Genomic DNA, 230,686 nt, shown 5'->3' with positions numbered 1-230,686 from the left:
TCTCAATGCGCCCGGAGAGATCGTCGGGCAGGGCAGTCAGCTTCTACTGTCTCCGCTGGTGGGGCAAGAAGCCGGTGCTCTTCCCGGTCAGGTGATCAAAGGAGCCACTGAGACAGGAGGCAAGGCTCTGGAAACAGGTGTGAAAGCGCTCGAAGGGATCAGCGGTGGATTGTTTGGCCGCTGAGCATCCTGAGTACCTCACACATATTTCGGAAGCCAATGCTCCATGGCTAAACTCGCCGCGCCCAGGGCACCGGCATCGTCACCGAGTTGAGAACAGACCAAGCTGAGCCGGATGTCCTTCAAGGCGGGGGCGATGCCTCGCGAGGCTTCCATGATGGCACTGCAGAAAGACTCTCCCAAGGCCGTCAGTGGTCCATGGAGGAAACAAATCCTCGGGTCCAGCAAAAGCTGCACGCAGCCTAAGACGCGGGCAAAGTCCGTAATGACGTCATCCCATTGCGGATGCCGCTCAGACTTGATGCTCAGCATCGCCGTGTAGAGATCCTGCGGCACAGGGGCAGTCTCTGCAATACCGGCGAGGCGGCGATAGGTCATCGGAGCGCTGAGCACCCGATGCATCTCTGTCGCCTGTGTGTCTCCAGAGAGCGGCCACGGCCAGAGCCCAATCTCACCCGCCGCATAATGGGCGCCTTGAATCAAGCGGCCCCGCTGGACACAAGCAATGCCAAAACCGCTGCGTGGCCCCACCACGACATAGTCACTGAGTTCACGGTGACTGCCGAACCACTTTTCCGCCAAAGCGATGGCTCGCAGGTTGCTTTCCACCGTGACCGGAACTGACAACTTTTCCTCGAGAAAGCTCTTCAACGGGATGTTTTCCCATCCCTTGATAAAGCTATAACGGAGAGCGATGCCGGATTCGGTATTGACCAGCCCAGGGGCACCGACACCCAGGCCTAGCAAAGGAGTGGATTGTCGGCTGCAAAGGCGCGCCAAGACCTCCATCAGATGATTCTTCGCATCTGCGGCATCCATGTTCTCTGGCAGAGGCAGCGTTTCCGCGTGAATAACTAACCCCGCAAAATCCACGCCGACGAGCTGAAGACGATCCGCATTGAACTCCACGCCAGCAAACCACCCCGGATTACTGCGAATGCTGAGTCGCCTTTTCGGCCGCCCCATCAGACCATGATCAAGACCCGACTCGTGAAGATGCCCAGTGGCGATCAATTGATCCACATAGATCCCCATCGTCGATGCCGAAATGCCCAAGGCACGCGCTAAGGTTGTTCGCGAAGTGGCCCTGCCACTGCGCACCTGAAGCACGGTGGAAGCCAGCAACTGACGGAGGTCCGAGTTTTTTTGACGCATGACTTGCGGGGGGAGGTCAAGTGAAAGCTTTAAAACTCCCTGTCAGAAAGTCAAAAGCGCATTCATGATCAATTTCTGCCCTTAGGGCGGAAAATCCATCATAGAAGACACCCATCCCTAATGACCTCTTCATCCGCAACATCCTCATGAATTCCCCGGCGGATGATTTGTTCCGTTAAACCATCTAGGTGAATTTTTAAAGTCGCGCTGAGATCCAAAAACTCTGGCCACAAAGTCTCATCCACAAAGCTCCGCGGTGCCCTCACCATCACTGTCAGCCGACGCTGCCGGGCATAGCGATAGGGCTTCAACGAATACCGTCGTAAGAGCGCAATGAAGAGCTTCTTTGACCAGTCGTCCGTCAGACGGAACCGATGCTCCACGGCAGGTTCTTTCGCCTGCATCTCGTGAAGCTTCCGGGTGATGCGTTTCAGGGCATCCGCCGCCGCCGCCCTTTCTCCGGCCGTGGTCGCTCCAGCATGCAGCCGCTCGATTTTTCTTAGCTTCTCGAGCAGCTCAGGATCGGGTTCAGCAGACATGGCAACTCAGACCTCGAGTTGGATGCCGAGTTCACAGACTTGGCGAGGGGGCAGATCGAAGTAACCCGTCGCCGGGCGTGACAAGCGGCTGAGAGTGACGAACAAGCGCTTCCGCCAATGAGCCATCTTGCCAGGTCCATTGGTCAGCAAGATCTCACGGCTCTGATAAAAGGTGATGCCATTGCGCTTCAGTTTGGTCTTGCCGCTGAGTGCTTGGCAGAGGTCATCAAAGACTTGGGGCGACTCCGCGAAACCATAACACAGCACGACACGGTAGAACTCGTCACAGTACTCCTCGATTTGATAGCGGGCATCTCCACGAATGTGCGGCACGTCTTCGAAGCGCACGGTCAGGAGCACCACTTGCTTATGGAGGGCTTTGTTGTGCTTCAAATGATGGAGCAGCGCCAGAGGCAGCGCGTCCGCACTGGCTGACATGAAGACCCCTGTTCCGGGCACCCGAATGATCCGATCTTTCTGAATCTCATCCACCAGATGCTGCACAGGCAGCTTACCCCGCTGCATGGCCTGGAAGAGAACGGCACGACCATCCACCCAGGTTTTCATAATCACCCAGATACCGGCTGCCACCACCAGTGGGAACCAAGCTCCCTGCATGAATTTTACCAAACTACCCGCCACATAACCTAACTCGATGACCACAAAGACCAGCACGGGGAGGAAAGCCTTCCAAAAAGCCCAGTCCCAGATGCGCCGCGCCACAAAATAAAACAGCACGCTGGTGAGAAACATCTCCATCGAGACCGAAAGGCCGTAAGCAGAGGCCAGATTGCTGGATGTCTTGAATCCGATCACCAGAGCGATGCAGGCCACCATGAGCAGGAAATTCACCTGCGGCATGTAGATCTGACCTCGCACGTCTGGATTGGTATGAATGATCCTCAGGCGTGGTAGATAACCCAATTGCACCGCCTGCTGAGTCAGGGAAAAGACACCGGTGATCATCGCCTGGGAAGCGATGATGGTGGCCGCTGTGGCCAAGATGATCATCGGCACCAGCAGCACAGGCGGCACCAGATGGAAGAACGGATGCTCCAGGGCATCAGGGTCATTCACCACCAGAGCTCCCTGGCCGAGGTAGTTCAAGGTCAGTGCAGGCCAGACCATCAGGAACCAAGACTGCTGAAGGGGCTTGCGACCAAAGTGGCCGATATCGGCATACAGAGCCTCACAACCCGTCACAGCCAGCAGGACCATCCCCATGATGACGATACCATGATAACCGTGGTGGATGAGATACATCACCCCCCAATGTGGAGAAAGAGACTGGATCACCTCTGGATGCTCTAGAAAGCGAAACAAACCTAGACCGCCCAAGGCGAAAAACCAGATCACCATGATGGGCCCAAAAGCGACGCCAATGCGCGCCGTGCCATGCCTCTGCACCACGAACAGCCCCAAGAGGATGGTCACCGCAATCGGCACCACCCAGGTGACAAGATTAGGATTGAGCTGCTTGAGCCCCTCCACTGCAGAGAGCACCGAGATGGCCGGTGTGATCATGCCATCGCCATACAGAAGGGAGGCCCCGAACAGCACCACCAGGACGACGAATCCCATGCTCTTTTTCGAAAGCGCATCCTTCTTCGACCTCAGGAGCGAAAGCAGGGCAAACATGCCGCCCTCTCCCTGAGCGGTGGCATGACTGAGGATCGTCAGATACTTCACCGCCACCATTAGGGTGAGCGACCAAAACATCAGCGAGATCGGCCCATAAACCATCTCCACGCCATGCACGGCGGGGTCGTAACCCGCATGGTCCAAACACTCTCTTAAAGCATACAGCGGGCTGGTTCCAATATCCCCGAAAACGACACCGAGAGCGACGAGGGCCAGCGACCAGTTGTTTGACGTCTTATGTTCAGACATGGAGGAACTCCGAGAACAAACGGAGGCCGTAGAGAGAAAAACCTGATGTTCAGCGATCAAGCCCTAGACCCCTTGGCGGTGCTGTCGGGCGGACATCGTTCAGGTTTGAAAAGGAGGATTGAAAAAAGCTCAGCAAACAGACCGCAGGCAGACAATCCAGCAGGCTGGTGCACAAGGGCACACATCCTCGCCACTAGACACAGAGATTCCGTTCCATCAACTCAACTCTCATCGAACGTGAAGTGAGTCTTTCACGCCTCCGTCGCCATCGATCGATGGCGATAGGCGATTTTCTCAATGCAGAGCGACCGCGTTCGGCGCCGAAGGCAGGAGGGGATCTGCCGCCATCAAAATGGACTGCATCACCTCGGCAGGGCGGATGAATTCGAAGTCACCCGACACCTTGAGAAAATCCGTCACGCGAAAGGTGGTGGCTGGATGGGTGGCCTTAGCCACTTGGCTATTCTGCATGAGGAGAGGTCGGCCTTTGAAGACCGCCTGCTGGGCTGTGATTTCCGCCTCTTCACAGAGAGCCGTTGCACGATCTCCGATGTTCATTTCCACAAACACATGGCCCGTGGCCTTCACTTTCAGCGGTTTGCCTTCGGCGTCTGCCTTCAGGACTTCGATCTGATCGGCCGCCACTCGAAATTGGGAGCCCACATCCGCAGACTGAGCGCTGATGGCCTTGGCTTCATCGAAACCCATCTCCAGCAGTGTCCACTCTGTCATGGACAGTTTTGGCTGCGTGACTTGGGGCTCAACCGTTTGATCTTCAACAGCTTGACGTTGTTCCAGAGAGACCTGAGCCGTCTCCCGAGGAGCGGTGGCACAACTGCCCAGCATTCCCAAGCCCAGCAGAAAGCCCGCCTGCATCAGGGCCTTCAGGTTAGCGATGGGGAGGGAAAGGGAGTTCATACGCGTTCAAGAGTCTTCTACGCGATTCTCCGGCCAAGGTATCTTTAAACCTTCAAATAACTTCAGGCTAGGCTTGGGTATCGGAGGGCGACTCAGTGGAGTTTCAAGCCATGCCGTTGCCAAAAGCTGAGCAGTTCCGCTTGCGAGCCGTTGAAAACATTGCGTTCCAGCGGGCGATCCATGTTGCCAAAGTAGGGGCTGAATCGCCAGGAACCGTGGTTGTACACTTTGGGACGCGAATGTCCCCGCTCCCAGTCCACACCGCCGTATTGCCAGAGGGTCCAGTCAGACCAGACCTTGTATTGGTTCACTAACCCCCGCGGATTTCCTGGCGCGGGGAAAACCGGGCCCGCTCCGCTATCATGGGCATACAGGGCCAACCAGTAAGGCATGCGGCGCAGGCGCGCCTTCGTGGCGGCATCGGCCCCGCCCAGCAGCAGCTTGAGATGCTGGCTATTTTCCAGATAAGCCACCGGCACCACCCCAGTGCGTGCTTCCACCCGCTCCATGAACCGTAGAATGTCTGACAGGCGCGACTGTGCATCGAAATCTCCACACAGCAGCAGGGCAGGTGCATTCCACGACCGGCTGCGCGCCAGCGCCAGCGCCCGATTCACAAACTGATCGGCCTGAGCCACGGCATCCACATGAGTCTGAAGGCGATAATAAACGCCCGGCAACATGCCCGCACGATCTGCCGATGTCAGGAATGAGGCGCACTTCGTGTCGAGATTGCCTCCCTTACCTGCCCGTGCGATCAAGCCCACGGCACAATTGGCCCGGAGTGCGGAGACATCATGCTCGGAGTAGCCGCGCCCTTCCCGTTGTTTCTCCTTCGGGTCATAGGCGGAGACGTTGATGATCTGTGGCAGCCCCTGAGGTGTCGTTGGTGGGAGGCTTGTCGCTTCACTCCCTGGACGAGGTGAGGTGCACTGCGTCAGCAGGCAGGCCAGCGGTAGAAAAAGGGTCCATCTCATGCGGGCGAACCTGCCGCAGAAAAGCCCTGCATCAAGTCACTCGGCCCATCTCACGCTTGGGGTGCCTGAGGGAACTCCACCAGTCTCCAAAACATCTCGATCATATCCATCAGGTTCATGAAGTCCCGGCCTGCGTGTGACTTCACGATGTAGCCCGCTACATTCTGGGTGTAAGCGGCCGCTTTATCGTTTTCGTCATTCGAGGTGGTCAAAACGAAGACCACCAATTGCTGCAGGCGTTCGTCGGCGCGGATCGCCTCCAGGAATTCCAAGCCATTCATCCTGGGCATGTTGAGATCCAGCAGGATCAAAACGGGTCCTGAGATCTTCCTTTCCCCCTGCCCCCGCAGCAGTGCCAAGCCCTCGATACCGTCGCGAGCACGGATCACTTCATTAGCGATTTTGACCTTCTTCAGCGAGCGATGCACCATCTCCGCTTCCACGTCATCGTCATCGATCAAAAGCAGGGAAATGGGTTCAGAGGCCATGTTTGCGGAGTTTAATCTGGAGGTCAGTTACGTATTCAGGAGGAGGCACCAAAGGCAGAATCAGGGTGAAACGCGAGCCTTTTCCCACATCGGACTCACAGGTAACGCGTCCGCCAATCCGTTCCGCGAGACGTGCAACAATCGCTAGGCCCATCCCTGAGCCCTCGACTTCATCTTTGGACTTCAACGTCTGAAACATGCCAAAGATCCTCTGATGAAACTCCGGCGCAATGCCCTGCCCATCGTCACTCACGCTGAGCAGCACCCGGTCCGGTTTAACTTCCGCCGCGATCTTGATCACGCCAGACGCTCCCCCATGATGCTTCAATGCGTTCGAGACCAGATTGCGTAAAATCTGCTCCATGGGCACCCGCCACGTCACAAACTCAATGCCTTTGGCGTCGATCTCCACCTTAAAGCCCCCCTCGCTCGGCACGAGATAATCTGTCACTTGCTTAGCAAGCTGAAGCACATCCACCTTTTCAGGAGCCGAGAGTTCGCGGCCGGAGCGAGAGTACGTTAACAGATCGTTCAGCAGAGCATCCAGGCGTTCGACACGGTTTTTGAGCTGGCTGAGATGCCGTTGGCTCGTTTCCGGTAGGATGCCTTCACAGTCCTCCTCAATCCAGCTTGCGAGACTACGAATGGAACGCAAGGGGGCCTTCAGGTCATGGGACGCCACATACGCAAACTGATTCAGGTCTTCATTGCTCCGTTGCAGCTCTTTGGTCGTGCGCCCCTGTTCCTCCACCAAAGACTCCAATTTCTTATTCACGGTGAGCAAGCCCGGCACATGCAGGGCCGTGGGCAAAAGACGAATGATCATGATCAGCGTGGCCCACGAGACCAATGCCGTGATCGCTTTCACCAAACCGGAAAAGCGATACCAGGGATGCCAAAAGATCGTCGCCTCAATCAAATGCCCAATGCCGCAAGCCAAGATGAAAGCCGCAAACAGCCACACCAGTTTCGCAAACAGGATCTCGCGATGTTTCTTCCAGGCAAAGATCAGCAGACTGACCGGGATCAAGGTGTAAGCCCCGAAAATCAGCGTATCCGAAATGATGTGCAGCCAGCCGTGCCCCTCGTCCCACATGCCGCAGTGCCAGCGAGCTGGAAAGCCGCTGGTATCGAAAAGCTTGCTGAAAAAATCGATCATAATCAGGGAAGGCGCGCTGAGGCCTATTCAACGGGGACCCTATCTAGACTGCTGGAGGCGCTGGAGCACCCCGGTCAGGCACGAGAGTTCGTAAAGCTGCCTCCAAGGATTTGCGTGTGACAGGCTTGGTCAAGATCAAGTCCACTCCGCTCGGCAATTCCGCATTCAGCATCATGATGTCTCCAAATCCGGTCATCATGATGAATCGGCATTGCGGATGCAGGCGCCTCACCTCAGAGGCTAATGAGTCTCCTTTCAGCCCTGGCATGGAACGGTCTGAAATCACCACGTCGAAGCTTTCCTCTGCCACCGCTTTCAGTGCCTCCAGCGGATCATAAAACGCCTTCACCTCATGGCCGCTCAGAGCCAGGACTTGAGCCAATAAATCGGTGATGACTCGCTCATCATCCACCACCAGGATCTTCAAACCGTGTTGTGCACTCGGGGGCGTTTCTGCCTTCTTTGTCCCCGCAGGCACCTCCCGCCGGATCTCAGCATTGGCACGACGCAGGCTCACGATCACGGAGGTGCCGTTGCCTTCCTGGCTTTCCACCCGCAAGCTGCCTCCGAATGACTCGACCAACCCTGCGGCAATGGCCAGCCCCATGCCCGTTCCTAGATCTCCTTTGGTGGTGAAGAGAGGCTCCAGGCAGCGCTTTAGCACCTCCTCACTCATCCCGCAGCCATTGTCTTTCACCACGATCTCCACCTGCTCCTCAGCATCGCGGGAGATGAGCTCGATGACCCCACCTTTCGGCAGCGCATCGCAGGCATTGAAAACCAAGTTGGTCAAAATCTCGCGGAGCTGCGAGGCATCGGCCAGTCCCTGCCCCGTCGCGTGAGCCTTGACGATCACTTCCACCATCTCCGCCCCTCCTGTCAGGCCATTCTGCCAGCGGGGCCGGGTAAAGTCCTTCACTTCCTTGAGGATCTCCGCCGTTTCCACCGCTCGCATCTTTTTCACCGGATGATCCCGATAAAAATCCAGCAGACGTCTCACCACTGCGGCGGCATCGCCCACGATGGTTTTGAGCTGTTGCAGCAAGACCAAATCTGGATTCGGGCCACATTCCAGCAGTTCCGTGATGCCCAGGATCTTCGCCAAAGAGTTATTGAAATCATGCGCGATGCCGCTGGCCATCTGTCCCAAGGCACGAAACCGCTCTGAAGCGATCAGTTGCTGCTGCACCGTCGTCAATGAATTCAGCGTGAGACGCAGCTTTTGGTTAGACTCACGCAGCTCCTGCTCCGCACGCTGCTTCTCCCTCCGCATCTGCGCCTGCTCCCTCTCCCGCTGAATCGCCGGAACCAGCCGAGACAGGTCATCCTTCAAAATGAAGTCACAGGCTCCCTCCCGCATCTTTGCCACCGCCGTTTGAACATCGATCTCTCCCGAGATCAAAATGAACGGTACATCCGTGAGCTTCAGGCGATGAACGAGATTCAACACATCGCTGGAGTCGAACGTCGGCAGGCGGTGATCACACAGGATGAAATCCCAAGCTTCTCCCTGGAGTGCCGTCTCCAGCTTCTCCCAGTCCCACACCTGTCTCGCCTCAGGCTCCAGTCCTCCGCGACGCAGCGTCCGGATCACGTTTTCGGCATCATCAGCCGAATCGTCGATCAGGAGAAGGCGGAAGGAGCGCTGCATCAGAAAAAGGAATCGGGAACTCCTCCTTTCAGAAAGGCTTTTTGCAATCCTTAATGCTGAAGAATGGAGCTAAATGTTAATACAGTTTCTCTCATTTTTGTCAGTTCATGTCTTAGCTTAGGTCAGGCGGATTGAAGGTGCACCTTCACAGCGTCACCGGTTCAGGTACACGCGGTGGGCCCCACGGAAACGAGTACATGGGAGCGCCTGGGAAAGCCACCCAAGGCTGCGGTCCCTAGCCTCTGTGTGCCATGTCCACGTCATCCGCTCAATTCGTTCTCGTGCCTCCGACCGCGAGGCGACGGGGGCTTCGTTGGCTGCTGGCTTTCCTCGTTTTCGGCCTATTACTCTGGGCCGTCTATCAGGGCCTCATCAGCAGCGCGCGCGAGCGGATCAATGACCAACTGGCCAAGCGCGGGCTCGTGCTCAGGTCGGAGCGGCAAACCTGGTCGCTCTGGGGAGGCATCACCCTGGAAAAGGCAGCCTTAGAACACACCTCGGCAGGAGAACCGCCGTTGCTGGAAATCGGCGAACTGCATGTGGATCTCCTCTGGCGGGATTTTTGGGACACGCGGCGCATCGCCACCCGCTGGCAGGCGGAGGATACCACCCTGGTGCTGAGAGACGAGGAGGGTGCGGTCACTTTACACGGCTTCAGCACGGATTTCACGGTGGCGGCTGGCCAAGCGGAATTCACCCATCTGGAAGCTACCGAGGGCCCGCTGACCATCGCACTGACGGGCACGCTGTTCACCTCCCCACCCTCTCCAGGGGAATCTCCGCGCGAGTTCTACCTTCGGCTCCGCCCGCTTCGGGCCACCCTCACGGCACTCCAGTTTACCCCAGGCACGGGGCCCTTCCGAGTCACAGGCCGCTTCACGGTGGATCGCCGCACCCTCCCCATGACCTGGACCTCTGATCTGAAAGGCGAAGGCCAGGACGTTGAATGGCGCGGCCTGCCCCTGCGTCAGGCGCTTGTCACAGGGCGAGCGAGCGATGCGGGACTCGACCTCACCTGTGACCTCCAGCTCCTGACGGGCAGTTCCCGGGTCAAACTCACCCGCGAAAGTTGGCAGCCTGGGCCGCTCCTCATTGCAGGGACTTTAACGGATAGCACCGGACGCACGGATGAGTTCCAGGCCCATTACCTGGGGGGTGAAGAACGGACCCTCACCGTGGCTCGTTTGGAAGGCCCCGCCGATGTTCTGGAGCTTGCCCGCACCTATCCCCCCTTGGCCGAGCACATCCCCACCACGGTCCAGGTGAAGACCTTTCCCGATCTCCTCCTCACCGACCTCGTCTGGCCCTTGCCCCGGAGTTCCCGTGCGGATTGGACTCTGGGTCGGCTCCAACTGCGTAGTCCTGCTTCACTCATCCTCACCGTCAGGGATCATCCTTTGGCCGTGGATCAGCTTACGGGTGCGGTTTCACGCCAAGACAGCCTCTGGCGATTCGATGACCTGCAAGGCCGGTTGCTGGATGGTCACTTCACCCTGGACGCCCTCAGCTACGATGGTGAAACTCTAAAAAAAGCCAAACTCTCGCTCAAATCCCTCCGCCTCGCTCGCCTCAGTCCCTGGCTGGGGAAAATCAGTGATGACTTGGCGGAGTCCGATCTCTCCCTAACTTACAACGGCTCCGTCTGCAATCAGCCCATCCGCTCCACAGGCAGTGGCAGCCTCGTCCTGACCGAGGCTCCTGTCGTTCATATCCCCCTCATCGAGCAGGCTTACACCCTCTTCCCCAAAGTGCTGCCGGATCGGGGGCGTGCGGGTGTGGGCAGTTTTCAGGTCCGCTTCAACATGTCCAAAGGCATCGCCACCATTGATCCCTTCAAGGCCCGCAGCAACTCCGTCACCGTCACTGCCAAGGGCACCGTGGATCTCGTCAAACGCCGCGTGGAGGGGAAAGCCCGCGCGAACTTGCGTGGCATCGTCGGCCGTATCACCTTACCCCTCAGTCATGTCTTCACCGATATGGAAGTCAGCGGTCCGCTCGATGATATCCAGGTCACCCCTGAGGGACCCATCGGCGGCGTGAAAAGCCTGCTCAAAGGCACCTCTCAAACCGCGACCACTGGGGCCAAGCTCAGCAGCAAAGTCCTGCGCGAAGGTCTCAAACTACCCTTCGAAGCCCTCGGCATGTTTAAAGATGAAGCCGAGTGATGCAGGCCATCCTGTCCGGATGCTCATCCAGAATTCATTTCATCAAACGCCGTCAACCTTCGTTAGGCTACTTGACCCTCACGCCGAGACTCCTCCTCCAGATACAGCCGTTCCACCGATTCCCGGCTCAGCACGATGAGTGTGAAAATGCCCAGCAGCGTGCCTAACGGAAAATGCAGGCAATTCAGCGCGGCGATGACGATGGTAAACACGCGCCGCTTCCGCTTCTGAAGACTCCGCCCGGCCATCAGGGTCAGCACACCACTGGTCAGGAGCATCAGGCCCATCGCGAGATAGAACCATTTGAAATAACCAAAGAACTCTACGGGATCGAAAGGTGGCGGGTCTTTCATCTTCTCCCACATCTTCGAGTTTCCCATAACGTGATTCATGATGCTGTAGTGCAGCGCCAGAAACCCGATCCCCGGTAACGTTAACCCCGCCAGCACATAATGACAGATCACCAGGATACGCAGATGCTCGCGGTCTTTGTTGGGGAGGGGCGGAGGTATCATGAGGAATGTTTGATCAAGCTATCGCGTGGTCTGTCGTCTTGTCAGGGTGACTTATTTTTAGCTAGATATTATAAATATACCCACAAACACCCCTCATCCTGCACTCACACGGTATCTTTCTGCATACGCATCTACCTGTGCAGGACTCAAAGCTGCATCAATCTGTTCTCTCAACTCGAATGGATCAAGCTCGAGGCCAACGAGTTCATGGTTCCAATTCGGACCGGCCATAACTCCATCACCACTCATACCAGGAAGCCACCGAAATAAGAAATCAAAAAGCGCCATATTCTCGATTGTATGATCACTAAAGTGCGCTTGCTGACATCTCTTCGAATAAGCTTCGTCTGAGAAGAATAAAAGCACCGTCACAGGCGCATCATCTTCTTTTGTGAAATCATTCGATTCACAACAACCTATGCCATCCTGAGAATGAAGATACCAAACCGTCTCAGATGAGACTACTCGTGTTATGAACCGATCGACATCAGCTTGGCAATCAGCGGTGTTTCGAAGCATGATGAGCAAGGGTAGGACGCCGATATCCACTCAGCAAGACACTTGTTAAATCTTCGATTCGTAATCCGAATGGCATCCGATGAAGAACCATACAATCGTGCCGTCTTTTTCGATACCTAAAGCACGGTAATTTTCATCCACGCGCACCGCGCCAAAAAGGACCGACCCGTTTGAAGTCAAGCGAAGGATGCCAATGGTTTTCCAGCCAAAGTTGATACTGCTTGCGAGCACGAGCCTGAACGGCTGGAGGGAGACGATTGTAACGCTCCCAAAAATCAGGCGCGACGGAGGAATGCATCGAGAGGCGTGGTCTGACCTGCTTGCACAGACTCGAGGGCTCGTGCAGCCATCGCATCAAACTCACCCGCAAGGATCGATTTTTCAAAAGCGGCATCGACCCGCTGCGCACGGACATCATCAAACCAAGCGGCGAACGCTTGAAAGTCCTCGTCCGGCAAGCGACCCACAGCTTGCTCGAGTTCTAAAACGGTGCTCATACGAAGGTTATCATAGCCGAAAACCGATGCTCTCGCAAGTCTGTGATGGCGGCCACATTCACACACGACCCCTTGCATTTTCGTCATTGATCCCCCGAGGTTGAGGATGAAAGCGAACCTTTCTTCTGCTTCTTTACGACGTTATCGACGCACTTTGACAGCGTGGGTGAAGACGATTCGAGATCCCCACGAAAAAGAAGCGAAAAACAAAAAGCTCTACAAAACGGAACAAAAGGCATCATTCCCGGCGAGCTGGGACAAATCCTTGGAAGGAACGAACTGCCTGACGCCCGATTCGAGCTTGGGGGGCCTTGCTAGGACCTCACTTTCCTTGTTGAGCCCAGAAGGCAGCAGGGGGCTGGAGGTCGCTGCCGGTTTCATCAAAGCGGGTGCCGATTTCACTCAGAGGCAAGGCTTTGGCCACATCCAGACCGGCAGTGATATTGGCTGGGGTGAAGACGAGGCGCGTCAAAGGGATGCCTGCCAAGGGGGAGAGATCGGTGACGGAGGTTTCGGCGATGTGAAGACGCTGCAAACGGCTGCCACTGAGAGGGCTGAGGTCCTTCACCTTCGTGCGATGCAGGGTGAGCGAGACGAGGGGGACACCCTTCAAGCCCGCGATGTTTTCCACCGGAGCACCGGTGAGCCAGAGCATCTGAATGGGGCTCTTCGCCAGCGGGGCGACATCGGCCACACGGGTATCCACGGCATTCAGCTCGGTGAGGGGCATGCCTTCCAGGGCACTGAGATCGGCCACCGGAGTGCGGCTGAGGTAGAGCTTTTCCAAGGGCATGCCCCGCAGGGGGGAGAGATCGGTCACGGCACTGTCCTCCAGGTAAAGCTCCACCAGCTTCATGCCTTTGAGCGGGCGGATGTCCTGAATGGGGGTGCCGCTGAGATCGAGCGCGAGGGGACTGAGACGCTCCAGGAAGACGAGGTTGGTCACCTTGGCTCCGCGCAGGCTGATGGCGATGGGCTGCCCCTCCTCGATGCTGAACTCGGCATTCCCCTCATACTCGCGGTTATGATACTTGATCTCGGTGTGCAGGGACTCGGCGGTCCAATACACCTTCTTGGCGGGGGCTGGCGTTGGAGTTGGAGATTCTGCGGTCTTCGTCGGCTCAGGCGTGGTGGGTTTCGCCTCCGCAGTCGGGGCGGGTGTAGCGGCGGTAGGTTCCTGCTGGGCTGGTTTATCCCCACAAGCGGCAAGCGTGAGGATCAAGGCAGAGGCAGCAGAGACGGGGAAGGAAAAACGAAGCATGGGAAGGGAGGAACGGTGATGGGCAGGCAGGATTTCAAAGAACTGCTCCCCAATGCAGAGCTCAAGCGAGTGAAGGCGGGCTTCCGAGCCGAGTTTTGGCGTCGAAATCGATCTCAATCGCGCAAAGCCACGGCGGGGTCCACACGCGCAGCGAACCACGCAGGAATCAGCGCCGCCAGCAGGCAGAGCACAATGGCCAAACCACAGATAGAGACGATATCGGTCAATTGGACCTGGGAGGGAATCTCGCTGAGGAAGTAGATATCCTGAGGAAAGAAATCGCGCCCGGTGATTTCGGAAATCTTCTCCCGCAGATCATTGCGGAAATGCAGCACCGTCATGCCCCCGAGAATCCCCAGCAGGGTGCCCACGACAGCGACGACCCCGGCCTGGGCGAGGAAGATGGAGATGATCTGCCAGACCCGACTGCCCAAGGCCGTGAGGATGCCAATCTCGCGCCGCTTTTGCACCGTCACGGTGATGGTGGTGTTCATCACACAGATGGCCGCCACCAACATGATGAAGAGCAGCAGGAAGTACATGAGCGAGCGCTGGTTCTCCACATCCATGAGCTTGGACCCATGGGTGTGGCTCCAGGTTCGGATGGCCCAGTCCATGGGCAGCAGATCGGTCTCGAACAAATGCTGCGCAAAGGCATCGGCCAGCTCGGGATCCGCCAACTCGATCTCAATGCCGGTGACATCCCCCTCCAGATTGAAAAGTTCCTGAGCAATGTTCAGCGGCGCATAACACCGCTCTCCCGCCGTATCTGCGCGCACGATGCCCACGACGGTGAGATCCCGCGGCAGCACAACGATCTCTTCACGGGCGGCTTTGGCTTCGGCGGGATCGGTGGCCTCTTCGGCGGCACGAAGATCATGGATCATCTGGCGGATGGTTTCCCTCGCCAGGATGGAGAGCACATCCCCCACTTTGACATTCAGTTTTTTTGCCAGGCGGTCCGTGATGATGATGTTGTCATCCTTCAGGTTAAACTCGCCCTCCTTGATGTGACGACTCAGTTTGTGAAGCAGACCGTTATCGGTGTCATCTCGCAGCCCGAACAGCTCGGCCGGCTCAGGATCGGAAGCACCATTGCGGGCACCGATATAACCCTCCGCCATGGGTGTGGCGGACTCGACCCCCGGGAGGGTTTTGACTCGCTTCAACACCTCTCGCCAATTGGAACGCACCGGTTCTGCAACACCCTCGGGAAGCTGCCCCGTATATCGAGCATCTTGAATGAGGGTGACGTGTGGCTCAAAGCCCAGCAGGAGTTTTTTAAACTCCACCTGCCAGCCTTGAAAGACAGACATGACCACCACCAAGACCCCCACTCCCAGCATGACGCCCATCACCGAAATCAGCGTGATGACTGAGACGAAGGATCGCTTCGGGCGCAGGTAACGCAGGGCCAGAAAGAAGGGAGCGTTGGAAAGCATCGGGAAGGGAAAAAGGTGCGGAGCAAAGAAGTGTCAGGAAGCAGGATCTGCATCCGGCTTTTTCAGGCGCTTGGCCACATCCAGCTCAATGACGCCATACTTCTGTTCATAAGCTTGCAGGGTCTGGGTGAGATGAACCCACAGACGTTTGGCACCATCGTAAGAGGTGACCACGCGGCTGACGATCTGGGCCTCTTCCTCCACCATCGGGCCGAAGGCATTCAGATTCAGGGCAAAGTCCATCACCACTTCATTGGGGGTGGCAAACAGGCGGCTGACATTGGCATACACAGCCTGGGAGGGGGGGGCAATCTTGGCCGGGGTGGGACTTTCAGGACCGACGATTTTCACGGGGTTAGACATAGATCAGATGAGGTGTGGGTTGGGGAAAGCAGGCGATCCGGGCGGGTATACACGTTCATGGTGTCTCCCCGGAGGAAGCCGATGAGAGTCTGGCCCGACTCCTGGGCAAAGTCCACCGCCAGACTGCTAGGTGCAGAAATCGCGGCCACGATGGGGATGCCCCCTGCCAGCGCCTTTTGCATGATTTCAAAAGAGACGCGACCACTGACTAACAAAAGATGCTTCGACAACGGCAACATGTCACGCTGGAACGCATATCCCAGCACCTTATCCAGAGCATTGTGACGCCCCACATCCTCACGCAGGACTATCAGATTTCCCTCAGCATCAAACAAAGCACTCGCATGCAGACCGCCTGTCGTGGTGAAAGTCTCTTGGGCTGCACGGAGCTTGGCTGGGAGACTCGCGATAAGGTCTGGAGACCAAGCCGCAGTATTCAGTGTGCAGTTTTCAGTTTTCAGTGAGGAGGGAGCATTCGCCACCGACGACGGCTCCCTGTTCACTGAAAACGGTCCACCCTCCTCCAGCGGCTTGAAGTTCTGGAACACGGACTCGATGCTGGTCTTGCCACAGAGGCCACAGCTGGAGGCACTGAACACATGACGAGTGAGGGAATCCCAATTCACCACGGCTCCGCCGAGCAGTACGTCCACCACATTCCCATGTTTATTGTCTAAGCTGGGACATTGGGAGATCTCCAGGATGTCGCGACGTCGGCGGACGACACCTTCCGTAACGAGAAAGCCGGCGACTAACTCTTCATCATGCCCAGGCGTGCGCATAACAACAGCCACGCTGCGGCCTTCGACACGAATTTCCAAGGGTTCTTCCACGGCCACCACATCTCCCTTCTCCGATGATGCATGACCTAACTGGATGCGCGTCAATCGAAGAGAGCGAGCGGGGTCGTGGTCAGGCTCGCTCATGTCGTGGCCTCCACCAGATCGGCACTGACCAACCCCTGCGTGACATGCCGCGGTTCCGCAATCAGACGAATCAGTTTATCGAAGATCTCACGACCTTTGATGATCTCGATCTCCACCCGCAGGAAGTAAATGGGGATGTCCCCAGGAGGCAGTTTCGGAAAGCGCACAAAATCTTTCTCCGTGGTCAGAATCGCGTAGGCATCCGCCTTCTCACAGCGGTCGATGAACTGCGTGATCTCCTTTTCCTGGAAGCGATGGTGATCTGTGAACCGAGCCAACCAATGCACCTTGGCGCCCAGCTTGCGCAGCAGGTTTTCAAAACTCTCCGGCACGGCGATCCCAGACAGTGCTCCGATGTATTTACCCCGGAACGCATCCAGCGGCAGACGCTCTCCCGTGTGGATGTTTTCAAAGTGAACTGGCCGGTGACGGCACTCGATGATCTCCGCCACGGGATTGTATTTGCGGATCTTTTCGATGATGTCTGCACTATCACCGTCCGACTTGGTGAGAAAGATGTAGCTGGCCCTGCGCAGGCTGGAAGGCGGCTCACGCAACGTGCCTCGCGGCAGCATGTAGCCCGTGCCGAAGGGTGCCGTTTTATCCACCAGCACGATGTCATGCCGATGCTTCAGCTTCAGGTATTGCAGGCCATCATCCAGGATCAGCACATCGGCTCCGAATTTGCGAATGGCATGCGCTCCAGCCTTCACACGGTTCCGATCCACCACCACGGGCACCCCCGTGCAGTTCTGCGCCAGCATGAAGGGTTCATCCCCGGCGACATAGGAGTCGAGCAACACCTTGTTCCCATCCGAAACCACACGCGGTGGCAACTCACGTGGCTTGCGAGCAAACCCGAGCTTGGCCGCAATCTTCCAGCTCAGAGGGATCTTGCGCTGACGTTTGCTTTTGTAACCGCGGCTCAGGATGGCCACGCGCCTGCCATGCGCCAAGAGCGCCTTGGAAAACAATTCGACCACGGGCGTTTTGCCGGTGCCCCCCACCGTGATGTTGCCAATGCTGATAACCGGCACGCCCAGGTGATGATCGTGGATGTAGCGCTCCCGATACAGGAACAAGCGCAACCTCACGGCGCCTTTGTAAATGCCGGACAGGAACCAGAAAGCCGTGCGCAGAAACGTCGCCCTCAATCCACGGCGGTTGTGGATGATGACATCAATGATGAATTGTTCGAGATCTTCGAGGGTGTCCTTCATCCGTGGGCAAGAACAAACAGGTAAAGCGGGGAGGCGAGATGCTCAAGGGGGAGTGTTGCCTATGGCCTATCCGCGACTTTGCCCTCTTCGATGCCCCAGATCTCTGGACAAGAGGCGGAGGCTGAGCCAAATTTTGACGATGAACCTACGTCGATTCTACCTCGTCGGTCTTGGTTTGATCTTGGTCTGTCTCACAGGATGTGACTCGGGAGAGGTTTGGCGCAGTGGTTCTTACTCCGTTTATTGGATTGATATCAGCACGGACCTGACCCTTGGCCGCAATCTCGGAGGCGGTTCATCGATTGGACGAGTCATGCCCCAGGTCTTTGCAGTTGGCGAAGATGCCGATTGGATCGTTGCGGCTCGTCATCCCGAGAGTGATCGGTTCACCGATGAATTCTTCTACTTTGCGAAAGCAGAAGACGGTCCCTATAAGAATGCAGATGAGGTGGTGAAAGGCCCCTTTACCCGGGCTCAATTCGAACAACTGCGCAAGGAGTTAGGCCTGCCCGGGTGGACGAAGGAGTTTTGACTGGACGTGCGGACACTTCCATTTCAAAACCAAGGGTAGGCTAACCTCATCACGATGAGCCCGACCTCCATGACTCCCCTTTTGTCAGATCGAGGAGCTTTCATTCAGCCACGATTTCTGAAAACAGGTTCTCTCAATACCTCCTCACCACGGTGTCCGCAGGCTCTCTCACCAGATCCTTTTCGGGGTAATCCAGGGTGTAGTGCAGACCGCGGCTTTCATGCCGACGAATGGCGCACTCGACGATGAGAGAGGCGGTTTCGACCAAGTTGCGCAGCTCCAGAAGCTCGCTGGTGATGCTGAAGTTCCAGTAAAACTCCTGAACCTCGCGCTTGAGGTTGCGTAGGCGGGCCGCAGCACGTTGCAGGCGCTTGGTGGTGCGGACGATGGAGACGTAGTCCCACATGAGGCGGCGGATTTCGTCCCAGTTGTGGTAGATGACGACAAGTTCGTCATTGTCCACGGCTTCACCGCTCTGCCAGGGGGGCACGGTGTAGGTTTGCTCGGCTTCTTTGCCGATGGGCATCTTGCGCAGCATGTGCTCCACAGCGCGATGGGAAATGACGAGGCACTCGAGCAGCGAATTGCTGGCGAGGCGGTTGGCCCCATGCAGACCGGTGCAGCCGACCTCCCCCACGGCACAGAGACCACGAATGCGCGTGGCCCCGTTCACATCGGTCACCACGCCGCCACACTGGTAATGTGCCGCAGGAACCACGGGGATGGCCTGCTTGGTGATGTCGATATCCACCTCCAGACAGGCTTTGTAGATGTTCGGGAAATGGCTCAGGATGAACTCCGCTGGACGGTGGGAGATGTCCAGATAGACGCAGGGACCACCGGTGCGTTTGATCTCGTGGTCGATAGCACGGGCGACGATGTCACGTGGAGCCAGGGAGCCGCGCGGATCATACTTGTGCATGAATTCATTGCCCTTGTTATCAATCAGGCGAGCACCTTCACCGCGCATGGCTTCGGTGATGAGGAAGGAGCGCTTCTGAGGATGATAGAGGCAAGTGGGATGGAACTGGATGAACTCCATGTTCGCGATGCTGGCCCCGGCTCGCCAAGCCATGGCCACTCCGTCGCCCGTGGCCACGCGGGGGTTGGTGGTGTAAAGATACACACGCCCGCTACCACCTGTGGAGAGCACCACGCGATCCGAGCGGAAGGTGATGACCTCGCCCGTCGTCTCATTCAGCACATAGAGGCCGAGCACCCGGTCCTCCGTGACGAAGCCCAACTTCGCTGTGGTGATGAGGTCAATGGCGAAGTGGTTTTCGTAAAGAGTGATGTTCTGTCGAGACTTCACTTCGGCCAGCAGCTTCTCCGTGATTTCCCGGCCAGTGGCATCGGCCGCATGCAGAACACGACGGCGCGAGTGACCGCCTTCCTTCGTCAGATCAAACTCCAGGTGGCCATCGGCGGACTCCCGCTGGTCAAAACTCACGCCCCACTTCACCAGTTCTGCAATGCGTGCAGGCCCCTCTTCCACAATGGTTCGCACGGCGGCTTCGTTGCACAGACCTGCCCCAGCAATGAGCGTATCGCTGACATGTTGCTCAATGCTGTCCACCTCACTGGTCACGCAGGCGATGCCGCCCTGCGCCCAGTTGGAATTGGAATCCAGTGCCCCACGCTTGGTGATAACGGCCACTCGGCCATGCTCTGACGCATGCAGCGCTGCCGTGAGTCCGCCAGCACCGCTGCCGACGATGATGAAGTCATAATCTGTCACGAGAAGGGAGGCTGATGGATGGCAAGCCCCAGGCTTCCGGATTGAAGACCGGCATGTCTCTCCTGGCTGAAATCACACATATCTCGTCAAGGTCGGGGCTAATGACGGCTCCAACATGGCGAGATTGGCACGCAGTGCCAAGTGAGTTCTGTGGGCTTTCCTTTACTCGTCCTGTTCTGGTATGGGCCCAATGTCCATGCCATCGTAGCTGTCCAGGCTCTGCTCATAGGCAAAGAGATACAGCTCGTCATTGCGGGCATCCAGGCTAGCGGGGGTGTGGGTTTCCTCCTTCTCGACATGCAACCACCAGGGGCGCGGGGCATTCGGATCTTCCTCGTCGAGCTGATAGATGTTCACATATCGATAGCCCTGGGCAACCAGGAGATCGCGCGCCTTTTCCAGAGCGGCGGGCTCATTGTTCGTGAAGAAATATCCCCACAGCATATCCCCCGCCATGTTCCAATCCGTCTTCTCAAAGATGTTTTGAAACATCTTCTGAAGCATTTCGAGCGTGATGGTTTTTTCTTGGCGAGGTTTGGGGGCTGACATCGTGGAAGATGGTCGAGGAATGATTCCTCACAACTTATTCGCTTTGAGAGTTGGGTGAGAATGGATCCAGTCTGTCCCAACGGCGTTGAAGTAAGAAGAGAAGCCATCCTAAAGCGGCCGGCAGCATGACTCTCACCCATTGGAAATTCATGAGTTGCTGAAATTCCTCCGGCTTCTTGTCTTGATCCGCAGTGTACACCTTTCCGCTGCGGGAGATGGCATTCACTTCGACGTGGCCCGAGCGAGTTTCTAGGATGGCGTCTATTAACAAGACTCCCGAGAAAAGCCAAAGACCGACGGCTGCGATTTTCATGGCGGCCTAGTGTTACCGAATGAGTTCCACATTATCAATCAATCGCGCCTTATCAAAAAAGACGGCCAGAGCAATCAGGCCGTTGTTTTGGACGAGGTCGAGAGGCTGGAGGGTGTGGCGATCCACGATGCTGATGTAGTCTTTGCGACCTAGGCTGGCACTCGCGGCGAGAGTCTGGTGAAGGATCTCCAGCAAACGACGGCTGCCCGTGACTCCGTCTTTCCAGGCCGCGCGGGCTTGGCTCAAGGCTGCATAGAGTGCGGGGGCCTGGGCGCGCTCGGCGGCGCTGAGGTAGCGATTGCGTGAGCTCATAGCGAGGCCATCGGCTTCGCGGACGGTTTCGATGCCGTGAATCTCCACGGGGAAATTCAGATCTCTCACCAAGCGGCGAATGATGGCGAGCTGCTGGTAGTCCTTTTTACCAAAGACCGCCTCGTCAGGTTGGACAAGGTTAAAGAGCTTGGCCACGACGGTGCAGACGCCATCGAAGTGTCCGGGGCGGCTGGCACCACAGAGCGCCTTGGAGAGGCTGCTTTCCAGAATCTGGATGCTGCGGTCGGCGTGATAGACTTCTGGGACAGTAGGCGCAAAAACCATATCCGCCCCCGCTTCCTGACAGAGGGCTAGATCCGCCTCCAGCGTGCGGGGATACCGGTCAAAGTCTTCGTTAGGCCCAAACTGGAGGGGGTTCACAAAAATACTGGAGGCGACAGTCGCTTCTGGGCCTGCCATCTGGCGAGCTTCACGGATCAAGCTGGCATGACCTTCATGCAGGGCGCCCATGGTCGGCACAAAAATCACCCGCCCTGCGGCCTTTCTCCAGGCACGCAATTCCTTCACAGTCTCAATCAATGTCATGACTTTAAGTCTCTAGACTGGAATACGGCTGCGCCAAGAATAAAGAGCGAGAGATTGACAGCTCCAAGCACCGTAAAGTCACGAATGATCACAGGCCAAGGGATGGTTTCGGACAACACCCGAGCCCAACTGACGATGTGCTTGGTGAGTAGAAAATGATCATAGCTCTCCATAAAACCGGTTTCTCGCAGGATGCGATCAATCAGGAAATAGGAGAGCGCGGCAATCGTCGCCGCAGCAGGTTTGATGGGGAAACAGGAAAGGAAAAAGGCGATGCTGCTGATGCTGGTCATGCCTAGAGACAGGAAAAAGGAGGCCAGCGCAAAGCGCTTCAATCCAGGCGTCCAATCATAAAACTCCAAGAGGCCTGCATCAGGGATCATGACAAAAAAGCCGCCACCCCAACCTTTGACACTGAGGCCTAACAAAAAAGCCGTCCAAGTGATGAACTGCACCAAAGCGATGGTGTAACCCACACAGGTGAGATACTTGATGCCAAGAAGCCGCACACGACTCACTGGCCTCACCAGGAGGAGCCGGTAGTGCCCATCTTCATTTTCTTTGGCCACGATGTCTCCGGAGACGAGTGCAAGGTAGATGGAACCGAGCAGGACCACCGAGAACCCAAGAATGACTTGGGCGAGGGTAAGGGCTGAAAAGTAATGCTCAAACGACTGCCCCTGACGAGAGATCATGCGCTCGAAGATGCGTTCCACGCCTTGCAGACGAAAGACAATGAGCAAGACGATCTCCAGGAGCAAGAACGCCCCAAAACCGATGTAGGTTCGTCGGCGGGCGAAGAGTTTAAGCAGTTCACTCTGCCATTGGCGGAAAAAGAGGATCATGCGCCTGTGAGTCCCAGATAAAATTCCTCCAACGTGGCTTTGTGCGGCTGCCAGCTTTCCACCCGCACCTCGGCTTCGACGAGTTGTTTTAAGACTTCATGCCCTGCGAGGTGGGGCGGGAGAGTGATCTGCCGAGTGGCCGCATCAAACGTCACTCCCGACCTCGAAAACACCTCACGAGCCTTGGCTAAGTCGCGCGTCTGCAGGAGATACACACTCTGCTGGCGATCCTGCGAGGGCACGGGGCCTTCATACATCTTCTTGCCCTGTTTCAGGATGACACAGCGATCACACATCTGCTCCACTTCAGCGAGCAGGTGAGAGTTGAGCAGGATGGTCATGCCGAAGTCCGAACGCAGCTTCATGACGAACTCGCGGAACTCTCGAATCCCTTCTGGGTCCAAGCCATCGGTCGGCTCGTCTAACAACAAGCATTTCGGCATGGGAAGTAAAGCTTGGGCCAAAGCCAATCGCTGACGCATGCCGTGGCTGTAGGTCCGGGTCTTGTGATGCGCTCGCTCGCCGAGGTTCACCAGTTTGAGCACACGCTTGACCTCTTCTTCATCCCACCATCCGGAGAGTGAACACAGCACCCGCAGGTTTTGCCAACCCGTCAGGTAATCGTAAAAATGCGCCGCCTCATAGATGGCTCCGACATGGGCGAGCGCGTGAGAGCGGTGTTCCTGCACGGAATGACCAGCGATACGCACCTCTCCTTCATCCGGCTGGACCATGCCGAGCGTGATGCCGAGGATCGTGCTCTTACCTGCTCCGTTGTGCCCGAGCAGCCCCAGAATTTCCCCCTGGCGCATTTCAAAGCTGACGTTGTCCAAGGCCAAACGACCGTTGGGCCAACGTTTGACGAGGTTTTTGACTTCCAGCAGCGCCATTCATTTGCAGCATGCCTGTGCCTCAGGGGGGAGGCCAAGCGGAATTTCAGCGTCCGATGGTGAAAGTCACGCGGCCGAGACGAGCACGAATGCTTCCTCCCAAGTGATACGGCGGGCAACCGCGATAGATCGGATAGGCTCCATAGGCCCCATAGGGGTAACCGCCGTAGCCGTAGGCATTCTCGATGTTAGAGTCACGGTAGCCGACGCCTCGATAATCGCTGCTATCGAAAGTCGCGCCTAACTCGGGGAGCACGGGAACGAGTGGCGGATTAGGCAATGGAGCTTTAGCCACAGCGAGTTGTTGCGAGCGAGCTTGTGCCTCGATACCGCGCAGCCGAGCCAGCTCGATTTGCTGAGCCAGCAACATGGCTTCCGTTTGCTGACGGTCGAGTTCCCGACGCGCCTCGGCCTGTTTTTCGCGCCGTTCCGCCTGCTCCAGTTCATAGGCCGCAGCTTTGGCAGGGTCATAGCCGAGTCGCTCCCGCCACTCCTGGGAAAGATCGGTGAAGAGCACTTTCGCTGCGCCATCGGCGTGGGTGAAGGAGACTCCATCGGGGTAAACCTTCACGATTTCACATTGGCGATAGGTTTTGCCGGTCAGTGTGGTGATCTCCTCCAGCGGTGCCGCCTGGAGAGACGCTGCCATGAGCAGGATGAGAGCGAAAGACGTGCATGTGCTGGCTTTCATGACAGCAGCTTAGACGCTCTCGTGGAGATTTCCTTCAAAATTGAGTCGCCCCAGTCTGGGAGGGATCACTTGTAACCCGTGATGATGGCGCAGGCGGTGTCTTTCAGCTTGCCCTTTTCGGTCTGGTGAACGGTCACCACATAGACCCCGGTTTTCTTGGGCTTGAAGAAGAGCAGGAAACCCCACCCATCCAGGACAGGCTGGATTTCACCCACGGGCTCACCTTTGAAATCGAGCACGGAGCCGCTGATATGGATACCGGCCTTACGCGGCACGGCCACGCCGATGCAGTATTCGTTGCCCTTGAAGAGCTGCATTTTCACGGCTTTGCCGATCTCTTTGCTCAGATCTCCTGTCCAGGCTTCCGCCCGGAAGATGTAGCCCGCCTTTTCCTGGTCGCGGGCGAGAGCCTGGGCGGCTTCCTGGGCATCATCCGTGGGGCTCGCTGCGAGAGGCGAGGACGCTAGGGCAAAGAGGGTGGCCAGGACCGTGAAGAAAAACCTGGTCGCTGCGCTGGGGGAAAGGGTGAGGGTCATGGTGAAAGAAACTCAGAACAAAAGATACTCCTTGAGCACAATAGGCATTGCATCAGGAAAAAGCCAAGATTCTGTGTATGGAGATCAGATTGCCACCCTGGCAGTCTGCAAAAAGCACTGTCGCAGGACCTCCCGTCATGGCCACGCTTGTATTCTACCTTGAGGATGGAACGACTCTCAACCATACGTTGGATGAAGGATCTACGTCCATCGGACGACATCCGGACAGCGTTGTTGTGCTGGAATTTCCCTCCGTATCCGGACATCACGCTTCCATTGAGCTGACAGAGGCGGGCTGTTTCATCGCAGACCTGAAGTCCAGCAACGGCACCCGGGTCAACGGCGTGGAGATTGAGGAGGCCGAGCTTAAAGACGGGGACCGGATCGCTTTTGGCGATGTGCAGGCCGTGTATCACGTGGGTGAGGGGCCTCCTCCCATCACCGTGCCGGAGTTTGTGCCTTCACCGGAAGTCCTTCCGCATGATGTGCCCCCTCCCGTTCTGAAGACCAACTACCGCCAACCTCCGCCTAAGCGGAATCCAGCGGTGCGCCGAGCGGCCAGCTACGATTCTGGCGGTGGCGGTTGTGGCACCATGATTTTGGTCATCGGTCTCTTCCTCGTGGCTTTCCTGGCGGGTCTCTACATGCGGCATCACCAGGAGACGAACGGCGGCAATTTCTTTGAGGACCTCGCGGATAAACTGGGGACGAAGCTGCCCAAGATTAAGATCGAGAAAAAGGCAGGCGAGTAACCTCCTCCGTGAAGTTTTTATCGTCTGAGCGCCGTTCAATGGGCAGAATTTTCCTCATGAACCGGCGCTCTTTCCTGTCCACCTCCCTCGCATCGTCCTTGGCTATCTCGCCTATCTTTGCCGCCAATGACCCGAAAACCCGCGTCGGGGTGATTGGTCACACAGGTCGGGGGAACTTCGGTCACGGTTTGGATACCATGTGGCTGGACATGCCAGAAACCCAGATCGTGGGTGTGGCCGATGCGGATGCCAAAGGCCTGGGAGCCGCCGTGAAAAAACTCAAGCTGGAGAAAGGCTATGCTGACTACCGTCAGATGCTGGCAGAAACCAAGCCTGAGATCGTCGCCATCGGCCCTCGTCACATTGACCAGCATCATGAGATGGCCATGGCGGCTATCGAAGCTGGAGCAAGGGGCATTTACATGGAGAAGCCCTTCGTGCCCACCTTGGCCCAAGCGGATGAGATCATTGCAGCCTGTGAAAAACACGGCACCAAAATGGCACTCGCCCACCGTAACCGGTATCACCCCGCGCTGCCGCTGGTGAAAAAAATGATCACTGAGGGCCTGATTGGCCGCTCGCTGGAATACCGCGCACGTGGCAAGGAAGACGCCCGGGGAGGCAGCCTAGACCTCTGGGTGCTCGGCTCTCACCTCCTCAATCTGGTTCACTATTTCGCCGGTGAACCGAAGTCTTGCTCGGCCACCGTCCTGCAAGAGGGGCGACTCGTGACGAAGGAGGATGTCAAAGAAGGTTCAGAGGGCATCGGACCTCTGGCAGGGAATGAAGTGCATGCCCGCTTTGAGATGGCGGATGGCCTGCCCGCGTTCTTCGATTCGGTGCAAAATGCCGGCTCCAAAACGGCGGGTTTTGGCGTCCAGATCATCGGCACGGAAGGCATCATTGATATGCGCATTGATGTCGAGCCCCTCGTGCATCTGCTCCCAGGAAGCCCCTTCGGCCCGAATGACAAACCTCGCACCTGGATCCCCATCACGACGGCAGGCCTGGGTAAACCCGAACCGATCTCAGACATTCGCAAACGAGTGGGGGGGCATGTGGGAGCAGGGCGAGATCTCATCGCTGCAGTGAAAGAAAACCGTGAGCCTCTATGCAGCGCCAAGGACTGCCGCGTCACCTTGGAGATGATCACGGGCGTCTTCGAATCCCACCGCCTCCAGGGGCAGCGGGTGGCGTTACCTTTGAAGGATCGCGGGCAGCCTCTGACGAGGCTGTAATGGCCCTTCAAGCCCGACGAACAAGCTGACCTCAATATTGGGGGAAAATGTCGGGCGTTGGGAAGCGGTCTTCGTAGCTGAAGTTCCCGCTGTTGAGGTATTCCTCACGCGGCAGGTGGACATCCGGCCAACTTGCAGGGCGGATGCGGACGACGCGGGTTGGGCGCATGCCCTCCGTGATCAGATCGGTCTCAAAACGGATCTGGATGCCGCTGCTGCCTAAAGGGGGCTCCCCTGGCGACTTGGTGATGTCGAGAACGGAACCTCGTGCGGCCATTTGCGCAGGGCCTGCGGTGCCACCCTCCGTATGTTTCAGGGTGTTCTCCACCCCGTTCACCAGCACCGGCTTGTCCTTTTGGAAATCAGCGTAGAGGGAGTTATCCATGCCGCCGAAAAGAGTCGCGGTGACGGTCGCGCGTCCAAACTTGCCATAATCGACAGCATCCACCCACGCTGGCATCCAACGGCTGCGGATAAAGGCCTTATGGGTCTCGGTCTGGTTAGCGGCGGAGCGTTGCATGGCGGCATCGTCCAGCCAGATGTCGGAAATGTGGAAGCGGGTGAAAACACCCCCGGGTGTGGGTTTCCAGGTGATGCCCAGCATGACGGCTTGGCCATCCAGTGACTTCTTCCCGGTGGCAGGCCAGACACCTTCGGTGATGAGGTCATCCGTCTCTAAACATTCACGACCACGCCAGATGTGGGTAGCGGCGTCAAAGGTGAGTATTTCTTCGCGAGCCTCCTCGTCTTTATCGTCCTTCGATCCACGGCCCGCGATGATCTTCCACTCACTGTTGGTGAGTTCCACTTCCTTGAGTTTCCAGACCAGCCCCTCGCGCAGGCAGTGGCTGGGTTCGTCTTCGAGGAGAAGGACGTGGTTCTCGGCAGGGGCAATTCCGGTGTCACCATAGCCCGAGGTTTTCTCCTTATTATCGACCGGAAGCACCGGGACGGCGGAGATCTTCGGATCTGGCGGAAGGAAAGCCCGCACGTGCAACACGGTTCCAAGCGGGATATCCCTCAAGTCAGCTAATGCCCCGTGATATCGAACCATGCCATAAGGCAGCAGGGCAAAGGGATGCGGTTCATTTCGACGAAAGGCACCCGTCCCTTGCACGCGGAGACTGCCTCGGCGGTTGGCATGATCCACAAACACCAGTTCGCCGCGATAGGAGTGCGCTTTTTCCAAAGGCGGAAACTTCCCCGCTTCAGGCCGGAAGGGTTCATCGGCAGCCGTGGCGAGCACCCAGACCAGGGCGGTGAGGAGGATGACTGCAGACTTCATGAGGGAGTGGATTGACGTCGGCTGAAGCGGTGGAGCACTCCTCCACTCCATCGCGGTCAGTAGGTGGGAAAAATCGCTGGTGTGGGGAAGCGGTCTTCGTGGCTAAAGGTGCCATCACCCAGATACTCCTCCCGAGGCACTTGCACCTGGGGCCAGCTGGCTGGGCGGACGCGGACGACACGCGTCGGGCGGATACCTTCGATGATGAGGTCCGTCTCAAATTGGATTTGGATGCCGCTGCTGCCTAGGGGTGCTTCGCCAGAGGCCTGGATAACGTTTTGGATAGGGCCCTTAGACGCCATGTGAGCAGGACCGTAATTCCCGCCAGCATGCTTCAAGGTGTTCTCAGCCCCATTCACCAGCATCTGGCTACCTTTCTGAAAATCGGCGTAGAGGGAGGCGTCCATGCCTCCAAACAAGGTCGCGGTCACGGTGGCGCGGCCAAACTTGCCATACTCGACTTTATCCACCCAGGCGGGCATCCAACGGCTACGAATGAAAGCCTTGTGGGTCTCGGTTTGAACGAGGGAAGCACGTTCCATCGCTGTATCGTCCAGCCAGATGTCGGAGATGTGGAAGCGGGTGAAGATCCCATCGGGTGTGGGTTTCCAGGTGATGCCGAGTTGAACAGCTTGGGCATTGAGCGACTTCTTCCCACTGGCAGGCCAGGTTCCCTCAGCGACCAAGTCGGCTGGAGTGAGGCATTCGCGACCGCGCCAGATGCGAGTCGCGGCATCCAGGGTAAGTTTTTCCTCGGTGGGTTTTTCACCTCTTGCGCCTTCCTTGGGTTCGCGGATGGCGGTGATCATCCCCTCGTTGTTTTTGAGGTCCAATTCCATGAGTTTCCAGATCAAGCTCTCGCGCAGGCAGTGACTGGGCTCATCTTCCAGGAGCAGAACATGGTTCTCGGCAGGGGCAATTCCCGCCCCACTGTAGCCTGCGGTTTTCTCCTTGTTATCGATGGGTAGCACCGGAACGGCGGAGATCTTGGGATCAGGTGGAAGATAGGCCTTCACGTGCAGCACCGTGCCGAGTGGGATGTCTCTCAAGTCCGCAGGTGCTCCGTGATAACGAACGATGCCGTAAGGCAACATAGCGAAGGGATGCGGGGCATTCCGGAAATACGTCCCTGCCCCTTGCACACGCAGGCTCCCCCGGCGGTTGGCATGGTCCACAAACACAAGCTCGCCCCGATACGAATAGGCTTTTTCGAGCGGTGGAAACTTCCCGGCTTCAGGACGGAATGGCTCTACTTCCGGCGCTTGGCTCTTGGCTTTGGGTTCTTCATTGGCCGCATGGACTTGGCCGACCAACACCCCGACAAGGACTAACAATAAAGAACGAATCAAAGACATAGAGTGAGCAACCAAGAACGAAAAACCAAAAACTAAGAACGACTTCCGCTTCATAGGGCGACCACTCGATTGCTATCGGCGAACTGATCAATCTCCACGCCCATGCGCTGGGCCATGAGCAGGAGCAGATTGCTCATGTGGGCATCCGATTTAGCGGGGCGACTGCAGAGTTGATAGTGGGCGGTGGTTAACGCTCCATCAGCACCGAGGGCATAACCTTGGAATTCAGGAGCCATCTTGTTGAAGTCCAAATGCTGACCGTGTTTCAGGCCGAGGTCCGAGCCGCCGGCGAGCACCAACGGGAGGTTGGCATTGCCGTGGCTGTGACCGTAAGACATGCCGCTGCCGAAGAGTGACATGGTGGAGCCTAACAAGGATTTGCCACTGAGATCTTTGGTCTCGTCCAGCCGTGTGAGGAAGTAGCTGAACTGCTCGATGGCAAAGGTGTCGTAGTTGGTCAGCTTTTCCATGTAGTCAGGATCACCTCCGTGGTGGCTAAGCTGATGGCGTGACTCGGTGATGCCGATTTCGGGAATGGAAATGGCTTGTCCCTCGCCTCCTAGACTGAAGGTAGCCACACGGGTGACATCTGTTTGAAAAGCGAGCACCATGAGGTCATAAACGGTGCGGAAATAGTCCCCTGCTTTGGTGTCGGGGATATCCCGGTTGGTGCGCGTGCGGTCAGCATCCGAGATGATCGGAAGTGGGGTGTCCAGCCAAGCATCGGCCCGCCGAGTGCGGATCTCCGCCTCGCGCACCGAAGTGAGGTATTGATCCATGCGCCCCTTGTCTTCAGTGCCCATTTTTTTCTCCAGCCGACGCACCTCAGCCAAGTTGTCATCTAGCACGCTGCCCTTGCGGCGCAGCGCTCTTCTTTGAGCCGCCACGCCACCCTTGGGTTCTGCAAACATGGATGCGAAGATCTCACTGCAGCGGCGCAGGGCGGGAAGCCGCACACCGTCGGCGGTCCAGGCCAGGGAGTCTTGGGTGATGGCCACTTCCAGCGATGGATAGCGGGTGTGTTGCGCGGTGACTTCGGCCATCTTCTGGTCCACCGAGATGGTGTTGCGATCCGAAGGGCCGAGCTTCCCCCCCGTCAGCCAGACATTGATGCAGTTGTGGTGGTGACTGAGGCTGCCTGGATGATGCAGACCGCTGATGGGTGTGATGGCCTCTCGATGCTTCTCTAACGGTTTGAGGGAGCGCGAGAACTGGTAGTCCTTCCCCGAAGTGGTGATCTGGTAATTCAGTGAATGAACTCCGTTGGCCAGATAAATGAAAGCACTGCGTCGTGGTGTCGCCGTGACTTTTTCAGCCGCTGCCGCACGAAGCGGAACCATGCACTCCAAGAGTGGCAGCGAAATGAAAGAGCCCATCGCTTTAAGGGCATGACGGCGATCAATCAGCCAAGATTGAGATAGGTAGTTCATAGTATTCTTGGTTCGTTGATGATTTCCAGCAGATTCAGGGAGGCCAGCGGATTACTTTTTGGAATGTTGGGCAAAGGCGTAGTCGGCCTTGGATTTACCGAAATGAAAGACGATGCCCCAACCTAGATTAAGCCAGCGGAGATGAGTTTGAAGGGTGGCGCGGTCTGTGGCGTTGATGCCATCTGTCAGAGCGGTGACAAAGACGGCACACACACCGTTGACGACAAGGCTGCACACTGTGATGCCGGGATGATTGAGAACGGTGACGGTTGGATTTGGATGAACTTCGAAACCTCCGGATTGAATGGCAGCTCTGACCAAGCCTTTCCAGGTCGTTTGTCGATAACCGAGGCCAACTTCGTCCAGGCACTGACCAACCGCTTGAATGATGGCGGTTGCCAGCGAGGGATCGGAGACAAAACTGGGGAGTGTGGTTTCTGTGAATCCTGCAGATTGCGAACGATACAGCAATCGCTTCCACATCAGACTCTGCTTACCGAAGTCAACCAGCAGACTCGTGCGCAGCCGCCAGAATTTGCAGTAGCAGAACACCTGAACGAGATGTTCTGCTGCGAAGGATCCACGGAGACATTTCAACTCGGGGATGAAATGGTTCTCGATGACAAAATCAGGCTCAAAAGTATCTGCTACAATCCCGCGATAAACCAAGTCCCTCCTTGGTTTTGATAGATGCTCGATACCCGACTTCGTGGGCGCCCCGACAAGCTCTTGATGATAGATCTCCTCACCAAGCCCAGGCCCAACCGCCGCATGCACTTTCATGGCATGACCAATGAAAGCATGGGAGACCAGATCTCCCTCAGATTCAAGGAGGTCGGCCGATTTGGGTTTAGGATCTTGGTTCATTCAAAATAATCTGTGGGCCTTCCTGAATCTGCTGGAGACCCAATGCTTATTACCTCTTCTTCATCAAAGCAGACAAAGCCACCGCTCGAACGATGGCCTTGACACCGGATTGGTTTTTCTTGGCTTCGGTGGCGATGGCGTTGAGGTCGTCTTCGTCGTCCACGGTGAGCACCCGGCGGAGGCCGTAGGTGCAGAGGTGCTCGATGAAAGCGCGAACAAACTTATCACGGTCTTCAATCAGCAGACGCTTGAAATCATTGGCATCCTTGAAGGCGCGACCATCAGACATCTCGCCGCTAGGATTAACCAAAGGGTTGGCACCAGTTCCGGCTGCGATCTTTTCATGAGTGCGCCATTGACCGATCGCATCGTAGTTATCCCAAGCGAGGCCTAACGGATCAATCTTCGCATGGCAGGAAGCGCAGTTGGCATCGTTGCGGTGCGCTTCCAGTTTGTCACGCAGGGTGGCCTTGGGGCTTTTCGGCGGATTCGGCTCAATGGCGGGCACGTTCGCGGGAGGCGGAGGAGGAGTCTTGGCAAAAATGACTTCACTGAGCCAGACGCCGCGATGTACCGGACGATGCCGAGTGCCGTCCGAAGTTAGCCCAAGCGCGGCCCCCATCGTCAACAGACCGCCACGATGATCCTCAGGCTTGAGGGAGACACGCTGGAATCCGCCACCCTTGGGTTCTGGCAAGCCGTAGAAGTCGCAAAGACGAGCATTGGCCATCGTCCAATCGGAATCCAGGAAGCCCGTTATGGGCAGGTTCTTCTGGAACACTTCGCGGAAGAACTCCACAGGCTCCTCTCGCATGCTCATCTCCAGCCACCGATCATAGTTCGGGTAGAGTTTCTTATCTGGCGGGAACATGCCCACGCGGTGCAGTTGCAGCCACTGCCGAGAAAAGTCGTCAATGAAGCGATTGATCCGGCCGTCAGCCAACATGCGGTCCACTTCTTCCTTCAGGCCTTCGCCGTGCAGGGTGCCTTTTTGGGCGGCGGTGAAGAGGGCGGCGTCCGGCATCGAACTCCACAGAAAATACGAGAGTCGCGAAGCCAGTTCCCAATCATTGAGCTGCTCGCGAGCCTCGGGTTCTCCCTCAACCAGGTAAAGGAAGTTGCGAGAGGTGAGCACGCCTTGCAACGCCACTCGATACGCCTCCATGGGTTTTTCGCCGGCCTCAAGCTCGGCCTGATAGGATTTCAGATACGGCTCCAATTCCTCCGCTTTCACGGGCCGCCGCCAAGCGCGCTCAGCAAAGCGGTGCAGATGGTTCGCGATCATCTGAGGGGCCGCATCATCGGCGGGCACCACGCCCTCACGCCGGGCCTTTTCGGCAGGCGTTTCCAGCGGCCCTTCCCACTCGATCCAATCGAGCAGCACCGTCGAGAAGAGGCCATTGCCTTTGTCATCGAACATCTGGGGGGCGTTCGCATTCAGGAGCAGAGTCTCACTGCTATGGGTGAAAATGTAACCACCACGGCTGGCCAAGGCATTGCGAAAGGCGGCACCACTTCGCCGATCCACCACATCGGTCGCCACCACGCAGAAATCCAACGTTGCTGGCATCTCGAGCATCACGTCGAACTCATACACCTGCGGGTGGTCTTCGGGGGCGGTGATGTCAAAATCAATGATGCCCGCAACGGTCTCCTCGCCTGTGCGTTTGCCGATGCTCAGGTGAGCGGGCTGGCCACCGAGGGGACGGATGCCGCTGGCCTGCAGCCGCATGCGATACAGTCCGCTGTGCTCTGGCCCCGTTTTCCCGAACCACTGAGGTGAAAGCGCGTTCTGGACATTGCCTGGGAAGAGAAGGAAGCGCAGGGGCCGCTTGATGCCGAACCGGTCCAGGGCTTCCTGCTGGGTCTTGCCACCGTTGTAGCGCAATTCTGCGGCGGTCTTGCGGACTTTGCGAGCCTCGCCATTCACTGCAGGAAAAGCGCGTTCGAGTACCACTTCCGCAGCGCGGTAGTAGCGATCCACATGCGATGGGGAAAGAGAAAGCTCTGAACCGAGGCGCTCCAAACCATGCCAGAGCGTGTCTTCATTCAACTCGCCTGGCTGAGTCGGATCGTAGCGCACACCCAGTAGGTCATAGACGGTGTTTTGGTATTCCTTTCGGCTCAGACGGTAATGGGTGACGGCGGGACGCGCCGACATCCGGGAGGCCCGCCCTTCTTTGATCAGGGAATCAAGCTGGGTGACGAAGGCGGCGATCTCTTCCTGCGTCGGTTTCTTCTCCTTCTTCGGAGGCATTTCACCTGAGTTCACCTGCTCGATCATCTCCGCCCAATGATGGGTGTCCGCGCCTAACTTGAAGTCGCGCGAGAGCTTGTCGATTCGCAGATCGCCCTTTTCTTTTTCAGGGCCGTGGCAACTGATGCAGTGTTTCTCCAAAAAGCCGTCCATGGGCTCGACGGCACCGACTGCACTGACGATACTAAAGTCGGCCACAAGAAGGGCAGAGAGAAGGCAACCGAAACGGGTCATGAGAGGGAAAAGCACGATCTAACCAGGACCGCTTTTCAGACACAACTCCCGAATGCTCACGGGTGAGTTAAGCGGCGAAATTCATTTACGGTTTCATCGGATGATCTCCTTCACCTTCTCCCCAATTTCCTGAGGGTCGTGTTTCGTCTGTTGTGTTCGAGTGGCGGCCCTTGAAAGAAAAGATTCACGAATCTACGCAAGTTCACCGGCTCACCGGCATCCCGATGATGGAGATCAATCCCTCCATCATCGTCATGAACTCTGATCCATCCGCTTCTGAATCCGCTCCTTTTCAACTCCTGCCCATGCTACTGCTCGCCGTTTGGCTATGGGTGCAGGCAATGAGCTGAAAATCGCACTCACACGGCCGCTGCGGGCAACTCGCGACCGATGTCCTCGATGCGATAACCGAAGCCCGTGCCATGTAGCGTGCTGAGATCCACCACCCCACCGCGACGGCGGTAGAGGCCAGGGTGGATTTTCTCCTCAATGACGGAGGCGTCGGGATAGAACTGCATGGCATTGCACTCGACGCCCTGGATGGTCCCCGCATGAGCGGCGAGGCGCACGTGGGGAATGATGGCCAGCATCGGATTGGTGAGATCTTGCACCATCAGCGGCATGCCATGGGCCTTGGCCCAGCAGAGACTGAGTAGGGCACCGGTCTGAGTTTTACAGGTCTTCAAAGCCACGCCGGACCAGCCCAGGCGACGCCCCAGGCGGACGAATTCCCAGTCATGCGCGCTTTCATCGAGGAACAGCGGCTTGCGAGCCGAGACACTGCGCACATCAATCTGATTGGCCTCCAGGTCATACGGGAAGGGCTGCTCCACATAGAGAGTGCGGGCATAGATCTCCGGCTCATCGGCCAACAGACGATCCGTGATCTCATTGACGTAGGCAGGGTCTTTGACGGTGCAGTTGAAGTCCGCGCTCAGCCACTTCACGCCATTCTCCAGGCCAATGCGACCTACGCGCAGCATGCGTTCGTAATCCCAGGCAGCATCAGTGCCCCGCAGCTTGATCTTCAGGCACTTCAGGCCGTCGCGCTGGATCCAGTCGGCCAGCAGCACCGGATGTTCGTCTTTGGGTTCGGAGCCCGTCAGGTCGGAGGTTTCCAGAGCATCCACACCCCCGACAAGATGCCACACCGGCAGCACTTTCGGTGCTTCTTTCACCAGGTAATCCGCCGGATAACGCCCGGCAAAGCTGATGCCGCTGCCATCTTCGGGCTCCAGGAACGCGGAGAGGTCACGGTTCATGAATTCCGCGTTGTAAGTCTCATAAATGTCCCGGCCCAGGAGATTGCCATAGGCATCGTGAACGGCGATGTCGAAGGCGCTGAACGCCACCAGGGAACCTAGGTAGGGCATCTCAGGGCCACCCGCCGCGGCATTGGCAGCTGTCAGAGTCTCTGCCAGGGGGCCATGGATGAAATCCTGACCGATCTCCATCGGATGTCCGACCAAGCCGCTGGCCACCAACTTTTCAGCCAACTGAATGGAGAAGGCTTCCATACGGCGGGCGCGCTCCGATACCGATAACGTGCTCGGCCAGACCCAAGATACACTCAGCGGAGTCTCCCCCCAACCGGTTGCGGAGCGTCCATTCCGATCCTTCACAGTCACCTCAGTGCGCAGGCACACCACACTGCTCACCGTCTCTGGCCCAAACTTGAGCGGCACCCGCATGGTGACGGGCAAGAAATAAATTTTGGCCTGGGTGACGTGGATATCCGTGTTCTTCATAGCGAGTAAAATCAAAGGGGCTGGATTAGGTCGATTTTGGCAATTCTGAGTTGCAGGAATGGCAGTAGTTCCTACTCCTTGGAAATGGCCGCTCGACACTACGTTGCCGCCCGCTAAGCATTTCATCCCGATGGTTAGAAAATCCAGTTGGATTCAAGGTCTTTTTGCTTGGCTGCTGCCCGCTACGGTGGGCACCGCCGTGGGCGGGGGCATGATCGCCATCCTAAGCCAACCGGACAGTAAGACGAGGGTCACCTTAGCATCTCTGACAACGAACCAAGTCGTGCCGCCTACCGCGACACTGCTGAAACCAGAGCCCGTCCCCACCGTCGTTCCGAAACCCAGGCCTAAGACTCCAGCGGCTTCCGATATGGTGGCCGTCCCTCAGCCTGCAAACCCCGCCCCTCTTGCTGCCAAGAAAGCGGCTGTGGCTCTGCCCCCGGCTACTCCAGCGAAACCCTGGGAATGGCAACCACTGGTGGACGACGTGCGCGAACGCTTCCGCACAGACATCCCTGACCTTGGCGCGATGCCTCTGCTGCACTACGCCGTTCTCCTGGATGATGCCGAGTGGATCGATCAATTGATCGGCCGGGGGGCGAGTGCCAATGAACCGACTCCTGGGGGAGACACGGCTCTGTGCATCGCGATCCGGCACATGGCGGGAGAAAGCGCGCGCGCCTTGCTCCACGGCGGTGCCGATGCCCTCCAGCCTGGGTTTGAGAGACAACCGCCAATCATCCTCGCCTCACTGCGTCGAGGCCCAGATACCTTACGTGCGTTGATCACCGCCGGGGCGGACCCGAACACGCGTTTTACCTCCCCGGTTTCCAAGACGGTGCTGGATCGGGTCATGATCCGTGACCTGAAGCACTCGCTGGAGAATGATCGAGGCGTGACCGCTTTGATTGCCTGTGCAGCGCGCGGAGATGTGGAAGGTGCAGCAGAACTCTTGCGTGCAGGGGCTAAACCTGGGCTCTGCACCACTCGTTACAAGCGCTACCCCATCAATTTCGCCGCCACGCAGGGGTATCTTTTCCTCATGCGCATCATCCTGGGCCGTCAGCCCGAGTCGGAGCCGGAGATCCTTGTCACGGTGGATCTGACCCAGCAGCGGGCTTGGGTCATGAAGGAGGGTTTGATCATCGATAGCTGCCTCGTCTCCACCGGGCGGGAAGGCTACTCCACCCCTGCGGGCCGTTACGTGGTCACGGATAAACACCGATCTTGGACCAGCACGCTGTATCATGTGGCGATGCCCTTTTTCATGCGCCTCAACTGCAGCGCCATCGGCCTGCATAGCGGTTATGTGACTGGCCGCCCCGCCTCACACGGCTGCATCCGTCTGCCTTACGAAAAGGCCAAAAAGTTCTTCGACATCGTCCGTGTGGGGGATGAGGTGCAAATCGTGCACTGACAGGGAAGGGGATGGGTGGGATGGATCCGTGGATGGCTGGATGCATGGGAGCGAGGGTGTGCCGCTGCCGAATTCGAGTGACGCAGCAAAGACCGATGCGCTTTGTTCAGCAGTCGTGATGAAAGACGCTAGCGCATCCACCACCCCACTCTCTCCGCTTTTACCTCAGGACCTGCTTCGCCAGATCCGCAGCCAACGCCTTGGGTTCTGCGAGGGGAGCCGTCGCTTCCAACTCGACCGGAGCAGCGGAAAGGTCGGCTTCGTTAAAGACCCGCACGGCCATGGTGAGTTGATCGCCTTGGACCCAGGTATGGGCCCCCACCGGAGTCTGGCAGCCCGCTCCGAGCAGTTTCAGGAACTCACGCTCCACCGTCACTCGCGCTTCGGTTTCCGCATCGTTCAGAGCCCGCAGCACTTGAATGGTGGCCATGTCTCCTGCACGGCACTCGATCGCAATCGCCCCCTGTCCGGCGGCGGGTAAAAACGTCGTCGGGTTCAGTGTCAATGCTGCCAGTGTCTGACCTTCGATCTCGATCTGGCCATCTTTCATCAGACCCAGGCGCAGCAGACCTGCCGCTGCCAGCAGCACCGCATCCAGCGGCTGCTCACCCAGCACCTTTTTCACACGAGTGGGCACGTTTCCTCGAATCTCGACGATCTCGACATCAGGCCGCAGCCACTTGAGCTGAGCGGCCCGGCGCACGCTGCTGGTGCCCACACGTGCACCTTGGGGTAGGGTTTCCAGGGTGCAGGGTTGGCGGGTGATCAGCACATCCTCAATCGGCGCGCGGGGCAAGACTGCCGCGATGGTGAAGCCCGCAGCGAGATCAGAAGGCACATCCTTCAGGCTATGAACGGCCGCGTCGATCTCACTTTTTTCCAGAGCGATTTCCAACTCTTTGATGAAGATACCCTTGTCCACGTTGGCTGCGGCATTGAACTCTGAAAAACGCAGATCCTGGCGCTTATCGCCGCTGGTCTGGATGATCTGTCGCACCACTTCCAGCCCTGGATGCGCCGCCTGGAGCAGTTCCGTGACCATGCGGGTCTGCGTGAGGGCCAGTTCGCTACCGCGCGTGCCGAGAGTGATGGAAGGTTGAGACATGATAATAAAGGCAGAAGAAAAAGAGCGACTCATCCACCTGCCAACGCTAAGGTGAAGAGAAGCGGCGGTCGGACATCCGGAAGCCGGAAGGCGCATGTTGGCCTGCCTCGGGGCTGCGTGCAAAGGAATGATGCTTTTTGACAGCGCAAAGCAGCCGCTCATCATCCTTTCGCTTATGATCGTTCCAGAATTTTGGGCCGAGGCCCGCGTGCAGAAACGGGAAAACAACCGCCAGCTCACCGTGCGGCGCTATGGATGGTCTGACCTCAGTCAGGACGAGGCTCAGACCATGGCTGAAACCCGCGCCCAAGATGCCCTCCGGCGTCTCTGGGCCGGAGAGCACCTTGAGAAGCGCGAGCCCCGGGTGCCCTACAACGGTGCCCATGGCGTGCCGATCCGGGAAGAAATCCTCAGCCGCCATGGAGACGCCGTCATTACCCGTAATCTCTATGGTGCTCAGTGTCTGAATACCCCGGACGTGCTCTTCGCGGATGTAGATTTATCCTCAGATACCCCCGCCACTCTCACTTGCTCCATCTACGTCGTGCTGCTGGTCGTAGCCGTTGCCTTTGGTGTTTACCAGGGGGCCATCGGCATGGCCGTGCTGGCCATGCTTGTGGCCTTGGTCATCGGCTATGCCGTTGCGACTTGGCTCCACCAGATTCGGTTAAAGATGGGAGGCGGCATCCGCAATATCGCCCTGAAACGCATCCGGGCCTTTGCTCAGGTTCACCCTCAGTGGCACCTGCGTATCTATGAAACTCCAGCGGGATTCCGTGTCTTGGTCATGCACCGGACTTTCGATCCCGCCAGTGAAGAGGTCGCTCACTTCTTCGACGCCCTCGGCACCGACCCTGTGTATGTTCAGATGTGTCGGAACCAAAACTGTTTCCGTGCCCGCCTCACGCCAAAGCCCTGGCGCATCGGCATCCAAGCCCACCAACCTCCGCGTCCCGGTTACTGGCCTGTTAAACCCGAGCACCTCCCCGCACGCCGCCGCTGGACAGCTCTCTACGAGGAAAAAGCCCGGGGTTATGCCGCTTGTCGCTATCTCGAAAGCCTCGGCAGCCCGGGCGTCCATCCCCAAGCTGAAAGCGTCTGCTCTCTTCACGATGAACGCTGCCGCAGTCACTCTGGCATGCCGTTGGCCTAACGATGTTTGCTCAACTTTAGGCGTTCCTAGCTCACCAACTGACGTCCAAATGTGACCGATGGAGACTGCTTTCGAAGAAAGTCACCTTCGAGCGTGTAGTTTGGATCATCATGATCATGTCCGGTTTTATGAATACGTTCGCCCGTCGTCTTGTTTTGGCCCTCACTGGATCGATGATTGCCACGCTGGGCGTGGCTAACGATCACGCAGCCCTTATTTCAGCCCTAACTTTTCATGCCTCCTTTGAAGAGAATCTAAACGCTGATTTTTCCAAGAGTGACCCCGTATCCTATATCAAAAGTGGCAAGGAACTGGTGTCTGCGGTTGTGAATGAAGACGTCCAGATAAGTCAAGGAAAGGGCAAATACGGCAATGCGCTCTGGTTCCCCAAAAAAGGCACGACCCGCCCTCAATTTAAAGACGGAGGTGTGCTGGGCTACAAGGCCAAAAACTGGAGCACTTCGGTCTCTGTCTGGCTGCGGCTAGACCCAGATCAAGATCTGGAACCCGGCTATTGTGATCCCCTGCAGATCGTGGGGGACGATAGCAAGAAGGGTTTCATTTTTCTCGAGTGGTCCAAAGACGAGACGCCACGTTTTTTCCGTTATGCCATTCGCCCGCTCTTTCACATTTGGAATCCTACGAATGTTCAGTGGGCGGAGATCCCCTTTGAGAAACGCCCCATGGTCCAGGTAGAAAAAGCCCGCGCTCCCTTCGGCCGCGAGACTTGGACCCACGTCGTTTTCACCGTGGAAAACGCGAACCCAAAGCCTAACCAAGATCACGCCAAGCCCGTAGGACGTCTTTATCTGAATGGTGAACTCACGGGCAGCATCGAAGGCTGGGATCTTACCTTTGATTGGGACCCGGCTCAGGTCTGGTTGGTGCTCGGGGCTTCGTATGTCGGTTACATGGATGATCTGGCGGTTTTTAATCGGGCTTTGACCCTGGCTGAGGTCAAGGAGTTGAGAGCGCTTCCAGGAGGTGTGAGGGATCTCCGGTGACGAAGCTCCCCCAAGTCAAACATCGTCAATCAGCCAGCAAGAATCCGCAGCGGCTTGAGTTTGTTCCTTTCCCCAAACCATTCCAAGCTGTTGTGGACTCTGTGTCCCCTCCAACCGACCGACCATGAAGACTTCCCCAAGATGCCTCCTTGCGCTCACGGCGCTTTTCTGCGGAGTTGCCTCCGCCAGTGATACGCTGACCCCCCTGAAGTATAATAATCCCGGCCTGACCGTGGATCTGGGCGTGGGACTCTGGGCTTGGCCGATGCCGATGGACTTCGATGGTGACGGTGATCTGGATCTCGTGGTGAACTGCCCGGATAAACCCTACAATGGCATCTACTTCTTTGAGAACGCCACCGGTGACACGGCGAAGAATAAGATGCCGGTTTTCAAACCCGGCGTGCGTTTCAGCAAGGGCGCGCAGAATGTTCAGGTCAGTTATGTGGATGGTAAGCCGGTGGTGATGAGCCCCGGGAATGTGCATCCGGATTTCCTGAAAACGGGGATCGAAAAAGGTGAGAAACTCGGTCCGCCCGTGAACGTGCACATGAACAAAGTGCGGGCGAACATGTGGCGCAGTGTGGACTACGATGGTGATGGTCAGCAGGACCTCATCGTGGGCGTGGGTGACTGGACCGAATATGGCTGGGACAATGCCTATGATGAAAACGGGCGCTGGATGAATGGTCCGCTGCGTGGGTATGTGTATGTGCTGCGCAACAAGGGCACGAATGAGAAGCCGAATTACGACAAGCCGCAGAAGGTGATGGCGACCGATCGCCCCGTGGAGACTTTTGGCTGGCCTTCACCTAACTTCGCGGACTACGATGGCGATGGTGATCTGGATCTACTGTGTGGGGAGTTCCTGGACGGCTTCACTTACTTTGAAAACACCGGCACTCGCACAAAGCCCAAGTATGCCCTGGGTCGGAGGCTGAAGGCGGAGAGTGGTAAGTACCTGACGATGGACCTGGAGATGATCACGCCCACGGTCATTGACTGGGACAAGGATGGTGATTTCGACATCATCTGCGGAGACGAAGATGGCCGCGTGGCTTTCATCGAAAACACAGGGGCATTTGCTGAGAAAGCCCCGGTCTTCAAAGAGCCGGTCTATTTCCAGCAGGAGGCCGACAATGTGAAGTTTGGCGCACTGGTCACCCCCGTTGGGTTTGATTGGGATGGGGATGGCGATATGGACCTCATCTGCGGCAATACCGCTGGCTATGTGGCTTTCATTGAAAACCTCAGTGGCAAAGGTGTGGAGAAACCGAAATGGGCTGCCCCTGTGCGCCTGGAAGCTGAGGGTAAAGTGATCCGCCCAATGGCCGGCCCCAATGGTTCCATTCAGGGACCTTGCGAAGCGAAGTGGGGTTACACCACCCAGACCGTGGCGGATTGGGATGGGGATGGTTTACCGGATCTGATTCTGAACTCCATCTTGGGCAAAGTGCTCTGGTATAAGAACGTCGGCACACGTGCCAAGCCGAAGTTGGCTGCGGGTCAGCCTGTGGTGGTGGAGTGGGAGGGCTCACAGCCGCATCTGGCCTACGGCTGGCTGCGTCCTGAGGGGGATCACAAAGGCTTGCTTACCCAATGGCGCACCACCCCCGTGGCGGTGGATTGGAACAAGGACGGGCTGATGGATCTCGTCATGCTCGATCAAGAAGGCTATCTGGCTTTCTTTGAGCGCGCGAAAGTCGGAGATCAACTGGTGTTGAAGCATCCCAAGCGTATCTTTTGTGCCGATCAAAAAGCCCCAGAACCCGGTCTGCTGGATAAGGCGATGGAGCATCTGAAAGTGCGTAACCCTGTGGCCATGACCCCAGGGGAACCGCTGCGTCTGAATGCAGGCATCGCAGGCAAAAGCGGTCGCCGCAAGATCTGCATCATGGACTGGGATGGCGATGGCCAGCTCGATATCCTACTGAACTCCGCGAATGCCAACTTCCTCCGCCAGAGTTCCAATGCCGATGGCAAGTGGTTCTTCACCGACATGGGCCTGCTCTCCGATGCCAACATCGAAGGCCACGACGTGAGCCCCACCACCGTGGACTTTAATGACGACGGTATCCCCGACTTCGTCGGCGGTGCCGAAGATGGACACCTCTATTACCTGCGGAATCCGAAAGCGAAGTGAGGGATGCTGTGGTGCAGCGTCCCGTGTGCTGTCAGCGGCGTTTACGCCGCTGACTGTTCTCGGACTCTATAGTTCGCGGAGTGACGGTCTGAGCTGCGAGTAAGAGGGGCGGATTCCCATTTACCTCGGCCCCGGCGCATTCACATGTGAGGCGTCGCGGTCCCAGCCCGGTGGGGTGCCACGGTAGGAGTTGTCTTTGCGCTTGTAGAGAGACTCGCCGGTCTCGCGGTCAAACATGTCGCGAGAAATGTCGGCAGGTGCACTGTCGCCCGTTTGCTCGGTCCAATCGTCGAGCAGCTTCGCGAGGCGGACTTTGACCGATGCGTAGTTCGGATCCGAGGCAAGGTTGGTGAGCTGATCGGCGTCTGCATCGGAGCGATACAGTTCTTCAGGGGGTCGTGGAGCCAGGAAGACATCAGCCTGAGCAGGGGTAAGCTTGCCCTCATCCCGCAGGACTTTCAGTTGCTCGTAGGAAGGTGAGCGCACGGAGTCGGCAGGACCTTGCCATGGTTCTTTGGGTCGGTTGTTGCGGATGTAGAGAAACCCTTCGGAACGAACGGACCGCCCATGGGCGGAGTAGTCATGCCAGTTGTGCTCGGAGAAGGCATGTTTGCGTACCTCGGCGTTTGGATGCGTGAAGACCGGTGCAAAACTCACGCCCTGCATCGTCGGCGCCACGGGGACCCCGGCTAGCTCCAGAAGCGTGGGAGCGACATCAATGGCGCTGATCAGGCTTTGGCTGGGGGTGCCCGGCTGTTGGATACCTGCAGGCCAATGGGTGATGAAGGGCGTCTTCATCCCAGAGTCATGCAGGCGGGTCTTGGCACGTGGGAAGGCGCGTCCGTTGTCGGCCATCATGATGATGAGTGTGTTCTCCAGCGCGCCTTGTTTCTCCAACTCGGCCACGACTTTGCCAACGAAGTAATCCAGGCGGGTGATCTCGTTGTAGTAGGAAGCTAGATCCTGGCGTGTGGCGGCATCATCCGTGAGAAAAGGGGGCACACGGACCGTGGCTGGATCGTGCTTGGGGCCATACAGACCTTCTTGCCAATCCTTGTCACCGTCCCAATCCCGATGGGCATCCAGAGACGCGAACCAGAAGAAGAAAGGTTTGTCTTTCGGTCTTTCGTGGAGGGTTTTGACCCAGGTGGCGTGTCCTCCTTTGTTGCCGGGCTCATTGCCCGGATCCACGAGATCAAAGGGCTCAGGCTGGGGCTTTTCACCTTCGGCCGACTGATCGGAAGTCATGTGATGTTTACCCACCAAGGCCGTGTAGTAACCAGCCTCTCGGAGCAGACGCGGGAACCATGGGATATGCGCGGCAATGGGCTGGTGCAGTTCAGAAGCACGACCATTGTTATGGGGGTAACGGCCCGTGATGATGCTGGATCGGCTCGGGCTGCAACTGCTGGCCGTGAGATAGGCTTCGTCAAAGCGGCGGCCATGAGCCGCGAGCTTGTCGAGGTTCGGCGTGCGCGCGGCCGTATTGCCGTAGCAGCCCAGATCATCCCAGCTCACATCATCGGCGATGATGAAGATCATGTTGGGGCGGTCGGCGGCACAAAGCGCCGCCGTGAACATAAAAGCGAGAGAGAAAAGAAAATGCCGCATGGACAGAGAATGAGTGTTCCCTGTAACGAAGTAGAAAGCCGTTTTATCGAATTATTTGATAGGTTCCAACCTCAGCCTCCCCGGCGATTTCCGTCGGGCAATCCATCAGGCTGGCCAGGATGCGATGTCTAGAATCACGAGCATGCCTTGATTCTTTTTGTCAGCAGATACAGCGCAACGCACGAGTGATCAGGCCAAATCGCCCCGCTACAGTCGCTTATTCAGAAACTGGCGGCTTTGCACCACGGCCAGCACAGCGGCGGAGAAGTGGCCGTCATGGGCAGCCAACTCCGACTTCACTTTCTGCATCAGGAGCTTGTCGGTGGGCAGTACTTGGCGACCCAGGGCATAACCGATGAGCTTGCGGGTGAAGTGGTGGTTGAGCTGATCCTGCTGGCTTTCCAGATAGTCGCGCAGACCTTCGAACCCGACGAATTTAGTCCCGCCTTTGACCTGACCGGAGGTATCCAGAGGCAGGCCGCTGTCATCCTTCTCACGATAGCGGCCAATGGCATCGAAGCCTTCCAGCGCAAAGCCGAGCGGGTCAATGCGGTCATGGCAGCCCGAGCAAGCTTTAGAGGCCCGGTGCTGTTCCAGCATTTCGCGGACAGTGGCAGGTTTCGCGCCGTGTTCTTTCAGTTCCGGCACATCGGCAGGCGGTGGAGGGACGGGGGTGCCGAGCACGGCCTGAAGCAGCCAGTTACCACGCAGCACGGGGCTGGTGCGGTGACTGCGGGAGGTCTTGGTGAGCAGGCTGCCTTGGCCGAGCAACCCGCCACGGTGATGATCCTTCACCTGAACCAGACGGAACTCTTCACCTTTCACTCCAGGCACGCCATAGTGCTGAGCGAGTCTTTCATTGAGGAAGGTGTAGTTGGCCCCCACGATCTCTTGAACGGGACGATCCTGACGGATGATGTGGGTGAAAAACAAGGTGGTTTCGCGATCCAGATCTCGGCGGAGTTCGGGGGTGAATTGAGGGAACTTCTTGTCATCCACCGCCGCGTGTTTCTCGAAGCCCTTGAACTCCAACCACTGCCCCGCGAATTCCTTGGCCATAGCCTCGGCTTTCGGGTCTTTCAGCATGCGGGTGACTTGGGCCGTCAGCACTTCCGGCTTGAGCAAGGCCCCATCGGTGGCTGCCTTGCGGAGTTGCCAATCCGGCTGGGAGGACCATAGGAAGTAACTGAGTCGGGAGGCCAGTTCCCAGGCATTCAGCGGCACTTCCGTGCGGGCAGCTTCGGCGATTTGCTGTTTCTCCGCATTCGGAGAGGTTGGAGCCGCGGCAGGCTGAGTAGGGGCCGGATGTGCAGGCTGAGCGGGCGTGGGTTTTTCAACCTTGGCCGTCTGTGCAACGGTTTGAGGCTTGGCGGGCTGTTTGGCTGGAGCGGCGGCGGCAGGTTTAGGCTTGGCCGGTGCAGGGGCTGCCGCGAGGGTGCCAAACTCGGATTTGTAGAGGAAGTTCGGGGAAACGAGGATGAGTGTGACCACCTCACGAGCCGCAGATTCGCGGTCCAAGTCTTTGGCGAGGCCATCCTGATAGAGTTTGGAAAGCTTCGTCCGCTCTTGCTCAGTCGTGGGGCGTCTCCAGGCTTGGCTGGCGAAACGATGGAGATGCTGGCGCATCAGTTCGTCATACTGGGTCTGTTGCTCTTTTTTGAGGTTATCCGGTGCGACGTAGGACCAATCCGTGCGCATTTGTTCCCAGCGGCGTTTTTCTTGCTCGGACACCATTTTGAGCAGCTGCTCATCGCTGAAATAATAGACGCCAGGGCCGGGGCGGCTGCTGTAGAAATTCCGAGCGACCTCTTCAAGCCTGCGCTCATACATGTCGGGGAAGACCGACTTCATGCGGCCAAAGTCGGCCATGGTCTTGCGGTGGGCATCGGTATTGCGTTTCCACACGGTCAGCACGCCGGGGATGATGTCTTTCGGATTGGGCGGTGTGCCGACCACCAGGGTCCATTGAACAGTTGCGAGGTCCACCTCGGGGCTGCGCATGTCCAGGCGTCCAGGGCCGAAGACTTCGGTGGTGCCCTCAGGCAGTGGCAGGGTGATGATGATCGGTGCCTTGGCGGCAAGGGTGTTTTCAGGAATGCCTTTGCCCAGTGGATCTTTACCGAAGTGGGATAGAGCCTTATCAGCCTGATCGATACGCTTTTTCAGCAGATCCGCAGTGATGTCCTTGGGAGCAGGTTTACCGGCTTCGATGTCCTTGAGCAGCTTCCGATCCGCATCACGCTGCTGGCGCATGAAGGGCGCGTATTCGTAGTTCTTGCCCTTTCTGCGAAAGGTCAGGCTGCTGAACTGCACGTAGTCGCCACCATTACCATCGCCGATGTCTCCCAGAACGACGTGGAACTCCTTGTGACCCTGGGTGGGCACTCGGCTGACTCCATAAGTGCGAATGCCGTCCGCATCCTGTTGGCGACGCTGGACGCCACTGCCAGGTTTTTCAGGGTGGTTCCAAGAATGGCGCTGCTCTTCAATGGCCTTCAACTCGGCCAAGACTTTAGCGGGCACTTCCTTCGGTTTAGCCGCATCCGGTGGTGGCAGATTGCGCCAGGGGATCTTGGTGAGGTCCAAGTAGCGAGATTGCATCTTGGTGTCATTCAGCATGTTCCACCAGTTATTCAGGAAGGCCTCGGAGAGCTTGGCTTCCTTGGCCAGTTGTTCCAGAGACTGCGCTCCCGTCAGGTCTTTATGCTTCCACTTCCAGCAGGCCAGCATGTAGTCCGCCTCATGCAGTTCCCGGTCATAGCTGGGGAGGTGGGGGCCTGACATCTTCTGATACCAGACATACAAGGCTTGTTGGGCCTGTCCCTTCACTTGGTCTTTGCCGCGCATGCCCACGCGCTGTGGGTGAAAAGTGACTCCACTGCCGGGGAGGATCGTGGCGTGATCTGCCAACTTACGGGCGGCAGCCAGATACTTATCGAGCTGGGCTGGGTTAACAAAAAGCGTATCCCCTGTATTGGCAAAGCCCTCACCACCACCTCCATCGGGCTGGAACTCCTTGCCCAGACCGTAATCGTTACCGGTCAAATCGCGGACGGTGTAGTCATACTCGGCATTGGTTAGGCGACGTAGAGTGACGGGGCCTGGATCACCGGCATTGGCGGTGGCGACCTTGTCGAGCGCCTGAGTGGCCCACGTGACGAACTCCTTTCTTTCCTGATCCGAAAGTTGCGTTTCATCCTCTGGGGGCATCTCCCCCTTGGCGACCACGTCCTTGACCTTTTCCCAGAGCGCATATTCCGCTTCCACCGAGGGATTGGCATCCAACCTCTCCAAGTCCACCCCACCCTTGGTCTTTTTGCCATTGTGGCAGTCGTAGCACATTTCGGCGACGACGGGCTGCACCGTCTTCCACTCGGGTGCCGCTTGAACAGTGACAAGCGACGCCGTGAACAGAGTGACGACGGAAACAGGAACGGAAGGGGGCATCCGGTGAAGCATGGGCAGGGCCAGGTTAAGAGGGGGTAGAGAAAATACGTCTCTCCGGGCCGCAATCAATCATGAGCCGTGCCGAAGCTCGAACGCCGGTCACTTTGCCTCCCAGATTTTCACGTCATCAAACAGCACCCCGGGGCCATTGACGGTGAAATGGAAGCTGGATTTGGTTTCGTGGGCCAACCCCGGTGATTGGAGATAAATCGTGGGTTGACCATCCAGGGAGACACGCAGCCGATCTCCCACAAGTTCGAGACTGACCTGATACCATTGCCCTTGTTTGAGGTCGACCTTGGCCGAACTACCCCGCCCAACGAGGAGCTTCTCTGCTTCCGCTTTTTGCGCGGGATCCTTGCGCATTTCATAGATGTCATTGCGCATCACTCCCTCTTTATCATCGCCGAGGCGAAGCTGTTTAGGCGTGAAAGCGACGCGGCAGATATGACCGGCATGGGAACCTTTGAACTTCTGGTCGTCAAAAACCGCGTTGAAGGTGGTGGAGCCATCGAGCTTAAATTTGAACTCGACGACAACATCCTTCATGGGGCGATAGAGGCGCCCTACGGAGCCATGATCCGCCCGGGTTTGCACGCCTTTGAGCACGCCGTTTTCGACGGTGAAAGTTGGAATAACGACCTTCCACTCCCCCAAATCCGTGCGCTCGAAGTCATCGGAGGCAATCACTGTTCCTTTCTCGGTGATCGGTTCAGCAGGTACATCGGCGGCGGCAAGCAGACCTGGCGAGAGAAGGCAGAGCAAGGCGAGGCGTTTCATAAATAAGAGGCAAAGTGGGCTGTTATTTTTGGTAATCGGCTCCCGTCAGGCTATGAAGCACGCTGTCCTGCCAGTTGTGCAGTTCTCCCTGGAGCTTTTTGGCAATGTCGGGTTGTTTGGAGAGAAGATTGGTTTTCTCACCAGGATCGGATTCCAGGTCAAAGAGCTCTTCCTTGGCCTTGCCGTTCTTACCGTCGTGGATCACCAGCTTCCAAGAACCCTCAATGATGGATCGAGCCCCGGTGTAATCCACATCCGTGATCGCTGGGTGATGGAAGTTGGTGAAATCGCGCGTGGCTTTGCCCTCGGATTTTTTGACGAGCGGGGTGGTGCCTTGTTGGAGTTCAGGTGCGATCCAAGGCTTCAAATCCAGGCCTTTCAGTCTGGCTGAAGGATAGTCCCAGAAGCAGAGTGGACTCGGCCGCTGAGTCATCTTGCCCTCGAGAAGAGGCGAGAGATCAATGCCATCGAGCGGCCGGTTTGGCAGAGGCTGACCAGTCAGAGCGCAAAGGGTCGGCAGCAGGTCACTCGTGCAGGCTCGCACCGGTGTGGAGCGTGGCTGGGGAATGCGAGCGGGCCACTCGATCACACCCGGGACCAAGGTGCCTCCCTCATAGACTTGACCTTTGACGCCGCGGTGAGGTTCACCCAGAGCGGAGTCCGCTGATGTGCCATTGTCCCCGCAGTAGAATAATAGGGTATCCTCACGCAGGCCAGTCTGAGCCAGATGTTTGCGCAGTTGACCGATGGCTCGATCCATCGCGGTGATCTCAGCGTAGCGTTCGCGCAACACTTCGCCCTGTGGGCGTGTGACCGGACCTCCGGTCTCGTTGGAGGTCAGTTTGACCTTCTTTTTATATTTCGCTGGCAGATCGTCGTAGAGCGCGAGGTCCTCCGGTAGCCCGCTATAGGGCTCATGTGGAGAGCCGAACCAGACGATGGTGAAGAAGGGCTTCCCCTTGTCATGAGTGGCATCAATGAAACGGATGGTTTCCTGAATCAGAATCTCCGAGCTCTCTCCTTTGAAAACCTCTGGAGGACCACCATTGCGAGACAGTGAGGGATTCATTTCGAAGAAATTGTCGTGCGCGAGCCATTCATCGAAACCCATGGCTCCCGGATTGACGGGGGAACCTGCTTTGACGGTGCCCACATGCCATTTGCCAAAGTGTCCGCAGCGATACCCCGCCTTCGACAGGATGCTGGCAACGGTGATCTCCTCCGGACGGAAAGACCAGCCTGGGGCAAACGTGCCCATGCGGTTAGGATGCCGCCCCGTGAGGAAGCTGGCGCGAGTGGGCGAGCAACTGGGATGGGCGGCATAAAAACGATCCATGCGCAAACCGGTGGCGGCCATTTCATCCAGCACAGGGGTCTTCACATGGGGGTGCCCGTTGTAACCCGTTTCTTCCCATCCGTGATCATCGCCCATGAGCAAGATGATGTTAGGCTGAGCGGCAGACACCGAGAGGTGAATCGCTAACAGCGAGCCTAACAGAAAGGATGAAATATGATATCTGAGTTTCATGAATTTGCAGCAGGCGGGAGGTTATTTTTACTTCGGTGCGGCAGGCCCCAGCCCTTGAGGGTTCTTGGTGCCTGGGCGAGCCACTTTCTGGGCTCCTGAGGGTAAAAGAGATGGATCGAAAGCCGTCAAGGGAGCCTCCCCGAGAACCTTCAGACGCAGGTCCTTGATCTGAACGGTGTTGGCATTGCCGTGATGGAGCTGAATGGCGAGCAAGCCTTCCAAAGCGCGGTGAGCTTCATCGCAGTCGGTGAGTTGTGAGGTGATCTGACCATTGATCTTATGGGTCAAATGATTTCCTTCGGCGATGATGGTGTATTCATTCCATTGGGATACATCCACTTTCACAGGCTCGCGCTCAGCCACTTGCCAGCGATTACCTTCGCCATCCAGAACGATGTCTTTGCCATTGAGCCCAAAGATACCCCGCCCTTTCTCCTCGTAGGTCATGCCGGTGTGTTCAGTCGCGGGGTGAATATCACACTGATAGCCGGTGATACCCCAGGGACCCGCTTCAGGCAGAGGGCGGCTGCGGTATTGAATGCCTGAGTTGTTGTCACCGATGACCCGCACCGTGGCTCGCAACTCAAAGTTCTTCACCTGACCACCCCGCCAGATCAAAAAGGTGTTGGCGGAGGGGCTTTCTGGACCCCTGCACTCACCCGTGACAAGCCCGTCTTTCACAGACCATAGCTGGGGATCCCCCTCCCATCCCGTGAGATCACGCCCGTTAAAGAGCTCGCTAAAGCCCTCGCTATCTTGGGCAATCACGGAAGAGCAGACCAGAACCAGACTGGTGAGGAGAAAACGAATGTTCATCATACGGAAGCGGGTTTTATCCCCTCCTGTCATCTCGTGCAGGAGGGGAAGATCAAGGGCAGGAAGGAGAGATCAGGGCTGCTTTTTCTTGTTCTTTCCCTTACCGCCTTTCGCAGCGGGTTTGGGAGGTTCAGGCAGGTTGTCGCTCGGCTGATTGGAAAAGCGGTAAGGGTCATCGAGACGGCGCATTTCGGCGAGTAGCACCGCCTCCATCTCGACCCGTTTCTCTGCGTAAGCGGGGTCGTTGGCCAGATTCGTTTGGGCAGGAGTTGGGTGGACACCCGATAATTGAGCAATCTCAGTGTCACGATGCTGAAGCAGCAACTCTTCTGGATTTTCCTTGAGATTGAAAAGCTGCGTCTCGTTCACCGAACGATCGGGAGCTTCGTATTGGATCAGCTTCCAATCTCCCTTCTTCACCGTGCGCATGCCGGGCTTGCTGCCACCGGAGTAAGCGCCGTAGAGGACATCACGGACTATGTCTTTTTCCCCCGTCAGCACGGGCTTAAAGCTGAGGCCTTCATTGGTTTCAGGAGGTGTGATGCCAGCCATGTCGCAGAGAGTGGCTAGGATATCGAGCAGGTAGATGTTCCCTTCCGTGCGACTCCCTGCCTTGATGCCGGGTCCTTTGACAATGAAGGGGACACGCCAGGTGTGTTGGTAGAGGTTTTGTTTCCCCATCAGACCGTGGTGCCCAATGGCGATGCCATGATCGGCGGTGTAGATGATGTAGGTGTTATCCAGTTCACCCATTTGCTCCAGCTTCTTCAACACAAGACCCACCTGGATATCAATGTTCTCCGAACAAGCATACTCGCGACCGATCTCGTTGCGTATGCTGGCCTCATCCCGATGCCTCCAAACACCACTGACATCCACCTCATCACGCACGTCGGAGTGAGTGGTATCGAAAGGATGAGCCGAGAGGTAGTTGAGAGGCAGCTTCGGCTGAATGGAATGGAGGGAGGGAACACTATTCGGATCGGTGTGATTGACGGCTCCATACTTGGCGAGCAATTCGGGGCGGCCATCACGCGTGTCATGCGGGTGGGAAAAGCCGTAATAGATCAGGAAGGGCTTCGTCTCTTTGGTCGTCTCGCGCTCAGCGAGGTAGTTCAAGACCTGCTGACCATGCCAGCCGCTGCCGCTTTCTTCGTCGCCACCTCGTTTGATGGCATCATGACGCACGGTGAATAGTTTGTTAGCCGCTTCGTAGCTGTTCCCCATCTTGCAAGTGCGCATGGTGGCATAACCTGCCCGGTTAAAAACAGCAGGGATCGTCTGCTGCTCCAATTCGGGAGGGCAGGTCTTGCTACCCCATGGCGCGATGGGCAAATGCCAAACCGTGCGCCCGCTCATGATCATGTGACGTGAAGGTGTGCAGACGGCGCCACTGAAGGAGCCCATGTGATAAGCTCCCGTGAAAACCATGCCTGAGTCCGCTAGCTTATCCAGGTTCGGGGTCTGCAACGGAGAATCGGGATTGTAAATCTTGAGATCAAACGGCGACTGATCATCCACCAAAATGAAAAGGATATTCGGGCGCTTGGCTTCGGCCGCTTCCAGTGCGGTCATGGGTATGTGAAAACAAGAGACGAAGGCCATCAATGCCATGGCGAGGCGCAAAGGTAGGGCAGGTTTCATCAGGAAAGCCCTTTTAACTGCCGGTTTTCCCTGATCTTTCGCTTTCCATCTTCTCAAGCCATTCCGAGGAAACAAAAAGCGGTGTGCCTAGTCGCTAGGCACACCGCTGTGGAAGTGAATGCTTTCTCAGGCTCTTAAGCTGATAAACACCGAGTTTAGTTATCGTCATCATCATCATCGTCGTCTTCCTCGACGATCACGCGTTTGATCACGCGGGTTTCACCCACTGGGGCATATTCCACGTTCACAGGGATGCCCACACGGATGCGGGTTTGCACCTGCTCAGGGGTCAAAACGACACCGCTGCTGGTTGCGTAAACCACCTGGTCTCCATAAGTGTAGGTGACAGGACCGGAAGTTTCTTTCACGATGAAGGTGCTTCCGGGGGTGTATTGAGTGATGGTGCCACTACTGGTTGTCACGGTGGTGGTCGTGGTCTGGGCATTGACACCGGTAATCATCAGAAAACCAGCCGTGATGCAGGCAAGAATAGATTTCATAGGATGGATGGGTTAGGGTTTCAAAATGAGGGAGTTTATCCTCCCTTGACCGAGGCTTCGCTCGAACTTTAAAAGGTGGTCCCCTCAGAGGGGCATTTCAGGCGCGATGCACGGAAACTCAGAACTTTCGAGCATGTGTTCTGGCATTTTGCCTCAATGTCGTCATCATCCGTCTTTCACATGACCACCCCCACTCGCAAGACCCCTGAAGAACTCCGTTCCTGGCGCTGGTATGGCCGGGATGAACTGCGCTCCTTTGGCCATCGTTCACGCGCCAAACAGGCCGGCTGGGGGGCTGAAGACTATGTGGGTAAACCGATCATCGGTATCCTCAATACTTGGTCAGAGCAGAACTCCTGTCACATGCACCTGAAGCTGACGGCAGACGGGGTGCGCCGAGGCATCCTCCAAGCCGGTGGCCACCCGATGGAGATCCCCGTGCTATCAGCCGGTGAAATGCTGACCAAGCCGACCGCCATGTTCCATCGCAATCTTCTGGCCATGGAGACGGAAGAAGTGCTGCGTGGCAATCCTCTGGACGGCGCTGTGCTGCTGGGTGGATGTGATAAGTCCACACCGGGTCTTCTCATGGGTGCCTTCAGCATGGACATCCCCGTGATCTACATGCCGTGCGGTCCCATGATCAAAGGCAACTGGCGTGGGGAGACCCTCGGGTCAGGCAGCGATGTCTGGAAATATTGGGATGAAAAGCGCGCAGGCAATCTGAGCTGGGAGCAGTGGTGCGAGATCGAAGATGGCATTGCCCGCAGTCCTGGTCACTGCATGACCATGGGCACAGCCTCCACGCTGACGGCTCTTGCGGAAACCCTCGGTTTGGTCATCCCTGGTGCCTCCTCCGTGCCCGCGGTGGACAGCGCCCATGTGCGTATGGCGGCAGCGGCAGGGCGTCAAATTGTTGAGAATGTTTGGTTAGACCTGAAGCCTTCGACCCTTGTGACCGAGCGTTCGTTTGAAAACGCCATCGCGGTGGACATGGCTCTGGGAGGCAGCACGAATGCGATCGTGCACCTCGTCGCCATGGCAGGTCGCTTGGGCATCAAACTACCCCTGGAGAAGTTTGATGAAATCAGCCGTCGCATCCCGCTGCTGGCCAATATGCGTCCCGCAGGCAAATACCTGATGGATGAGTTCTTTGTCGCTGGGGGACTCCGCGCTCTGCTCAATGGTATGCGTGAACTGCTGCATACCGATGTGCTCACCATCACCGGCAAGACACTGGGCGAGAATGTGGAGGGCTGTGAGATCTATCAGCCTGATGTCATCCGCACTCCTGAGAACCCGATTCAACCCGATGGTGGCACCGCCATCCTGCGTGGAAACCTCTGCCCCGACGGAGCCGTCATCAAACACGCCGCAGCCACTCCCGAACTCTGCCAGCATACCGGTCCCGCACTGGTCTTCGATAGCTATCCCGAGATGAAGGCTCAGATTGATAACATGGACTTGGATGTGACCAAGGACACCGTGTTGATTCTGCGCAACGCCGGTCCCGTAGGCGCTCCAGGCATGCCGGAGTGGGGGCAGCTCCCGATTCCGAAAAAACTCATCATGCAGGGCATCCGCGACATGGTCCGTCTCTCCGACTGCCGCATGAGCGGCACCAGCTACGGAGCCTGCGTCCTGCACATCGCTCCTGAGAGTGCTGTGGGTGGTCCCTTAGCCCTAGTGAAAACAGGAGATCTCATCGAACTGGATGTGCCTAACCGGAAGTTGCACCTGCATGTCAGCGAGGAAGAGCTGGCTCGCCGTGCGACGGAGTGGAAACCTGCGCCCCCGCGTTATCAGCGCGGCTATGCCAAGCTTTTCGTGGATCATGTCACGCAGGCGAATGAAGGAGCCGACTTTGACTTCCTCCAACATCATCCCGAAGGCGTGCCGGAACCGGAGATTTATTGAGCCTCAAGGCTCGACCGAGCAATCGCTCGCGGCTAAGTTGTCGGTTTATTCGTTTCCTACCCGTTGAACGGAGTTTATCGTCCTGCATGTCCCAACCCTCCCCCGCTGTTATTCTGGTGATTCTCGTCGCTGCAGGGGCGGGTTCGGGCCTATTTTTCTCACGCAGCAAGCCTGTGCCTCCTGCGACAGCGGCCGCAAAAACAGAAATCACAACCGTGGAGCCGGGGATGCTCAGCGCTGTCTCTGGGACTGACGCGGGCGAAAGCAGCGATCTGCTCGCTCAGATCAAACTGCTGGAAGGCCAAGTGGAGTATCTCCAGGGCCAGGTGGGTGCCCTACAGGATGAGAACTCTCAACTCATGCAGAAACTGGGCACGCTAGGCATGAAAGGTGTGCCCAAGATGGAGCCCGCAGTGGGGGTGGCCGAGGAGGAGGAGCCGCCGGATTTCGTCGGCATGGGCATCGAGCTGATGAAATTCCGCCAGATCCAATCCCTGCCCGTGCCGACGGCGGGCGTGACCCAAAGTGAAGTGGAGCAAGCGATCCTGACCTGGATGCGCCAGAAGCAACCGAATGAGGAGGGGCCGCGCTTTGGTCTGGCACTGACGGCCCTGGGCTGGATCGATAAACCCGTGGACCTTCTCCCCGTCAAGGCGGCACTGTGGGCGCGTCAACTCGGCGGCTGGTATGATCAGGCCAGCGGCACCTTGATGGTGGCGGATCAGGACTCCACGCCGGGCATGCCGCCGCCGGATCGACCGCTGGCCATCGCCTTCGGCCAGTTGCTGCGGGAGTTCGGGGGCACACTCTTCCCCGAGGCGGGAAAGGTTCCCTTGACGACGGATGAGCGCCTCGCTCGGGAGTGTTTGCTGGCGGGGGATGCGGGTTTGACACGCTTTTTGTTCAGCTTGCAAAACCCTGCGGCCTCACCGGCGAGCGATTTACCCTCGGAAGATCCTGATCATCCTTTGAATCAGGTGCAGGCACCGGTCTTCGTTCGCGAGCTGGCCATGTTTCCTTTCCGCCCGGGGTTTGAATTTGCTCAAACGCTCCATAGTGCTGGCAGTTTTGCCCAGCTCAATGCCGCCTACTCGCGTCCGCCGCAAAGCTGTGCGGAGATCATCGAGGCGGAGCGATATCTGGATAACAGCGCGCTCCCCTCGACCCGACCTGACATGGGCAATGTCACCGTGCAGGATCACGCGCCTTATTGGGATGATAGTCTGGGGCGTTTCGCCATCTACACCGCCCTCCGCACCTACAACAGTGATGAGGACGCCGGGCAGGCGGCTCGTGGCTGGCAGGCCGACCGGCTGTTAACCTATGCTTCTCCGGATCATAAGCGGGACCATGCCGCATGGCAGACGATGTGGCTCTCCCCTGAGCAGGCGGGCCTGTTTTTCAAGGCCATGCGGAACTGGCTGCTGCAGCGGTATGATGTGAAGGCCGCGACGGATACGCCAGCCGAACTGGTGCTGGATACACCGGAGCGCCACGTGCGGCTCCTGCTCAACCGCAACGGTCAGGGAGTGCTCTTGCTGGATGCCGCGACACCGGACTTCGCGGAGGCCATGCGCTCGACGCTCAATCCTCAAAAGCCCTCGGCTCCATGATTGCCAAACAAGTTCTCTACTCGGGTCGCGTGCAGGGGGTGGGTTTCCGCTACAGCACGAAGCAAATTGCCTCCGGTTATGAGGTCACGGGAACGGTGAAAAACCTCCCCGATGGGCGGGTGCAGCTCCAGGTCATGTCCTACGATGCGGATGAACTGGAAGCCTTCTTGGCCGCCATCGATGAAAGCAACCTCGGATCTCTCATCAAAGAACGCGAGGTCACGACGATCCCCGCGATGACCGGCCTGCGCGGGTTTGTGATCGAGAGGTGAGCTCAAGGCCGCATGGCGTAGGGCAGGCTAAACTGATGCTCTTCACGGGCTTTCACATACTCCGTGGTTTCGGTCAGTTCATTCAGGGTGGTGTCATAGGTGATGACCTGCACGCGATCCTCCCACGGTAGGAATCGATAGAGCCGGAGGGGCCCTGAGGAGGTGTAGTCAGAGAGCAGGGCATGCACGGTGTTGCCGTGATCGCCCTTGCTATCCAGCTTCAGGGCGGTGCAGCGGCTCTGGTCACCGCAGAAGATGAAGCCCAGATTGGCGTGTTTGCGATACAGCTTGTCCCACATCTGCACGGCGGTATTGCCCCGTGAACCGTGGTTTTTCGTCCAGTTCATGCGGCCCTTGGGATCTTTGACAAAGCCCTCTGCCGTCTTTGGATGCTCCAGCACACCGAGATCCATGTGGGTGGTGATGAGGGCACGACGCGAGGCATGCTTCGTCAGCAGTGCATCGGCCCAGGCCAGGACGTCATCCGGTGCATTGCACTCCAGGCTGAGGTGGATGAAGTCCAGCCCGCCCGCGCTGAATAGCTGGTAGCTGTTGGCATTGTTGCCGGACAGCTCCGGCGTCGGCCGTGCGGGTTCGAAACAACCGCCATACCAGGCGAAATCACGGAAACGCTCTGCGCCAAAAGACTTCTGAAACAGGGACGAGTCGCCACTGCCCTTCATGTCATGGTTTCCCACCGTGACGCTGTAGGGGACGTTGCCATGCAGCACGTCCAGACACTGGCGCGCGATGCCCCATTCGTTAGCGTTGCTTTTATCCACGATGTCCCCCACGTGGGAGACGAAGGCGATGCGTTGATCGGCCAGATGATCCGTGATCCACTTCACGTGGCGGGTGAAAACCGGGTTGCTGACGGGCTCGGTGCTGTCGGGTGTTTTCTTGGTGCCTTGTCCCAGATAGCCTTGGGTGTCGGGGATCACCACGAGGGTGAAACTGCCCTCGGGGGCGGGGTCCAGCTCGGCGGCATGTGTGGAGGTCGCCAGAAGCAGGAGACTCAGAGCCCCTAAGCTCAAGGAACGAAAAGTAAACGGGCGGCATGGCATCCGGCAGGGAACGGATGGCCCTTGTGGTTTCACACAGCGGAGTGCCTGCGCGGAGGGAGAATTCTCGCTTTTGCGGATGGGCTGCCCAAGCGGCTGTCATAGGACTTGCCCAAGCCCCCCTTTTTGATGCATCATGCAGGGCCTGTGAAATTTATCTTCCATGTCCTGCTGCTTTTAGCGCTCAGCGCTCTGGCGGGTGCTGCCTGGGTGGCGCACCGCCCGGTGGCAGTGGCTCCGCTGGAAGCTCCAAAACCGGGGCCGCGAGTGCGGGAGTTTGTGGATGATCTGAAGCAGGCCGCCATCAAGCGCTCCGCCATCTTTGAGATCAGTGAGGGGGAGTTGAATCGGCACCTCGCCAAGGTGCTCACGGCCAAGATGACCCCACCGGCAGATCGGTGGGTGAAATTCGAGCGGCTGGCCTTCGAGCTGGAGCCTGATCTGGCTCACGCCACCTTGGTGTGGGATGTGCAGGGACATACCAGCACGGCGACGGTGGATTTCCGCATTCGACGCCTCGAGGATGTTTTTCGGGTCGAGGTCGTCGGGGGCAGTTATGGTCACTTGGTGGTGCCCCGGGGCATGTTACGCCCCCTGAGTCCGGCTTTGGAAAAGCTGGCTGATGTGTTAAAAGAGGAGATCCAGGCTCTTTTTCAAATGAACCAGATCCAACTCGCTCAGGATAAGCTGGTCATTGATCCCCGCTTTCCGTAATATTTCGCCTGCATGTTTCGCGCAGTTGCCTTTGCTACCGCCCTTTTTGTCTCTATCGCCAGCCTTCGCGCCCAGGAAGCTGTGCTGCCCCCTGTCGGTGTGATTCCGCCCCCAGCAGCCCCTGGCCTGCCAGCAGGAGGCCCCGTGCTGCCGCTGCCGCCGCCGCTGCCGGGGCAATTGCAAGCCCAGCCCAGCCTGCCGCCTCCAAGCATGGCCACGCCCACAGAGGGTGCCCCCGCCATGCCCCTGGCTGGGGAGACGAAAGCCGTGCCCGCAGTGCCGATGGCGGCCGCCAAGCCCGGCTCCTCCACCAGCAGCACCGGGCAATTCATCATTCATGGGGATGATCTGACCATCCGCAGCGCCCTGTCCAGCAAGTGCGAAGACATCGCGAAAGACCTGCGGGATCTCCTCAAAGATAAGCAGCCTTGGGTCTTGCCCATCGTGGTGCTGGTCACCTCCGGTGAGACGGCGCGCAAGGCGGATAAACCCGTCTCCACGACGATCTCCCAGCTCTCTCATGGGGGCTTTCACATCCAGGTGAATGTGAGCATGCGGCCAGATCTGCGGCCCGAGGACCTGCGCAAGGAACTCGTGCGGGCCTTGTTGGCCGAGCGCATCCTGCGGGATCAAAAAGAGATCGCCACGAAGCGGTCCCTGCTGCTGCCCGATTGGTTGTTTTTAGGCGTCTTGGAAGCTGGGGAATACCGTCAGCGCGCCCGGCCGAGTGCGCTGTTTGCCGCCATCTTCAAGAGTGGTAAAATCTTTGGCATCGAGGACATCATCGAGGCTCCTGCTTCGGCCATTGAGGATGCGCTCTCCCGCACCATTTACCAAACGTCTTGCTGCGCTCTGGTGCTCGCTCTGCTGGATCAGCCGGAGGGCGGTCTGCGCATGGGCAAGTTTCTCAACGCGCTGGCCACCGATCCCCGCACGGAGCGGGAGCTGCTCAATCAGTGGTTCCCCAACTTTGCCGCCAGCGATGCCAGCCTGAACAAATGGTGGGCGCTGCAATTGGCCACCCTGGCCAGCCCTGGGGTTGCAGAGCCGCTCAGCCCTGAGGATACCCTGGCCGCTCTGGAGGATGCGCTGATCCTCCGTTTTCAGGCGAAGCCGAGCGAGCTCCCACAGACCTCTCGGCACACCCCGGTGGTGCGGAAGCCAGAACCCACATCCTCGCCCGCTGCACCCGCCCCTGCACCTACTCCTGTCGCACTTTCGACCACCCGTGAGGCCAAATCGGAAGAGAAACCGGCCGACCCCACTCCCTTGATGGCAAGCCCATCCGAGGAAAAACGTGGTTTCTTGGGGCGGCTCAATCCCTTTGCCAAGCAAAAATCCAGCGATGAGGCCATCACCGAAGCCATCGAAGCTGCCGCGAAGGCCGAAGCGGAAAGTGCCATGCCTCCCGCCGCTCAGGAAGAGTCGCTGCCTCCCGTAGCAAGTGATCTGCCGCCTGAGATGCCGGTCGCCACGAAAAAAGAGCCCGCACCGCTGCTGAATCGTTGGTTTGGCGAGGGCAAGAAAGAAGCTGCGGCTCCAGCGCCCGCAGCCGTTCCAGAAACTGAGGAAAAAGTCAAACCGCAGCCCAAACCGGAACCGAAAGCTCCGGCCAAACCCGCAGCTGCCGCCAAGCCCACACCGGCGCCCGAGCCTACCCCGAGCGAGCCGGAAGCCGAAAAGAAACCCTCCAACCTCAATCCCATGAACTGGTTTCGGGGCGGTAAAAAGGAGAAGGAGAAAGAGAAAGAAGCCCCTCCAGCGGATGCGTCTGCCCATGACACCGCCGAGGCTCCGGCTCAAGAAGTGGCCTTGTCTCGGGAGTCGCCGTCCATCGAAGCTCAGCTCCGGGCAGGCACGCCTCTGATCGCCATGGTTTATCAGGAAGTAGCGGTCGAGGCCGAAGAGAAGGCCTCGGAGAAAAAACGTTTCTTCGGCCTGTTTGGCAAAAAGAAACCCGAGTCAGATCCCGCCGAACCGGAAGCGCCGAAAAAACCTGAACCCGAGCCCAAGGCCGAGCCAAAGAAGACCAAAGAAGCCCCAGCACCTGCACCTCCGGCTCCTGCGGAGGAAGCCATGCCTGCCCCTGAGGAGGAAGGGGGAGAAGCGAAGCCGGAGAAGGCCAAGCGTTCCTTCCTGGGCTTGCATCTCTTCAGTGGCGATAAAAAGGAATCCACCGAGGCCACCGGCCCAGAAGAGGCCCCCATGCCTGAGGCTCCGCCCAGCATCCCCGACGAACCCGCCCCGCGTCCAAGTCCGAAGCCCAAACCCACACCGGCCCCGGCCCCGAAGTCCTCGCCCAAGAACGAAACCACCGTGGCGGCAGAGATTCCCATTGAGGACTACGCCGCCGTGATCAAGCGCAAGGATTTCCCGAGCATCATCCAGCGCAATGTGAATGCCCTGGGGGCGTTGCAAACACGTGCAGCGGTGCTTTTCCGGCCTATCGTGGTCGATTACATCCAGGTGTTAGAGGATCTCAATAAAGGCAAGACCAAGGGCATGGATGCCCGTCTCAAAACCATGCGAGCACGTGCTCAAGAGGCCCTAACCAAAAGCAATGCCATCCGTGATCTCCTGGACCTGCACGAGGCGAATGACACCCCTGCCATGTCGGGTCTGTTCGAGGATTATCTGAAGCTGCCCGAGACCATCCAAAATGAGCTGCCAGAGCGCACGGATGCCATCTCCAGATACCTCGACGCGCTCGACAAGGAATTCTCCAAGAAGTGATGCGGCCACTCCTGGCCGCAGATGAATCGGTGGGATGGTCTTGAGGTCCGAGACGCTACACTCCTGCGAGCGTGGCGTCATTCGCTCGCTCGTTAAGCCTTTTCAAAAGCATCCGCCACACGCAGGACGGTGACTTCGTCCAGGGGCTTGCCGATGATCTGGAGGCCCACGGGCAGGCTCTTGCCGTCTTCCTGCACGGTGCCGCAGGGCACGCTGATGCCAGGCAGACCGGCGAGGTTCACCGGGATGGTGAAGATGTCTTCCAGATAAGCGGCCAGCGGGTTGTCTTTCAGAGCGCCTAGCTTGTGGGCGGGGGTCGGGCTGGTGGGGCTGACGATCACATCCACCTGCTGGAAGGCTTTTTCAAAGTCTTGCCGGATGAGAGTGCGGGCGCGTTGGGCCTTGATGTAATAAGCATCGTAATAACCGCTGCTGAGCACATACGTGCCTAACAAAATGCGTCGTTTCACCTCGGCGCCGAAGCCCTCTTCACGGGTCATCATGTAGTGCTCCATGAGGTCCTTCGCCTCGGTGCTGCGGTGGCCGTAACGCACGCCGTCGAAACGGGCGAGGTTGGCCGAGGCCTCGGCAGGGGCGAGGATGTAATAGGTGCTCACGCCGACATCGGTATGCGGCAGGCTGATTTCCACGGGGATAGCGCCCAGGGATTCCAGTTTTTGAATGGCAGCTTTGACGCTGGCCGAAACCCCGGCGTGGATACCGCTGATGAAATACTCTTTGGGTAGACCGATGCGTAGGCCCTTGATGTCCTGACCCAGAGCCGCGGAGAAATCCGGCACTTCGACATCCAGAGAGGTGGAGTCGCGCAGGTCTTTCCCACAGAGGTGATTGAGCAGCAGGGCGGCGTCTTCCACCGTCTTTGTGATGGGGCCGATCTGATCCAGCGAGGAAGCGAAGGCGACCAGACCGAAACGGGAGATGCGCCCGTAGGTCGGCTTCAGCCCCACGCAACCGCACAGCGCGGCAGGCTGGCGGATGGAGCCGCCGGTATCGGAACCCAGCGTCGCAATGGCGATTTGCCCGGCCACTGCGGCAGCGCTGCCGCCACTGGAGCCCCCTGGGATGCGATCCAGGTCCACCGGGTTGCGCGTGACGCCGAGGGCGGAGTTCTCCGTGGAGGAGCCCATGGCGAACTCATCCATGTTCAGGCGGCCCAAGGGAACGGCTCCCCCAGCACGCATTTTCTGGATCGCACCAGCGTCGTAGGGGGCCACATAGTTAGACAGCATTTTGGAGCCACAGGTGCAGGGCTCACCGAGCACGTTCATGTTATCCTTGATGCCAATCGGGATGCCGCCGAGCGGCTGGGAAAGATCGGCCTGGTCGGCTTCCTTCAGCGCCTTTTCCACATCCCAGGACAGGTAGGCCCCGAGGGCTGGATTCTTTGCCTCGATCGCCTGGGCGACATCCAGAACGATGTCACGCGGGGTGATTTCTTTGGCAACGAGCCGCTGGCGTAGGGCCGCGATGGTGGAGGAAGCGAGGGACATGGGAAAGGATGCAGTGATCAGTAATCGGTTTTCAGGGGTCAGTTTTCAGGATCCATATTCAGCGACATAACGGCTTCAGAAACTGTTCACTGAACACCGATGACTGGATACTGAACACCGACTTTACTCCAGGACCTTGGGAATCTGGAACTGGTCCATGGCTCGGCGCGGGGCGTTGGCCAGGGCTTCGTCTTGAGTGAATCCAGGGCGGGCAACATCGGGGCGAACCACATCGAACACAGGCATCGCGTGAGAGCTGGGCTCAGCGTCCAGGGGGTAGCTGCTGAGCTGGTCGATGTGACCCAGGATCTGGGAAAGCTGAGCCGTGAAATGCGTCGCCTCCTCCTCGGTCAGGGCGAGGCGGGATAGTTTGGCGATGTGGTGGATATTGATCTCCGGCGTGGGCATGCCCCTTTTCTAAACCGCAGCGCGGGGGCTGCAAGGCGCAGAACGACTTTTCCACCTGTTTTGGGCTGGTGATACCCACCGTTACGAGATGACGATTCAAATGACCTCCAGCGCCAAGCGCGCGGGATTCCTTAGCCCAGGGTGACCCCCCTGGGAATCACCCGCCACGTGCGTCATTGAATCACATCAAGCCCTGAAAGGGCGAGACCCGACACCGCAACATCTTGATCCAGCGTCGAGTGCCGCCCTTACGGGGCTCCTCGTAAACCGAATCGCATGCGTTTGGCGGGTCCTGGGGTTTTACCCCAGGCTGAGGAATGCTGCACCTTCGGTGCTCTGGAAGAGGCGGGTTGTGCAGACCTATTTCCAATGGATGGTCGAACGGCCCCGGGAACTGTGTAGCGGTGCAGCAAAGCCCCCTGTCAGAGGATCGTTTCAGACCATCTGTTTGGAAATGCGTATCAGGCCCTCTTACCTCTCCACCGGGCCGTGAAGCGAAAGGGTCGCTGGCTTTAAACCGGACGCGTGTCCGATCCATCCTAAATCTTGTCCGACAGCCCTGTCTCCTGATAACGTTTCTTCCGGACTCCGACCCTTTCACCATGAAAAGCCTGTTCCTTCTCGCTCTCGCCAGTGTGTCCCTGCTCCAGGCGGAGACCCTCATTTCCTGGCAGCGTGTCCAGTTGACGGACCAGTTTTACGCTGAAGGGGCCACCTATGCAGACCTGAACAAAGATGGCCACATGGACATCATCAGCGGCCCGTTTTGGTATGAGGGGCCGGATTGGAAAAAAGCGCACGCGTTTTACGAGCCGAAGGTTTTTAGCATCCATGGTTATTCCGACAACTTCTTTAGCTATCCCCACGATTTCAATGGCGATGGCTGGCAGGACCTTCTCGTGTTGGGTTTTCCTGGGAAGGAAGCCCGGCTGTATCTGAACCCGGGTCGGTTTGACCAAGACAAAGACACTCCCTGGGCCATGCACATCGTCGCCGATGTCGTGGACAATGAATCCCCCGTCTTCACCGATATCACTGGCGATGGCAAACCGGAGATCGTCTGCAGCACCGGAGGCCGCTTTGGCTGGTTTGCACCGGACTGGAGCAAGCCCACGGAGAAGTGGACCTTCCATGCGGTGACGGGTGATATGAAGGTGGCCAAGTTCACCCATGGCCTTGGCGTGGGAGATGTGGATGGCGATGGGAAAATGGATCTGCTGGAAGCTCGCCGCTGGTGGCAGGCCGGAAGTGGAGACACCTGGACGCAACACAACTTTGCCGCCGGAGTCGGGGGCGGGGCGCAGATGTTCGCCTATGACTTCGATGGCGATGGCCGCAATGATGTGGCGACCGCTTTGTCCGCGCATCGCTATGGGGTGGCTGTGTTTATGAATCGCAGTGATGCGGGCACTCCTACCCGCACTTCGGATCCGGCGGGCAAAAGTGCCCACCCCACTTGGGAAAAGCGCACGCTGGTGGGTGAGCAGCCCTGGGAGAACGACTATGGCATCGTCTTCAGTCAGCCGCATGCCATGTCCCTGGTGGATGTGGATGGAGATGGGGTGAAGGACCTCGTCACCGGCAAGCGCTACTGGGCTCACAATGGCCATGGCGATCCCGATGAGCACGGGGCTCGGGTGGTGTATTGGTTTCAAACCAAGCGCGATGGCAAGGGTGGGGTGGAGTTTATCCCGCACCTCGTCGATGCCGAAAGCGGTGTGGGTGTGGATGTGCAGACCGGGGATGTGAATGGCGATCAGCTGCAGGACATCATCGTGGGCAACAAAAGCGGGGTGTATGTGTTGCTCCAGGAGCGGCAGGAGGTGAGCCCCGAGCTTGCCGAACAAATGCGCCCCAAGAAACTGTATGGCCCCGGCCTGATGCCGCAGAGCGACTATCAAGCGGGCCAATCTCCGCAAGACGCGGTCAAGAACCTGCAACTGCCTGCGGGTTTCAAAGCCGAACTGATCGCGTCGGAGCCAGAGGTGGTGCAGCCCATCGCCATGACTTGGGATGAACGGGGCCGCCTCTGGGTGATCGAGGGCAACAGCTACCCGAAACCCCGTGAACCTGGGGCTGGGCAGGACCGCATCCTGATCTTTGAGGACAAGGATGGCAATGGCAAGTTCGAGACCCGCAAGGTCTTCGCAGAAGGCATCAGCCTGGCCAGTGGCATTGAGATCGGCTTCGGGGGGGTGTGGGTGGGGGCCGCGCCTTATCTGATGTTCATCCCGGATGCAGATCGTGATGATGTGCCGGATCAGAAACACGAGAGTTATGCCGCTTTTCCCCAAGTGCCCGGTTTAAAATTCACCGCGTATGCCTTGCTGGATGGCTGGGGGTCTCAAGATACGCATGAGACGCTGAACAGCTTCATCTGGGGACCGGACGGTTGGCTGTATGGCTGTCAGGGTGTCTTTACACACTCCAAGGTAGGCAAGGTGGGCACGCCCGACGAGCAGCGTGAACCCCTGAATGCCTGCGTCTGGCGCTATCATCCAGTGCGGCATGTCTTCGAAGTCTTTGCCCATGGCACGAGTAATCCCTGGGGGCTGGATTACGATGAGCATGGCGAGTTTTTTGTGACCGCCTGTGTGATCCCGCATCTGTATCACATCGTGCCGGGCGGGCGCTACTTCCGGCAGGCGGGGCAGCACTTCAATCCCTACACCTACGACGACATCAAGACTATTGCTGACCATGCCCATTATGCGGGGGACATTCGCGCCAATGCGCATTGGGGTGCCCGACGTGAGGGAGGCATCGTCGCCGATGATACGAATCAAGCCGGAGGCGGTCATGCCCACTGCGGTTTAGCCATCTATCAGAGCGACCAGTTCCCGGCCAGCTATCGCAATCAACTCCTGTTTGGCAACCTGCATGGGCATCGTCTGGTGAACAATTACCTCGATCCGAAGGGCAGCACCTACATCGGCCGCCATGGCAGCGACTTCCTGCGGTCTAATGACATGTATTTTATACCCGTGACTCAAAAAGTCGGGCCGGATGGCTCTCTGTACGTCAGCGATTGGAGTGATAAACAGGTCTGCCATCGCGGCAGCAATGCGATTGAGATGTGGGATCGCAGCAATGGGCGAATCTATCGGGTGAGTTATGGTCCAAGTGATGCGGGCACTCCTGCCCGCAAGGAGGGGCATGCGCTCCAGTTCCCGCAGGCACCGTTTGATCTGACTCAGGAAAGTGATGAGTCGCTGGTGCGGCTCGCGGTGCAGACGGAGAACGAGTGGTTCGCGCGGATGGCCAAGCGAGTGCTCATGGAGAGAACAACCGTGGAGACGAGCCGCTTTGCGAGCATCGCTCCCATTTTGGAGAGGACACCCTCGACTCAAGAAACCTCAGCGCTTCGCTCCCTTTGGTTATCCTTGAGTGCAGGAGGAACTACGCCCATCGCCACCCCGAAAGCCAATGAAGGCTTTGATCATTTGCGGGCCTGGCAAGTGCGGGCCAAGGCTGCGGGATCGAGCAGCACCGGCTTGAGCGAGCTGGCCAAGCAGGATGCCTCCCCCGTCGTTCGTCGCGAGTTGGCCTCCGCGCTTCAGCGTCTGCCTCTGGAGAGCCGCTCGGACATCGCCACCGCTCTGCTCCATCATGAGGAGGACAAGGATGATCCTTACATCCCGCTGCTCATCTGGTATGGCATCGAGCCAGTCGTGGGAGCCGATGCGGAAGCAGGGCTGAAACTCGCGACGGCCTCGAAGATGCCCACGGTGACGGAGTTCATTTATCGACGTTTGGGCAGCGAGGAAAAGGGACGTGAGGCTTTGCTCGGGATCGCAGCACAGTCGCCCGATGCCGCTCAGAGGGAAACCCTGCTGCGCACCGTGGTGGAAGCCGCCAGGGCAGGGGGCAAGGTGGCTTTGCCGTCAGCCTGGCCCGAGTGGAAAACGCAACTGGGCGCGTCGGATCTGGTTCAGGAGTTGGAAGCCTTCATGGGGGTGGAAACAGCCCTGGCCGCCTACCGTCAGACCTTGGTTTCACAGTCCTCTTTGGCCCAGCGGGAGGCGGCTTTGCGCATCCTCATGCAAGTGCGCGATGCCCAGACGGCGGGCTTACTCCACCAACTGCTGCAAGGCGAAGACAAGACCCTGATTCGCCGGGTCGTTCAAGCCCTGGCCACCCTGCCTCATGAGGATACACCCGCCCTGCTGCTGGAGAAGTTTGCTTCCTTCGATGCCAACCTTCAAACCGATGTCATAAACACCCTGGCCACCACCCCTGCGGGAGCTCGCGGACTGCTGCTGGCGGTGAAGGAGGGCAAGGTGGCGCGTTCTGCACTCTCGCCCTTCCTGGTTCGTCAAATGGATGCGCTGAAAGATGCGGAAGTCCGCCGCCTCATCCCTCAGGTCTGGGGGGATCTCAATGCGCCGAAGCCCGATCTGGAGCAGCGGAAGGTCAAGTTCCGCACCACCCTTTCCAAAGAAGCTCTGGCGCGGGCCGATGCGAAGCAGGGTAAGCTCATCTTCAGCGCCACCTGCGGAACATGCCATCGTTTGTTAGGTGAAGGTCAGGATGTGGGCCCGGATTTGACAGGCTCCAATCGCGGTGATCTGGATTACCTTCTGGACAACGTGCTGGACCCGAATGCCGTCATTGGCAAAGACTACCAGCTCAACATCTTCGAACTTCAAGATGGGCGAATTGCCAGTGGCGTGATCAAAGAAGAAACCGCCGCCGCTTATCGCGTGGCGATGCCGGGAGGGATCGAGCAAATGGTCACGAAAGCCGAGATCAAAAAGCGCACGGTATCTCCCGTGAGCACCATGCCGGAGGGGCTGTTCGATGCCCTGCCTGCGGATTCGCTGCTCCATCTCGTGAAGTATCTCCAGAGTCAAACCTCAGCCTCCAAGGGAACGTCCATCAAAGGCGCTCAAGAAGGTGAGAAACTCAAAACCGAAGCGAGCATTGGCAAGGCGAAAGTCCAACCCATGGGCAACTTCAAAGAAGGGCACTGGAGCGGTGATCAGCACCTGTGGTGGACGGGCGGCAAGGTCGGCAATACCCTCAAGATTCGCTTCACCAAAACCCAGCCCGGTAAACAGAAGCTGCACGCGGTTTTCACCAAGGCCCCCGACTACGGCATCGTGAGCTTTCAAGTGGCGGGCCAAGCCTGTGCTCTTGGCGACTTGGATCTCTACGACCCCCAGGTTGTGAATACTCCCGAGCTGCAGTTGGGAGAGTTTGATTTACCCCCGGGCGAGTGTGAACTGGTGGTGACGATCCAAGGCCACAACGCTGCGGCCAAACCTGCCCTGATGTTTGCGCTGGATTATTTGCGCTGGGAGTGACAACGGCTCGGGGTTCCTGAAACGAACGTTCTTGTTTTAAAGGGGTCTCAGCTCCCATGCGAGACCTCCAAAGCACAGCCGCCATGTGGCTCAAGGCCATCTTGTTTCTCGTCATCGGTCTTTTCTCCGCGGCGATTTTGCTGATTGAGCATGGAAGCTGGCGCACGGCTCTTTTGCTAGCTTTGTGCATTTGGGGTTTTTGTCGGGCTTACTACTTTGCGTTTTATGTGATCGAACGCTGGGTGGACCCGAGTTTCAAATTCAGCGGCTTGGGGCATTTTGCCCTTTATCTGCTCCGGCAGCGAAGAGGAAAACAAGACGAGGCTTGAAGATCACGGCGGCTTTTGCGTAAAGGTCTGTCATGTCACGACTCTTTACCGCCCTCGGTTTCACCTGCCTGTTGACCCTTCAGACGCTCTCTGCGGCTGAGCCCACCAAAGTACGCCTCTGGCCCGATGGAGCGCCAGGTGCGAAGGGGAATGAAGATAAAGACCAACCCTTCATTTATGTGTGGTCTGCGGCGAAGGAAAAAACCAATGGCGCCGCGTTTGTGGTTTGCCCCGGCGGTGGCTACGGTGGTTTGGCGGCCGATCACGAGGGCACCCAAGTAGCCAAGTGGTTCAATGGATTGGGAGTCTCCGCCTTTGTCCTGCACTACCGGTTAGGCACCCATGGATATCATTACCCCATCCAGCTCATGGATGTGCAACGGGCCATCCGCCACGTGCGGGCCAATGCCCAGCAGTATGGCATTGATCCGAATCGGATTGGCGTCATCGGCTTCTCCGCGGGGGGGCACCTGAGTTCCATGGCGGCCACCTTGTTTGATGAGAAACCCGAGGGCATGACCCAGGACGCGGTGGATCAGGTCAGTGCCCGGCCAGATGTGGCGGCGCCTACCTATCCGGTGATTTCAATGATCGATGAATTTGCGCACTCTGGCTCGCGCAAAAACTTACTGGGCCCAGATAACAACACGGACGAAATGGCGCGCCAAGTCAGCACTCAGCTTCGGGTGACGCCTCAGACTCCTCCGACATTCCTGTTCCAGACCGATGAAGACACCGTCGTTCCGGCGGAGAACGCGGTGAGCTTTTACCTCGCTTGTCGCAAAAATGGAGTGCCTGCGGAACTGCATTGCTATCGCCCCGGTATTCATGGGGTCGGTTTGTATCTGGGTGATCCCGTCCTGGGCACCTGGAGCCTGCATCTGCGGGATTGGCTGCGTAATCAAGGTTTCTTGAAACCCTCGCCGCGGGCTTCCGTCAGTGGCAAACTCACGATCAACGGCACCCCGGTGAGTTGGGGCAGCATCGTCTTCCGTTCGGACGATTCTTCAGCACCCGTCGCTTGCGCGCGAGTCATGAAAGGGAACTTCAAGCTCGATGGCAAGTCGGGGCCTGTGGTGGGGAAGGTCACCTTACGTGTCAGCTACAGCGCTGCGGATGTGCCTGGGCTGGATACCCCAGATGGCACGGTGACCACGGAAGAGCAGAAGCCTGGCGGAGGCACCTGGACGCTCGAAATCAAGCCCGGCGACAATAAGCTGGAGCTGAACATAGAACGTTGAGTCACGACGAGGGCGGCTCGTCTGAAAGTGCCATCGAAGCCGTCCAAAAGTGCCAAGTGACAGATCAATTGTGCCAAAAAGGCTCTTTAAGCTCCTCTTTGGGTTGATCTTGCTGCGCGTCTCGATGGCGTAATTCGTTCACAATCAACTCATTGAGAATGAGGCAAGCTTCGTGGCACGCGGCTTGCCTTATAAAGGGTCACTCAAACTTTATCTAGAAAGCTTTTCCCAACCCAACCTTATGAGCAAAATCCTCGGCATTGACCTCGGCACCACCAACTCCTGTATGGCCGTCCTCGACGGCGGCAAGGCGACGGTGCTTGAGAACTCTGAAGGCGCACGCACCACGCCTTCCATCGTCGCTTTCACCAAGAGCGGCGAGCGCGTCGTCGGTCAGGCCGCGAAGCGCCAGGCCGTCACCAACCCACGCAACACCGTTTTCTCCGTGAAGCGCCTGATGGGCCGCAAGTTCGCTGAACTGACGGAGGCCGACAAGCGCATGCCTTACAAGATCGTCGCGGCGGCCAATGGCGACGCCCACGTCCAGGTGGAAGTCGGCGGCGAAACCAAGACCTATTCCCCACAGGAAGTCAGCGCCATGATCCTCAGCAAGCTGAAGGCTGACGCTGAAGCGAAACTTGGCGAGGCCATCACGGAGGCGGTGATTACCGTCCCAGCTTACTTCAATGACAGCCAGCGTAACGCCACCAAGGCCGCTGGCGAGATCGCTGGTCTGAACGTCCGCCGTATCATCAACGAACCCACCGCCGCCTCCCTGGCTTATGGCCTGGAAAGCAAGAGCGATGAGAAGATCGCCGTGTATGACCTTGGCGGTGGCACTTTCGATATCTCCGTTCTTGAGATCGGTGACGGCGTCTTTGAAGTGCTGGCCACCGATGGCGATACCCACCTGGGCGGTGACGATTGGGATAACACCCTCATCACCTGGATCGTCAATGAGTTCAAAGCCGACAGCGGCATTGATCTCAGCGGCCAGCCTGACGCACTTCAGCGCATCAAGGAAGAAGCTGAGAAGGCCAAGATCGCCCTCAGCTCCAGCCAGAGCTATGATCTCAACCTGCCGTTCATCACGGCAGATGCCACCGGGCCGAAGCACATCATGAAGACGCTGACCCGCGCGAAGATGGAGCAGCTCTGCGACAGCCTCTTTGAGCGCACCATCAAGCCCGTGCGTGAGTGCCTTGCCGCCGCCAAACTGGACGCCAGCAAGATCGACGAACTCGTTCTCGTGGGTGGGATGACCCGCATGCCTAAAGTGGTGGAAACCGCCAAGAAACTGGCCGGTAAAGACCCTCACCAGGGCGTGAACCCCGATGAAGTGGTGGCCATCGGTGCTGCCATCCAAGGTGGCGTGCTGAAAGGTGATGTGAAGGACGTGCTCCTTCTCGACGTGACCCCGCTGACACTGGCGATCGAAACTGCAGGTGGCGTGGCCACCCCGATGATCCCCCGTAACACGACCATTCCGAAGAAGCACAGTCAGATCTTCTCCACCTACAGCGACAACCAGCCTGGTGTGGAAATCGTGATCCTGCAAGGTGAGCGCCCGATGTCCAAGGACAACAAAGTGCTAGGCACCTTCAAGCTGGATGGCATTCCTCCGCTTCCCCGCGGTGTCCCTCAGATCGAAGTGACCTTCGACATCGACGCCAACGGCATCCTTCACGTTTCCGCCAAGGAAAAAACCACCGGCAAAGAACAGCGCATCTCCATTCAGGGCAGCTCCGGCCTCAGCCAGGAAGAGATCGAGAAAGCCAAGCGCGACGCTGAAGAGCACGCTGAGGAAGATCTCAAGCGCAAGGAAGCTGTCGAAGTGAAGAACAAGGCGGAAGCCCTGTCCTTCGAGATCGAGAAGCAGGTCAAAGAGTGGGAGGGTAAAGTCCCTGCCGAGCAGCTGAGCCCGATCACGGACAAGCTGGCTGGTCTGAAGTCTGCCATCGAGTCTGGTGACACGGATCGCATGAAGGCGCAGACCGAAGAGCTCGAGAAGCTGTTTGCTGCGGCTTATCAAGCGGCTGCCCAAGCTGGTGCCGCAGGCGCACCGCCGCAGGGTGACATGCCCGAGCCTCCGACCGCGAACGCCGAAACGAAGTCTGCCGACAAAGGCAAGGTCGTGGACGCCGACTTCGAAGTCGTGGACAAGGACAAGTAAGCAGTTCCGTTTTTTCTCCGATGAGAAACGTGATGAACCCTCAGCTGCCCATCTCAACTGATTCTACCTCCAAGGTGCCGACCAACCGTCGGCACCTTCAGGTGGGGGTGGCGGCTGTGCTCATTTCGTTCAGCATCTCCTGTGGGAAGAAACCCGAAGTCTCAAAATCAACGGAAGCCTCTCCGGCCCAGCCCAAAGCTGTGACCACCACGAGTGTCTCGGACACTCATCTCGACAGCCTCATCACTGATGCCCTCGAGCCCTTACCTGCTGAGCGTCAAAACGCCCTGGCGGATGAAGCGGAGAGCATCATTGACAAATATCCCAACAAAACCGCCGCGGACCTGTTGAACGTCCCTGAGGTGAATGAAAGCCTCAAGGTGGCTCTCACCAAATTGGGCCAGGATAAAAAGCTGTTAGGCCAGATCAACTCCACGGTGGAATTGGCAGCTCGCATGCAAGGGCTGGAAGCCAAACCCGGCTCTGTAGGACTGGATCTCCAGGTGCAGAATTATGATCGTCCGCGCACCTCGCGTATGCTCCAGGCGGTTTTGTCCGAAGACCCCAAGCGCATCGTCGGCTTCCTGGTCGAGGAAATTGGCGAAGCCACACCGGAGCTCACTTATGACGGCGTTTACCGCGCCAGCAACGGGGTGGCGATCAAAGAAAACCCACCTCCGGCGAAATAAATCCCGCCCACTGCCGACTTCTTCGTCCGTCGTTTTCCCGTCTCGCATTTCCCCTCTCGATAAATTTTCCGCCCGGCTGGCCGCCACATGAACCCATTATGTGACTGCAAGCCGGGCAGATGAACCAAACCAAACTGAACAACTAAACAAGTTAGCAGAAAATAGACCAACTATGGCTACCGCAATCACCCCGCTCGGCCGCCGCGTCCTCGTGAAGCGCTCCCTCAGCGAAGAAAAATCCGCTGGTGGGATCTTCCTTCCCGACACCGCGAAGGAAAAACCACAGGAGGCAGAAGTGCTCGCTCTCGGCACCGGCAAGGATGACGAAGGCAAGGACGTCAGCACTCTCTTCACCGTGAAGGCAGGCGACAAAGTCCTGATCTCCAAATACGGCGGCACTGAAGTCAAGGTCAACGGCGAGGACCTCCTCATCATCAACGAAACCGACATCCTCGGTATCATCGCCTAATCCCTCAAGGAATCTCAACACCCCTGAACCCTACTCAACTCAGTTATGGCAAAACAACTCAACTTTGACGAAACCGCTCGCCAGGCCCTCCTGCGCGGTGTCACCAAGCTGGCGAAAGCCGTGAAGGCCACCCTTGGCCCTGCGGGTCGCAACGTGATCCTGGAAAAGAAATTCGGTTCCCCCACCATCACCAAAGACGGTGTGACCGTGGCTAAGGAAATCGAACTCCCCGACGCTTATGAAAACATGGGCGCTCAGCTGATCAAGGAAGTCTCCTCCAAGACCTCCGACATCGCTGGTGACGGCACCACCACCGCCACCGTGCTGGCTGAAGCCATCTACTCCGAAGGTCTGCGTAACGTGACCGCCGGTGCTAACCCGACCTCCCTTCAGCGCGGTATCCTCAAGGCCACCGAAGCCATCGTGGCTAAGCTGAAAGAAATCAGCACCCCTGTGAAGGACAGCAAGGAAGTGGCCCAGGTCGCGACCGTGTCCGCCAACTGGGACACCGCGATCGGCAACATCATCGCCGAAGCCATGGACAAAGTGGGTAAAGAAGGCACCATCACCGTTGAGGAAGCCAAGTCCATCGAAACCACCCTCGACGTCGTCGAAGGGATGCAGTTCGACAAGGGCTACCTGTCCCCTTACTTCGTCACGGACCCAGAGTCCATGGAAGCAAACCTGGACAGCGCTTACATCCTCATTCACGAGAAGAAGATCAGCAGCCTGAAAGACATGCTGCCTCTGCTTGAGAAGGTCGCTCGCTCCGGCAAGCCTCTCCTCATCATCGCTGAAGACGTGGAAGGTGAAGCCCTGGCTACCCTCGTGGTGAACAAGCTGCGCGGCACCCTCAACATCGTGGCCGTCAAGGCTCCTGGCTTTGGCGACCGCCGCAAGGCCATGCTGGAAGACATCGCCATCCTCACCGGTGGCCGCTGCATCACCGAAGACCTCGGCATCAAGCTGGAAAACATCGAGCTCTCCGACCTCGGCCGCGCTAAGCGTCTGACCATCGGTAAGGAAAGCACCGTCATCGTCGAAGGCGAAGGCACCAGCGAAGCCATCTCCGGCCGCGTGTCCCAGATCAAGCGCCAGATCGAAGAAACCACCAGCGACTACGACCGCGAGAAGCTCCAAGAGCGCCTTGCCAAGCTGGCCGGTGGTGTGGCCGTCATCAACGTCGGTGCTGCCACTGAAACCGAGATGAAAGAGAAGAAAGCCCGCGTGGAAGACGCCCTTCACGCCACCCGCGCTGCGGTGGAAGAAGGCATCGTCCCTGGCGGTGGTGTCGCTCTCATCCGCGCTCAGGCGGCCGTTGGTGACCTCGGCCTGACTGGCGACGAGAAGACCGGTGCTGAAATCATTGCTCGTGCCATCGAAGCTCCTCTCCGCCAGCTGGCTGCCAATGCCGGCGTGGAAGGCGCTCTGATCGTCTCCGAAGTGAAGAAGGGCAAAGGCAACCACGGTTACAACGTCGCTACCGGCGAATACACCGACCTCATCAAGGCTGGCGTCGTTGACCCTGCCAAGGTGACCCGTAGCGCTCTTCAGAACGCTGCCTCCATCTCCGGTCTCCTGCTGACCACCGAGTGCCTCATCGCCGACATTCCGAAGGAAGAGAAGGCTGATGCCGGTCACAGCCACGACCACGGCGGAATGATGTAATTGTAGGAATAAAAGAGTTTTTTTGAACTCTTATCTGGAGAGGCCTGTCTGAAAAGGCAGGTCTCTCTTCATAAACATTTTGTCTTGAGAGACCTGTTTTCGCATACCGGGAGCTTGCGAAGACAGGCCTCACGATAAAAAACCCAAACCCCCAACGACGGACCGGAAGGCAACTTCCGGTCCGTTTTTGTTTATTTTCTGAACACTCGTCCTGTGCCTTCAGATTTACTTCTCAATGAACCATCCCTAACAGGTAATAGGCCGCGCACATCCCCGCCAGGATCAGCATGCCCGCATTCAGTTCGCGCCAGCGCCCTGCCGCCCCTTTCAGCACTGGATGCACGACAAACCCAGCCGTCAGGCCGTTGGCGATGTTATAGGTAAAGAGCATCATCACGATCGTGACAAAGGCGGGCACCCACTCCGTGAGATCTTCGAAATCAATCCGGCGCACCGATCCCATCATCAGCACCCCCACCGCGATCAGGGCTGGACCGTAAGCGAAACGAAGCTGCTGGAGCGGCTCAATGAGAGGGATGAAAAACAGCGAAACCGCAAACAACCCCGCTGTCACCAGTGCGGCCAAACCCGTGCGTGCCCCCTCGCTGATGCCCGTGGCCGACTCGATGTAGGCACCACTCGTGGAGGTGCCGATCAAGCCGCTGAACATGCATGTCAGCGCATCCACCAGCATGGGCTTTTCCACCTGAGGGAAATTGCCCTTTTCATCCAGCAGATCCGCCGCTGCGCCTAGCCCAGTGAGCGTGCCCAGGGTATCCAGAAAGCTCATGAGAAACAGCGTCAGTAGGACAGGCAGGAAACTCAGCTTCAACACGCCGAGAATGTCCAGCTTAAAGGCAATCGCACCGAGGTCGTAATCCCCTGTAAAGGGCAGTGCCATCACCGCCTTGGGCGCCGAGCCAAAGCCTGCCAACCCGCCGATCACCGCCGTCACGGCAATACCGATCAGCAAGGCCCCGCGGACCTTGCGCAGCATCAGCACGATCATCAGCAAAAAGCCCAGCACTGCCAGCAGCACCTGTGGATCTCGCAGATCCCCGATCTTCACCGGCACCGCTGGAGCCGCCAGTAGACCCCCTGCCCCCTTGGGCAAAACTTCCGCAGGCATCCCGGTCACGAAGCTGGTGACGATGCCCGTCTCATACAGACCGATGAAAGCCAGAAACAAACCGATCCCCGCTGCAAAGCTGTGCTTGAGCCCCGCTGGCACCGCATTCGCCAGCCAACCTCGAATGCCCAACAACGTGATCAGCAGAAACAACACCCCACTCACAAACACCGCCCCGAGTCTCTGCTCCCAGCCGATCCCCAGCGCCACCAAACCAAAAGCAATGAAGGCATTCTCCCCCATGTAAGGCGCCACCGCGATAGGTCGATTCGCGATCAAGCCCATCAATGCACAGCCAAACACCGCCGTCAGAATCGTCGCCACCGTGCCCGGCCCAGAGGGAATCCCTGCAAAGCTTAGGATCGCCGGATTCACCACCATGATGTAGGCCATGGTCACAAAGGTGGTGAGACCTCCCAACACCTCCGTGCGCACCGAGGTCCCGCGTTCAGTCAGCTTGAAGAAACGATCCATGATGAAGCCCAACAGGAGCAAGCACCGTGCGGATGTCTTGTGGAGAATTAAAGAACAGCTCGTGATAGACAGCCATTTGGGTCAAAAGAGGGCAAAAAAAGCTGCCGAGCGTCTCGAAGCCATGCAAGACCAGTTAAGCAGCTGATCCTTGGCGGCTTGATGATGTGCTTCGTTATAAAAAGCGGATAAAATTGCCCTTTAACGAGTTTCGTGTCACGACAAGCGTGTCGGCATGACTCCGAGCATAACCATCAATCAGCAGACAATCGAAATGGGTCATCGTATTCTGATGACGAGAAAAGCTCGTTCCTGCAGAATCTTCGATTTTGTGGTGGCATTGATCGCTGCGGGGCTCTCATGGTGGCAAACGGGCCAAGGAGGGCAACTGATACTCGGTTCGACCGATTACTCTGGAATTTCTATCGGGCTTACAAAGTTGACTGCTGCCATGATCGTCGGAGCAGGCACGTTGGCTGTCTTACATTACCTCCGCCGTTGGCAAGTTGAAAAGCTCGTTCAATCCATTGTTAGGCGGTGGGAAAACGAAACCGGTGGCTATGCCTCGGTGGAGTTGCACCATGATCATCTTTCTTGTCAAATTTCTGGCAAAGAACGGACATTCAAGCGTGAGCAGATCAAAGAGGTCGTTCGTGCAGAAGGTTGTCTCATCTTGATCCTGAATGAGCCGACTCTTGGCAAAGAGGTTTTCCTTCCCTTTGCTCATGATCCACGTATCCATGCATGGATCGGCTAAGCTTGATGCATAGATATGAAACGGACGAAGCTGATCCTTGGATATTTGGCGCTCTTGCTGATGACCTCTTGCGAAGATCGCTCGCAAGAGAAGATCTCGAATGAAGAGCGCGTGAGTGTTCTCGGAGAAAAGATAGGAATCCAGTTTCCTCAAAACGCCACCTTACTGAATGAGATCGCGGATTCGAATCGGTTGGAGACGCATACCCATTATGCGTGGGGATTGAAATCAACGAAGGCCTTTGAAATTCCAGAGCGCGATGAGGACTTCTCAGATTTCCCTGTTGAAACCGCCGTTCCTTTTGTGGAAATGATCAGTGGAGGGATTCGAATCGACAAACCCACGACTGCGGTGTCCGGCCACTGGTTAAACGATGGTTATGAGTATCGCTTTGTGTTAGTCCGAGCTGTCGATGCGGAATATCTGGCCATTGAACAATATCGCCAGTGAAGGATCGAAGACGTTTAAGGGAACCCAATTACCTGAAGCGGACATCGAAGATCGATGTGTGGCCAGGATGTTAGCAAATTAGCGCTGAAGTTATGCCTTTTCTGGCTAATAAAACATAGGTGGCGGAACAAGACTTTGTTTCGAACTAGCTATCGCCGACATCCAGATTGGACCGAAGGGTATTCGGAGACATGAAAAGAGTTCATCAACCTTTCTGTATGGATGTGTTTAAGTGGCATTGACCTTGGAGGAAAATGAACTTGCATTCCTTTTTGTTAGTCCAGCCGGTTTGACTGAAAATGGATCCTGTATCGCCATACGCTAAAGAGCCCCTTTGACACATTTTGTGTCACGACCCACAAGTTTTGTGCCAGTTTAATCCCTGGGTTGGCAAGGGCTTGAAAGTTATTCGGGGGTGTTTATGTCCGAAGAAAAGGTCTACAAAAGGGTTCAAGACCACGTCGGAAGCGGAGAGTGAAGGAAAGTGGGAAGTTTGCGGAAGCTATCGGGTGGGAAGGTCGTTTCAGGGCGGATCGCAGAAAGAGACGCATCGAATGAGGATGGACATGACTATGAAAGCTCTACTGACAGGTTTAATGCTGATACTCCCGGTCGGACTGCGGGCCGAGAAGACCGAGACAAAGACGGCTGCTCAACCGGATGTGCTGGTGATCCTGACGGATCAGTGGAGCCCGCGTTACCTGAGCTGGGAGAATCCGGAGGTGAAGACGCCGAACTTGGATCGGATGGCGAAGGAGGGGATGATCTTTGATGCGTGTTACACGACTTCACCGGTGTGCATGCCGGCGCGTATCTCCCTGATCACGGGGTTGTATCCTCACAATGGCGGCCACTCCGTGTGGGGGAATGTGGGGAACTATGCCACGCCTGCGGAAGCGGCCCCAATGTTCCGTGATATCCGCGCAGCGGGTTACACGACGGCGCAGATCGGTAAGCTGCATTGGAGTAGTGGAGCGGCTTGGAAAGAACACCACGAAAATCTGGAAGACTACTATCAGGCCCTGGGGCTGGATGTGGTGGTGGATGTCTCGGGGCCGCCGGACTCCGCCGATGCGCGCGGGGCCTATGCCCGACATCTACGTCAAAAGGGGCTGCTGGAGCAGGTGGCCAAGGATCTACATGATCGTTATGTGAAGTGGGAGTTTGAACCGCGTGCCAGTGTCGTTGGTGTGGAGGATTATCACGATGTCTTCGTGGCGGACGAAGCGGTGAAATTCATCGGCGGACAACCGCAGGAAAAGCCGTTGTGTCTGGTGGCCAGCTTTCACTCACCGCATCCGCCGCTGGACCCGCCGGGAGAGTTTGCCACCATGTATGAGCCTGAGAAACTGACGTTGCCCGCGAACGTGCCTCCGGTTTACCTGCGGGAGGGACATGCCCTGAATCATGCGGAGACGCGTGAAGCACTGGCGGCCTATCTGGGCAAGATCTCGCTGGTGGATCGCTGCGTGGGGCAGTTGATTGAGGCGCTGAAAAAACGTGGCACTTGGGACAATACGTTGGTGCTTTTCACCGCCGATCATGGCGAGATGATGGGGGCGCATGGTTACCTCACGAAAGGCCGGTTTTATGAGGAGTCCGCACGCGTGCCTCTGGTGATCCGTTGGCCCGGCCAGGTCCAAGCAGGGCGAACCAAGGCCCCGGCGCAAATGATGGATGTCTATCCCACCATCGTCGAGGCCATCGGGGGAGAACTGAGTCCAGGGCGCTTTGCGGTATCGCAGTTACCGGTGGCGATGGGAAAGAAGAAGGCCGTGCGGCGTGTGGCGGTGAGTGAGATCGGCACGGTGGCACCTCTGCGCGTGATGGCGCGGGATGGGCGCTACAAGTGGTGGGCTGAGGAGGACAAGGAGTTTCTCTTCGACCTGGACACCGATCCTCTGGAGATGACGAATCTGGCGGAGCTACCGGAACATCGTGAGACGCTGCAACACATGCGTGAGGAGATGCTGCTGCACCTGCGCAGCTCCCAGCTCAATCTCTCCGCAGGGTACAAACCGAAGGTGCAGCGGTTGCGAGAGGCGGAGAAAAAGAAGAAACCGAAGGCGGCTGAACCTCCGAGGTAAGATCGGGAAGGGGGGCTCATGCCCAGTGCATCAGGTCGGCAGATTCACTGAGGCTGCTGGGGAAGGCCGTCCAGCCACTCCAGCAAGAGCTGAGGCCAGCGAGTCGGTGGATAGCCGCGCTTCACGCGCTGAGGGATGAGATTCCCTACGCCATGAGCCCCTTGCTCAAAGATGGCCATCTTCACGGGAACGCCTAATTTTTCCAAGTCCACTGCGATCGCCTTTGGCATCTCGATCGGGGCTCCACCAGGGACCCCATCATTGGTGGCATGGACGAGGAAGACAGGAGGGGTTTCGGGGCGAAAGTGGAAGGGCGATTCTTTCTGTCGCCAATGCCACGTGGCGAGTCCCACGGCGAAGTCCGGACGGCTGCTGAGACGGTCGATGGGATCCGAAGCTTGAGGATCACCCAGATCGAAGTTGGCGGCCAAGTTCATGGCTAGGTTACCCCCGGCCGAGTAACCGGCGATGCCGATCTGATGTGGGTTGATCCCCCACTCCTCAGCTCGGTGTCGCACCAAGCGCACGGCACGTTTGGCATCGAGCAAGGTCAGTGCCTGAATGCCCTCGTTGGTCAGACGATGCGGAGGCCGTACGCGATACTTCAATCCGAAGACGGTGACACCGAGCGGATTGAAGACCTGAGCTGCATAAACGACGTGGGTTTTCCAATCCAAGCTACCATAACCGCCTCCGGCACAGATGATCAGAGCTCGCCCCGTGCGCTTTTCGGCGTCGGCAGGGAAAACCACCAGTGCGGGGACGGTCACATTCTTGATGGAGCCGTTCTCACCCACGAACTCTGCCGGTGCCCCTTCCAGAAACTGCGGCGGACGATCCGGCCAGAGGGGAACAGTTAGAGGTGCATCTAAGTTCGCCGTTGGTGCAGCAGGGTTGGCTTCCGCAGCCGCGAGGTTCTCCCACTTGAGAAGAAAGGCTCCGATGAAGAGAAGGGATCGAAAAAGACGCTGGGACATGATCTGATGAACGGTGATTTCGACCTACTCTTCCTTCGATACAGCACCTTGATTCGAGTTCGCTTATCCGTTCGATAGGGGAAGTTTCATGACCGCCTTTAATTATATAAAACTAGTTGTCTCGACAGAATGAAGTTTGGATCGTTACTTCGCCTCCGCATGAAGATTTTATCATCTCATTGGTTAGTCGTCGCCAGCGTGTTTGTCTCCAGTCTCGCCTTCACTCAAACAAGTCCAGAGTTCACTCGCGATAAACCCGGCTCCAAGGATCACCCGATTCTGAAGCGCATCGAGGGATCTGTGATTTTGAATTATGCGACCAAGAAGTTTGATTCTCACCAAGTGGCGTTAGGCCCCGTCATTTTTGATTATGCGGAGCAAAAGACCAAGGACTGGAAGAAGATCGATGTCGAAGGAGCACGCACCACGTTGTTTTATCGAGAGCCGGCGGATGCGAGTACTCTGGAGTGCCTGCGCTCTTATCAGAACGACTTGAAGGAGAAGGGATTTGAGGTGCTGTTTGAGGGCTACAGCGGTGGTAAACCTCAAGAAGATGGCAACACGCTGGACAATGGCTATGGCCGCTTCCTGGCAGCCGTCTATCAGACCGAAAAAGACTACGGCCTACAGGAATACACGATGCCTGGAGCCGACGACTTCCGCTACACCGCCATGAAGAAGACGGGAGAAGGAGGTGCCGGAGATATCTATGTGACGATCTTTACCGCAGCGGTCACCGATTCCTGGAAAGATCCCGAGAAGGGTATCCTGGCGGGAACGGTTGTTGCACGTGTGGATGTCATCGAGACCAAGGCCATGGAAAACCGCATGGTGATGGTGAAAGCCGATGAAATGGAAAAGCAAATCACCACCACGGGCCGGGTGGCGCTCTATGGCATCTACTTCGATACGAATAAAGCCACGCTCAAACCGGAATCCGATACCGCGCTCGCTGAGGTGCAGAAGCTCATGAGCTCAGACCCCGAGATCAAGCTCTTGGTGGTGGGGCACACGGACAATGTCGGAGAGTTTGAATTCAACCGTGACCTCTCCAATCGCCGCGCCGCTGCGGTGGTGGAGGCCTTGATCAGTCGCTACGGCATCTCCACGCAACGTCTCTTTCCCTTTGGATGTAGTTTCGCCAGCCCCGCCGCCCCCAATGCGAATGAAGATGGTCGTGCGAAGAATCGCAGGGTGGAGTTGGTGAAGTGGAATTGACTTGAGGGCGGCTATCTATACTGTTCTTGAGAACAGTATGAATACGGAGAGGAAACTCGAAATCCTGGCCGATGCCGCCAAGTATGATGCCTCCTGCGCGAGCTCGGGTGCGGCCCGTAAGGACTCGCGTGGGAGCCAAGGGGTGGGCTCGACGGGCGGCATGGGCATCTGCCACAGCTTCACCCCAGATGGCCGCTGTGTCTCCCTGCTGAAGGTGCTGCTCACCAATGTGTGCCTTTACGACTGCCACTACTGCATCAACCGCAGGTCCTCCAATGTACAACGGGCTCGCTTCAGTCCCGAAGAGGTGGTGAAGCTGACGCTGGATTTCTACAAGCGTAACTACATCGAAGGGCTGTTCCTCAGCAGTGGCATTGTCCGCAGTGCAGACTACACCATGGAGCAGGTCGTCGAAGTAGCCCGGCAGCTACGCGAGGTGCATCATTTTCGCGGCTACATTCATCTCAAAACCATCCCGGAAGCCTCTCAAGAACTCATTGATCTTGCCGGGCGATACGCGGATCGCATCAGCATCAACGTGGAGTTGCCGACGCAGGAAGGTTTGGATCGTTTAGCTCCTGAGAAGAATTTAAACAACACCCGCCAGGCCATGCAAGGCATCAAGGCCCGCATTGAAGAAAACAACGTCGCCAAAAAAGAGGCGCGGCAGATTCGTCAACGGCCCCGCGCGCAAGCCCCCGTCTTTGCGACAGGGCAGAGCACTCAGATGATTGTGGGGGCGGACAGCTCCAATGACGCCATCGTTCTGAATCGTGCGGATGAGTTGTATCGGGACTATCGTCTGCGACGCGTCTATTACAGTGGTTTTAGTCCCATCCCTGAACCGAGCGTTTTGTTGCCGCTGAAGTCACCGCCTCTCGTGCGCGAACATCGATTGTATCAGGCGGATTGGCTTCTCCGCTTTTATGGCTTCGAGGTCACGGAACTGCTGCCGCAAGAAAACCCTCACCTCGATCTGGACCTCGACCCCAAGTTGGCCTGGGCGCTGCGCTTTCGCGAGTTCTTCCCGGTGGATATCAACCGGGCACCTCGTGAGATGCTCTGGCGCGTGCCCGGGCTGGGCGTGACGAATGTGGCGCGAATTATCGCGGCACGGCGTTTCTCACGTCTGTCTTTGAGCGACCTTCAGCGCATGCGCGTGAACCTCAGCAAGGTGCAACCCTTCATCGTGGCGGCTGATCATGTGCCGCAGATCACTCTTTTGGAGGGTGCTGATCTCAGACAGCGGTTTTTACCGAGGCCTCGACAGCTGGAATTGGATTTCACCTCACCCCCTCAGGCGACGCCAGAGACGGCAGCTTCTGCTCGGAGTGGTCAGCTTTAATTCCTTCCCATCATGATGGTCGTCTCCATTGAGCCTCACTTTACTTCCTGGCGTCTTCGAGCGCGGGAACTGCTTTCGAGGGGAACACGGCCCGAGGATGTGGACTGGGTGGATGGAACCCAGACGCTGGGGCTGCTTCACGAAGAGACGGATGCTTATCAAAGCTCGCTGTCCTTAGAAGTCAAAGTGCCTGCGGCTTTCTTGAAGTTAGCGGAACAAGTCTGTGCTCATCGAGATGAGCGGCGTTGGGCCATTCTGTATCGCCTGCTTTATCGCCTCACACTCGGCGGTGAAAGGCATCTGCTGACGATGCCGACGGATCCTGACATGCGGCAATGTGAGATGTGGGCCAGGGCCGTGGCAAGAGAGGTTCACAAGATGCACGCCTTCGTGCGCTTTCGTGGGGTCGGTATCCATGAGGCGACAGGGAGGGAGGAATTCGTGGCTTGGTTTGAACCGATGTATCCTGTTCTCCGGCTTGCGGCACCGTTTTTCGAAAAGCGCTTTGCCGGCATGAACTGGTCCATCCTCACTCCCGAGGCATGCGTGAGTTGGGATGGTGAAAAGCTGACGTTTCTACCGGGCATGAGCCGACAGGATGCCCCTGCGGCAGATGCTCACGATGATCTTTGGCGCACGTACTATCGCAGCATTTTTAACCCCGCGCGCTTGAAGGTGCAGACCATGCAGTCATCCATGCCCCAGAAATACTGGAAGAACCTGCCAGAAGCCCAGATCATCCCCGAACTCATCTCGAGCAGTCAGTCTCGGGTGAACACGATGCTCGAGACGGAAGAACGCCCCGTGAAGCCGATGCCTAACAATGCGTATCTACAGTCGCTCCACAGGAGAATAAGAAAGCAGGAGTGATGACCCGTTCTCTTATTTCACGCTACCCGTCCAGGTCTTCGGCTGGTGATTTTCCAGGGTGTCGAGTTCAATGGCCGTTGCGCTTTTGATCTCGGCTTTTTCACCCCGGATCTCCAGAGTCAGAGGACCTTGCAGGTGAGTCTTGTCCAGCCAGTAGCGCAGGCGTACGTCCTGGGCCGTTTGGGCTGGAATTTGCGCAGGTTTCTCCACGGGGAGAATGAAGGGCGGCACCTCTTTCCCCTCGGCGGTAAGCAGCTTCACATCGGGCGCCAGCAGGATGAGCGGGCGTGGACTGGCATTGCGATAGCGCAACTCAATGTCCAGCCGGGCATTGCCGTAATCACGCTCCAGCGTGCAGCGGTGGATTTTTAGGGTGGGTTCGGCAGATGCTTCAGCGGTGATCGGTTCGGGTGCTCCTTCCGAGATGGAGTCGGAATCGGTGGTGAAGACCCAGATAGCAGCGGCTAGACTGAGGACGATCAGCAGCCAGACTTCGAAACGCTTGAGGAAAGACATGGGACGGGGGTCAGCTCGCCCTGAAGGAAATGCAAACTGAGATTTACCCTGAAGCCGCAGGTGTAACTTTCAGGTTTCAATTTCCCATTTGCCGTGCCTTCTGTGCGTATCTCCAGAGCGGAGCTGCTTTCATCATGTCTAAAATCGTCCTCGGCATCACCGGTTCCATCGCCGCCTATAAAGCGGCTGATCTGGCCAGCCAACTGACCAAAGTCGGCCATGAGGTGACCTGCGTGCTGACGAAGGAAGCGGTGGAGTTTGTCACCCCGTTGACACTGGGCACCCTCTCACGTCGGCCGGTGGTGACGGATCTATTTGCCGAAAAAGAGGGCTGGCAGCCAGGGCATATCCAGTTGGCGGATGAGGCCGATCTGCTGTTGATCGCACCCGCCACAGCCAACGTCTTGGCAGCCATGGCCCATGGTTTTGCCCATGATGCGCTGACGGCCATTGCACTCGCGACACGGGCTCCGATCCTCATTGCACCCGCCATGAATGGCAAAATGTGGCTGCACCCGGCCACCCAGCGGAATGTGGAGATACTCAAAGGCTGGGGCGTGCAGTTCATCGAACCGGCGGAGGGGCTGCTGGCCTGCGGTTATGAAGGGGTTGGCCGACTGGCTCCCGTGGAGGACATCCTGGCTGCGGCAGGCGCGGTTTTAGCCAACAAGGCCAAGGCATGAAGATTCTGATCACAGCAGGCCCAACTCGGGAACCCCTGGACCCGGTTCGTTATCTGACCAATCGGTCATCGGGAAAAATGGGCTATGCCCTGGCACAGGCGGCTTGCGCGGAAGGACACGAGGTGACCCTGATCTCTGGACCGGTGTCGCTCCCCGTTCTCGAAGGTGTCCAGCGGATTTCCGTAGAGACCGCCCGGCAGATGTTTGAGGCCGTTCAGAGGGAGATTGTAGGAAAAGACGTGGCCATTTTCTCGGCCGCTGTAGCGGACTACCGGCCTGCCCTGATCGCGGATCAGAAGATCAAGAAGACGGGGGAGACCCTGACGCTCATCCTGGAGAAGACCGAGGACATTCTCGGCTCGGCCCGTTCGGTGTTCGGTTTCACGGGATATCTGGTTGGTTTTGCGGCAGAGACGGAGAAACTTTTGACCCACGCTCAGGAGAAAATGCGGCGGAAGGGCTGCGATCTCCTCATCGCCAACGACGTCTCCCAGCCCGGCATCGGGTTTGACAGCGGGGAGAACGAAGTCACTCTGTGTCTGCCAGACGCGGCGCCCTTTTCCCTGCCGCGTCAGGCCAAAACTGCCCTGGCTCGCGAGTTGATCGCGTTCATCAGCCAACAGGCGGTTTTGAAAAACTCCACCCGTTAGTCCAAACCCCATCCTGAGTGAACGGGCCTGCAAGCCCGCCCTCTTTTCCCCTCCGTGTCCAACCTCCTCAGCATCGCCATCGAAGCCGCCACCCAGGCGGGTAAGCTCATCAAAGAAAACTTCGGCGCCGACCTCACGGTCAATGAAATGCAGCGTCACGACATCAAGCTGGAGCTGGATGTGCGTAGCCAGAAGCTCATCACCGACATCATCCTCGGGCACAATCCCGACCACGCCATCCTGGGTGAAGAAGAAGGCGACATCGGCGGCAACGGCGACATCGAGTGGATCGTGGACCCCATTGATGGCACGGTGAACTTCTACTTCAACATCCCGCATTTCTGCGTCTCCATCGCCGCTCGCAACCGGGAGACCAAGGAGTCCCTCGTGGGCGTGATCTACGACCCGATGATGAACGAGCTGTGGACCGTCGAGAAAGGCGGCGTGCCCCAGCTCAACGGCAAACCGATCTCCGCCAGTGCACGAGCTGAGATGAAGGAGGCGGTCGTGACGGTCGGTTTCTCCAAGAGCAAATCCGCCTTGGATGCCGGGTTCGAGCGCTACAAGCGCATTGCCTATGAAGTGCGTAAGACCCGCATGCTCGGCAGTGCCGCCCTCGCTCTCGCTTACATCGCCTGCGGGCGCCTGGATGCCTATGTTGAGGAGCAGATCAGCCTCTGGGACATCGCTGCGGGTGTCATGCTCGTGGAAGCTGCCGGGGGTAAAATCATGACCCAAGCCAGCACCATCAAGCCCGGCACCATGTTCATCTGCGCCACCAACGGCAAACTGGACATCGAGCCGTATCTGTAAGCGCGGCCTTTCGGAAAGGTGTGAACCACTGATGAACCCGGATGGGCACTAATGATTCTGCAACAAAGCCATGAGTGCCTATGAGTGACCACTAGTGGTTTGTCGATTTGCGAAGTCAATGACCCGTGTGTGGTGGGTATCACACCACCACCAGCACGATCGCGCTCATCATCAGCAGAGCCCCGGCGAGACGCCAGCGCAGCACTGCCCCTCCCAGGTTCTTTTCCTGATTGGCAAACCAATGCCCCACCAGCCACACGAGTGCCACGCTGAGCAACCCACGTGAGGCATAGACGATATTGGCCGAGGTGGCTTTGCCGTACACGGCCACGGTGCTGACGAAAATAATGCTCTGAGTGCCTAGTAAAACGGAGCCTCCTGTGAGCCATGCCCAACCTTGTTTGGGGATGGTGCTCAAAGGGGCGGAAAAGCGAAAGATCAGTCCGCAAGAGAGCAGGGCATTGATCCAGAAAATGCAGGGCAGGAGACGAGTTGCTCCCCAGGCCGGTCCCCACTTTTGCACTAGCACATCGAAGATGGCGAAGCAGACCGCTCCCACGCCTCCTGCTGCCAGAGTGATGCCCAGCCCCCGCGGTGATTTGCCCTGGTCCTTCTTATTCAATAGAGCGATGCCCAAAACGCTAAGTAACGCCGCGATCCAGAGTTTCAGCCCCACACTCTCTCCGACGAGAAACGGGGTTAGAAAAGCCACCAGGATCACCTTCAAACCGAAGACCGGCACCGCTACCGAGACGTCCCCTTTCTCTAGGGCGATGAACTGAGAGATCTGCCCGAAGAACAAGCACATGGCGATAACCCCTGGCTGCCAGAGCAAATTCCGATCAATGGGTTGCCCCGGCAGCAGCCAGAGTAACGAAAACAACACCGCCACGATGGCATTGGCCACAAACGTGGTGCGCCAGAGCCCGATGCCGAGTTCGCTGGATCGCTTCAGCACCATGGCACCGAAGGCATAAAGAAGGGCAGCAATGAAGGGGTAAAGAATCGTGGCGAGGGTTGGGGGCACCTTTTCCGATACCATGGGCACAGAAAACGCACAAGGTCTCTGGAAGACCGGCTCGCATACTCTTGGGCTTACGAAGCGACAACCAGTAGGCCGGGTGTGTCCGGCTATCGGCTCCTTTTCTTCCACAAGTCCTCGTTGCCGGATGACCCGGCTCCTTGGGAGGAGGCAGCTCTGAAACCTCGCCTTCTCAAGATACGCATTCTTGACCCTTGGCTCTCTTATTGAGCCTTTTTCGACCACGCGATCCTTCCCATGCCGACGGATAATCCGGCGAGCTTTCTTGGATCACATTCCAGCCCTTTTCCCCCGGACACCTCCGTCCTGCATCTGCCTACCCTACTTTCTTGCACCCACCGCCAGTCCGCGTTCCCTTGCTGCATGAAAATTCTCGTCATCCTGGCTTTCTTTGCCTCTGCCATTATCCAAGCAGCAGACGGTTGGGCTTACCTGGAGAATGACCAAGTGAAGCTGGGGGTCAATCTCGATGCAGGGGCCTGCATCGGCTGGTTTTCCAGGGCCGGTTCGAAGGACAACCTGCTGGATGCCTACGATGTGGGCCGTTACGTGCAGCAGTCCTACTATGGCGATGCCGATGGCAGCGATTGGAATGGCAAGCCCTGGCGTTACAACCCGGTGCAAGGCGGAAGCTGGCGTAATCTCCCAGCCCAAGTCCTCGAAACTCGGCAGGAACCGAATCTTCTGTATGCAAAGATCCATCCCCGTCACTGGGCCACGGGCCGGCTGCTGGAGGACGTGACGATGGAGCAGTGGCTGCATCTGGAGGGACGGCAGGCGCGGCTCAAGTTCAAGATGACCTACTCAGGCAGCAAGGATCATCGCCCGCATCATCAGGAGCTCCCCGCCCTCTTTGTCCCTGCCAGCCTGGACACCCTCGTCTTTGTCGGTCCCGATGGCACGCTCCAGCGTCTGCACCCGGGTTTCCCCAATGAATACGTCCGTCGTGGGGCTGAGCCTTGGATGGCCTGGGTGAATGCGGCCAATGAAGGCATCGGGTTATGGATGCCGCACACCGATCAGGTCACGACCTATCGGGTGCGCAACGGTAACAAGGCCGACTGCTCCTATCTCGCCCCCATCCAGACCTTTGCGCTCAAACCCGGCCTCGTCTTCGAATATGAAGTCGCCCTCATCGCGGGCTCTTTGGAGGAGATTCGTGCGGCGTTCAGACGCTAATGGCGTCTAACTCATCCCGTGACACCACAAAATCACTTGGATTGACCACATCTTCCGCCTCCGCCCTTTACAGAGCGTTTCCTTTGTGCAAGATGCCGCGCTTTCCCGGCTGCCGCCGCAAAGTAACGCGGTTTCGCCGAAACTGCCGACACAACCAGCGGCATCCTGAAGGGCTCCCAACCATCCGCTCCGCCCCCTTTCCGCCTCCATGCCCAAAGACCCCTCCATCAAACGCATCCTCGTCATCGGTTCCGGCCCCATCGTTATCGGCCAGGGCTGTGAGTTCGACTATTCAGGCGTCCAGGCTTGCAAGGCGCTGCGCGAGGAAGGTTACGAGGTCGTTTTGATCAACTCCAACCCGGCCACCATCATGACCGACCCGGAATTCGCTTTCCGGACCTATGTCGAGCCGATCACGCCGGAGATCGTCGAGAAGATCATCATCAAGGAGAAACCTGATGTCCTCCTGCCCACCCTGGGCGGCCAGACCGCGCTGAACACGGCCATGTCCCTGCACCGCGCAGGCACCCTGGAGAAGCACGGCGTGCGCATGATCGGCGCGAAGCCGGACGCGATTGAGAAAGGCGAAGACCGCCTGCTTTTCAAAAACGCCATGCTCAAGATCGGTCTGGACCTGCCGCAGTCCGGCGTGGCCCACACCATCGAGGAAGCCCGCGCCATCGCGGAAGAGATCGGCACCATGCCCCTCATCATTCGCCCCGCCTACACCCTGGGCGGCACCGGCGGCGGCATTGCCTACAACAAGGAAGAATTTGAAACCATCACCGCTCGCGGTCTGGATCTCTCCCCCGTCAGCGAGGTGCTCATCGAAGAGTCTCTCCTCGGCTGGAAGGAGTTCGAAATGGAGGTCATGCGTGACCGCGCAGACAACTGCGTCATCATCTGCTCCATCGAAAACCTGGACCCGATGGGCGTGCACACCGGTGACTCCATCACCGTGGCTCCGATCCAGACCCTGACGGATCGTGAATACCAGATCATGCGCGATGCCTCCTTCGCTTGCATTCGCGAAATCGGCGTGGAGACGGGTGGATCGAACATCCAGTTCGCCGTGCATCCAGACACGGGCCGCATGATCGTGATCGAGATGAACCCACGCGTGAGCCGCAGTTCCGCTCTGGCCTCCAAGGCCACCGGTTTCCCGATCGCCAAGATCGCCGCCAAACTCGCCGTGGGTTACACCCTGGACGAGCTGAAGAACGACATCACTCGCGAGACTCCGGCCTCCTTCGAGCCGACCATCGACTACGTGGTGACCAAGGTACCGCGCTTCACCTTCGAGAAATTCCCCGGTGCCGATGGCACCCTGACCACGCAGATGAAGTCCGTGGGTGAAGCCATGGCCATCGGTCGCACCTTCAAAGAGTCCCTTCAGAAAGCCCTGCGCAGCCTCGAGATCAAACGCTTCGGCCTCATCGGCGATGGAGCCGATGTCGTGGTGGACGAAGAGACCCTGACCACCAAGCTGACGGTGCCGAATGCCGAGCGCATCTTCTTCCTCGGCCAGGCCTTTGCCATTGGCTGGGATGTGGAGAAAGTCTTTGAACTGACCAAGATCGACCGCTGGTTCCTGCGTCAGATTGAGCAGATTGTAACTGAAGTAAAGGCTGCAGAAGATCTGAATTTTGAGGTCAATACGATTGATGCTTGGATCAAAGGCGCGGCCACAAACGAAGTCGCTGCGAAGAACTTGGCTGAAGGCACTTCTATCTATCGTCGTTTAAAGAAGATAGGCGCATCTGATCAACAGATTGCCCATCAAACTGGAGCGAAGCAGGCCGATGTTCGGTTAGGTCGCAAAGCCCTCGGCATCGTCCCCACCTACCGCCTCGTGGACACCTGCGCGGCGGAGTTTGAGGCCTACACGCCTTATTACTACAGCACCTACGGCACCGAGGATGAAGTCCGCGACAATGACCGCAAGAAGGTCATGATCCTGGGCGGTGGCCCGAACCGCATCGGCCAGGGCATCGAGTTCGACTACTGCTGCGTTCACGCCTCCTTCGCTCTGCGCGAACTGGGGTATGAGACCATCATGGTGAACTCCAACCCGGAGACCGTTTCCACCGACTACGACACCAGCGACAAGCTCTACTTTGAGCCTCTGACCCTGGAAGACGTGCTGAACATCTACGAGCGCGAAAACCGCAACGATCAGGTGCTCGGCGTCATCGTCCAGTTCGGCGGCCAGACCCCGCTGAACCTCGCCAAAGGCCTGGAGGAAAATGGCGTCCGCATCATCGGCACCAGCCCGAAAAGCATCGAGCTGGCCGAAGACCGCAAGCTCTTCGCCGCCCTTCTCGATGAACTCGGCCTCGATCAGGCCCCGAGCGGCACCGCCACCTCCCTGGAGGAGGCTTTGGCCATCACCGCCCGCATTGGTTACCCCAGCCTCGTGCGCCCCAGCTTCGTGCTCGGTGGTCGTGCCATGCAGATCGTTTACAGCGATGCCGAGCTGACCCACTACATGAAGAACGCCGTCGAGGCTACGCCCGACCGTCCCGTGCTCGTGGACCGCTTCCTGGAAGACGCCACCGAGGTGGACGTGGACTGCATCAGCGATGGTGAAACCACCGTCATCGGTGCCATCATGGAGCACATCGAAGAGGCCGGCATTCACTCCGGTGACTCCGCCTGCGTCATCCCTCCCTTCAGCCTCACGCCCGCCATGCAGGGTCGCATCAGCGATGCCGCCAAGAAACTTGCCAAGGCCCTCAACGTGCGCGGTTTGATGAACATGCAGCTCGCGGTGAAAGGCGACGATCTCTACGTCATCGAGGTCAACCCACGTGCCTCCCGCACCGCCCCGTTCGTCTCGAAGGCCATCGGCGTGCCACTGCCGAAACTCGCCGCCAAGATCATGGCGGGCAAGACCCTCAAGGAACTCGGTTTCACCGCCGAGGTCACCCCCGCTCACTACAGCGTCAAGGAAGCCGTCTTCCCCTTCAGCAAGTTCCAGGGCGTGGACATCGCTCTTGGGCCTGAGATGAAATCCACGGGTGAAGTCATGGGCATCGACATGGACCTCGGCCTCGCCTTTGCGAAAAGCCAGATGGCCGCCGGCGGCACCCTGCCGACCGGAGGCAACGTCTTCATCAGCGTCAAGGAAGCCGACCGCGCCAACGTCGCCCGCATCGCCAAAGGATATGCCGATCTCGGTTTCACCATTTATGCCACCGCCGGCACCGGCCAGGTCATCAGTGAGTCCGGCACCGCCGTGAACATCCTGCCGAAGCTCGCCAGCGGCCAGCGTCCGAACGTCATCGACCTGATGAAGAACAAGGACATGGCCCTCGTGATCAACACCCCCAGCGGCAAAAACCCCCGCGAAGACGAGATCAAGATCCGCACCGCCGCCATGCAGAATCGGATTCCGATTATGACGACGCTGCGTGGTGCCGATGCTGCGCTGAAGGCCATCAAGTCACTGCAATCGGCTGAGGTCGAAGTGCGGGCGCTGCAGGAGTATCATAAGTAGGCCACGCCAACGAGGGGAGCGCGGTCACTCTTGACCGCCTCTTCTAAGACCTTGCTGCTGTGTCGACATATTTGTTATATGTTCGGTCGTTGTGGGACATCTTAAAAAGTAAGGTTCTCATGCGACCATGATGATGGATATTCTAATCAACATTGCTTCCGATTTTGCTTTTATCCTGCTGATCGCATTCGGAGGATGGGCTTGGTTCAGATTAACCAAGATTCGGCATCTTCGAGATTTCTTTGGAGCATCATCCGACTCACCTATTATAGTATGGCTTTCAGATGTGCCTGCACATTACCAGGCCAAAAGCCCCGATGAAATTTTTCGGCCTGACTATGGTGCAAATGTTAGCGTCCTGGAAAGCCAAGCTGCTCAGAGTATTTCTGATCAGTTCAGATTTTTGGTTCCTGGAACAGGAGATTTGCCTAAATTCCTTCAGCGAGTTTTCTTGGACGTCAAGCAGGTGGAAACAAAGTCTGCTGGACGCCAACGTGGGTGGCTCGGATTCGTACGAGGTACCAACATTTCTATTGGAGGTCCACCATTCAACGAAGCGTCTAGGCAGTTCGAAAAAGTATGCAATCTAGAGATTGGCTTTGGCGACGTCAGTGACATTCAGGAAATAAGAGTGATCGAGACAGTTTTTCAGCGAGCCAAGCAGCAAAACCAAATGATGGGTTTTATTGCCAGGATCAAAAACAACCAGAATGCACTTCTTTACGCGGCTGGCTTTGATGATTTGTGCTCCTCCGGTGCTGCTCATTTTCTCGCAAGGCGATGGCAGGATTTATATGCGCGTTATGGCACCCGATCTTTTGTGCTCGTATTAGATTTCTGGGGAGTTCATGATCTGCAAAGAGATGAACCCAGAATTGTGTTAGAGCGTGATCTTTCCTGATGCGCAATGACTCTCTTCGCGGCTTCGCCGCCTAGGTTTTGATTGCGGAGAAGAGTCTCCGCGCTCCTCTCAGGGGCGTGAAGTTCTTCAATCCGAGGGGAGACATCGAGAAGACGGAACACAAGCTGCCGCATTGGCAGCAGGGTGAGGTCCCGGTGTTTGTAACTTTCCGGTTGGCAGATTCATTGCCGCAAGTGCTGCTGAACGCTTATCTGGCGGAGCGAGAAAGGTTTCTTCTGAATCATCCTGAACCCTGGGATGAAATCACCGAGGTATGTTTTCATGGACTGTTTGCTGACAGGCTCGATGAAGCTTTGGACGCCGGGCATGGAAGCTGTGCGTTGAGGCAGCCCGACATTGCGGAGATTGTGCAAGGGCGGCTGCATCATTTCGATGGAGAGCGGTATCAGCTTCAAAGTTATGTGATCATGCCTAACCATGTGCATGTTCTCTTTACCTTGGACGATGCAGTGTCATTGCCGGGCATCGTTCAAGGCTGGAAAGGGGTGTCGAGCCGTTTGATTCACAAGGCGGGCCTCAGCGCCCTGGACCCCTTCTGGCAACCCGATTACTTTGACCGGCTTATCCGCAGTCCCGATCATCTGAAAACCGTGAAGGCGTATATCCGTGACAATCCTCTCAAGGCGAGCCTGAAAACCGGATACGTCCTGTGGGAGCGAAGCTGACTCGAGAGGAGCGCGGACACTCTTGTCCGCAACTTCAACCATCGCGACGAAGTCGCCTAACTTCATGAGAAGTCTGGCAGAAAAACGGCACCTACATTTGGTCTTATGCATTGAAAGAATGGCGGCTACACCGCTACGTTATAGACTGCGGTCAAAAGTGTCCGCGCTCCTCTCAATCCATACCTCTTGCGACCATTTCAGGTCGCACTATAGATCGTCCCATGTCCGACCACCCACTCCCGACCCTCCGCAATCAGCTTCTCAGTCTGCACAAGCTGCTCATGAATGTGGAGAAGGCCGCGTATGAAAAGCAGGAGAAGGTAACTCTCAGCCCGTTGAAATTGCTCCAGTTGCTGACGGAAGATGAACGGTTCTCCTGGCTACGCCAGCTCTCCCAACTGGTGGTGGTGATGGATGAGGCGATGGAGGAAAAGCCACCGATCACTGTGGAGCGAAAGGATGCCTTGGTAGCGGAGGCGAAGCATCTGCTCACGGGTTCCACCGAGCCTGGAAGCTTTGCCATGCGCTATGCGGCGATTCGTGAACGTGAGACCGCAGTCGCTGCGGCTCATGCTGAGATCAGCAAAAGCTTGGCTTAACAAGATAAGCGGAGAAGAATCAAAGTTCGGAGGCCCGCCTTCAGGCGGAATCAAGATCCTGTGTGGTCTATGGCAAGCCGCCTGAGGCCTCGATCTGGGCCTTCCTGAACATCGTAGAATTAGCCCTCCTCCGCCTTGGCGAGCGGTTCCGATCCGACGGATTATCCGGCAAGAGTCTCAGCGGATTGAAGAACATCCATAGCCGGATAAATCCGTCCTACGGTCCAAGTACCTCAGGTCATCTCTTGTTAGGCCTTCTCACCACACGCAGCTTGCCCGTTCGGCCACCGCCGCAGAAGAAGCGATCTTGGCCATCGGATTCTAAGCCGGAAACATGGGTGCCAGGAGGCATGAGGAGGCTTTCGAGAACTTCACCGGAATGAGGGTCAATGCGGCGGATTTCGCTCTCGTCTTCCCAGGTGCCGTGCCAGAGATCGCCATCCACCCAGGTCACGCCTGTGACCACACGGTTGGAGGGAATGGTGCGCAGGATGTCTCCGGTTTCAGGATCGAGTTGGAGGATCTGATGCCCATCGGCTTGACCAATCCAGAGGCTACCTTCCGCCCAGGCGAGGCCACTGTTGTCATCGGCGCTTGGGGTGGGGATGCTGGAGAGGACATCTCCAGTTTCAGGATCAATCTTGTGAATGCGTCCTTCGGCGATTTGGTAGAGGTGCTTGCCATCGTAGGCGGTGCCTGCATAGGCTGGGACTTCCAGGAAGCGCACGATCTCGCCCGTATCGGGATTCGAGGCATTGAGCTTTTTCTCGGAGGCCCACCAGACGACATCGCCGTCGTAGGTGACACCGGCCACCTGTGTGCTGCCAGGAAAAGGGCCAAATTCAGCAAGGATCTCTGCGGGGGATGAAGTCGGGTTCATAAGCGGAGTTTAATCCTCTAACACCCGGGTGGGGAGTAACATTATCGTCGTGAATCCGAGAACGGCCGAAGTGGTCCAGCGTCGTGCCCGTGCGCGGCCAAACCACTGCACCTTTCTCTCCGCCGCCAGGGCATCCAGAGAACGCTGCACGGTGCGTTGACTGATGCCGAGAGCCAAGGCTAAGGCGGAGCTTGACCACGCTTCACCATCGGCCAGAAAGGCCAGCACGGCGGCATGCTCTTCCTCCAGAGGCCAGGTCAGGACATTCACTTCACTGGCTTGCCGTGGCTGAAGGGCAAAACCTTGGGAAGTCGCCTGAACATCTGCCAGCGGTCGTAGAAGTTGACGCAAGCGCCCGATCTCCACCCGCAAGCGAGCGCGATGCGATTCATCTGCCTTCTTGGCTTGAAAAGCAGATTGGACCAGATCGTCTCGGCACACATCGTTAGGCCATTTTTCAGCCAGGGCTCGTGCAAGCGCAAAGAGCACGGGGCGCGAAGCCAAAGGAATCACCACTTTACCCCTCCGCACCACACGGCGACAGGCGTCGATCAAAAGAATGGGGGAACTCTGCAGAGCTGCGACGTCTTCCAGCAAGAGCAAGTGCTCTCCTTGCCGGGTGATCAATCTTGCTGCGGGAGTCTCCAGCCGCTGTGCAGCGGTCTTGACCTCGGCCAGCAGGGCTGGAATGCCAGAGAGCTTCGCCTCCTCAACCGCCCGAGAGAACGCCGCCCGAGCCGTCTCGATCTGAAACCGCTGCATGGCGATGCTGGCGAGGATCATGGCATGCGCCGCCTGTCGGATCGGTGGCATCGACGAGAGATCCACATTCGCCAGCAGCCGCTCCGCATCACGTAAATCCCCCAGCAGTAAAGCGTGACGAGCCAGCAGATGGCGAGCGTGCAGCGCATTGAGGACATCTCCTTGTTTTTCGAGGGCGGTTTGAGCCGCGGCGAGTGTATTCACAGGCCAAGTGAGATCACGTGACACAAAGGCAATCTCTGCCTGGGCCAAGACACAGCGGGCATGGGCAAGGGCCTTCCTCGGACCAAAGGCACGTGCGGCTCGCTTGAGCAGCTTCTGCGCCTGAGCGAGATCGCCCAATTGCGCCATGGCGATGCCTCGCAAGGCGAGTGCCGGTGCATCTTCCCGCAAGGCCACCCAATTCAAGGCGCGCAAAGGATCACCCCCAGCGAGGGCGGCAGCGGCTGCACTGATGAGCGAATCCATGAAAACAAAATCGCGACATCGTTGTCACTCACACCTGCGAATGCCAAGCGATAACTTGACGCCGACGACCTAACCAACGGGTCAATACGAACCATCCATCAAACATCAAAAATCCTCGGAGGAATCATCATGACAACGCATCGAATCGGAACTCAGCAAGAATGGCTCAAGGCACGCCTGGAGTTGCTCCAGGCGGAAAAAGAACTGACACGCCGAAGCGATGAACTGGCTCAACAGCGTCAGCAGCTTCCCTGGGTGCCGGTGACTCAAGAGTATCGGTTTCAAACCGAAGTGGGAGAGGTCCGTCTGGCAGACCTGTTTCAAGGGCGTTCACAGCTTCTCGTCTATCACTTCATGTTCGGGCCGGATTACACCGCAGGTTGTCCTTCCTGTTCGGCCATCGCGGACGGCTTCAATGGCATCGTCACGCATCTGGCCCATCACGATGTTCTCCTGACGGCGGTGTCACTGGCTCCTTTGGAAAAGCTACTGGCCTTCCGCAAGCGCATGGGCTGGACTTTCCCCTGGGCTTCATCCATGGGAGGCGAGTTCAATTACGATTTCTGTGCTTCCTACACCGAAGAGCAGCAACGCGAAGGGCTCGAATACAACTACACGCGTGAACCTCAAGCTGAGTGGCGGTCTGGAGAACCTGGAGGGGGTGAAGGGGCGGAGTTTGCATTCGCCACCATGTGCGGTGTCAATACGCCCACCTATCTGCGCCAACGCCCTGGCATGAGCGCCTTCGTTCAGCAAGACGGCACCGTCTATCACACCTACTCCACTTATTCGCGGGGTGTGGACAGCCTCTGGAGTATGTATCCCTGGCTGGATCGTGCACCGTTGGGGCGTAATGAAAACGAGGGCATCTGGTGGAAGCATCATGATCGCTATGACACCCCCGTCAGCTCTGTTCCAACTTGCTGCCAACATTCGACCAGGTGTGAGTCATGAAAACCCCTTCTTGCTGCGGCGACAACAGGCCTGTCTCTTCATGTCAGCGCCATCTTGGGGGTGCGAAGATCACACAGTTTGTCGCTTATAGCTTTGCACTGATGGTCATGCCCAAATGCCCTGTTTGCTTGGCCGCATGGATCACGGTGATGACGGGTGTTAGCCTCGCTCCTGGCATTGCGGAAAAGGTGCGAGTTGGCGTGCTGCTACTGCTGTGCTTCGGCTTGTTGTTCATCGTCTTGAGCTGGTTTCGACGATGTTATCGAGGAGTCGCGGAGACGAAAAAAACGCGTGTGTAGAAACAGGTTCATGTCCAAAGTCCATGCCTGACCGCCTTGAATCGGTCACGCCTTCATGAATCGTCATCTGCTTCTGTCTTTACTTCTGGCTCCCACCCTTTTGGCTGCCTCGGCTGAGCCCAAAGAACACACGGCTGAGATCGTCGTTTACGGAGACTCTCCCTCCGCCATCACGGCGGCGATCGAAGTCGCCGAGAGTCGCCGAAGCGTGCTCCTGGTTTCTCCGGTTCAGCATCTGGGAGGAATCACGGTCGAGGGATTGGGCAGCCAGGATGTGGATAAACGAGCGGGCAATGGCCAACCCATCGGTGGTTTAGCCAAGGAGTTTTTCATGCGGATCGCACGTGCGTATGATCCCAAGGCTAAAGAACCGAAATACAAGTTTCGTTCTTCCATGGCCGAACAAGTGATTGATCAATGGTTGCAGGAAATGAAAGTCCCCGTGCTTCGTGGGAAACGCATCTCTGAAGCCGAAGGCGCTGTGACCCAGGAAGGCGGGCGCATCACCAGCTTCCTCTGCGAGGATGGCACGCGCATCCATGGCAAGGTCTTCATCGATGGCACGGTCGAGGGCGACCTCATGGCTTTTTCAGGGGTCAGCTACACCTGGGGTCGAGAAGGCAATGCGAAGTATGGAGAAACCGTTGGTGGCGTCATCAATCCCACTCTGGAGCAGCAGTTCCAGGTGAAAGTGGACCCTTACAAAGTCCCCGGTGATCCGGCCTCAGGCACGATTGTGGGCGTGCAAAATGAAGAAGTGGGAATCCATGGCACTGGGGATAAGAGTTGCATGGGTTTTTGCTTCCGATTGCCACTCACCAAGGATCCCGAGAACAAGATTCCCATCCTCGCTCCGGAACGTTACCAAGCCTCAGACTATGAAATCTATCGCCGCTTCATCGCCGCAGGTGGCATGAACGATTGGCTCGACGGCCCTGGCAGTCGAACCACCGATCCCAAAAAGCGCCTGATTGATTTGGGGAGCTGGCATGAACTCTCTGCCAACTTCTATGGTCGCAATCATGGTTATCCCAATGGCAGCTACAGCGAGCGCAAGGCCATTTATGACGAACACCGTCGTTACACCCAAGGCCTGATTTACTTTCTGTCGAACGATCCGTCTGTTCCTGACAAGATCCGCCAGGAGTGGTCTCAGTGGGGACTCTGTGCGGACGAGTTCACCGACAACGGTGGCTGGCCACGCATGCTTTATCTGCGCAGCAGCCGACGCATGATCTCCGACTACATCATCACCGAGGCCGATGTCCTAGAGCGACCCCGTGAAAACGGAATGGGAGGCTTCTTAAATCCGGCCCCTCCCGTCTCGGACCCTATCGGCATCAGTTGGTGGTTCGTAGATCTCCATGCCGCGCGCACGGTGATCAAAGACGGTCACGTCTACAATGAGGGCGCCTTCATCAACTACAAGAACTACGCCCCCTTCGGCATTCCTTATCGCGCCATCGTTCCGAAGCGGAGCGAGTGCACCAACCTCATTGTTCCCTCAGCTCTTTCCGCCTCTTATGCAGGCTACGGTGCCGTTCGTCTGGAGTGGACCTTCATGGTCCTCGGCCAATCTGCCGGTGCCGCCGCTGCTTTAGCCGTCGAAAAAGCCTGTGCCGTCCAAGATGTCCCCTACGCTGAGTTGAAAGAGAACCTGCTCGCACGAGGGCAGAAATTGGAGCCGTTAACTGCCGAGTGAGTCGGTGAGGATCGTGCCATGAAAAAACCCATCCCGTCGGCTTGCGGGATGGGTTTGTCGCAGACTTACAGGCCTCCTTTGAAGACCTGCATCAGTGCTTATTTCTTGAGATCGAAGCGATCCAGATTCATGACCTTGGTCCAGGCAGCGGCGAAGTCATTCACGAATTTGGCTTCCGCATCCGAACTCGCATAGACCTCAGCAATGGCCCGAAGCTGGGAGTTGGAACCGAAGACAAGATCCACAGCCGTCGCCATCCACTTTAAATCACCTGATTCACGGTCACGGGCTTCGTAGAAGTGGTCACAGACGGAGGATTTCTTCCATTCGTTGTCCATGCTCAGCAGGTTGACGAAGAAATCGTTGGTGAGCGCACCGCGACGCTTGGTGAGGACGCCGAGATCAGGATGCCCCACGGTGGTTCCCAGCACGCGCATGCCGCCGATGAGGGCCGTCATTTCTGGGGCAGTCAGCGTGAGCAGTTGCGCGCGGTCCACAAGGTTTTCAGCTGCGGGACGATCCAACTCATGCCCCAGGTAGTTGCGGAAGCCATCATGCTTCGGCTCGAGATAACCGATGGATTCGACGTCGGTCATCTCCTGGGTGGCATCGGTGCGGCCTGGGGTGAAGGCGATCTTCACCTCGTGACCACCTTTTTTGGCGGCAGCTTCCACAGCGGCACTGCCACCGAGCACGATGAGGTCGGCAAGAGAAACCTTCTTGTTGTTGGACTGAGCGCTATTGAAGTCTTTTTGGATCTTCTCCAATTCAGCGAGCACCTTAGCCAACTGCTCAGGCTGGTTCACTTCCCAGTCTTTCTGGGGCGCCAGGCGAATACGGGCACCATTGGCACCGCCACGCTTATCACTGCCGCGGAAGGTGGATGCGGAAGCCCAGGCGGTGCTGACGAGTTGAGAGGTGGTCAGTCCGGAATCGAGGATCTTGGCTTTGAGTGCGGCCACGTCTTGTTCATTGATCAGCTCATGATCCACGGCAGGCACGGGGTCTTGCCAGATGAGGGCTTCTTTAGGCACCTCGGGGCCGAGGTAACGTGCTGCAGGGCCCATGTCGCGGTGGGTAAGCTTGAACCAAGCTTTAGCGAAGGCCAGCGCAAACTCCTCAGGCTTCTCCAGGAAACGCTTGGAGATTTTCTGGTAGCTTGGGTCTTCACGCAGAGCGAGGTCCGTCGTGAACATGATGGGCACGTGGCGCTTGGTGGCATCGTGGGCGTCGGGCACCATGTCCTTGCCAGCGCCATTTTTGGGAATCCATTGGGTGGCTCCAGCCGGGCTTTTGGTCTTTTCCCATTCAAAGGCGAAGAGGTTAGTGAAATAACCATGAGACCAGGCCATGGGGGTGGAGGTCCAGGCACCTTCGAGACCGCTGGTGATGGTGTCTTCGGCGTTGCCCTTGCCGTGTTTGTTTTTCCAACCCAGGCCCTGCTCTTCCAAGGAAGCACCTTCAGGATCGGCACCGACGTTCTTCGCATCAGCAGCTCCGTGGGCTTTGCCAAAGGTGTGCCCCCCTGCGATGAGAGCGACGGTTTCTTCGTCGTTCATGGCCATGCGGCTAAAGGTCTCGCGAATGTCCTTGGCTGCGAGAAGTGGGTCAGGATTGCCGTTCGGGCCTTCGGGGTTGACGTAGATGAGACCCATCTGCACTGCGGCGAGGGGTTTCTCCAACTGGCGCTCATCCTTGTAGCGTTTGTCGCCCAGCCATTCGCTTTCAGGTCCCCAGTAGATGTCCTCCTGTGGCTCCCACACATCGGCTCGGCCTCCGGCGAAACCGAAGGTCTTAAAGCCCATGGATTCGAGCGCCACGTTACCTGCCAGGATCATCAAGTCGGCCCAGGAGATCTTGTTGCCATACTTCTGTTTGATCGGCCACAGCAGTCGACGGGCTTTATCCAGGTTGGCATTGTCTGGCCAGCTGTTGAGAGGGGCAAAGCGTTGGGTGCCGTAGCCCGCACCGCCACGACCATCTGTGACACGATAGGTGCCCGCGCTGTGCCAGGCCATGCGGATCATGAATGGGCCGTAGTGGCCATAGTCAGCCGGCCACCACTTTTGGGAGGTGGTCATGAGCGTTTGGAGATCTTTTTTCACCGCTGCCAAGTCCAGGTTCTTGAACTCTTTTGCGTAGTCGAAGTCAGCTCCCATGGGGTTCCCGTTCACCGAGTTTTGATGGAGGATCTTGAGGTTGAGCTGGTTGGGCCACCAATCCGCGTTGGACATAGCACTGGCAGCCGTGTGACGGCTAGGACCGGCTTGCTGACCCATCACCGGGCATTGGCTGAGGTCCGCAGGCTTGACGGAGACGTCTTGCGCCGAAGCCAACACGAGGGGTGCGAGAGACAGGTAGGTGAGCCACCCCCTGAATTTAGGTGATTTCATGGCGATAGTTGGGTTGGTTAAGATGGGGTGGACATAAGCTGCCCATCCCATAAGTGGTCCCTTTTTACTATTTCCAATCCATGCTTCCAATGCATTGTCTGAATCCCTGCGATGCGCAAAACGCATTGCCTTAACCAACTGCATGAGAACCGACCTCGATTTTCAATCCTTGGAACTCTTCATCGCCCTCGCTCGCACCAAGAACTTCACACGTGCGGCCGCCGAGATGAATCTCTCTCAGTCGGCGCTCAGCCGGTCCATCCAGAAACTGGAAGAGCAGCTCGGGCAGCCCCTCTTTGAGCGCAAGCCCCGCGAGGTGGTGCTGACCGATCTCGGTGAATTGCTCCTGGAGCGAGCGAAGGAAATCCTCAAGCTGGTGGAAGACACTTTTTCGGAGCTTTCGGATGCCACCCGCCGGGGACGCATCCGGCTGGGGGCCATCCCCACCATTGCCCCCTACTTTCTTCCCAGGTTGCTGGGCAGCTTTGCCGACAAACATCCCGAGGTCTCCGTCCTTGTGCAGGAGGATACGACGGAGACGCTGATCAAGCGCTGCGCCCAGGGGGAGATCGACCTTGCCATTGTGGCCCTGCCAATCATTGCCAAATACCTGGAGATTGAGCCGCTGTTTGATGAAGAGCTGCTGCTGGTACTACCGGTAGGCCATCCTTTGGCGGAGATGAAAGCCATTACGGTTGAGGATGTGGGGAATTACCCCTTCGTCATGCTCAATGAAGCGCACTGCCTTTCGGAAAACATCTCCAGCTTCTGCCGTCGCCAATCGGTTCAGCCAGTGACGGTGGAGCGCACCAGCCAATTGACCACGGTGCAGGAACTCGTGGCCTTGGACCACGGCGTGTCCATCGTGCCTGAAATGGCGCGCCGAATTGATCTCAGTGAGCGGCGCCTGTATCGCTCCTTCAGTGGTGAAAAACCCATCCGCACAGTGGCACTGATGTGGAATGCCTATCGGTATCAGAGCAAGGCCGTGGCAGCTCTCATGGAGCATGCACGCACACAGGCCGCCTGCTTCCAAGCTTCGTCATCTGAGAGTTGATCCCTCTCATGCCTACGCTAACTGGAGCCATGACGCTTTCCCTCCCCAAGTGGTTTGACCTGCACACCCATTTTCGCCAAGGCCCTGCCACGGCGGCTTATATCCAAGCCCACCTCGAGATGGGCTGCGCAGGAGCCCTGGCCATGCCCAATACTCAGCCGCCGGTCTCTCGGGTCTCAGGGGCGGTGCAGAGCGATGGCTGGTCGATCGAGAGTTATGCTGCGGACCTACGTGCTGCTGGTGCCGAGGCTTTTGAGCTACTCATCGTGCCACTTTACCTGACCCGCCAAACCACGGCGGCAATGATCGAAGAGGGGGCGAAATCCGGCACCCTGCGCGCCTGCAAATATTACCCTCCTCACGGCACCACGAATGCCGAGCATGGCCTGCCGATGGATGACCTCATCGGCGGCGAGGTACTCAAGGCCATGGAGCAATACGGCATCGTGCTCTGCATTCACGGCGAGCAGCATGCGCTGAGTGGCCCCGACTACATTGATGCTCAGCAGAATGCGGAGACCCGCTTTTACACCGAGCGCATGCCGCGCCTCCTCGCCGCACATCCCAAGCTGCGCATTGTCTGTGAGCATATCACCACTCGCGCGGCGACTGAGTTTGTGGCAAGCGCCCCCGCTCACGTCGGTGCCACGATCACGCCACAGCACCTGCTTTACACGCTGGGGCATCTGATCCAGGGGCTGAAGTATCACCTCTATTGCCTGCCCGTGGTGAAGTTTCAGGATGACCGGGCTGCTTTACGAAAGGCGGTGACAACTCCTGGACAGACGAAGTTTTTTGCTGGCACCGACAGCGCCCCGCACACGACGAAGGCGACCGCTTGTGGTTGTGCCGCAGGCTGCTTCACGGGAGGCTGCGCACCACAGCTGTATGCCATGGCCTTTGAAGAGGCTGGGGCGGATCTGACCATTCCTCAAGGCCAACGCCTCTTTGAGAACTTCCTCAGTCTGAATGGCCCGGCCTTCTACGGCTTCCCGGCCTCCGCTCAGCGGTTTCAGATGGAGAAAGCGGCCTCTCTGACGGCTATTCTTGAAACCCCAGCCGGCCCTGTGACACCTCTCCCCATCGGGCTCAATTTAGAGCTCACGTGGCGATTGGTAGAGTAGAATCGACTTCGCTCACATTTCGGCGAAGACGCATTTCACACAGATTTTGACGTAGCGATTCCAAAGCAACTTTCGCTAGAATCGCGACATGAAGATTCGATTCGCTCTTGCCGCTTGGGTTCTTGGTTCTGCCTCGTTCGCTCTCTCGGATGACTCTGCAATTTTGAAAGAGTGGTTAGGAGATGGCGGCAGTGTCACCATCCCGGCGGGGGAATATCATCTGGATGGAACGGCTCCCATCCCGATTGTATCCAATACCACGGTGATGGCCTATGGCGCTCGGTTCATTCTGCCCAGGGACTTGGGAGATAAAGCTCGCATCGTCGTCTTTGCCGGACAGAACCTCGAACACTTCACCTGGATGGGGGGCGAGTTTGTCGGCCAAGTGTTTGATCCGGCCAAGCAGGCCAACACTTGGGAGCCCAACGTCAATACGAAGGGCATCGAGATCACCACCGCGCAGGATGGTGCCACCCATGACATCCTATTTCGAGATGTGAAATCCAACGGCATGGCAGGTGCCGTGATCGGTGTTCACGGCCTAACCAAAAAAGGATCCGAAGGTGATGTCATCACCTATGCGGAACGTGTGGCAATCGAAAGCTGCACTCTGCTACGCAGCGGTAAATTCATGTGGGACTACGGTTACCTCTGGCAGATATTGACTTGGCCGGAGTCTTACGAGCCTTGGGAGGTGGAACGCGCCAAACAGTATTTCCGCATGGATATGATCCGGGAGAACGTGCAGATGGCGGATGGAGATGATCGGGTGGTGTTTGACAACCGCGAACAGAGCCTGCCTGTCAGCCAGCTCGATGAACCTCGGGAAGCTTTAAGCTTTCTCACGCCCCACTTGCCCAAGAACGTCATCCACGGACGCCAGTATTTCGTTGTCGAATCTCACGACGCCTTCATCAAGATCTCAGAGACGCCTGGAGGTGAACCCATCCGCTTTGAGGGCAACTCAGGAGAGGGAACTCGGCTGGCTTACAATCTCTCCGCTTGCTACCTGGGCTGGGCACCCATTGGAGCAGGCCCTGGGAAGGGAGCCTTCGACATCACCGGTGCCCGTGACGTGCGCGTCACGGGGTGTCAGCTCAGTGCCTTAGGGGATACCATGCACATCCAGGCCTGCCGTAACGTCGTCTTTGCTAACAATCACATCATGGGCTCGCGCATGGGCGCTTTCTTCCTGGCGGAGTTTTGTCAAAACGCCACCATCACAGGCAATCTGATTGATGGCACCAATGGCTCCCGTGTGATGAGTGTGGAGAAGTCCTGCACGGATGTGACCATCACGGGCAATACCTTCCGCAACGGCGGACGCGGAAGCTGGATCAATCAGCCGAAAAACTTCATCCTCCAGGGCAATGTCTTCGTGAATAACACCACCAAGAATGAACCCGACATGCGCCGTGGACGCATCGCTTATCAAACGGGGAAACCGGTGGCCTTCCCTGAACTCTACTTCACGCTCTACGAAGAAGGCGCGAGCTACGGCCCCGTCATCGTGCGGGACAATGTCTTCGCTCTTGGGGATTCAGCGCCCGAGAATGCCGTAACGTTCGCCCCCAACGGCCATGATTTGCAGATGACCGGAAACGTCTTCCAGAACAAACCTGCGACCATCGTGGTCGATCCCTCCTGCCAAAACACGCAGATCGAGGCCAATCAAGGGGCTGACGTGCGCCGTGCGGCGGTGGATTTTAATCACGGTCGCCGCTGAAAAGCGTCTTTCGAGCCACGCGAGGAAGGTTTGCGAGACGATATCTTCTCCGTTAACTGCTCCTGATGTCACGTTTCCTCCTCCCCCTCCTCATCGCTGCCGCCACAGGTGCCCAGGCACTCGATCTGCGCCTGCCTACCGACAACGGTGCTCTGCTGGTTGGAGACGGCTCCGGCTACTTCCAGTTTGTGGATCGTGACTTTGAAGGCGTGAAGTCCACCCCCTGGCAGGGTGGTCAGTTTGGCTTCGTGCGGGATGCCCGCCGTGTCGGCCAGCGCATCGCATACGCACGTTTTCATGAAGGTATGGACGTCAAACCCACGCAGCGCGATGCGAAAGGGAATCCTCTGGATGACATTCACCCCATCTTACCGGGTAAGGTCATCTATGTCACCGCCAGCGCCGCCCAGAGCAACTACGGGCGCTACCTCGTTGTGCAGCATGATTTACCGGAAGGCAGCTTTTATTCGCTCTATGCCCACCTTGCTTCAGCGAATGTTCAGGCCGGAGATACCGTCACCCACGCCAGTGTCCTTGGTCGCATGGGTTACACCGGCAGTGGCATCGATCAGCGCCGCGCTCACCTGCATGTGGAACTGAACCTTTTGTTAAACCCAGAGTTCGAAACCTGGCATGCCAGTCACTTCCGCTCGCCGAATCATCATGGCATCTACAATGGCATGAACCTGCTGGGGCTGGATCTCCAGGCTCTGTATTTGGCTCACCAGAAGAACCCCGATCTCAGCCTGAGTGACTTCATCCGAAGCAGTGAGGCTTGGTTTGAAATCACCGTTCCCTCCACGGCCAAGATGGACTTTATCACCCGCTATCCCTGGCTGAAAGACGTGCCGACGGCCCCGGTCAACGCGTGGAAAATCCGCTGCACCCGCTGGGGCCTCCCCATCAGTGTGCGTGCTGCCGATCAAGCTGCCGCTAAACCGGTGATCACCTGGGTGAAGGAAGATCCTATTCCCCACTACTACAACACACGTGGCCTCGTCAGCAACAGCGGCCAGATCACCGTCAGTGGTCTTCAGTTTGCGGAGTTGCTCTCGGGGCTGTGAGGTTGACAGAGGCTGACCCTCGAGAAAAGAAGCGATGTTTTGGAATGGCTGGCTGGTGATGGTTGCCCAGACTGAGCCGAGTCGTAGCCGACCAGATGCAACTCTGATCAGTCACCTCAGCCTTCAGCCTGCCATGAATCGTTTCGATGACTATCCCTATGGGCCGGTGTTAAGTGCGCTCAACACTCTCCTGGGTCGAGCATTTCTCGTTATCGCGGCTTCCGGTGTCGGGTTTATGCTTGGAATAGTCACGGCTTTTCGTTCGTTCAAGCCCGTCTGGCTGGCCCTCGATGAAATGATCCTCCTGGGCATCTTCTCGATTTTCTATGGCATCGGACTCTGGGTTTTCCCGCTGATCTTTCTGTTCGCTCTGGGCTTTGTCCTGCGTGAATGGCGGCTCCGCTATGCGCTGCTTTGCACGGTCTTGATGTGGGTGAACATGCACCGCACCATCCGATGGACGGAATTTGATGGGCCGATGGCTCAAACCAAGAAAGTCATTCAGGAGGTGCTCCCGGTGACTTCCCCCCAAGAAACAGCTCACAAATAGGCTTCTCTAGCCATTCATCCAGCCCCGAAGCCGTCTCCCACTTGCGCGTTTTAGCTCCCCGGCCATGGTGTGCGGATGATCAGCATTCTCGAAGCCTTAGAGGGCTCCACCGGCGGGGCCTCGCTGGCGGAGAGGATGCACGTGGCCTTCTCCACCGAGGGCAAGCTGGCGCAGTCGCCTCAGTTTGAATATCGCCCTCAGCAACAGCGCATGGCGCAGCTTGTGGGTGGGGCCTTGGAGAAGAACAAACCGCTGGTGGTCGAGGCGGCCACGGGGGTTGGCAAGTCCTTGGCTTACCTCGTGCCAGCCGTGGAATATGCGCTGCAACAAGGGCGCAAGGCGATCATCTGCACCCACACGATCAATCTCCAGGAGCAGCTCATTCACAAGGATATCCCCATCGTCAAAAAGATCGTGGGGCCGTTCCATGCAGAGCTTCTCAAAGGCCGCAGCAACTATCTATGCCCCACCCGGCTGAAGAACGCTTACTCCCACAGTGGCGATCTGTTCAGCAGCAGTGAGTCCGCCGAACTTCAGTTGATCGAGAGTTTTTTCCGAGAAAACCCGACCGCCACGCTGAGTGAGATGGATTTCACCCCTGGAGCCCGGGTGTGGTCCCTGGTGTGCAGTGAGGCTCATGCCTGCACGCCCCGGCGGTGCCCGCCAGGCAGCGGTTGTGTGTATCAGGATGTGCGGCGGCGCATGGCTGAGGCGGATGTGTTGGTGCTGAATCACACGCTGTTTTTCACCCTGCTAGCGGCGGCGGATGAAGGTCCGATCGCGGAGGATACCAACTTCATCTTTCCGCGTGACTTCGTCATTCTTGACGAGGCTCATACGATTGAAAACATCGCCGCCAAAGCCTTTGGCCTGCATGTGAGCGAATCCAACATGCGTTTCGAACTCGGGCGTCTCTACAATCCGAAGACGCGCAAAGGCTTCTTCCAGTCTTTGGGAGAGCAGGATGGCATCCGAGAGGTGTCTCAGTGCATCGGCATGGTGGAGAGCTTTTTCCGCACGGCCGAGAATGCCTGCAAGTTCAGTGGTCCCTATGCCAAAGAGTTTCGCGTGCGCGAACCCGGGCTCGTGGAGGATACCCTCTCCTTACCTTTACAGCGGGTGGCTCGCTATGCCCAGAAGGCGGGTGACGCTGCTAAGAGTGAGGGACAAAAACTGGAACTTCTAGATCTGGCCAAACGCCTGGGCAACCTGCGGGTGGCCATCAGCGCCTTCCTCGATCAAAGCGAAGAAGGTCATGTCTATTGGGCGGAGCGCAGTGGGGGGGACAACAAGGTGGTGTCCTTTCACAGCGCCCCCATTGATGTAGCACCCAAGCTGGAAGAGATCTTTTTCACGGGCACCAAGGCCTGTGTCTTCACCAGCGCCACCCTGGGGGTCGGTGATGACGAAAAGCTGAATTATTTCCGCAAACGTGTCGGTGCCTGGAAAGCTCAAGCCGCCACCATCGAAAGCCCGTTCGACTTCCAGAAGCAAATGAGGCTGTATCTGGTAAAGCGCATGCCGGAGCCCAGCCACGCGCAGTATCAGGAGGCCATGCAGGCACAGATCGAGCACTTCCTCGATCTATCTCGAGGCCGAGCCTTCGTCCTCTTCACCAGTTACAATCAGATGACTTCGATGGCGGATCGGATCGAGGATTTTTGCCTCGATAACGGCTGGCGCCTGCTGGTGCAGGGGCGCGGCATGCCTCGTCATCAGATGCTCGCCGAGTTCAAAAAAGACGTGCATAGCATCTTGTTAGGCACCGATAGCTTTTGGACCGGCGTGGATGTGCCCGGAGAGGCCTTGAGTAACGTCATCATCACCCGCCTCCCCTTTGCCGTGCCGGATCATCCAGTCACTGCCTCCCGCTTGGAGCATCTGGAGGAGCAGGGGCTGAACAGCTTCAGTGAATACAGCGTTCCCGAGGCCATCCTGAAGCTCCGCCAAGGGGTGGGACGTCTCATCCGCTCGCAAAAGGATCAAGGCATGGTCGTGATCCTGGACAATCGCATCCTGACCAAGCCCTATGGTCGCGCGTTCCTGGCCAGCTTGCCGGATTGCCCGACGGAAATTGTGGGATAACGCGTCTATAGATTGCGAGTTCAAGCCGCAGAGTTCTTCGGACTAGAAACCTTCAAACTCTCGGACCATTCACGAGCGAAGTCTCTCTGACACCGCCCATTGATGAAAGCGATCACCAACACGGCGATGAGTGCTCCGAGCCCGGCGAGGGCCATGTCCTTGTGCGCGTCCCAGACATCGCCTTGGGTGCCCAGATAAGCATTGCCGAGATCCCCCCCGAAGACCGTGGCGGCGGCCCACTCAATCAATTCAAACAAGGCTGACGAAGAGAGCATGACATCCAGGGGCAAGAAGTAGGACCAGAAGCCCTTCACTCCAGCGACCCGCAGAAAGATCTCTCGAAAGGGATAGGCGCAGAGCAAGCCGTAGAGAAAGTGGAGGAGGCGATCGAAGTGATTGCGCTGCCACCCCATCATGGCATTGAACGTCTCCCCCGTGAGGGCTTGCCACCAGGCGTCATACGGCACCTTTTCATAGGTGTAGTGAGCCCCGACTTCGTGGAGGCAGAGAAAGATGAAAATGAGCGTGTGAGAGACCCGGGAAAACAGCCGTCGTTTCCAGCCCCATATCAACAAGGTAAAGGCTGGAATCAGCAGGACATTTTCCAGTATCCAGTCGTGCCGATACCAGGGCTTCACTGCGAGGGCGATCCACCAAACGACAAACAGGCCTAACAAGGTCAGGCCGTGTTTTTCATAACTTACTTTCATGGGCAGCAGTTGCTCTTTTACTGGAGCTTGAGTTTGCTGCCCAGCTTTTTAAATGGCTCGCTGGCTCACTTCGCCTTGCTTGGTGCCATGGCTTTGAACTCCGCCAGCATTTCTTGGATCTTCTTGCGAGTGGCTTTGAAATCAGGACTGGTCTTGTCCATCTTCGCCGATTGAGCGTTGAGTGCCTTGATTTCAGCGCCAAGGATGCGGCGTTTTTCTTGGTTGGACCTGCCCCCTGTTTCAGTCGCAGTGACTTCGACATCATTCCAATCATCGGTGCGGAAGACAGAGGCTGGCAAGCCTTCACCATTGATGAGGTTAGCACCTTCAGGGTTAGAGGCCCATGCGTAACGGACAGCGACGGGTTGAGGCACGGCGGGGTTGCTGACCACGACTTGATCTTTGCCTTTGACCGAGGCGTCGGCCCAATGCCAAACACGATCCGCGCCTGCGATCTCGAAGCGTTTCAGAGGACCTCCGTCCCGGCTTTTCAATCCGGCACCGACGTGGTCAAAAGTGATCTGCATGGCTCCATCTTTAACCTTGCTGCTGCGATACAGCGGGCTGCTGTGGAGAATATCACGACGATAATCCTTGGCCAGAGCCCAGCGTGCAAGACGTTCACCTGGAGTCTGTTTGTCTTTGGGGTGAATGTCATTCGCTTCGCCCACATCATTGATCACGGCCATCCCGGTTTTCGGAGTGGTTTCCAGAATGTGGCGCATACGATCTTGCAGAAGCGGCCAAGGGTCAGGTGTGCCTGGGGCGGTGGAAGGTTCACGATAGTTTGCCAGTTGAACGAAATAGAAGGAGAATTCATCCTTCCAGCGTTGACGCCAGTCGCGGATCATCAGAGGCAGGGTCTGGTCGTAAGGCACGGCTCCAGCTTTGGCGTTGCCCTCACCTTGATACCAGATGGCTCCACGCATCGTGTAGCCGACAAAGGGGTGGATCATCGCATTGTAGAGCACCCCAGGTTTGCCCTCGGTCAGGAGAGGGGGCTTGGGCGCGGCAGGCTTCTTGGGGAGGCGTTTGCGATCGTCGGCGGGTTGGCCCTTCGCGGCTGCCATCGTCGCCTTCCACTGCTCCAGCCGTTTTTCATAGGCGGCTTGGGCTTGAGGCGGATCATAAGTGGCGGCTTCTTCCATCAGCTTATCCACCATGGCTTTCGTGCCCGGAAGCGTGTTCAGCGCTTCGCGGCTGGTGAAAGTTTCCACCGGTTTACCGCCCCAGGCGGTCTTAATGACGCCTACAGGCACACCTAACTCTTGATGCAGTTTGAGCGCGAAGAAGAAAGCCACGGCGGAATAGCTAGGCACGGTTTCCGGGCTGCAAAGGCTCCATGGTCCCTCGATGTCGGCCTGCGGTTTTTCGGCGGTCACCAGAGGCGCATTGAACATGCGCAAGCCTGGGTAGTTCGCTTTCGCCATGAGCGCCTCATATGCAGGCACGCGGTCCATGGTAAAATACATGTTGGACTGTCCAGAGGCCAGCCAGACCTCACCCACCAGCACGTCGGAGACCTTCACGTTCTCGCCGTGACTCGTGACGGTCAGTTCTGCGCCTTGTGCATCCGCCGCTCCGGTCGGGATCTGCGTTTTCCAATGACCGTTGGCATCCGCTTTCGTGGTGGCTGACTGATCTTTGAAGCGCACGGTGACCTCGGCTTGGGCGTCGGCTTGGCCCCAGATTTGAGCTGCACGCTCACGCTGCAAGACCATGTGATCGCTGAAGCAATGAGGCAGAGAGAGTTCCGCAAAAGCACTGACGGGCAGGCTGACGGAGAGGATGACAAAGAGATGGAGCAGGGGAAACTTCATGTCGGCAGAGTCCCTTCTGAACGATCAAGGTTTCAAGACCTTGCGAAACAAGGTGACCCGATCGAGGCCAAAGGCCTTTTTTCAGCTCTTCGTCGGTATAACCACATTTTTGCAGTTCCGTGGTGACAACTTTTCAGCAATCCACGTGTCCACCGGTCTAACACCGATGGGCACGAGAGTGAGAGGGAACACCCAACAGCTTAATGGTAGTAGCCCCGATGATAACGCGAGTGACGGTAGTGACCGCGATGATAATGACGATGGTCATGGCGGTTATTACTTTCCGCTAAACCATACGCAAGAAGACCCACAGCAGCTGCGCCAAGCACAGCTCCTTCCGGAGTGACGACGGTGCGGGGATTGCCATACGCGTCGTAAGCCGTTGTGCAGCTCACCGCGGAAGACATCAAAACGACAGGGAGGACGAAACGAAGGAAAATAGCTTTCATGTCATTTCTGACGAAAGCCTGTTCCTCCGCATTCAATCGCGGATGAGAAACTTCATCGAGCAGAGATGCTCACTTACTGGTCACCGTCCATCGTTCGACCCCATTTTCTTCGGCGGGGAGGGTCTTCAAAAACTCGTAGATGGCCCCCAGATCTTCCTCGGTCATGGTGGCATACATGGTCCATGGCATGACGGTTTGCATTTCGCCTTTCATCATGTCCACGGGTGTGGCCTTGAAGCGGTCAGGTGCATAGGCTTTGAAACGATCGATGAACATCTGCTTCGTCCAAGCACCGATGCCGGTCGTTGGGTGTGGCGTGATATTCGGTGAACGCAGTACACCCGCAGGCATGGCAAATTCAAAGCCGCCTGCGTAAGGTTTGCCGACAGGAGTGCCCTTTTCCATCTTGGTGTGGCATTCGGTGCAGCCGGCTGCATTGGCCAGATAACCGCCATAGGCGACCACACCCGACTTATTGGGCAACGCCATTGGCTGAGCGGGTTGGGGCATGAGATGCATGATCACATTCACGGGTGGATCGGCTTTAGACGGTGCCGGGCTGCTCTGAATGGCTGGCAGACTGCGCAGATAAGCGATGATACTGTAGATGTCCTCCGTGGCCATTTTACCATAGGCAGGATAAGGCATGATGGGAAAAAGCGGGTGGCCATCTTTACTCACCCCACTGGTGATGGCGCGATAAAGCTCGCCATCACTCCATTCCTTCAATCCATGGGGGGTGATGTTAGGCGAGATGAAGGAGCCCGGGAAATTCATCTTTTGATCAAAGAGCTCGCCTCCAATTCCGAGCGTGCCGGGTTTGAGCGGGGCGGAGAAAGTGCCCCAGTCTCGGGTGCTGTGGCAGTCCATGCACACTGCCACACTGTGGGCGAGATACTTGCCTCGCTCGACTCGCTCGGGAGTGACTGCCACTTTCAGGTCTGCCTGAGCAGGGATGTTAGGCAGGAAGCGGGTCACATAGAAGAGGAGACCGCCAATTGCCACGGCGATCAGGACGAAGAGACCGCAGATGACTTTCAGGAGTTTTTTCATTCAGGCCTGCTTAGCTAGATGAGCTGTTAGACCTTGCAAGCGACAAGTGAGTCCCAGGGGGGCGTTTTAAAATTCGGGAAGGGCTCGTTGAGTCAGAACGGAGGTCGGGGCAAGACGCGAGCGCCGGGCCTGTATCCTCGGCGATCTTGGCCCAGTGAAGCAACGCCGCCAGGCCTTCGTTCTGACTCAACCCGAAGGGCCGTGAGCGAGGTGCCGAAGAGCTGCGTCGAACGCCTCGGAGCTATGTTCCCATAGCCCCATCGGCGTTCGGCTTGCTCTTCAACACCTTCTCACGGGCGAGCCTCACCCGAATTTTAAAACGCACCCCAGGCGAGATGCATGAGACTGGCGCAGAACCGTGCATTTCTTGTGAACTGTTGGCCTCAGGTTGGCAGACTCCGTCCTCCCGGCAAAAGATCCGGATGGGCTGCGTAATCGGCTTTCGAAGCCTTCCGAGACGACACTTTATGAAAATGCATCCTTTGTGCAGTGGACAACACAGCAACCCTTTTGCCGCCTCGCAACGCCGTCGAGACTTCTTGCAGGTGGGTGCTCTCGCGGGACTGGGGATCACCTTACCGCAGTTACTCAAGCTCCAAGCCGGACAGATGGCTCTGCCCCCGGTCGAGACCTACAAGCCAATCGCCACCTCCATCATTCATATCTATCTCCCGGGTGGCATGGCCCAGCATGAATCCTGGGATCCCAAGCCCTTTGCCTCCCCAGAGTATCGCGGCCCATTCAATCCCATCAAAGGAGTCACCGGGGAGTACGTTGGGGAGAAGTTTGCCAAGACAGCTAAGATTCTGGATAAGATCAGCCTCATTCGCTCGGTGACCCATGGCGAGGCGGCGCACGAACGTGGCACTCATAACATGTTCACAGGGTATCGCCCGAGTCCTGCGATCAAGTTTCCTAGCTTTGGCAGCATCATCTCTCATGAACAGGGACCACGAAACAATCTGCCCCCTTATGTGGCCATCCCAGGTGTCATTGCACCGGATCAAGGCAGCGGTTATCTGAGCAGCGCTTACGGTCCTTTTGCTCTGGGCAGTGATCCCGCCTCTCCAGGTTTCACCGTGCGTGACTTGGCCACGCCCCAAGACATTGATGATCGCCGGTTTGAACGACGACGCTCTTTGTTAGCCACTGTGGATGAGCATTTCCGCCATCAGGAAAAATCAGACAGTGTCGAGGCCATGGATAGCTTCTACAGCGCGGCTTACAGCCTGATCACTTCCAGCCAGGCTCGGGAGGCTTTCAATCTCAATGCGGAATCGGCCAAACTAAGGGATGAATATGGACGAACCAGTGCCGGTCAGCGCTTTCTCCTCGCGCGTCGCTTAGTGGAAGCGGGTGTGCGCATGGTCTCTGTGAATTACGGAAGTTGGGATCACCACTCGAATATCAAAGGCTCCTTCGAAAGCCAAGCCGTGCAGTTCGACCAAGCCTTTGCCCGCCTGATTCGCGATCTCGATGAGCGTGGCATGTTGGACACAACCCTGGTGCTGGTGAGTTCCGAGTTTGGGCGCACGCCGAAGATCAACTCCACCAATGGGCGAGATCACCATCCTCGGGTCTTCTCTGTGGCGATGGCGGGTGGCGGCGTGAAGAAAGGTTTTATCTACGGTAAATCCGATGCTCTGGGGGCTGAGCCGGATGAAAACCCCGTTGGGCCGGAGGATCTCGCCCGCACCATGTATCGGCTTTTGGGGATTAACTCGCAAAAGCGCCTCATTTTGGAAGGCGTGCGCCCGATTGATATCGTCAATGGCGGCCGACTGATTGAAGAGTTGATCGCGTGAGTGCTTTCATGTGGGTGACCTATTTTGCAGGCTTGCCAAGTGGGTTCAGGACGATGTTTGCTAGGCACCATGGTTTTCTCCCACACACTTCGTCGGGCCATTCTGGCGCTCGCTCTGATGGCAGGTTCATCCGCTCAAGCCGAGCAGTTCGTCCTGTTTGATGTTACCTTCCCTTTCACGAAGGAGCAGGCAGACAACGCCAAGCCAAACCCTTCGCATTATTATGTGAAAAGTGATCGGATCAATCCCGAGCGTCCCAAGGACTGGACCTCCCCCGTGGATTATCGCAATGGCACCGTGCACCTGCGTTTGGAGGTGCTGGAAAAGCCGACGGGGGATGAGCCTACGACCTGGAGCATTTGCTACATCCCTTACAAAGGCCAAGACCACGGGTATGGATGCTTCAATGCCGGGGTCTATACCAAACCAGGTCTCTACGAGAAGGACGTGCCCATGACCAGCTTTTGGCAAAACGACAACATCATTTGGAGTGAAGGCATCAAGGAGATGCATCTCGTGATCAAGGACAACAGCGGCGGCAAGGGCCATGCCCACAAGCGCCCCGATCACGAAAAGTTCTTCCCTACCAAAGTGCGCTTTACGGTCATCCAGGTTTCCCAAGGCTCGACTTACAATCCGAATTTGATTCCTGGGTTGAAATAACCTTCAAAGTCTGATCGCCTTCAGCCATTCGATACGCTGACGCAGCTTTGTCTGGCGGTCTTCATTCGGGTTGGGATAGAGGAGGGGATACCACGCCGTGACGACCGCTGCTCTGGCGATGAGGCATTGCTGCAAGGCCTCATCATGAATCAGTCCCCCGGCTTCTTGATAGGCCGCTAGAATCTGATGCACCGTCGCTTCATCACCTTCGAGGAGTTTGGCATTCCAGATGATGGAAGCCACATCCCACTCCACGGGGCCGGCAAAGGTGTCTTCCCAATCCGTCCAGAGCAGGCCCTGGGTGGTATTCATTAGATTGCCGATGTGGGCATCTCCATGCAGGGACTGATGGGGAAAAGGTTCTAGACAGGTCAGTGACGTTGTCAGGTGGTGATGCAGAAGCTCCAGGATGTCTGGTGGCAATAGGGCTCGTTCCTCGAGCATCTTCAGCATCGCGAGGCTCTCTGTGATGATGGCCAGCTTGGGCAAAGGCTCTGGGAAATGGCGCATCACCGCATGGCACTGCTGCAAGGTGCGGCCAATCTCTCGCGGCTCGGGTTCAGCCTCGATGCGGGTGACGAATTGCCAAAAATTGACCGGATAACCCAGGTGTTCATGCGGCCCCGGCGGCAGGTCTGGATGCAGGGGAATGACTGGCGCGCCATGCATGGTCAGATGATGCGCAATCGCATTCTCCCGGGCGAACCATTCCGTTCCTTGCCTTGGGCCGTCTTGATCCTGCACCACACGGGCCACCAAGGTATCCGTGAGGCGCAAGACCAGCGTGCTGCTGTCCTGCAGGATGTCGCAGCGATCAGGTGTGATGCCATGAGCGATGGCGGTTTCAGTCGCTGCACGGATGGGAAGATCAGACGAAGGCATGAAAGATGGAAAGGGAACGGAACCGCCGGAGCGGTGTGTTCACATGCAAGCGATGCGGCACGGAATCAAGCCACCCTCTCGCAGGAAGTCACGCTGGCGCAATCGTCTCGTGCCAACCAACGCACTCGCCAACCGGCGATCTCGGTGACGTATTCACGCTCACCGTCCCCATGGTAAGCCGGCTGGGGTTGCTGAGCCAGGGATTGATCCACGATCAAGCGCACGTCCTCGGGAGCCGCCGTTTCACAGTCCCACATCACCGGCACCGTCACAGGGGCCTCATTGGCAAAGGCGCTGTAGGCCTCAGGGAGGGAGTCGGCATAACGCACGTAGGGTTTGATGTCGAAGATGGGGGTGCCATCCACCAGATCCACGCCGGAGACAAAGAGCCGGGGTGCTTCCTCGCCCTCCAGTTCCACGCGATCCAGTTTAACCACGCTCAGAGTTAGACGATTCGGGCGAAAAGGTGCCCGGGTAGCGAAGACCCCTTTGCGTTCATTGCCGCCTAGTTTGGGCGGGCGTACCGTCAACGAAACAGGCTCTTCCGTCACCAAATGAAATTGGGTGATCAACCAAAGGTGGCTGAACTCCTCGATGCCACGCACGGCTTCAGCTCGCCGGAACGCCGGTTCAAACTCGACAATGCCCCAAGCGGCAGGCACCAAGCCGGGCTGGCGCGGCACGCCAAACTTATCGGTGTAGCAGGTGCGGAGTGTGGCAACTGGGGTGATGGAAGCCATGATGGGAAAGGCTGATGCAGCTATGTCAACACACTCTCATGCGCTTTTGTTTTTTCATCCAAGAATCAGCTGCGCAAATCCATTAACCAGGAGAAGGGAGTTGGAGAATGGACGATAATCTCTGCCGCCAGGTTATACCAAGCCTGCGCATGATCGAGAATGATCGCATCAGAAGTGATAACGATGGCTTCTTTGGTTTGTTTGAGCACGGCATCTGGACTGAGCACCGTTTCCACTGTCCACGGCCAGCGACGCTCTTCCGCGAGATCACGCAACCGCTGCGCCAAACGCCCACTGTTTGATACCGGGCTGTCGAGAAGCCAGTGTGCGGAACGGATCTCCAAGGCCTGTAAATATTCTGCTGCCATTAAGATCGCTCGATCTGTCTCCGCAACGGCGTGATACGAACCATGCACGCTCGACATATCGCGTACGCACCCATCTCGACAAAGCAGAAGAACGCCGCCTCCGAGCAGTGTCTCTAAGGTCACCAACAAATTAAAACCATCAATGCAGACGCGCCGACCTTGGATTTGCTTGGCTGGGCTATGATGATGCTGACGTCTTACTAGGTTGGCATCTGCACAAGCAGCTCGGCCAACAGCCACACGTTGTCTCTCGATCAGCGAATAACGATCACCAACGAGCTTCAAGCCGGAGGGCCGAGCGTAACCACGACTCAACAACCAAGAAAGATCTGCCACCGCTTGTTTCAGGACGGGGAGCTTATCTCGCGAGAAAAGTTCAGCATCATTCGAGTGAGCGCCTCGGTGGCGAGTTTCACTGCTCATGCCTCGGTATAGGGGGGGAAGGGGCAGGAGTTCATCAAGAGTGGGTTCATGACTTGCTGATTACGTCTGCGAAGTCAAAAACATGGGGCTCGTCGGAGGTTCGATAGAATCAAGTCAAGGTTTACCCATCTCCGAAAAGATCGCCTTCTGGAGCTTCAAGTATTTCTCGGCATAATAGCTGGTGAAGGTCGCGAGTTGCTCTCCATCGGTTTGGGAAATGGCGAGGTATTGCTGACTTAGTGCTGGCTGACTCTTTTCTTGGGCGATCTGAGCGCCGACCGCGTGGGCCCAGGCGCTGATGGCGAGGACGGCGATGCCGTGCCGCTGCCATCCGCGAGCGGCGTTGATGTCGGCAATGGCTTCCTGAATCTCTTCGAGGCTATGAGCATGAACAGCTTGGCGGGTGCGGGCTTCGGCCAAAAGTACTCGAGCCATGGGCGAGTCGCGCATTTTTTGGATGGCATGGACCATATAATCCACTCCGCGTTGGCGTTCGCGGGCATCTTCACTATGGCTGAGAGCGTGGCCTAGGATGAGATAGTCCTCACGCTCTTTGGGCTGGGCTTCGGCCAGAGAAGCCATGACGCGGGTGTAACCACGTTTATCGTCCACCAGATCATGCGCTGTCGCCAAGAGGGCACGGGCAGGAATGCTTTTCGGGGCTTCGTGAACCAGATCTTCCAGCGTGGAGATGGCTTCTTCCACGCGGCCTTGTATCAAATGTTGTTCGGCCAGGAGAAGGCCGATGAACGTTTGAGGCACACCGGCGGAACCGCATTCACGAATGGCGGCAGTGATCCACTCATCTTCACCGCTCATGATGGCAAACTGAGCAGCTTCGACGGTGCGTTGGGCTTTTTCCACCCGCAGCCTAACATAAAGAGTCGTGGAAACGGCCAGCCCGGCAAGGAGAGAGAGTGCGACCAAGGTGATGGTGATGAAAGCTGCGCGATTCTTTTGCAGCAGTTTTTGCAGCCGGTATGCCGTGCTGGGCGGACGAGCCAGGACGGGTTCATGATCCAAGTGTCGTTGGAGATCGTCGGCTAAGGCGCTGGCCGTTTCATAGCGGCGGCGGCGGTCTTTTTCCATGGCCTTCATGACGATCCAATCGAGATCGCCACGCAGCAAGCCGATGAGCTTGGGAGGTTCACTCTGCCGATGTCCGGCCACGGTGCTGACCGTGGCGGCCGCCAGGGTTTTCAGAAGTGTGGAGGGTTTCTTGGGCTCACGCTCGCGGATGAGGCGGCGCATTTCATCGAACCCTGCACGCATCAGCTCCTCCTGGCTGAAGGGGGTATGGCCGGTTAGCAACTCGTAAAGCAACACCCCCAGGGCATAGATGTCACAGCGGGTATCGATATCCAGCCCACTCAACTCGGCTTGCTCGGGTGCCATGTAGAGGGGAGTGCCCACCATCTGCTCAAAGTGAGTGAATAGGGTCTTGTCCGTCAGCCGCCGCTGCATGGCTTTGGCCACGCCAAAGTCGATGACCTTAGGCACTGGCACGCCATCATGCAGAGTCACCAGAATATTGGAGGGTTTGAGGTCCCGGTGGATGACCCCCTTCATGTGCGCGTGCTGCACGGCGCGGCAGACCTTGATGAAAAGGCTCAGGCGATCTTGCGGGGTCAGCAGGTGTTCATCTGCAAAGCGCGTGATAGGCACACCGCGCACGAGTTCCATGACGAAGAACGGCTTGCCTGCTGTGGTGGTGCCGGCATCCAAAACTCGGGCGATATTCGGATGATCCATGAGCGCGAGCGCCTGCCGCTCCTGCTCGAAGCGGGCGATCACCTCTTTGCTGTCCATGCCCGCCTTGATGATCTTGAGCGCGACTTTGCGCTGAACCGGCTGGGTTTGCTCCGCCATCCAGACGATGCCGAAACCACCCTCACCGATCTGCTGTAGAAGCTTATAAGGACCGATCTCGCGGTTTTCGGGTTCGGCAGGGGGATTCGCAAGGACTTCCGTAGGAGGCTGAAGGTGCACATGCATGAAATCAGCCTCCAGCGAGGCTAAAAGAGCCTCGACACGCCGATGCAGAACCGGGTCTTGGGATGCGTGTTCTTCCAGGATACGCCGTCTTTCCTGCGGGTCATCTTGCTCCAAGACCGCATGAAAGATTTCTTCCTCGGTCATGGAGAGGGAAGGAAGATGCGAGGCAAGGTTGTGCTGCGGAGCTATTGCAGATCGCGCTCCACTTCCAGGATACGCTGGAGGGCATCCAGAAACTCATCGGCCGCTTCCAGAGGAAGCATGATGGTGTCTCGGCGGCCGCGCACGTCTTCGGTGATTTTGATCACACGACCACGCTCATTCTCTTTGAGATCCAGGAAGAAAATTTTCCTGTCCGTCATGATCTTCTCGGAGTGTAGCGCAGGGCTGCCACGCCTTGGCTCTTCAAATTCGTCGTTCCTCATTGAGTGATAACCTCCACGTCCCGGGTGCAGTTGAATAACGAGACAAGTTTAGAAATCCGCACGAACGTTGTCAATGCTTCTCTCCGAAGTTCCGGATAAAGGCAGCCATCTGCTGCATATCTGCGGCTTCGGGGACCTGTTCAGACACGCACTCCTGCGGTTGGAATCCCGTGCGAGGCGCTATCCGTCCCGCTTTCCAAACCCAGGCGCGGGGATTGTAAGGACCGACTTTGCGGGGGTCACTCCAGGTGTGAATGCCCAGGGTGTGATCATTGACGGCTGCCGCGATGTGCATGGGGCCGCTGTCCACGCTCGCTACAAATCGTGCCTGCCGAAGCACCCAAACCAACTCGGCCAAACTCGTGCGGCCGCTGAAATCCGTCACGTTGGGTCCCTGAGGAATGGGGGCTCCATTGGGCATGCCGACTAAAATGACAGGCAGGGGGGCTAACGCGGCACAGAGAACTTCTAACATCTGAGGGCTCAAAGACTTGCCTTCGCCACGTGACCATGGGTGGACGATGATGAGGTCATCGCGCTCTGGCCAACCTTCTGGCTTGTGCCCCTGCGCCAGGGGAAAAACCAAATGTTCTGGATTCACCGAGATGCCAAAAGCACGAGGAATGGCTAAGTAACGATCGACTGCATGGGCTCCTGCATCGACGGGCACGATGTGATCGTGAAACCAGCGGGCTCCTTCCCGTGAATCTGATAGCCCAATGACGGGACGCGATCCCCGGCTGCGTGAAAGATAGCCGCTGCGGAGCAGGCCCTGGAAATCCAAAACGATCTCCGGCTCTTCACGAGGTAAACGCCGCCAGCCCTTGGCCCAGCGTCGCATCACTAGGGGGCCTCCGAGCCCACGGCATTGCTTGCGGGGGAATGAAATGACTTCCTCCAGAAGAGGCGCCCCATGAAGCAGTGGGGTCCACTCCGTATTGGCGAGCCAGCGCAGCTTGAGATCTGGGAACGCTTGCTTGATGGCCCAGACCGCAGGCAGAGTGTGGACGATATCACCAAGCGAACTAGGTTTCACAATCATGGCGGAACGAAAGTCCGCCAGCGATGGTAAACCCTGCATGCTCATCATTTACCCAGAGCCAAACGCTCGGCAAGGAGGGAGGGCAATCCGGCAGCCCGGATCTTATCCTGGGCGGTCTGGATGTCATATTCCAGACGGCGGATGGAAATCGTCTGCGCCTGCACATCGTAGATGGCATAGGCAGCACGCCAGTCTCCGTCGCGGGGCTGACCGACGCTGCCTACGTTGACGAAGTACTTCACGCCGCGCTGAAGAGTCACATCGTTGCCACGGGCAGCACGGACGGAATCGTCCTTTTCAAAGATGCGTGGCACATGGGTGTGTCCATAGAAGCAAACTTGAGTAAACTGGTAGCTGAAGCTGGCCATCGCATCGAAGCGATTGGTCACATATCCCCAGGCACCGGGTGAATCGAGTGTGGAGTGAACGATGGTAAAGTCCCGCACCTGACGGACCAGCTTCAATTCACGCAGCCACTGGCGCTGATCATCGTTGAGCTGTTGGCGGGTCCAGAGGAGAGCGGCCTGAGCCAGGGGATTCAGCTCATCCAGCGTGCTGTCACTCGCAGCGCCTTCATCGTGGTTGCCGCGGACGACAGGGCATCCCATCTGGCGCACGGTTTCCAGGCATTCCACCGGATTCGCGGCATAACCAACGATGTCACCGAGGCAAACGTAATTGGCACAGCCCTGCTCTTGGGCGTCCCACAGAACAGTCTGCAGGGCCTCCAAGTTAGCGTGGATGTCTCCGAAAATGGCAAATTTCATCGAGGTTGAGCGATGGGAATAAGAGGTGGCATCATCGGGACCGCTGCGTGGAAATCAAGCTTTTCAGCAGGTGTCCATCAGTACTTACACCAAATTAGTTCACATGTGACAATCTTTATAGGGGTAAATCTGCTGGCCAATCCATTTGTGACTCCGCATGCATGACCTCCGAGAGGACAGGAATGTTGAGAAAATTATCTAAGATCATGCGGTTGGAGATGCTGGCGAGATCCCGCTCGTCCTGAGCATGATTCAGGATGATTCCCGCACAAGTCAGCCCACGGGCCTGGATGTTTTTCACGGTCAGCAGCGTGTGATTCAGGCAGCCCAGGCGGTTATTGACCACCAAGATGACGGGCAGACCCAGATCTGCGGCAAAGTCGGCCATCGTTCGCTTGCCCTCCAGAGGCACTTCCCAGCCCCCGGCCCCCTCCACCAGAACATGGGAAAAACGGGCGGCGAGGGAGTAAAATCCCTGTCGAGCGGTCTCGACATCCACGGTTTTGTTTTCCAGCAGAGCGGCTGCATAGGGGGATGCAGGCACCTTGAGATACACGGGATTGATTTCTTCCAGCGTCAGCGCGTCCTCACTGGCTTGGCGGAGGGCGTGGGCGTCGATGCGATCTCCACAAGCGAAAGGTTTATAGCCCACGGCGGCATGACCCGCCCGTCTCAAGGCCTCGACGAGCAAGCAAGTGACGTAGGTCTTGCCTGCGTCGGTGTCCGTTCCAGTGATGAAATAATGCATTTCCTCGCAAGCTATGATGCGACCTGAGCAGCCACACAAGTGCGAGAATGGGCTTTAAGCCACCTCCAACCCCGTCATGGTGGAGGTGCTGGTGGCAAACCTCTCCTCTTCGAGCCCGAGACGCTGAAGCGTGCTGAGGTAGAGGTTGGGCAGCGGGTAGTTATCCTTTTGGTCGAAGGCGAGATGCTGCCCGTGTTTAAAGCCACCACCGGCGAAGAGCATCGGCATGTTTTTGTTATCATGGGAGGAGGCGTTACCCAGGTTCGAGGTCAGGATGACCATTGTTTCATCCAGCATCTTGTCCGCCTTCAGCTTGCGTAGGAAGCCTCCCCATTGATTGATCACGCCTTGCTCGACGATGGCCAACTGAGCGAGTTTTTCATCGTCCATGCCATGGTGACTGAGGTTGTGATAACTTTCATCCACGCCCTCAATGCCTTGCACGGAATTGCCAGTGATGTGGAGAGTCACAAAACGAGTCGAATCCGTGGCCAGCGCCATGTGGACGATGTCGAGAAAGATGCCATCCACGGCCACCTCGTTGTCACGCGGGATGTTGGTGGGTGGTTGCATCGCCACCTTCGGCTTGGGCCGGTGAATCCATTCCTCATTGGCCACCAAGCGCTGTTCAAGCTCACGAATGCTGGTGAACCAAGCATCCAGCTTGTCACGATCCGCGGCGCCCAGTTCCCGCTGGAGGCTCTTGGCTTCGATGCCGACGACATCCATGACGCTGCGTCCACGGCGGATCAGTTCAGCCTGGCGGTCCTGCTCTGCCGGAGAATCATTGACGAACAAGCGGGTGAACAGGCGCATGGCGCTGTTTTCCGCCGGGATCATGGAGCCATTTTCCGTGTAAGAGGGGCTCGTCTGGCTGTTGGTGTTCAGCACCAGAGATGGGAAACGTGTTTCATGCCCCAGATGTTTGGCCATGAGCTGGTCCAAGGAGATCGTGTTGCGAGAGGTGGCACCGCGTTGATTGGGGCAGGCCGAAAAGATGCTACCCTCCGCCGTATGCCCTCCAGTCACACCGGGGTGAGAAGAACCGGAAACCACGGTGAAATCACCGCGCAGATCTTGGAGGCTGGTGAGGTAGCGTGAGGGTTTGTAGTCCCGCCCTGCGGTCTCCGGCACGAGATTGGGATTGTGCAGCCCCAAAGCCATGCTGACTCCCACGAAACGTTTGGCCGTGCGGCTCTCCTGCACTGCGGCAAAAGCCGGCGTCATGGCATCCAGAAGAGGCAGGCCGAGGCTAATTCCAGCCCCCCGCAAGAGCGCTCGACGGGAAAGGTGACGCTGAAAGTTGAAGTGAACGCTTTTCATATTCAGGGGGGCTTATTTGTGAAGAAAGACGGGGCTCTGCACCGCAGCCTGGAGGATTGAGCGCAGACCATGCCCGTCTGCGCGGGAACGCGTGACGACGGTGTCTAGGGCAGCAGCATCACTGAAACGCATGGCGGCACCGGTAGCATAGGTCAAAAATTGTTGGGCGAAACCTCGGGCCAACTGATCGGCCCGTTGTCTGTAAACCTGCTTCCAGGCCTCGAAATCCGCAAAGACGGCCCCATCGGGCGTGGCTCCAGAGGGGTTCACCTCAGCGCCTTTGCCCTTGCCATAGCGAGTGCGCCAGCCGCCGACAGGGTCAAAGCTCTCCAGGGCAAACCCTGGAGGGTCGATCAGCGTGTGGCAGGACATGCAGGATTCATTGCTGCGATGTTTTTCCAGCCGTTCGCGGATGGAGGTGGCTCCACGGATGTCCGGCTCAATGGCTGGCACACCGGGCGGCGGCGGCGGGATATGGGTGCCTAGGATGCGTTCATTGACAAAGACACCCCGCAGCACGGGTGAGGTGCTTGTGCCATCCGAGGTGACTTTCAGCAGGGCTCCCTGGGCCAGCAGGCCTCCACGCATGGACTGCGGATTGAGAGACACTTTCTGCAAACCTTCGCCGACCTTGAGGGGAGATGTCATGAGATCATCCCATTCCACCCCTGTCGCATCCTTCTGCGCGATCTTGGCTTGCTTCTTCTCCTTGTCCTTATTCTTGGTTTTGGGGGATTTGAGCTCGGCCTTTTTGTTGGGCGGTAGATCCCCGAGATAGTGCCGTGCCAACCTGCCGTTGAGGAAGGCAAAGTCCGAATCCACGAGGTGGGTCACATCCAAGTTCTGGTGAATGAGCTCACTCAGATAAGTACGCGTCTCCTGAAGCATGGACTCCTGAACCACGGGGTCGAAGGTGGGAAACTGCCGGGTATCCGGGCTGGTGAAGTCGATCTCCTTCAGTCGTAGCCACTGGTCGCTGAAGCTTTCGATGAAGCGCTGGCTCTTGGCATCCGCGAGCAAACGGGTGACCTGAGCGGAGAGCACCTCCGGCTGTTTAAGTTTGCCTTGATCGGCTAGCTTGAGCAGTTCTGCATCAGGCATGCTGACCCACAGAGCATAGCTCAGACGGGAGGCGATGGCGTGATCATCCAGCTCCCCTGGAGCTTCGACAAAGGTCAAGAATCGAGGTGAGCAGAGGATGGCGCGATAGCTGGCTTTCAGGCCCTCGGCGAGAGAGCTCTCTTCCGCTAAAACCTTGCGACCGATCTCTTGGTAAGGCGCGGTTTGTTCAGCCGTTACAGGGCGCCGAAAAGCCCGCCGGGCAAACCGGGCCACGAGGCGATCCAGGGCTTTAATGGCTTGGTCACCTTTCCCGGCTTTTTGGAGATCGGTTTCTCCAAACAAGGAGCGTTTCACCAAGTCGTTGTCGCCATTCGGATAGATGCGTTGGAGATCGATACCTCGGTTCGAGATGCCGGAAAAGCCATCTTTGGCGAGGTCCCGACCCTTGAAGGAGACATTGCCACCGTTGGCTCCTGTCGCCGCACGTTTCAGCGTCGCATCATTCGGTTTCAGCTCCAGCATGTGGTCTTTTTGAATCCAGGCCTCATAAACCAGATCACGCGGCGTGGAGGTCGCCTCCACCAGCCCGATCATGTACAGCATGGGCGCATTCGAGTAACAGATACCTGACCTCAGTGTGCCCCAGACGGCCCCTGTAGGCCCAGGATTGACGGCCTGAACATCCCGTAGGGTGATGCGATACCAGCCATCCTCGGGTACCTCGGTGGCCTTCATACGGCCAAAAAACTGGAGCGTGATCGGCCAGGAGAGGCTGCGCCCTTCTTTGAGATCGGGACCACGGTAGTTACCGCGGGTGAACATGGCTAAGTCTGCCGGTGTGCAGTGACGCTCAAAAACAACGTCGCCCTCCAGGGCTCGCTTGAAAGCCTCACTGAGCGCCAAGTCCGCGACATCCAGATAACGGGCCAACTGATGATGGGAGAGCTGCTGCCCCTCCGCCACGGTTTCAAAGCCATGCGAGGCCCGATCCTCCGGCAGCAAGGCCTTCACCGGGATATCGATCCCGAGTAGATCATGCAGCGTGTGCTCATACTCCGTGCGTGTCAGCTTACGGCTGCGCACGCGGCCGACGGTGGCGATGTCGTCCGTGTCTGCCTTCAGCAGTGGCTGGCCCAGCCCAGCGATGAATTTCGCCAGCTCAGGTTTCTCCGGCTGAGTTTGCTTCTTCGGCGGCATTTCCCCATCCCGGACTCGTTCAAAGACCCGCTGCCATTGGCTGAAATTAGCCCTCTGATTCAACTCAAATTTCAGAGCCGTGAGGTCCAGCCCACCCTTCGTCACATCGGCATCATGACACTCCAGGCAGTGCTGATCGAGAAATGCCGATAGCTCTGCCGGTAACTCCGCTGAGACAGAGGACCAGGCAGTGACCGACAGGCAGGTCGCCGAAAGAAAAGCTCCGGAGAGCAGAGGGAAACGCATAGAGGGGGTGCTGCGGATAACGTCGAAAGCAACGTCATCTATCGCCCGCCTGATGCAGAAATCGGGCCGTGAGAGGTAAATTCCTATTGGTTAGACTCCTGAATAGAGCCTTCGGAGAGCCCCTCAAGCCTTCGGTTTAGCTTTCCAGATCGAGACGTTTTTGAATTGCGCCCCCTGGCCCTTCACGATCAACGCCACAAGGCCCTTGGCATCCTTAAACCTCTCATGATGGGCCTCCACCACGTACCCGTCCACCTGGGCCCGGTAGTGGTCGCCACAGATCTCGATTGTCAGGTCGTGCCAGGCCTCCGGGTCCACCGGGGTTTTGAGTTCCTGAAGTTTCACGGCTTTCGTGGTCTTTGAGATCCCCGACATCCGCTGCACCCAAATGGCATTTTTACTGATGAAAGTGCGCCCCAGATGGAGGTTAGGCGCGATGGTATCCCGGCAGCCAAAGGCGACATGCTCGGCCGTGCCCAGCTTAAACTGAGCGGTGATGATCATGTCCGTCTCCTCCACGCGATAGGTCAGGGACGAGGGATGATGGTTTTCCGGCAGTTCATCTCCATACAGGGAGCCGTCTTTGACGGTCCATTCCCCAATGCCCGCCTGCCAGCCATTGACATCCCCTTTTCGGGTCGGGCCCGTAGGCTGATTGAAAGCGGTCGAGACGACGGGTGAAACGGGCTCACAGATGTGAGTCACCGGGGGGTTGGGCTCATCGGCGCGCAGAGAGCTGAGACTGAGGGCTAAGCAGCCCAGGGTTAGGGAAAGACGGAGGAGTTTCATGACCGGGGGTGAAAGGTGGAGATTCGATTACTTGGCCTTCTTTTTCGCAAGGGGCACGGGCGTATAGGCAGGGAACGTCTGACGTTTGGTTTCCCATCCGGTCTGAGCTTCAGCCTGGATGCTCCAGAGGGTCACGTTATCCAACTCGACCTTGCCATCGTTCGTGCCAGCGACCCCCAGGCCATTGCCACCACTGGGGGCCGGTTTGGCAAAGCAGGGATGTTTTGCATACAAAGTCGGGCCCTCGACGAATTGGATGACGAACTCCTCACCCTTCATCTCGGCTAAGGCGTGATACCAACGGCCGGGTTCGAATTTCAGCTCGTGGCTTTCCGCCACTTTGACGGATTCACCCTCGGCGACGATTTCCACGCCCTCCTCACTGAAGCGCAGGCGGCAGACATGATGGCCGAACTCGACAAAAGGAACGATGGCGGTGGGGCTGCCCTCGCTGAACCGAATGGAAAACTGCGCGATGAATTGCGCTGGGGTCACGGGAGAGCTGATCCGTGGTTCATACCCTTTGTGATCCTTCTTCTTGGCTTGATACTCTGGGGTGGAAGGCCTTCCGCGAAGCACGCCGTCTTCAATCACCCAGCGCGTGCCTTGCCGAGCACCCCACTGCTTTTTGTTGAAAGGACCGGGTTTGGAGAAATCATCCTTGAGGACGACCTGATCCGGTTGCGCCAGAAGAGGTTTGAGTTCGGCAGCCTGAGCTTGAAAAAAAGAGGCACCAAGGAGGAGGACAGCAAAAGCAGCTTTCATGGGAATGACCGAGAGCCGCTAGAACGATGCACTCGCCTAGAGCTTGCCAGTAAATGTGCATATCGCTAAGCAAGGAACCCGCATCTCACTCGTTCCTTTGCCCATGACTTCCCTCCAACGCCGTCATTTCCTGAAAACCGCCGCACTCAGCGCTTTTGCGGGCCCCAATATCCTACGCGCTCAAAACTCCAAACAGAAGATTCGGGTCGCCTGCGTCGGCATCGGGCAGATGGGGGCGGGGGCCGTGCAGGCTTCCAGCGATGAAGAAATCGTCGCGTTTTGTGATGTGGACTGGCGTAAGCTCAGTGATCGCTCGGCGATCGCCATCGCAGAGAAGCAACCCAAGGTCCCACGTTTTACCGACTTCCGAGAAATGCTGGATAAAAAGGGCAAGGACATCGATGCTGTGCTCATTTCGACGCCCGATCACACGCACTTTGCGGTGGCCATGGCAGCGATGCAGGCGGGTAAACACATCTTTGTCCAAAAGCCGCTGGCGCATAACATCTGGCAGGTGCGCACTCTTCAAAAAGCAGCGAAGAAATACGGCGTGCAGACGGTGATGGGCAACCAAGGTCACTGCTGGGAAGGCATCCGCCTCGTGAAAGAATGGTTCGAAGCCGGGGTGCTCGGTGAGGTGCGCGAGGTCCATTGCTGGACAGATCGACCAGCAGGAAAAGTCGGTTTCCCGGAGACGTTGCCTACGGAAGTCCCAGCCGGAGAACCCGTGCCGAAGGAAGTGTCCTGGGATCTCTGGCAGGGCCCTGTGGCTGAGCGCGAGTTCAGTTCCAAATACATGCCGATGTTCTGGCGCGGCTGGTGGGACTACGGCTGCGGAGGTCTGGGTGATATCGGATGCCATTGCCTGGATGCTCCCTTCTGGGCACTCCAACTCGGCATGCCTGAGAAAGTCGAGGTCATTGAGCAGGAGCCCGGGGTTTTAAAATCCTATACTGCAGGGAAGTCCCACATCGTCTTCCATTTCGCCGCGCGTGGTTCGCTGCCAGCGGTGAAGATTCACTGGTACGAAGGCGGCCTTTTGCCCGAAGCCCTGCCCGGCATGGAAAAAGGTCTGCCTGGCAATGGCATGATCATGAAGGGCAGCAAAGAAACCCTCTTCTCCGATGGCATGCGTGTGCAAAGTCCGCAGCTCTGGCCCAGGGAGCGCATGAAGGAGCACTACGAAGTGCTGCGCCGTAAACCCCTGCCTCGATCTGCGGCTGGCGAACCTATCGGCGAACTCTTCGACGCCATTCGCGGTGAGATTCCTCACGCGGGTTCCCACTTCGACTACGCCTGTCCTTTGACCGAACTCGTCAACGTCGGTGTCCTGGCCATCCGCTCTGGCAAAACTCTCGAATGGGATGCTGAAGCGATGAAAGTGAAAGGTGCCCCGGAATTCGATAACTGGATCAAAGAACCCGTCCGTGACGGCTGGAGCTACGGTGAAGATCTTTGGACAGCTTAAAACGCTCAATCGCAGGTTCGGAAAAATGAAATCGGGCATTGCGACCTTAAATCGCAATGCCCTCATTCATGACTCATGAGCTATTGGAAGGAGCGTCCAGTAGCGACTGCGAGTGGACGCTTTCGAAGTCCTATGGGTTAGGGAGTTTGCAGACCGATGGTCACCTCTCCCGACTCGGGGTCCAGATCCGCAGACCGGTTGCTGTGGAAGAACCCATAGCCTGCGGGTCCGGTTAGGCCTTTCGTGACGACGACACCTTTAAAGGCGGGCTTTTTGGTCGAGGGTTGAGTCCAGTTAGGCGTGAATGTGCCCGAGAATTGCCCGTTAGTGGGGCTCACGCTCAGCGTGTAGGTCTTATCGGTGGCCGGAATTTTAGTCACTGTATTGGCAGCGACGTTGAAATTACGGACGCACACCGGGGTTACCAACTTGCCCTCATAGAACTGGAGTTCGGCATTGCCCTTGGTGGCATCGGGTGCTGACAGCGTGAGCTGAGTCGCTACCATCGAGGCGGAATCGTAAAGCGCTCCCGCGAAGCCGACCGAGATGCCTGTTGGCCAACCGCTTGTATAAAGCTGGGTCGCCACAGCTGTCGCTGTCGTACCCGTGGTTTGAGTCACTTCGGGCCGGATCCACACTAGACCCCTGCTGGAGACGTCACTGTGGGTTGCAACAGCGAAGTCAAGGCGTCCACCCAGGCTGCCGAGCAGGCTGGTCGCTCCTGGCGTTTTGAGCTGAGCGAACATCGGAGCTGCATCGGAGACCACCAACAGGGTTGAGGAGGTGAAACTCGTTCCATCAGCCAGCACACCTGTAACGCTGACGGTGCCGGTTTCCAGGAGGGTGATCATGGCGTAGCCACTGCCTTGTGGATACATTCGAGAAGCCATTGATGGCGTCTGATCAATCGCTGGAAGAGCTGCGGTGAAGTAGCCCTGGTTGTTGGCGGTGAGATCCGCACGTGTCTTACGGTTCAGAAGGCTCGAAGACACCTTGTTGGTAGCACTGTAGGCGGCGCGTTGAAGCGTTGCCCGACTGATCTTGCCTGCTTGGGTCAAGGTTGCAATGATGGTGCCATTCGCCGCATCGAAGCCCAGTTCAAGTGTGCGACCATCACTCAGATTCAGGGTAGACGTCGTTGCTGGAGTCAGACTAAATAAGGCTTGGCAATTACCGTAAAAGGTAGCACTGAAGCGATCTGTTTTACCCGAATTGACAATCTGTCCGCTGAAGGAACCTGCGGAAGTCAGCGTGCCTGTCACATAGCCGACACTAGCGATCTGGGTGGTCGCCACATCGGCAGGTGTTAGCACGCCCGCGAATACGGTCCCTTGTCCTATTGGAGCTACGAATGGATTCACAACGAAGTGAGCGACGAGGTTATTTATGTCTGCGTTTGGCATGGTTAAAATCACCTGTTTACCGCAGTTCACCGCTCCCACAGGCAAGCCGGTCCAATGGCTGAAAACCGTATTGCTCTTCGGCGTTGCTGTGAGGGTCACGACGCTTCCGGCACGCACCGTGTAAGTGCTGACGGGGGGGGCGGAGTTCAGCCGACTAAAGGCACCGCCTGTGGCCACCTTGACGCTGAGAGTCCCTGCTTCTCCAGAGGTCGCAATCTGAAGGGCGTAACGTTGGGTGAAGCTAAAGCTTCGGGATACCGTGTCGCTACAGATGCCATCATGGTCGATTGCTCTGATGTCTAAGGTATTCGGCCCGTTCACTGGAACCAAATCGAGCGACCAATTGCGCGAGAGATCGCCTGGAGTGCCGTTTAAAGAGGCCACGAGGGTAACACCATTATGAACGACTTCGACTCGGTCGATGCCAACACCTTCAGGATCGGTTACCTGACCAGTTACTGCATAGGGAGCGAGGGCTTCCAGGGTGGTGACGCGGGTGCTTGGGGTCGTGACGGTCAAAACGGGTTTCTTCGATGCTCGAACGGTCATGACGAAGCCGACAGTCGCGGTTTGTTGATCGGCTGTCGTCAGGGTCATGGTGACCGGGTGGTCGCCCAGAGTAATCAGGGTGCCTGGTGCGGGAAGTTGGGAGACCTCAGCGCCGATGAGCGCAGGATTCCAGGTCATCTGAGAGCGATAGTCAGGCATCTGAGCCTGGTCGTTGGAGTCGGCTTTGATGGTCAGGGGAGTGAAGGTGTTCGCATTCGTGACATCGAACCCGAACTTGCCCGCCTGGCCGGTGAGGTGGGTCATCTGCACCGTGCCTGCCGTCGAGCTGGCCATGCGGTAGCTGAACTGGAAGCCCGTGACGGCGATGCCGCGCAGGTCCACGCGAATCCATTTGCCCGCTTGAGGCTTGCCTACCAAGACTGCACCATTGCAGACCGCTAGGTTGTTATTCTTCAGCATTGGCTGATGACTGTAGCTGAAGGTGCCACTGTTCCATGGGAGTGAGACTTGGTTACCGTTGGCGTCCCAGTAAATGAAATTGGAGAATTCTTCATTCATTTCTGCATCTTCAAAGCTGAAGTAAATATTGGTAAGCGAATAGGGTGTGGTTGTCCCTGGCTCATAAAAGCGGAACTTCATGGTTGATGTTGAAGTGCGCGGACTGATTCCCCACGTGGCTTCTCCTCCCTTCAAGTCTAAACCATTGCCCGCCAAGCCTTGTGTCGTCAGGTGTAGGTCGAAGCGACCATTGTTCATGCCGGAATAGATGACTGGGGTAGTGGAGGTGTTAGGAATGATGGTCGTATCCATCAGGCCTGCGGCTGGGGTTGCTCCAGCGATGCCCCATTTCACAATGTCTGTGCTGGGATCAACAACGATGCTGTCGTTATCAAGGGCGGGATAGCCGGGATCTGTGATCACACTGGAGTTTCCATCCGTCTTATTGCCGAGATAGACAAGGCCTGTGCCATCGTCCTTGATGGTGCATGTGCCATTGCTGCGAGTACCACCCACATTGATAGCGGTTAGCTTGAAGGTTTCAGCCCCTTCATTGTTGGAGTCAGGTTTGACAGCAACACGCACGATCAAGAAACCTGCTTCATCGTCCAACACAGCTCCTACTTTGGGAATCGCTACATAGCTCCCTGCGGTGTAAGCAAGCCACGCTGTGCCGTCCCAATATTGCAAGGCCGTGCCGGTATCGACACCCAGTTGGGCATCACCGGCGCTGTAATTCGCGCCGGTTTCACCCAGCTCCAGCTTCACCATCTGCCCCTCAATGCCACCGACTTTAAAGACGGCATAGGGTGAGGCTTCGTTCACGGTCGGGCTCGTTACCGTCAGCGGGCGGTCGTCATCCAGGAAGATGTTAGCGGCCGTCAGGTCGCTGGCCAAGGCGGGTGTTCGGGCCGCACCGATCCAGTAGCTGCCCAACCCATCATCTCGGATCGTGCCAAGGGCGGTCTTAGACACATTGTAAGGGTTAGTCACCTTCAGTTGGAAACTGTGAGCTCCTTCGGTTTCGGTATCGGCGACAACGGTTGTGCGGACGGCCAATTCACCTTCGGTGGGAAGGGTGATCAGGCTGTCGGCAACGTAACTCTGCCAACTCGTTCCATTCCAGTATTCCAAGCTTGGACCGTAGTCCAAACTCGTCGCCGTGAGGTCCTGAAGAGAGAGTTTAACCTGTTGACCCGCAGTGCCGCGAACGATAAAAACGGCATGAGGAGAGCTTTCGTTCACCACGATGTCAGCCACAGACGGAACATCCAACACCGACAAACTCACGGTATCGAGATCTTGCAGAGCGCCTTCATCGACCGCAAGCAAGCTCAGGGTGTCGCTGCCCACGAAGCCGTTGGCCGGTGTGTAAGTGAGTGAGGCAAGGGCGGCATTGATCTGGGCCTGTGTGCCGTAGAGGGTGATGCTCGTGGTTCCGTTTTCAGAGACAAAACCCGAGCCATCGTCGGACGATTTGTAGTAGATTTTGGCGCCTCCTGCCAGCGTCAGTATTCCCTCTGCAGCATCGAAAGAGGCTCCTGTTTCATTCACCGTCAAGACTCCATTCGAGACTTGGAGGCGTAGGGCGGCCAGATTGTCATCGACATCGGAAACCGAAACGGCATGGCCCCCCGTGAAGCTCAACTGCCCGCCCGTTTCCAGAGTGGCTGAGGCCGGCCAAGTATTGACCGGTGCATCGTTGCTGCCAGTGATGGTGACACTGAGTGTTGCCGTGGCAGTCAGTCCGCCTGCATCTTTCGCTTCGTAGGTAAAGATGTCTGGAGAAGGCATAGACACACCCTCGCCCAGGGCACGCACGGCGGCATTGGTCGTATCCAAGAAGTACTTGTAGCTGCCATCGGCACCGATGCGCAACGTGCCATAGCTGCCCGTCAACTCAGCGTAGCCGCTGGCGGAAGTGCTGCCAGGTGACACGCTTGTGCCAGACCCCACACTGAGACCAGCAGCGGCACGGGAGACGGTTTTGGTATCGCCCACATCCTTATCGGTATCGTTGGACAGAACCTGACCTGAGGGATTGGAAAGTGTTGCACCGCTAGCGCTGGCCGTTGCGGTATCAGCGACAGCCACTGGCGCATCATAAGCTCCAGAAATGACGACGCTGGTGGCGGCCCAGTCCTCCATTCCTGCGATGGAGTTGCGGACCTTATATTGGAAACTGTCTGTTAGGCTATCGCCCGTCTTCAGTGCCTCCACAGTCGTGCTGGTATTGTTAACCACATACAGGTAGGCGCCACTGGCCTTGAGATAGAGATCGCCATACAGACCGGTGAGCTTCACATCGTAAGTGCTGCCGCCAGGGGCGGTGACGCTGTTGGTGCTCAGGGTAGAGATCGTGCTGGTCTGAGCGGACTTGGCAGCCGTCAAGCTCAGTGTGCCGCCATCTTTGGCAAGATCGTTGGCCAGTACACCACTGCCAGATGAGCTGGGGTTCGTTCCCGCCGTGCCGTTGGCCGTGCCTCCGGCCTCGGTGGCTGCGAGCGTGTCAGCTACTGCATCAGGATCTTGGGTGCTCGAACCCAGGACCGTCACATGCAGCACCCCGTCACTGGTTTGCGCCTCCAAGTCGGTCATGCGGTAGGTGAAGGAATCCACAACCGAGCTTCCCGCTGCAATGTCAGCATTGTTTTTGAACGGCGTGTACACGTAGCTGCCGTTGGACTGCAAAACTAAATCCCCATAACGACCTGTCAGTGTGGTGCCCAGGGGGGCCGTGAATGTCAGTGCCGTGCTCGTAAGGCCGGCAGATTGGCTGAGTGTGATGCCGTTGGTCCGGCCGCTTCCATCATAAGTCATGCCTGTCACCGTCGTGCCAGCAGTGATACCTGTGCCGGAGACGCTCATGCCCTGCACGATGGATCCCGTCAAGGTCGCCGTATCCAAGGCGATGTTTGGGCCGCTCGTCGCCGTAGCCGAAGAGACCACACCTGTGCCGCCAGCTCCTGAGCCATCGGCTTTGAGGCCAAAATACAGAGTTTCCCCGTTGCCGATTCCCGCTGGAGGCATGGAGGACAGCGTGATGCTCGGCGTCTTCGTCGCCACAGTGATCTGTGTTCCGGTCGCTGTCACCAGTGCGGCTCCACGGGTGCTGGTGCTCGTGTTGTAGCGGAAGACATAATAACCCACGTTCACGTTGGATGAGGTTCCTGAGAATGTCAGCACGGGAGCGGAATTGGTGGTGCCAGTTGCCGTAGCGACCAGTCCGCTCAGAGCCAGAGATTCTCCATTGCGATCCACATCAGTATCATTCGGCAGGACGTTGCCTTGTGCTTTATACCCCTGAGGATCAGTGCCATCATAAGCGGTAGCATCGGTGCGCAGAGACTCTTTGGCAAAAGCGTGGTCAGCGACAGCGACAGGGGTGTCATTGGCTCCCTGAATCGTCACCGTCAGGGAGGTGGCGGATTTTTTTCCTCGTTCGTCGGTGATGGTGTAGGTGAAGACGTCTTGCAAGCGGTTGCTGGACAAGCGCAGTGCTTGGACCGCGGCGTGAGAGTCATTGATTTGATACGTATAAGTACCTGCCGCATTGACGTTCAACGTGCCATACAAACCGGAAGCACTCGCGTTGCCGGAGGCAGGCACCGCGGTCGCAAGAGTCGTTGCTGCCGTGTTGATCACCGAAGTCACTTTGAGACCTCCCACAGTTTCAACCAACACGGGCGGCACGGCGCTATTATCGAAGGAGTAGGCGATTGCTGCCCCACTGTCATTGGTCAGCAGAGTGCCGGTCGCATTGAATCCAGGTATCGCATTGTTCAGGCCGCCAGCTTCGACTGCCGTGCCGGTATCCGGGTTGGCTACGGGGGAGGCTACGGAGGGCAGCAGGCTATTGAAGTAGGCTGCTACAGGATCACTGCTCGTTTTGATCGTCTGGCCGGTGGTAAAGGTGCCGGAGATATTGATTAGCAACGTCTGGCTTGGGACGTTCCGCACGGCCGGATCACCTGGGACTGGATACACATAAAATTGGCAGGCAATCACATGGCCCCCCACTTTGACCAACCTTGTCACTTCGCCAAAGTAGGAGCTGAGAACCTGATTGCTCGCATTAACCGAGTAGAGCCGACCACGAACGTTGTTGCCCGAGAACCAGACGTCGTCGGCCGGATCTGAAACAAAAAGCACCTTTTGCCCAGTGACAGGCAAGCCGAGGGCCATCGTGTTGGATTCAAGATCCTGGTTGCCTGAGACGAGAAATGCTTGCTGCGGAAACTGTAAGGAAGCCGCCTGAAGTTTGGCAGACACCCAAGGGAACAGTAACAGGAAGCCCAAACTCAGCGCACCCAGTGGGGTTGCTGAAAAGCCGAAGCGGCGATTAGTGGAGCAGGTGAACATAGGGGGTTTTGATGAAGAACTCTTTGCGGTTACATTGTCGGTTAGGTTCCTCAGCGAAAAAGACCCGCATTTGGGGGGCATTAGCGACAATTTTGATATTTTCCAGAATTCGGGTATCGTGTTCTTTATGCAGAATACAATGACTGCCGTTACCTTCATATCCTCGTCCCTGGCGCGCTCCCCGCAGCCATGAGGGTTCTTGATTCAGCGTTTTCCTACCAGTTAGAGCTGACTTTGGTTCAGGTCTGGTCTTGGCGAATCAGACAACGGGAGGGGCTATGGACCAGTGCTAACTGGAATATCCTGATCTGATCAGACTTGGCACGGGTAGCCTGCCCGCTCATAGTGAGCTTCCGCCATGAAAAAGCCGTTTCTCCTTCTTGCCCTTCTCTCAGTTTTCACTCTCACCCAAGCACCGGCCGAAGAGGGCTTCGTGCCTTTGTTTGATGGCAAAACCATGGATGGATGGAAGAATCCTTATCAGTGGGGTCACATCGAAGTGGTGGACGGCGAGATTCACCTGACCGGCGAAAAGAAGTTCTTCGTCGTCACCGAGAAAACTTATTCCGACTTCATCTTTGAAGGCGAAGTGAAATTACCTGAAGGCCAAGCCAATAGCGGCTTCATGTTCCGCGCCCATGTGCAGCCGAATAAGGTCTTTGGTTATCAAGCCGAGGTGGATGGGAATGCGGACCGGAAATGGTCCGGTGGGCTCTATGATGAAGGTCGTCGCATGTGGTTCATCAGCCCTATCAAAGGGGACAAAGAAAGCGAAGCCGCCTTCCGTGCTCGTGCAGGCGATGCCTTCAAGCGCAATGACTGGAACACCTATCGCATCACTTGCCAAGGCAATAAGCTGAAGATCGAGGTCAACGGTGTGGTGACCACCGACGTGGAAGATGATAAAGACGCCAGTGGTGTCATCGCCATCCAACACCACGGTGAAAAGGGAGCGACCTACAAGTTCCGCAATCTGCGCATCAAGGAACTGAAATAGGCATCAAGACAAGTCCTCTTGACCCGGATCGCGGGAGCCTTTGCCAGGGGTAAATGTAGCTTGGCTTTTCTTTCCTGGCCGCTTTGCGGTGTCGTAGAGTTGAGTTCGTAGCGTCTGCGAATCCGCCGGAGGTGAGAGTCCGGGATCCCAAACGTGTGATGAAACTGGACCGTTTTCTCGCCAAACAATCTTCCATGGGACGCTCAGCTGCGCATCGGCTGATTGCGGCTGGGAGGGTGTGTGTGGATGGTGAGGTCTGTCGAGACAATCAACGTGAGGTGGATCGATTCACTCGCATCGAGCTCAATGATGGCACCGTGATGCAACAGCCTGAGCGGGCCTTGTATCTCATGATGCATAAACCCGCAGGCATTCTCAGTGCGACGACGGATCCCGTGCATCCGACCGTGTTGGATCTCATTGACGATCCGGATAAACAGACGCTGCATATTGCGGGGCGTTTGGATCGAAGCACAACAGGGCTCGTGCTTCTGACCAATGATGGGCGCTGGTCCAAACGCTTGATGGAGCCGCATCTGCATGTGCCCAAGACCTACCTTGTCGATACGGCGGAAGACATCCTCCCCGAAGCTGTGGAGGCCTTTGCCAAAGGGTTTTATTTTCACACCGAAGACATCACGACCTTGCCCGCTCTGTTGGAGATTTTAGCACCGCGACAGGCGCGATTGACCCTCCATGAGGGGCGGTATCATCAGGTGAAACGCATGTTTCATCGGGTGCAGAATCGAGTCATGACCTTGCATCGAGAAAGCATTGGCCGCTTGCACCTGCCAGATGAGTTAGCTCCCGGTCAGTGGCGCTTTCTGACTCCTCAAGAAGTGGCGTTCTTTTAGTCGTTCACTGAGTTCAAGGATTTGAAGTTATCGGCTTGACGTCCCTGATTCTTGCAGGGTAGTCTCCGCCGCTCTCTTAACTAGGAGGTCCTATGTCAAACCTACGCATTCTCACATTGGCGGGTCTCCTCGTGGGCCTGATGATCCCTTCGGTCCTAGCGCAAGAAGCCGCCGCGACAGCGGAATCGGCTCCATCACCCGAGGAGCAGGAAGCCCAGAGGAAAGCGTTCCTGGATAAAATCGAATCCTTCGGCTGGAAGCGTGAAGGGAAAGGACAGCTTGGCTCCATGGCCGAGGTGCAGATTCCTAAAGACTGGCGCTTCACCGATGGTAACGGCACTCGCGAGCTTTTGAAGCTGTATGGCAACTTGGTGGGTGACACTGAACTGGGCATGCTGACTACTGAAGGCGAAGGACCCTGGGTCATCTTCGAATTCGAGGACTCCGGTTATGTGAAGGATGACGAGAAGGACCAACTGAATGCGGACGAAATGCTCGCAACCCTGCGGGAAATCCAAGATGCAGGCAATGAACGGCGGCGTGAAATGGGGCTGGGAGAGCTGCAACTTCTCGGCTGGGCCGTCGCTCCTCGCTTCAATGACCAGACCAAGAACCTGGAGTGGGCGATCCGTGTGGGCTCCGCCAACGGGGAGTCGATTAATTACAGCACTCGTCTGCTCGGTCGCCATGGGGTGATGAAAGTGGACCTGGTCTGCACGCCCGAGGAATTGACAGCGCTCATGACGCCTTACCAAAGCATCATCTCCGGTTACCAATACCTGACGGGCAATAGCTATGCAGAGTTTCGTGAAGGTGACAAAGTGGCGAAATATGGCCTTACCGCCTTGGTCGCTGGCGGTGCTGCGGTGGCGGCTGGAAAGATGGGGCTTTTCGCGAAGCTGGGGGGTATCTTCGCCAAAATGGGCAAAGCGGTTATTCTGGTTGTTGTGGCCGTCGGGGCTGCCATCAAAGGCTTGTTCGGCAAGTTGTTCGGTAAGCGCGAACAGATTTGATGGGATCCTTCGATCATGACAGACGGTCAGTCGCTGTTGCTTCTCTTTGTCGCGCTTTATCTCATTGAGAGCCTGCGCTGGCTGCCTGCCCGAAGCCATGTGCTGATTGGCAGTGGTAAACGTTGGCGTCAGCAGCGGCCCTTTCATGCGATTGAATGGGCTGGGGCATGCCCATCGCTGCTCGGCGTGGTGCCGCCGATGGAAGATCATTGGCTGACCTTGCCCTGGCAGCTCATCCCAGCCGAAGCTGGGGTGGAGGTCCATGGAGATGAACGCCGACCTCGGCTGGTGAACTGGGAAAGCCTCCAGCCACGGGTTGATGGGAAAAAGCTGATCTTGGCCCCCGGCTGTTCCGTGCGTTGGTTGAGCGAGGATCAGGCCCGAGAAGCCCAACAGCGATTGGTTACTTGGAAACAGCAAACCCAAGCGCAAAGGGAAGCCGACTTTTTGAGTCTTGCTCAGGAGTCGCTCCAGCAGTCTCCACTCACCGATGGTATCGATCAGCTTTCTCGCCAGACGAAGTGGCTGAAGAGACTTGGAAGCGTGATCTTTGTTTGGACCTTTATGGTCATGGTCGTGTTGTATCGGTGGCTCGGTGACGGCCTCGAGATCTTATGGGCTGCGGCTGTGTTACTTGGACTACAGATTAGCCAAGCCGCTCTTTTCGTCCGTCAGGCCAAGGCGGTGCCTCATCGGGTCTGGAAAGCGCTGGCGATAGCTCTTTTGCCTCAGCATGCCATGCGTGCCGCCGATCTCTTAGCAGATCTGCCACCTACACATGCTCGATGGGTACATCCCTTGGCCGCACGGTCTTTGATTGGCGATGAAGCCTGGCAAAAACTCGCCCGGCACTTTTGGAAGATCGCCCGGCATCGTCCGAGTGCCACGGCCGATCTTCAATGCCAAGCTTTAGAGGTGTATTTCCAAGCTCAGGGGATAGCGATTCACGAGTTGGAAATCGTTCCCCAACAGGAGTCCGGCACAGCAGCGTATTGTCCGAATTGCCAAGCCCAGTTTCAATCGGGAGCAACGCAATGCTTAGACTGCGGCGGAGTCGAATTGCGACCTTTTGAATGAAGGTCTCGTTAGGAGCGCAAGTGGCTTTGATCCCTGAGCGAGCGGGAGTTGCACTCGAGGTGCGGGTGGCTAGCGTGTGAGGTGCCTCGGCTTGATCAACTTCTCTCTTCTCTCGGTTATGGCTCACGCAAACAGGTGGCTGACATCGTCAAAGCGGGTCGTGTCGCGTTGGATGGCATCGTACTAAAAAAGTCGGATCAAAAAGTGGAGGCGGATCAAGTCACCTTGGATGGGCAGCCTCTCGAAGCACCTCATGGTTTGCTGGCCATGCTGCATAAGCCTCTGGGTTATGTCTGCACCCACAGCGATGGGGAAGGGCCGACGATCTATGAGCTGCTGCCTCCACAGTGGATGAACCGTAAGCCTTCGGTGACCAGCATTGGTCGGCTGGATAAGGACACCAGCGGGCTGCTTCTCATCACGGATCTCGGCCCTCTCGTGCATCGTTACACCTCGCCCCGGGCCGAGGTGAAGAAAATCTATGAAGTGACGGTGGATCACGCGTTGGAGGATTCTCTCATTGAGACGTTCGCTTCCGGGGAAGTCATGCTTCGTGGAGAAGATAGACCCTGTCTGCCCGCCAAGCTCGACATCACGGGATCACATACCGCATCGCTCACGCTGATGGAGGGGCGTTATCATCAGGTCCGGCGGATGTTTGCCAGTCAGGGCTGGCATGTCGAGAAACTGCACCGCCGCCAGTTTGGGGACTATCAGTTGGGAACCTTGGAAGTGGGCCGATGGCAGATGCTGGATACGCCTGAGGTATGAGTGATGTGGCCTGGCTTCACTAATGACCGTGTGGGGCCGTAATTGTAGATTCGAACATCGCGGTTAGGAGTGGTCGCGCTCCGACAACGCATTCATCCGACAAGATAAAAGGCTCGGTCGCTAAATAACGAGCCGAGCCTTGGTTGGACTTGGAATGTGGGTCAGAACTACTCCACGGAGATGGTGTGGTTCACGGCCTTGAGGCGCTTGCGTACATTGGCTTCATACAGGTCGTGTTTGACCATGAGTTTCTTCTTTAGCACGGTGAGTGCGTTGGTGAATTCGGCATCGCCTTCAGCTTCTTTTCCCAGGGTGCGGAAGTGGGTGATCATGTTTTTGATCATCGTGGTTTCAAAGCTCTGCTTGGAGCCGATGGCGCCGATCAAATCATTGAAGGCCGCATCGAAAGGTGTCTGGGAGAATTCGGCGGCGAGATTGATCCCGGCTTCCAATTGGGCCTTGGTGAACTCCTGGCTTTGGCTGCCCCAGGTGACTTTGGCTTTGTCCTTGTCCAAGCCCTTGACCACGAGCGTGAGGCGATTCAGGTCTTGATTGAAACTGGTGAAGGGGAGGATGCTGCGATTGCTGGACGAGGCTTTGGGATCGGCATCGAAGCAGAAGGGCCAGGTGGTGCTGGAGAGTGTGATGCTGCCGGGAGCCTGGGTGATGATCTCGTGGCCTTGGCTTGCGGTCGATTGTCCCTTCAGATCAAGGGTGATTTCACCGATCTTGCCATCCAGCTTTAGGGCTTTGAGAAAGGCCTGCGCCATGAGTAGGTGGCCATTGGGGCCTGGGTGGAAACCATCGGGACCACAGACGTCGTAGTTCTCTCCCATCACTGGTTTGGCCTTGCTCATGGCTTCGATCATGGTGTCATGCACATTGGCGAAACTTTGGTTAGACTCACCAGCCAGTTTCTTGGCGATGTCGCGAAGGTGAGCGAGGTTGTCGTTGTAGATGGCAGGTTCGAAGCGGGTGAAAAACTTCGTGTCCACAGCCCCGGGAGAACCGACGGCGATGTTGGAGACGCCGATCTCTTTCAATCCATCGAGCACGAGGCGCATGTTTTTCTCATACTCAGCGCCGATGGCATCGGTGTAGGCGGTATAGCTGCCGTCATTCATGCCATAGCAGGTGGTGGCGACGGTGGGGTTGAAGACGCTGAGGTCGTTTTTCAGCCGTGCGGCAAAACCACTGGCGCGCTCGCCACTCCAGCCGAATTGAAAGACCTGGATGTCCGTGCGCCCTGTGCAAGCCAGGAGGTAAGCCTCGATGTATTTGGAATAGAGTTTCTGCTCCGTGATGCTGTCCCCAATGACGGCCACGCGGGCATTGGCGGGGATGAGGCTCTCAGCTTGAGAGATCGCTGTAACAGCGAGGATGAGGGAGACGAAGAGGCTGCGAATGATCATGGTGGGGCCGGATAGCACCACAAAGCTGTCGTGGGGTCAACTCTCGTCTGCTCACCCTCGGATCAACCACATCGCCGCGATGAGGGTCAGGATGAAAAGCGTCCATTCGAAAGGCTTTTGCGGGATGCGTTTCAGGATCTGCCAGCCAAGCAGAATGCCGATGACGACACCGGGGAGGAGGACCAGATTGGTCGCCAGAGACTTGGGATTGATGATGCCGAGATCGGCCGAGAAGGGGACCTTGAAGAGATTGATGAAAAGGAAGTAGCGGCTGAAGGTGCCCAGATGATCCTTTTTCTCCAGGCGTTGGGAGAGAAGATAGACGGTCATCACAGGACCAGCGGCGTTGGCCAGCATGGTGACGACCCCCGCGCAGATGCCCATGAGCCAGGCAAAACCCCGGTGTTGGGTGAGCACCTCCAGTGTGCCCTTGCTGGCATCCAGCACCAGCTTAAATCCGAGCAGGCCGATGATGAGCCAGCCGATGACCGTGCGGGCGGCCACATTGTCGATCTCCCCCAGCAGGAAATACCCGATGACCACGCCGAGGATGGCGGGAGGGACCATGGGCCAGATGCGCCGCCAGGAGCCACCGTGCCGGTTCAGGTAATAGCCCATGAAGTCCGCGACAATCAGCAGCGGTAGAACGAGACCGACAGAGGCTTTAGCGCCAAAGGCCTGGGCCATCAGCACGACATTCAGGGTGGCGGTGCCGGAGAGTCCGCTTTTAGACAACCCGATGCACACCGCCGCAGCGCTGGCCATCAGCAGGATCGTGGGATCTCCTGTAAAAAGGGTGTGTTGCTGTAACCAGTCGGGGATGCTCAAGCGGACAAATTAAGGAACAATCGTCACACGGGTGCCGCTGGGTGCAACCTCAAAAATCCGCTCGGCCATATCGTAAGGCAGGCGGATGCAACCATGAGAGGCCGGGGAGCCAGGATGAGGGATGGGGCCGGCATGCATGCCGACACCGTAGTTAGTCAGGCGCATCCAGTAGGGCATCTTAGCACCCAGGAATTTACCGCCTGAGGGCACCCCATGGACTCCAGCGGTCGCATTACTGCGCACGGTGTTACCGTTGGCATCGACGATGCTGCCATACTTGTTCGAGCGTTTGTTCACCACTTTCTCCGTAATGACAAAGGTGCCTGTCGGCGTGCGGAAGCCACTGCGGCCAGTTGCTACGTAACTCCAGCCGATGTTTTCACTGTTTTGGAAGATGTAGGCCTTTTGTTCGCTCAGGTCGATCGTGACTCGGACAGGGCCTGGTTCACCGCTGCCATGCCAAACATACAGGGGACTGTTGGAGGAGTCAGCTGGCTGAACGACCAAAGGCTTACGAATCACTTCCTGGCGAATCATTGACAGAGGAAGCTGGCAGGAGCTGAGAATGCAGCCCGTCAAAAGGGCAAAAGAAAATCGTATCGCATTCATGGTGCAGTGACCTTAGCAAAAAAGTCACATTTGCAACCCGGCACACCTAGGAGAAGGCAATCTATTGGCAGCGATTACTGTCGGAGATTCCAGTAAATTTTGATATTTTTAGTCCGTCGACCTGCGGCCACCAGATCGGTGTCGCGATCACCATCCAGGTCCGCTGCCGCTAGGTCTTCGCAAGCCATCGTATTATCATCCACCCAGGTCTGCGTCCACCCCGTGCCATCCTCCTTCGTGGTGGAAAAGAGCTTCACCCCCACACGGGTGCCAAGCTTATGATGAGCACGCCAGCCCACGGCGATTTGGCGGTTGTTGAGTCCCAGGTAATCATAACAGGCCAGGGCATGTCCATCCACGAGCGTATCGTCCAAGACTCGCCGCTGCCAGAGGCCATCTTTAGGCCCATTGGGGGGAGGGGTGTAAATCACGAGTTGGTGGCCATGCATCGGTTCAATGGCCGCAATGTAAGGCTGACCTCCAGCAAAAGCGCCCCAACGCACTTCCCCTGCACCCGCTAGATCTGGACTGTCGTGGCGGGTCACCCACTGTTCTTTCCAGCCATTGTCGCCAGGCGTCAGGCGAACGATGCCCTCACGACCTGCAAGCAGGATCGGCTCAGCCTCATCGGCCGGGCTGGGCACGATTTCGAAATTATGAGTCATGTGCATGCTGTCATGCACCAGGGTGGTATTCCAGGGCTGGGTCACATCATCCGGCTTGTGATAAGCCAGGATGTGGACGCCTACGCCCTCTCCCTTCTGGTTTCCTCGCCCATGAAGAGGCGCCACGATCAGATCATACCGCCCGGCTCGATTCCGCACCCAGCGCATCCGGTGAGTGGTCGGCTCGTGAGTGAGCTGGATCGGCTTCCACATCTGGGTTCGGTCCGCAGGCGGTTGCAGGTAAAACACCGCACCACTGGTTTCCGTATCGCCAGGGTCCCACTGCGCTCCTACGGCAATTTCAGCCTTACCGTCACCATCGATGTCCCTTGCGGCGATGCAGACATGGTCTTTCTCCGTCAGTTTTTCTGCGATGACATGCTTTTTCCAGGTGGGGTTCTGGTACCAGACAATGAGGTCCTTATCCGCCACCAGAATATCGGGCTTTCGGTCTCCGTCCACATCTGCAACCGCCAGGCCATAACCGATGCCAACCTCGGCATCGATGGTCTCCTCGCGAAAAAGCGGCGATTCCTGGGCCAGCCCCAGGGTGGAGAAAGCGAGCGCGGAAACGACGGTCAGAGGACGCATAAACCCTCACTTTGCCGAAGGACTCCCCCTCCTGGCGAGCAAAAGATGACATCGAATCGCAAATTGATTGACGATGTAATGACAAAAAAGGTAATATTATGACAACGAAAACCGCTCGGTGGTGTTCTCACCTACTCCCCCATCGGGCTTCCTACCCCCCCAACCCGTATCCATTCAAAGGTTATGCTGTCTTCATCTCGCTCGTTTTCCTGCAGAGCACGTGCCCTGCTTCTGCTGCCTATGGTGACTGTTTTGGTCAGCTTGGGATTCGAAACGCCCGCCTTGGCCGCTGCACCTAAAGCCCCCTCAAATGTTGGGATCAGTGCGACCACTTACGGAGTCGATTCTAACGGCAACGTCTATTCAACGGGGGCTAAAACGACCGCCCGGGTCTATCGAATCTCTTGGCAGGATAACTCGCTGGATGAAAGCGGGTTTCGTATCGAAGCCGGCTTTGCCAGCACCGGACCTTTTGAGTATGTCGGGGCTGCCGCTGCGGATAGCACGGAATACGTGTGGGGGCCCTATGACCCGACTCAAGATTCGACCCTTTATTTTCGGGTTGTGGCCTACAAATACAACGGCACCAAAACGGAGGTGAGTGCGAGTCCGTCCCAAAGCTATGCCATCACGGGAGACTACATCAATTTGAATGCGGCAGAGTCCTTCAAGGTGGCGGAGATGAGCGATGGATTTCTTCGCTTCAATTGGACTGACCGAAGCTCTGGAGAGCTCTTTTATCAGATTTTCTACAAAAAAAATTCGGAAGCTGCCAGTGCTTACAAGCCGTTATCCGTGGTGTATTTTAACACCACTCAAGTGGAAGTTCAGCACAATCTCGTGGCTGGTGAATCCTACAACTTCGCGATCCGAGCCACTCGCGTAAACACCGATGCCGCACAAGGAGTCTCGGCGCAGTTTGCCAGCGTTTTCATCTCTCCCACTTCGGGTAATTATCCTCCTGCAAATTCTACCTTTTATCAGGTCCCGAGACTGAGCCCACCGACCAATCTTGTGGTTGAAAAATTGGACAATCTTCGAGTCAAGCTGAGTTGGCAGGATAACAGCGACAACGAAACGAGTTACGAAGTGGGTTATCGTGAACCAGGATCTACAAGCAATTGGACTACCGTCTCGATCAACAAAAACCTAACGTCTTATATTTTCTCCATCGGACCCGGCGCCTATTATGAATGGCGCATGCGGGCGGTCAGTTCGGGCAGTTCTCTGACTGCCATCGATTCAGACTACTCTAATGTCTTTACTCTAGATAAGATGCCTTTCATCAAACCCGAAGGGCTGGTGGCCACGACATCCGGTATGTCGGGTGCTGTTGATTTGACTTGGCAAGACACGTCCGTTGATGAAACCAATTACGACGTTTTTGTGCGTCAGGTGGACGAGGAGACAGAAGACGATGAATGGTATCTCGTGGAATCCATGCAGGCTGACAGCAAGCGTATCACGGTGAAAGATCGGACTGTATTCGAGGACTACTATTCCTATTTGGTTGACCAGTCGAACGAAACTCAAACCGCTCGGGTGGCTTTGACACCCGATACGGAATATGAATTCAAAGTTGTCGCCCGCTATCAGGACAACAACTCCGATGAGAGCAATTTTGCCTCTGCCTATGCGCGTTACGGCTTCACCAGCCGTCCTTATCAGCCTGCTCAGCAAGATGTTAGCTTCAGCTACACTTTGACGGTTTCGGATGCGGTCAACAAGGTGGACTGGACTGTTGAAGACCTACCGAACGGCCTTTCATTTGACGCCTCAGCCGGCACCATCACGGGCACGCCGACCCAATCCGGGGTTTTCATTTGTCCGATGACGGTGAACTATATCAACTACTCCGCCTCCATGCCGCTGACGCTGCGTATTTTAAGGCGGCCAGCTTCACCTCAGGCGGCCACACAAATCGTTAGCGCCACAGTTGGCACAGCGACCCAACTGACCATTCCGCTGGAAGGCAAGTTTACCGATGCCGATTCAGAAAAAGCCGTTCGATTGCAGATCTCGGGCGATAGGCAGGTCGATCTTCTGCTCTACCCGAGCCTCACGCCAGAAGCCGTCAATAACTTCATGGGTTATGTAGATAACAAAGCCTACGATGGCGTGATCTTTCATCGCAACGTCACTGATTTTGTCCTTCAGGGAGGTGGCTACGTGCCGACTCAATCCCCCTACTACTTTGCCTCGCTGGTAAAGCGCCCATCTCCATTCAATGAGCCGGGAATTTCAAATGTTCGGGGTAGTGTCGCTCACGCTAAAGTCGGGGGAAGTCCGGACAGTGCTACCCATGATTTCTTTTTTAACTTGGTCAATAATAACGACGCCTCTAATTCACAGGCCCTCGATAACCAAAACGGTGGTTTCACGGTTTTTGGTCGGGTGGCTGGAAGCGGGATGACTACGGTGGATGCCATTTCGGATCTGCCTGTCGGTTCATACGTCTCGACGTCAGATTCGGTCGGTGTAGCTATCGATGGAGCCGCTTCGTCCCTGACGGGGGTCCCTATGGACGTTACAGGCTCTACGGCACCGACAACGATGGATATCACAAAGACCGTGCGTATCACGAGTGCGCGGGAAGTGCCCATCTTTAGATACGAAATCGTGGCCGGAACGGCTGGAGAAGAAGCGATTGCTGGCGTTTCGATTTTGAACGGAACTGACATCTTGGTTGAAGGCAAGACGGCAGGATCTCGAACCGTCACCCTCAAGGCCTACGACCTCGACATGAACGTGACTCAGCAGGTCTTCACCGTGAATGTCATTAAAAGTTATAAACCCCCGGTCATCTCCAAGCAGCCGACATCAGTGGCGGTCGTCGCCGGGAAAAAAGCAGCCCTCGCAGTCAAAGCGACAGGATCCACTTTGGCGTATCAGTGGCAAAAGAAGAATGGAGAGACCTGGATGGATGTTTCAGGTGCTGAAAGTGCGACACTCCCTTTCACTGCCGTCAATGGCCCTGATGAGGAAGGTGAATACCGTGTCGTCGTGAGCAATGAAATGACCACGGTGACGAGCAACTCCGCCCGAGTGGACATTCGCGAAGCTCCGGTCATCACTCAGCCTCTGACCAAGCAGATTGTCGAAGTAGGCGAGGAATTGAAAATCGAATCGGCGGCGACAGGGGCTCCCGTGCCTGCCTTCACTTGGCTGCGTAACGGTAAAGGTGTTTCGGGGCAAAAATCGGCAACCTTGACCATTGCTTCGGCCAAGTTGACAGACGCTGGCACCTATATGGTGAGAGCCAGCAGTGCGGCAGGACGTGCGGATAGCAACACCGCCACCGTCGTTGTCGTCGATAGGAACACTTACAGCGCGTTTGTGAAAAATGGGGGCACCATGACGCTTAAAGCGCAAGTGGCTGGACCGATCAGCCCTAACGTGAAGTACATTTGGAAAAAGGGCGGCGCGGTGGTGCAAAACAGTGATCGTATTTCCGGAGCGGGCACCGCCACTTTGGTGATCAAAAAATTTAACATCAATTTAACCACTCCAGACAGCGGGAGTTATTCCTGCACATGGGTCAAAGAAGATGAAGGCATCTCTGAACAGTCAGGCGATTGGCGCGTCTATGCGGCAGGAGCTCCTCCAGTTTACAATACATTTGTCCCAGATGATGCCTTTGTCGGGATGCCTTACGATTACCTGCTTCCCGGTGCGGATCCAGACACTAACCAGTCGATCTCGGCCTTCGCGATCTCAGGTCTTCCTTCAGGGCTTACCGTGAATACAAGCACGGGCCGCATCACGGGAGCTCCAAAAAGTGCGGGGACTTATTTCTTGAAAGTCACCGTCAGTAACCCTGCCGGCAGCAAAATTGTGAGCAACATTCCCTTGAAGGTTTGGCCGATGCCCGAAGCTGTGGTCGGCGTTTTTGTCGGGCAGGTTGGAAACAACGCTCTTAACGGAAATAAAGGCGGACGCATCGATATGACCGTCACCGAAGGAGGAACGCTCAGTGGTAAGCTAAGCCAAGCTGGAAAAGTCTATAACTTTACCGGCAGCATGAAGCAACCGACCAATCTCACGGCTTATTATACCAGTGGAAGCGCAACGGTCGCGCGCAAAGGACTGACACCGCTCCAAATCGAATTCAGCGCCATTTATCTGTCCGGTTATACAGACAGTGGTGATGTCTATGGCACGATCTCCGATGGCCACAATACAGCGGATTTCGTGGCTTACCGAAACCGCTACCGAGTGGCGGGTGAGATCTACACGGGGAGCGGAAGGCACCATGCCGCACTTGACGTGACCGATGTCGAGGAGACTGACAACTCTATCCCACATGGGACAGGCTTCATGGTTATCACATCCGACCCCTCTGGCACGGTGAAGGTTACGGGTCGGACTGCAGATGGCACGACCATTACCAGCAGTTCTTTCGTGGGAGGACAGAATCAATTCTTGGTTTATCAGTCACTTTACAAGAACACGGGTTCAGTCGTTGGCATGCCGACACTTACGTATTACGGTACAGCTTATGAGGTCTACCCTCTTTACCGTGTGGGCGGGGAACTCGTTTGGACGAGAGACCCTCAATCCTCAGCCTCAGAGCGTTTGTACAAGGCGGGATTTGGCCCTCTCGGGGTGGCGGTCAGCGGTTACACGTATGTTGCTCCGGCTAACACCCCTTATGCAATGTCATTGCCTGCGACAGCCACGACACAAGGCAATGCCTCCATTGACTTCGAGGGTGCCGGTTTGGCTCAAGCAAGCCTCAATCCCGACTTGAGCGCCATCAGGATCGATTCCAAAGGAGCCGCTTCCATTCCCAAAAACAGCGGCATTCTAAACCCGGCAGCGACCAGCGTGAAGATGGCCAGCAGCACGGGCCTGATCACCGGTAGTTTCACGCTGAACGATCCGGCAGGGAAACGTAAGGCCGCCTTCTATGGTCTGGCCATTCCACGCATTCCAGATGTGACCACCAGCGATGGAACGCAATTGGAGGGTGTCGCTCCTACGGGGGTGGGGCACTTCCTCTTACCGCAGTTACCTTCCACCGATCCAGTGACGACGTTGAAAAACTCTCCGATTCTGTCAGGAAGCGTGCGCCTCAACCCTTTGCCGGTGGTGATCACTCAGCAGCCTCAGTCCGTCACTGTGAACAGCGGAGCGAATGTCACGTTTACGGTTGATGTGGCCGTGAATCCTGGAACCGAGGTTTATTATCAATGGAGAAAAGGCGGGGTCAACATCTCCACTGCTGCAGGGGTCAATGTGAAGTCTTATACAGTGAATGGTGTGACCTCAGCGGATGAAGATTCCTATGATGTGGTCATCACCACGGTCTATTCTCGCGTGGAGAGCGAAGAGGCCGAATTGGTGCTGAATAAACCCATCACTAGCGTTACGGTCACCACTGAGCCCGATACTGCCGTCCTCCCCGTGGATGGCACTGTGATTTTTAAAGCCAACGTCACAGGCGGCACAGGGACGCTCACTTATCGCTGGAGCAAAGATGGCACTCAGATTCCAGGAGAAGCGGGAGCGGGTTCCACCTACACCGTGGGGCCGCTGACACTTGCAGATTCCAATACGACCTACAGTGTCAAGGTCACCAATGCAGCAACGCCGAATGGTGTTACCGGCAGTAAAACGATCACGGTGGCCAACCCGATCACTTCGGTGACTGCCCAACGCACCCCTTCGACAGACCGCGTAGGACTCGGGGCCAGTGTTACCTTCACCATTGCCAGCATTACCGGCAGCACGGGTCCTTACACCTATCAATGGAAGAAAGACGGTGAGAACATCAATGGGGCGACGAATTCCACCTACTTCATCAGTTCCGCAAACAGCGATAGCGTTGGCAACTACTCGGTGCTCGTTAAAAATGGAGCAACGCCAGACGGACAAGAAAGCGCACCGATATCTCTCAATGTCAGCACGGAAGTCTCGAATGTGAATGCTACCCGTTCTCCTGCGGACCAGTATTTGCCCTTGGGAGATGGCGTGACTTTCTCGGTGTCTGCCCAAGGACAGCCCGACTTCTCTTACCAGTGGAAAAAGGATGGTGAGGACATTCCTGGGGCAACCTCTGCAGACTATGTGATTGATGCCATCATTGAGGATGATTATGGCGTTTACACAGTCGTGGTCACGAACACGGAAAACTCTGTGGAGAGCAACGAAGTTGCTCTCGAAAAGCTCAATCCCGTAACTGCGGTCTCGCTGACTCTAGAGGAAGGCACCACCACCATTGAAGCAGGGGGGAACATCAAATTGACAGCAGGTCCGAATGTGACGACCGGCGACCTGACCTACCGTTGGTATAAGGATGAGAACGAACTCCAGGATCAAGCCGATCAGCCAAGCATTGAGATCAATGGCGTCACAGGCAGTGATTCTGGCACTTATCGAGTCGAAGTGGGTAACGACGCCAATGGAGGCACTCTGGTTTCCAGCGGCACGGTCACCATCACCGTTATTGAGCCGTGATCTGAATGAATCCCTAAGGTTGTAGATCGAACACCGGTAAGCCTAGAGCCCCAGCGAGAACACCCGCTGGGGCTCTTCTTTTGGGTGGATTCGTGATTCGGCAGGATTGGACGTTAACGGGTTTTTACAGCGCCATTTTGATGGGCGATCGCCATTCTATGTTCCCTCTTCTTTCCAATAGCAGCAAGGTGCAGTAGCCCTTGCTGTCCTTCGATACCCAATCATCTTCTCGTCTTTCGCTCCCCTCATGAGATTGCAGATGTTACTTCAAACCTTGTTGGTAACCCTCAGCGGGTTTCTTTATTCGGCGAGCGATCTCATCAGCGCCCCGGCGAACGAGCTTCAAGCTAAGCTGGATCTCCTAGCTACGGGCACCGAAACGACCTTGACGATTCCACCAGGAACCTACCGTTTACCCAAGGAAGGACTGCAACTCCGAGGACTGAAAAATCGAACCTTGCGGGCTGAAGGAGTTACCCTCCTCGGCACCGATCTCAGTCCGTCAGCACTTCGGTTTCATGACTGTCAGAATTTGACGATTACGGGACTTACTCTGGACTATGATCCTCTACCCTTCACTCAAGCCCGACTCACAGGGGTTGACGCCAAAGGTAGGACGGCTGACTTCGAGGTCAGCGCGGGGTATCCAGATCTGACGGACGTGTATCTGGAGGGTCAAACGGTTCATCTGTTTGAACCCGAAGCCAACCGTTGGAAGGTGGGGGTGCCGGATTATTATCCCAAGAAAATCGAGCGGATCACGCCTCGAAAAGGCCGTCTCGTTTTCAGTCAGGAGGCCACGGGGTTCGAGTCTTTAAAAAAGGGCGACCGGATCGTCCTCAATGTGCGCAAGCGCCAAGGCGTGTTGATCGGTGAGGGTTGCGCGGGCCTCACCTTCAAGGATGTCACCGTTCACTCGGCTCCTGGCATCGGTTTTCTCATCCGTTTTGCTGAGGAAGCGGGCACCTTTGAAAATGTGCGCATTGTTCCCGGCCCCAAGCCGGCTGGAGCCACCGAAGAACGGCTGTTTTCCACCTCCGCAGATGCCTTCAATGCCGCTTATGTGCGCAAGGGGCCAACCCTCAAAAACTGCGATTTTTCCTTCATGGGGGATGATGCCGTGAATCTGCATGGTGTGATGTTGCCCGTGATCCGCTGGTTGGATGAGCGCACCTTCATTGCCATGCGCGCCCATCGTGGAGATCGGTTTGACCGGCTGATCCGAGCAGGTGACGAGATCCGTTTTCTCAAGGAACCCGTTTTTGAGGTCACTGCCCGAGCCAAGGTGGTGAAGGTGGAATACCAGGACGGCAAAAACGCGGGCATCGAGGCCGATGTGAAGAAACTCTGGCCGACCTCTAAAGAGGAAAAACCTGGAGCGGTCTATCTTGTGCACCTCGATCAACCTGTGTCCGGCGTGGCTCCAGGGGATTTCTGCGATGTCCCCGCCACCAGTGCACCGGGCTTTTCCATCACGGACAGCAATTTTCACGATCATCGCGCCCGAGGACTGAGATTGATGAGCAATGAGGGGATTGTCGAGAACAACCGATTCGAGCGACTCAAGGGCGTGGCTATCACCATCGGCCCGGAGTATGCGTTTTGGAGAGAGGCGGGCTGGTGCCGAGACATCAAGATCCGTGGCAACCACATTCGCGATGTGGCTCAGGGGACCAACCTGCTCCAAAAAAACAGCTACACCACTGGAGCCATTACCCTGATGGGTCGTGTCGAACCCCAAGGTGAAAAGACCCGCTATTTCCTGGGCAATGAAAACATCACGATCACGGGCAACCAGATCGAAAACTGTGCCGTCAATGGCATCACCATCACCGCTTCCCGAGGAGTGATGGTGGAAAACAACACCCTCCGCCGAGTGAATCTGGTCCGCGAGCCTCGCATGGCCCGGGATTACAATCTGACGGACCAAGCCCCCATTTCCGTCCAACAGGCGGAAGCGACGGTGCGAGAGAATCAAATCTCACCGGAAAATTAATATTCGTTTCTGCGCTGCGTTCACTACACTCCCCAATCTCACCATGATTTCACGTCGTTCCTTCCTCACCACCAGTCTGAGCGCCCTCGGGGCCTCCGCCCTGCCAGCCATCGAGCCCATCAACCGCGCTGGTCAAAGTCGCATGCAACTCGGTGTCGCCGCCTACAGCTTCCGCGAAAAGTTCCAATGGTCGCGTGGCAAGGAGCAAAAGGCCAAAGACGGCGAGAAGCTCTGGAGCATCCTGGATTTCATCGACTGGTGCGCAGATCACAATGTCCCGGGAGCCGAAGTGACCAGCTACTTCTTCCCACCCGATGTGGACGAAGCCTTTTTGCTGGAAGTGAAGCGCCATGCGTATCTGCGTGGCGTGCAACTCGCAGGCACTGCCGTGGGCAATAACTTCGCCCTTCCGAAGGGAGAAAAACGCGACCAAGAAATCGCCAACGTGAAGCAGTGGATCGACCACGCAGCTGTCATGAATGCCCCGCACATCCGCGTTTTCGCCGGTCAGCCCCCGAAAGGCACACCGGATGAAGAAGCCCTGGCCAACTGCCTGGAGGCCTATCAGGAGTGTTTGGACTACGCGGGTAAAAAGGGCATTTTCCTCGGTCTGGAAAATCACCATGGCTTGGTCGCCAAACCCGAGAACCTGATCCACCTCGTGCGCGAAGCCAAGAGTCCCTGGGCAGGCATCAACTGGGATAGCGGCAACTTCCACACGGAAGACCCCTACGGTGATCTGGCCAAAATCGCCCCGTATGCGATCAACGTGCAGCTCAAGATGGAGATCACCCACGCCGATGGCAAAACCAAGGAAGCCAGCGATGTGGATCGCGTGATCAAGATCCTCAAGGACGCCAATTACCAAGGCTGGTTCACTCTGGAATATGAGGTGAAAGGCACGGACGCTATGATCGAGATTCCCAAGATTCTCGACATGCTCCGCCCGAAATTAGGATGAGATGGTGTTTGCGGTGGCTGAGCGATAGCTGAACGGTTGTTGAGCAGTGGTTTTAAAGATTCCGACGCTATGAGAAAACAGTTTCCTTTTGAAAAGCTGGAAGTCTGGCAGGACGCACGTCGGCTCGTAGGTGCGGTTTATGAACAGACGAGTTCATTTCCCAAAGCCGAGTTGTATGGGATCACAAGCCAGATCAATCGAGCTGCTGTGCCTGTCGCCAATAATCTGGCCGAAGGTTCGGTGCGAGCCAGCCTCAAGGACCAAGCACACTTCTCCAACCAAGCTTACGGTTCTTTGATGGAAACGGCATCAGACATAATCATCGCCACAGACCTGGGTTTTATCCCCCAAGAAAAAGCGGATGCGGTTCTCGATGCAGCTTTTGATCTCAGCGTCCGTATAAACAATCTCCGAGAATCCCAGCTTCGGCGCTCCCAAGTCTCTTAAACCACTGCTCAACAATCGTTCAGCCATCGCTCAACCACTGCCAACTTCCCCTACCCCGCCCAATGCCCGCCCCAAAACTCACCTCCACCCAATGGTTGATCTGCATCATTGCCTCGATCGGCTTCGCTTTCGATATTTATGAGCTCCTGATGTTGCCATTGATCGTCAAACCTGCCTTGGCATCATTGGGGGGAGTCGGTGCAGATGGAGTTCCTCTCCTTTTACCAGGCACCCCACAATTCACCCAGTGGGCGCGAATGCTCTTTTTCATTCCCGCGTTGGCGGGCGGTATCTTTGGCTTGTTGGGGGGGTATCTCACGGACCGCCTAGGCCGTCGTCGCGTGCTGACCTACAGCATCTTGTTGTATGCATTCTCTGCATGTGCGGCCGGGTTTTCGCAAAACCTCTATCAGCTTCTCTTATTCCGCTGCCTTGTATTCATCGGTGTGTGTGTTGAGTTCGTCGCTGCGGTGGCTTGGCTGGCAGAGCTTTTCAAAGACAATGTGCAACGTGAAAAAGTGCTGGGTTACACCCAGGCCTTCTCTTCCATTGGTGGCCTGCTCGTCGCTGGTGCCAACGTCCTTGCCGCCAAGTGGGCACTGGATTTGCCAGCCATCCATGGAGGCCATGAAGCATGGCGCTACACCTTGATTTCCGGTGTTATCCCTGCACTGCCTTTGATCCTGATTCGTCCGTTCCTCCCTGAGTCGCCTGAATGGGCTCGTAAGAAGGCAGCGGGAGTCCTCAAGCGGCCGAGCATCCGCGAGTTGTTTGCTCCAGAACTCGTCAAGACCACTGTTTTGACCACGCTTGTCTTTGCCGCCAGCTATGGCATCGCTTTTGGGGCCATCCAGCAGCTCCCTCAAATCTTGGGTGCCCAGGCCTTGAATACGCCGAATGAAGCTGGCCACGCGGCCATTATTTCCACCGCCAAAGCCGCTGTTGGTAAAGCTGTGCAGGAGACCAAGGCCGCAGGCTTACCCGAAGTGCCTGTAGGCAAAAAACGTCAAATTGGCGGCAATGCCAGCGATGAGGCGGTGGCTAAGATTACCTTCTGGCAGGAGATCGGTGGCATGATGGGCCGTATTGCCCTGGCACTGCTGGCCGTTGCCATCGTCAGTCGTCGGACCTTGTTTCGCCTATTTCAGATCCCCTCTCTCATCATCGTGCCACTCCTGTTTTGGTGGATTGCAGGCCAGTTGAACAATCCTGAGAGCCTCGGGATGATCAAGATCGGCATCTTCATCGCTGGTTTCTTAACGGTTTCGCAGTTCAGCTTTTGGGGTAACTACATCCCTCTGGTCTTCCCCATGCATCTACGCGGCACGGGTGAGAGTTTTGCTGCCAACATCGGTGGACGTGTGTTGGGGACTGCTGCCGCCTGGATTACGCTCACTCTGGCGGCCTCCGATAAACCCGATCCAGCTCGTATCGCGATCGTTGGAGCCTGTGTTGCAGGAGCTTATGCCTTGATCGGTGCTATTCTCACGCAATTCTTGCCGGAGCCTGATCCCGATCAGGAGCATTGAGTCCTGCCCCTGCCTCTTGGGCGCTCGATCCATTTAGCTCAAAGGGCGGCAGCAATGCCGCCCTTTTTGTTATCCAAAAAGTGATAGAGGTAATAGGTACTCCTGCCCGCACCCTTACCTCCTCCACCCTCAAGGTGCCGCGCACTCCTTCGCCTGCTGCTGGCTGGCCGCATCCAGCTTATCCATGGGATAGGGTACTTCCTTGCCGTTGATCGGCATGCGCAGATAGACCATGTCCCCCTCCAGCTTCACAAACCCGGCTTTGATCTTTTTCCCCTCAAAGTTCGTCCAGCTCATGATCGGCGGCAGATCCTTCTTCACCGGCACCAGTTCTGGCTTCGGCCCATCCTTATCCAGCATGGCCCCATCAGTGATCCATTCGCGCAGGGTTTCCAGGTCTTTGGCGGAAAGGTTATCATCCGGTGGCATGTGGGCCTTGTGATCCGGATTCGAGACGACCTCAAAAAAGTGACTCTCTTTGGGATTCCCCGGCACGATGGCCCCCTTCGGATTGATGTCTAACTTCAGCGTCGCCAGATCATCAAAGACATAGCCCGCCTTGCGTTTGTTATGCTTCTCGCTGTGGCATTCGTAGCAGTTTTTCTCCAAGATCGGCTGAACGTCCTTTTTGAAATCCGCCGCAGCGGCCGCGGTGGCAGTGATGAGAAATACGGGCAGGTGTTTCATGCGAGAGGGCTGCTAGTCAAACGCAGCAGATGACAGGTCCTTAGCTTTACACGACAATCTCTCCCATTGCCATGACCGATGCTCTGGACAGTTTTATCCTGCACCTCGCCACCGAGCGAGGTCTGTCCACGAACTACCAACTCCTCGTCCGCCGCGTTTTGGAGGCCCTGGCTTCCTGGCTGAAACAAGACAAAAACGTTGAAGACATCTCGGCCGTCACCACCCCGCACCTGACCGATTATCTCGCCCGTCGAAAAAAAGACGGCCTTGCGGCCTCCAGTGCCCGGGTCGAGCTGGTCGCGATCAAAATCTTCTTCCGCTGGCTGGCGGCTCGGGGCAAACGCCAGGGAGATCCCGCCGAGCCGATCCTGCCCCCACGTCAGGAGAAACACCTGCCTGATACGCTCAATGAGGCCGCCGCCCGACAGCTCGTCGAGTCCATCACCGGACTCGACCCGCTGGACCGTCGAGATCGTGCCATGCTGGAGCTTTTTTACGCCAGTGGCTTGCGGCTCTCCGAGCTGGTGAATGCCCGCCTCGAGAACCTCAGCGTCGAGGAAGGCTGGATCCGCGTGACCGGGAAAGGTAATAAAACCCGCCTCTGCCCCATCGGCTCAGCCGCCTTGGAGGCCATGAAAGCCTACCTCAGCCTGGGCCGCCCCGCTTTGGTGAAGACGAAAAAGACGCAGAGTCATATCTTTCTGTCCGTGCGCGGAGGGGTCCTCACGCGAGAGCGTGTGTGGCAGATCGTTCGCGAGCGTGCACGTCAGGCCGGTTTGGATGAAAGCGTGCACCCTCACCTCCTGCGCCACTCCTTCGCCACCCACCTGCTGAACAACGGCGCGGATCTCCGCGTCATCCAGGAGATGCTGGGCCACGCCGATATCGCCACCACGCAGATCTACACCCATGTCGATCAAAAGCGGCTGAAACAGGTGCATTTACGGTTTCATCCGCGCGCCTGAAAAAACTTCGAAAAATTTCGAAAATTCTTTGAACAGCATTCCAGGGCTTGGAATCAAACCCAACAAATATGGTTTGTTGACTCTCAGCCCTTCGCGATCAAAGCGCGATCTGATGGTGGCCACCCTTCCCAATTGCTCACAACTGCACTCCGTCTGGTCTTGGTCGATTTTACAGGCGGAGTGCAGGAGCGAGGGAAAAAATAAAAGAGGTCAACCTCTAGTCATCAGCCCCTCAGAGGGTATGCCTCAAGAATAGGCCCGACCCCTTCACAGGATTCTCTCAAGCTTTTGAGAGGAGCGCGGAGACTCCTCTCCGCCATCGAAGACCGAGGCGGCGAAGCCGCGATGACAAGAGGCGGACAAGGCCCGTCACCACGAAGCCCAGGACCGACCCCGTCGGGTCTAACCAAACATTGTCATCCTTGCGGCCTGCCTTGTGAGGCTGTCGAATCTTTTTGAACGACCGCCGATCCGAGGTAAACTAATCCCACACTCGCATGTTTCGGCAGATCTCCAGCATCGTCAGTGCTCTTATCATGGCCTTGCCCATGTGCTGGTGCTGCATGGTGCAGGCCATGCCAGCCGCCCCGCAGCCGGAGGAAGCCGCCTGCCCGGCCTGCCACCAGGACGCTGCCCCTGCACACACCCCGGCCACTCCCGCTGAGAAGCACTGCCCGTGCTGCGTGGAGATGACCCCGCGGGATCTCTCCCCAGATGCCGTCCAGGCCCCTCGCCCCCTTTTCTCCGTGCAGAGCTTGGCCCTTTGGCCTTCCTCCATGGACACTTGGCTTCTGCCTCCGCACAAGCAGGAGCGTGATGTCCACACCTGGCACCCGCCTCAATCAGGCCTGCCGTGGCATCCGCCGCTGTATCAGCAGCACTGTGCCCTCTTGATTTGAAGCCTTGAAGGAAACTCGGCCGCAACCTGCTCGAGAGAATGAAGCCGCATGCGAAAGGGCATGCCCTTCGGCCATCGAGTTCCTTCAGGAACGAAGCTGAGCCTCTCAGGTCCTTGAGCGCGCCGCCGAGTCGGGACCGGGTCATCCATCCCGCCCATCTCTCCCATGGATAAGCGATACCTTCGTTCAGATTCAAAACTCAATTCAAATCAAACTTCAAACATCTCCAACATTATGAAAACCATTCTGTCCCTCCTTGCCCTGACCGCCCTCTCCACCTCCGCCTTCGCTGGTGGCGAAGCCTGCAAAAAGTGCTGCTCCGACAAAGGCAAAACCTGCGCCTCCTGCTGCAAAGACGCCGGCAAGGAGTGCAAGACCTGCTGCAAGTAAGACCCACACCCTCGAAGTCGCCTGAACCCTGAGCCCGAGCCGCCATTGATCGCGGCTTAGACTGACTCACGGGTTGGGTTGCGACTTCCATACCCCACGCTGCCGCCATCTGTTCATGCAGGTGGCGGCAGTTTTGTTTGGGAGGCGGAAACCAGCCAAGTGATGTGGGCACTCTTGCCCGCAGAGGTGTTGAGGATTGAACAAGGCGATGATCGGCTCTATCGCTGCGATCAGCCATGCTGCACGGCTTCTCCCAAACCAATCTAGGTAGCAAGCTCGGCATCAAACAAGCCGCCGTCTCCCGCGTCGTGCACCGCAGTCATCTCCATTGGGATACCTTCATGGCCATCGTCCAAGCCCTCGGCGGCACCCTGGAAATCCGCGCCCGGTTTCCTGATTGTGAAGTTCCGATGTGGTTTACTTCGGGGGTGTGAATAGAGCTGTCATGTTCATTCGGGCCCGTGAAGTGGGATCGTATTCACCACAAGCTCCAAGAAAGGCGAAACCTGCGCCTCCTATAGCAAAGAGTGCAAGAGCTTCTGCAAGTAAAACACGGAATCGCCGTTCGTGTGATGCTATCTGGATAACCTCACAGCCATGGCCGCATAGCTTGTTATCTTTTTTGAGTTTGGACTCACGACAAGGTTGTTGATGAAGCACATACCATTCAGAAATCTAGCCTGATCACACAAGCATCGTTTTGAGAGGTGTCATCATCATTAAGGTATGATGATGCTGTCAGTATACTGAGAAATACTCACATTGACTGGATTCGCAAAAAACGAGAATATCTTCCAAAACGCCAGGATGCAGGATAAAATCGGTCTTTGCCAGTTATAATCACTTTTTCAAATACATAGGATTAATTTCCAACGTTTTATGACAGCCTCGGATTTCCTGAAAATATATAACTCACGATCTCACAGTCTGATGTGGTTCCTTGGAGCTGGAGCATCAGCATCGTCGGGAATACCCACGGCGGGAGATATGATCTGGAATTTCAAACGCACCATTTATTGTGCGGAACAAAAAGTGCCAATTCGCGCATGTGAGGACCTGAGCAATCCTCTTCTTCAGCGACGCATTCAAGAATATATAGATAGCACAGGCAGATTCCCAAAACCAAATAGCGAAACCGAATACGCAGAGCTATTTTTAAATGCTTGTCCAGATGAGGCTGACCGTCGCCGATTTATCGATCGCATGGTTTCTAAAGCCACCACATCATTTGGCCATCTAGCTCTTGCTGTCCTAGCTGCATTGGAGAAAACGCGAATAATTTGGACCACAAATTTCGACAGGAATATTGAAGATGCTGCCGCCAAGATTTTCCAGACTACAGCAAAACTGACTGTTGCAACTCTCGATTCCCCAAAGCTTGCTACAGAAACTTTAATTGAAGATCGATGGCCAGTTCTGGTTAAACTACATGGCGATTTTCAATCCAGAAAACTCAAGAACACATCTGATGAATTAATCAAACAAGATGAAGAAATGCGACTTAGCTTAACTGAGGCCAGTAAACGTTTCGGTCTTATTGTATTAGGTTATAGTGGACGTGATGACTCTATAATGGATGCGTTAGAATCAGCGTTACACAACGGCAAGGGTTTCCCAGGAGGGCTTTTCTGGGTATGCCGTCCAGGTTCTCCTCCTTATCAAAGAGCAGTTAAACTGATTGAAAAAGCTCAATCAGTAGGAGTGTTTGCGCATTTGATTGAATCACCTGGCTTTGATGAATTTATGGCGGATGTGCTATTGATGGAGCAAGAGATAAGCCCAAAATTGGCTCAGCATTTGGATTCAGCACTTCCACGCGTGAGCGATGCGGAACCCCCTCCACGGGAAGGAGACTGGCCTGTTGTACGTCTGAACGCATTGCCCATCATTTCTTATCCGACGTTGTGTCGACGTCTTGCCTGTAAAATTGGTGGGCAGAAGGAAGTACGTGAAGCAGTCCGCACTAGCGGCACGGATATCTTAGCGGTTCGTAGAAGGAGTGGAGTTCTTGCTTTTGGAAGTGATAGCGATGTCCGCTCCACGTTCTCAAATTACCAAATAACCGAATGGGATCTTCATCCGATTGAATCGGATCGCTTATATTTTGATTCCATGGAAAGCAGCTTGATTAATGAAGCCTTTGTCAAAGCTCTAGCTACAAACAGGTCATTAGTTTCTTGTCGAAGGGGAAATATCAATGTTTTGGCAATTAATTACAGAGACACCACAAATCGTCACTATGATCCTCTCCGGCAGGTTTGCGGTTCTCTAACGGGAAAGATCCCAAAAGCAGGCATTGCATGGGCGGAAGCTATAACTATACGTCTGGAACTCCGCCAACAGGCCTTATGGCTTTTATTTGAACCAACGACTTGGGTCGAAAGTCTGCCAGGAAGAAGGGTTTCAGATAATGAAAAGGAGTTTCATCGCCAGCGCTCAGCAAGTCGGTATAATAAAAATTGGAATCAACTTTTAGCAGCTTGGAGCGCGTTAATCACGGGCAATAATCAAACTGCTAGGATTGCCGCATTTAATACTGGAGCTGGCGTCGATGCCGTATTTGAGATCTCTGGAAACACTGCATTTTCCCGTCATAGAAGTCGCAAATGAACCCACCAATTTCACAACTGTCTGACCATTTCCTGCTACCAGAAGCGAGGCTTTTGTTTCACCCAGAGCGTCGACAAGAAGTGGAAGAACATCCACTAATAGGGCTTGTTCGTTTTGGACCTTATAGCCGTAATTTACTCCAAGCAGTTTTAGACCCGATACGCATTGCAATAATCGCTCCATTTGGAGGATTAAAATTCGTAAAAGGCTTATTAACCGAACTTCATCAGCGGCACAGGCCAAGTGAACGAAGGGCATATCTCACTGAATATCCTGGATTTACTAGCATTTTCCGCGTAGGTCTTGAAATAGCTTCTGACACTGCAATTTTTGAATTTCCACAAGCTTTCGATGAGGCATTGAATAATGCTAAAGCCCCTTATGTAACATTGGCAGAGGGGCTTTCCAGAGCAATTTCAGTGGTCGAAGCACACAGGCATGAATTCGACATTATTGCCATATATTTGCCTCACCGATGGCAAGCTGGTTTTTATAGCTCTGAGATTGATGGCTTTGATTTGCATGATTACCTCAAGGCCACGATGGCAACACGTGGCATTCCAACGCAAATCATAACTGATAATGCGTTGACATACAAATGCCGTTGTAGTGTTGCCTGGAGATTGTCTATAGCGCTTTATTGCAAAGCTGGAGGAGTGCCATGGAAAATGGCTAGTGCGGATCCTGAAACAGCTTTCATAGGCCTAAGCTATGCCATGAGAGAGCAGCAATCGAAGGGGTCAAGATTTGTGACTTGTTGCAGCCAAGTATTTGACTCTGAAGGCTCTGGTCTAGAATTTGTTGCCTTCGAAACCGATGACGTCCATGTCGAAAGAGATAATCCATTTCTTAGTAGAAATGAGATGCGGCGAGTTATGAGTCGAAGCTTGGGACTTTATCAAAGACGTCATGGGGGAAGGATTCCGCAACGCGTTGTAGTACACAAATCCACACAATTTAAATCTGATGAAATCGAAGGTTGCTTTGACGCATTTCGGGGTTCTCTTGCCATTGATCTAATTCAAGTTCAACAAGATGTCGGATGGAGGGGAGTTCTCATTCACGCACCCTCCGATCCTAACAAAACGAAAGGTGCACCTGACGGTTATCCAGTCCATCGAGGCACCTCACTTCAATTAGACGGAAGAACGATGTTGTTGTGGACTCAAGGGAATGCTCCCACCGCAGTAGGCGGGAAGGACTTCTATAAAGAAGGCAAAGGCATTCCCACCCCCTTGATGTTGCGCAGATATGCAGGGCATGGAAGCTGGGAACCTCACTGCCAAGCCATTTTAGGTTTGACTAAAATGAATTGGAATAACGATGGCCTTTACGATCGCTTGCCTGTCACATTAGCATACGCGCAAGTACTGGCTAGAGTAATTAAACGGATGCCCACACTGAATCCTCAAACTTATCAATTTCGTTATTTTATGTAGCACCTTTTAACGCTTCAAAAAAGATAGGTATATATTCAAATAATTATGTCATGCCCTCACTAAGGTTACATACTCTGAGGTGCCTCATCACTGTTGCCTAACCTCCAGAAAAGTGAATGGCGAATTCGATTTGCGTAAGGGTTTGAGGAGATTGTTGCGAGCTCTACCTTCATCGGATTCCACCACCCCTTCTTTGCTCTATCAGCGAGCTTTGAGCACGTGGGGCGGGATGATGTAGTGGCTGCCAAGTCGCGCAGCTGGGCTCCTCCAGCCGCTAAAGACGCTCGATGCCGATAAGGCGCTTGGAGGCCCCAGCGCCCTATCCATGAACTCCCATAGGCAGGAGCAGCGCTGAACTTCGACGCTGGGTGACCCAAGACCGTCTTGCAAGATTTTGCGGAGCAGGGTAGGCTTGAGCATGAGCATTACCCTGGAAGTCGATGACGCGGTGCTCCAGCAGTTGCCCCTGGGACCTGGCGAGCGAGAGCGGCATATGCAGATCGAACTGGCGGCGCGCTATTACGCTCGTGGCTGGTTAAGCCTGGGACGTGCCGCAGCGATGGCGGGGCTGGATCATTTCGCGTTTGGTTGTGAGTTGGCAGAGCGTGGCATTCCGCGCAATTACGATCTGACGGCGGCGGTGGAGGACATCTCAGATGCTCGTGGTCAATCCAATCGAAGCTCGCTTTTCATCCATGATGATCTGCGGGATCTGATTCTTGGACAGGCGGGTGAGTGAGGGCACTGATTTCTCCCCTTGCCTTTTCCCTCGTTGATCACCCCGCTGCGGGCATGAGATCGATGATTTCTTTTCGCTATCACTATCGGCGGGCTTTAAACGCCTGGGGGAGATGCTGCGGCAGCCGCCAAGTAGTGCAGCTGGGCTCCAGCCGCTGAGCAGGGAATGTGTTCCCAGGGACCTCGGGCCTGGGGACGTGGCGCACACGGTGCTTGAGGGACCCATCGCCCGTCCCCAGCCAACCCAGCAGGCACCGGATTCACCTGAACCCGTCTTGAGCCTTGAAAGAGCCTTTTTTGAGCCAAGCGCACGGGCTTTAACCCTTTGTTTCCCAATCGTTTATGCTGAAATGACGACCAGGAAGGGCGGAAAAAGGCCAAAGCTCGACAAAAGGCATCAAAACACAACAACGACGAACCCGAAGCGGTGGGAGATGGCGCTGAAAGAAGACTGGATGCGGGGTGGTCTGGCGGACGTATCCCCGAGGCAGGCCGCTGCGGTGGCGGGTGAGGATCGTGGTCAAGCCCCGGACCGCCATTTGCCAGATGCGGCTTTTGCTTCTATTTTACCTTTCAACTCAATGGATTGCCGACAGGAAGAGATCGTTCAGAGCCTCATGGCCTCGTATTGCGAGGTCGGCGGGATCAACCATGTGGACTGCGGGGCGCTGCCCTCCAAGCAAGCGATTGCCTCGCTCTGTGAAGACCTCCTTCAGGTGCTGTTTCCCGGTTTCTACTCCGAAGACGCCGTTTCCTCTCAGGATCTGGAGCTGATGACCCATGAGCTGGTGGCCAGCATCCGTGAGCGTCTCCGCACGGAGGTGCGTCGCAGCCTACGCCTGCGTGATCAAAGCGGCAATCACCATGAGGAAGCCATGAAGCTGGTCTGTGACTTCATGGTCAAGCTGCCGGAGGTGCGGCGTCTGCTGCAAACCGATGTCCAGGCGGCCTTTGAGGGCGATCCTGCGGCCCGCAGTTATGAGGAAATCATTTTGGCCTACCCAGGCCTGGAAGCCATTGCTGTCCAACGCACGGCGCACCTCCTCTACACCCTGGGGGTGCCGCTGATCCCACGCATGATGACGGAGTGGGCGCATGGACGCACGGGGATCGATATCCATCCCGGAGCGCAGATCGGCAGCCACTTCTTCATTGACCATGGCACGGGCGTGGTGATCGGCGAGACGTGCAGCATCGGCACCCGCGTGAAGCTTTATCAAGGCGTGGGTCTCGTCGCTCGCTCGCTGGCGCAGGGTCAAGCTCTGGCCGGGAAAAAACGCCACCCCACCATCGAGGACAACGTCACCATCTATGCTGGGGCCACCATCGTCGGCGGTGATACCATCGTCGGGGCCCGCAGCACGATCGGCGCGAACGTTTTCCTCATGGAAAGTGTGGCTCCCGACATGGTGTATGCCCTGGGCGACCAGGAGCATCGCATCCGGGATCGCAAGAGCACCCCTGTCACGAAAGCTCCGAAAACCCCCGAAAAGGAGGCGGTCTGATGCCCCGATCTCTGCGCAAACTTTCTCAACTGTGGATGGATTTCCAGGCCGGTGTCCGCGGAAACCTGGAAGAGCGGGCGCTGCCTCGACCTCTCTATGTGGATGGCCAGGGCGAATCACCGGTCAATCGTCGAGTCAAAGACCAAGACGGTCTCGAACTGGACGAGGCCCTCACGGAGGAATGTCGGGAAATCCTGCGCCAATTGGATCTCGCCGGTGCGGCTAAGCTGATTGCGGTGAAGTGGAATCATCGGCTCAGAAGCACGGCGGGTTATGCGAGTTTTCCTTCCTGGAAGATCGAACTGAATCCCAAACTGGAGGAATTTGACGGTCAGGTGCGGCGCACCCTGCTGCATGAGCTGGCTCATCTGGTGGCCTATCACCGGGCTGGCCGTCGCCGGATCGAACCCCACGGTCGTGAGTGGCAGCAGGCCTGTGCCGATGTCGGTATCCCTGGCGAAACCGCCCGTCATAAATTACCACTGCCTCGCCAAGAGGTGGCGCGCAATCTGATCTACGCCTGCTCTCACTGCGGTCTTGTGGTCAAACGCGTGCGCAAGTTTCACCGCCACACGGCCTGCAGTGAATGCTGCAATCGCTACAACGGCGGCGCTTATGACTCGCGATTCCGGTTCGTGCTGGTGGAGGACCTCCGAAAGTCCAAAGGTGCATAGAGTGGTAGCGCTTCACTCGCGCCAGATGCGGCCTCGGCCAGTACGGAAGGCACGCTCAAGACTGGCATGAAGGGAATTCAACCGCTCCTCATCTGCGATCACGAACTCAATCGTGTGCGCATGAGTGGAGGTGGGGTAGTTTTTCACCACCTTGGGTGTGGTCAGGGTCGGAGAAACGCGTGAGGCGGCGTCCTGCACCATGGCACGCGCTTTATCGAGCGCCTGCTGACCGGCTCCGACAATTCCGCCGCCCTCGAGACGCAGGGGCTCCAGGTAGTAAAAGCGCACGTTCATGCTGGAGTTCAGGGTCAAATTCACCTCCACCACTCGGGCCACGGAATCGGCCACATACTCGTGTTTAGATAACGCAAGGATCTGCGTGCAGCGCACGAGGTAAGACCCGCCCTTGAGCCGTCCATCCCACAAGCCGTCTTGGGTCACCTCTTCTTGATTGGGACTTGCCGGTGTCGCCGGGGCGCTGGTCTGAGCGAGCGCTGTGCAGACACCAAGGAGAGACAGCAGAGCAAGAAGGGTGAATTTCATAGGTAGGTGAACGGAGTGTGGATCAAGGCGAGCTTAAAGTAAATTCAACAGGCAAAACCGAGCGTCACCAAGCTGTATCACGGAAAGAGCCCCAAAAGTTACAAGCTTCAACCCCCTTTGGATTCACGGGTTCCAATCGAAGCTGAATCCAGCAAATTTTGATCGTTCACTCCTTCCAGACCCATCCAATCAAGGGCACGAACCTCCCAACATCATAGCGGGATCGTCCATTCAGATTTCCAAACTGGCGACGTATTCTTCCACCTAACGATTTATAGCTATGTTTAAATTTTCCGGCGACGGCTCCATCACCACCTGCGACGGCATCACCCGGCGTGACTTCCTCCAGGTCGGCATGCTCGGTGCACTCGGCCTGACCCTGCCTAGCTTCCAAGCCCTGAAAGCGGCGGGCAAGGTGGACTCGAAAAAGAGTCAGCGCTCCTGCATCATGATCTTCAATCTCGGCGCCCCAAGCCAGCTCGATCTCTGGGACATGAAACCGGAGGCACCCAGCGAGATACGCGGTCCTTTCAAACCCATCCGCACGAAAAGCGATGCTTTCGAAATCTCGGAGATCTTACCTCTTCATGCCAAAATCGCCGACAAGTTTAGCCTCGTGCGCTCCTGCTATCACAATGCAGCGGCTGTGCATGACACGGGGCATCAGATGATGCAGACCGGGCGTCTTTTCACAGGCGGGGTCAATACCCCGCACGTCGGATGCGCGGCGGAGTTTTTGTTAGGCCGTCGCTCGGAGTTACCTGCCCATGTGATCCTTCCCGAAACGATGGGGCCCACGGGCGGGAACATGCCCCACGGGCAGGACGCTGGGTTCCTGGGTAAAGCTTACGATCCCTTCGTTCTCAACTCCGACCCTTCCACCAAGGACTTCAAAGTGCCTGATCTTTTGCCGCCGAGGGAAATCGGTGAGGTGCGCCTGGAGCGTCGCCGGATGATGCGTGATCTGGTGGATAGCTCCGTAAAGAATTTTGAAGCCAGCGAGCAGGCCAAGTTGATGGATTCCAATTTCGAGTCCGCCTACCGCATCATGACCAGCTCTCAAGCTCGCGAGGCTTTCGACCTGAGCAAAGAGCCCATGAAGGTGCGGGAGCGCTATGGTTTGAATCGCTTCGGTCAGAGTTGCCTCTTGGCCCGCCGCTTGGTCGAGCGGGGCGTGCGCATGGTCACCGTGAATACCTTCATCACCGTTTTCGGCGAGATCACCTGGGACATCCATGGTAGCAAGCCGTTCACCAGCATCGAAGGCATGAGGGACATCGTCGCCCCCATGTACGATCAGGGTTACACCGCCCTGATTGAGGATTTGTTTCAGCGCGGCATGCTGGACGACACCATGGTGACCTGCCTCGCGGAATTTGGTCGCACCCCGAAAGTGAATCCGGCGGGTGGTCGCGATCACTGGCCGAACTGCTGGACGGTTAACTTTGCAGGGGGCGGCGTCAAAGGTGGCCAGGTCATTGGCAAGAGCGATGAAATCGGCGCTTATCCAGCCGAGCGTCCCGTCGATCCCGGCGAGATCGTGGCGACGATTTACGAAAGCCTCGGCATCGACCTCCACACCGAACTTCCGGGTCCGCAAGGACGCCCTTACCCCGTCGTCGATTTTGGCAAACAAGCTGTTAGGGAGCTGTTTGCGTGATTACCAAAGGACCGGCACGTGGTAGCCTCGAATATTAGTATCATTTGTAACGAGATGAAATCCCCCCGCTATGGCTTGCGACACAATGATTCGATCAAACGGATCACGATGAAGAGCAGGCAACCTCGCCAAGGAATAAATATCTTCCAGACTGATGGACAAGAGGCGCAGTCTGTTGACTTGCATTTCTTGCTCAATCAACAAGTGCAAGGGTTTTTGCAATTGCAGCTTTCCCAGTTGAGACTTGATCTGCATTTCCCATACACTGGCCATACTCAGCCAAAGGGTATTCGCCGGATCACGCAATTCCCTATGCAGGTGGGTAGAAATCCTCGCGTCGCCTTCGTTCCACCAAATGAAGGCATGGGTATCAAGAAGGATATTCATGCATCTTCACCCAGCCAAAATTCATCAGGCAGAGGATCGTTAAAGTCATTGGCGACAGACCATGCTCCCTTGCCCAATCCGGAAACTCGTTGGCCAGGAACAGCCTTTTTTTCGGCTTCCAATTCAAACTGCAACCATACCATCAAAGACTCCTTGTCTGAGGCCGGTAGTTTTGCGGCGGCTAGTTCAATTTCAGCCAGAGTGGACATTCCACAAACTACTTCGATTTCTCGTATCGCGCAATGTCTAGTGCTTTTTCTCCTGCTGGGTTCACCCATAGCAGCATTGGCCGAGGCCCCGAGCTTTCGCAATGAAGTGCAGCCCATTCTCACCCGCTATGGCTGCAATATGGGCGCTTGTCACGGAGCGGCGGCGGGGCAAGGCGGCTTCCGTCTGTCATTGCGTGGATTTGACGATGAGGGCGACTACCTCTCCATCACCCGCTCCGCCATGGGGCGGCGAATCAATGATGAAGACCCGGCCCGCAGTCTTCTTCTGCTGAAAGCAGTCAAAACCGTGCCTCACAAGGGTGACAAACGGTTTGAAATGGATTCCGAAGCCTATCGAACTTTAGTGGAATGGATCGCCCAAGGTTCTCCTGGCCCCAAAACTACGGATGCACGTCTAACAGCCCTGGAAGTATCCCCGAAGCACCTCATGGGCAAGCCCGGCATGCAAAGCCAACTCAAGGTGATGGCCCAATTCAGCGATGGTCGTCGGGAAGACGTCACCCGGTGGGCCAAGTTCAATGCCGTGAACGCCAGTGTCGCTACCGTCGATGATCAAGGCCTTGTCAAGGTGGCCGGCGCAGGAGAAAGCACGGTCAGCGCTTGGTATCTCAGCCGATTGGATATTTCCACCATCAGCGTGCCTCAACAAGAGCAGGTCAGCGAAGCCTTGTTTGCTCAGCTCAAGGCTCGTAACTTTGTGGATGAGCACGTGCTCACCAAACTCCGCGCCCTTAACATTCCACCGTCTCAACAGTGCACGGATGGAGAATTCATTCGACGCGCCTTTTTGGATACCTTGGGAGTCTTGCCCACCACTGAGGAAACCCGAGCCTTCCTGACCGATTCCAAAGCCGACAAGCGGGATCGTTTGATCGAATCCATTCTCAAAAGACCTGAATTCGTGGATTACTGGTCTCATCGCTGGAGTGATCTTTTGCTAGTCAATAGCGACAAGCTTTCAGCCGAAGGCATGTGGGCTTATTATCATTGGATCCGCAATCGTGTCGCAGCGAATACCCCCTGGGATGTGATGGTCAGAGAACTTCTAACCGCCACAGGGAGCACTTTGGAAAATGGGGCGGGCAATTTTTTCTTGCTGCATGACGAACCGACTCGGTTGGCTGAAACGGTATCGGTGGCGTTTCTCGGGACCGCCATGAATTGCGCTAAGTGTCACAATCATCCCTTGGAAAAGTGGACCAACGACGAATACTTCGCCTTTGCCAATCTGTTCTCACGAATTCGCACCAAGAACGGGGCCACGGCCGACGAACGCATCGTCTTCAGTGCGACGGAGGGCGATTTGGTGCAGCCTCTCACGGGCAAGCCTCAACCGCCACGGGCTCTCGAAGTCACTCAACCCCTTGCCATGAGTTCCCCTGAAGATCGGCGGATTGCCATGGCCGATTGGCTCACCTCGCCTAACAATCGACTTTTCAAGCGAACCATCACCAACCGCGTGTGGGCCAACTTCTTCGGCGTTGGTTTGGTAGAAGCCGTGGATGACATCCGCATCACCAATCCCGCCAGCAATGAAGCCCTCATGGATGCGGCTTGCGAACATCTGGTCAAAAACCACTTCGATCTCAAAGCGCTCATGCGTGTGATCCTCCAAAGCGAGACTTATCAACGTAGCAGCGAAAGCTTGCCCGCCAATAAGGTGGATGTGCGTTATTACAGCCATTTTTATCCACGCCGTCTGAAGGCGGAAGTGCTCCTGGACTCCATCGCTCAAGTCACCGCCGTGCCAACCACCTTTGCGATTGATCGACGCAATGCCAATCGCGGCACCAAGGACATCTACCCGATGGGCTTCCGCGCCTTGCAATTGCCTGACTCCAACATTGCCAGCTACTTTCTCAAGAGTTTTGGCCGGGCAGATCGCATCTCCACCTGCGAGTGCGAGCGCACGAATGAGCCCAGCATGGCTCAGGCCCTGCACATTGCCAATGGCGACACCCTGAATGAAAAGCTCTCTGCTGTCGACAATCGCCTGGATCATCTCTTGAAAGCCTCTTTGCCTAACGAAAAGCTGATCGAAGAAGCTTACCTGACCGCACTCGCTCGTCCTCCGAGTGCGACCGAAAAAAGCAAAGCGACTGAATTGCTCGCAACGGCTTCCCCGAAAGATCGGCGAGCCACTTTAGAAGACATCTTTTGGGGCCTGATGAGCTCCAAGGAATTTTTATTTCAGCACTAACTTCCCGCGATGCACCGAGTCAGACTCATGCGCTCCTCATTTCTCTTCTTGAGTAGCTTTCAATTGCTCCTTTCGGGGGCCTCGCATGCCGAAACCCTCGTCTCCTACCAGAAGGAAATCGTTCCGCTCTGGGATCAATACTGCCTGGATTGCCATGGCGCAGATGATGCGGATGGTGGACTAGCTTTAGACACCTTTGCCGCACTGATGAAGGGGGGGGAGGAAGGCGCTTCGATTGTCGCGGGGAAGGCTGAGGAAAGCTTGTTGGTGAAATTTCTCGAAGGTCGGTCTGGCCGCGGCGGGAAGAATGAGTTCATGCCACCAGGCAAACGCGAGAAACTGAAGGCCGAAGAAATCGCATTGATCAAAGCTTGGATCAATCAAGGGGCGAAAGGGCCGGTGGTTGCCGATCAGCCTCCAGCTCCTCGAGAAGTTGTCACCCCCAAGATTGCCTCTAAAGTTGCGCCCAAACGATCGATCCAGGCTTTGGCTTATGCCGATGCCGTGAAGCTTCTGGCGGTTGCACGGTATGGCGAGGTGGAGTTGGTCAATCCGACCAATCAACAAGTCATGAGAAAACTCTCGGGCTTCAAAGGGAAGGTGAACGCGGTCACGTTCTCTCCGGATGGTAGCATCGTGTATGCGGCGGGCGGAGAGGCTGGCATCGCAGGTGAGGTGCGTTCTTGGAAGACGGCAGATGGCATGGCGTTGCACAACTTCCAGGGGCATACGGACGCCTGCTATTCCTTGGCGCTATCGCCCGACGGTCAGACGCTGGTCACAGGGGGATACGATCAAAAGATTCGCCTTTGGAAGGCTGTCACGGGCGAGGCAATTCGTGTTCTAAAGGGGCATAACGGCAGCATCAATGGACTCGGTTTCAGACCCGACGGTCGCGTATTAGCCAGTGCCAGCGCGGACCGGACGGTCAAGCTCTGGAGCATGCCCGATGGGGCTCGACTCGATACTTTTTCTCAGCCCACCAAAGAGCAAAACGCCGTCGTCTTCAGCCGGGACGGCGCCCAGCTTTTTGGAGCGGGGATGGACAACCGCATTCGCGTCTGGCACATCAGCGCAACGGCCAAGGAGGGCAGCAATACCATCGAGACGTCTCGCTTCGCTCATGAAGGAGGCATCTTAAGCCTCGCACTATCGAGCGATGGTAAGCAACTCGCTTCCAGTGCATCGGATCGCTCGATGAAGATCTGGGATGCGGTCAGCCTAACCGAAAAGAAGGTCATCGCTCAGCAGCCCGACTGGACACCTGGATTGACCTTCACGGGAAAGACAGGGCTCTTCTCAGGTCGCGTGGATGGCAGTCTTGGCGCGTATGACTCAGAAACCGGCAAGCTGATCACTGTGGCGAAACCCGTGATGGCCAAGCCCAAAGCGATGGTGAAACCTGAGCTGTCACGCGTCTTGACGCCTGCGCTGCACGCTGGTGGAACCGTCACCTTGATCCTCCAAGGCAAGAACCTGGAGGATCAGCCTCAGATCTTTTTCAGTTCCCCAGAAGTCCAAGGCAAGATCGTCACCGATTCCATTTCAGCGAACCAATTACGCGTCCGCGCCACCGCTGCGGCTACCCTCAAACGCGGCACTTATGAGGCTTGGCTAAAAACCCATCAGGGAGAGACGGCACGCATCAAACTCTATGCGGACAATCTCCCACCTGTTCGTCATGCGGCCGCCCTTTTCAAGCAAGGCCCCGTGTCCCTCTCGGCGCTGCCAGCCAGTTTGTGGGGGACCCTGTCCGAGACTGGACAGCAGGATGTCTATCGCATCCAAGCCACAGGGGGAGAAGAGCTCGTGTTCGATTTGGCCGTGCAGCAGGTGGGGAGCACCATGAAGTCACCACGCTTAGAGATTCTCGATGAGGCCCTGAACATCCTGGCCGCCAATCGCGGGCTGGACGCAGGCAGCGATCCTTTCATTGCCTGGACTCCGGTGCAGAGCGGCGACTACCTTGTTCGCGTCAGTAACACCACTTTGGATGGCGGTCCCGGTCATGTGTATCGGCTCACGGTGGGTGCTCTGCCCTATGTGACGGCTTGGCAACCGCTGTCTGCGACCATGGGGCAGCTCTCCATGGTCACCCTTCTCGGCCATCATCTGGAGAAGGTGGCTCCGATTGAAGTTAGACCGGGCAGCACGGGTTTCTTACCCGTGCCTCCTGCCACCGCAGATGTGCGTTACCGGGTCAACCCCATCCAGTGGGTGAGCAGCCTGACTCAAACACAGGAAACCGAGCCGAACGATGAATTCAAGACAGCACAGACCCTGTCTATTCCAGGCACAGCCAATGCCAGCCTAACTAAAAGATTGTCGGACGCCAGTGGATCATCATTGGGCGACACAGATCACTTTGCCTTTGAGGCCAAAAAGGGACAGGCCTGGATCATTGAAACCCTGGCGGGGATGGCAGGCTCACCAGCGGATACAAAGATCGAAGTGCTGGATGCAAAGGGTCAACCCGTGCCGCGACTGCTGATGCAGGCCGTGCGAGACAGCTACAACAACTTCCGCAGCGTGGATGCTAACAACCCCGACATCCGACTGCAAAACTGGGAGGAAATGGAGCTTAACGAGTACGTCTATTTCAATGGCGACGTCCTGAAGACGTTCCGGATGCCGCGGGGACCCGATAGCGGTTTCTTGTTTTATGCGACGGAGGGGAAACGCCGTTCTTACTTCGACACCAGCGCCACCAGCCACGCTCTCGATGAAGTGTGTTACACGGTGATTCCTCATCCCCTGGGCACAGCTCTGGTGCCGAATGGCTTGCCGATCTTCACCCTCAACTACGCCAATGATGATGAAGGCGAGCGCAAGCTGGGTCGCGACTCCAAGCTCACCTTCACCGCCCCGGCCGATGGACGCTACGTCGTTCGGGTCACGGACACGCGCGGCTGGTCGGGAGAGCGTTTTGTCTATGCGCTGCATATCCGGCCTCCGGCACCGGACTTCAGTCTGACCTTGGATCAAAATAAGCTCACGGCTGTGCCAGCGGGGTCCTCCATCGGCTTCTCGGTCAAAGCGGATCGACAGGATGGTTTCGAGGGGCCGATTCGGGTGGAGATCGCCAACATGCCTGCGGGTTTCTACGCCTCCAGCCCACTCTTGATTGAAGCCGGCCACACCCTGGCCACGGGTAGTCTGCATGCTCTACCGGGTGCGAAAACCGATGCGGATTGGAGTAAGGTCACGGTCACGGCGACTGCGGAGATCGCGGGGAAAACCGTCACTCATCAGGCGAACAACTTTGGCCCCGTCGCTCTCGGAGCGGCGCCGAAGTTCGTCGTCTATCTTGAACCCGACGAGGCCGGTAAACCCAAGGCACGCAAGGATGAGGCCGGCCAAGCTCCTCAGGAGTTGGTGCTGGTGCCCGGCCAGACGGTTAAGGCTTGGATCCGGGTGGAGCGAAACCAGTTCGATGACCTCATCAACTTCGACCTTCACAACCTCCCGCATGGCGTCATCATTGAAGACATCGGTCTCAACGGCGTGCAGGTGCGGGCCAAGGAGAATGAGCGTCCCATCTTCCTTCGCTGTGCATCGTGGGTGCAGGCTCAGGATCGCCTCTGTCATGTGGCCATGGCTTCCGCTCGGGCGGAACAAGACAGCGCGGGACTCACGACGAGCTTCCCCGTCCTGCTGAAAATCCGCCCGAAGACGGGTATGGCAAGCCGTTGAACTGTCATTCGACGGGAATCGTGGAAATGAGAGCCTCGGTGGACACGTTCACTCTGGCTCAGCCATGAAGTCCGTACTGTGTCTTTCTCTCTTCTTAGCCGCTGCTTCCTTGCATGCGGAACTGCGCCTGCCCGCCATCATTGGCGATAACATGGTGCTCCAGCAAAAGCAGTCCAACCCCCTGTGGGGCTGGGACAACCCCGGCACGGAAGTGACCGTGAAGTTTGCCGGGCAGACCAAAACCACCAAGGCCGATGCCCAGGGCAAGTGGATCGTGAAGCTGGACCCTGTGCCTGCAAACGCGACACCGGCCACGATTTCCGTTCAAGGTAGTTCCAACCGTGAGCTGAAAAACGTGCTGGTGGGCGAGGTGTGGATCTGCTCTGGCCAGTCCAACATGGGTTTCACGGTGGATCGCACGGTGACGGCGGATCTGGACATCGCTCAGGCGAAATACCCGCAAATCCGCCTCATCTCGGTGCCGCAGGTCGGCACCCAGGAGATTCAGGACGACTTTAAAGGGCAGTGGGAGGAGTGCTCTCCCACCACCGTGGGGCCATTCACCGCCGTGGGTTATCATTTCGGCCGGGTGCTGCATGACATGCTCGGGGTGCCCGTCGGTTTGATCGACAACGCTTGGGGCGGCAGCGCCTGTGAGGCCTGGGTGAAACGCGATCTGCTGGAGAAAGATCCACGCTTTCAAGACATCATCACCCGCTGGAAAAACACCGAGGCCACCTTCACCCAAGCGGCCTTTGACAAGCAGATGGCGGATCACCAAGCCAAGGTGGATGCCTGGGCGGTCGCACGCAAAGAGGCCCTGAAAACCGGCAAACCTGTGCCACCCAACCCGCCCCGTGCGCCGCAGAACCCGATGACGGGGCAACATCGTCCCGGCAATCTTTACGCCGGGGTTCTGCACCCTACCATCGGCTACGGCATCAAGGGCGTCATCTGGTATCAGGGTGAGAGCAATGCCAGCCGCGCCAAGGAATACCGCGACCTGTTCCCCTTCATGATCCAGCACTGGCGCAATGAGTGGAAACAGGGTGACTTTCCTTTCTACTGGGTGCAACTGGCCGACTTCAAAGCCTATCAAACCGACCCTGTGGAAAGCGACTGGGCGGAACTGCGCGAGGCGCAGACCCTCACCCTGAGCAAGCTGCCTCACACAGGCCAATGCGTGATCACCGATCTGGGTGAAGCCAACGACATCCATCCTCGCAATAAACGGGATGTGGCCGAACGCCTCGCTCGTTGGGCCTTGGTGAAGGACTACGGACTCAAACTGCCTTACAGCAGCCCCACCTACAAAGACGTGAAGTTTGAAGGCAGCCAAGCCATCCTCACCTTCGACCACGCCGAGACTGGCCTGCGTGTGGTGGATACCGACGAGATCCATGGTTTCGCCATCTGCGGGGAAGATCGCAAATGGGTCTGGGCCGAAGCGACGATCCTGCCCGACAGCAAACTGAGCCCCCGCACGCCACGTGGCAATCAGATCTCCGTGAGCAGCAAGCAGGTGGCCAAACCTGTGGCCGTGCGCTACGCCTGGGCAGATAACCCTGTGGCCAACGTGTATTCCGCCGAAGGCCTGCCTGTGACTCCCTTCCGCACCGATGACTTCCCCATGATCACCGACCCTGCGAATCCGAACGGACTCCAGGCTCAAGCGGCCAAACGGGAAGCTGAAATCCGCGAGGTGCAGGCCAAACGCATGGAGGCCCAGAAGAAGGCCGCTGCCGCCAAAGCTGCGGCGGCGAAGAAGAAAGCCTCATGAGGTTTCATTTGCGCTTGTCCATTCGTGTTTCACTCTCGGCGTAGTCCTATGTTTCGCCTCGCTAATCTACTCCTGCTCGGCCTTGCCGTCCTTCTGACGGCTTGTGATTCTACCAGTCCCCGTCAGCAGCAGTTGATGGAATACCGGCGGATGGAGATCGCGGCGGAAACGCCAGGAGACTATTACATTGGACGCCGTTTTCACATCGAGCGCACGCACATCTGGGGTTATGTGCGGCGCCCAGGGCAACCATGGGCTCAGTCGAAGCTAGTCATGATGAGTGAAAAGCTCGCTCGCCAGCCTGACCGCTACCCTGAGATTCCGTCTGGAGACGGCCCGGCCTTCGGCAGCGACCATAACCGCGAGTATCGTCTTTGGGGTTACTTCTCTGGGCGTCGTGTCTATGACCCGAACAGCAATCTGGCACTGCCTGAGTTCGTACTTCAGCGCTATGAGTTGAAGAACGCCTCCCCCGGTTGGCTCTTCCACCCTGGCGAGCGCTTCAATGGCAAGATGCTGCTGCGCGGCGAGCCTGGATCTACGCCTTGAGTTGGGCGAGCAAGGCATCCACCTGCTGTGCCTGATGCGCCGCAGAGAGGGTGATGCGTAACCTCGCCGTGCCGCGTGCAACCGTGGGATAACGGATGGCAGGCACCAGGAAACCAGCCTCGCGCAATGCAGCGCTGGTTTCCACCGCCACCTTCTCATCCCCGATGATCAAGGGGATGATGGCGCTGGAAGCTTGGGCGGGGTCGGTTTGCCCAGCCCCCTCCACCACTGCCCTCACTTGCCGTACATGTTGCTGCAATGCTTCTCGACGGCGGTCACCCTCTGGCCCCTGAATCAGGCCGAGAGCCACGCCTGCCGCCGCGGCGACAGCTGGGGACGGAGCCGTGGTGTAGATGAAGCTGCGTGCTCGGTTGATGAGCAGGTCCACCACCGCCCGAGAAGCCGCGAGGTAGCCACCACTCAAGCCAAAGGCCTTACTGAGTGTGCCCATCTGCAACTCGACGCGTTTCTCGAGCCCGAGGCTGGCGGCGAGTCCACGCCCCTGAGGGCCGAGCACCCCGACCGCGTGGGCTTCATCCAACAAGAGCCAAGCTCCATAACGATCTTTTAGCTCAACGATTTCTCTCAGCCGAGCCGCATCGCCATCCATACTGAAGATGGACTCCGTCACGACTAAGACACGGCCTTTCGCGGTCTGGAGCAGACGCTCGAGCTTCTCCAGATGATTGTGCGGAAACACGCGCAGGGTTGCTCCACTGAGTTTGGCCGCATCCACCAGACAGGCATGGCTGAGCTTGTCCAAGATGACCGTATCTCCCGGCCCTAGCAAGGCGGGCAGGGTGCCGATGGGCACCGCAAAGCCACTGGTGAATGTCAGCGCCGCTTCACTGCCTTTAAAAGCCGCCAGTGCCTCTTCCAACTCCAGGTGGGGACTCATCGTGCCACAGACAAGGCGTGAGGCTCCCGAGCCGGCTCCATAACGAACGATGGCTTCATGCAGTGCCGCCTTTAAGGTCTCTGACGCAGCCAGGCCCAGGTAATCATTGGAGGAAAAGTTCAGATACGTTTTCCCCTGAAGCTGCACCACCGGTTCTTGGGGCGAGTCCAAACGGCGAAGGTCGCGCCAGAGCCCCTGATCACGGAGTTCATCCAGCTCAGCCTGGATCTGCCAACTCACTCCTTCAGCCTCCGCTCCACGATCTCGTCTTTCTCCACCCCCAGCGATACGGCTTTCTCATAATGCCGTTTTGCCAATTCCAGAGCTGGCGGTTTCTGATCCAGATAAAGCAGCGCTAAGTTGAAGTGGGCGATGCCATACTGAGGATTCAGTTCAATCGCCCGCTGGAGCTCAGTTTGCGCGGCATCGATCCAGCCAAGATTCTTCGCAGCAATGGCGAGGTAGTTGTGAGCACGGGCATCGGTCGGCTCCTCATGGATCGCCCGGGTGAAGCAAGAGATCGCCCGGTAGGTATCGCCCTGCGCAGAGTAAATCAGGCCCAAGGCATTCCAGGATTGAGCCACCGTGGGATTGATGCGGACTGACTTTTCAAAGGACTCGAGGGCCTCTTTGGTCCGTCCCGCCTGCTGCTCCACCGCTCCCAGATTGGCCCAAGCCAGAGCATTTTGATCGTCCAGCTTCAGCATTTCTTCATAGGCCGCCCGGGCTTCATCCCACTTCTGCTCACCGAACGCCACCGCTGCTTTTTGCGATAAAATCGTCGTGTTATCTGGCAATCCGCCAATGGTGCCGGGAGGCGCAATCCCCATGGCAGGCACCGCTGGTGAAGCGGGCACAGGCTTTGCCGCAGGTGTGACGGGCACCGGGGCGGCCGTGGGCGGTGCAGTCGCGTCTGGAGCAGGTTTAGGCGTCGAAGCAGGCGCGGTCGGTGCCGCTGCAGGCTCCTGCGCGATCACGTGAAATCCGGCGACCCTGAACAAAAGAAAGCAGATGATAAAGCGATTTGCAGGCACGCTGAAAGAATCGTGCAGAAATATCGGGCGTGCAAAGGTTCGCTGCACTGGATTGTCCAGATTTAGAAAATTTTTGCGATAATCTACCGTGAAAATTGGTTGCGCAATCAAACCTAAGGAGTGAAGTGTTCGGGCGAACAATCGCTCTTATGTTCGATCTCTCCACAAAGCTCACCGACCGCCAGCGGGAATTGCTGGATTATCTGCGCCAGTATCAGCGTGAAAATGGGGTCATGCCCAGCACGCGTGATATTCAGCGCCACTTTGGCTTTTCCAGTCAAACGGCGGCGATGAGCCACCTGCGTGCTCTGGAAAAGAAAGGCGTCATCCAACGTCATCCGAACAAAGCCCGTGCCGTTGTGTTTCCAGAAGACCTGGAACGTGCGGAGATCATGGACATCCCCCTCTACGGCATGATTCCCGCTGGTTATGCCAGTCCTCAAGAGCAACAGGCGGATGGTTCCATTGCGGTGGATGTGAACACTCTCGGTCTGGGGCGGAACGCCAAAGCCTTCGCACTCAAAGTGCGCGGCGAATCCATGATCGGGGCCAATATTTGTGATGGTGACATGGTGATCCTCGAAACCAAGGAACCCCGGCCCCGTGACATTGTCGCCGCCCTGATTGACGGTGAAACCACGCTGAAGCGCTTCCTTGTCAAAGACGGTTTGCCTTACCTCAAGGCGGAGAATCCCGACTTCCCTGATCTGATCCCCGCCAATGAATTGATCATTCAAGGGGTCATGCAGGCGCTGATCCGCCAAGTGCGCCGGGATTGACTCTCACCTGGGCTTTCGGACAAGAAGCCGCTGTCATGGCGCCCAGCCACCACGTCGAGCGGCTCTCGCCTCAGCCTCCAATCGCTGAAGCTCTGCTTCATACTGGGCGGCGCTGCGCCCGTCAGGTAACGTTGTGCCTGTGGTATGAATCCGCGCCAACCCCTCTCGCACGAGCTTGGCGGACAGATCTTCACCATCAGGAAAGACGATGAAGGCATAGTGTCTGCCGCTATTAAACACGCCCTGCCAACGCGTGAAAACCGTGAACGGCTTCTCCATGAGCCATTGCCTCGAGAAGGCCTGGGCCTGGCGACCTAAAGCCAGCGTGCGTGGCTCGCTGAGGCCGCCGAAATAATCGCCCTGCTCACGAAGCCGATCGCCGTTGTAAGCATGTCGACGCTTCTCGGGGCAATCGGCAAAGTAGAGCCGCAATTCATGGACCTGATCGCGATAACGGAGCTTGAAGCTGTCGCCATCGTTATTGGAGTCCTCCACCCATCGCATATCCGGCATGACCTCAAAGACCTTGGTAGACTTCGCGGATCGAGGAGGCGACACCTCGACCGGCTTTTGGATTTCCTTCCAGATCTGACTGCCCAGTGCGGCCAGGAACAGCAGGAATAGCCAAGTGAACGAACGACGCGGACGAGAACGCGACTTGGAGCGGGAACGACGGCGCGGCATGAGCTCAACCAACAAATTCAGAGAGATCGATGCCCTTATTGACGGCCTAACAAACGACGCACTTGGTCTTCCGTGTAAGCCGGTTTGCGGTAGTTCTCCTCCGGCACAATGAATTTTGGCCGATCATTTTTCTCCTGGCTTCGCTTCGCATCACGATTCGCCGTTGTTTTGAAGACGTCACTGGCACCAGAAAAAGTCTGCCCACTTTCGCGTGCAGATTGATCAGCAAACGCACTATTCCCCGTTTTAAAGCCATCGTCCGCAGCCGAAGACACTTTGCCACTTTGAGCAAAGCCTTGCTTCGCCATGGCGCTCTTATCATCTGCCCGTGAGTAGCCGCTGGTTTTAAAGGAACCCGCATTCGTGTAGGCATGAGTGCCTGAATATTGGTTCGAATGATAGCTTTTGCGCCCCAACCAGCCGCCGGTGCCTTTGCCTTTAGTAACGCTGGATTGCATCGCTTTATCAAACACACTGCGATCATTCGGATCACTCATGCGACGACGCGACGAAGCGAAGCGATCCGCCATGCGTTGAGACATCACGGAGGGAGTGGGTTCTTGCTTCTCGCTAGAAGAACAGGAACTCACAAGTGGTAGCATCGCCACCAGATAAAGACTGCGGGGGGAAATCATGGCTGGAGGGAAGGCTGAGGCAGCCCAAGAGCGCGTCGGCTCAGAAATAGCACTTCTTTCTGAATGCCCTCCGGCAGGTGAAACTTGGGTAGCTCGGTCTCTATAGATGCCAGTTTACCCCAGCTTTGGTAAAGCTCAAAAATGAGATCGGCCGTTTCGTTGACCATGGTCCAGTGGTTTTTGAGAAGGTAAACCTCCGCCGTTTCCCAGTCGTGATTTCGGATGAGAAAGCGCACCCAGGCCACACTTAAATCGGGTTGCATCGACTGTGTACTCTCCAGCTTCAGCAAAGCTGCTTCATACAGCTCCCTAGCCCAGCCGGGCTCACCGATGTCCTCGAACGCCTGGGCCCACTCCGCAGGCTGGACTCCTCCCGGCACACTCCGGCGGATCACTTCGGCAAAGAATTCCTGAACAGTCGCACGCTCACCCATCGCGTGAGCCACCCTGACCATCAGCGGCATCCGGCGGCCGTCCAGGCGGAGGGTCGGTAGCTCTTGCAGAACTTCACAGGCTTCCCAAGCCCAGCGCACGCGTTGCGCTTTCAGCAGAGCCTCGGCACCCAATTCCACGCAGATTCGGTCGCCCTCTTTGGCCGCCGTCCAGCCAAGCGCAATGTCCCGACTCATTTTATCGGTCAGCACCTCGGCCAGGGCACAAAGCGCAAGAGTTGCCATGGGGCGATCCACCCCCGCGCGAACCTCCGCCCGGAGGATTCGTATCCAGGCCTGTTGATTGGCTCCTTGGCCTTGTTTGGTCATCCACGACGCGAAGCCTTTCAACATGTCCCGATCCCGACAGCGTGCCCTGAAGAGAGAGGCCACCTGAGCGCGACCTCGTTCTGGTGTCCAATTCGATTCATGAGCCATCAGTTTCAGCAACTCCAAGCGTAAGAAGAAACGGTCTGCGTCTTCCTGCACCTGTCGTTCTCCTTGGGTGAGGAAATTCAGGGCTTCAGTCGCCCGATCATGAGTCCGCAGCAGTTCAGCGAGGTGAGCAATGGCGTCGAGTGACTTTCTGGCCACGGCGATTGCCATGAGCTCTCTAAATTCGTCCCAGCCCCCTTGAGCAGCCACAAGGTCGGCTCGCAATAGCAAGACTTCTTTGCCCAAGCTACCGCTGGATTCGACGAGGGAAACAGTGCGAAGAGACTCTAAAGCTTCCTGACTCTTTCCCATTTTGTGAAGCAACCGAGCCTGATGCAGGCTGCTTTCAGCATCAGGGAGGATACCTCTCTCCTCATTGGTGGTGAAAGCCAGGTGGAGCCGATTCCATGCAGCGAGTGCCTCTTGATCTTGCCCTAAGCGCTCGTGAAGAAGCGCCAGCTCACGCAGATAAGGCACCTCATGGGGAATCCGCCCCTGGAGGACATGGGTGACTTCAGGCAAGAAGCCCCGAGTATGGAGTTCCTTGAGATTGAAATCCTGCGCTAAAAACCACGCATGTTTTTCACGTAGCACTTCGTCCCCAGGTTGCGGCGGTTTCATGGGCGGCTCAGCCAAAAGCAACTGAAGCGTGAATTGCAGGCCAACTTGGGTTTCGCGTGCGGACTCGCTGGCTCGAATCAGCCATTGGGCATACTCAGGATTCGCAGGGGCTCGGCTGGGCAGCAGACGATACACATCGATTGCCTCCCGGGCCATGCCGAGGGATTCAAGACGGCCGCCCAGTTCACTCACCGTGTCCACAGACACTTCCAATCGCATATCCACGCTGCCCAGATACTCACGAATCATGCGCTGCCGGGTGGGGAAGTCCACCTGACGGAGCTGACGCATCAGATACGCCAGCCGCCATTCCCCGAACTCCTGACCGCTTCGAGAACTCAAGCCGACAGCCCCCCAAGAAGCGGCGAGGCCGTCATTGGCTTTCTGCACCACACCGGCAAGCCCCTGCTGCACAAAGCTGGCTTGAATTTCCCGGGTCTCTTCCCAGAGCCCGCGCAAATGCATGGGCTCCTCATGCCTGCTGCTGCCCTGCGGGGCTAGGAAACCTTGAGATTCGCCCATGCGGCGAGCCCCCAAAAAATCTCCAGCGATGAAGCCACGCATCTCTTCTGCTGCCGTGTCTTGAGCTCCCGCCAAGCCCGCCACCGCCGACTTTCTCAAACGGGTGAGTGCCGAGTCGGGAATGCTCTGCAAGCGTTTCCAAGCAGCGCGCAGCGTGTCTTCCTTGGCTTGCTCCGAAACGGCTAACCGACTGGCTGTGCTCAGACTGTAGAGATAGGGATCGTAAGTGCCGCGATAAGTGCCGGGCAGGATGGGACCTCTCACCACTTGATCGAGGTATTCACGGGCCAAGTCCCATCGTTCCGCAGACTCTGCGATGCGAGAGAGGAAGAAGGCATAGTCATCCGCCAGAGCCACGGAATTTCGCCTCAAGCTTTCCCCCAACTCAAGGGCTTCGGTGTAGCGTTGCTGATCCTGAAGGTCCCGGGTGATCTCGAGGATGGAAGCGTTCATCAGCAGGCGTGATGCACCGAGTTCTGTTAGCTCGCCTTTGGCGAACTTGAAGTTATCCAGATCGCTGAGCATCGCCACCACCCCTAACAGCAAACGTTTTCGCCGTCCAAGCTGCGAGCTGTCCAGCGCCTTCTCATTCACCCAGGCCAAGCCTTCTTTCATTCCGTGAGAACGCAGCATCAGCCACAGCAGGCAAAACTGGTTTTCCAGGCTGAACTGTTTTTTTAGAGTCTTTTGCAGCGCCACTCGAAACTCTGCGCCTGCGTCGACATAGTAGAGAGCCCACAAACGCTCGATGTTGGATTTGTGAGGCAGGGACCAGTCCTCGATCCACGCTTGGATCTTCGCCTCATCCTTTTGCTGAATGAACAGCTTTGCCAACTCCTCCACGACCCGAAGCCTAACAAAGTTTACCTCCACTGGAAGCTCACTGAATTCGGGCCTTTGAAGATTCAAAAAAGCCCGCAGTTGAGTGGTCTCATCATGTTCCAAGCCAGGCGCTGTATCTAACAGCGCGGTGATTTCGGTCACGGGACCGGGGGCGCTCGACTTGCGAATGGGCGTCAGTGGCAGCGGCTGCCTCTCTGTCGCGGAGGAAGGGGAAGGGGATGTCTTCGCCAAAATCTCCCGCAGGTAACGTTCCGCAGCTTCATCATCGGCCAACCGCAAGCACTTCAACGCAATGCGCAGTTGTGAGCTGGCATCCCAAGGGCGCACGATGGCCACCTGCTCATAGACTCGCCTCTCGGCTTCGTCTTGCCCGGTGGCCTTGTAATGATCCGCAAGGTTCTCAAGCGCGGTGGCATCTTGAGAAAAGCGGCTTTCCAGACGTCTCCGCACGCGATCGGCTTCGGCGATTTGAAAGGTTTGCTCAAGTAACTCCACCAAGCGACGAGACTCCACGGCCAGCTCTGTCGGGGGCGCCGAAGCGGCAATCTGTTTCTGAAAGTAGATGGCCGATTTGAGATCTGAAACCCGGAGGGCCGCTTCACGCAGCTGGCTAAGAGAAAAGGGCGTTTCCGGTGAAGTGTAATAGGCCTGCTTCATGGCCTGGAAAGAGCGAGCGTCGTCGCCCTTCTTTTCATAAATCAATGCCAGAGCTTCATGGTAAAAACCATCGAAAGGGTGCCGTCTTGTCTGCTCGGTTAAAGCTTCCTCCAGAAGCTTCAGCCGTTCTTGTATGATCTCCGGCGGCATTTCTCCACCATCGGCCGACCATAACAATCGATCCGTAAAACGGCGCAAAGCCTCTCGGCGGCGCTTGGCATCGGTCTCTCTCTCCACGATCTCCAGTTGAGCTTGGACATACTCGGGGAACTTCCGCTGGCGTAAAAGCAGGTCTGCATAGCGCTCCAGCAGTGGCACGGCGGCAGTGCCGCTGGCTCTCTTCACGGCTTCCTTCCACAGCTTCAGAGCGTCTTCCATCCGCCGCTGGATGGTGTAAGTCTGCGTAAGCGCGGAGAGGAGTTGATCCGAGTCCGGTGTCTCGCGATAGGCCTGCTCAAGGAGAGCCGTTGCCTCCAGGCCCGGTGGCGGCACTGAACCGTCTCTAAACCAGCGATTGCTTTGCAAGGAAGCGACCGCTGCCTGCTCAGCCTCCAGCAGCAGCTCACTGAGCCTTAAAATGTAACGCACTTTATTGCCTGCATCTCGAGTGATCAGACGATGCAGCACTCGTTCTGTCAGAGCTTTGTTTTTGTCGGCCAGAGAAAGCTCCAGCAGCAGCTTCTCAGCTTCCAGAGACATCTCACGTACCTTTCCCGTGGCGGGGTCCATCTGAAGAAGCCGGAAAAATAGATAGGCCTCCGCATGCATCTCCGTGCGTAGCGCCCACCATGCCGCTCGAAAGAGACGCTCAGGGGAACGGACTGCCAGTGCAGGGTTCGTCTCCATCTTGACCCACTCTTTCTGGCCCAGGAGCGAGGCTTCGCTTTTGTCCTTGGTCGTTGCCGGGGTGGGGAAATCGAAGATCGCTCGCGCCTTCTCCATCACAGCCTGTGGCAGCGGATTCAGAGCGCCTTCCTCAGGAGCACCGCTGGCAAAGCCTTTCCCTGTAAAAGCATCTGGAAGCTTAAAATCTCCAGCGGTGCCGACATGAGTTGTCGTTTCGACCTTTTTTTCTCCCATGAGCACCGAGAAAAGCCGTTCATCGACATCCAAGCGATCCTCATCGGTCGAGCTACTGGCCCAGGCCTTTTCCAAAAGTGCTGCGGCTTCTTCATAATCACCGTGTTCGGCCAACAAATCCGCGAGACGCAGCAACTCTTCTCGTCCTGCGCCAGACTTAGACAGAGCTTCTCTCGCCAACATGATGGCACTGTCCAAGTCACTGCCTGAAGCCAGGAATGCCGCCGCATCATTGAGGCGACGCTGTTTCTCCGGTTCATTCACTGCCTGTCCGGTGTATTGCCGTAGCAAGGCCTCCGCTTTCGCGTTGTCTTTGCGCGTCCGATAAAATCCTGCCAATTCAAAAACAGCTTCGGGGCGGCTCGGTTCACGTTGGACCCGTGCTTGCAGGATCCATTCAATCACTGCATCCAAAGTCCGGGTTTGGGCAAAATTCAGCGCCTGTTTTTCCACTTCAGGGGCACTGCTTTGGCGATCCAAAAGTTGCTTCAAGCGAGCGGTGGCCTCCGCCGGTCTTCCCTGTCGAAGGTCCACATCACAGCGGAGAAAAATCAGCGCAGGGAGATCACTGCCATCGCCTTTCATCCGTTCATCCAGAAGTTGTCCCGCTTCCGCCGCCCCATCATGGTCTAACAAGGAACGCACCAAGTCCCAACGATAATCCACCACCTGAGGCACCTCTTTCACAAGGACCCTCAAAGCCGCCAAATGCTGATCAAGATCCACCGTGATTTCATAAAACTGGACCAAGTCTCGCAAGGACCTTTCACTCACCGGTTTCTTTTCTGCCTCACTTTGCAACTGCAAGCGCAGGTCATCCAGATTCCCAAACCGTTCGTGCAAACGCACCCGCCGCCGAAAGAACTCCGCATAGCGTGCATCTCGAAAATCCAACAAACTCAGGCCCTTCAACAAGGCAGCATCGGCTTTCAGAAATTCGTCAGCATGCTCCAAAATCCGAGCCAGATTATAAAGGGCATCCAGGCGCTTCTGCGGATCACTTTGATTCGCCAGCGTTTCGTAGAAGCTGGCTGCTCGGGCTGGGAAACCAGCGCGAAGCAGCAACTCCCCGACCTGCCGAATGATACCGATATCATCCGGCCGCAGTCGGGCAGCTTTTTCCCAAGCCTGAGCAGCCTCTTCCGTTTTTTTGGCCGCAAGTGCGAGCGTTCCCAGTTCGATCAACGCTTGAGGCTTGGCGGGATCATTGTCCGGCAACCTGTCTTCCCACCGCTGGATCAGCATCCATGCCGTGAGCGGATCCGCCAATTCCCGGGCGACCTCTGCACGCGCGCGCAGGGCGAGAGGTTGGGTCGGCTCAGCTTTTAAAACTTCATCATAGAGAGAAGCCGCTTTTTTGAGGTCGCCGGCGCGGCGGAATAGATGTCCCTGCACCAGCAAAACCGTCGGATGGCGCGTTGTCTGAGCTTGAGCCGAGATGTTTTCCAAGAGCAGCGGCGTGGCCCCGTGCTTCTCGTAAAGATTCCACAGAAGTTCGACCACCCGGCCATAATCCGGCTGACTGACCAGCAGTGACAAATACTCATTGGCCAGTCGTGTTTCTCGCTCGGTCCATGCCTTGGGTGTCTCCTGGGCCGTGGCCAGCTCCATGCAGCAAAAGGCAAGCAGACCCAGATGCCGCAAGCGACGACGGGAACAGGGATTCCATAAGCGAGACTGCATGATCGGACTTCAAACATACGAGCATAGCACGCTCCATGTTTATCGAGAACCGAAAAGCCGATGGGATCATTTTGCTGACCCCAATGACAGTTAGCCGACAAGCATTTTATTCTCAATAATGATAGAATATGTTATAAATAAATCGCAAAACAGTGAATTCCGTAATTGAGATGCGCGCGTAATTACGTAAATTCAACTTGTTATCAAAATTGAGTATGAACACCGCGAAGCTTCCACTCATTTCTCCCCACACTGGGTTCAGCCTTTTGGAAATGCTGATGACCGTGGCTATCCTCGGCATCATGACCAGCCTTGCTCTCACCTGGTTTGGGGGAAATGGCAGCGATGTGCGCCAAGCACGCGATCAACGAAATGCTCAGAGCATCTGCTCACTCTGCCAGGTCGTGAATGCTGCCGGTTATGAGTTGGTGGAGGACAGCAGCACGGGATTGGACATCGCTCGCAAGCTGGGGGATGGCATCACCATCGAAAAGGGACTCATGAAAGGACAGGTTTTTCAGCTCCCAGGGCTGGGGCAAGAGGAACTGGAAGGCGCGGCTCGTTACATCTCCATCCAAGGCGGGCAGGTTCGCTACGATGTCGGAGGCAAAGCCGAGAATGGCGCGACCAGTCAAAACGGCCAATCCTAAGGGACTGAGGATGAGCCTTTGACCTTTGAGCAGGACCTCCCACAGTAGGTGCGGCCATGGTGAACCGCGCCTCTCTCTTTTTAGCCCTGCGCTATCTGCGCCCGAAGCGATCTTTCGTCTCGGTGATCACGACGATTTCCATCCTCGGGGTGGCTGTCGGCGTCCTCATGATGGTGGTGGTGCGTGCTGTGATGCTGGGCTTCGAGGTGGACTTTCGTGATACGCTCATGGGGGCCGAACCCCACGTGTTGTTGAGTCGTGATACCACATCGAGCGAAGCCCCACCCTGGCAGGAAGCCCTCAAAAAGATCAAACCGGCGACCGGCATTCTTTCCGCAGCCCCCTATGCAGGGGGCATGATGTACATGGCCAATGGAGACTATCAAACCGCGACCTTGGTTCTAGGGCTTTCGCCCGCAGAGGCCACTCGCAACCTCGCCAAGCTTCAACCTCATCTCCTCGATGGCAGCCTCGACCTTGCGGACGGCACCATCGTGATCTGTGATGAACATGCGCAGCAACTTGGCGTGCGCCTAGGCGATGAAATTAGCGTCTACGCCTCCCAAAACGTCAATGCGGCCGTGCGCCAGTACAGCGCCGCTAACGAAGAAGACTCCAGCGAGAAAAAGCAGGCAATTCTAGATCAGATCAAACTTCATCCGCAAACACTGCGCATTTCAGGTGTCCTGCGGACCGAGAGTGCTGGCTACAATGGCTATGTCTCGCTGAAAACAGGGCAGGCTCTCTATCAACTCGGCGATCAAGTGACTGGCATCGCCCTCGAACTGACATCGCCTCTCCAAGCTAAAATCTTGGCGCAAGGCCTGACCAATCAATTGCCTGGTTGGAAATACAGCCTGTGGACCGATGCGGGGGAGGCCCGACTGGCCGCCATGCAAAACGAGCAAACGATGATGCAGTTCGTGCTCTCCATCATCGCCCTGGTGGCCGCCTTTTCGGTGATGAATACCACCATCACCGTGACCACCCAGAAGCGCCGCGAGATCGGCGTTCTCGCCGCCTTAGGCAGCAAGCCAGGGCAAATCGTCAATGTCTTCCTGGTACAAGCCGTTGTCGTGGGAGTACTCGGCACGGGCATCGGTCTGATCGGCAGCCTGCTGGTGCTGTGGCTGCGCAATGATATCCGCGAGATCATCACCTGGGTCACAGGTGGTCAGGTCCACGCCGTGGAGGGTGTCTTCCTCTCCACCATCCCGGCCTATGTACAGCCTTGGGATGTCACGCTGACCTGCCTCATCTCCATCGCCTTATGCATCGTTGCGGGTTTGATTCCCGCTTGGTTTGCCGCCCGGGTGGACCCCGCCGTGGCCCTGCGCGATTAGATGGAGATGAACGGATTCAGAGCCCGACTGCTTGACGAGGATTGGTATCCAACAGCAATTCCAGCTCTGCCTTCGTTAAGCCAAGGGACTGCTGTCCATTCGCTAAAATGCGCGGCACCGTCACCGTGCTACCCACGAAGTGAGAACCATCGGGAGAGCGAGCGACGAGATCCTCCCCAATTTTGATATCCCAACCCGCAAGGGTGTAGTTGCCGGGGCCTAACCGCGCCGCTGAGATGGCATCCGTGACAAAGATGGTTTTCTCCAAGCCGGCACAACGCAGGTAATTGATCAACGCAAAGAAATCCACATGCACGCCATCTGGAATGAAGCATAACCAGAGGCGATCTCTCAACGTCAAGGCACGCTGGATGATGTTGTCATGACGATGCATGATCATCGGACAGCCATTGCCAACGTGGGTGAACATGCTCAGCCCGTGCTCAGTGGCGGCGCGAAGCTGATCCAGCGACGGATTGCAATGCCCTGCGGAAACGGTGACGCCGTTGTTGGCGAGAAACTCGGTGACATGAAAGCCGTCATCACACTCGGGTGCTAAAGTGATGATTTTGGTCAGACCTCCAGCCGCATCGAGAAGGCGCTTGGTATCCTCCAGATGCGCGGGCTTCACACAGTGAGGCGGATGTGCACCGACATACCCTTTTTCAGGATTGATGAAGGGGCCCTCAATGTGAATCCCGGCAATGACTTCCTTCACCAGAGGATCTTTCTCGCGCAGCTCCACCAGCGTCTGCATGCGTCGCTCCAGGGCATCAATCTCATCGGTGATGAAGGTGGCTAGGATGGCATCACAGCCATCTTCACGCAGGCAATGACAAGCATGGTGCAGAGCCTCTGCGGTTAGACCATCGCGGTTAAAGTCGGTGCCTGCGTAGCCATTGACCTGGAGATCGAGCGGTTTCATGAAATTCGGTTGGGGTTCGGGCAGACACTACCAGCAGGCCGCCACTTTATGCGACCTCGGATATCTCCAGCTTCCGTGCTTTTGTGATGAAGCTCTAGGATCAGGCCATCAGGTTCATTAAACCCGTCAAGGCCTCCCGCAGCGAAGAAGTCTCTTGCTCACCAGGAATTTGGCCTCGCACCCAGGCGATCACCAACAAGCCCAACCGAGTTTGGCAAGGGATAATGGTCAGGCTTTCACCTGTCACTAAAGTCTGCTGCTGGATCTGCTGAAAACCATTGGCTGCTTGGGCACTTGCTCGGATGGCAGCATTCCATGCCATCATGCTGGAGATGACGAGACCCGAGCGCTTCGGAGGTCCCCAAAGGAGGTCCCCATATTCATCCACGACCAGCAAGTCACCGACACCCCAGGTCTGACCCGTCCAATAAGCAAAGGCTTGTAAGCGATCTTTAACCGTTGCTGAGGGATCTACCTGAACGAGAGGCTGAGGTGCTGGAGCCATCACGGGGGTGGCACTCTCCACAGTGATGGGAGTTTCAGCCAAAGCCGATATGGCCTCACATGCGGTTGGCTGAGGGGCGGGCTCCACCACGGGCGGGGGCTCAGGTGCTGCGATCTCGGGCTCAACAGGGGTTTCGGTCGAAAAATCAGGAGCGTGGAAAACAGCAGCAGGAGCTTCCACCACCTCCGGCTGAGGCGTCAGCAAACCCGCACGAATCGCCTTTTCCCGGATGGATTGCAATTTCTGGCGAAGAGCAGGCAAATCCAAAGTTGCCTCAACGGCATCCTGGTCTGAACCAACAGACGGTGCCTGATCCGAGAGCAAGGGCTCCGCAGATTCAGGCACGATCGTTTCAGCAGCGGGCTCCGGTTCAGGAGTCCGAGCAGGTGGGCGCAGCGACTCAGCGAGTGAGGCGACCTCTTCGGGATCAATCCAGGAGACTTGCATGGTTATCGGAGGATTGGCGTTCCTGAGAGAGACCGGTGCGTTGCTCAATCTCAGCAGCAAGTTGGTCAAAGACCAAAGCTTCGGGGGGAGGGTTACGTTTGATCAAAGCCACGGGCACCCCCATGGCACTGGCTTCCAGGAAAGAATTCATGCGTGGCACGTTCTGGTCAAACATCAGGTCTGCGGGCAGCAGTGCCCGTAACTCAGAAACCACCTTTTGGCTGATCGGGTTGTCAGGCATCACCATCGTGAGCAAAATGCCCGCCACCCGCACCCCGGCACCCTCGGCGCGGAAGCGTGAAAAAGTTTCCAGCATATGTGGCACACTGCGCACGGCCAGTGGCTCCGCCTGCTGAGGCAAAATGACATAATCGCAGGCCTTGATCACCGCTTCGGACATGCCATTCAGACCCGCGGCTGTATCGAGGATGACGCAATCCACGCCACGGCCATCGGCGGCGCGCAACAAGTCGGCCAAACGGGCAGGCACCTCCGCCTCTGCCCAGCCTTTGCGAGCGCAGGCATCGTACTGCCCGGTGGGCAGGATCTGTAGTTCTGGCAGGCGCGTGGAAAGCATCAGCTTATTGATATTTTTTTCCCCACCCAAGAAATCGTAGAAGCCCTGCTTGGCGCGCGTGGATCGTGCCAAGGAAAGTCCCACGCCTCCCTGAGGATCGGTATCGACAAGAAGTGTCTTCCATCCTCGCCTCGCGAGAGAATAGGCGAGATTGATGCACAGCGTGGTTTTCCCCACGCCACCTTTCTGGCTGGCCGTTGCTATGGCTATCACGCCTGCCAGATAGACCACCCTGAAAAAAATGCAGCCGCTTTTTTCAAGAGTTGCAGAGTTCCATCCTCTGCGTCGCTGCACATTCGGATGAGCAAAATGGCCAAGCCGATCTCACGGATGAACTTCGTGATGCGAGTGCCAGCTAAAAAGCTCGAAAGGCCCTCACGAATCGCTAGGATGTGAACAATCTCCATCCCATCTCACATGAGAAGTCCTGTCGGCTCGAAAAAACCTATGGTGGTCGTCCAACTTGAAGAAGGACTCAAAGCCTATCGCTGCCCAGAAACCGGAGGGCATTACATTCCCGCCGTCGCCTACATGCGCTGGCTCTCGGGTTTGCCCGCTCGCACACCGCAACTGCCCGCGGCTGCGGACCCTGCCTTGACCCTAGAGCCCCCGTCTGAGTCCCCCGCTTATTGCTGCCCCGAAACAGGCACCCTCATGATTCGTTATAAAGTCGGGCACGGTTTCAAGTTCTCGATAGACCGCTCCATCACAGGCGGCATTTGGTTGGATCAAGGCGAATGGGAATCTCTGCGTAGCCGGAACTTTCACGATGAGATTCACCTGATGTTCACCACCCCCTGGCAGCGCGAAGCTTTACGCGAAGAAGTCTCCGCGAGCCGCCGAACCCGATTGGAAGAACGCATCGGCAGTGAATTGCTGGGACATCTGGATAGCCTCAAATCCACGTTGGAAAATCATCCCCATCGCGACGAAATCATCGCCTATCTGATCCATTCATAGGTCAAACAAACGAACGCCGTGATCGGTCGTTGTTTTTGTTATTCTTCATTTGATCCGCCGCGGGTGGCGGGTTTGTTGGCGGTGCGATCATCCATGAGTGCATGTTTCTTCCTCGCTTGGGCAGGCTATGTCGTCGTCACCTTTGGGCTGGGTTTTGTCTGGCATCTCGTCCTTTTTAAAGACACCTATCGAAAGCTCGCCATCTTCTCGCGGATCGATGATCCGATCATTCCACTAGGCCTCAGTGCCATGCTCATTCAGGGTGCAATCCTGGCCTATCTCTTCCCATTCATCCAGCAGGATGGCAGTATTTGGATGGAAGGCCTTCGATTTGGTGGGATCCTCGGTCTTTTCATTGCGAGCAGCGCAGTCATCGCCGAGGCGGCCAAACAACGCGTCGCCTCCCTATCCAAGTGGCTGTTGTTAGAAAGCACCTACTACCTTATTCAATTCTCGTTGGCGGGCATCACCATCGCCGCCGCTTATTCGCGCTGTGCGACCAACTAGGGGTTCAGCTAAACCGTGAAATGCGGGAGGCTATGGATGAGCCAATCAAACCTTGCGCAGCTTTTTAATGATACCCGTCCTTACCTCAATCCAAGCGGACGCCTTGTTGGATGAGTTGTGTCGCACACTCGGCTTCTGTCCTCCTCTAGAGGCTCTAGAGACGCTAACTCGTCAACCACCTCCAGATATTGAAGCCTTCACCGACGCGGTGATCAGAGCCGATGCACTCGCCCCCGAGTGCGACATCTCTCTGCGTCTATATCGGCAAGTTCGAGCGATTGTAACAGCTCATTTCCATCAAGCCGAAGATGCTCGACAGAGAGTCTCTAGCTATCAAAGCGACTCCGTGGATAGCCATTCAAACCGAATTCGCCATTAATATGTGCCTAAAGGCAGTCACCACTCAACGAATTACCTCAGGCATATCCTGAAAGTTGATCTCTCCTTATTCATGAGAAGATGGTGCGCGGTACAGGGTTCGAACCTGTGGCCCCCACCATGTCAAGGTGATGCTCTACCACTGAGCTAACCGCGCGTTTTTGTCGGACGGGTTCCTTAACCTCACCAAGACGTTAGGGCAACTGTTTTTTCATTGGGGAGGCGGCCTTAATCTGAATTGTTGGGGGGATTCGCTGTCAATCGCAGGATTTCAGAATCAACAAATCGACTGCGAAGCAGATATGACCGTTCTTTCAATGGCAGTTTACCCTTGTGAGGTCTGAGGAATGAAGCCGATTCTTCGGGAGAATGAGGGGGCTGACATGTCGCTAGGCGACAGGCCTTTAGGCACGGCTCATCATCGTCACCACGCGGTGCACGACTTGGGTGAGTTCACCTGCCTCGTAAGGTTTAGGCAGCACGGCGACGAAACCTTTTTCCAGGAAGGTCATCTGGACATCTTCGTTGACGCTGCCGCTGGTTACGACCAAGCGTGCTTCAGGATCATAACGCAAAATTTCTTCCGCAGTCTCGCCGCCATTCATGCCACCGCGTAGGGTCAAGTCCATGAGTACGACATCTGGCGGTGTGCCGGTGCGGGCTAGGCTCTGATAGATCTTGACGGCATCTTGACCGTTATCGCATTCGAGGACCTCGTAGCCGCAGCGCATGAGGATGATTTGGGCGACCTTTCGGAGATCGTCTTCATCATCCACGATGAGCACGCGACCTTGTCCTTTTTTCAAGGGCACCGGGGCATGATCTTTTTCCGAATGGCCAGGTGCCTCCTTTGCAGGAACAGCAGGCAGATAAATCGTGAATTCGGTGCCGATGTTCAGGCGTGAGGAGACGCGGATATCTCCTTCATGAGCATGTACAAAAAGTTTGCAGGTGGTTAGGCCGATGCCATTACCGTCTGGCTTGGTGGTGAAGGTCTCTTTGAACAGGCGCTCCAGATTTTCGGGCGGGATACCACAACCGCGGTCACGAACGACCACCCGAACATACATGCCTGGTTTTAAGATGGAGTCTTCACCGGGGCCAATGTCGGCGTTTTCAGCGTCAACGTCCATGTAGCCACCTTGGGGCATGGATTGGATGCCGTTGAGGATGAGATTCTGAAGGACTTGACTGATCTTCACGGCATCGGCGATGGGCCAACGTAGCCCTGGGGCCAGACGGACTCGGAGGTGAGCATTCGAGCCTGCGCCGGCAAACTTCACCGTATCATGAATGATGGAACCGAGATCGATCGGCTGCTTTTCGCGGGTTTTGGCTTTGCATGCAGTGACCACCTGGGAGGTGAACTGACGTGCTCGCTTGAGACCGCCAAAGATGAGCTGAAGCTCTTCTTTCAAGGCAGGCTGCCCCTGCACCTGTTGGAGAAGATCTGAAAGGCGCATGGTGACTGGGCCTAACAAATTATTGACATCGTGAGCAATGCCTTGAGCAAGAGCGGCCAAGTTGTCTTGCTTCAGTTGTTCTGATTGAGCGTCGAGATCGTCACTGCGGAGGGCAGCCATGGTGGCGCGGGAATTGCCCTGAAGGGGGGTGACGACGAGGGTGAAATTGAGAAGCTTGCGGAGGCTGTTGAAAACGGCGCGCACGCGCCAGCGGCAGCGTTGGGGAGGTTGACCGTAGAAGTTCTGGATCATCGCCTCGCACTCGTAAGCGCCCCCGTTTTCCACCGCACGGTTGAGGGCATCCAGAAGAACGGATGCATCCATGTCTCCGGCTGCGAGATCGGCGATCCCCATGCCGCGAAGCCCTTTCTCAGGTTCGACTCCAATCAAAGCGGCCGCTGTGGCATTGCTGAAAAGAACCTTGGGGCCGGACTTCTCATGCGTTTCGGCTTCCAGGATCATCACCGCTTCTGGAACCTGATCCACGGCCACTCGTAGGAAGTAGTTGGCCGTTTTCATTTGGTGTAGGCCAGCTTCTAATTCAGCCAGAGTCTCGGGGCGCAGGGTATCGGGAGAAAGAGTCATGGCAGCCACGTAAAATTATGGCACCACTTAGCTATACTAGATAATTAAGTAAACTTTAATTTTCGGGAAGCCGATCTTTTTTGCCTCTCAGTTTTGAAATTCGAAGTCCGAGATCACACCCTGAAGGTGCCCTCAAAAACTCTATAGATTAGTCTGTAGCCAGGAGGTGCTTCGCTCCAGCTCGGCCTTCTGATAAGCGATTTCGGCCTCTTTTTTCTCGGGACCTTCGGGGGCTTTGAAGCTGGGGATTTCCTGGCCTTTTTTCATCATGCCGAGCCAAGCGGCAAAACTGGCTGAGTCCCGATAGCTCTCCGGAAAGGGTTTCCAGAACTCGTCTTTTTTAAATGCGAAGGGGCGGGCAAAGCCGGAGATGGTCTCCACCTGAAGAGGAACGCCAGGGGCCAGCTCAGCAAAACGTTTGGCATAAGCTTTAAAATCCACCAAGCCCTCTCCCACGGCGGTCCACTGGACCATGGCACCTTCCTCAGTTTCCCAGACCATGCTGCCACGGACGCTGGAGCAGACCGTCAGTGGCCCCAGGACTTCCAGGTGTGTCAGAGGTTCTTCCAGAGCCCACACGGCGTTTCCGGGGTCAATATTGGCTCCGACATAACTTTTGCCTGCCGCTTCAATCAAGGTTTTCAATTCTGCGGACTGCATGTCCCCCGCATGGTTTTCGATGGCGATTTTGATGCCTTCAGCTTCGGCGCGAGACTTGTTGGCCTGGATGACTTTGACGGTTTCCTCCATGTGCTTCTGGATGCCGCCATCGCTGCTACGGTCCTTCTGATTGCCCAAGTAACAACGAGCCACGGGAGAGCCCAGGGCCTTCGCCACACGAATGGTCAGAGCGAGGTGATCCTCCGCCGTGCCGTAAGTGTCTTTCCAGGTGTTGGAGGTGGGGCACACACAGCCTGTGCCCACGTAGAGTTTCAGCCCGGCGTTGTCCGCCTTCTCTTTGAGGCTCTTCAGATAAGCTTCTTCGAAGTTTTCAAACACATGCAGCTCCGAGATGAAGCAGGTGTCCAGCTTTAAGCTGGCGGCATAGTCGATGAATTGCCCTGCCTTCCAGCCCGTGCCACGGACCGCGAAGTGGTCCATCCCGATTAGGGGCCGCGAGGTGGAGGCTTTCAGTTTGGAAGCGGTCAGGGCTGCCGTGGTGAAAGCAGACTGGTAGAGAAAATCGCGGCGGTTCATGAAATCAGGAGTCAACACAGAGCCCTCAGTACGGTCAAGCCTAGGCTTCCCTGTCAGCAAGTCCTGTGAAACCTGCCTTGTGGGATGAAAAGGAGCGCGTTATGGAAAACAACACCATGCCAACGATCGATTCTGAAACCGACTCTCACTGGATGAGTCTTGCTCTCGAGCAAGCTCGGCAGGGAGTCGGATTCACCAGTCCAAATCCCGCGGTTGGGGCGGTGATCGTGTCTGGTGGGGAAATGATTGGCCAGGGCTACCATCGAAAGGCTGGGCAACCTCACGCGGAGATCGAAGCGCTGAGAGATGCCCAGAAGCGTGCGCCTGACCAAATCGCCGGGGCGACGATTTACGTAACCCTTGAGCCCTGTAGCACGCAAGGTCGCACCGGTGCCTGCACGGTGGCGATTCAGTCCGCAGGCATTCAGAGAGTCGTTTGGGGGGCAGACGATCCCAATCCCGCTCACGCAGGGCGTGCACAAGAGCTGCTCGAAGCGGTGGGAGTGACGGTGACGCGGGGCGTGCTACGTGAGGCATGTGAAGACCTCTTGCGTCCATTTGCCAAATGGATCACCACCGGGCTGCCCTATGTGATTGCCAAAGCTGGACAGAGTCTGGATGGACGAATCACTCGTCCTGCGGGTGAAGGCCAATGGATCACGAGCGAAGCGGCTCGGGCTCATAGCCAAGGGTTGCGTGCGCGGGTGGACGCCATCCTCATTGGGGCAGAAACTTTGCGACGAGATAATCCGCGCCTGACCCTGCGCAATGGCAGTCTCAAAGAGCAGCCCTGGCGAGTGGTGCTCACACGTGGAGGGGACTTGCCTGCGGAGTCGCGTTTGTTCACTGATGAGCATCAAATGCGGACTCTGGTGCTGCGTGACCTCAGCTTTAAAGATGCGCTTAAAGCCCTCGCAGCTCAAGGCATCACCAGCGTTCTGGTGGAAGGGGGCGCCAATGTCCTCGGACAAGCTTTTCGTGAGCATTGCGTGGATGAGGTCTGCTGGTATATCGCGCCCCGTCTATGTGGGGCAGGTTTGCCCGTCTTGGCAGGACCTGAGTGGGCACAGTCTGTCGCTTTGGATAAAGTCTCTATTTTGCCCATTGGAGATAATGTTTGTATCGCAGGCCTGCCTGTTTGGCCTAACTTTGAATCTGTTATTGAATGAGTCGTCCGGCTGTTTTTTTTGATCGTGATGGGGTGGTGAATCTTTCTCCAGGACCGGGGTATGTTCTGGACTGGGAGGATTTTCATTTCAGCCCAGGCATCCTTGATGCCCTGAAGTTATGCAAAACCCGTGGTTATGCCACGGTCCTGGCCACCAGCCAGCAGGGGGTGGGCAAGGGGCTTATGACCCAAGCGACGCTGGATGATATCCATGCTCGCATGCAGGCCCGTTTGGCTGAGCAGGACGCGGCTTTTGATGGCATCTACGCTTGCACATGCCTTTCCAAAGATCCCGGTTGTACCTGTCGCAAACCAAGTGCCGAAATGCTGCTTAAGGCCGCCGAGGAACATGATCTCGATCTCAGCCGCTGCATCATGGTCGGGGATGCAGATCGCGATATCCAGATGGGGACGAATGCGGGGGTGCCCGTGACCATTCGCATCGAAAGCGAGAACCCCCATGTGATCGCCGCCACCCATACGCTGCCGGATACGACTGGTTTGGCGGAGCTGTTGAAATCTCTCCTTGCTAGCGAAGCATGACCTCCGTGATCATCTACACCGACGGCGCTTGCAGCGGCAATCCCGGCCCTGGGGGCTATGGAGTGCTTCTCCAGAGTGGCAAGCACATCAAGGAACTCTCACAGGGGTATCGCAAGACGACGAACAATCGCATGGAGTTGCTGGCCTTGATCAAAGGCCTCGAACTGCTCAATCGCCCTTGTGAGGTCACGCTTTATTCAGACTCTCGTTATGTCGTGGATGCGATTCAGAAAAACTGGGCCAAGAGCTGGAAAGCACGTGGCTGGGTCAAAGCCGATAAACAACCTGCTGTGAATGCCGATCTCTGGGATCGTGCGCTGAAGGTGCTGGAAAAGCACAAAGTTACGCTGCGTTGGGTGAAGGGCCATGCCTCGAATGAAGGCAACAATCGCTGTGATCAAATTGCCGTGGCCGCTTCGAAGTCTGGAGCCTTGCTGGTGGATGAAGGGTATGAGCGGGCTAAGACGCCACCGGTTTCACTGTTATAGCAGGCGTGAAGCTATATAGGCTCACTTCTTCCATCGGATTCTCGCGACATAGACGCTGTTGTCCGCGCCAAAGGCGTTATCGGGTGGGACGATGATATTGGGCGGCGTGTTTTGCATCCATTCCGCGACGGTGACCCAGGTCTCATTCTCGTTCACTTCGGTGACGGCGAAGTTGCCCAAACGGACCCCACGCTCTGGAACCAGGATGCATTCGGTGGAGCGGATCACTTTAAGGGTTTCCGGGTTCACCTGAGCCATGACCAACGGTGCACGGTGACGCACTATGTGGTCGTTGTTCAATCCTTTGCGATTGTAAGCCAGATACAATCCTTGGTTATGAGACACCCAATGCTGTTGGGTGTTGTAGTTGCCGAGATCGCTGCCGTCATCGAATTGCCATGGCTGGATGGGGCCATAGTGCAGACCATCCTCGCTGGTGGTGACGTAAGCGGCGGTGTCGTTGCGCAGGGTCAGGTAAAAGCGTCCTTGGTAACGGGTGAGTGAGGGTTCATAGACACCCCGTCCCGATTCTAATTTCAGGTCATTGCCCTGCTCGATATACTTCAAGGTTTTGCCGTCGAATGCACAGCGCAACACCGTGACGTTGTAATACTTGTCACCATCACCTTTGAAATAGATGGGTAGAAGAATATCGCCGTTTTCGAGATCGAAACGCTGCACACAGCCGGCGCCGGAATTAAAGAACTTGGCTGCCTTGGGCATGTCTAAAGTGCTCCATGAAGACCAAGTGCGCTCCTTTTCATCATACACAGCATACGCGGTGCTGCGCTGAGGATTGTGCATCACCTTATTGTTCTCATACTGAACCGTGTGACCTGTGCCGAGAAGCTTGCCGGATTTTGCATGCCATTTGGGGGTGAAGTCACATGCGGCTATGATGGTGCCGTCCGGCTTGGTTCGGCGACCCAAAGTTTCTTCGTGAGGCTTGGGCTCACTCCAGGTTTTGCCCAGGTCATCGGTGCGCATCTCATTCAGGGCAAAAAAGACATCGCTACCCGTGAGCAAGAGCTTTTGCATGGTCAGTACCACGCTCGGCGTCGGCCCCGGAATGGCACCTGCTCGCGGATGGACCCAGCAGGTCTCGCCATCGTAACCCCGATGGATGGTCTCCAGGTTAACGTCGAAAGGCAGTTCCTCAGGTGGAGGTGGAACCAATTGCAGATAGGGACGCAGTGCAGGCACTTCTTGTTGTAGACCTTCTGCCACGAACCGGGCGGTGATGCGTGCTCCTTCGGTATTGAAATGCGTGCGATCCGTTGCGGAGGGGGCGTAGCGCAGGCAGAACTTTTCGCCCATCTGGGAGCAAAAGAGAAAGCTTGTGTGATGGAGATCAATGACAGGGACCTTCATTTCTGCGGCCACGGCCTTCATGGCTTCAACGTAAGGTCCAAGCGTCGAAACCAGCTTTCCGTCTTCGAAGGTTCTGCGGGCGACAGAGGTGATGAGCACGGGTTTACCGCCGACGCCACGCACTTCTTCGATGAAGCGCTTCAAGTTATCCCGGTAATCCCCCTTCGGGTCGGTGGTGCGTTCACCTTTGCCGGGTTGATCATTGTGACCGAACTGGATCAGCACGTAATCGGGTTTTTCGGCCAGGACTCTGTCCCACAGACCGAGGCTACGGAAGCTCTTGGAACTGGCCCCACCTCGGGCGTGATTGATGATGGTGGTCCTGGGCATAAAGACAGGCAAAAGCTCACCCCAGCCCGTGAGGTCAGGCCTTTCTTTGTCCGTCTTCGTGCGTGCTGCAACCGTTGAGTCCCCTGCCAGCACGATGCGAAGGGGTGCCTCCGCCCAGGAGAGTGAGGCCGGAATAAGCAGGGACAGGAGGACAATCAAAAAACGCATGAAGCACCAAACGTTGTCCAAAGGACGGAGTTCTCACGAACGTTGGTTTGGAGTTCGTCGGTTAGTCTCCAATGGTGATACTTTTCTTATAATGCCCACTTCAATTGCGTTCAATGGATGGCTGATCATGGGTCTGATGGTTGGAGTGTCGCTGGCTGCAGATACTCGCCTTGTCCGTGAGACGGAGGCCACGACAGCTGAGCGAGAACTTGCAGCTTTGACCGTGCCCGAGGGTTTTGAAATCCAGCTTTTTGCCAGCGAGCCGATGATCAATAAGCCCATCAACATGGCCTTTGATACCCAGGGGCGTCTGTGGGTGAGCTCGACCGTGGAGTATCCTTACTGCGCGGATCAAAGCCGTTGGTCTGATCCCCAGGGCACCCGGGTGAAGGACAGCCGAGATGCCATCAAGATCCTAGAGGATACGGATGGGGATGGTCGCGCTGATAAGGTCACTGACTTTGCTGATGGCTTGAATATCCCCACGGGTGTGGTGCCCTGGCATAAACCTGAACACAAAACGGGCTGTATTGCCTGGAGCATTCCGAATATCTGGTATTTCGCCGATACCGATGGCGATGGAAAAGCCGACTTACGCGAAGTGGTCATGGGGCCACTGGGTTATGAAAAAGACACCCACGGCATGTGCAGCAGCTTTCGGTTAGGTCAGGATGGCTGGATTTACGCCACGCATGGTTTCAATAACACCAGCCACTTCAGAGCCAAAGATGGCAGCAGCTTGGACCTCCACAGTGGTAATGTGTTCCGTTTCCGACCCGATGGTTCCCGTGTCGAACCTTGGACCTGGGGACAGGTGAATCCCTTCGGCTTGTGCTGGGATCGGTATGGCAATCTCTACAGTGCGGACTGCCACAGCGCTCCCATTTATCAACTCATTCGCGGGGCCTATTATCCCAGCTTCGGTAAACCCCACGACGGTTTAGGCTTTGCGCCTGTGATGTGCGAGCATACGCATGGCTCCACGGGGATTTGTGGTATCGCTTACGTCGATGGGGGCGTTTGGGGACCCGAGTGGGATGACCATATGTTTGTCGGCAATGTGGTGACATCACGTGTGAATCACGATCAGATTTCTTTCTCGGGAAGCACCCCCAAGGCGAATGAAAAACCAGACTTCATCACGAGTGCGGACCCGTGGTTCCGGCCTGTGGATCTCCAACTCGGTCCGGACAACGCATTGTACATCGCGGATTTCTATAATCGCATCATTGGACACTATGAAGTTCCCTTGGATCATCCTGGGCGAGATCGAGAGCGTGGCCGGATCTGGCGGGTGGTGAAGAAGAATGCATCGCTGCAAGCACGACAAATCTCGAGACCTCAATTCAAAGAATGGCGTTTGGGTTTGGCTGCCCAATCGCCTTTTGTTCAGCGAGCTGCGGTGGCAGCTCTTCAGGAAACACCCCGCCTAGACGCGTTGCCGTTGTTGATCGAGCTGGAACAGAAGACTCCAAAAGCAGATGTTCAACTTTTGCACGCTCTTCGGATCGCCATTCGAGATCACTTAAAGATGAAAGGTGCCTTTGAGTATGTGGCTGACTCACCGCTCATTCGTGAGATCGTCTGTGCCGTTCCAGGAAGCGAAGCTTCGGCTTTTATCCTCCGCCTGATTAAAACCAGCGGTTCGTGGACACTCGAGGCTTTGCGTCATGCGGCTCGTTATGGGGATGAATCCACCCTTCAGGAAGTCATCGCCATCGTGAAGCAGAAAGAAGCGAGTGCACTCCCCGCTCTGGAGGCGTTGTCGGAAGGTCTGAGTGAGCGCGGTGCACCTCCCCATCGAGAGTTGCTGATTTGGGGGCAAGAATTAGCGACGGGGCTTCTGGATCAGATGGCCAAGCTGCCAGAGGCAAGTTGGGAAATGCTTCCGCAGAATGAGCCACCACCTGTTTGGGCTCTGGTCAATCGGTCATGCAGTGATGGGCAAGAAACGCGAGTTCTCCAGAGTATGGCTAAAGGAGGTATGGAGGAGCGCCTGACGGGGATTCTCCATACCAAAAGTTTCGCGCTGCCGAGCCATCTTCGGATTTGGATCAATGGGCATCGCGGGTTGCCCAAACAAGCTCCCCATGATAAAAATATTGTTAGGCTAGTGGATGCTGAGAAGGGCTCTGTTTTGGCGACTGCTTTTCCACCTCGTAGCGATCAGTGCTCACTCGTCGAGTGGGATTTAACAGCGCATTCGGGTAAGCGAGCGAGACTCGAGATTGTGGATGGAGATAATGGCAAAGCTTACGCCTGGCTCGGCGTGGCAAGGATTGAACCGTCTGTCGTGGCGGTGGAAGATTTTGCTCAGGAGGAACAAGCACGTTCTTCATTGCGAAGTCTTGCGAGGCTTTTGCAGCATCACGCTCCGGTGGCCTTGCGTGGGCGGTTGGCTCCGTATTTTCCCCCACGGCCAGCACCGCCTGCACTGCCAGTTTCGCCAGAGCAACGACAGCAGCTCGATGCCTTGATCGCTGCACGAAGCGCGGGTTATGCTCAGGCTAAGCCCGATATGGCTAAGGGGGCGATGGTCTTTGCGACACATTGCGCCGCCTGCCATCAGGTGAGTGGAAACGGTGGGCTTATTGGCCCCCAGCTTGATGGTATCGGGAATCGGGGTGTCGCTCGATTGTGCGAAGACATTCTGGACCCGAATCGCAATGTGGATGCCCATTTCCATCTGCACACCCTGACTCTGAAAGATGGCTCACAGATGAGCGGTTTCCTCAAAGCCGAAGTTGGCCAGGTCGTTATTCTGGCGGATGCGGCGGGGCAGGAGCATCGAGTCTCCAAAAACGATCTAGCTAGAGACGATGTCACCCCCATGTCTTTAATGCCTCCTATCTTCGGGCAGACGATTCCAGAACAAGATCTGATGAATCTCCTGGGCTGGCTGCTGATGAAATGATCCTTTTGAACGGTAGTCATGATGGACTTGCGTCCCGGCTGAGACGTATGCTTCGCCATGCCACGTCGGAAGTCTTCCAGAACCTCAGTGACTGAACCGGTATCACCGGTATTGTCCTCACTGCACGGTCGGTTGCAGGCGTGGATAGCGCAGTCATTTGGAAAACTAACCGAGGCCCAAGAACTCACCTTACCCCACATCCTGGCGGGTCAGTCGGCATTGCTGTCATCTCCCACGGGGAGTGGTAAGACCTTGGCCGGTTTCCTCGGGGTGTTGGATCACCTCGTGAGGTCTCATGAGGCCGGCAGGTTGAGCGATGGTATTCATGCAGTCTATGTCTCCCCCCTGAGGGCTTTGACTTATGACATTCAAAAGAACCTGATGGCTCCCTTGGAAGGGATGGGGCTGACAGAAGTCATTCGTGTGGGATTACGAACCGGGGATACGTCTGCTGCAGAGAGAGCCAAACTCAAGCGTAAGCCTCCGCACATCCTTCTAACTACACCGGAGAGTTTAGCGATTCTGCTGCCTCAGGCATCTTGGGCTCCTTGGCTCGAACAGGTTCGATTCGTCATTGTCGATGAACTGCATGCGTTGGCGGAAAACAAACGCGGAGCTCACCTAACGTTGAGTTTGGAGAGAATGGAAAATCGCCGGGTCGGTCAGGATGGGCGCTTGGTCCGCATTGGTTTGTCAGCGACAGCGGCACCACTGCCATTGCTCGCTGAGTTGCTGGTGGGGAAGGGACATTCTTGTGAAATCGTCGAAGCACGATTGGAGAAAAATCGCCGGGTGGAGGTGATGTCGCCATTGCGAAGAGATCCTTACCCGCCTGCGGGGTACACTGCGCAACGGGTGATGCAGGACATCGCTCAGATTGTGGAGCGGAACCGGAGTGTCATTATCTTTTGCAATACACGCAGTGCCACGGAAAGCATCACGCATCGGCTGAAAAACGCCCTGCCCAAATTGTCTGAAAAGATCGAGGCCCATCATGCCTCCTTGGATCGTGATGTGCGATTGGAAGTGGAGGATCGTCTGAAGCAGGGAGAGCTGCGGGCGGTTGTTTGTAGCACGAGCCTGGAGATGGGCATTGATATTGGCAGTGTGGACTGTGTGGTGATGATCTCAACCCCCAAGGGCATCAGCCGAGCGCTCCAACGAATTGGCCGAAGCGGGCATAGCATTCACGCCTCCAGTCACGGCATTTTGGTGGCTACGAACGTGAATGATCTGATGGAGTGCGTGGTGTGTGCGGAGATGACCCGAGCGGTCAAGCTGGACCCGGTGCGGGTGCTGGAAAAGCCCTTGGACGTGTTGGCTCAGCACCTGGTGGGTATGGCCATGGAGGGAGGTTACACGAGGGAAAAAGTATGCACCACCGTGGGGGCTGCTTACCCTTTTAGAGACCTCACCGAAGAGGAGTTGGACCGTGTCTTGAACTACCTCGAAGGTGGCGGACGGTCGCTGGAGGGACAGTACCGAGAGAATTTTGGCAAGATCAGGTGGATTGGCGACCAACTCGCCATTCCAAGCCGCCGAGTCGAGCGTGAGTATCTGGCGAACATCGGCACCATCCACACGGAGGGGATGGTCACGGTGTTGTTAGGCAAGCGGCGGCTGGGATCGGTGGAGGAATCCTTCATGAAGGGGTTGAAGGTCGGAGATATCTTTGTCCTGGCGGGTCGCACAGTGAGGTTGGTGGAGACGGGGGTGGCGGAGGCGCGTGTGGAGGATGCGGTGGGTCGGTTGCCCACCGTTCCTGCCTGGAACGCGAACAAAATGCCCTTGAGCTCGGGTTTAGCTCGTGAGGTCGCCAGTCTGCGGACAGATTTAGCGGAGAGGTTAGGTCGCGATGCCGATGAAGAAATCTGGGATTGGCTTGTGGAGCGTTACGAAATCTCCAGCAGCAATGCTCAGGCGATCGTCAAGCATTGTCATAACCAGCTTCGTGTTTCACGCATTCCGACGCAGGACAGCCTTCTTATCGAGCGGTTCGTGGATGACCGAGAGGGAAGAGAGGCAGATCTGGTGCAGTTCTTTTTTCATACGCTCATCGGTCGCAGTGCCAATGATGCGTTGAGTCGGATCATCGCTCAGCGCGTTAAAGAAGCGGTGGGAGGCAATGCGATGGTCACCATCGACGATTACGGTTTTCTGCTCGCGCTGAAATCTTTTCAAGACCTTGGTTTGGAAGACTGGAAGCTGCTGTTTAGTCCCCAGGATGCGGAGGCCTGCATGCAGACGGCACTTCAGCAGAGTGAACTGGTGAAGTGGAATTTTCGTGGGGTGGCGCAAACTGGTCTAATGATCTCGCGCAACCGTCCAGGGCAGGAGCGGAAGATCAAGCAACTGCGATGGAGCACGGAAATCCTGTTTCGAGTGCTCTCTGAACACGAGCCGGATCATCCCATGCTGACGCAGGCCTACCGAGAGGCCACCCATACTTTTTTAGATCTGCCACGAGCGATGGCCTACCTGGAGAGAGCAGCGTTGCTGGACTGGCATCTGGTGGATGTGCCTGTCGTGAGTCCTTTCTCCTTCGGCATTTACGCCAGTAAGATTCGGGAGGGAATGATGCTGGAAGATCCCGAGGAGGCGATCGAGCGATTGTGGCGGGAATACGAAAAGAAGGTGGGGCTGGGATAGATGGGCGCTTGCGAGGAGCCTCGTTTCCAGCACATTGCCACCCCATGTCCGACCCCCTGACCGCAGACATCACCCTCCTGGGCCGTTCTGAGCACAAGCTACCTGCCTCTCCCGACGAAGCCGCTCTGGAGACTTTCCCTAACCGCACCCCTGGCCGTAACTATACCATCCACCTGAGTGCCCCGGATTTCAGCTCGCTGTGCCCCGTGACGGGTCAACCCGATGCCGCCCATTTGGAGATTCTTTACATTCCGAATGAGCGCTGCGTGGAAACCAAATCTCTGAAGTTTTATCTCGCCAGCTACCGCAACCACGCCTCGTTCAACGAGGTGATCGTGAATCGCGTCCTGGACGATTTGGTCCAAGCTTGTGCGCCCCGCCAAGTGATCGTGCGCGGGCGTTTCGTTTCGCGCGGAGGTATCCAACTCACCTGTGAGGCCCGCTATCCGAACCCCGAGACTACGCTGGAGTGGCCGGTGGCCTCCCTGAGCACCCATTGAGGAAAAGCGAGGAAATAGGTCGTTAGGCCTAAAGCTTGCTGTCTTTTTGGATTCGTTCTCCCCAACCTGCCTATTTATGTCGAAAGCTATCATCCTCCTCAGCGGCGGTCTGGATTCCACCGTTGCGCTCTATTGGGCCCGCCAGCACCATGAGGTGGTGGGTGCGGTGAGCTTTGATTATGGCTCCAAGCATAACGACAAAGAGATCGTTTTAGCCTTGTGGCATTGCTCGCAACTCGACATCCCGCATGACACAGTAGCGCTGCCATTTGTGAATGACCTTTTCCAATCTGACCTGCTGAAAAGCGGCGGCAGCATCCCTGAGGGGCACTACGCGGACGATAATATGAAACGCACCGTGGTCCCTTTCCGCAATGGCATCATGCTGGCCATCGCCTGCGGGATTGCGGAATCCCGCAATGTGGATGCCCTGGTGATCGCCGCGCACTCAGGTGACCACGCGATTTACCCCGATTGTCGAGAGCCCTTCATGAAGGCGATTGGTGATGCCATGCGCGAGGGGACCTATGCGCGGACCGAACTCATGCGTCCCTTCATTGATAAGAACAAAACAGACATCGTCCGTCTCGGGCATGAGCTGGGAGTGGACTTTGGCAGAACCTGGAGTTGCTACAAAGGGGAGGATCTGCAATGCGGCGTCTGCGGCACCTGTGTGGAGCGGCGGGAATCCTTTATGAGAGCAGGGGTGCCAGACCCCACCGTTTATCAAAACGAAGGACCGCTGCCGCAGCCCGTGGCGCTCACTTGATCGCAGGCACGGCAGATTCTTTCCGCAAATCCACCTGTTTGCCCAAGGGGGTGATGGCCTCCATTTTGGAGAAGTACCAGGTGCCTTCTTTCTTTTCGCCTTGGACGTGGACGTCGGCATTGCCGTCGGGGCCTGCGAGACTGAGTGAGAGATCGGCCACCCCATGGTCATTCTCCGTGCTGATGCTTCCGAGCATGAACCAGCCCATGGTGATGGGCTCTCCGAGCTCTTCTTTCAGCTCGGCCGACTGATTGGCGGCTTGCAGCGTCATCTGCACCGGATCGGAAGAGCGGATCGCATAAAGGACAATGCCAAAGATCCCGGCTCCAAAGAGAATGGCAGCCAAGATGATCGCGAGACAGCCTCCGCAGCCCATGGCAAAGCCCTTGCGCACTGCCGCTGCGTTTTCACGCTGAATGTTAGTCGGGTCACCAAAAGGAGGCGGTTCGGTGTTCATGGCAGTACAGTTCGAGTTCTCGGTGAGGAAGATAGAGGAGCGATGCTGAGGAGGGCAAGCATCCATTCATCCGCAGTCACGAGGCAATGCGATTCGTTTTCCTGATACGGTCATTGGCGAAGCTGATTGGAATGAGGAGGCAAAGGCTGCTTGGTTCCAGCAAATCCAATTTAACGAGATCATGAGTGCGCTCCATCCATCGAACGAACATCCGCGAGTGTATATTTTGGGCGGTGGAGCGGTGGGCATGGCTTTGGCGGTCAGCCTGAGTCTTGCCGGGAGAGAGGTGTGTCTCGTGCGGACCAGGAAGCAGGCAGCGCCCACCTCCGAGTGGCAGATTGTCACACTCACAGACGGGCATGAAGGACGCCACGAAGTCAAACTAAGGGTGATGTCATTGGACGCGCTGGAGGTTTTAGAGGGACTCATCGTCGTGGCTGCCAAAGCTCACTCGAATACCGCCATCGCGGATGCATTGGGCGCTAAACAGGTTCGCGGGAAGATCGTCATTATGCAGAATGGCTTGGGTGTGGAAGCGGTGTGGACTTCCCTCAATGTGGAGGCGATCTATCGGTGCGTGTTGTATGGGACAGGTCAGAAGACCTCTGAAGAGGAGGTGTTGTTTCGTTTCGTCGCATCCTCGCCCATTGGGCTTGTCCGGGGGACTGCCACGGGTCTGGAAGAAACGGTCGCAGCCCTGCATACGCGGATTTTTCCTTTTCATGTCGAGAGTAAGATCCTCGAGCAGATCTGGAGTAAGACGATCCTGAATGCTGTTTTTAACTCCATCTGTCCGTTGCTGGAAACCGACAATGGTGTTTTTGCTCGGGATGCCCAAGTTTTGGAAATGGGGCGGCAGATCGTGGGTGAATGTCTTGTGTTAGCACGGTGCTGCGGTGTGGGCTTAACCGAAGCTGCCTTGATGGAGCGCCTTCTGGCGATCAGCCAGGGTTCGAAAGGCGTTTTGATTTCGACGCTGCAAGATTTGCGCTGCGGCCGACAGACGGAGATGCAGCATCTCAACCTTGAGCTGGCGAGGCTGGCCGAAACTGCCCAGCCGCCGGTGGACTTGGGACGAACGGCCTTGTTAGGCAGATTGGTCTTGGCCAAAGCGCGAGTGATGGAAAGCGAGAGGTGACTCGCTCTCTAGACCACCAATCCGCGTTCTTTCATCTCACCCAACGTCCATTCGTATTCCTTGACCAGTTGATCCACCACGTCGCCGGTATGGAGGTCGCCGGGGAGGACTTCCCAGGTGTAGGTCTCCATTTCGATGTGTTGGCATTTGGTGGGGTTTTGGCTGAGCCAATCCATCGCTCCTTCGATATGATCGCGGGTGCTTTCGAATCCGCCTGTTGGTTGGGCATGGAGGGGGATGTGAAAGTGAACACGCCACTCCTCACCCACTTGATCGGGGTTAGTCTGAGCGAACTGAAGGGCATCTGGAAGGTCCTTGAACCTACGCAGCGGAGTCGTGGGGCCGTAGTCTGCAATGACCTGATGGAAATAAACGGGCTCATCAAAAGCGCGCAGTTTTTCCACCATTTCAGGGGTGGGTTTGAGCTTCAGTGCAGAACTGAAGTGGAGTTTGCTCAGGCGAATGCCTGCCCCCGTGATGCGAGAGAGGGCGCGCTTGGGTGTCTCATACTCGATGGCCAGGTGGCAGGTGTCGTAGTTGAGGCCGATAAATTTGAAGAAGTCTTTATCCTGCGGATGGCGGTCGTAATAGAGGCCAAAAAATTTGAGGACTTCGCCACTGGTTTCGAAAAGACCGAGAGGCTCGGGTTCAAAACCCAGGTGCAAGTCGTGCCCGGTCGCGCTGCTGACTTTCTCAATGTGCTCGCGGCAGAGCCGGACGTTTTCAAAAATGGCGTTGATCTCCTCGGTGCCGATTTTAAAAGTCTTGTGAGATCCCGGTAGCGTGCTGACACTGCCACTAGCGCCGGGAGGCAAGAGCTGGGCCAGGATATCGAAGAGTCGATTGGTGTATTCCAGGCGTTCTTTGGAACTCCAATCGGGCAGGAAAACCTGTTCCTTCACCCGGGTGCCGTGGAAGGAGCCGTAGGGGAAGCCATTGATGGTGAAAACATAGCAATTGTTGGCGGCGAGCCAGTCTTTAAACTCCGCCAGTTTTCCTGGAACCAGGAGCTCAACGGAGGCTTGGTTGCTGAGTCGCAGGCCGATGCCATAGGGCTTGCCATCACTGACTCGGTCTTTGACGCGCAGTGTGGATTCCTTCAGCCCACGCCACGTCTCTTCCCACGTTTCGCCGCGATGAATGTTGGTGCAGTAGCCGAGATGAATGCCGTGGTTGAGAAGCATGGGGCTAAGGTGTCAAGAGGAGGCGAAGGGTCAAGGTCTGAGGTCATTCGCCCTCAGACGAGTGTTTTCACCATCGGCATCCTCGACCGTTGCTGCCATTCACTTCACGGTCACCTTCAGCGGCTGAGCATAGGATTGCCAGTCCTTCTCCAACGCCAGCGGATCGGAGGCTCCATCGCGGATGATCAAACGATACTTGGAAACATAGGGCTGCCCAGGCTGGATGCTCCAGTCGCCATCCTGAGACGGCGCAATGCATAGTTGGGGATTTTTGGGGTTGAGTCGTAGCGGCTGCGGGAAGCGAAAGTTGTCGGGATGAATCAAGATGGCGAGGCCTGTCTCTTGACCCTCGACATCGCCACTCATGCGCACCCACTTGGCCTTGGTGGAGTCACCCTTGGCCCGGTTATCGCCATTGCTGGTCAGCATGGAAACCTGATCCACGGGGTCCCACGAGGCGGGTCCGCGCACCCCTAGGCCGCCGTAGTGATACTGAGGGAGATGCAGTGGGGACTGCCCCGCACAGGTTTGAGTGGAGATAAGATCCACCACATAAGCTGGGCCGAGATCGTAAACGGTCATCTCCCAAGTCTCGTTCAAGACCTCCCGAGTGCCGTCATGGTGATCCAGAAACTGGTGATGGCTGACGAAACCTGCCTGCACGGGGCCGCTCCAGCTTCTTTCCAGAGAATCAAAGCGCACTTCAGCCAGGATGCGGTCGCTGACTTTCTCCTTACCTTCGCCTTTGCCCTGATTCCAAAAATCAGGGTGTTGATCTTCGAATTCGGTTTTTGTCCAGGCCATCCAGATCCCGCGATGCCAGCGATGGTCGGCTGGATGATTGCCTGTGACGATCCTTCCACTCGGCGAATAGACCGGATGAAGATGCGCCCCGTGGGCAAAAACGTTGGGGACACCTTCAGGAACAGCCCCCGCCTCCATTTGATAATCCAGGATGGGGTGTGTTTTCTCCCCGTTCCGACGACGGAAATGGAGAACGTTTCCTTCCTTCTCGACTGTGATTTGAGAGGGCGGTGGGGGCGTGTTCGAGTTCGTCGCCGTGAATGTCAGGGTCTCGTTGGACCCAATTTGAGGCAGAATCATCACGGCACTCCCCATTTCATCCACTTGGAGCGTGGAGTGCGCCGAGCTCCCCGGCGTGGAAATCAGGTGAATGCCTTGCCACTCCTGAGGGGCCTGAAAGGAGACAATTGCATTCGTCCGTGGGGTCTCTGAACCCTGAACCGTAAACTCGATTGGAGCGGCACGGAGCGGACAGCCCAGAAGCAAGGTGATCGGTAGAGCGGCAAGAAGCGATTTCATGGTCGGATAGGACCACTAAAACGTATGGATGAAGCTTCTTGATCAAGCTTTGCTTCATGCCTCACACAAAGCCTCCTTTTCAGACTAAGCGGAGGGCACGAGGGAGCTCAGCTTTTCCTTCAAAATCTGGCGCGCCCGGTAAATGCGGGTTTCCACGGCTTTTTCCGAGCAACCGAGGGTGGCGCTGATCTCGCGATAACTCAGGTCTTGATACGTAAATAAGATGAAGGCTTCGCGAAGTTCGTCAGGTAGATCCGCGATGGCCAGTCTCACTTGATGAATCGTCTCGGTTCCCACCATGGCTTTATCCGGGGAGGGCTCGTTTCCCTCGGGATCGAAGCCTTCGTCAGACAGAAACTCTAAGGACTCCGACGGATGGCGCTTGCTCCAGCGCACGTGGTTGAAAAGAAGGTTACGCGCGATTTGAAAGAGATAAGACGCAAACGGCGCATGAGGCCGGTAGCGATGCCTGTTCTGATAGAGACGAACGAAGGTTTCCTGGGCCAAATCACGTGCCACGATCTGGTCATGGCTCATGTGCCAGAGGAAGGAGATCAGGCGATCCTGCCAGCGATGAATGATTTCGTTGAGAGCGGTATCTTCACCGCCCGCTAGCCTTTGCATGGCGCTGGTATCGGCGTCGTGTATCAAGGGGTCTGAGTGGGGGGCTCGTTGTTCAGACGGATGTTTTCGTGATCGGGGAAGAGATGCGGCAGCATCATCGTGAGATAGGTCTGTCCCGCTTTTGGGTTCATGGCTGCGGCGACATGCTTCACATGTTGGATCACGGCGCGTTCGCAGGCTTCGAAATGATCTTCATAGTCCTTGATGGCGGCGGCTTGGCCTTCGTCACTGAGATTTTGGCTTTCCTGCAAGGCTGTTTTTAAGCGTTCACGCGAGGCTTGCATTTCATCGCACAGCCGCCGGTATTCGACCATGTGTTCATCGTGAATACGGCACTCGCGAGCGAATTCATCGTCGGTTAGGCCGAGATCTGTTTTCATCCAGGCCAGCAAGGCAGGGGTGTCTTGCTCGAGCGCATGGATGTTCTGGGCAAAGTTTTTCTGGCGTTGATGATTGAGCACTCCACGTGCGACCAGGAAGGCGATGATCCCCAATAGTAGGGCGGTCATCATCGTTTGTACTCCGGCATTTCTCATGGGGTCATCGAGGGGGCCAGAGGATTGATAGCGTGGGCGTAGATGGCGACTGGATCAGCAGGCTGGAGACTGCTGCGGATGCCTGCAAAGATGCCTCCGCTCAGAGCGACGGCCCAGACGGCCAATCGGAGTTTAGGCATGGCGAGGAGATCGAGCAGCGAGTCTAACCATGGAGCTCGGCTGTCACCGAGTTGGCGGTGCTCGATGTCACGCCAGATATCCCGGGTAAAGGAAGGCTGGGCAACGGAGGGGAGATCCGCGGCTTTGAGAAGTAAGTCTAACTGTTTATCGTTCATGGCTGAGGTGTCCCCCGCCCGCAGGTTTCGTGCGGGCAGGGGACGGGGTGTGAGTTCATGGGCGGAGTTAAGATGGTCTCTGCTCCAGAAGCTTCAACACGTTCACGCCGAGTTAGCGGGCAGGGACCTGCACGACGGCGATGAGCTGACCGCGATTGTTCCAGACGAGTTTCTTTTCTGTGGCTGGAGCAGCGGCGGGGCGGGCGTTGACGGCATTGACTGTGGCGGTGACTTGGCCGCGGTTGTTAAAGACGGTGGTCTTTTCACCCGCGAGGGCGGTTCCGCTGAGCAGAGGCATGAGGGTCGCGGTCAGGATGAGAACAAGGTTGGTTTTCACGCAGTTGGGTTGGGGTTCGGTTTGTTAAGTTTGGATTGAGCCCCGGGGTTGGTCGTCCCCGGCTATTCCGCACAACACCGCCCCTTTTCGAAACCCTTGAAAAAAGTGAAGTATTTTCAGGCATCGCAGGAGCGGGCCTACACGTGGCGTGTTGTGAAAATCGTTCGCCTAAGCATCTCAGGAGATCATGCATCCGTGGAGCGAAAATAGACTTTTGAATCGCCCATACATTTTGGCTTACAGGACCTAGTTTAATCAATGGTCATTTTGACTAGACGTGAATTTTGATTGCTCGTCAGGTGATGAATTATGCAATATTTAAGGAAATTGTGTTGCATAAATCACGAATTTTATGACTATTATGGATAGAATGTTTTATTTCCCCGTTTTTTACTAGCCCTCGAAGCATTCTAAAATCTGGCGATACGCCTTATTTCAATAGTCCAAACACCTTAAATCCATGACAAAATCATTTATCAAAGATAGGCTGCAGCCGGGTGTTGGAATCCGGCGCACATTGAAGCTGAAAGGTCTCCTCTCGCTTGTGGCGATCCCTCTATTGTCATATCAGGCCTCTGCACAAATTGCCCCAGTGAATGTTCAGGGACTTGATGGGGTCAGTGCCTTAGTTTTGGCAAATGCTATTAAAGGAACAGGTATCCAGTCGTTCGAGAATGTCACCTTAGTTGGTAAAGTGGGAACGGCGACGACTAAGGGTGGAGGGAGTTCTTCCGCCGGAACGTTTTCAGGAGGAGAAAACATTATTGGATTTGGCGCTGGGATCATCTTGAGCACCGGAGGCGTTTTTGACGTGCCTGGTCCAAATTCGGCTGAGAATAGAACTCAATCCAACGGAACGGGAGGTGATGCGGATCTTGCGGCGCTCATCAATGCCAATGTTTCTAGCCTGAACGATAAAACCGTTCTCGAATTCGATTTTGTTCCAACATACCCCACGATTGCTTTTCGTTATGTATTTGGGTCGGATGAATACAATGAATATGCCAACTCCCAATTCAACGATGTGTTCGGCTTTTTTGTGAACGGGACACAACCCGAGCACAATGTTGCCCGGATCCCTGGAACAAGTTTGCCAGTAGCAATCAATAGCGTGAATGGCGGAAAGCCATTAGGAACAAATGCTAAGAACCCACAGTATTTTGTTAATAATTCCCCACAGGCATTTAATCTTGAAATGGATGGTTTTACCGTGGTTTTGACGGCGCAGGCTTCTGTGATACCGGGGCAAGTCAATCATATTAAAATTGCCATTGCAGATCTGATTGACTCTGCCTGGGACTCCAATGTTTTTATCGAGGAAAGCAGCTTTGTTTCTGGCCATGCACCCATTGCTTTAGCCGATGGTTACAAGACTCCCCTGGATACGCCATTGACCGTGATCGATAGCGGCGTGTTAGCCAATGACACGGACGAAGACAATAATCTGGATCATGCACAACTGATTGATAAGCCCGCTCACGGAACGGTAGTTTTGAATGATGCGGGAGGCTTTACCTACACTCCTCAGACTGGATATTCTGGGCCAGATAGCTTCACCTATCTGGCTATTGATGCCACTAACATTCAGTCGAATCTTGCGACAGTCTCCATCACAGTAGGAGCTGCGAATTCGGTGCCTTCAGGATCATCGAACACGATTTCAGTGCTTAAAAATGCAGTCAATCCGGTGCCTCTGTCTGGATTCATCTTTGTCGATTCAGATGCAGGAAACTCCCTGACAGCAGTGAAGATTCAGGGTATCACGATACCTGCAGGAGCTTCTTTGCAAATCAATGGAGTGGATGTGACAGTCGGACAAACCATTCCGGCGGTGGTTGTTGCCAATGGGCAGCTCAAATTTACGCCCGCATCTGGAGAATTTGGAGTTTCTTATGCCCAGATTTCTTATCAAGTTTCTGATGGGATGAGCCTGAGTGGAACTCAGCAGTTGGTCATTGATGTTCAGGATTCTTCTCCTGAAATCTCCGTTTACGGGAACAACATCGAAATCACGAATGGTGATGCGACACCCTCTGCATCCGATCATACCTATTTTGGAAGTGTCACTGTGACGAATGGGAGTGTGAATCGCGTGTTCACGATCGCTAACGATGGCAACGCTGATCTCAATGTCGAAGCCGTGAGCATCACCGGCCCACACGCAAGTGATTTCAATGTCACGATTCAACCGAACGTGAATGTAACTCCAGGAGCGACTACGACTTTTACCGTTCAGTTCGACCCGACAGCAGATGGCCTGCGTACTGCTCAGGTCCGGTTCGTCAACAGCGATGGCGATGAGTCACCTTACACCTTCACAATTCAGGGTAATGGAGGGGCGGTACCAGTGGCTCCCGAGATTGCGATTAGCGGGAATAATGTCGAGATCGCTAGCGGTGATACGACACCCGCCTCCGCAGATCATACGGATTTTGGTGTGGTAGATGCCGTCAACGCTCTCAGCAGGCAGCGCATTTTTTCGATCAGCAATAGCGGAACAGATGTTTTGAATATCACGGGTTCAGTGATGATCACCGGGGCAGCGGACTTCAGCCTCACAACGCCACCAAGTTCGTCTTCTGTGGCAATCAATGGTTCGACTTCGTTTGCGATCACCTTCGCCCCGACCAGTATCGGTCTGAAAACAGCCACTGTTACCGTGAGCAGCAATGACGATGATGAACCTACCTACACGTTCAGCATTCAGGGGACGGGAGCTGGGGTGCCTCTGGTCACGACCTTGCCGGCAACCGATGTGAAGACGTATGTCACAACGCTTAAAGGTAGCCTCAATCCTAAGGGGGCTTCTGCGACTGTGTATTTTGAATACTCCACGGATTCAACATTCACGAATGATGTTTTTTACACCTTGCCGCAGGACGTCTCAGCAGCAGACAGTGCGGAAGCGGTGGAAACAATCATTTCCTCGCTGATGCCGGAGACGCTGTATTACTTTCGAATCGTCGCGACCAATAGCCTAGGAACAAGCTACGGCAGTCCTCTGTCATTCACCACGGGATACGCCTGCATTGGTAAACAGCCACTGACAGATAGCGACGGTTTGATTGGGGGAGGACTGGTTTATCGTCCACTAGGAGGTCTCATCAATAATGCAGGACGTGTGACCTTTAACGCCTACGGCATGATCGGTACAGGATCGATCGCTTACACGAATGAGCAGCTCCTTTTATCGGATGCCAGCGGTTCGTTGCGGGTCATTGCCCGTGAGGCCACAGAAGTCTCGCCAGGTCAAACTCTCACGGGGACCTTTTCGCAAATATTGCTTTCCGAAACGGGCCGGTCAGTGACTTTGGAGCGTTTGAATGGTGCTCCTGTGACCTCAGATTACCTTTATTTGTCGTCGCCTGCCGATGGCTTGAGCTTATCTGTGGTAAGCCGCGAAGGTGATTCTGCTCCCGGGGGAGGTACCTTTTTGTCGGGTGTAAACAAACCAGTCATCGATTCTCTCCATCGTATTTACTTCTTCAGTAGCCTGGATGGAGTCTCTGCTAGTCGTAATAATGGCATCTGGTATGAGGATGCGGGAACGCTTCTTAACTTGGTCAAAAAAGGAGATAATGTGAGTTCTGCTGTGGGTGATCTAGCTTGGTTAAATAATATAACACCTTACTTGTCTGCAGGCGGGGATGGCTGTGTTTTCCAGGCTACCCTGCAATCGAATCCAGACGATTCGACTCAGAAAACGAATGGTCAGCGTAATTTGGCGCTGTTTAGCGTTAAACCAGGGTCTCCAGTCACTATGCTCGTTCGTAAGGGAGACGAAATTTCAGGAACAGGCGGTGGCAAGATATCAAACATATCAGGGCTGGCACGCAGTCAAAACGAGGACCATGCTTATCTTGGTTTTTTGGGCCAAGGTGGCGGTATCACAGCATCTGATGACCAACTCTTAGTGGCGATTATCGATGGTGTCTCACATGTGGTGGCTCGTGAAGGAACGACCCCTATTGTGGATGGCCTAACCGTTCAAACTTTTGGTGATTTTTACATCTGCACGAATGACGAAGTGATTTTCAAAGCGGTGTTAAAGGGCGCTACAGCAACCACCGACAATGTCATTTGCTCTTGGAGCCCAACGAACGGAATGAGCATTATAGCTCGTGAAGGCAGTCCCGCAGGTTCGTCAGGTCTCGACATCGGAACAATCCAGGTGTTTTCGGTAAGCGATAATGGAATGGTCGCTCTTCAATGCATTCTTAGCGACGGAAATTACGGGCTCTTGCGTGATAAGCGAGATGGCAACGGCATGCAGATGCTGGACAGTTCAGGCCCCACAAGCTCCGTCATTCTGAACGGTGTGGTGCGCACGATTCAGTCCTTTTCGCTCTACTCCAAATGCGTGAACACGAGTGGTGGCGGGGGAGGAATGGGATCGGCGATCAACAATTCGGGTGAGACCTTTGTTGTGTTGTCTTTGGATACCAAAAATTTCGTCGCGAGAATTTATCGGTGAGTTCTTCTCGAACCCGCTGAGTTCATGGCCCCGATAAGGTAGAGTCGATTCCTTATCGGGGCTTTTGTGCGGTGGAGAAGGGGGATATGGACTATCCCGGCTGAAATGATGTTCTTGCCTGGGATATGAAGTGATGGTGCTAGTGGAGGCTTTTTGGCACCGTATCAATAACCTCATGAATCTGCACAGGGAGCTGATCACTGAATATTCACGCTACCGGACTCGCCGTTGGTTTTTTAAAGAATGCGGGGTCGGGCTCGCGGGGATCGCCGCATTGGATATGATGAATGCGTCCAAGGTGGCTGCGGCTCCCTCGGGGCTGAATCCTTTGGCACCGAAGAGATCCCACTATTCGGCCAAGGCCAAGCGAGTGATCTATCTCTTCATGGGAGGAGCACCGAGCCACCTGGAGCTTTTCGACCATAAACCCGAGCTAGCTAAGTGGGATGGTCAGTTGCCTCCAGCAGATTTGTTGAAGGGCTATCGTGCCGCGTTCATCAATCCGAACAGCAAGCTGATGGGGCCGAAATTCAAGTTTGCTCGGCATGGGCAGAGTGGTGCCGAGATCGGTGAGTTGCTACCCCACACGGCCAAGATTGCGGATGATCTGACGATTGTGAAGTCCATGAAAACGGATGCGTTCAATCACGCTCCGGCACAGATTCTCATGAGCACCGGAGCGCAGATCTTTGGGCGTCCGAGTTTTGGTGCTTGGACGCTCTATGGCTTGGGCACCGAGAATCAGGACTTGCCAGGTTATGTGGTTCTCCAGAGTGGGCAAAAAGGCCCGAGCGGCGGGATGTCGAACTTTGGCTGCGGGTTCTTGCCGACCGTCTATCAAGGCGTGCCTTTCCGAAGCAGCGGGGAACCCGTGTTATACTTGAGCAATCCCCAAGGGATCAGCACCCAGACGCAGCGCCATACGCTGGATACTCTGAAACAGCTCAATGAAGAGCGGCTGGAGGTGATGGGAGATCCTGAGATTGCTTCACGGATCAACAGCTTCGAGCTGGCCTATCGCATGCAAAAGACGGCACCTGAAATCATGGATATCGGCCGTGAACCTCAACACATCTTGGACATGTATGGGGCTAAGCCGGGCGAGGCCTCATTTGCAAACAACTGTTTGTTAGCGAGGCGGTTGATCGAAAGCGGTGTTCGTTTCGTACAGCTCTTCCATGAAGCCTGGGATCACCACGGCGGTTTGACCAAGGGACTGAAAGATCAATGCGGGCAGACCGATCAACCGTGTGCTGCGTTGGTGCGAGACCTGAAGCAGCGAGGCTTGCTCGAAGATACCTTGGTGATTTGGGGGGGCGAATTTGGTCGCACGCCGATGGTGCAGGGGGGAAGCGATGGCCGTGACCATCACCCGAATGCCTTCACCATGTGGTTTGCCGGAGGTGGGATGAAACCTGGCCTCACTTTAGGGACGACCGATGAGTTCGGCTTCAATGTCACAGAAGATCCGGTCCATGTGCATGATCTGCATGCGACCCTACTGCATCTGCTGGGCTTCGAGCATACCAAGCTGGCCGTGAAGTTTCAGGGGCTGGACATGCGCCTGACGAATGTTCACGGCGAACTGGTGCCAAAGTTGCTGGCATGAGCCTTGCGCGCATGCTTTGCTAATCGCCTCCCATGATCACACTCCTCAGTGGCACCAATCGTCCCGGCAGTAACACACGGAAAATCACGGCTCTGATTGAGCGGTTTTATTTGCAGATGGGAGTGCCCTGTCAGGTGCTTGATCTCGCGGATCTTCCTGCCGAGATCTTCTCTCCAACGGCTTATGCGGAGAAACCTGCAGCCTTTGCTCCCTTTGCGGATGCCATCCTCGCTAGTTCAGGTGTGGTCATCATCACGCCTGAATACAACGGCAGCTTCCCGGGCGTGCTGAAGTATTTCATCGACATGCTGCCTTTCCCGGAAAGCTTTGAAAACCGGCCCGTATGCTTCATCGGGCTTGCGGCAGGGATGTGGGGGGCCCTTCGCTCGGTCGAGCAACTCCAGCATATCCTGGGCTATCGAAACGCTCATGTGTATCCGGCCAAGGTTTTCATGCCGGGTATCGGTCAGCTTTTGAAGGATGGCGAACTCATTGATCCTGCTCTGGTGGAGCGCTTGCAGACACAAGCTGCGGGTTTTGCAGAGTTCGTGTCTCGTTTGAAAGCCTGATAGGCGGGGGTATGCGGCGCTAGGGCTTCTTCTTTTGGAGATCCTCGCTCGCTTTGTCCAGCACCCGCCTTTCTTCCTCGGTGAGGCTGTGCATACCGTCACGGCTGATTTTCTCCAGGATGTCATCCACTGCAGGGCTGTGTTTACGCGGGCTTTTTGCCGGAGCGGGCCCGACACTCATGCGGGTCATTGGTGGAGCCTTGGTGGGCTTTAGGGACGAGAGATCGGGCATTTTGAGCACACCCTGTTCATAGCGAATGTAAGCGATGGCGGTGCCCACTTGGCCTGTGAGCATCAGTAGGGAGATCCAATCACGAGTCGCAATGCAGGACAGAGCCGAAACGCCAACGAAGACGGCTGCTAAAATCCACACTTCCAGGGTAAAGAAGATCAGCGAGATCTGGGCACGAGGGTAAAGCGTGGCAAAGGCGATAAACACGCCGAACTCCAGCTCCATCATGCCCGAACATCCGCGTGCCGAACCCAGGAAGGCGGCAAGGCTGACCAACAGCGGGGAAACGAGCAGCAGAATGATCAGCAAGCGCACAAAGCTGCGCCTCCCCAGGTGCCTCTCCACAGCTTCACCGAAGCGCCACAGCATGAAGCAGCCGAGCAAGAGCCAGACGCTGGGCCAGTTGACCAGCACATACGTGGCAGGCGTCCATAGGCGGAATTGCTGGAGTCCTTCGAAGGTAAAGATGAGGTATTGGGTCACGGACGACCCCAGAATGGCCGTCAGGATCATGCTGGCGACACCCGCCAGAGCCAAGATGGCAGATAGATAGATGGGATTACTCTTCCACCAGGTGAGGGGCAGGTGATCCTTGGATTCAGGCAGCCAGGACATGAGGAGATAGTCGATGTTTTTTTCGTTTCTGCGAAGACAAAGATCAACGCTCGGGCGCTCAAAGGTTACAAAGAACCTGTTCTCTTTGGAATGCCCTCACCCTCGGTGAGGTCGTTTCATTAAAGAAGCTCGGCAACGAGTTAGCTACAAACCTACATCCACCATGACGACACATATTCAGTACTTCGGTTGCGATGCCCGCCCTGAATGGGAGGAAAAACTCCAGGCTCTCTTTCTGGAAGCCCGACAGCACAAGGCAGTCACTGACGCCTCTGCCCGGGTCGAAGAGCCTCAAAACGCGGCGTATCGATACCGAATCAGTGTGACTTTCAGAATCCCCGGTCCGGACATTCAGCTCCAGGGCAATGGCTACACCTTTGATGAAGCGCTCATGTCTGTGCGGGCCTCTCTCCGCCAGACTCTGAAGCTGCGGGCTGAAAAAGCGATGCATCACGATGGCGCCACCCGTGGCGTTAAGGCGGCGCATCGCGGCTAAGATCCAGGATCGATAACCTTTAAAAAAACAGAGGGCAATCCACCGAATGTGGATTGCCCTTTTTGCTGGGCTGAAACGAGCGATGCCTGCGGTGAATTACTCACCCAAGGCCTTGCGAATGACCGGCTCAAAGATGTCGGCCTGACGCATGAAGCCGAGGTCGCTGGCGTGGGAGGCGTCGGTGGCACCTTCAGTGTCGTCGCCATAGAGGCTATCACCCGGGATGTAGAAGAGATTCTTCACGCCTTCTTTTTGCAGGGTTTCATAGGCCGCTTTGAGGGCAGCGTGATTGTCGGTGTGGAACTGATGCTTTTTCGGCGTGATCCAGTTATTGGTGAAGCGGCGGTCTTCAACGAGGATGATGGGGGTCTCGGGCTTGGCGGCGCGGAGTTGCTTCACCAGTGGGATCGTCTTTTCGGTGACCTGGGCAGGCTGCATGTTGGGTAGGCAATCGATTACATAGACGGCGGCATCCACTTGCACGAGGTAGTCTCCCACTTCCTTGTCCATGCGACCATTGCCGGAGAAGCCAAGGTTCACAACGGGCTTATCAAAGCGGCGGCCCAGAATGCCAGTGTGTACCATGCCTGGGCGGCTGGCGCAGGCGCCATGGGTGATGCTGGTGCCGTAGAAGACGATGGGGTTCTTCCGAGGAGCGAGCCCCTCAAACTTGCTGCCTTTGGCCACGCCGATGCTGAGGGACTCCACACCATTGTAGAGGGGCAGGTAGGCGGCGTATTCACGGTAGCCAGGGGCGAGCTCTTTGATGATCTCCACCTTCACTTCTTGGGCGGCGGGTTTGGTCACCATGACCCACTTCCATTTGCCATCGGTATCCCGGGCATAGAGGTCCACGCCGCTGACACCGGTGGCGGGCATGTGAGGCATGCCGATGGTGGCTTTGCTCAGCTTGTAGTGCACACTGATGGCCGTGGCATCGGTCTTGAAGCGCACCATCATGCCGGCGCTGTCACGGCTTAGGTTCCAGACCTTGTCGGTCACTTTGCCCTCGGCACTGGCTGGCAGACGGTCAAACCAGCGTTTGCGCTCTTGATCAGGCAGGATGCGGCCTTCGACACCCCAGGTCGTGACATCGTGCCACTCCAGATGGTCTTCCGCCTGTTTGTTGACGCCCATAGCGGGGTCCAGCTTGGACACATCGCTCGCTTTCGGGGTTTGAGCAGGGGAAAAACCGGCGAGGGCGGCAAGCGCCAGCACAAGGGGAAGGGAATGAAGTCGCATGGTTGAAGGATGGGATGATCTGCCGAAGAGAGGGCGAGCAGATCATGACGTGGCGGGAAAGGCAATCATTACAGCTCTTTTGCTGTTCCGATACCAGTCTTGCTTCACCCGTCTTAGCCCACGGGCGTAATCACCGCGCCATACACCGCGCATAGACTGCCCGGCAGGGTCACCGAGACAGGCTCGGCGGTCTGTTTCGCTAGGGTGGCGGCGAGGGCGAGCTGGAGGGCTCCGGCGGCCCCCATGCTTTCACCCAGCACCTGCCGGGGATGATGCTCCTCGGCGTGGCGATTGCCAGCGGTGGCTTCGGAGTGATCCAGCATGGGAATGCCCGCCAAGCCACTGATGTGGCGGGGCCGATTGAACTCGGGCTGCAGAGCCAGGGCCTGGAGATGTGCGGCTTTTTCACCCTCGTGATGGAAGGCGAGCGCGGGGGTGTGGTGGAGTTGGAGCCCCGAGCCTTGAAGACTGAGCAGGAGAGCTCCGGCTCCCTCGGTGGCGATGAGGTCGGGGTGATAGTAGCTGGTCGCCTCTGCGCCGAGCCAATCACATTCCTCCGCGCCGATGAGCAACACATGATCCACGAGGCCTTGCGTCAGCCAGGTGTGGGCCATGCTCGCCCCTTCCAGGATGGCGTTGGATTCGCCAATGAGCGTGGTGGCCGGGCCATCCACACCGAGGTAAGCGGCCACGTGGGAGGCGGGGGCATTATAGACGGTCTCGGGGAAGATCAGCGGGCTGGCCAGGGCTGGGGTCTCCACGACCTCATGGTAGAACTTGCCGCTGAACTGCACGCAGCCATTGAACATGAGCTGGATGATGCCCAGGCGTCCCGCGCCTTCACCCCTGGGGAACCCGGCTTGCTCCAGGGCTTCCAACGCGGCTCCCATGGAGAACTTGGTGATGGGGCTGGCCCGGCGGAGGCGGGGGAATTTAGGCAGTCGGTCCAGTGGGGCGGCGGGGGCGGTGCGCACGAGGCAGGTCCAATCTCGGGTGCCGATGCTGCGCGTGCACTCAGTGGTGGGCAATTCGGCTTTTTCCGTCACGGCCTGCAGGAGAGCCTGACTGCTCCAGCCCGCAGGGGAAACGACACCTGCTCCGCGAATGCGCAGCGGGGCGCTGGGGATAGATTGTGGGGAAGAGGCCTTTGCTGCTGGGCGATCCAAGGAGGTGAAGACCAGGGTGGCGTTGGTGCCGCCGAAACCGAAGCTATTCGTCAGAGCGACGGGCACAGGAGCCTCGCGGAAGCTCTGCACGAGGTCGAAACACACGGCAGGATCGGTTTCACGGACATTCAAACTGCCCGGCATCCACTGGCCGCGCATGGCCATGAGGCAGATCACCGCCTCGACGGCCCCGGCTCCGCCCAGCAGGTGGCCCATGGCGGATTTCGTGGAGCTGAGCGCGATCTTGGCCGCGTCGTCACCCGCCCAGGCTTTCACGGCGCTAGCTTCGGCCACGTCGTTATAGGGGGTGCCAGTGCCGTGGGAGTTGATGTAGCTGACCTCACTCGGCGAGACCCCCGCCATGGCGCAGGCGCCAGTCATCGTGCGGATGGCGGCTTTCCCTTCGGGATCTGGTTGCGTAAGGTGATGGAGGTCGGTGGCAGTGGCGTATCCGGCAGCCATGGAGAGGGCTTCGGCTCCACGTTCGGTGGCGGCTTCCTCACTTTCCAGCAGCACTAGGGCGGCGCCTTCGCCGAGAGCGAGGCCATCACGGGCAGCGTCGAAGGGGCGAGGGATGCCGCTGGGAGCCAAGGCACGCAGGGTATCAAAGCCCGCATACACGAGCTCGGCGATGGCATCGTAACCACCGGCCAGGACGCGTTTGGCCTTACCGGTCTGGATCATCGCCATGGCATCGCCAATGGCATTGGCTCCGCTGGCACAGGCATTGGAGACGAGCAACATGGGGCCGTGCCAGCCATATTCCATGGCGATGGCATTGAGCTGTCGCTGGGGCTGGTAAAACTCCAGACGTGAGAGCTGGCCGGGCAACTTGGACGGACTGCTGGCCGCGTGGCGGAAGTATTCTTGGCCGATGCCCATAGCGCCTGCTGAGGTGCCGATGATGATGGCATCCACACCCTCCAGCCCAGGCATCCGGGCCGTGGCCAAAGTTTCACGCAGCGCCAGGAGCAGCATCTTCGTGCCGCGATCAATCAAATGCTCGCGCCGTCGTGGAGTCTTCAGAAACAGGCGTTCGGTGGGCAGATCTACATGGGCGGCCGTCTTTGCGATGCGCTCACTCACATCGAACATAGTGACCGGGCGAAAGGCGGTGCGGTTTGCCCGAAAAGAGGCCTCATTTTCCCGCCAGTCCAGCCCCAGAGGCGAGACAATGCCGGCTCCGGTGACGAAAATGCGCTGAGAGGAAACAGGGATCACGAGAGAATGAAACGCTGACAACGGGAACCTGGATTCCCGAGCTTGAACTCGCGGTGGTGGGCTGGCACACTCCTGGCTCAAACACCGCGCCAATCCGTTTAGCCGCACGCGGCAGAGAGTTCAAATGTTTGCTGACCGCTGGAAACAAATCCTAGACACCCGAGGGGACGAAATCGCCCTCTGGCACCCGGGGGGTGCCCTCACCTTCCGTGATCTGCAGAAGGCTGCGTTGTCTTATCCTTCTCAATTCTGTGCTCGGCTGGGGTGCTTTTACTTGGCGCAGGGGGACGGTCCAGAGATCACCGTCGCTCTGCTGGCGGGTTTTTTGACCGGGAGGCCCGTGCAGATCGTCGAGAAAGATCGTTCCCGCAGGGTGCCGAGTTGCTGTGTGCCGCGTTTTGTCTCGGTGGTGAAACAAACCGTGGGGGCATCTGGAATGCGCCGCTGTCAGTTTTTCACCCTGTCGCAGATCGTGGCGGATGTGGATCGTCTCTATGCAGCGCTGAAGCTGGATCGCTGTCAGGTGGCCTTGGCCCCGCTGAGTGTGGCGCACAGCTTCGGGCTGACGACCACGATTCTCCAAACTCTGCTGAATGGGCTGGCCACGCATTGGTTGCCGACTCCTTTCCCGGCGGGCATGGTGGAGGCCCTGGCCATGCATGAGCGCGCTTTTTTGCCAGGGGTTCCTGCCATGTGGAAGGCATGGTTGATTGCAGGATTGGATGTCTCCCGTGTGGCTTTGGCTGTTTCTGCGGGTTCACCCCTGACGCTCGATCTAGAGGCGAAGGTGCGTGAAACGTTCCATCTGAAGCTGCACAATCTCTACGGCACCAGCGAGACAGGAGCCATCAGCTACGACGCCAGCGAAACCCTGCGTACTGAGGCGAGCGACATCGGCCACCTGCTCCCCGGGGTGACCGCGACCTTGGAACAAGGGCGGCTGGTGGTGCATAGCGATGCTGTGGGCATGGGCTATGACACTGTGCAGCCGGGAGAATTGTTTCACCACCACCATCACCGCACGTGGGATCGCGTGCAGCTAGAAGGCTCGGCGCTGAGTTACCAGGGCTGTGAAGGCCCCGGCATTAATGTGGCTAGTCGGAAACTGAGCCCCACGGCCATCAGTGATAAAATCCGAGCCGCCACGGGAATTCGACATGTGCGGGTGCATGGCCAGACCAGTCGTGATCCCGAACGAGTGCAGGATGTGGTGGCCTGTGTGGGGGTATCCCCTGAGCAGTTGACGCCCGAGTTTAAATCCAAAGCCTGCGCCGCCCTCGCGCCCTGGGAGGTTCCGCGCCACTGGCGCATTGAAAATCCGGGGAGAGCTGTTCAGGAGGGAGATCTTCCTGGCGGCTATGGGTCCGTCGCTCCGCAGTTGGCTTGAGGGACTGGTTCAGTTCAGATCCAGATCGTTGGCGTTGCGTCTTTTTTTAACTCTAGGCCGGGGACCGTCGGGGTGAAGCCCCTCCATGCGTGGAGCGCCCTTTTTGAGAGGACCTCCATTCAAGGCGTAAGGATGATCCGCGATGAGTTTTTCGATCGTTTGCCAGTTTTCACGGACTTGCTGGGCGACCACAGCATCTTTCTTTTTCCAGTAGCTCCCCATCAGACGGATGTTGGCAAGGGTGAGGCGAGTGTAGTCGAGACCTGCTTGAATGAATGCCACACGCTGAGCGTAAAGGGAACCGGGAGGCACAGCAGCCCCTGCCCGTTTGAGGCGAGCCTGAGAGTCCCGTAGCAAAGCATCGGTGTAGAGCTCAGGAAATGAGAAGACCCCCGCTTCATTGTTGGTCTTGGTGAACTCCATGCGTGCAGTTTCCAGAGCATCGAAGTATTCGCGCACTGCCGAGGCGGCTGACCCAAAAGCCCGCTGGTAATAGTCGGCAAGGATGGCTTCCGCATCGGCGTCTGGATTCCAGACGAGTTGAGCCATGACGTAATATTGAGGGCCTTGGGTCGCCCAATGTTCCCAGACGGCGTCGATGAAGATGCCTTCGCAATGTGCCGCAGCGACATCCTTGAGGTCACGGATCGTCTGTTGAATGGAGAGATCTGGAAGACCCTGCTGCCACCCCGCCGGACTGCCCGTATTGGGACGCCACAGCATCGACGGAACGATCTTCGCCCAGCCCTCAAATTGCTGTCGGTAAGTGTCCCCTCGCGTGGAGCCGTTATCGACCAGACCGGTTCGGCCATAGAAATTGGCCACCAGTGACATGATGACGTTAGGGGAGGGTCGAGCTTTGACAGGAACAGGGCGTGAGTGACCGTAGCTGAGCATGAGTACTCGGTAGTTTTTCCCAGGGTATTTTTGTTCGAGAAGCTCGGCCAGCCTATTGGCAAAGGTCACATCTCGATCACTCGTTGCCGGATGCACTTCGTTCTGCTTGTACCAATTGAAGATGCGGGGTTCTCCATCGGGATGGTCCCAGGCTCGGCAATTCGAGCAGGTGCAGTGGCCGCTGGCCCAGCCATCGTTGGGGGAGGCATTAAAAACGGTGCGATGAGGATCCTCGGTGAGAGTTTCCTCCACTTGCTTGAGCCACAGCTCCCAGACCTTGGGATTGGACATGCAGAGTTTGGCCGTGCGAGGCTGAGGAAATCCGCTGCGGGTGCCATCAGGCTGAAGGGCAAAAATCTCAGGATGGGTTTTGTGGTAACGATCCCACCAATCCCCAAATCCATGCCCGCCTTCCATCGTGAGGGAGTCGAGCTGGAGACGCTGACGAAGCGCCCACTCGTGAGCGCGTCCGTAGCCTTTGTTACCGAGACTGGAGAAGTTGAAAACACCCCCTCGCGAGCGGATTTGCGGATGATGACGATGTTGAAAAGGTACCGTGAGCTGGATCTCGTCTCGCTGAACCACATCTTCGCCTAACTCCCCAGGCCAGAACCAACGCACACCGAGTTCATCTTGCAGGAAGGTGTAGATGGCATTGAGGGTGCCGTATTCCTGCTGCACTCCCTGCACGGTGCCTTCTTTGTTGGTGATCTTCGAGTGGGCTGGGTCCCAGCGGTCGCGCCCGGCGATGAGCACATGATGCTCATTGGCTGCGATCAAGATTTCCTCAGGGTGTTGAAACGTGAGATCCACATTCGGGAGCAAAGTGGTGACGGCGGGTTGAATTCCGATCCAAATGGCGCGCTCAGGCAGAGGGGTGGGCGTATGATCGAGAATCGGTGGCTTCTGCCCCGTGATCTTTCCCAGGTAGTGCGCCAAAAGGACTGTGGTTTCGCGGGTGCGGGGTGAGGCGTCAGGTGCGAGGATGAGCGGCGCTGGGGGGATGTCCTTGGAGACAAGCGTCAAGCTGGCGGCAGGCAGCCACTGACAGCTCAGGGCGAAGACGGCGAACAGGGCGATCTGGCGGCGTTTCATGGTTGTAGCGCCTAGAAACGATGGTGTTGTCCAAATGTTACGAACATCCATCAACGCTAGCTAGAGCATATTAAATAATTCTATAGCGTAACAAGAGGGAGTGTGAGATAGTCTGAGCATGGCCACTCTTTCTCTGGATTTACGTGAACGTATCGTCAAAGCCTATGATCAAGGCGAGGGCACTCAACCCGAGATCGCTCGCCGCTT

186 protein-coding genes and 1 tRNA gene (1 of these 187 cut by a window edge) are annotated in these 230,686 nt (G+C 56.7%); 90 read left to right on the top strand and 97 right to left on the bottom strand.

Going from position 1 to position 230,686, the window contains the following annotated elements; translation table 11 throughout:
- On the top strand, nucleotides 1-184 hold the final stretch of the coding sequence (locus B5D61_RS12455; RefSeq protein ID WP_139373231.1) for a translocation/assembly module TamB domain-containing protein. The gene continues 1,352 nt to the left of window position 1, outside the view; 184 of the gene's 1,536 nt are visible here — the last part of the coding sequence; its start codon lies beyond the left edge, outside the window; it ends in the stop codon at nucleotides 182-184.
- A 14-nt stretch (nucleotides 185-198) separates the two neighbouring features.
- Here B5D61_RS12455 and B5D61_RS12450 read toward each other — a convergent pair whose 3' ends face one another.
- The 8 genes from B5D61_RS12450 to B5D61_RS12415 form a co-directional block, all read right to left on the bottom strand.
- The gene (locus B5D61_RS12450; RefSeq protein WP_078813723.1) at nucleotides 199-1,335 is read right to left on the bottom strand and encodes an ROK family protein; all 1,137 of its coding nucleotides are present in this window, start codon (nucleotides 1,333-1,335) and stop codon (nucleotides 199-201) included.
- A gap of 98 nt (nucleotides 1,336-1,433) precedes the next feature.
- Complete coding sequence (locus tag B5D61_RS12445; protein ID WP_078813722.1) at nucleotides 1,434-1,874, bottom strand: hypothetical protein; 441 nt, start codon at nucleotides 1,872-1,874, stop codon at nucleotides 1,434-1,436.
- A gap of 6 nt (nucleotides 1,875-1,880) precedes the next feature.
- Nucleotides 1,881-3,764, bottom strand: a complete 1,884-nt coding sequence (locus B5D61_RS12440) for a potassium transporter Kup (RefSeq protein ID WP_078813721.1) — start codon at nucleotides 3,762-3,764, stop codon at nucleotides 1,881-1,883.
- A 294-nt stretch (nucleotides 3,765-4,058) separates the two neighbouring features.
- Nucleotides 4,059-4,682, bottom strand: a complete 624-nt coding sequence (locus B5D61_RS12435; RefSeq protein WP_078813720.1) for a hypothetical protein — start codon at nucleotides 4,680-4,682, stop codon at nucleotides 4,059-4,061.
- 92 nt (nucleotides 4,683-4,774) lie between these two features.
- Nucleotides 4,775-5,659 (bottom strand): GH25 family lysozyme, encoded by an 885-nt coding sequence (locus B5D61_RS12430; protein ID WP_078813719.1) that lies wholly within the window; start codon nucleotides 5,657-5,659, stop codon nucleotides 4,775-4,777.
- A 50-nt stretch (nucleotides 5,660-5,709) separates the two neighbouring features.
- Entirely contained in the window at nucleotides 5,710-6,147 is a 438-nt protein-coding gene (locus tag B5D61_RS12425; RefSeq protein ID WP_078813718.1) for a response regulator, read from the bottom strand.
- Nucleotides 6,137-7,306, bottom strand: coding sequence for a sensor histidine kinase (locus tag B5D61_RS12420; RefSeq protein WP_078813717.1), 1,170 nt, complete (start codon nucleotides 7,304-7,306; stop codon nucleotides 6,137-6,139). Before B5D61_RS12420 ends, B5D61_RS12425 begins: the two co-directional genes overlap by 11 nt.
- Before the next feature lie 43 nt (nucleotides 7,307-7,349).
- On the bottom strand, nucleotides 7,350-8,957 hold the full coding sequence (locus B5D61_RS12415) for a hybrid sensor histidine kinase/response regulator (protein ID WP_078813716.1): 1,608 nt from the start codon (nucleotides 8,955-8,957) through the stop codon (nucleotides 7,350-7,352).
- A 251-nt stretch (nucleotides 8,958-9,208) separates the two neighbouring features.
- On the opposite strand from B5D61_RS12415, the gene B5D61_RS12410 reads away from it, so the two are divergent.
- Nucleotides 9,209-11,122 carry an AsmA family protein gene (locus tag B5D61_RS12410; protein WP_078813715.1) on the top strand — a complete coding sequence of 638 codons (1,914 nt, stop codon included), beginning with the start codon at nucleotides 9,209-9,211 and terminating at the stop codon, nucleotides 11,120-11,122.
- 62 nt (nucleotides 11,123-11,184) lie between these two features.
- Here the strand turns inward: B5D61_RS12410 and B5D61_RS12405 are convergent, their stop codons facing one another.
- The 8 genes from B5D61_RS12405 to lpxK all read right to left on the bottom strand — a co-directional run bounded on the left by B5D61_RS12405 (nucleotide 11,185) and on the right by lpxK (nucleotide 17,865).
- Nucleotides 11,185-11,637: a hypothetical protein gene (locus B5D61_RS12405; protein WP_078813714.1), complete on the bottom strand. Its 453-nt coding sequence runs from the start codon at nucleotides 11,635-11,637 to the stop codon at nucleotides 11,185-11,187.
- A gap of 93 nt (nucleotides 11,638-11,730) precedes the next feature.
- Entirely contained in the window at nucleotides 11,731-12,156 is a 426-nt protein-coding gene (locus B5D61_RS12400; protein ID WP_139373230.1) for a DUF2750 domain-containing protein, read from the bottom strand.
- 275 nt (nucleotides 12,157-12,431) lie between these two features.
- Complete coding sequence (locus B5D61_RS12390) at nucleotides 12,432-12,653, bottom strand: hypothetical protein (RefSeq protein WP_078813712.1); 222 nt, start codon at nucleotides 12,651-12,653, stop codon at nucleotides 12,432-12,434.
- A 322-nt stretch (nucleotides 12,654-12,975) separates the two neighbouring features.
- A complete protein-coding gene (locus B5D61_RS12385; protein WP_078813711.1) occupies nucleotides 12,976-13,914 on the bottom strand; it encodes a leucine-rich repeat domain-containing protein in 939 nt (312 codons plus the stop codon).
- A 113-nt stretch (nucleotides 13,915-14,027) separates the two neighbouring features.
- Complete coding sequence (locus B5D61_RS12380; protein ID WP_078813710.1) at nucleotides 14,028-15,356, bottom strand: FtsX-like permease family protein; 1,329 nt, start codon at nucleotides 15,354-15,356, stop codon at nucleotides 14,028-14,030.
- Nucleotides 15,357-15,389: 33 nt separating this feature from the next.
- A complete protein-coding gene (locus B5D61_RS12375) occupies nucleotides 15,390-15,719 on the bottom strand; it encodes a DUF3467 domain-containing protein (protein WP_078813709.1) in 330 nt (109 codons plus the stop codon).
- Entirely contained in the window at nucleotides 15,704-16,645 is a 942-nt protein-coding gene (locus B5D61_RS12370) for a formate dehydrogenase accessory sulfurtransferase FdhD (protein WP_078813708.1), read from the bottom strand. The genes B5D61_RS12375 and B5D61_RS12370 overlap by 16 nt, the downstream gene beginning before the upstream one ends.
- Nucleotides 16,642-17,865 carry a tetraacyldisaccharide 4'-kinase gene (lpxK, locus tag B5D61_RS12365; protein ID WP_078813707.1) on the bottom strand — a complete coding sequence of 408 codons (1,224 nt, stop codon included), beginning with the start codon at nucleotides 17,863-17,865 and terminating at the stop codon, nucleotides 16,642-16,644. The genes B5D61_RS12370 and lpxK overlap by 4 nt, the downstream gene beginning before the upstream one ends.
- A 139-nt stretch (nucleotides 17,866-18,004) precedes the next feature.
- On the opposite strand from lpxK, the gene B5D61_RS12360 reads away from it, so the two are divergent.
- On the top strand, nucleotides 18,005-18,397 hold the full coding sequence (locus B5D61_RS12360) for a hypothetical protein (protein WP_078813706.1): 393 nt from the start codon (nucleotides 18,005-18,007) through the stop codon (nucleotides 18,395-18,397).
- Between the two features lie 133 nt (nucleotides 18,398-18,530).
- Here the strand turns inward: B5D61_RS12360 and nadB are convergent, their stop codons facing one another.
- The 8 genes from nadB to B5D61_RS12320 all read right to left on the bottom strand — a co-directional run bounded on the left by nadB (nucleotide 18,531) and on the right by B5D61_RS12320 (nucleotide 24,817).
- Nucleotides 18,531-20,135 (bottom strand): L-aspartate oxidase, encoded by a 1,605-nt coding sequence (nadB, locus tag B5D61_RS12355; RefSeq protein ID WP_078813705.1) that lies wholly within the window; start codon nucleotides 20,133-20,135, stop codon nucleotides 18,531-18,533.
- A 162-nt stretch (nucleotides 20,136-20,297) separates the two neighbouring features.
- Entirely contained in the window at nucleotides 20,298-20,684 is a 387-nt protein-coding gene (locus B5D61_RS12350; protein WP_078813704.1) for a ribonuclease E inhibitor RraB, read from the bottom strand.
- Between the two features lie 34 nt (nucleotides 20,685-20,718).
- Nucleotides 20,719-20,997, bottom strand: a complete 279-nt coding sequence (locus tag B5D61_RS12345) for a hypothetical protein (protein WP_078813703.1) — start codon at nucleotides 20,995-20,997, stop codon at nucleotides 20,719-20,721.
- A 12-nt stretch (nucleotides 20,998-21,009) separates the two neighbouring features.
- A complete protein-coding gene (panC, locus tag B5D61_RS12340; protein ID WP_078813702.1) occupies nucleotides 21,010-21,855 on the bottom strand; it encodes a pantoate--beta-alanine ligase in 846 nt (281 codons plus the stop codon).
- Complete coding sequence (locus B5D61_RS12335; protein ID WP_078813701.1) at nucleotides 21,852-22,700, bottom strand: ABC transporter permease; 849 nt, start codon at nucleotides 22,698-22,700, stop codon at nucleotides 21,852-21,854. The genes panC and B5D61_RS12335 overlap by 4 nt, the downstream gene beginning before the upstream one ends.
- Nucleotides 22,697-23,590 carry an ABC transporter ATP-binding protein gene (locus B5D61_RS12330; RefSeq protein WP_078813700.1) on the bottom strand — a complete coding sequence of 298 codons (894 nt, stop codon included), beginning with the start codon at nucleotides 23,588-23,590 and terminating at the stop codon, nucleotides 22,697-22,699. Before B5D61_RS12330 ends, B5D61_RS12335 begins: the two co-directional genes overlap by 4 nt.
- Before the next feature lie 46 nt (nucleotides 23,591-23,636).
- Nucleotides 23,637-24,281 carry a hypothetical protein gene (locus B5D61_RS12325; protein ID WP_078813699.1) on the bottom strand — a complete coding sequence of 215 codons (645 nt, stop codon included), beginning with the start codon at nucleotides 24,279-24,281 and terminating at the stop codon, nucleotides 23,637-23,639.
- A gap of 65 nt (nucleotides 24,282-24,346) precedes the next feature.
- Entirely contained in the window at nucleotides 24,347-24,817 is a 471-nt protein-coding gene (locus B5D61_RS12320) for a hypothetical protein (protein WP_078813698.1), read from the bottom strand.
- 137 nt (nucleotides 24,818-24,954) lie between these two features.
- Between B5D61_RS12320 and B5D61_RS12315 the strand changes: the two genes are divergently transcribed.
- Nucleotides 24,955-25,569 (top strand): FHA domain-containing protein, encoded by a 615-nt coding sequence (locus B5D61_RS12315; protein ID WP_176159394.1) that lies wholly within the window; start codon nucleotides 24,955-24,957, stop codon nucleotides 25,567-25,569.
- A gap of 56 nt (nucleotides 25,570-25,625) precedes the next feature.
- On the top strand, nucleotides 25,626-26,807 hold the full coding sequence (locus B5D61_RS12310) for a Gfo/Idh/MocA family protein (protein WP_078813805.1): 1,182 nt from the start codon (nucleotides 25,626-25,628) through the stop codon (nucleotides 26,805-26,807).
- Nucleotides 26,808-26,838: 31 nt separating this feature from the next.
- Here B5D61_RS12310 and B5D61_RS12305 read toward each other — a convergent pair whose 3' ends face one another.
- From B5D61_RS12305 to B5D61_RS12275, 6 genes are all read right to left on the bottom strand, one after another.
- A complete protein-coding gene (locus B5D61_RS12305) occupies nucleotides 26,839-28,092 on the bottom strand; it encodes a hypothetical protein (RefSeq protein WP_078813696.1) in 1,254 nt (417 codons plus the stop codon).
- Nucleotides 28,093-28,148: 56 nt separating this feature from the next.
- Nucleotides 28,149-29,447, bottom strand: a complete 1,299-nt coding sequence (locus tag B5D61_RS12300; RefSeq protein ID WP_245846532.1) for a hypothetical protein — start codon at nucleotides 29,445-29,447, stop codon at nucleotides 28,149-28,151.
- A 50-nt stretch (nucleotides 29,448-29,497) separates the two neighbouring features.
- Nucleotides 29,498-30,877, bottom strand: coding sequence for a DUF1552 domain-containing protein (locus B5D61_RS12295; protein WP_217698970.1), 1,380 nt, complete (start codon nucleotides 30,875-30,877; stop codon nucleotides 29,498-29,500).
- A gap of 51 nt (nucleotides 30,878-30,928) precedes the next feature.
- Nucleotides 30,929-31,744 (bottom strand): GxxExxY protein, encoded by an 816-nt coding sequence (locus B5D61_RS12290; protein ID WP_078813695.1) that lies wholly within the window; start codon nucleotides 31,742-31,744, stop codon nucleotides 30,929-30,931.
- Between the two features lie 49 nt (nucleotides 31,745-31,793).
- Nucleotides 31,794-34,235: a DUF1592 domain-containing protein gene (locus B5D61_RS12285; protein ID WP_176159393.1), complete on the bottom strand. Its 2,442-nt coding sequence runs from the start codon at nucleotides 34,233-34,235 to the stop codon at nucleotides 31,794-31,796.
- Between the two features lie 359 nt (nucleotides 34,236-34,594).
- Nucleotides 34,595-35,983: a mandelate racemase/muconate lactonizing enzyme family protein gene (locus tag B5D61_RS12275; RefSeq protein WP_078813692.1), complete on the bottom strand. Its 1,389-nt coding sequence runs from the start codon at nucleotides 35,981-35,983 to the stop codon at nucleotides 34,595-34,597.
- A 130-nt stretch (nucleotides 35,984-36,113) separates the two neighbouring features.
- Between B5D61_RS12275 and B5D61_RS12270 the strand changes: the two genes are divergently transcribed.
- Nucleotides 36,114-37,400, top strand: coding sequence for a L,D-transpeptidase family protein (locus B5D61_RS12270; protein ID WP_176159392.1), 1,287 nt, complete (start codon nucleotides 36,114-36,116; stop codon nucleotides 37,398-37,400).
- 160 nt (nucleotides 37,401-37,560) lie between these two features.
- On the opposite strand, the gene hemC is transcribed toward B5D61_RS12270, so the two are convergent.
- Nucleotides 37,561-38,505 carry a hydroxymethylbilane synthase gene (gene hemC / locus B5D61_RS12265; protein ID WP_176159391.1) on the bottom strand — a complete coding sequence of 315 codons (945 nt, stop codon included), beginning with the start codon at nucleotides 38,503-38,505 and terminating at the stop codon, nucleotides 37,561-37,563.
- Nucleotides 38,506-38,680: 175 nt separating this feature from the next.
- Here hemC and B5D61_RS12260 point away from each other — a divergent pair, with 175 nt between their 5' ends.
- The 3 genes from B5D61_RS12260 to B5D61_RS12250 all read left to right on the top strand — a co-directional run bounded on the left by B5D61_RS12260 (nucleotide 38,681) and on the right by B5D61_RS12250 (nucleotide 42,805).
- Complete coding sequence (locus B5D61_RS12260; protein ID WP_078813689.1) at nucleotides 38,681-39,658, top strand: hypothetical protein; 978 nt, start codon at nucleotides 38,681-38,683, stop codon at nucleotides 39,656-39,658.
- A 128-nt stretch (nucleotides 39,659-39,786) separates the two neighbouring features.
- Complete coding sequence (locus tag B5D61_RS12255) at nucleotides 39,787-40,662, top strand: LamG domain-containing protein (RefSeq protein WP_176159390.1); 876 nt, start codon at nucleotides 39,787-39,789, stop codon at nucleotides 40,660-40,662.
- Nucleotides 40,663-40,786: 124 nt separating this feature from the next.
- A complete protein-coding gene (locus tag B5D61_RS12250; RefSeq protein ID WP_078813687.1) occupies nucleotides 40,787-42,805 on the top strand; it encodes an FG-GAP repeat domain-containing protein in 2,019 nt (672 codons plus the stop codon).
- A gap of 120 nt (nucleotides 42,806-42,925) precedes the next feature.
- On the opposite strand, the gene B5D61_RS12245 is transcribed toward B5D61_RS12250, so the two are convergent.
- The 7 genes from B5D61_RS12245 to B5D61_RS12215 all read right to left on the bottom strand — a co-directional run bounded on the left by B5D61_RS12245 (nucleotide 42,926) and on the right by B5D61_RS12215 (nucleotide 53,131).
- Nucleotides 42,926-44,416: a sulfatase family protein gene (locus tag B5D61_RS12245; RefSeq protein WP_078813686.1), complete on the bottom strand. Its 1,491-nt coding sequence runs from the start codon at nucleotides 44,414-44,416 to the stop codon at nucleotides 42,926-42,928.
- A gap of 207 nt (nucleotides 44,417-44,623) precedes the next feature.
- The gene (locus tag B5D61_RS12240) at nucleotides 44,624-47,863 is read right to left on the bottom strand and encodes a DUF1592 domain-containing protein (RefSeq protein ID WP_176159389.1); all 3,240 of its coding nucleotides are present in this window, start codon (nucleotides 47,861-47,863) and stop codon (nucleotides 44,624-44,626) included.
- 99 nt (nucleotides 47,864-47,962) lie between these two features.
- Complete coding sequence (locus B5D61_RS12235; RefSeq protein WP_078813684.1) at nucleotides 47,963-48,643, bottom strand: 3-keto-alpha-glucoside-1,2-lyase-like domain-containing protein; 681 nt, start codon at nucleotides 48,641-48,643, stop codon at nucleotides 47,963-47,965.
- A 22-nt stretch (nucleotides 48,644-48,665) separates the two neighbouring features.
- Nucleotides 48,666-50,171 carry a sulfatase family protein gene (locus B5D61_RS12230; protein WP_078813683.1) on the bottom strand — a complete coding sequence of 502 codons (1,506 nt, stop codon included), beginning with the start codon at nucleotides 50,169-50,171 and terminating at the stop codon, nucleotides 48,666-48,668.
- A gap of 27 nt (nucleotides 50,172-50,198) precedes the next feature.
- A complete protein-coding gene (locus tag B5D61_RS12225) occupies nucleotides 50,199-50,990 on the bottom strand; it encodes a 3-keto-disaccharide hydrolase (RefSeq protein WP_176159388.1) in 792 nt (263 codons plus the stop codon).
- Between the two features lie 69 nt (nucleotides 50,991-51,059).
- The gene (locus B5D61_RS12220) at nucleotides 51,060-52,562 is read right to left on the bottom strand and encodes a sulfatase family protein (protein WP_217698969.1); all 1,503 of its coding nucleotides are present in this window, start codon (nucleotides 52,560-52,562) and stop codon (nucleotides 51,060-51,062) included.
- Between the two features lie 224 nt (nucleotides 52,563-52,786).
- The gene (locus tag B5D61_RS12215; protein ID WP_078813680.1) at nucleotides 52,787-53,131 is read right to left on the bottom strand and encodes a hypothetical protein; all 345 of its coding nucleotides are present in this window, start codon (nucleotides 53,129-53,131) and stop codon (nucleotides 52,787-52,789) included.
- Between the two features lie 180 nt (nucleotides 53,132-53,311).
- On the opposite strand from B5D61_RS12215, the gene araD reads away from it, so the two are divergent.
- From araD to B5D61_RS12200, 3 genes are all read left to right on the top strand, one after another.
- Complete coding sequence (gene araD / locus B5D61_RS12210; protein WP_078813679.1) at nucleotides 53,312-55,048, top strand: L-arabinonate dehydratase; 1,737 nt, start codon at nucleotides 53,312-53,314, stop codon at nucleotides 55,046-55,048.
- Nucleotides 55,049-55,134: 86 nt separating this feature from the next.
- Nucleotides 55,135-56,661, top strand: a complete 1,527-nt coding sequence (locus tag B5D61_RS12205; RefSeq protein ID WP_078813678.1) for a hypothetical protein — start codon at nucleotides 55,135-55,137, stop codon at nucleotides 56,659-56,661.
- Nucleotides 56,658-56,933 carry an acylphosphatase gene (locus tag B5D61_RS12200; protein ID WP_078813677.1) on the top strand — a complete coding sequence of 92 codons (276 nt, stop codon included), beginning with the start codon at nucleotides 56,658-56,660 and terminating at the stop codon, nucleotides 56,931-56,933. Before B5D61_RS12205 ends, B5D61_RS12200 begins: the two co-directional genes overlap by 4 nt.
- 2 nt (nucleotides 56,934-56,935) lie before the next feature.
- On the opposite strand, the gene B5D61_RS12195 is transcribed toward B5D61_RS12200, so the two are convergent.
- Nucleotides 56,936-57,997, bottom strand: a complete 1,062-nt coding sequence (locus tag B5D61_RS12195) for a metallophosphoesterase (protein ID WP_078813676.1) — start codon at nucleotides 57,995-57,997, stop codon at nucleotides 56,936-56,938.
- 144 nt (nucleotides 57,998-58,141) lie between these two features.
- On the opposite strand from B5D61_RS12195, the gene B5D61_RS12190 reads away from it, so the two are divergent.
- Both B5D61_RS12190 and B5D61_RS12185 read left to right on the top strand, forming a co-directional pair.
- Nucleotides 58,142-58,708: a hypothetical protein gene (locus tag B5D61_RS12190; RefSeq protein ID WP_139373227.1), complete on the top strand. Its 567-nt coding sequence runs from the start codon at nucleotides 58,142-58,144 to the stop codon at nucleotides 58,706-58,708.
- 12 nt (nucleotides 58,709-58,720) lie between these two features.
- Nucleotides 58,721-61,441 (top strand): hypothetical protein, encoded by a 2,721-nt coding sequence (locus tag B5D61_RS12185; protein WP_078813674.1) that lies wholly within the window; start codon nucleotides 58,721-58,723, stop codon nucleotides 61,439-61,441.
- A gap of 92 nt (nucleotides 61,442-61,533) precedes the next feature.
- Here B5D61_RS12185 and gatA read toward each other — a convergent pair whose 3' ends face one another.
- On the bottom strand, nucleotides 61,534-62,952 hold the full coding sequence (gene gatA, locus B5D61_RS12180; RefSeq protein ID WP_078813673.1) for an Asp-tRNA(Asn)/Glu-tRNA(Gln) amidotransferase subunit GatA: 1,419 nt from the start codon (nucleotides 62,950-62,952) through the stop codon (nucleotides 61,534-61,536).
- A 123-nt stretch (nucleotides 62,953-63,075) separates the two neighbouring features.
- Complete coding sequence (gatC, locus tag B5D61_RS12175; RefSeq protein ID WP_078813672.1) at nucleotides 63,076-63,360, bottom strand: Asp-tRNA(Asn)/Glu-tRNA(Gln) amidotransferase subunit GatC; 285 nt, start codon at nucleotides 63,358-63,360, stop codon at nucleotides 63,076-63,078.
- Nucleotides 63,361-63,962: 602 nt separating this feature from the next.
- On the opposite strand from gatC, the gene B5D61_RS12170 reads away from it, so the two are divergent.
- The 7 genes from B5D61_RS12170 to groL all read left to right on the top strand — a co-directional run bounded on the left by B5D61_RS12170 (nucleotide 63,963) and on the right by groL (nucleotide 75,235).
- Nucleotides 63,963-68,666 carry a PVC-type heme-binding CxxCH protein gene (locus B5D61_RS12170; protein WP_078813671.1) on the top strand — a complete coding sequence of 1,568 codons (4,704 nt, stop codon included), beginning with the start codon at nucleotides 63,963-63,965 and terminating at the stop codon, nucleotides 68,664-68,666.
- Nucleotides 68,667-68,722: 56 nt separating this feature from the next.
- A complete protein-coding gene (locus B5D61_RS12165) occupies nucleotides 68,723-68,995 on the top strand; it encodes a hypothetical protein (RefSeq protein WP_078813670.1) in 273 nt (90 codons plus the stop codon).
- Nucleotides 68,996-69,027: 32 nt separating this feature from the next.
- Nucleotides 69,028-70,236: an alpha/beta hydrolase gene (locus B5D61_RS12160; protein ID WP_078813669.1), complete on the top strand. Its 1,209-nt coding sequence runs from the start codon at nucleotides 69,028-69,030 to the stop codon at nucleotides 70,234-70,236.
- 241 nt (nucleotides 70,237-70,477) lie between these two features.
- Nucleotides 70,478-72,409, top strand: coding sequence for a molecular chaperone DnaK (gene dnaK / locus B5D61_RS12155; protein ID WP_078813668.1), 1,932 nt, complete (start codon nucleotides 70,478-70,480; stop codon nucleotides 72,407-72,409).
- A 32-nt stretch (nucleotides 72,410-72,441) separates the two neighbouring features.
- Nucleotides 72,442-73,098, top strand: a complete 657-nt coding sequence (locus B5D61_RS12150) for a hypothetical protein (RefSeq protein WP_078813667.1) — start codon at nucleotides 72,442-72,444, stop codon at nucleotides 73,096-73,098.
- A 172-nt stretch (nucleotides 73,099-73,270) separates the two neighbouring features.
- Entirely contained in the window at nucleotides 73,271-73,567 is a 297-nt protein-coding gene (locus tag B5D61_RS12145) for a co-chaperone GroES (RefSeq protein WP_078813666.1), read from the top strand.
- Nucleotides 73,568-73,612: 45 nt separating this feature from the next.
- Complete coding sequence (gene groL / locus B5D61_RS12140) at nucleotides 73,613-75,235, top strand: chaperonin GroEL (protein ID WP_078813665.1); 1,623 nt, start codon at nucleotides 73,613-73,615, stop codon at nucleotides 75,233-75,235.
- A 232-nt stretch (nucleotides 75,236-75,467) separates the two neighbouring features.
- Here groL and B5D61_RS12135 read toward each other — a convergent pair whose 3' ends face one another.
- Nucleotides 75,468-76,838, bottom strand: coding sequence for an NCS2 family permease (locus B5D61_RS12135; protein WP_078813664.1), 1,371 nt, complete (start codon nucleotides 76,836-76,838; stop codon nucleotides 75,468-75,470).
- A 232-nt stretch (nucleotides 76,839-77,070) separates the two neighbouring features.
- On the opposite strand from B5D61_RS12135, the gene B5D61_RS12130 reads away from it, so the two are divergent.
- The 3 genes from B5D61_RS12130 to B5D61_RS12120 all read left to right on the top strand — a co-directional run bounded on the left by B5D61_RS12130 (nucleotide 77,071) and on the right by B5D61_RS12120 (nucleotide 80,129).
- A complete protein-coding gene (locus B5D61_RS12130; RefSeq protein ID WP_139373225.1) occupies nucleotides 77,071-77,592 on the top strand; it encodes a hypothetical protein in 522 nt (173 codons plus the stop codon).
- 15 nt (nucleotides 77,593-77,607) lie between these two features.
- Complete coding sequence (locus B5D61_RS12125; RefSeq protein WP_078813662.1) at nucleotides 77,608-78,042, top strand: hypothetical protein; 435 nt, start codon at nucleotides 77,608-77,610, stop codon at nucleotides 78,040-78,042.
- Between the two features lie 572 nt (nucleotides 78,043-78,614).
- Nucleotides 78,615-80,129, top strand: coding sequence for a sulfatase family protein (locus tag B5D61_RS12120; RefSeq protein WP_176159385.1), 1,515 nt, complete (start codon nucleotides 78,615-78,617; stop codon nucleotides 80,127-80,129).
- 44 nt (nucleotides 80,130-80,173) lie between these two features.
- On the opposite strand, the gene B5D61_RS12115 is transcribed toward B5D61_RS12120, so the two are convergent.
- Nucleotides 80,174-81,106 (bottom strand): alpha/beta hydrolase, encoded by a 933-nt coding sequence (locus B5D61_RS12115; RefSeq protein WP_078813660.1) that lies wholly within the window; start codon nucleotides 81,104-81,106, stop codon nucleotides 80,174-80,176.
- Between the two features lie 159 nt (nucleotides 81,107-81,265).
- Here B5D61_RS12115 and B5D61_RS12110 point away from each other — a divergent pair, with 159 nt between their 5' ends.
- Genes B5D61_RS12110 through B5D61_RS12100 form a run of 3 tightly spaced genes read left to right on the top strand, consistent with a single transcriptional unit; the run spans nucleotide 81,266 to nucleotide 84,539 of the window.
- On the top strand, nucleotides 81,266-82,324 hold the full coding sequence (locus B5D61_RS12110) for an OmpA family protein (RefSeq protein WP_176159384.1): 1,059 nt from the start codon (nucleotides 81,266-81,268) through the stop codon (nucleotides 82,322-82,324).
- Nucleotides 82,325-82,361: 37 nt separating this feature from the next.
- A complete protein-coding gene (locus tag B5D61_RS12105; RefSeq protein WP_078813658.1) occupies nucleotides 82,362-83,669 on the top strand; it encodes a putative DNA modification/repair radical SAM protein in 1,308 nt (435 codons plus the stop codon).
- Between the two features lie 12 nt (nucleotides 83,670-83,681).
- Nucleotides 83,682-84,539 (top strand): TIGR03915 family putative DNA repair protein, encoded by an 858-nt coding sequence (locus B5D61_RS12100; protein ID WP_078813657.1) that lies wholly within the window; start codon nucleotides 83,682-83,684, stop codon nucleotides 84,537-84,539.
- 12 nt (nucleotides 84,540-84,551) lie between these two features.
- Here the strand turns inward: B5D61_RS12100 and B5D61_RS12095 are convergent, their stop codons facing one another.
- On the bottom strand, nucleotides 84,552-85,055 hold the full coding sequence (locus B5D61_RS12095) for a hypothetical protein (RefSeq protein WP_078813656.1): 504 nt from the start codon (nucleotides 85,053-85,055) through the stop codon (nucleotides 84,552-84,554).
- Between the two features lie 134 nt (nucleotides 85,056-85,189).
- On the opposite strand from B5D61_RS12095, the gene B5D61_RS12090 reads away from it, so the two are divergent.
- The 3 genes from B5D61_RS12090 to B5D61_RS12080 are packed head-to-tail and all read left to right on the top strand — an operon-like array spanning nucleotide 85,190 to nucleotide 87,201.
- Nucleotides 85,190-85,738, top strand: coding sequence for a flavoprotein (locus B5D61_RS12090; protein ID WP_078813803.1), 549 nt, complete (start codon nucleotides 85,190-85,192; stop codon nucleotides 85,736-85,738).
- Nucleotides 85,735-86,388, top strand: coding sequence for a phosphopantothenoylcysteine decarboxylase domain-containing protein (locus tag B5D61_RS12085; protein ID WP_078813655.1), 654 nt, complete (start codon nucleotides 85,735-85,737; stop codon nucleotides 86,386-86,388). Before B5D61_RS12090 ends, B5D61_RS12085 begins: the two co-directional genes overlap by 4 nt.
- Nucleotides 86,389-86,442: 54 nt before the next feature.
- The gene (locus tag B5D61_RS12080; protein ID WP_245846531.1) at nucleotides 86,443-87,201 is read left to right on the top strand and encodes an inositol monophosphatase family protein; all 759 of its coding nucleotides are present in this window, start codon (nucleotides 86,443-86,445) and stop codon (nucleotides 87,199-87,201) included.
- Between the two features lie 139 nt (nucleotides 87,202-87,340).
- Here the strand turns inward: B5D61_RS12080 and B5D61_RS12075 are convergent, their stop codons facing one another.
- Complete coding sequence (locus B5D61_RS12075) at nucleotides 87,341-88,243, bottom strand: DMT family transporter (protein WP_078813653.1); 903 nt, start codon at nucleotides 88,241-88,243, stop codon at nucleotides 87,341-87,343.
- 363 nt (nucleotides 88,244-88,606) lie between these two features.
- Between B5D61_RS12075 and B5D61_RS12070 the strand changes: the two genes are divergently transcribed.
- From B5D61_RS12070 to B5D61_RS12045, 5 genes are all read left to right on the top strand, one after another.
- The gene (locus tag B5D61_RS12070; RefSeq protein ID WP_078813652.1) at nucleotides 88,607-89,422 is read left to right on the top strand and encodes a hypothetical protein; all 816 of its coding nucleotides are present in this window, start codon (nucleotides 88,607-88,609) and stop codon (nucleotides 89,420-89,422) included.
- A 208-nt stretch (nucleotides 89,423-89,630) separates the two neighbouring features.
- Complete coding sequence (carB, locus tag B5D61_RS12065) at nucleotides 89,631-92,921, top strand: carbamoyl-phosphate synthase large subunit (RefSeq protein WP_078813651.1); 3,291 nt, start codon at nucleotides 89,631-89,633, stop codon at nucleotides 92,919-92,921.
- A gap of 127 nt (nucleotides 92,922-93,048) precedes the next feature.
- Complete coding sequence (locus B5D61_RS25725) at nucleotides 93,049-93,822, top strand: hypothetical protein (RefSeq protein ID WP_139373224.1); 774 nt, start codon at nucleotides 93,049-93,051, stop codon at nucleotides 93,820-93,822.
- A gap of 77 nt (nucleotides 93,823-93,899) precedes the next feature.
- Entirely contained in the window at nucleotides 93,900-94,508 is a 609-nt protein-coding gene (locus B5D61_RS12050; protein WP_139373223.1) for a transposase, read from the top strand.
- Between the two features lie 221 nt (nucleotides 94,509-94,729).
- Nucleotides 94,730-95,107, top strand: coding sequence for a hypothetical protein (locus B5D61_RS12045; RefSeq protein ID WP_078813647.1), 378 nt, complete (start codon nucleotides 94,730-94,732; stop codon nucleotides 95,105-95,107).
- 238 nt (nucleotides 95,108-95,345) lie between these two features.
- Here B5D61_RS12045 and B5D61_RS12040 read toward each other — a convergent pair whose 3' ends face one another.
- Both B5D61_RS12040 and B5D61_RS12035 read right to left on the bottom strand, forming a co-directional pair.
- Nucleotides 95,346-95,987 carry a Vgb family protein gene (locus B5D61_RS12040; RefSeq protein ID WP_078813646.1) on the bottom strand — a complete coding sequence of 214 codons (642 nt, stop codon included), beginning with the start codon at nucleotides 95,985-95,987 and terminating at the stop codon, nucleotides 95,346-95,348.
- Nucleotides 95,988-95,996: 9 nt separating this feature from the next.
- Nucleotides 95,997-97,217 carry a helix-turn-helix domain-containing protein gene (locus tag B5D61_RS12035; RefSeq protein WP_078813645.1) on the bottom strand — a complete coding sequence of 407 codons (1,221 nt, stop codon included), beginning with the start codon at nucleotides 97,215-97,217 and terminating at the stop codon, nucleotides 95,997-95,999.
- Between the two features lie 129 nt (nucleotides 97,218-97,346).
- Here B5D61_RS12035 and B5D61_RS12030 point away from each other — a divergent pair, with 129 nt between their 5' ends.
- From B5D61_RS12030 to B5D61_RS12020, 3 genes are all read left to right on the top strand, one after another.
- Complete coding sequence (locus B5D61_RS12030) at nucleotides 97,347-98,171, top strand: DUF899 domain-containing protein (RefSeq protein ID WP_078813644.1); 825 nt, start codon at nucleotides 97,347-97,349, stop codon at nucleotides 98,169-98,171.
- Nucleotides 98,172-98,278: 107 nt separating this feature from the next.
- Nucleotides 98,279-98,470, top strand: coding sequence for a hypothetical protein (locus tag B5D61_RS25720; protein ID WP_139373222.1), 192 nt, complete (start codon nucleotides 98,279-98,281; stop codon nucleotides 98,468-98,470).
- Nucleotides 98,471-98,525: 55 nt separating this feature from the next.
- Nucleotides 98,526-100,172 (top strand): FAD-dependent oxidoreductase, encoded by a 1,647-nt coding sequence (locus B5D61_RS12020; protein WP_078813642.1) that lies wholly within the window; start codon nucleotides 98,526-98,528, stop codon nucleotides 100,170-100,172.
- Nucleotides 100,173-100,270: 98 nt separating this feature from the next.
- On the opposite strand, the gene katG is transcribed toward B5D61_RS12020, so the two are convergent.
- Complete coding sequence (gene katG, locus B5D61_RS12015) at nucleotides 100,271-102,691, bottom strand: catalase/peroxidase HPI (RefSeq protein ID WP_139373241.1); 2,421 nt, start codon at nucleotides 102,689-102,691, stop codon at nucleotides 100,271-100,273.
- 16 nt (nucleotides 102,692-102,707) lie between these two features.
- On the opposite strand from katG, the gene B5D61_RS12010 reads away from it, so the two are divergent.
- The 6 genes from B5D61_RS12010 to B5D61_RS11985 all read left to right on the top strand — a co-directional run bounded on the left by B5D61_RS12010 (nucleotide 102,708) and on the right by B5D61_RS11985 (nucleotide 110,171).
- Nucleotides 102,708-103,622, top strand: coding sequence for a LysR family transcriptional regulator (locus B5D61_RS12010; RefSeq protein ID WP_078813640.1), 915 nt, complete (start codon nucleotides 102,708-102,710; stop codon nucleotides 103,620-103,622).
- 8 nt (nucleotides 103,623-103,630) lie between these two features.
- Nucleotides 103,631-104,746 carry an amidohydrolase family protein gene (locus B5D61_RS12005; protein WP_078813639.1) on the top strand — a complete coding sequence of 372 codons (1,116 nt, stop codon included), beginning with the start codon at nucleotides 103,631-103,633 and terminating at the stop codon, nucleotides 104,744-104,746.
- 88 nt (nucleotides 104,747-104,834) lie between these two features.
- Nucleotides 104,835-106,472 (top strand): right-handed parallel beta-helix repeat-containing protein, encoded by a 1,638-nt coding sequence (locus tag B5D61_RS12000; RefSeq protein ID WP_078813638.1) that lies wholly within the window; start codon nucleotides 104,835-104,837, stop codon nucleotides 106,470-106,472.
- A gap of 65 nt (nucleotides 106,473-106,537) precedes the next feature.
- Complete coding sequence (locus B5D61_RS11995) at nucleotides 106,538-107,536, top strand: M23 family metallopeptidase (protein WP_078813637.1); 999 nt, start codon at nucleotides 106,538-106,540, stop codon at nucleotides 107,534-107,536.
- A gap of 133 nt (nucleotides 107,537-107,669) precedes the next feature.
- Nucleotides 107,670-108,086: a hypothetical protein gene (locus B5D61_RS11990; protein ID WP_139373221.1), complete on the top strand. Its 417-nt coding sequence runs from the start codon at nucleotides 107,670-107,672 to the stop codon at nucleotides 108,084-108,086.
- A 75-nt stretch (nucleotides 108,087-108,161) separates the two neighbouring features.
- Nucleotides 108,162-110,171 (top strand): ATP-dependent DNA helicase, encoded by a 2,010-nt coding sequence (locus B5D61_RS11985; protein WP_078813635.1) that lies wholly within the window; start codon nucleotides 108,162-108,164, stop codon nucleotides 110,169-110,171.
- Nucleotides 110,172-110,191: 20 nt separating this feature from the next.
- On the opposite strand, the gene B5D61_RS11980 is transcribed toward B5D61_RS11985, so the two are convergent.
- The 4 genes from B5D61_RS11980 to B5D61_RS11965 all read right to left on the bottom strand — a co-directional run bounded on the left by B5D61_RS11980 (nucleotide 110,192) and on the right by B5D61_RS11965 (nucleotide 114,203).
- Nucleotides 110,192-110,881, bottom strand: a complete 690-nt coding sequence (locus B5D61_RS11980; protein WP_078813634.1) for a DUF2238 domain-containing protein — start codon at nucleotides 110,879-110,881, stop codon at nucleotides 110,192-110,194.
- A 65-nt stretch (nucleotides 110,882-110,946) separates the two neighbouring features.
- A complete protein-coding gene (locus B5D61_RS11975; RefSeq protein WP_078813633.1) occupies nucleotides 110,947-112,701 on the bottom strand; it encodes a hypothetical protein in 1,755 nt (584 codons plus the stop codon).
- A gap of 200 nt (nucleotides 112,702-112,901) precedes the next feature.
- A complete protein-coding gene (locus B5D61_RS25715) occupies nucleotides 112,902-113,150 on the bottom strand; it encodes a hypothetical protein (RefSeq protein WP_139373220.1) in 249 nt (82 codons plus the stop codon).
- A gap of 69 nt (nucleotides 113,151-113,219) precedes the next feature.
- The gene (locus B5D61_RS11965; RefSeq protein ID WP_078813631.1) at nucleotides 113,220-114,203 is read right to left on the bottom strand and encodes a c-type cytochrome; all 984 of its coding nucleotides are present in this window, start codon (nucleotides 114,201-114,203) and stop codon (nucleotides 113,220-113,222) included.
- Nucleotides 114,204-114,670: 467 nt separating this feature from the next.
- Between B5D61_RS11965 and B5D61_RS11960 the strand changes: the two genes are divergently transcribed.
- Nucleotides 114,671-116,008: a DUF1501 domain-containing protein gene (locus B5D61_RS11960; RefSeq protein WP_078813630.1), complete on the top strand. Its 1,338-nt coding sequence runs from the start codon at nucleotides 114,671-114,673 to the stop codon at nucleotides 116,006-116,008.
- 69 nt (nucleotides 116,009-116,077) lie between these two features.
- Nucleotides 116,078-116,671: a hypothetical protein gene (locus tag B5D61_RS11955; RefSeq protein ID WP_078813629.1), complete on the top strand. Its 594-nt coding sequence runs from the start codon at nucleotides 116,078-116,080 to the stop codon at nucleotides 116,669-116,671.
- A 3-nt stretch (nucleotides 116,672-116,674) separates the two neighbouring features.
- Here B5D61_RS11955 and B5D61_RS11950 read toward each other — a convergent pair whose 3' ends face one another.
- The 12 genes from B5D61_RS11950 to B5D61_RS11895 form a co-directional block, all read right to left on the bottom strand.
- Nucleotides 116,675-117,553: a phosphotransferase gene (locus tag B5D61_RS11950; RefSeq protein ID WP_078813628.1), complete on the bottom strand. Its 879-nt coding sequence runs from the start codon at nucleotides 117,551-117,553 to the stop codon at nucleotides 116,675-116,677.
- A gap of 65 nt (nucleotides 117,554-117,618) precedes the next feature.
- On the bottom strand, nucleotides 117,619-118,293 hold the full coding sequence (tsaA, locus tag B5D61_RS11945; RefSeq protein ID WP_078813627.1) for a tRNA (N6-threonylcarbamoyladenosine(37)-N6)-methyltransferase TrmO: 675 nt from the start codon (nucleotides 118,291-118,293) through the stop codon (nucleotides 117,619-117,621).
- Between the two features lie 65 nt (nucleotides 118,294-118,358).
- Nucleotides 118,359-118,997, bottom strand: a complete 639-nt coding sequence (locus B5D61_RS11940; protein ID WP_176159383.1) for a DUF434 domain-containing protein — start codon at nucleotides 118,995-118,997, stop codon at nucleotides 118,359-118,361.
- A 201-nt stretch (nucleotides 118,998-119,198) separates the two neighbouring features.
- Entirely contained in the window at nucleotides 119,199-121,223 is a 2,025-nt protein-coding gene (locus B5D61_RS11935; protein ID WP_078813625.1) for a serine/threonine protein kinase, read from the bottom strand.
- Nucleotides 121,224-121,264: 41 nt separating this feature from the next.
- Nucleotides 121,265-121,504, bottom strand: coding sequence for a DNA-binding protein (locus B5D61_RS11930; protein ID WP_078813624.1), 240 nt, complete (start codon nucleotides 121,502-121,504; stop codon nucleotides 121,265-121,267).
- Between the two features lie 70 nt (nucleotides 121,505-121,574).
- Nucleotides 121,575-122,546 carry a glycosyltransferase family 9 protein gene (locus tag B5D61_RS11925; protein WP_176159382.1) on the bottom strand — a complete coding sequence of 324 codons (972 nt, stop codon included), beginning with the start codon at nucleotides 122,544-122,546 and terminating at the stop codon, nucleotides 121,575-121,577.
- A 44-nt stretch (nucleotides 122,547-122,590) separates the two neighbouring features.
- Entirely contained in the window at nucleotides 122,591-123,313 is a 723-nt protein-coding gene (locus tag B5D61_RS11920; protein WP_078813622.1) for a metallophosphoesterase family protein, read from the bottom strand.
- 115 nt (nucleotides 123,314-123,428) lie between these two features.
- Nucleotides 123,429-124,061, bottom strand: coding sequence for a dethiobiotin synthase (bioD, locus tag B5D61_RS11915; RefSeq protein WP_078813621.1), 633 nt, complete (start codon nucleotides 124,059-124,061; stop codon nucleotides 123,429-123,431).
- Between the two features lie 54 nt (nucleotides 124,062-124,115).
- The gene (locus B5D61_RS11910) at nucleotides 124,116-125,384 is read right to left on the bottom strand and encodes a DUF1552 domain-containing protein (protein ID WP_078813620.1); all 1,269 of its coding nucleotides are present in this window, start codon (nucleotides 125,382-125,384) and stop codon (nucleotides 124,116-124,118) included.
- Between the two features lie 12 nt (nucleotides 125,385-125,396).
- The gene (locus B5D61_RS11905; protein WP_078813619.1) at nucleotides 125,397-127,889 is read right to left on the bottom strand and encodes a DUF1592 domain-containing protein; all 2,493 of its coding nucleotides are present in this window, start codon (nucleotides 127,887-127,889) and stop codon (nucleotides 125,397-125,399) included.
- 123 nt (nucleotides 127,890-128,012) lie between these two features.
- Nucleotides 128,013-128,678 carry a 3-keto-alpha-glucoside-1,2-lyase-like domain-containing protein gene (locus B5D61_RS11900; protein WP_078813618.1) on the bottom strand — a complete coding sequence of 222 codons (666 nt, stop codon included), beginning with the start codon at nucleotides 128,676-128,678 and terminating at the stop codon, nucleotides 128,013-128,015.
- Nucleotides 128,679-128,705: 27 nt separating this feature from the next.
- On the bottom strand, nucleotides 128,706-129,443 hold the full coding sequence (locus B5D61_RS11895; protein ID WP_078813617.1) for a hypothetical protein: 738 nt from the start codon (nucleotides 129,441-129,443) through the stop codon (nucleotides 128,706-128,708).
- 103 nt (nucleotides 129,444-129,546) lie between these two features.
- Between B5D61_RS11895 and B5D61_RS11890 the strand changes: the two genes are divergently transcribed.
- On the top strand, nucleotides 129,547-130,911 hold the full coding sequence (locus tag B5D61_RS11890; protein WP_078813616.1) for a Gfo/Idh/MocA family protein: 1,365 nt from the start codon (nucleotides 129,547-129,549) through the stop codon (nucleotides 130,909-130,911).
- A gap of 137 nt (nucleotides 130,912-131,048) precedes the next feature.
- On the opposite strand, the gene B5D61_RS11885 is transcribed toward B5D61_RS11890, so the two are convergent.
- Nucleotides 131,049-137,684, bottom strand: a complete 6,636-nt coding sequence (locus tag B5D61_RS11885) for a beta strand repeat-containing protein (protein ID WP_176159381.1) — start codon at nucleotides 137,682-137,684, stop codon at nucleotides 131,049-131,051.
- 358 nt (nucleotides 137,685-138,042) lie between these two features.
- Between B5D61_RS11885 and B5D61_RS11880 the strand changes: the two genes are divergently transcribed.
- The 5 genes from B5D61_RS11880 (at nucleotide 138,043) to B5D61_RS11860 (ending at nucleotide 142,396) form a co-directional block, all read left to right on the top strand.
- Entirely contained in the window at nucleotides 138,043-138,681 is a 639-nt protein-coding gene (locus B5D61_RS11880) for a 3-keto-disaccharide hydrolase (protein ID WP_078813614.1), read from the top strand.
- Nucleotides 138,682-138,839: 158 nt separating this feature from the next.
- Entirely contained in the window at nucleotides 138,840-139,535 is a 696-nt protein-coding gene (locus B5D61_RS11875) for a pseudouridine synthase (protein WP_078813613.1), read from the top strand.
- A 92-nt stretch (nucleotides 139,536-139,627) separates the two neighbouring features.
- On the top strand, nucleotides 139,628-140,548 hold the full coding sequence (locus B5D61_RS11870; RefSeq protein WP_078813612.1) for a DUF2167 domain-containing protein: 921 nt from the start codon (nucleotides 139,628-139,630) through the stop codon (nucleotides 140,546-140,548).
- A 15-nt stretch (nucleotides 140,549-140,563) separates the two neighbouring features.
- Nucleotides 140,564-141,625, top strand: coding sequence for a hypothetical protein (locus B5D61_RS11865; protein WP_078813611.1), 1,062 nt, complete (start codon nucleotides 140,564-140,566; stop codon nucleotides 141,623-141,625).
- A gap of 81 nt (nucleotides 141,626-141,706) precedes the next feature.
- Nucleotides 141,707-142,396 carry a pseudouridine synthase gene (locus tag B5D61_RS11860; protein ID WP_078813610.1) on the top strand — a complete coding sequence of 230 codons (690 nt, stop codon included), beginning with the start codon at nucleotides 141,707-141,709 and terminating at the stop codon, nucleotides 142,394-142,396.
- Between the two features lie 167 nt (nucleotides 142,397-142,563).
- Here the strand turns inward: B5D61_RS11860 and B5D61_RS11855 are convergent, their stop codons facing one another.
- From B5D61_RS11855 to B5D61_RS11840, 4 genes are all read right to left on the bottom strand, one after another.
- On the bottom strand, nucleotides 142,564-143,808 hold the full coding sequence (locus B5D61_RS11855; RefSeq protein WP_078813609.1) for an SGNH/GDSL hydrolase family protein: 1,245 nt from the start codon (nucleotides 143,806-143,808) through the stop codon (nucleotides 142,564-142,566).
- A gap of 51 nt (nucleotides 143,809-143,859) precedes the next feature.
- A complete protein-coding gene (locus B5D61_RS11850; RefSeq protein ID WP_078813608.1) occupies nucleotides 143,860-144,636 on the bottom strand; it encodes a sulfite exporter TauE/SafE family protein in 777 nt (258 codons plus the stop codon).
- Between the two features lie 9 nt (nucleotides 144,637-144,645).
- On the bottom strand, nucleotides 144,646-145,173 hold the full coding sequence (locus B5D61_RS11845) for a L,D-transpeptidase (RefSeq protein WP_176159380.1): 528 nt from the start codon (nucleotides 145,171-145,173) through the stop codon (nucleotides 144,646-144,648).
- A 146-nt stretch (nucleotides 145,174-145,319) separates the two neighbouring features.
- Nucleotides 145,320-146,501, bottom strand: coding sequence for an FG-GAP and VCBS repeat-containing protein (locus tag B5D61_RS11840; RefSeq protein ID WP_078813606.1), 1,182 nt, complete (start codon nucleotides 146,499-146,501; stop codon nucleotides 145,320-145,322).
- Nucleotides 146,502-146,741: 240 nt separating this feature from the next.
- Between B5D61_RS11840 and B5D61_RS11835 the strand changes: the two genes are divergently transcribed.
- The 5 genes from B5D61_RS11835 to B5D61_RS11815 all read left to right on the top strand — a co-directional run bounded on the left by B5D61_RS11835 (nucleotide 146,742) and on the right by B5D61_RS11815 (nucleotide 157,893).
- Entirely contained in the window at nucleotides 146,742-152,960 is a 6,219-nt protein-coding gene (locus tag B5D61_RS11835) for an immunoglobulin domain-containing protein (protein WP_176159379.1), read from the top strand.
- Nucleotides 152,961-153,207: 247 nt separating this feature from the next.
- Nucleotides 153,208-154,956: a right-handed parallel beta-helix repeat-containing protein gene (locus B5D61_RS11830; RefSeq protein ID WP_176159378.1), complete on the top strand. Its 1,749-nt coding sequence runs from the start codon at nucleotides 153,208-153,210 to the stop codon at nucleotides 154,954-154,956.
- Between the two features lie 43 nt (nucleotides 154,957-154,999).
- Entirely contained in the window at nucleotides 155,000-155,917 is a 918-nt protein-coding gene (locus tag B5D61_RS11825) for a sugar phosphate isomerase/epimerase family protein (protein WP_078813603.1), read from the top strand.
- A gap of 69 nt (nucleotides 155,918-155,986) precedes the next feature.
- Nucleotides 155,987-156,364 (top strand): four helix bundle protein, encoded by a 378-nt coding sequence (locus B5D61_RS11820; RefSeq protein WP_078813602.1) that lies wholly within the window; start codon nucleotides 155,987-155,989, stop codon nucleotides 156,362-156,364.
- 62 nt (nucleotides 156,365-156,426) lie between these two features.
- Entirely contained in the window at nucleotides 156,427-157,893 is a 1,467-nt protein-coding gene (locus B5D61_RS11815; RefSeq protein ID WP_078813601.1) for an MFS transporter, read from the top strand.
- A gap of 129 nt (nucleotides 157,894-158,022) precedes the next feature.
- On the opposite strand, the gene B5D61_RS11810 is transcribed toward B5D61_RS11815, so the two are convergent.
- Entirely contained in the window at nucleotides 158,023-158,580 is a 558-nt protein-coding gene (locus B5D61_RS11810) for a c-type cytochrome domain-containing protein (protein ID WP_078813600.1), read from the bottom strand.
- Nucleotides 158,581-158,651: 71 nt separating this feature from the next.
- Between B5D61_RS11810 and B5D61_RS11805 the strand changes: the two genes are divergently transcribed.
- The 9 genes from B5D61_RS11805 to B5D61_RS11770 all read left to right on the top strand — a co-directional run bounded on the left by B5D61_RS11805 (nucleotide 158,652) and on the right by B5D61_RS11770 (nucleotide 167,800).
- Nucleotides 158,652-159,545 (top strand): site-specific tyrosine recombinase, encoded by an 894-nt coding sequence (locus B5D61_RS11805; protein ID WP_078813599.1) that lies wholly within the window; start codon nucleotides 158,652-158,654, stop codon nucleotides 159,543-159,545.
- A gap of 497 nt (nucleotides 159,546-160,042) precedes the next feature.
- Nucleotides 160,043-160,444: a hypothetical protein gene (locus tag B5D61_RS11800; protein ID WP_078813598.1), complete on the top strand. Its 402-nt coding sequence runs from the start codon at nucleotides 160,043-160,045 to the stop codon at nucleotides 160,442-160,444.
- Nucleotides 160,445-160,678: 234 nt separating this feature from the next.
- Entirely contained in the window at nucleotides 160,679-160,834 is a 156-nt protein-coding gene (locus B5D61_RS26290; RefSeq protein ID WP_176159377.1) for a hypothetical protein, read from the top strand.
- 236 nt (nucleotides 160,835-161,070) lie between these two features.
- On the top strand, nucleotides 161,071-161,268 hold the full coding sequence (locus B5D61_RS11795; RefSeq protein ID WP_078813597.1) for a helix-turn-helix domain-containing protein: 198 nt from the start codon (nucleotides 161,071-161,073) through the stop codon (nucleotides 161,266-161,268).
- Between the two features lie 445 nt (nucleotides 161,269-161,713).
- Nucleotides 161,714-163,444, top strand: coding sequence for an SIR2 family NAD-dependent protein deacylase (locus B5D61_RS11790; protein WP_078813596.1), 1,731 nt, complete (start codon nucleotides 161,714-161,716; stop codon nucleotides 163,442-163,444).
- The gene (locus tag B5D61_RS11785) at nucleotides 163,441-164,883 is read left to right on the top strand and encodes an argonaute/piwi family protein (RefSeq protein WP_078813595.1); all 1,443 of its coding nucleotides are present in this window, start codon (nucleotides 163,441-163,443) and stop codon (nucleotides 164,881-164,883) included. The genes B5D61_RS11790 and B5D61_RS11785 overlap by 4 nt, the downstream gene beginning before the upstream one ends.
- Before the next feature lie 418 nt (nucleotides 164,884-165,301).
- Nucleotides 165,302-165,622, top strand: coding sequence for a UPF0175 family protein (locus tag B5D61_RS11780; RefSeq protein ID WP_078813594.1), 321 nt, complete (start codon nucleotides 165,302-165,304; stop codon nucleotides 165,620-165,622).
- A 433-nt stretch (nucleotides 165,623-166,055) separates the two neighbouring features.
- The gene (gene epsC, locus B5D61_RS11775; RefSeq protein ID WP_245846528.1) at nucleotides 166,056-167,126 is read left to right on the top strand and encodes a serine O-acetyltransferase EpsC; all 1,071 of its coding nucleotides are present in this window, start codon (nucleotides 166,056-166,058) and stop codon (nucleotides 167,124-167,126) included.
- Nucleotides 167,126-167,800 (top strand): SprT family zinc-dependent metalloprotease, encoded by a 675-nt coding sequence (locus tag B5D61_RS11770; protein ID WP_078813593.1) that lies wholly within the window; start codon nucleotides 167,126-167,128, stop codon nucleotides 167,798-167,800. The genes epsC and B5D61_RS11770 overlap by 1 nt, the downstream gene beginning before the upstream one ends.
- 12 nt (nucleotides 167,801-167,812) lie before the next feature.
- Here B5D61_RS11770 and B5D61_RS11765 read toward each other — a convergent pair whose 3' ends face one another.
- Nucleotides 167,813-168,343 carry a hypothetical protein gene (locus B5D61_RS11765; RefSeq protein WP_078813592.1) on the bottom strand — a complete coding sequence of 177 codons (531 nt, stop codon included), beginning with the start codon at nucleotides 168,341-168,343 and terminating at the stop codon, nucleotides 167,813-167,815.
- 280 nt (nucleotides 168,344-168,623) lie between these two features.
- Between B5D61_RS11765 and B5D61_RS11760 the strand changes: the two genes are divergently transcribed.
- Nucleotides 168,624-170,003, top strand: a complete 1,380-nt coding sequence (locus tag B5D61_RS11760; RefSeq protein ID WP_078813591.1) for a DUF1501 domain-containing protein — start codon at nucleotides 168,624-168,626, stop codon at nucleotides 170,001-170,003.
- Here B5D61_RS11760 and B5D61_RS11755 read toward each other — a convergent pair whose 3' ends face one another.
- Complete coding sequence (locus B5D61_RS11755; RefSeq protein WP_078813801.1) at nucleotides 170,004-170,390, bottom strand: type II toxin-antitoxin system VapC family toxin; 387 nt, start codon at nucleotides 170,388-170,390, stop codon at nucleotides 170,004-170,006.
- Nucleotides 170,387-170,599 (bottom strand): DUF2281 domain-containing protein, encoded by a 213-nt coding sequence (locus B5D61_RS26820; RefSeq protein ID WP_139373219.1) that lies wholly within the window; start codon nucleotides 170,597-170,599, stop codon nucleotides 170,387-170,389. The genes B5D61_RS11755 and B5D61_RS26820 overlap by 4 nt, the downstream gene beginning before the upstream one ends.
- A gap of 40 nt (nucleotides 170,600-170,639) precedes the next feature.
- Between B5D61_RS26820 and B5D61_RS11750 the strand changes: the two genes are divergently transcribed.
- From B5D61_RS11750 to B5D61_RS11735, 4 genes are all read left to right on the top strand, one after another.
- Nucleotides 170,640-172,820: a DUF1553 domain-containing protein gene (locus B5D61_RS11750; RefSeq protein ID WP_245846527.1), complete on the top strand. Its 2,181-nt coding sequence runs from the start codon at nucleotides 170,640-170,642 to the stop codon at nucleotides 172,818-172,820.
- Nucleotides 172,821-172,847: 27 nt separating this feature from the next.
- Nucleotides 172,848-176,513 carry a c-type cytochrome domain-containing protein gene (locus tag B5D61_RS11745; protein ID WP_078813590.1) on the top strand — a complete coding sequence of 1,222 codons (3,666 nt, stop codon included), beginning with the start codon at nucleotides 172,848-172,850 and terminating at the stop codon, nucleotides 176,511-176,513.
- A gap of 64 nt (nucleotides 176,514-176,577) precedes the next feature.
- The gene (locus tag B5D61_RS11740) at nucleotides 176,578-178,293 is read left to right on the top strand and encodes a sialate O-acetylesterase (RefSeq protein WP_078813589.1); all 1,716 of its coding nucleotides are present in this window, start codon (nucleotides 176,578-176,580) and stop codon (nucleotides 178,291-178,293) included.
- Between the two features lie 48 nt (nucleotides 178,294-178,341).
- A complete protein-coding gene (locus B5D61_RS11735; RefSeq protein ID WP_078813588.1) occupies nucleotides 178,342-178,842 on the top strand; it encodes a hypothetical protein in 501 nt (166 codons plus the stop codon).
- Here the strand turns inward: B5D61_RS11735 and bioF are convergent.
- Complete coding sequence (bioF, locus tag B5D61_RS11730; protein WP_078813587.1) at nucleotides 178,832-179,980, bottom strand: 8-amino-7-oxononanoate synthase; 1,149 nt, start codon at nucleotides 179,978-179,980, stop codon at nucleotides 178,832-178,834. The two genes, B5D61_RS11735 and bioF, sit on opposite strands and share 11 nt — an antisense overlap.
- Nucleotides 179,977-180,570, bottom strand: a complete 594-nt coding sequence (locus B5D61_RS11725) for a tetratricopeptide repeat protein (RefSeq protein WP_078813586.1) — start codon at nucleotides 180,568-180,570, stop codon at nucleotides 179,977-179,979. The genes bioF and B5D61_RS11725 overlap by 4 nt, the downstream gene beginning before the upstream one ends.
- On the opposite strand from B5D61_RS11725, the gene B5D61_RS26285 reads away from it, so the two are divergent.
- Both B5D61_RS26285 and lexA read left to right on the top strand, forming a co-directional pair.
- Nucleotides 180,569-180,721 carry a hypothetical protein gene (locus B5D61_RS26285; protein ID WP_176159376.1) on the top strand — a complete coding sequence of 51 codons (153 nt, stop codon included), beginning with the start codon at nucleotides 180,569-180,571 and terminating at the stop codon, nucleotides 180,719-180,721. The two genes, B5D61_RS11725 and B5D61_RS26285, sit on opposite strands and share 2 nt — an antisense overlap.
- Before the next feature lie 202 nt (nucleotides 180,722-180,923).
- Nucleotides 180,924-181,553 (top strand): transcriptional repressor LexA, encoded by a 630-nt coding sequence (gene lexA / locus B5D61_RS11720; RefSeq protein ID WP_078813585.1) that lies wholly within the window; start codon nucleotides 180,924-180,926, stop codon nucleotides 181,551-181,553.
- A 33-nt stretch (nucleotides 181,554-181,586) separates the two neighbouring features.
- Here the strand turns inward: lexA and B5D61_RS11715 are convergent, their stop codons facing one another.
- The 3 genes from B5D61_RS11715 to B5D61_RS11705 are packed head-to-tail and all read right to left on the bottom strand — an operon-like array spanning nucleotide 181,587 to nucleotide 189,144.
- The gene (locus B5D61_RS11715) at nucleotides 181,587-182,237 is read right to left on the bottom strand and encodes a thermonuclease family protein (RefSeq protein ID WP_078813584.1); all 651 of its coding nucleotides are present in this window, start codon (nucleotides 182,235-182,237) and stop codon (nucleotides 181,587-181,589) included.
- Between the two features lie 35 nt (nucleotides 182,238-182,272).
- Complete coding sequence (locus B5D61_RS11710) at nucleotides 182,273-182,872, bottom strand: hypothetical protein (protein ID WP_078813583.1); 600 nt, start codon at nucleotides 182,870-182,872, stop codon at nucleotides 182,273-182,275.
- A complete protein-coding gene (locus B5D61_RS11705) occupies nucleotides 182,869-189,144 on the bottom strand; it encodes a tetratricopeptide repeat protein (protein ID WP_078813582.1) in 6,276 nt (2,091 codons plus the stop codon). Before B5D61_RS11705 ends, B5D61_RS11710 begins: the two co-directional genes overlap by 4 nt.
- A gap of 215 nt (nucleotides 189,145-189,359) precedes the next feature.
- Between B5D61_RS11705 and B5D61_RS11700 the strand changes: the two genes are divergently transcribed.
- Nucleotides 189,360-189,794, top strand: a complete 435-nt coding sequence (locus tag B5D61_RS11700) for a type II secretion system protein (protein ID WP_078813581.1) — start codon at nucleotides 189,360-189,362, stop codon at nucleotides 189,792-189,794.
- Nucleotides 189,795-189,850: 56 nt separating this feature from the next.
- Nucleotides 189,851-191,137 (top strand): ABC transporter permease, encoded by a 1,287-nt coding sequence (locus B5D61_RS11695; protein ID WP_078813580.1) that lies wholly within the window; start codon nucleotides 189,851-189,853, stop codon nucleotides 191,135-191,137.
- A gap of 16 nt (nucleotides 191,138-191,153) precedes the next feature.
- On the opposite strand, the gene B5D61_RS11690 is transcribed toward B5D61_RS11695, so the two are convergent.
- From B5D61_RS11690 to B5D61_RS26635, 4 genes are all read right to left on the bottom strand, one after another.
- Nucleotides 191,154-192,062 carry an N-acetylglucosamine-6-phosphate deacetylase gene (locus B5D61_RS11690; protein ID WP_078813579.1) on the bottom strand — a complete coding sequence of 303 codons (909 nt, stop codon included), beginning with the start codon at nucleotides 192,060-192,062 and terminating at the stop codon, nucleotides 191,154-191,156.
- Nucleotides 192,063-192,162: 100 nt separating this feature from the next.
- Complete coding sequence (locus B5D61_RS11685; RefSeq protein ID WP_078813578.1) at nucleotides 192,163-193,014, bottom strand: hypothetical protein; 852 nt, start codon at nucleotides 193,012-193,014, stop codon at nucleotides 192,163-192,165.
- Entirely contained in the window at nucleotides 192,995-193,804 is an 810-nt protein-coding gene (locus tag B5D61_RS11680; protein ID WP_176159375.1) for a ParA family protein, read from the bottom strand. The genes B5D61_RS11685 and B5D61_RS11680 overlap by 20 nt, the downstream gene beginning before the upstream one ends.
- Entirely contained in the window at nucleotides 193,801-193,998 is a 198-nt protein-coding gene (locus B5D61_RS26635) for a hypothetical protein (protein WP_217698968.1), read from the bottom strand. The genes B5D61_RS11680 and B5D61_RS26635 overlap by 4 nt, the downstream gene beginning before the upstream one ends.
- 10 nt (nucleotides 193,999-194,008) lie before the next feature.
- Between B5D61_RS26635 and B5D61_RS11675 the strand changes: the two genes are divergently transcribed.
- Together B5D61_RS11675 and B5D61_RS11670 are read left to right on the top strand one after the other, a co-directional pair.
- Complete coding sequence (locus tag B5D61_RS11675) at nucleotides 194,009-194,551, top strand: TFIIB-type zinc ribbon-containing protein (protein WP_139373217.1); 543 nt, start codon at nucleotides 194,009-194,011, stop codon at nucleotides 194,549-194,551.
- A gap of 93 nt (nucleotides 194,552-194,644) precedes the next feature.
- Nucleotides 194,645-195,058 carry a hypothetical protein gene (locus tag B5D61_RS11670; RefSeq protein WP_078813575.1) on the top strand — a complete coding sequence of 138 codons (414 nt, stop codon included), beginning with the start codon at nucleotides 194,645-194,647 and terminating at the stop codon, nucleotides 195,056-195,058.
- A 460-nt stretch (nucleotides 195,059-195,518) separates the two neighbouring features.
- On the opposite strand, the gene B5D61_RS11665 is transcribed toward B5D61_RS11670, so the two are convergent.
- From B5D61_RS11665 to B5D61_RS11655, 3 genes are all read right to left on the bottom strand, one after another.
- Nucleotides 195,519-195,593: transfer RNA gene (locus tag B5D61_RS11665), tRNA-Val, on the bottom strand.
- A gap of 247 nt (nucleotides 195,594-195,840) precedes the next feature.
- Nucleotides 195,841-197,484: a hybrid sensor histidine kinase/response regulator gene (locus B5D61_RS11660; RefSeq protein ID WP_078813574.1), complete on the bottom strand. Its 1,644-nt coding sequence runs from the start codon at nucleotides 197,482-197,484 to the stop codon at nucleotides 195,841-195,843.
- A 141-nt stretch (nucleotides 197,485-197,625) separates the two neighbouring features.
- Nucleotides 197,626-198,681 carry a sugar phosphate isomerase/epimerase family protein gene (locus tag B5D61_RS11655; protein WP_217698967.1) on the bottom strand — a complete coding sequence of 352 codons (1,056 nt, stop codon included), beginning with the start codon at nucleotides 198,679-198,681 and terminating at the stop codon, nucleotides 197,626-197,628.
- Between the two features lie 116 nt (nucleotides 198,682-198,797).
- Here B5D61_RS11655 and ribD point away from each other — a divergent pair, with 116 nt between their 5' ends.
- The 3 genes from ribD to rnhA are packed head-to-tail and all read left to right on the top strand — an operon-like array spanning nucleotide 198,798 to nucleotide 200,880.
- Nucleotides 198,798-199,850 (top strand): bifunctional diaminohydroxyphosphoribosylaminopyrimidine deaminase/5-amino-6-(5-phosphoribosylamino)uracil reductase RibD, encoded by a 1,053-nt coding sequence (ribD, locus tag B5D61_RS11650; RefSeq protein WP_078813799.1) that lies wholly within the window; start codon nucleotides 198,798-198,800, stop codon nucleotides 199,848-199,850.
- The gene (locus B5D61_RS11645) at nucleotides 199,847-200,392 is read left to right on the top strand and encodes a D-glycero-alpha-D-manno-heptose-1,7-bisphosphate 7-phosphatase (RefSeq protein ID WP_078813572.1); all 546 of its coding nucleotides are present in this window, start codon (nucleotides 199,847-199,849) and stop codon (nucleotides 200,390-200,392) included. The genes ribD and B5D61_RS11645 overlap by 4 nt, the downstream gene beginning before the upstream one ends.
- Nucleotides 200,389-200,880, top strand: coding sequence for a ribonuclease HI (rnhA, locus tag B5D61_RS11640; protein WP_078813571.1), 492 nt, complete (start codon nucleotides 200,389-200,391; stop codon nucleotides 200,878-200,880). Before B5D61_RS11645 ends, rnhA begins: the two co-directional genes overlap by 4 nt.
- Nucleotides 200,881-200,901: 21 nt before the next feature.
- Here rnhA and B5D61_RS25705 read toward each other — a convergent pair whose 3' ends face one another.
- A complete protein-coding gene (locus B5D61_RS25705) occupies nucleotides 200,902-202,749 on the bottom strand; it encodes a GDSL-type esterase/lipase family protein (protein ID WP_139373216.1) in 1,848 nt (615 codons plus the stop codon).
- A 91-nt stretch (nucleotides 202,750-202,840) separates the two neighbouring features.
- On the opposite strand from B5D61_RS25705, the gene B5D61_RS11630 reads away from it, so the two are divergent.
- The 4 genes from B5D61_RS11630 (at nucleotide 202,841) to queC (ending at nucleotide 209,581) form a co-directional block, all read left to right on the top strand.
- Nucleotides 202,841-205,663 carry a PVC-type heme-binding CxxCH protein gene (locus B5D61_RS11630; protein ID WP_176159374.1) on the top strand — a complete coding sequence of 941 codons (2,823 nt, stop codon included), beginning with the start codon at nucleotides 202,841-202,843 and terminating at the stop codon, nucleotides 205,661-205,663.
- Between the two features lie 111 nt (nucleotides 205,664-205,774).
- Nucleotides 205,775-208,312: a DEAD/DEAH box helicase gene (locus B5D61_RS11625; RefSeq protein ID WP_245846526.1), complete on the top strand. Its 2,538-nt coding sequence runs from the start codon at nucleotides 205,775-205,777 to the stop codon at nucleotides 208,310-208,312.
- Nucleotides 208,313-208,356: 44 nt separating this feature from the next.
- A complete protein-coding gene (gene queF, locus B5D61_RS11620; protein WP_078813568.1) occupies nucleotides 208,357-208,812 on the top strand; it encodes a preQ(1) synthase in 456 nt (151 codons plus the stop codon).
- Between the two features lie 76 nt (nucleotides 208,813-208,888).
- Nucleotides 208,889-209,581 carry a 7-cyano-7-deazaguanine synthase QueC gene (gene queC, locus B5D61_RS11615; protein WP_078813567.1) on the top strand — a complete coding sequence of 231 codons (693 nt, stop codon included), beginning with the start codon at nucleotides 208,889-208,891 and terminating at the stop codon, nucleotides 209,579-209,581.
- Here queC and B5D61_RS11610 read toward each other — a convergent pair.
- On the bottom strand, nucleotides 209,574-210,038 hold the full coding sequence (locus B5D61_RS11610) for a cytochrome c oxidase assembly factor Coa1 family protein (protein WP_176159373.1): 465 nt from the start codon (nucleotides 210,036-210,038) through the stop codon (nucleotides 209,574-209,576). The two genes, queC and B5D61_RS11610, sit on opposite strands and share 8 nt — an antisense overlap.
- A 181-nt stretch (nucleotides 210,039-210,219) precedes the next feature.
- Between B5D61_RS11610 and B5D61_RS11605 the strand changes: the two genes are divergently transcribed.
- A complete protein-coding gene (locus tag B5D61_RS11605) occupies nucleotides 210,220-211,176 on the top strand; it encodes a ketopantoate reductase family protein (protein WP_078813565.1) in 957 nt (318 codons plus the stop codon).
- 8 nt (nucleotides 211,177-211,184) lie between these two features.
- Here B5D61_RS11605 and eboE read toward each other — a convergent pair whose 3' ends face one another.
- The 6 genes from eboE to B5D61_RS11575 all read right to left on the bottom strand — a co-directional run bounded on the left by eboE (nucleotide 211,185) and on the right by B5D61_RS11575 (nucleotide 215,476).
- Nucleotides 211,185-212,360, bottom strand: a complete 1,176-nt coding sequence (eboE, locus tag B5D61_RS11600; RefSeq protein WP_078813564.1) for a metabolite traffic protein EboE — start codon at nucleotides 212,358-212,360, stop codon at nucleotides 211,185-211,187.
- Between the two features lie 99 nt (nucleotides 212,361-212,459).
- A complete protein-coding gene (locus B5D61_RS11595) occupies nucleotides 212,460-213,683 on the bottom strand; it encodes a DUF6807 domain-containing protein (protein WP_078813563.1) in 1,224 nt (407 codons plus the stop codon).
- Between the two features lie 84 nt (nucleotides 213,684-213,767).
- Nucleotides 213,768-214,334, bottom strand: a complete 567-nt coding sequence (locus tag B5D61_RS11590; RefSeq protein ID WP_139373214.1) for an RNA polymerase sigma factor — start codon at nucleotides 214,332-214,334, stop codon at nucleotides 213,768-213,770.
- Nucleotides 214,331-214,819, bottom strand: coding sequence for a hypothetical protein (locus B5D61_RS11585; protein WP_078813561.1), 489 nt, complete (start codon nucleotides 214,817-214,819; stop codon nucleotides 214,331-214,333). Before B5D61_RS11585 ends, B5D61_RS11590 begins: the two co-directional genes overlap by 4 nt.
- 20 nt (nucleotides 214,820-214,839) lie before the next feature.
- Nucleotides 214,840-215,139, bottom strand: a complete 300-nt coding sequence (locus B5D61_RS11580; RefSeq protein ID WP_078813560.1) for a hypothetical protein — start codon at nucleotides 215,137-215,139, stop codon at nucleotides 214,840-214,842.
- 112 nt (nucleotides 215,140-215,251) lie between these two features.
- Nucleotides 215,252-215,476 (bottom strand): hypothetical protein, encoded by a 225-nt coding sequence (locus B5D61_RS11575; RefSeq protein WP_078813559.1) that lies wholly within the window; start codon nucleotides 215,474-215,476, stop codon nucleotides 215,252-215,254.
- A gap of 460 nt (nucleotides 215,477-215,936) precedes the next feature.
- Between B5D61_RS11575 and B5D61_RS11570 the strand changes: the two genes are divergently transcribed.
- From B5D61_RS11570 to B5D61_RS11560, 3 genes are all read left to right on the top strand, one after another.
- Nucleotides 215,937-219,950 carry a DUF7453 family protein gene (locus B5D61_RS11570; protein WP_078813558.1) on the top strand — a complete coding sequence of 1,338 codons (4,014 nt, stop codon included), beginning with the start codon at nucleotides 215,937-215,939 and terminating at the stop codon, nucleotides 219,948-219,950.
- A 175-nt stretch (nucleotides 219,951-220,125) separates the two neighbouring features.
- Nucleotides 220,126-221,559: a DUF1501 domain-containing protein gene (locus B5D61_RS11565; protein WP_078813798.1), complete on the top strand. Its 1,434-nt coding sequence runs from the start codon at nucleotides 220,126-220,128 to the stop codon at nucleotides 221,557-221,559.
- A 32-nt stretch (nucleotides 221,560-221,591) separates the two neighbouring features.
- Nucleotides 221,592-222,128, top strand: a complete 537-nt coding sequence (locus B5D61_RS11560; protein ID WP_078813557.1) for an NADPH-dependent FMN reductase — start codon at nucleotides 221,592-221,594, stop codon at nucleotides 222,126-222,128.
- Nucleotides 222,129-222,147: 19 nt separating this feature from the next.
- Here B5D61_RS11560 and B5D61_RS11555 read toward each other — a convergent pair whose 3' ends face one another.
- The gene (locus tag B5D61_RS11555; protein WP_078813556.1) at nucleotides 222,148-222,975 is read right to left on the bottom strand and encodes a rhomboid family intramembrane serine protease; all 828 of its coding nucleotides are present in this window, start codon (nucleotides 222,973-222,975) and stop codon (nucleotides 222,148-222,150) included.
- A gap of 163 nt (nucleotides 222,976-223,138) precedes the next feature.
- On the opposite strand from B5D61_RS11555, the gene B5D61_RS11550 reads away from it, so the two are divergent.
- A complete protein-coding gene (locus B5D61_RS11550; protein WP_078813555.1) occupies nucleotides 223,139-223,471 on the top strand; it encodes a hypothetical protein in 333 nt (110 codons plus the stop codon).
- Nucleotides 223,472-223,567: 96 nt separating this feature from the next.
- On the opposite strand, the gene B5D61_RS11545 is transcribed toward B5D61_RS11550, so the two are convergent.
- Nucleotides 223,568-224,713, bottom strand: coding sequence for an SGNH/GDSL hydrolase family protein (locus tag B5D61_RS11545; protein ID WP_078813554.1), 1,146 nt, complete (start codon nucleotides 224,711-224,713; stop codon nucleotides 223,568-223,570).
- A gap of 113 nt (nucleotides 224,714-224,826) precedes the next feature.
- Nucleotides 224,827-227,100 (bottom strand): beta-ketoacyl-[acyl-carrier-protein] synthase family protein, encoded by a 2,274-nt coding sequence (locus B5D61_RS11540; protein WP_078813797.1) that lies wholly within the window; start codon nucleotides 227,098-227,100, stop codon nucleotides 224,827-224,829.
- Between the two features lie 124 nt (nucleotides 227,101-227,224).
- Here B5D61_RS11540 and B5D61_RS11535 point away from each other — a divergent pair, with 124 nt between their 5' ends.
- Nucleotides 227,225-228,487, top strand: a complete 1,263-nt coding sequence (locus B5D61_RS11535) for an AMP-binding protein (protein ID WP_078813553.1) — start codon at nucleotides 227,225-227,227, stop codon at nucleotides 228,485-228,487.
- Nucleotides 228,488-228,496: 9 nt separating this feature from the next.
- Here the strand turns inward: B5D61_RS11535 and B5D61_RS11530 are convergent, their stop codons facing one another.
- Nucleotides 228,497-230,479: a DUF4838 domain-containing protein gene (locus B5D61_RS11530; protein ID WP_176159372.1), complete on the bottom strand. Its 1,983-nt coding sequence runs from the start codon at nucleotides 230,477-230,479 to the stop codon at nucleotides 228,497-228,499.
- Nucleotides 230,480-230,686: the final 207 nt, after the last annotated feature.

The sequence above is a fragment of the Prosthecobacter debontii genome (assembly GCF_900167535.1).
Taxonomy (GTDB): Bacteria; Verrucomicrobiota; Verrucomicrobiia; order Verrucomicrobiales; family Verrucomicrobiaceae; genus Prosthecobacter; species Prosthecobacter debontii.
Note: the sequence above shows the minus strand (reverse complement) of the source record. Positions and strands in the feature narration are given on the sequence as shown.

Coding starts and splice junctions, on each gene's coding strand:
- B5D61_RS12450 (WP_078813723.1), bottom strand. CDS start 1,335: ATGCGTCAAAAAAACTCGGACCTCCGTCAGTTGCTGGCTTCCACCGTG.
- B5D61_RS12445 (WP_078813722.1), bottom strand. CDS start 1,874: ATGTCTGCTGAACCCGATCCTGAGCTGCTCGAGAAGCTAAGAAAAATC.
- B5D61_RS12440 (WP_078813721.1), bottom strand. CDS start 3,764: ATGTCTGAACATAAGACGTCAAACAACTGGTCGCTGGCCCTCGTCGCT.
- B5D61_RS12435 (WP_078813720.1), bottom strand. CDS start 4,682: ATGAACTCCCTTTCCCTCCCCATCGCTAACCTGAAGGCCCTGATGCAG.
- B5D61_RS12430 (WP_078813719.1), bottom strand. CDS start 5,659: ATGAGATGGACCCTTTTTCTACCGCTGGCCTGCCTGCTGACGCAGTGC.
- B5D61_RS12425 (WP_078813718.1), bottom strand. CDS start 6,147: ATGGCCTCTGAACCCATTTCCCTGCTTTTGATCGATGACGATGACGTG.
- B5D61_RS12420 (WP_078813717.1), bottom strand. CDS start 7,306: ATGATCGATTTTTTCAGCAAGCTTTTCGATACCAGCGGCTTTCCAGCT.
- B5D61_RS12415 (WP_078813716.1), bottom strand. CDS start 8,957: ATGCAGCGCTCCTTCCGCCTTCTCCTGATCGACGATTCGGCTGATGAT.
- B5D61_RS12410 (WP_078813715.1), top strand. CDS start 9,209: ATGTCCACGTCATCCGCTCAATTCGTTCTCGTGCCTCCGACCGCGAGG.
- B5D61_RS12405 (WP_078813714.1), bottom strand. CDS start 11,637: ATGATACCTCCGCCCCTCCCCAACAAAGACCGCGAGCATCTGCGTATC.
- B5D61_RS12400 (WP_139373230.1), bottom strand. CDS start 12,156: ATGCTTCGAAACACCGCTGATTGCCAAGCTGATGTCGATCGGTTCATA.
- B5D61_RS12390 (WP_078813712.1), bottom strand. CDS start 12,653: ATGAGCACCGTTTTAGAACTCGAGCAAGCTGTGGGTCGCTTGCCGGAC.
- B5D61_RS12385 (WP_078813711.1), bottom strand. CDS start 13,914: ATGCTTCGTTTTTCCTTCCCCGTCTCTGCTGCCTCTGCCTTGATCCTC.
- B5D61_RS12380 (WP_078813710.1), bottom strand. CDS start 15,356: ATGCTTTCCAACGCTCCCTTCTTTCTGGCCCTGCGTTACCTGCGCCCG.
- B5D61_RS12375 (WP_078813709.1), bottom strand. CDS start 15,719: ATGTCTAACCCCGTGAAAATCGTCGGTCCTGAAAGTCCCACCCCGGCC.
- B5D61_RS12370 (WP_078813708.1), bottom strand. CDS start 16,645: ATGAGCGAGCCTGACCACGACCCCGCTCGCTCTCTTCGATTGACGCGC.
- lpxK (WP_078813707.1), bottom strand. CDS start 17,865: ATGAAGGACACCCTCGAAGATCTCGAACAATTCATCATTGATGTCATC.
- B5D61_RS12360 (WP_078813706.1), top strand. CDS start 18,005: ATGAACCTACGTCGATTCTACCTCGTCGGTCTTGGTTTGATCTTGGTC.
- B5D61_RS12350 (WP_078813704.1), bottom strand. CDS start 20,684: ATGTCAGCCCCCAAACCTCGCCAAGAAAAAACCATCACGCTCGAAATG.
- B5D61_RS12345 (WP_078813703.1), bottom strand. CDS start 20,997: ATGAAAATCGCAGCCGTCGGTCTTTGGCTTTTCTCGGGAGTCTTGTTA.
- panC (WP_078813702.1), bottom strand. CDS start 21,855: ATGACATTGATTGAGACTGTGAAGGAATTGCGTGCCTGGAGAAAGGCC.
- B5D61_RS12335 (WP_078813701.1), bottom strand. CDS start 22,700: ATGATCCTCTTTTTCCGCCAATGGCAGAGTGAACTGCTTAAACTCTTC.
- B5D61_RS12330 (WP_078813700.1), bottom strand. CDS start 23,590: ATGGCGCTGCTGGAAGTCAAAAACCTCGTCAAACGTTGGCCCAACGGT.
- B5D61_RS12325 (WP_078813699.1), bottom strand. CDS start 24,281: ATGAAAGCCAGCACATGCACGTCTTTCGCTCTCATCCTGCTCATGGCA.
- B5D61_RS12320 (WP_078813698.1), bottom strand. CDS start 24,817: ATGACCCTCACCCTTTCCCCCAGCGCAGCGACCAGGTTTTTCTTCACG.
- B5D61_RS12315 (WP_176159394.1), top strand. CDS start 24,955: ATGGCCACGCTTGTATTCTACCTTGAGGATGGAACGACTCTCAACCAT.
- B5D61_RS12310 (WP_078813805.1), top strand. CDS start 25,626: ATGAACCGGCGCTCTTTCCTGTCCACCTCCCTCGCATCGTCCTTGGCT.
- B5D61_RS12305 (WP_078813696.1), bottom strand. CDS start 28,092: ATGAAGTCTGCAGTCATCCTCCTCACCGCCCTGGTCTGGGTGCTCGCC.
- B5D61_RS12300 (WP_245846532.1), bottom strand. CDS start 29,447: ATGTCTTTGATTCGTTCTTTATTGTTAGTCCTTGTCGGGGTGTTGGTC.
- B5D61_RS12295 (WP_217698970.1), bottom strand. CDS start 30,877: ATGAACTACCTATCTCAATCTTGGCTGATTGATCGCCGTCATGCCCTT.
- B5D61_RS12290 (WP_078813695.1), bottom strand. CDS start 31,744: ATGAACCAAGATCCTAAACCCAAATCGGCCGACCTCCTTGAATCTGAG.
- B5D61_RS12285 (WP_176159393.1), bottom strand. CDS start 34,235: ATGACCCGTTTCGGTTGCCTTCTCTCTGCCCTTCTTGTGGCCGACTTT.
- B5D61_RS12275 (WP_078813692.1), bottom strand. CDS start 35,983: ATGAAGAACACGGATATCCACGTCACCCAGGCCAAAATTTATTTCTTG.
- B5D61_RS12270 (WP_176159392.1), top strand. CDS start 36,114: ATGGTTAGAAAATCCAGTTGGATTCAAGGTCTTTTTGCTTGGCTGCTG.
- hemC (WP_176159391.1), bottom strand. CDS start 38,505: ATGTCTCAACCTTCCATCACTCTCGGCACGCGCGGTAGCGAACTGGCC.
- B5D61_RS12260 (WP_078813689.1), top strand. CDS start 38,681: ATGATCGTTCCAGAATTTTGGGCCGAGGCCCGCGTGCAGAAACGGGAA.
- B5D61_RS12255 (WP_176159390.1), top strand. CDS start 39,787: ATGAATACGTTCGCCCGTCGTCTTGTTTTGGCCCTCACTGGATCGATG.
- B5D61_RS12250 (WP_078813687.1), top strand. CDS start 40,787: ATGAAGACTTCCCCAAGATGCCTCCTTGCGCTCACGGCGCTTTTCTGC.
- B5D61_RS12245 (WP_078813686.1), bottom strand. CDS start 44,416: ATGCGGCATTTTCTTTTCTCTCTCGCTTTTATGTTCACGGCGGCGCTT.
- B5D61_RS12240 (WP_176159389.1), bottom strand. CDS start 47,863: ATGCCCCCTTCCGTTCCTGTTTCCGTCGTCACTCTGTTCACGGCGTCG.
- B5D61_RS12235 (WP_078813684.1), bottom strand. CDS start 48,643: ATGAAACGCCTCGCCTTGCTCTGCCTTCTCTCGCCAGGTCTGCTTGCC.
- B5D61_RS12230 (WP_078813683.1), bottom strand. CDS start 50,171: ATGAAACTCAGATATCATATTTCATCCTTTCTGTTAGGCTCGCTGTTA.
- B5D61_RS12225 (WP_176159388.1), bottom strand. CDS start 50,990: ATGATGAACATTCGTTTTCTCCTCACCAGTCTGGTTCTGGTCTGCTCT.
- B5D61_RS12220 (WP_217698969.1), bottom strand. CDS start 52,562: ATGACCGCACTGGAAGCGGCCGAAGCCAAGCGCCCGAATATCCTTTTC.
- B5D61_RS12215 (WP_078813680.1), bottom strand. CDS start 53,131: ATGAAATCTATTCTTGCCTGCATCACGGCTGGTTTTCTGATGATTACC.
- araD (WP_078813679.1), top strand. CDS start 53,312: ATGACCACCCCCACTCGCAAGACCCCTGAAGAACTCCGTTCCTGGCGC.
- B5D61_RS12205 (WP_078813678.1), top strand. CDS start 55,135: ATGTCCCAACCCTCCCCCGCTGTTATTCTGGTGATTCTCGTCGCTGCA.
- B5D61_RS12200 (WP_078813677.1), top strand. CDS start 56,658: ATGATTGCCAAACAAGTTCTCTACTCGGGTCGCGTGCAGGGGGTGGGT.
- B5D61_RS12195 (WP_078813676.1), bottom strand. CDS start 57,997: ATGCCATGCCGCCCGTTTACTTTTCGTTCCTTGAGCTTAGGGGCTCTG.
- B5D61_RS12185 (WP_078813674.1), top strand. CDS start 58,721: ATGTTTCGCGCAGTTGCCTTTGCTACCGCCCTTTTTGTCTCTATCGCC.
- gatA (WP_078813673.1), bottom strand. CDS start 62,952: ATGTCCCTCGCTTCCTCCACCATCGCGGCCCTACGCCAGCGGCTCGTT.
- gatC (WP_078813672.1), bottom strand. CDS start 63,360: ATGCCCACGCCGGAGATCAATATCCACCACATCGCCAAACTATCCCGC.
- B5D61_RS12170 (WP_078813671.1), top strand. CDS start 63,963: ATGAAAAGCCTGTTCCTTCTCGCTCTCGCCAGTGTGTCCCTGCTCCAG.
- B5D61_RS12165 (WP_078813670.1), top strand. CDS start 68,723: ATGCGAGACCTCCAAAGCACAGCCGCCATGTGGCTCAAGGCCATCTTG.
- B5D61_RS12160 (WP_078813669.1), top strand. CDS start 69,028: ATGTCACGACTCTTTACCGCCCTCGGTTTCACCTGCCTGTTGACCCTT.
- dnaK (WP_078813668.1), top strand. CDS start 70,478: ATGAGCAAAATCCTCGGCATTGACCTCGGCACCACCAACTCCTGTATG.
- B5D61_RS12150 (WP_078813667.1), top strand. CDS start 72,442: ATGAACCCTCAGCTGCCCATCTCAACTGATTCTACCTCCAAGGTGCCG.
- B5D61_RS12145 (WP_078813666.1), top strand. CDS start 73,271: ATGGCTACCGCAATCACCCCGCTCGGCCGCCGCGTCCTCGTGAAGCGC.
- groL (WP_078813665.1), top strand. CDS start 73,613: ATGGCAAAACAACTCAACTTTGACGAAACCGCTCGCCAGGCCCTCCTG.
- B5D61_RS12135 (WP_078813664.1), bottom strand. CDS start 76,838: ATGGATCGTTTCTTCAAGCTGACTGAACGCGGGACCTCGGTGCGCACG.
- B5D61_RS12130 (WP_139373225.1), top strand. CDS start 77,071: ATGACTCCGAGCATAACCATCAATCAGCAGACAATCGAAATGGGTCAT.
- B5D61_RS12125 (WP_078813662.1), top strand. CDS start 77,608: ATGAAACGGACGAAGCTGATCCTTGGATATTTGGCGCTCTTGCTGATG.
- B5D61_RS12120 (WP_176159385.1), top strand. CDS start 78,615: ATGAAAGCTCTACTGACAGGTTTAATGCTGATACTCCCGGTCGGACTG.
- B5D61_RS12115 (WP_078813660.1), bottom strand. CDS start 81,106: ATGTCCCAGCGTCTTTTTCGATCCCTTCTCTTCATCGGAGCCTTTCTT.
- B5D61_RS12110 (WP_176159384.1), top strand. CDS start 81,266: ATGAAGATTTTATCATCTCATTGGTTAGTCGTCGCCAGCGTGTTTGTC.
- B5D61_RS12105 (WP_078813658.1), top strand. CDS start 82,362: ATGAATACGGAGAGGAAACTCGAAATCCTGGCCGATGCCGCCAAGTAT.
- B5D61_RS12100 (WP_078813657.1), top strand. CDS start 83,682: ATGATGGTCGTCTCCATTGAGCCTCACTTTACTTCCTGGCGTCTTCGA.
- B5D61_RS12095 (WP_078813656.1), bottom strand. CDS start 85,055: ATGTCTTTCCTCAAGCGTTTCGAAGTCTGGCTGCTGATCGTCCTCAGT.
- B5D61_RS12090 (WP_078813803.1), top strand. CDS start 85,190: ATGTCTAAAATCGTCCTCGGCATCACCGGTTCCATCGCCGCCTATAAA.
- B5D61_RS12085 (WP_078813655.1), top strand. CDS start 85,735: ATGAAGATTCTGATCACAGCAGGCCCAACTCGGGAACCCCTGGACCCG.
- B5D61_RS12075 (WP_078813653.1), bottom strand. CDS start 88,243: ATGGTATCGGAAAAGGTGCCCCCAACCCTCGCCACGATTCTTTACCCC.
- B5D61_RS12070 (WP_078813652.1), top strand. CDS start 88,607: ATGAAAATTCTCGTCATCCTGGCTTTCTTTGCCTCTGCCATTATCCAA.
- carB (WP_078813651.1), top strand. CDS start 89,631: ATGCCCAAAGACCCCTCCATCAAACGCATCCTCGTCATCGGTTCCGGC.
- B5D61_RS25725 (WP_139373224.1), top strand. CDS start 93,049: ATGATGATGGATATTCTAATCAACATTGCTTCCGATTTTGCTTTTATC.
- B5D61_RS12045 (WP_078813647.1), top strand. CDS start 94,730: ATGTCCGACCACCCACTCCCGACCCTCCGCAATCAGCTTCTCAGTCTG.
- B5D61_RS12040 (WP_078813646.1), bottom strand. CDS start 95,987: ATGAACCCGACTTCATCCCCCGCAGAGATCCTTGCTGAATTTGGCCCT.
- B5D61_RS12035 (WP_078813645.1), bottom strand. CDS start 97,217: ATGGATTCGCTCATCAGTGCAGCCGCTGCCGCCCTCGCTGGGGGTGAT.
- B5D61_RS12030 (WP_078813644.1), top strand. CDS start 97,347: ATGACAACGCATCGAATCGGAACTCAGCAAGAATGGCTCAAGGCACGC.
- B5D61_RS25720 (WP_139373222.1), top strand. CDS start 98,279: ATGCCCAAATGCCCTGTTTGCTTGGCCGCATGGATCACGGTGATGACG.
- B5D61_RS12020 (WP_078813642.1), top strand. CDS start 98,526: ATGAATCGTCATCTGCTTCTGTCTTTACTTCTGGCTCCCACCCTTTTG.
- katG (WP_139373241.1), bottom strand. CDS start 102,691: ATGCGTTTTGCGCATCGCAGGGATTCAGACAATGCATTGGAAGCATGG.
- B5D61_RS12010 (WP_078813640.1), top strand. CDS start 102,708: ATGAGAACCGACCTCGATTTTCAATCCTTGGAACTCTTCATCGCCCTC.
- B5D61_RS12005 (WP_078813639.1), top strand. CDS start 103,631: ATGCCTACGCTAACTGGAGCCATGACGCTTTCCCTCCCCAAGTGGTTT.
- B5D61_RS12000 (WP_078813638.1), top strand. CDS start 104,835: ATGAAGATTCGATTCGCTCTTGCCGCTTGGGTTCTTGGTTCTGCCTCG.
- B5D61_RS11995 (WP_078813637.1), top strand. CDS start 106,538: ATGTCACGTTTCCTCCTCCCCCTCCTCATCGCTGCCGCCACAGGTGCC.
- B5D61_RS11990 (WP_139373221.1), top strand. CDS start 107,670: ATGAATCGTTTCGATGACTATCCCTATGGGCCGGTGTTAAGTGCGCTC.
- B5D61_RS11985 (WP_078813635.1), top strand. CDS start 108,162: ATGATCAGCATTCTCGAAGCCTTAGAGGGCTCCACCGGCGGGGCCTCG.
- B5D61_RS11980 (WP_078813634.1), bottom strand. CDS start 110,881: ATGAAAGTAAGTTATGAAAAACACGGCCTGACCTTGTTAGGCCTGTTT.
- B5D61_RS11975 (WP_078813633.1), bottom strand. CDS start 112,701: ATGAAGTTTCCCCTGCTCCATCTCTTTGTCATCCTCTCCGTCAGCCTG.
- B5D61_RS25715 (WP_139373220.1), bottom strand. CDS start 113,150: ATGAAAGCTATTTTCCTTCGTTTCGTCCTCCCTGTCGTTTTGATGTCT.
- B5D61_RS11965 (WP_078813631.1), bottom strand. CDS start 114,203: ATGAAAAAACTCCTGAAAGTCATCTGCGGTCTCTTCGTCCTGATCGCC.
- B5D61_RS11960 (WP_078813630.1), top strand. CDS start 114,671: ATGAAAATGCATCCTTTGTGCAGTGGACAACACAGCAACCCTTTTGCC.
- B5D61_RS11955 (WP_078813629.1), top strand. CDS start 116,078: ATGGTTTTCTCCCACACACTTCGTCGGGCCATTCTGGCGCTCGCTCTG.
- B5D61_RS11950 (WP_078813628.1), bottom strand. CDS start 117,553: ATGCCTTCGTCTGATCTTCCCATCCGTGCAGCGACTGAAACCGCCATC.
- tsaA (WP_078813627.1), bottom strand. CDS start 118,293: ATGGCTTCCATCACCCCAGTTGCCACACTCCGCACCTGCTACACCGAT.
- B5D61_RS11935 (WP_078813625.1), bottom strand. CDS start 121,223: ATGACCGAGGAAGAAATCTTTCATGCGGTCTTGGAGCAAGATGACCCG.
- B5D61_RS11930 (WP_078813624.1), bottom strand. CDS start 121,504: ATGAGGAACGACGAATTTGAAGAGCCAAGGCGTGGCAGCCCTGCGCTA.
- B5D61_RS11925 (WP_176159382.1), bottom strand. CDS start 122,546: ATGATTGTGAAACCTAGTTCGCTTGGTGATATCGTCCACACTCTGCCT.
- B5D61_RS11920 (WP_078813622.1), bottom strand. CDS start 123,313: ATGAAATTTGCCATTTTCGGAGACATCCACGCTAACTTGGAGGCCCTG.
- bioD (WP_078813621.1), bottom strand. CDS start 124,061: ATGCATTATTTCATCACTGGAACGGACACCGACGCAGGCAAGACCTAC.
- B5D61_RS11910 (WP_078813620.1), bottom strand. CDS start 125,384: ATGAAAAGCGTTCACTTCAACTTTCAGCGTCACCTTTCCCGTCGAGCG.
- B5D61_RS11905 (WP_078813619.1), bottom strand. CDS start 127,889: ATGCGTTTCCCTCTGCTCTCCGGAGCTTTTCTTTCGGCGACCTGCCTG.
- B5D61_RS11900 (WP_078813618.1), bottom strand. CDS start 128,678: ATGAAACTCCTCCGTCTTTCCCTAACCCTGGGCTGCTTAGCCCTCAGT.
- B5D61_RS11895 (WP_078813617.1), bottom strand. CDS start 129,443: ATGAAAGCTGCTTTTGCTGTCCTCCTCCTTGGTGCCTCTTTTTTTCAA.
- B5D61_RS11890 (WP_078813616.1), top strand. CDS start 129,547: ATGACTTCCCTCCAACGCCGTCATTTCCTGAAAACCGCCGCACTCAGC.
- B5D61_RS11885 (WP_176159381.1), bottom strand. CDS start 137,684: ATGTTCACCTGCTCCACTAATCGCCGCTTCGGCTTTTCAGCAACCCCA.
- B5D61_RS11880 (WP_078813614.1), top strand. CDS start 138,043: ATGAAAAAGCCGTTTCTCCTTCTTGCCCTTCTCTCAGTTTTCACTCTC.
- B5D61_RS11875 (WP_078813613.1), top strand. CDS start 138,840: ATGAAACTGGACCGTTTTCTCGCCAAACAATCTTCCATGGGACGCTCA.
- B5D61_RS11870 (WP_078813612.1), top strand. CDS start 139,628: ATGTCAAACCTACGCATTCTCACATTGGCGGGTCTCCTCGTGGGCCTG.
- B5D61_RS11865 (WP_078813611.1), top strand. CDS start 140,564: ATGACAGACGGTCAGTCGCTGTTGCTTCTCTTTGTCGCGCTTTATCTC.
- B5D61_RS11855 (WP_078813609.1), bottom strand. CDS start 143,808: ATGATCATTCGCAGCCTCTTCGTCTCCCTCATCCTCGCTGTTACAGCG.
- B5D61_RS11845 (WP_176159380.1), bottom strand. CDS start 145,173: ATGATTCGCCAGGAAGTGATTCGTAAGCCTTTGGTCGTTCAGCCAGCT.
- B5D61_RS11840 (WP_078813606.1), bottom strand. CDS start 146,501: ATGCGTCCTCTGACCGTCGTTTCCGCGCTCGCTTTCTCCACCCTGGGG.
- B5D61_RS11835 (WP_176159379.1), top strand. CDS start 146,742: ATGGTGACTGTTTTGGTCAGCTTGGGATTCGAAACGCCCGCCTTGGCC.
- B5D61_RS11830 (WP_176159378.1), top strand. CDS start 153,208: ATGAGATTGCAGATGTTACTTCAAACCTTGTTGGTAACCCTCAGCGGG.
- B5D61_RS11825 (WP_078813603.1), top strand. CDS start 155,000: ATGATTTCACGTCGTTCCTTCCTCACCACCAGTCTGAGCGCCCTCGGG.
- B5D61_RS11820 (WP_078813602.1), top strand. CDS start 155,987: ATGAGAAAACAGTTTCCTTTTGAAAAGCTGGAAGTCTGGCAGGACGCA.
- B5D61_RS11815 (WP_078813601.1), top strand. CDS start 156,427: ATGCCCGCCCCAAAACTCACCTCCACCCAATGGTTGATCTGCATCATT.
- B5D61_RS11810 (WP_078813600.1), bottom strand. CDS start 158,580: ATGAAACACCTGCCCGTATTTCTCATCACTGCCACCGCGGCCGCTGCG.
- B5D61_RS11805 (WP_078813599.1), top strand. CDS start 158,652: ATGACCGATGCTCTGGACAGTTTTATCCTGCACCTCGCCACCGAGCGA.
- B5D61_RS11800 (WP_078813598.1), top strand. CDS start 160,043: ATGTTTCGGCAGATCTCCAGCATCGTCAGTGCTCTTATCATGGCCTTG.
- B5D61_RS26290 (WP_176159377.1), top strand. CDS start 160,679: ATGAAAACCATTCTGTCCCTCCTTGCCCTGACCGCCCTCTCCACCTCC.
- B5D61_RS11795 (WP_078813597.1), top strand. CDS start 161,071: ATGCTGCACGGCTTCTCCCAAACCAATCTAGGTAGCAAGCTCGGCATC.
- B5D61_RS11790 (WP_078813596.1), top strand. CDS start 161,714: ATGACAGCCTCGGATTTCCTGAAAATATATAACTCACGATCTCACAGT.
- B5D61_RS11785 (WP_078813595.1), top strand. CDS start 163,441: ATGAACCCACCAATTTCACAACTGTCTGACCATTTCCTGCTACCAGAA.
- B5D61_RS11780 (WP_078813594.1), top strand. CDS start 165,302: ATGAGCATTACCCTGGAAGTCGATGACGCGGTGCTCCAGCAGTTGCCC.
- epsC (WP_245846528.1), top strand. CDS start 166,056: ATGGCGCTGAAAGAAGACTGGATGCGGGGTGGTCTGGCGGACGTATCC.
- B5D61_RS11770 (WP_078813593.1), top strand. CDS start 167,126: ATGCCCCGATCTCTGCGCAAACTTTCTCAACTGTGGATGGATTTCCAG.
- B5D61_RS11765 (WP_078813592.1), bottom strand. CDS start 168,343: ATGAAATTCACCCTTCTTGCTCTGCTGTCTCTCCTTGGTGTCTGCACA.
- B5D61_RS11760 (WP_078813591.1), top strand. CDS start 168,624: ATGTTTAAATTTTCCGGCGACGGCTCCATCACCACCTGCGACGGCATC.
- B5D61_RS11755 (WP_078813801.1), bottom strand. CDS start 170,390: ATGAATATCCTTCTTGATACCCATGCCTTCATTTGGTGGAACGAAGGC.
- B5D61_RS26820 (WP_139373219.1), bottom strand. CDS start 170,599: ATGTCCACTCTGGCTGAAATTGAACTAGCCGCCGCAAAACTACCGGCC.
- B5D61_RS11745 (WP_078813590.1), top strand. CDS start 172,848: ATGCGCTCCTCATTTCTCTTCTTGAGTAGCTTTCAATTGCTCCTTTCG.
- B5D61_RS11740 (WP_078813589.1), top strand. CDS start 176,578: ATGAAGTCCGTACTGTGTCTTTCTCTCTTCTTAGCCGCTGCTTCCTTG.
- B5D61_RS11735 (WP_078813588.1), top strand. CDS start 178,342: ATGTTTCGCCTCGCTAATCTACTCCTGCTCGGCCTTGCCGTCCTTCTG.
- B5D61_RS26285 (WP_176159376.1), top strand. CDS start 180,569: ATGGCAGGCACCGCTGGTGAAGCGGGCACAGGCTTTGCCGCAGGTGTG.
- B5D61_RS11725 (WP_078813586.1), bottom strand. CDS start 180,570: ATGGGGATTGCGCCTCCCGGCACCATTGGCGGATTGCCAGATAACACG.
- lexA (WP_078813585.1), top strand. CDS start 180,924: ATGTTCGATCTCTCCACAAAGCTCACCGACCGCCAGCGGGAATTGCTG.
- B5D61_RS11715 (WP_078813584.1), bottom strand. CDS start 182,237: ATGCCGCGCCGTCGTTCCCGCTCCAAGTCGCGTTCTCGTCCGCGTCGT.
- B5D61_RS11710 (WP_078813583.1), bottom strand. CDS start 182,872: ATGATTTCCCCCCGCAGTCTTTATCTGGTGGCGATGCTACCACTTGTG.
- B5D61_RS11705 (WP_078813582.1), bottom strand. CDS start 189,144: ATGCAGTCTCGCTTATGGAATCCCTGTTCCCGTCGTCGCTTGCGGCAT.
- B5D61_RS11700 (WP_078813581.1), top strand. CDS start 189,360: ATGAACACCGCGAAGCTTCCACTCATTTCTCCCCACACTGGGTTCAGC.
- B5D61_RS11695 (WP_078813580.1), top strand. CDS start 189,851: ATGGTGAACCGCGCCTCTCTCTTTTTAGCCCTGCGCTATCTGCGCCCG.
- B5D61_RS11690 (WP_078813579.1), bottom strand. CDS start 192,062: ATGAAACCGCTCGATCTCCAGGTCAATGGCTACGCAGGCACCGACTTT.
- B5D61_RS11685 (WP_078813578.1), bottom strand. CDS start 193,014: ATGCAAGTCTCCTGGATTGATCCCGAAGAGGTCGCCTCACTCGCTGAG.
- B5D61_RS26635 (WP_217698968.1), bottom strand. CDS start 193,998: ATGGAGATTGTTCACATCCTAGCGATTCGTGAGGGCCTTTCGAGCTTT.
- B5D61_RS11675 (WP_139373217.1), top strand. CDS start 194,009: ATGAGAAGTCCTGTCGGCTCGAAAAAACCTATGGTGGTCGTCCAACTT.
- B5D61_RS11670 (WP_078813575.1), top strand. CDS start 194,645: ATGAGTGCATGTTTCTTCCTCGCTTGGGCAGGCTATGTCGTCGTCACC.
- B5D61_RS11660 (WP_078813574.1), bottom strand. CDS start 197,484: ATGACTCTTTCTCCCGATACCCTGCGCCCCGAGACTCTGGCTGAATTA.
- B5D61_RS11655 (WP_217698967.1), bottom strand. CDS start 198,681: ATGAACCGCCGCGATTTTCTCTACCAGTCTGCTTTCACCACGGCAGCC.
- ribD (WP_078813799.1), top strand. CDS start 198,798: ATGCCAACGATCGATTCTGAAACCGACTCTCACTGGATGAGTCTTGCT.
- B5D61_RS11645 (WP_078813572.1), top strand. CDS start 199,847: ATGAGTCGTCCGGCTGTTTTTTTTGATCGTGATGGGGTGGTGAATCTT.
- rnhA (WP_078813571.1), top strand. CDS start 200,389: ATGACCTCCGTGATCATCTACACCGACGGCGCTTGCAGCGGCAATCCC.
- B5D61_RS25705 (WP_139373216.1), bottom strand. CDS start 202,749: ATGCGTTTTTTGATTGTCCTCCTGTCCCTGCTTATTCCGGCCTCACTC.
- B5D61_RS11630 (WP_176159374.1), top strand. CDS start 202,841: ATGCCCACTTCAATTGCGTTCAATGGATGGCTGATCATGGGTCTGATG.
- queF (WP_078813568.1), top strand. CDS start 208,357: ATGTCCGACCCCCTGACCGCAGACATCACCCTCCTGGGCCGTTCTGAG.
- queC (WP_078813567.1), top strand. CDS start 208,889: ATGTCGAAAGCTATCATCCTCCTCAGCGGCGGTCTGGATTCCACCGTT.
- B5D61_RS11610 (WP_176159373.1), bottom strand. CDS start 210,038: ATGAACACCGAACCGCCTCCTTTTGGTGACCCGACTAACATTCAGCGT.
- B5D61_RS11605 (WP_078813565.1), top strand. CDS start 210,220: ATGAGTGCGCTCCATCCATCGAACGAACATCCGCGAGTGTATATTTTG.
- eboE (WP_078813564.1), bottom strand. CDS start 212,360: ATGCTTCTCAACCACGGCATTCATCTCGGCTACTGCACCAACATTCAT.
- B5D61_RS11595 (WP_078813563.1), bottom strand. CDS start 213,683: ATGAAATCGCTTCTTGCCGCTCTACCGATCACCTTGCTTCTGGGCTGT.
- B5D61_RS11585 (WP_078813561.1), bottom strand. CDS start 214,819: ATGATGACCGCCCTACTATTGGGGATCATCGCCTTCCTGGTCGCACGT.
- B5D61_RS11580 (WP_078813560.1), bottom strand. CDS start 215,139: ATGAACGATAAACAGTTAGACTTACTTCTCAAAGCCGCGGATCTCCCC.
- B5D61_RS11570 (WP_078813558.1), top strand. CDS start 215,937: ATGACAAAATCATTTATCAAAGATAGGCTGCAGCCGGGTGTTGGAATC.
- B5D61_RS11565 (WP_078813798.1), top strand. CDS start 220,126: ATGAATCTGCACAGGGAGCTGATCACTGAATATTCACGCTACCGGACT.
- B5D61_RS11560 (WP_078813557.1), top strand. CDS start 221,592: ATGATCACACTCCTCAGTGGCACCAATCGTCCCGGCAGTAACACACGG.
- B5D61_RS11555 (WP_078813556.1), bottom strand. CDS start 222,975: ATGTCCTGGCTGCCTGAATCCAAGGATCACCTGCCCCTCACCTGGTGG.
- B5D61_RS11550 (WP_078813555.1), top strand. CDS start 223,139: ATGACGACACATATTCAGTACTTCGGTTGCGATGCCCGCCCTGAATGG.
- B5D61_RS11545 (WP_078813554.1), bottom strand. CDS start 224,713: ATGCGACTTCATTCCCTTCCCCTTGTGCTGGCGCTTGCCGCCCTCGCC.
- B5D61_RS11535 (WP_078813553.1), top strand. CDS start 227,225: ATGTTTGCTGACCGCTGGAAACAAATCCTAGACACCCGAGGGGACGAA.
- B5D61_RS11530 (WP_176159372.1), bottom strand. CDS start 230,479: ATGAAACGCCGCCAGATCGCCCTGTTCGCCGTCTTCGCCCTGAGCTGT.